Source organism: Pseudomonas sp. zbq_18 (assembly GCF_043102245.1).
GTDB lineage: Bacteria > Pseudomonadota > Gammaproteobacteria > Pseudomonadales > Pseudomonadaceae > Aquipseudomonas.
In genome coordinates this window covers 113,703-337,045 of record NZ_JBICIT010000008.1, presented here as the reverse complement: position 1 = coordinate 337,045, position 223,343 = coordinate 113,703, and the positions used below count along the sequence as shown (strand labels likewise).

The window sequence follows — 223,343 nt, the reverse complement described above, 5'->3', positions numbered from 1 at the left end:
GCTGTTGGAGTTGTTGGCCACGTAGGCCACGGAAAAGTCATCCACCATGAAGGCCCAGGTCAGGCAGGCGAAGGAGAACGCCAGCATGGCGAACTGGCCCCAGGCCGCCGGCTGGGCCAAGCCCATCCACTGGCGATCGCCGAGCCAGGCGCCGATCAAGGGCACGGTCGCCAGGACGATGGCCAGGCACAGGGCCAGGATCAGGGCCACATGCCCCAGCTCCGGAATCATCAGCGCGGCATTCATTGTTTAGCCTCGTCTGCGGCCGGCAGCTTGCCGCTCTCTTTAAGCGCCTTGGTTACTTCCGGCGGCATGTAGTTCTCGTCGTGCTTGGCCAGTACCTCATCGGCGATCAACACGCCCTCGGCATTCAGCTTGCCCAGGGCGACGATGCCCTGCTCCTCGCGGAACAGGTCTGGCAGGATGCCGCGGTAGCGGATGGTCACGTTCTTGGCGAAATCGGTGACCACGAATTCGACGTCCAGCGAATCGGCAGAGCGTTTCACCGAGCCTTTGGCGACCATGCCACCAGCACGGATGCGGGTATCTTGCGGCGCCTCGCCATTGGCGATCTGGGTCGGCGTGTAAAACAGATTGATGTTTTCCTGCAGCGCCGACAGGGCCAGGCCTACGGCCGCGGAGACACCCACCAGAATGGCCAGGACGATATACAAACGTTTCTTGCGGACCGCGTTCACTGTTGTTTCTCCCGGCGCAAACGGCGCGCCTCGTCTTGCAGATAACGCCGGCGCGCCAGGATCGGCAGCGCGACATTCAGGGCCAGAACAGCCAGGCTAATGCCGTAGGCCGACCACACATAGGGGCCGTGGTGCCCCATGGCCAGGAACTCGCCGAAGGTTTCGAAACTCATGCTCTACCCTCCACCAGGCGTGCCACTTCAGCGCGTACCCAGCTGCTGCGGGCCTCGCGCTTGAGCACTTCGGTACGCATGCGATAGAGCAGCACGGCGCCCAGGAAGCAGTAGAAGCCGAGCACACAGATCAGCAGTGGCAGCCACATCTCCATGCTCATGGTGGCCTTGCCGGTGACCTTGAAGGTGGCTGGCTGGTGCAGGGTGTTCCACCACTCCACGGACTTCTGAATGATCGGGATGTTCACCGCACCGACCAACGCCAGCACCGCGCAAGCCTTGGCCGCGCTGTCACGGTTACTGATGGCGTTACCCAGGGCGATGATGCCGAAATAGAGGAACAGCAAGATCAGCATCGAGGTCAGCCGCGCGTCCCATACCCAGTAAGTGCCCCAGGTCGGTTTGCCCCAGATCGCGCCGGTGACAAGGGCGATAAAGCACAGCCAGGCGCCGATGGGGGCGGCCTGCTGCAATGCAACGTCAGCCAGCTTCATCTTCCAGACCAGGCCAACCAGACCAGCCACCGCCATCAGCAGGTAGCAGGCCTGGGCGAGGAAGGCTGCCGGCACGTGGATATAGATGATCCGGTAGCTGTTGCCCTGGTACTTTTCCGGTGGCGCGAAGGCCAGGCCCCAGACGATACCGACAGCCAGCAACACAACAGCCGCCGCGGCCAGCCAGGGCAGCCAGCGACCACTGCGCTCGTAGAACCACTTGGGCGAACCCCATTGGTGAAACCAGGTCCATCTCATCACGGTGACTCTTTAGTTATTCGCCGACGCTGATTTTCAGGCCGGCGCCGATGGCAAAGGGTGTCAGGGTGACCGCCAGGGCGGTCAGGCTGGCCAGCCACAACAGGTGACCGGCCGCCGGCAATCCTTGCAGAGCCGCCTGCAGCGCCCCGGTGCCGAGAATCAGCACCGGGATGTACAGCGGCAAAATCAGCAGCGCCAGTAGCAAGCCACCGCGCTTGAGACCGACCGTCAGCGCCGCACCGACCGCGCCGAGCAGGCTGAGGATCGGCGTGCCCAGCAGCAGCGAGAGCAGCAGCACCGGCAGGCAACGCCCCGGCAGACCGAGCATCAGCGCCAGCAGTGGCGACAGCAGCACCAGTGCCAGACCGGAGAAAAGCCAGTGTGCCAGCACCTTGGCCAGCACCAGAAGAGGCAAAGGGTGCGACGAAAGGACCCACTGCTCCAGCGAGCCATCCTCGAAATCACTGCGAAAAAGCCCGTCCAGCGAGAGCAGCACGGCCAATAGCGCCGCCACCCAGATCAGGCCGGGGGACAAGGTCTGTAACAGATTGGTCTCCGGCCCGACCGCCAGTGGAAACAGGGCGATGACGATGGCAAAGAACACCAGCGGGTTGGCCAGCTCCGCCGGACGACGGCACAGCAGGCGGGACTCGCGGGCCAGGAGGAGAAGGAAAACGCTGTTCATGCTGCGCGTTGCCCCAGGTCCAGCACACGGTAGCCCGAGGGGGTCTGCTGCAGCGTGTGGTGAGTGGTCAGCACGACCAGGCCGCCCTGCTCGCAATGTGCCGCCAGTTGTGCTTCCAGCTGCGCGACACCCTGCTTGTCCAGGGCGGTGAAGGGTTCATCGAGAATCCATAGCGGCGGTGCGTCCAGATACAGCCGAGCCAGGGCCACGCGGCGCTGCTGCCCGGCAGACAGGGTGTGACAGGGCACATCCTCGAAACCACGCAATCCGACGGCGGCCAACGCTTGCCAGATCGCCTCGCGATGCGCCGGCTGGTGCAATGCGCAGAGCCAGGCCAGGTTCTCCTCGGCAGTCAGCAGGCCCTTGATGCCCGCTGCGTGACCGATCCACAGCAGGCTACGGCCCAATTCGCCCTGTTGCTTTGCCAGCGGCTTGCCGTTGAGCAGCACCTCGCCAGTGGTCGGCTGCATGAGCCCGGCCAGCAGGCGCAGCAAACTGGTCTTGCCGCTGCCATTGGGGCCGGCCACCTGCAACAAAGTGCCGCCGGCAAGGTCCAGATCCAGGCCTTCGAACAACAGGCGCCAATCCCGCTCACAGGCGAGGGCTACGGCTTGGAGGCGTGGATTGATCACGGCATGGTGTCCCGGAGGGGTTCAAGTCGGCAGGTGGGTGGCCGCTATACTGAAAACCTGCCTACGATGAGGCAAGTTGACCGCTTAGCCAGCCCGAACGGGGCGGCATTATACATGGCAGCCTTGCCCCTCCGAAGCCGGCTTTTCAACAGGGTGTAACCCGCACATGGCAGAAATCAGCAGCTCTCGTCCGCTCCCTGCGGCCACGCCAGCCACGCGGCCGGCTCAGGCCAATGCGGCTGATCTGGCGGTCAAGCTGCTGCAACCGCTCGAGGGCCTGCTCAGCGCCGGGCAGAGCGCCCAGGCCGAAGTGCTGGAAGCCAAGGCCGTGGCACAGAGCTTTCAGCTGCTGCTCAAGCTCACTCTGGAAAGCGGTAAGCAGGCCACACTGGAAGCCAGCAGCCCTCGCCCGCTGGCACAAGGCAGTACCCTGGCCGTGACCGCGCTGTCGGAAACCCGCCTGGCCCTTGCCCTGCAGGGCGGCGACAATCGCCTGCTCAGTAGCCTGGATCTGAAGCAGCTGCCCGTTGGCACGCTGATCCAAGGCAAGGTCGAAGCCCGCGAGCAGCTAGCCCAATTGCGTGGACAGCAGGCGCTCTATCGCGCAGTGGTCAATCTGCTCAACACGCCCCTGGCCGGCAGCAAACTCAACATCGAAACAACTCTGCCCTTGCCCGTTGGCAGCCTGCTTACGGCTCAGGTACAGGGCAATCAGGCCCTCAACTTCCTGCCCCTGAGCGGGCGCCTCGATCAACTGGTACTCGGCCAGCAGCTGGCTGCCCAGCAGAGCCGGCAGGCCTCCCTCGAAGGCCTGTTCAAGGGTTTGCAGGGCATGGCAGGCCAGGCGAGCCTGCCCGATGAGCTACGCACCAGCATCGACAAGCTGCTCGGCCTGCTGCCCGATGGCAAGCAGCTGAGCACAGCTGACGGGTTGACCAAGGCACTGCAGCAGAGCGGCGCATTTCTCGAAGCCAAGCTGCTGGGCGGGCAGACCCAGCAGTTGCCACAGGACCTCAAGGCCAACCTGCTGCGCCTGATCAATCAACTGCTTCCCCATCTGCCGGGCTTAACCCCGCAGAGCGCCGCCGGCGCTGGCGGCGCTCTGGCCCAGGCCTTGCCCACCTTCGTGCGCACAGCGCTCGGCGCGCTCGGTCAGCCCAGCCAACGCCAGCAGGCCATGAGCTTTCCCCTGCCCTCGCGCCTGCTGCAGGCCATGGATCAGGAGGCAGACCTGGAAACGCTACTCAAGCTCGCCGCCGCGGCCGTCTCGCGTCTGCAGACCCATCAGCTGGCAAGCCTGGCGCAGACCCAGGTAACCCCCGAAGGCAACCTGCTAACCACCTGGCAGCTGGAAGTGCCGATGCGCAACCAGCAGGACGTGGTGCCGCTGCAGATCAAGCTACAGCGCGAAGAATCCGAGACTCAAAGCCGCAAGGAGCAGAAGGAAACCCTGTGGCGCATCGAACTGGCATTCGACCTCGACCCACTGGGCCCGCTGCAGGTGCAGGCGCAACTGCTGCGCGGCAGCCTGTCCAGCCAGTTGTGGGCAGAACGCGCGGAAACCGCGCGCCTGGTCGACGCTGAACTGGACAACCTGCGCCAACGGCTGCTGGCCGCAGGCCTGGAGGTGGGCGAACTGAGCTGTAGCCAGGGCATGCCGCCACAAGGACCGAAAACCCACCTGGAACAACGCTGGGTGGATGAAACCGCATGAAAAAGCCACCCCGCCAGGCCATTGCGCTGTCCTACGACGGTAGCAACGCGCCCAATCTGACCGCCAAAGGGGACGACGAGCTGGCCGAAGCCATCCTCGCCATCGCTCGCGAATATGAAGTGCCGATCTACGAAAATGCCGAACTGGTGCGCCTGCTGGCTCGCCTGGAGCTGGGTGACGCCATCCCCGAGCCGCTGTATCGCACCATCGCCGAGATCATCGCCTTCGCCTGGTATCTCAAGGGCAAGCGCCCCGCAGGTGGCGACGAGGAGCGCGACATCACTCCAGGCCGGGGCTCGTCAGGCCCGCAGCTGTTGGCTGCGCCCCCAGAATAAAGGCGTACATCTCGCCCTCTTGCCCTTTGCCCTGCGGGAAATCCAGCAGCTGCCAGGCAAAGTAGCCGGTGCGGAAGTAATACACCTGCTGGTAGCCCCAGCTCACTGCGCGCCGTGCGGCCTCTGCGCTGTCCGGGCAGACCTCGCTGTCGCAGTACAACACCATGGGCATGCTGCGCGGCCAACTGGCTTCGGCCAGGTCGGAGAAACGTCCATCCAGCGCCATGTGCAAGGCGCCATGCACATGCCCCCAACCCCACTCGCGCGGTGCCCGCACATCGATGAACAGTACGCCATGCTCATACAGCTGGCGCGCCTGCAGTGCATTCACCGTCACCGCACCGTCCACCTGCAAAGGCGCCTCGCGCGCCTCGGCAACGGGTAACAGGACACACAACAGCAGCAAGAGTCCGACTCGCATGGCGAACCTCCCAGGGGACACGCTCCGTGCTCATGCTTTGAGCATAGGCAGCCCATCCACCTGGGTTAGGAACCAATAGGGCCTGATTGGGACCAGTTAATAACCGCAGCGATTAAGGCGCGTGGCCAGTCAGCGCGCAAAGACTTCGTCGAACAGGTCATTCATGGCCTTGAACGCCCGCGCAGCGACGACCGGATGGTACTCATTGCGCCCCGGCACGTTGGCCAGCGGGTTGGTGAAGGAGTGCACTGCCCCGCCATAGCTGACCAGTTGCCAGTCAACCTTGGCTGCCTTCATCTCGGCAATGAAACCATCGACCTGCTCCTGCGGCACGGCTGGGTCATCCGCGCCGTGCAACACCAGCACCGGCGCCTTGATCTGCCTGGCGTCGCCCGGATTGGGGGTATCCAGGTTGCCATGGAAGGAGACGAAGCCCTTGAGAGGTGCGCCGTCACGGGCCAGTTCGAGAATCGCACCGCCACCGAAGCAGAAGCCGATCGCCCCCAACTGCGCCACATCCACGCCGGGCTGGCGTCTGAGCACGTCCAGCGCGGCCTGGGTGCGTTTGCGCATCAGCGGCCGGTCGCTGCGCAGCGCGGTGGCGGCAGCCTTCGCCTCATCCGGGTTGCTCGGGCGGATGGCCTTGCCATACAGGTCCGCCATGAACACTACGTACTTGTCGCTGGCCGCTCGCGCCGCCTTTTTGGCCGAAGGCTCATTCACCCCCATCCAGTTCGGCACCATCAGCAGTCCGGGGCGAGGTTCGCTGACCGCATCGTCATAGATCAACACGCCCTCATAAGGCTCGCCATCGATCTCATAAGGTACCGCCTTGGTGACGATCGCCGCCTGAGCGAGACCGCTCAGGCTGGCGAGAGCTAAGACCAGGATTGTTTTGCTCATGCTCGGGCTCCGTTGGTATGGCTGGAGCCGACAAGACTAGTCGCAGAACAAAAGCGATGCGCAGTCACGCAGGCCATAACTGGCCTGACCGGCTTCTCAGGCAAAAACCTCATCGAGTAGGTCATACATCGCCGCGAAGGCACGACGCGACACCTTGGCGTCGTACTGCATCTTGCCCGGGACATTGGCCTGCGGATCGGTGAAGGAGTGCGCCGCACCGCCATAGCTGGTCAGTTGCCAGTCAACGCCAGCGGCACTCATTTCCGCAACGAAACCTGCCAGTTGCTCGCGCGGCACCAGCGGGTCTTCGGCGCCATCCAGTACCAGCACCGCGCCCTGGATGTTCTGTGCATCCGCCGGGTTGGCCGTATCCAGCGTGCCGTGAAAAGAAATCGCCGCCTTCAGCGGCGCACCGTCGCGCGCCAGCTCCAGGGCGCAGTGGCCACCGAAGCAGAAGCCGAAGATCGCCAGACGATTGGGATCCAGCGGCACACCGGGCTGGGCCTTGAGTGTCGCCAGCGAGGCCTGCAGGCGCTGGCGCAGGGCCGGCTTACCCTTCACCGACATCATCGCCGCGCCCGCCTCGTCATGATTCTGCGGGCGTACGCTCGCCCCATAAAGATCGACAACGAACACCACATAGCCACGCTGAGCCACCCGCTGCGCAATCTCGATCGCCCCGGCCGACACGCCCATCCAGTTCGGCGCCAGCAGCAAACCAGGGCGCGGATGCGCATGGGCGTCGTCGTACAGCAGCTGCCCCTCGAATGGCTCGCCGCCGACCTCATAACGCACGGCACGATTGATGATCTGGCTCATATATACCCCCTGTTTTCAGCTAAGGCGGGCATTGCCCGCAGTGAACGGACAAGACTAGTCAGTCTTGAGAATGCTTCGCCTCTTCGTCGGCCAAGCCCTGGATATAGGCGGCAAAGCCCGGGTCCTCGCCGCGCAACAACAGTGGCAAACGCTCGCGAAAGTCCTCGCGGCGGCTCCAGTCGCGCATGTAGTCCTCCCAGGAGTGCCAGCGGCGGCGCTGTTTGTCGCTCATATCTTCTGCATAGGCCAGCAGGTAGGCGCGCTCGAACAGCGAGATGAGCATGTCGAAGATGACCCACATGCGCTCGCGCTGCTCGTCGCTCAGGTCAGGCGTGGCATTGTGGCTGCGCAGGCGCAGATCGGGGTTGGCCAGCACCACTTCGAGAAAGTCGATATAGGCATCGGAAATCTGCTGCCAGATCGCCTCTTCCTCATTCTCGCGCTCCTTGCGCTGCTCGAAGAGGAACACGCCGATAGCAAACGGCAGTGCCACGACGGTGACGATATAGGACAGCAGCTCCCAGGTTTCGTGATTCATACGGGCTCCACAATGCAGGCCCGCATTGTGCCCTACTCCGTCTCTGCCCAGCGCTCCTTGATTTGGAGAATGGCCGGCATCTGGCCGAGAAACAGCTCTACCAGCTCCGGATCAAAGTGCCGGCCGCTCTCGCGGCGCAACAAGGCCACCGCCTCCTCCACCGGCCAGGCCGGTTTGTAGGGGCGCACGCTGGTGAGCGCGTCGAACACATCGGCGATGGCCACGATACGCCCGGCCAAGGGTATCTCCTCACCCTTGAGACCATTGGGGTAGCCGCTGCCGTCCCACTTCTCGTGATGGGTCAGCGCAATACTGCGGGCCATCTGCAGCAGGCCGGAGTCATGTTCACCGATGATCTCGGCACCGATCTGGGCGTGCTGACGCATCACCGCCCACTCCTGGTCATCCAGTTTGCCGTTCTTCTGCAGGATGGCATCGGGGATACCAATCTTGCCCACGTCGTGCATCGGTGCAGCGTTGAGCAGATCATCCGCTTCGTGCTCGCTGTAGCCCGCTGCCAGAGCCAGGACATGGGTGTAATGGCTCATGCGGATCACGTGCAGACCGGTCTCGTTGTCCTTGTATTCCGAGGCCAGGCCCAGGCGCTGGACGATCTGCAGGCGGGTCTCGCGCAACTCATCAGCACGCACCAGCGACAGATGGGTACGTACCCGGGCACGGACGATGGGCGGGCTGACCGGCTTGGCGATGTAGTCCACGGCCCCGAGGGCAAAGCCCTGGGCTTCGTCCTCCACATCCGCCAGGGCGGTGACGAAAATCACCGGAATACCCTTGGTGGCCGGCAGAGCCTTAAGCCGGGAGCACACCTCATGACCGGTCATGCCTGGCATCATCACATCCAGCAGGATCAGCGCCGGACGCTCCTGGGCCGCCAGCTCCAGCGCCTTCTCACCGTCCTTGGCGAACAACAGACGGTAATCATCCTGCAGGATCTGCCGCAGCACCTGCAGATTGGTCGGTTCATCGTCGACCAACAACAGTTTTGGGCGGGCATCAGCGGGTTTGATCATGGACTGTTCTCTCCAGAGTCGAGCAGTTGGGCCAGCAGAGCATCCGCTCGTTCGAAATCGAAGTCATTGAGAGCGCCTTCCAGACGCTCGGCCTGCTGCGCCGGCAGTGCAGCCAGCAGACGCTGCAGGGCTTGCTCGGCCAATTCGCCATGCTGCAGCGCCGCCCGGCTCAACCCAATCAGTTCGACCCGCTCGGCCTTGGTCAACGCAGCAGCAGGCGGCTCCGCTGCAGACGTTGCCTCCGGCAGTTCACCGGGCAGCGCCGCAAGCTGGGTAGCAAAGGCACGCAGCAACTCATCCACCGAGGCGGGAATGGCGCCCTTGAGCGCATGCTCCAGCTGTCCGGCCAAACGGCTGGCCCGCAACAGCGCCAGGTTGCCGGCAGCCCCGCGCATACGGTGCACCAACTCGATGGCCTCAGCGCGCTGGTTATTGCGCAGCAGGCGCTCGACCTCCGCACAGCTGTCGGCATGCTCAGCCAGGAAACGCCGAATGGCGGCGGCCATGACCTGTTCGCTGCCCCACAGCTGAATGCCGCGCGGCCAGTCGATCACCTGGTCTTCGGCCAATTCGTCGGCAGCAGCAGGCGGTGTGGCAGCCTCCGGGGCCAGGCCGATCAGTCGTGCCATTTCGGCCAGCAGCTTGTCCATCTCCAGCGGTTTGGACGCGAAACCATCCATGCCAGCCTCGCGAGCGGCGCGGCGATCCTGCTCCAGCACACTGGCGGTCAGGGCGATGATCGGTGTCGGCTGCAGACCATGGGCCTGCTCATGACGACGAATGCGCCGGGTCGCTTCGAGACCGTCCATGCGCGGCATCTGCACATCCATCAGCAACACATCGAAACGCCCGCCGACAAACGCAGCCAGCGCCTGCTCGCCATCGCTCGCCGTGGTCACCCGATGCCCCATGGCGCCCAGCGTAAGACTGAGCAGTTCGATGTTCTGCGCCACATCGTCGGCGGCCAGGATATTCAGCGCCGGCAGTTGCCGCGCCATCGCTCGGCGTTCGCCATGCGCCACAACGCCAGCCGGCAACGGCAGCTGGACGAGGAACAGGCTGCCCGCCCCCAGGCGACTTTCGACCTGGATGCTGCCGCCCATCAGCTCGGTCAGCTGGCGTGCGATGGTGGTCCCCAGGCCGGTGCCGCCAAAGCGCCGACTCATCGAGGCGTCGGCCTGGGCGAAGGGATCGAAGATATGCTGCAGGCGATCTTGGGCGATACCGATACCGCTGTCGCGCACGGCCAACTGCACCTTGCCCGGCTCGCCACTGACCTCCAGACGCACCCAACCGCTTTCGGTGAACTTCACCGCGTTGCCGACCAGGTTGGTCAGCACCTGCTGGATACGCAGCGGGTCGCCCTTGAAGAAGTCGCCCAGGCCCTCCTGATAGTCCAGGCTCAGGCTCAAGCCCTTGCCTTCGGCGCTCAGGCGCAGCGCATCACAGACCTGCCCGCACAGCTCGCGCAGGGAGAAGTCCATCTGTTCCAGCTCCACCGCACCGCGCTCCAGCTTGGCGGTGTCGAGAATGTCGTTGAGCAGGCCGAGCAGCGAGCGTGCCGCCTGGCGCACAGTGCCGAGGTGGCGACGCTGCTGCTCGTTGAGCGCGCTGTCGAGCAACAGCTCGGTAAAGCCGATGATGGCGTTCATCGGCGTGCGGATTTCATGGCTCATGTTGGCCAGGAAGGTGGTTTTCGCGGCCGCCGCCAGCTCCGCACGCTCCTTGGCGATACGCAACGCCTCCTCCATCTCACGCCGCTGGCTGAGGTCGGTGGCGAACTTGATCACCTTGAACGGCTTGCCATCGGCATCGAAAATCGGGTTGTAGCTGGCCTGAATCCAGACTTCGCGGCCGCCTTTGGCGATGCGCAGGTATTCACCGCTGTCCAGCTCACCGCGAGCCAGGCGCGCCCAGAACTCTTCATAGGCGCCGCTTTCGACCCAGCTCTGCTCGCAGAAGATGCGGTGATGCTGACCCAGGATCTCTTCTTCCTCGTAGCCCATCAGTTCAAGGAAGTTGTAGTTGGCACTGAGCACCCGTCCCTGCAGATCGAACTCGATCACCGACAGCGCGCGGCTGATAGCCTTGGCCGTCCCCTCGAATTCGGCATTGCGCAGCTTGCTTTCAGTGATGTCCAGCAACACGCCGTCGATCCATTTGGGCTCACCATCATCGCCCAGCACCGCGCTGCCGCTCTCCCAGACCCAATGCTCCTCGCCCTGGCGATCGTAGATACGGTACTCGACCGTGTAATGGCGACCACGGGAAATATCTTCCAGCACCTCCTCGGCCACGCGCTGGTAGTCCTCGGGGTGATAAAGCTCGCTGATCGACTTGCGCCGGCTAACAAAGTCATCCGCGCTCCAGCCGGTCAGTTTCTCCACCGCATCGCTAATGAACAGCATGCTCCAGTTGTCATCCAGCAGGCAGCGGAAGGCCACGCCGGGAATGTTGCCGATCAGCGAACGGTACTGCTGCTCGCTCTCGCGCAGCGCCTTCTCCATGGCCTTGCGCTCGCTGATGTCGCTGATGAAGCCGACAAACAGGGTGCGATCCGGCAATTTGGCGCGGCCGATGGCCAAGCGGATCGGCAACTCGCTCCCGTCCTTGCGCAACAGCTCGACTTCGCGACTGCCGCCGATGATTTCCGACTTACCGGCATTGAGCAGCTGCGGCAGGTAGTTGGCGTTACCCTGACGGTAACTCTCGGGAATCACGGTATCGATGTGCCGGCCGATCAACTCATCCTTGCTCCAGCCATAGAGCTTGGCTGCCGCGGCATTCATGCCTTCGATAACGCCCACGTCGTCGATGGTCACCACGCCATCGACGGCGGTTTCCAGAATGGCGCGCAAGCGTGCCTCGTTGGCCTGCACCTGGCGCAGCAGATGGCGATAACGCAGCAGACCATTGATACCCGCCACAAAAATGGTCAGCGAGACCGTGATGAGCGCCACGGCCAGCGCCAGAAACAGGCTGGAATCGTCCTGCGCGGCACTCAGATCAGGCGTACCGACAAAGCGTGCGGCGGCCATTCCGGTGTAATGCATGCCACTGATGGCCAGGCCCATGACCACACCGCTGGCGATGATCGCCTTGCCTGAGGACAGCCGCCCACGCAGACCGAAGCGCACCCACAGCGCCAGAATCGCCAGGCCCACCGCCACCAGGATCGACAGGGCAAAAATCCAGGGGTCGTAACGCAACAGCGGTTCCATGCGCATGGCCGCCATGCCGCTGTAGTGCATGGCCCCGATCCCCGCCCCCACCAGCACACCACTGCCGATCAGCTGCCATGCCGTGATCTGGTGGCGCGACAGCAAGTGAAGCGCGACCCAGGAAGCTCCCAGACTCGGCAGCAGCGATAGCAGGGTCAGCCCAGGCGCGTAATGCACCGGCGCGCACAGTTCGAAGGCCAGCATGCCGATGAAGTGCATGGCCCACACCCCGCCGCCCAGGGCCAGAGAGCCTGTCAGCAATGCCGTATGACGGTGCAGTGGGTTGCGACTGAGTCGCGCCATACCTGCCACTTGCAGCGCCATGCCCGAAGTGAACATGGCAATCGCCAGCGACAGGATCACCAACCACGGATCATAGGTGCCGAACAACAGCAAACTGGGATCGGCATCGAGAAGAAACAGGCTGAACAGATAGGACATGCGACGGCGACTACTGGACGACGACTGATGGTTGAGCAGGCAGAAGGGTATCGGCACCGCAGTGCCGGCGCTTGAGCTGCCATTAAATAGCCATCAGGCAACCAGCGCCAGCACCAATACCCCTAACGGTCGCAATCAAACAGGTACAGGTTAGCTCTGTCGTAGAGCCACAGCATTCGTGCAGTTTTGGTTACTTGCCGCCCATGTAGTCCATCTTGCCGATGGCCAAGCCGTTGTGACGCAGAATGGCGTAGGCGGTGGTGACATGGAAATAGAAGTTGGGCAGCACGAAATGCACGACATAGTCCGGCGCCGTGAAGTTGAATTCGGCATTGGGAAATTTCAGCGAGATCTCGCGCCCCTCACCCCCCTCAATCTGCTCCGCGGTCACGCTCCTGACGAAGTCCAGGGTTTTGCCGATACGGGCCTGAAGCTCGGCGAAGCTGCTCTCGCTATCAGCGAAGCTGGGGGGCTCAATACCCGCAAGGCGGGCGACACACCCCTTGGCCAGGTCACTGGCAATCTGCACCTGGCGGGTCAGCGGATGCATGTCCGGCGCCAGCCGCGCATTGAGCAGCACACTGGGATCAATCTTGCGCTCCACGCAGTAGGCCTCGGCCTTGGCAAGGATGGCCGAGAGGTTGCCGAACATGCGCACGAATGACGGCACACAGGCCTGATACAGGGAAAGCGACATGGCAAAAGCTCCTTGCAGGGAGGTGACGGGACTCTGCTAGGTTAGCCGCATTACCGACAAAGGAAGGGAGACCAGATGACCGAAGAGCAGATCGCCGCCTTCTGCCTGCAACTGCCAGGCGCACGCGAAGACTACAAATGGGGCGGAGTCCGGGTGTTCTCGGTCGCCGGCAACAAGATGTTCGCCCTGCTCAACGCGGGCGTGTCGTTCAAAGTCGGACCGGAGCTATTTCTCGGCATGGTCGACCGCCCCGGCATTCGCCCTGCCCCTTACCTGGCACGTGCCTACTGGGTCAGCATGGCCGTGCCCTGCCCCATGGGCGACGATGAACTGCGCACGCTGCTACGCCAGGCTCACCAACTGGTGGTCGGCAAGCTGCCGAAAATTCGCCAGGTCGGCCTACGCCTGGACAGTGAAATCTAGAAGCAGGCCCCTTACAGCGGTAGCCACTGCCCGAGATAGCGCCCACCGAGCAACAGATGGTCAATCCAGAAGGCCTGGTGCAACGCCACGATGGCCCAGAACACCAGCTGAAAGGAAACCTTGCGCGTCTTGTGGCGAAACACCTGCTGCGCAATCAGCGCACCGGGCCAGCCGCCAATCAGCTCGGCGACATGCAGACTGTTCTCCGGCGTACGCCAGCGCCCCTTCTGCGCGGACTGCTTGTCCAGCCAGTACTGGCAGAAACTGAACAGACTGACCAGCGGATAGACCAGCACCATCCAGAGCACGCCCTGGCTGAACAGACTCAGGCTGCCCCATAGCGGCAGCACGCACAACCCAGCCAGGATCAACAGCTTCAATGGCAGATCGCGAATACCCGGCGTATCGGCGCGCCTGGGCTGGCGCGTCGGCTGCGCTACTTTCGGCTGGTCAGTTTTGGACGCTTTAGCCGCGGGACGCGGTTTACGCCGGATTGCCGGTCGATCCAGGCTGAGTCCGGCATGACGCATATGCTGCGCGCGCGGCCGGCCCTGAGCATCACTGCCGGCAATGTAGAGCACTTCTTCGCCGGCCTGCGGACGCTTGTCGCCACGTACCGCGGAAATATGCACGAACAGCTGCTCACCACCACCCTCGGGTTGGATGAAGCCGAAACCCTTGTCGTCGTTCCAGCTCTTGAGAATGCCACGCTTTTCCATATCAGCCCTGGGCGCTGCTCCAGTCGATCCAGTGGAACTGCCAGGTGGCCAGAATCAGCAGGCCGAATACGATGCGGTACCAGGCGAATACCGCGTAGCTGTGGTTGGCGATGAACTTGAGCAGGCCGCGCACGGCAATCATGGCGAAGATGAAGGAGACCACGAAGCCCAGAGCGAAGATCGGCAGGTCGCCGGGCTGGAACAGCTCACGGTACTTGTAGCCGGAGTACACCGCCGCGCCGACCATGGTCGGCATGGCCAGGAAGAAGGAAAACTCGGTGGCGGCGCGGCGCGAGAGGCCGAACAACAGGCCGCCGATGATGGTCGAGGCCGAGCGCGAGGTGCCGGGAATCATCGCCAGGCACTGGGCGAAGCCAATCTTCAGCGCCTCCTTCCAGCTCATGTCGTCCACTTCCTCGACATGAATTTCGTGCTGGCGCCGCTCGGCCCAGAGCATTACCACTCCGCCGATGACCAGAGCTGCAGCCACGGTAATGGGGTTGAACAGGTACTCATGGATCAGGTCGGCAAAAGCGACCCCGATCACCACGGCCGGCAGGAAGGCAATCAGCAGGTTGACGGTAAAGCGCTGTGCCTGGGGCTGATGCGGCACGTTGAAGACCGTTTCGAGAATTTTGCGCCGATACTCCCACATCACCGCCAGGATGGCCCCCAGCTGGATGATGATGTTGAAGGCCATGGCCCGTTCGCCGCCAAAATAGATCAGGTCGGCTACCACAATCTGGTGGCCGGTACTGGAAATGGGAAGAAACTCCGTCAACCCTTCAACAATGCCGAGGATTATGGCCTTCAAAGCAATCATTACATCCATGCGCTACCTCGGACTGAGCTTTTCGTGAGAACTGCCGATAAGGATTCTTAAGGCCTGCAGCAGCAGGCAACAAATACTCGAAATGCTACCAGAAAGCCCGGCCTAGGCGCTCTGCGCCCAAAGCTTGATTGAACTGATACTAAACTGCCACTTAACTGTACCGACCGCTCTCAGATAACAAGAAGTTGGAGTCGCCATGAACAGCCTGCGCAACCTGCCGATCAGCCGTCGGCTCTGGATCATCCTGCTCTCTGCAATTGTCATGCTATTGGCGTTGACCGGGTTGATGCTGAAGCAGAGCCTCGACGAGCTATACCAAGCCAAAGCGCTCAAAACCCGCCATGTGGTGGAGAGTGCCATGGGCGTACTGAGGTACTTCCATGCCCAGGAAAGTTCCGGCCTGAGTCGTGAAGATGCACAAAAACAGGCCATGGAAGTCATCCGCGGCCTGCGCTATGAGCAAAACGACTACTACTGGATCAACGACATGACCCCGGCCATGGTCATGCACCCGACCAACCCCAAACTGGAAGGCCAGAACCTCTCCAGCCTAAAGGATCCGGATGGCAAGTTTCTGTTCAACGAGATGGTGGAAGTCGCCAAGAAACAGGGCTCCGGGCAGGTCGACTACCGCTGGCCCAAGCCAGGCTCCGAGGAGCCTGTGCCGAAAATCTCCTACGTCGAGCTGTTCCAACCCTGGGGCTGGATTCTCGGATCAGGCATCTATGTCGATGACGTACAGGCCGAGTTCCGTGAACAGGTACTGCGCACCCTTGGCATCGTCGTCATCGTGATCGGTCTACTGGCTGCGCTGGTTATCCTGATCACTCGCAGCATTTCCCGCCCACTCGATGAAGCCGTCAGCGCCATGGCCAATATCGCCAGCGGCGAAGCCGATCTGACCCGCAGTCTGGATCACAGTGGCCGCGACGAACTCACCGCCCTGGGCGGCCACTTCAACGCCTTTACCAACAAGCTGCGCGGCGTGATCGGCCAGTCGCTGGAGGCCGCCGGCTCGCTCGACCAGGCCTCGCAATCGCTGGGCGTAATCGCCAGCAATGCGCAACAGCACAGCCAGCAGCAATCCCAACAAATGGAACTGGTAGCCACCGCCATCAACGAAGTCTCCTACGCCGTGCAGGATGTGGCGAAGAATGCCGAGCACGCCGCCAGCGAGGTGCGCGAGGCCGAGCAACGCGCGCTGCAAGGCCAGGAAAGCATCGACAGCAGCCTGCGCCAGATCGACCAGCTTTCCGACACCATCGGCCAGGCCGTCGAGGTCATCCAGAGCCTGGCTCAGGAAAGCACCCAGATCGGCAGTGTGCTGGAGGTTATCCGCTCGATTGCCGAGCAAACCAACCTTCTTGCCCTCAACGCAGCTATCGAGGCGGCTCGCGCCGGCGAACAGGGCCGCGGCTTTGCCGTGGTGGCCGACGAAGTACGCCTGCTGGCTCAGCGCACACAGCAATCGACTGCCGAAATCCAGACCATGATCGAGCGCCTGCAAGGCAACTCGGAGGCCGCGGTCAAGGTGATCAACGCCAGCAGCCATGCTACCCAGCAGACCGTCGAACAGGCACGCCAGGCCGGCGAGAACCTCAGCCAGATTGCCGCCGCCCTGCGCAATATCACCGGGCTCAATGCTTCCATCGCCAGTGCCACACTGCAACAATCGCACGTCGTTGAGGACATCAACCACAACGTGACTCAGGCCGCCTCGCTGGCCCATGAAAATGCCCTGGCAGCGGATCAATCCAGCGAGGCCAGCCACAACCTGGGCCAACTGGCCAGCCGACTGAGCGGACTGTTGAACCAGTTCCGCGTGTGAGGTGTGGATGAACGACATGCAGCACCAGGAGGTCAACCTCGGCCAGCAGCAGAACCAGGACCTGATCTGGGATCTGGACAGTATTGCCCGCCGCGAACTGGCCGAGCGCTTCATCAAGCTGTTCGAAAACCGCCTGTGCGTGTATTCCGAATCCACCCGCCAGCTCTACACCAACTACGACCTGCACTTTCCCAGTGACTACGGACGCAAGATGGTGGTGCTGCCCAACCCCTATGCCTTCCACGACACCCTGCACGGCATTGAAAGCCTGGCCGTGCGCAAGACCGGCCTCTGTGTACTGCCCGGTGTCGTGCTGGGCAAGCCAGGCCTGCTGCTGACCACTCAAATGAAGGAAGGCGGCCCCGCGCCCAAGACCATGCCGTTCAAGCAGGCCCTGGCGCAGATCATCAGCAACCAGAAAAAGATCGGCGATGTATTTCTGCCGATCCTGATGAAAGGCGATCTGCGCGAGTTCGACCAGAAAATGCCCTATATCCACCTGCATCGCCTGCAAGTGCAAAAGCTCACGCGCCTGTCGTCCTTCGAGCGCGACGACATACAGCAGACCATCACCCGCAAGCTGTTGATGCTCTACCGCCAGGCGGACAGCCTGGACTGTTAGGGCTGTTCAGCCCCGTCCTGATCGAGTGTGTAACCCTGGCTTTACAGCTCCCGCGCCATCAGGCTGAGTGGGTGTGTAGTGTTTCATCGTCTTTACACTGGGCTGCGCCTGGCAAACCTTTGCCCTAGAGGCTTGCGCCACAACGGGGGCCGCAAAAATGTTTCGTCGATGAAACACAAAGCCTCTGCCCAGCCGCCAGAAAAATCACGTAAGGCATTGATCTATAAGACAATACCTTAAATGGCACAAAGACTGCCTTGATCGATTGGCCAGAAACTCGTTCAAGGATACGGCGATGAAACCCCTGTTCTTTGTCTGCCAGGGCTTGGTCTTCTCACTGATTTTCCAGGCTATTCCGTCCTTCGCCGGTGACGGCGACGTGATCCTCACCCGCACCGTGCAGCCCCGCGTGGCAACCAGGGCACCCCTCGTCCCAGACCCGAACCCGGTCAAGGTCAATGTCTCTCCTGCCCGTCAGATAGAACGGCAGACGGGTGAGCTCAGCGATGCCGATTTCGCCAACGTCAGCGGTAGTCTCGGCGCTCAGAATCGCATGCTCAACCTCGACAACTCCGGGGTCCTGAGCAACAGCCAACTGCGGCATTCCGGCACATCGGCCGGGCATGGCTCCGGCACCTCCAGCAGCGGTCTGGGCGGACAAATCAACCGCACCGTACAACAAGGGCTAAGCCCACTGCAGAACCTGGGAGGCCGCTGAAATGCGCCCTTTCATCGCGCTCGTGCTAGGCCTGAGCGGGGTCATAGGCACTTCTACCAGCCTTGCGGAAAACACTGCGCATATCGGCAGCAGCGGGCAGGATTATCGGGGCAACCTGATGGTCAATCAGGCCGCGGGAAACTGGCAGCAGCAGGCCAATAGCCGGGCAATCGCCATAGGTCATGGCAGCCAGACCAGCCTCGCCATCCAGCAGGATATCGAAGCCCTTCCGGCCAGCGCCGCTGGCAATGTCAAAGCCGAGATAAAAGGTGCCGCCTTCAGCAGGGGCAGCGGCATCCTTGGCATCAACCAGGGTGCCGGTATCGGCAACCAGCAAATCAATGCGTTGCGCCTGCAGCAGGGCGTAGCAGCACACAGCCTCGACGATGACGAGCTGGCTCAAAGCGCGTCCTTGTCCCCCCTCTCCGGCGCAGCCGAATCACTGGCAGGGTCACGCCTGGTCGTTACTGACGACCAGGCGTTCTCCGGTAGTCGTGGTGTGGTCCAGCTGAACCAGAGCGCCGGCGTTGGCAATCAATCGGCCAACAGCTTCGGCATCAGGGTAGTGGAAGCACCCTGAATCAACTGACCATGTACAGCAGGAGACATCATGAAAACGCCCAAGATTCTCAGCCCACTCGCAGTGGTGATTGCAGCAGCGCTGGCCAGCAGTGGCGCCTATGCCTTCAACTTCGGTTCTGACGCCGACGCTTCGATCACCGACAGCCAAGACGTCAACTACAACACCGTCAACAACCAGATGACGGTCAACAATGCCAAGGTGAAGGACGGCTCGATCACCGACGTTAGTGGTAATGCCGGTGTCAACGTGGTGGCCGGCGACAACAACCAGCAGGCCAACGCAGCAGCACTGGCCAGCGCCGACGCCTCGTTCGTATTCGGCTCGAATGCCAATGCGACCATCGATGTCAACCAGAACGGTAACAACAACCTTCTCAACAATGTCAGCGTGCCGAACACCGCCAGTCTGAACGGCTCGCTCTACAACACCTCAGGCAATATCGGGGTCAACATCGCGGCGGGCAATTACAACCAGCAGAAAAACGACATGGCAGCAGCCGTGGCCGGTGGTAGCGCCAGCGCCAGCGCCGGCGTCAGCCAGACCCTGAGCGGTAATACCACCAACAACGCAGCGCAGATTGCGCTGGGTGAGGTCGCGAAGAAGGTCAATGTCGAACTGAGCGGGACCTATGAGGGCAACTCGGCTCAGAGCAATGATGTTTATCCAGAAGTCTGGAGCGGTGGTGATCATCCTGGCGGCGACCAACAAATCGGACACATCGACTTCGATAACGAAGGCTCTCAGCCCGGTCGCTTTGAGTTCGCTGAACAAGGCGACCTCACCCTGTCCGGCAGCGTGACCTCGATCAACACCGTGATTACGGAGATCGTCCCGGTCACCAACAACGCCACCTTGTCCAATGCGCTGTACTCGGTGTCCGGCAATGTCGGCGTCAACATCGCCGCCGGTGGCGGCAACCAGCAGGCCAATGCGCTGTCCATCGCGGCAGCATGCAATGTCTGCGGCAGTACGACTCCAGGCTTGGAATAAGACCTGAGCAGTGCAGAGGCGCCTCGTCAGGAGGCGCCTCCCTGCAGCAGGAAGGACCCATGCGCAGAATATTTGCCATCGCTGGCTGCTTGCTGTGCAGCACTCAACTCATGGCCGGACAACAGGGGATTCCAGCCCTGCCTGGTGGTGGGTTGGTGTTTAAGCAGGTCGAAAGCCTGCGCGAGCGGCGCTTTGCCGGACTGGTCGAGCAAAAGACCGACTTCAGTTGCGGCGCGGCTGCCATCGCCACCCTGCTCAACCAGGCCTACGGCATGAACCTCAGCGAGGCCGATGTGATAGTCGGCATGCTGGACAGCGCCGATATCGAGCAAGTGCGCACCCAGGGATTTTCCATGCTGGACATGAAGCGCTACGCCCAGGGCCTGGGACTGCGTGCTCGCGGTTATCGTATCGATGCCCAGGCGTTGGAACAGATCAAGGTGCCGGCCATCGTGCTGCTCGATATTCGCGGCTACAAACACTTCGTCGTGATGCAGCGCAGCCACAGTGGCTGGGTATACATCGGCGATCCGGTACTGGGGCACAAGCGCATGAGCCTGGACGAGTTCGCCAAGGGCTGGAACGGCATCGTATTTGCGCTTATCGGCCCCGGTTACAACCGCAACAACGCATTGCTATCCCCACCTGAGCCCTTGACCGCCAGGCAGCGCCTGGATCGCTTCAAGCCGGTGCAGGATGCCGAGCTCATGGAATTCGGCTTTATCCAGAGCGACTTTTTCTGATGCGGGCCCCACCCACATCGAGGACGTCACCATGAAAGCTATTCACTGGCTTGTTACTCCCCTGCTGGCCCTCAGCTTGCAGGTACATGCCACTCCCGTGTTGCAGCCCGTAGAACTGAGTGACAAGGAACTGGCGCAGCTACGTGGGCGTTATGTGCTACCCGACCGCATCATCAACTTCGGCGTGACCATGAATACCCTCTGGCAGAACGCTGCCGGCCAGGCCATTGGCGCCCAGGTCAGCCTGCAGGTGCAAGCCAACCTGCAACCACAGCTGAGCGTTTCCTTCACTGACAAGACCGGCAATGCTGCAGCCCTGCCGACAGCTAGCGGACAGATTATCGGTGGCGCGGGCCTGTCCCAAGTCGATGGTGTAGTACAGAGCGTGCGCAGCGCCGGCAACTTCAATCGCGGCAATAACCAGATAGAGCTGGAGATTCACAAGAACCAGGCCGCCCCCGTCAGTTCCGGCGCAATCGTCATTGCCAATGGCGCGCAAAGCTTCAGCAACGCCGCTGGCCAGGTCAATGTGCTGACCAACGTCCAGGGCCTGCAGGTACAGCTCAGTGCAGCAGGGCAAGGCACCGCCAGCCAGCAACTCGGGCAAGGCGGCATTCGTCAGCAGACCGAAATACTCGGCAGCCTGAACAGCGTGCAAAACCTGACGACTTTAAGTGTTGGGCTGCGCGAGCGGCTGGAGGGGGCTGGACTCGCCTCGCCAGACTGCTTCACGCCTCACTCGTTAAGCCGCCCGATCGGATACTGACTGCCAAGGAGTTTTGATGAAACGGCCCAATCCCGCGCCCGCCCTATTGACGCTGGCCATCGCCTGCTCGGCCCAGGCCGCCAGCGATGCCGATGTGGCCGCGCTACGCGCCGAGTTGCAGGCCCTGCAGCAGCGCTACCAGGCACAGCAGAATGCACTGATGGTGCTCGAACAGCGCCTGCGTGATGTCGAAGGACAACGGCAACCAGCCCCCGCTCAAACCGCACACGCCTCGCCACCTCCAGCCACTCAGTCGGCAGCACAGAACGTCGCCAGCAACAGCGGCTCGTCCTATGGCTCTCGCCTGCAGGAAGACAGTGAGCCAGCGCCAAGCGTGGAAAACATCTACCAGGAAGCCAGCGGCTTCTTCGGCGGTGGCAGCTGGAGCTTCGAACCAGGCTTCACCTATACCCACTACGATGCCCGCCAGCTGTTTCTCAACGGCTTCCTCGCCCTGGACGCGATCTTCCTGGGCAACCTCGGCATCGATCAGATCAATTCCGACAGCCTGACAGTCGATCTGACCACCCGTTACAACTGGCAACAGCGCTGGCAGTTCGACCTCAACGTGCCTGTCGTCTATCGCGAAGCGACCTATGAGTCTGCCGGGGCCGGTGGCGCCAGCACCCAGGTCAGCGATGAGACCGTTACCGGTGACCCTCGTCTGGGTGATGTCAGCTTCGGTGTCTCCTATAAATTCATGGACGAAACCGCCGACCTGCCAGATGCCGTGTTCAGCCTGCGCCTCAAAGCCCCCACTGGCGACGAACCCTACGGCATCAAGCTGCGCGAGGTGCCAGGCAACAACAACCTGAATGTGCCGGAGGACTTGCCAACCGGTAATGGCGTCTGGTCGCTGACGCCCGGCATCAGCCTGGTCAAGACGATCGACCCCGCCGTGCTGTTCGGCAGCCTGTCTTACACCTTCAACTTTGAAGAGAGCTTCGACGACATCAGTGCGCAGCAAGGCGTGAAAGTACCCGGCAAGGTCGATCTGGGTAATTGGATACAGCTGGGCGTAGGCACGGCATTCGCTCTCAACGAACGCATGAGCCTGTCCATGTCCTTCTCCGAGTTGATTGCCCAAAAAAGCCGTATCAAGCAGGACGGCGGTACCTGGCAGAGCATCAGCAGCAGCGATGCCAACGCGGCTTATTTCAACATCGGTATGACGCTGGCCGGCGAAGATGGCCTCAGCATCGTGCCCAACCTGGCGATCGGCTTGACCCCAGATGCACCGGACTTCAGCTTCAGCGTGAAATTTCCCTACTACTTCTGAAGCACTAACGCATCTGGTGCTTGTGCAGAAGGCGATAGAGGGTCGGCCGAGAAACCCCCAATGCCAGAGCGGCACGGCTCATGTTGTCGGCATGGCGAAGCAGTGCATCACTGAGCGCTTGCTGCTCAGCACGATTGATATAGTCCTCAAGGGTATTGAGCGCAGGATGTCGCGAGAACCCATCGGTGAGCCCCAGATCAACCGCCTCAATCTGCTTGCCCTCTGCCAGCACCATGCCTCGGCGCACACGGTTGGCCAACTCCCGCACATTGCCAGGCCAGGTATGTTCGAGCATGGCACTGCGCGCCTGGCGGCTGAAGTTACGCGGGCGGCGGCCAATCTCCAGCGCATAGCGCTGAGCAAAAAAGTCAGCCAGGCAAGGAATATCCTCGAGCCGCTCGCGCAATGGAGTGGTCTGCACCTGCAGCACATTGAGCCGGTAGTAGAGATCCTCGCGAAAACGGCCCCTGTGCACCGCCTCCTCCAGGTCGACATGGGTCGCCGCCAGCACCCGTACGTTGACCGAAATAGGGCGATGGTTGCCGACCCGCTCTATCTGCATCTCCTGCAGAAAACGCAACAGGTTGGCCTGCAACTCCAACGGCAGGTCACCGATCTCGTCGAGGAACAAGGTGCCTCTATCAGCCAACTCGATGCGGCCCAGTTTGCGCTGATGCGCGCCGGTAAAGGAGCCCTTTTCATGGCCAAACAGCTCGGACTGGATCAGGTGTTCGGGAATCGCGCCGCAATTGACCACGACAAAGGCCTCATGAGCCCTGCGCGAAAGCCGGTGCAGAGTATGTGCCACCAATTCCTTGCCGGTACCGCTCTCACCCCGAATCAACACCGGAGCATCCGTGGGCGCCAGTTTGGCCAGCAGCCGGCGCAGATCGCAGATCTTTCGACTCGCCCCTAGCAGATCGTGATTATCCGGCTCGCGACTCCCGGAGCCCACCTTGCCCCGCAACCTGGCCATACCCAGGGCGCGCCCTAGAGCGATATCGAGCCGACCGAAGTCAAACGGCAAGGTGTGATAGTCGAAGAACCACTCGCCAATGAAGTTGCCGGTCTCTGAATCCTGCAGAGCATCGGCACTGAGAACGGCGATCCACTCGGTGCCACTCTGGCTGATCAATTCCTTGAGCGCTTCAGGCCTGGCCAGATGGGTGGAGCGCAGACGTATCAGCCCCACATCGAAAAGTGCATTACCTGCCTCTGCCAAGCCGCAACTGTGCACCGACCAGGCGCTTGCCTGAAGATGGGGCAGCAACAACTCGCACTCTTGACAGGGATCTACCACCAGCAACCGCCGTGGCGCCTCAGTCAATACTTGCGACATAACCATTCCTTGGCGCCATTTTTTTGAAAACTTATTAAAAACAATAATTTGGCGCAGCAGAAAGATCCTAGCAAAGACAAACGGCGACCAAAGAACGATTACCTATAAGGTATGAGTCCAACAGCCGATACCACTCTTAAAAATCCACCCGGTTATGACTTCTTGCCATCGACCCGGTGTATTGGCATAAACGTACCCCATAACAAAATTGCCACACGGATGTTGATGTCATGCGAATGCTGCGCCGCGCGCTAGCGCTGATTCTCCTACTTGTCCTCGCTGCGATCGCCGTAGTGCTTTATTACATCGCACGGCCAAACCTGCCGCTTTTCGACAAACCGCAGCAGGTGCACTACCTCGATCAATGGAATGAGCAGCAACGCCAGACCTACTACTACACCCCTCAGGGCACCACGGTGAAAGGCCTGCGCTACGACTGGTTTACCGCCCTGGAACTGCCCTTCTCGCAGGACAAATTCGCCAGCCCCGACTACCTCGCCCGATTCGGTTTTTTGACCGACCCCCGGCAACAGCCCAGCGCACTCAACCCCGGTAACCTGCCTGTAGGCTTCGCCCGCCATCAGGACGATGAGAGCGGCGCGTACTACCTGGACATCACCTGCTCGGCCTGCCACAGCGGCGAACTGCGCTACCAGGGCCAGGCCGTGCGCATTGACGGTGGCGCCGCCCTGCACTCGCTGGCCTCCACCGTGCCCACGCTCAAAGGCGGCAGCTTCGGCCAGGCGCTCGGCATGAGCATGGCCTTCACCTACTACAACCCGATCAAATTCCACCGCTTCGCCAAGACCGTGCTGGGCGAGAACTACAACCAGGACAAAGATCAGCTGCGCGAAGACTTCAAGGTGGTGCTCGACCGCCTGCTCGGCACCGCCTACAACGACTGGCATCGCGGGCTCTATCCGACGGAGGAAGGCTTTGGGCGCACCGACGCCTTCGGCCGTATCGCCAACAGCGTATTCGGCGATGCCATCGATGCCAGCAACTACCGGGTCGCCAATGCCCCGGTCAGCTATCCACAGGTGTGGGACATCTGGAAATTCGACTGGGTCCAGTGGAACGGCTCGGCCATGCAGCCGATGGCACGCAATATCGGTGAAGCCCTGGGTGTCGGCGCCACCCTGCATCTATTCGGCGAAGACGGGCAGCCGCTGACGCACGAGCAGCGCTACCCCTCCAGTGTGCGCCTGCGCGACCTCTTCACACTCGAAGAAACCCTCAAGCAACTCAAGCCGCCGACATGGCCCGAGGAGGTGCTGGGCAAGGTAGACATTGAACTGGCCAGCCAGGGGCGGGCCTTGTTTGCCGAGAACTGCGCCTACTGCCACGCCCCCGACCCGGTACCACGTGACCAGCGCCTGGCCCCTGCCCGCGACCCGGAATGGCACATGCGCATCGTGCCGACCCGCATCATCGGCACCGACCCGACCACTGCCAACAACATCGCCGACCATCGTTTCGATATTCGCAAGCTGGGCTGGCAGAAAAGCGAACTGGCCAACCTGGACGTCAAGCTGTTTGGCAGCGACCTGAGCGAAGTGGACTTCGCCAGCATCTCCAGCGCCAAGGGCCTGGCCTATGTCACCGCCTATGTAGAGGACCGCGCCTACCGCGACGCCGGTATCCAGCCACGCGAGCGCTGGCGCATGGACGGCTACGGCCTGGCCATCGGCGTACAGGAAAAGCGTGGCTACAAGGCGCGCCCGCTTGACGGCATCTGGGCAACTCCGCCCTTCCTGCACAACGGTTCGGTACCCAACCTGTTTCAGTTGCTCTCGCCAGTGGTCGAGCGCGACCGCAGTTTCTGGGTCGGCAACTTCGAGTACGACCCCAAACGCGCGGGCTACGTCACCACTGAATTCCAGGGCGGCTTCCTGTTCGATACCCGCGTTACCGGCAACGGCAACCGTGGCCACGAGTTCCGCGACGGCTGTCGTAACGAGGGCGTTATTGGCCGCTACCTGGAGCCGGAAGAGCGTTATGCGCTGATCGAGTACCTCAAGGTCATGGGCAACGAGTCTATGGAAAGCCAACTGCAGCCCGCCGAAAGTCGTCCCTGGACACCCGGCCCCAGCTGCCAGAACAACCATTAAGGAAAAACGCCATGCTCATGCGTGTCTGGCTTCGACTCTGCCGCCTGCTAGGCAAATTGCTGTTGACCCTGGTGATAGTGGGTTTGCTTGGCTGGGGGGCTGGCGAAGCCTATTACGCCTGGAAGTTCTCCGGCCCGGTCTCGGCCGAGGAACAAATCCCGCCGGAAGAAGCCGCCCTGACCCAGACCATCATCGAAGATGCCATCCGCGTGGTCGAACAGCATCGTGACAACACCCGCGTGCTGCGCGATGCCCATGCCAAGGCCCACGGCTGCGTGAAGGCCGAGGTCAGCGTGCTGGCAGACCTCGAGCCTGCCCTGCGCCAGGGTGTTTTCAGTGAACCCGGCAAAACCTGGCAAGCCTGGATGCGCCTGTCCAACGGTAATGCCTATCCGCAGTTCGACCGCGCCCGCGACGCCCGTGGCATGGCCATCAAACTGCTCGACGTACCGGGCGACAAACTGCTCAGCAGCAAAGCCACCGCCGGCAACCAGGACTTCGTGATGTTCAACCACCCGGCGTTCTTCATTCGCGACGTCGCCGAGTACAAGCAGAACTTCGCCGCCCAGGCCGATGGCAAGAAGGCCATGGCGTTCTTCCCCAGCTGGGACCCACGCACCTGGGAAATCCGCCACCTGGTCATTGCCCTGAAGACCCTGGCGCCCGCCCCGGAAACCCCGGTGGCGACCACCTACAACTCGATTGCGCCCTTCAAGTACGGCCCGCACAACATCAAGTACCGGGTCATCCCCGACCCGGCCAGTTGCCCGCCCTATGAACTGCCAGAGCAGAATCGCGACCTGCCCAACTTTTTGCGCAACGCCCTGTACCAGCAATTGTCGCTGGACCGGGTCCCAGCCTGCTTCGCCCTGCAGGTGCAATTGCAGAACCCGAACTACTACATGCCCCTCGAAGACCCAAGCGTGGAGTGGAGCGAAAAGATTTCACCCTTCCAGACGGTCGCGACCATCAAGGTGCCGGCCCAGGACTTCGATAGCCGCGAACAAAACCTGTTCTGTGACAACCTCTCATTCAACCCCTGGCATGCCCTGCCCGAACATCGCCCCATCGGCGGCATCAACCGCCTGCGCAAGTCGGTGTACGAAGCCGTCAGCGTCTACCGCCACCAGCGCAACGGCGAGCCTCAGGCGCATTAACGAAAAGGCCGCCTAGCAGGCGGCCTTTTACATTCAGAGCTTCAGGCTTCGAGACGGGGGAATGCACTGGCAATGGGGTCACCCGTACAGGATGCAGCCGGGCCTGTGCGCATCTCCAACACAATCACATGGGGAAACGCTCCCTGGTCGAACCAGTAGCGGGTAGCGGACGGAAGCGACAGCAGAACGTCTTTCTCGCACAGCACAGCAAACACATGCTCACCAATATGCAGGTTGAACAGTCCACGCCCTGCTGCCAGCAGATGCCCCTGCGCCTCGGCTGTACACAACTCCTCCAGCATCTCGACCTGCGGCTCGTCCTGGTAGGCGCGCGAGCAGCTCTGGCTGAGCACTTCCACACCGGCATAGCCGCGCTCAACCATCAGCTCATCGAGCGACGGGCGCAAGGCGCCAAGTACCTCATCCTGACTCTGGCCTGGTTTGAGGGACACCTCAACCGGCCAACGCTCGAAGCCCACACCGACCTCGGCTAGCGTCGCGGCGATATCTTCGTCATGGGTCAGCAGTTTGCTCGGCACATCCGGGCTGGACTGGTGGTAGACGGTCAGGCTGCTCATGCACATGTCCTTAATGGGTTCGGTTCACCGGTGCATCGCGCAGCCGGCTGGCAATGATAAAGGCCGCCATCACTGCGGCCAAACTGGCGATGGCAAAGGTCCAGCCTGGGCCCAGGCTGTTCCAGCTGTAGCCAGAGTAGAGGGCGCCCAGTGCACCGCCGACACCCGCCAGGGATGCGTATAAGGCCTGCCCCTGGCCTTGCTGACCGGCCCCAAAGCTGCGCTGGATAAAATGAATGGCCGCCGCATGGAAGCTGCCAAAGGTGGCAGCATGCAGCAGTTGGGCAAACAACAATACGCTCAGGTACTCGGCCAGATTACCCAGCAACAGCCAGCGCAAGGCCGCCAGCAGGAAGCTGGCCAGCAGCACCTGGCGCAACGAAAAACGCGCCAGCACGCGGGCCATGAACAGGAACAGAACGATCTCCGCCAATACCCCCAGAGCCCACAGCAGCCCGATCACCAGCCGGCTGTAGTCCAGCGACTCCAGGTGAATGCTAAGAAAGGTGTAGTACGGCCCATGGGACACCTGCATCAATCCGACGCACAGGTAGAAAGCCAGCACACCAGGCCGCCGCAGCTGGCGTAGAAAACCACCCTCGCCCGCCGTCACGCTGTGTACGCCTGGGGAGGCATTGGGCACCCAGAAGCTGCTCAGGGCGATGCCGCCAATGATGACCAGCAGCACCCAGGGATACAGCCCCAGGCTGAGGTACTGAAACAGCCAGCCAAGCCCAACCACCGCCAGCACAAAACCGATTGAGCCCCACAGACGAATTTCGCTATAGCGCGCACTCTGCTCGCGCAGATGGGCCAGGGTGATAACCTCGAACTGCGGCAACACCGCGTGCCAGAAGAACGCGTGCAGCGCCATCACCAGCGCCAGCCAGGCGTAGCTCTGGTCGACGAAAATCAGGCTCAGGCTGAGAAAGGTACACACCGCGCCGAAACGCACGATGCGCAGGCGCTGCCCGCTGCGGTCGCCCAGCCAGCCCCATAGGTTGGGCGCCACGCAGCGCATCAGCATGGGGATGGCGACCAGTTCACCGATACGCGCGGGGGTGAAGCCCAGGTGATCAAAGTACAGCGCGAGAAAGGGGGCCGTGGCCCCCAGCAAAGCGAAATAGAACAGGTAGAAGCCGGAGAGGCGCCAGTAAGGCAGGGCGTCGCTCATAGGACTATCCGCTGCCGGCAAGGCTGGGGTTCGCTGTGCTCTACCCAACCCACCGCGTGGATCACAGCTGCGGCAGCACCGGGGTGTTGACCTGCACATCGGCGTTCTGCCCGCGATGGCGCAGCAGATGATCGAGCAGCACGATGGCCATCATCGCCTCGGCAATCGGCGTGGCACGGATGCCGACGCAGGGATCGTGACGGCCCTTGGTGATCAGCTCCACCGGGTTGCCGTCGACGTCGATGGAACGCCCCGGCGTGGTGATGCTGGAAGTCGGCTTGAGCGCCAGGTGGGCGATAATCGGCTGGCCGCTGGAAATGCCGCCCAGGATGCCGCCGGCGTTGTTGCTGAGGAAACCTTCGGGTGTCAGCTCGTCGCGGTGCTCGGTGCCGCGCTGGGCCACGCTGGCGAAGCCGGCGCCGATTTCCACGCCCTTGACCGCATTGATGCTCATCAGTGCATGGGCCAGGTCGGCGTCCAAACGGTCGAAGATCGGCTCGCCCAGGCCCGGCATCACGCCCTCGGCAACCACGGTGATCTTGGCGCCGACCGAGTCCTGGTCACGGCGCAACTGGTCCATGTAGGCCTCCAGCTCCGCCACTTTGTCCGGGTCGGGGCTGAAGAAGGCGTTCTGCTCGACGCTGTCCCAGGTCTTGAACGGGATCTCGATCGGGCCGAGCTGGCTCATGTAGCCGCGTACCTGGATGCCCAGACCGGCCAATACCTTCTTGGCGATGGCCCCCGCAGCCACGCGCATGGCGGTTTCGCGCGCCGAGCTACGGCCGCCGCCGCGATAGTCGCGGATGCCGTACTTGTGGTGGTAGGTGTAGTCGGCGTGGGCCGGACGGAACAGGTCCTTGATCGCCGAGTAGTCCTTGGACTTCTGGTCGGTGTTGCGGATCAGCAGGCCAATCGGGCAGCCGGTGGTCTTGCCCTCGAACACGCCGGAGAGAATCTCGACTTCGTCGTCCTCCTGGCGCTGGGTGGTATGACGGCTGGTGCCCGGCTTGCGCCGGTCGAGATCGCGTTGCAGGTCCAGCAGGGACAGCTCGATGCCCGGCGGGCAACCATCGACGATGGCCACCAGGGCCGGGCCATGGCTTTCGCCAGCGGTGGTGACGGTGAACAGCTTGCCGTAGGTATTGCCGGACATGCAGGGCGCTCCGCGAAATCTGCCTCGAACAAAGGTCGGCGAGTATACCCCCGGCGCCCGACCAGTTCACCTGCATTGGGCAAATGGCAGATGGCCAGCCTGAAGCCAGCACAGAACCGGCCGATAATGCTTGCACGAACGTTCAAGGATGCCGCAATGACGGAAATCGACCCTCAACCCTCGGCCCATGAGGCTGAACAGCCCCCGCAGCCGCACCCTTGGGAGAACCTGGCCGCCGAGCAGTTCCATTTGTTGCGCCTGGCGCCTTTGCCCGCCGATCGCAGCAGCGGTTTGCGCCCGCTGCGCTTTGTTCGGCTGGGTCGTATTGAGCGCCATAGTGACGAGCAAAGCCTGCTGCGCCTTTCCGTCGAGGTGCCGGGCCAGCGCCTGCGCCGCGAACAGAACCTGCTGGAGGTCTGGGCCGACCATCGCAACCGGGAAGTGCGCTTTGGGGCCGACAAAGGGCTGCAGGTCGAGCCGATCAATCGTGGCCTGGGCCGCTTCCTGATGGCTCAGGGCATCGCCTGGGCGCGCCAGCGCTGGGGTAGCTACAGCGTGGAAGGTGGCGCCTTGGCAGTGAAGGATGTGCTCAGCGAGGAAGCTCGCCAGCGCCGCGACCACTTTCTGCGCATCCAGGGCTTCGAGGTGGAGTACCAGGACCTGGCGCAGGTCAAGGCCAGCTACAGTGCATCGCGCGTCAGCGCCCTGAACCCGGAATGGAATCACGACAAGATCCAGCAGCTTGAGCTGCTGGAATGCGCCGCCATGCTGCAGCAGGCCGACCAGAACCTGCACGAGCAGCAGGTGAAGCTCACCAAGCTGGAACAGCGCATCGGCGTGCTCAAGCGTGAGGACAGCGGCCTGCGCTTTACCATTGCCTGCCTGGTGGCACTGGCGCTGTTTCAGGCCGGCCTACTGATCTGGATCGCCACCCGCTAGCCCGCCCGCACCTGCATAACCCCGTAGCCCGGATGCAATGCGGCAACGGAGTGGCCTGTGCCCCCCCGGACTGCACTCGGGCTAAGGTTTCAACCCTTCAGGCGCGAACGAAACAGCTTCTGGTACTCACGGCACTGCGCCGCGGCCAGCAGGAACACGCCATGGCCGCCCTGTTCGAACTCCAGCCAGGTGAAGTCCACCTCCGGATACAGTGCCTCGACATGCACCTGGCTATTGCCCACCTCGACGATCAGCAGGCCCTTCTCGCTCAGATGATCGGCAGCTTCGGCCAGCATGCGCCGCACCAGATCCAGACCATCGTCACCACAAGCCAGGCCCAGCGCCGGTTCATGCTGGTACTCGGCCGGCATGTCGGCGAAATCCTCGGCGTCCACATAGGGCGGGTTGGAAACAATCAGGTCGAAACGCTGCCCCGGCAGGCCGGCAAAACCATCGCCCTGCACTGTGTAGACCCGCTCTTCCAGCTCATGCCGCTCGATATTGTGGTTGGCCACTTCCAAGGCATCGAAGGACAGATCGCCCAGCACCACCTCGGCTTCAGGGAAGGCATAGGCACAGGCGATACCGATGCACCCTGAACCGGTGCACAGGTCGAGAATGCGTGCCGGCTCGGCGGGCAACCAGGGCGTGAAACGCTGGGAAATCAGCTCGGCAATGGGCGAACGCGGCACCAGCACCCGCTCATCGACCACAAACGGCAAACCGCAAAACCAGGCCTCGCCGATCAGGTAGGCGGTCGGCACACGCTCCTCGATACGCCGGCGGATCAACTCCAGCAAATGCTCCTGCTCATCCTCTTCCAGACGGCAATCGAGGTAGCTGTCGGCAATCTCAAACGGCAGGTGCAAGGCGCCCAGCACCAGCTGGCGGGCATCGTCCCAGGCGTTGTCGGTGCCATGACCGAAGAACAGACCGGCCTCGTGAAAGCGGCTGACGGCCCAGCGAATATGGTCGCGCACGCTGCGCAGGCGGGATGGGGACACAGAGGTTACCTCGAGAAAAACAGATCGGGATTCTAGCCGGAACCACGCAAAAGGTTCACAGATCGCCTTGGCAAGCAGAGAATAACCCCATCACAGCTACAGGAGCCCAACCATGTCCGCACCGAAAACCCTGTTCCAATTGCTCGGACGCGGTTATGCCCCTGCCACCCTGAGCAAGGCGACCTTGCTGGTCATTGATGCACAAGAGGAATATCGCAGCGGCACCCTGCAGCTACCTGACATCGAGCCCGCCATCGCTGAAATCACCACGCTGCTACGCGCAGCACGCGACTGTGGCGCACCCGTGGCGCATGTGCGCCACCTGGGTATTCCGGGCGGCCTGCTCGATCCCCAGGGGCCGCGCGGCAATTTCATCAGCGGACTGGAGCCGCTGCCGGGCGAGCCGCTGGTAGAAAAACGTCTACCCAACGCTTTTGCCGGTACCGACCTGCATGAACGCCTGCAGCAGCTAGGCCATCTGGACCTGATCATCTGCGGTTTCATGACCCATTCCAGCGTCAGCACCACGGTGCGTGCCGCCAAGGACTATGGCTACCGCTGCACCCTGGTGGATGCCGCCTGCGCCACCCGCGACCTGCCCTATGACGGCGACATGATCCCAGCCCGTGACCTGCATCGCATGACCCTGGCGGCGCTGTCCGACAACTACGCCATGGTGGTGCCCCAGGCGCGCGCACTGCTGTAGCGCACAGCCAACAGGTCACCGCAGGGACCGGGCTCCGGAACCCTGAGGACGGGTTCGGGTCACAGCGCCGATACGCCAAGAGGAAATCGGTATGAAGTTGTCCGACGATGGTTTCAACGCTCGCCACTTGCGCCCCCGTGGTTCATCCGCCTGGCGCTGGCGCCTACTGGCCGGGCTGGCAGCCCTGTTTGCCGCCTTCGGTGTGCTACTGAGCATGGCCGGTGCGGCCACCTTGCTCGGCCGCCCACCGGCCCTCGGCCCGCTGAACGACAGCATCGGCGCAGCCATCACGCTGCTGCTGTTCGGCCTGTTCCTGCTCTGGGGCGGCATCAATGTCTGGCGCCGCTGCCGACGGCGCATGCGGCGCAACCGCGGTGCCGACCTGAGCCTGTCGCCCGGCCTGCTGAAAAAACGCCACTGAAGCCGGTAAACTCGCCGCTTCCGTGGAGGCCTTCATGCAAGACGACGATTTCTCTCTGTTCCAGTCCGCCGTGCGCGGGGTCAAGCCTATTCGCCATGACCGCGCCGACACCGGCAAGCCGAAAACCGATCGCAAACAGCTCAATACCCTGCGCCAGGCTGCAACGGTGAAAACCGATGAAGTTCGGGTCGATGGCCTGTCCGACCAGTTCGTTATCGACGTCGGCGCCGAAGACGAACTCTACTGGGCCCGCGACGGCGTACAGGACGGCCAGATGCGTAAGCTCAAGGTCGGACAGGTGCCCTTTGAAGGCAGCCTGGACCTGCATGGCATGAGCGTCGAGAAGGCTCGCGAAATTCTCTGGGACTTCTTCGCCGAAGCCGCCCGCATGGAAGTACGCTGCGCCCGCGTCACCCACGGCAAAGCCGTACGCATGGACGGTAAGCGCCCGATGATCAAAAGCCACGTCAACACCTGGCTGCGCCAGCACCCACAGGTACTCGGTTTCACCTCCTGCCTGCCCAAGCATGGCGGCACCGGTGCCGTTTATGTATTGCTCAAACGCACCATGCTCGACGGACGCGACGAGTAAACGGCTGGCAAGCGAGCCCCGAACGTCACTGCAACCACCTAGCAGCAGGCTGTACTGGCGCATTCGGCGCTTGCAAGCGGTGCGCCCGCGCCCTACCCTGCGCCCCTGTGCCTCTTCACCCCCACAGGAAGACCCATGTCCCTGGAACAGCAATACACCGCGATTCTCGGCCAGATCGGCGAGGATGTGAGCCGCGAAGGCCTGGTCGACACCCCCAAGCGTGCAGCCAAAGCCATGCAGTATCTCTGTCGTGGCTACCAGCAGACGCTTGAGGAAGTCACCAACGGAGCCCTGTTCAGCTCCGACAGCAGCGAAATGGTGCTGGTAAAGAACATCGAGCTGTACTCGCTGTGCGAACATCACATGCTGCCATTCATCGGCAAGGCCCATGTCGCCTATATCCCAAATGGCAAGGTGCTGGGCCTGTCCAAGGTAGCGCGCATCGTCGACATGTATGCCCGTCGCCTGCAGATCCAGGAAAGCCTCAGCCGTCAGATCGCCGAAGCGGTTCAGCAGGTTACCGGCGCGCTCGGCGTGGCCGTGGTGATCGAAGCCCAGCACATGTGCATGATGATGCGCGGTGTGGAGAAGCAGAACTCCTCCATGGTCACTTCCGTGATGCTCGGTCAGTTCCGCGAAAACGCCGCCACCCGCAGCGAGTTCCTCAGCCTAACCCGCTGACTGACACGCTGCCGAAGAACCGGCCTGTCGGCCGGTTTTTTTGTGCCCGGTTAACGGCTAACGACATGTGGTTGTACCCACGCCCCGGAACTCGGGTACCCTGCCGCCCTTTTCACCTCATCAGGATCTTACGATGCTTCTCAAGGCACTGCGGATCGGCCTCGGCCAGATCATCATCTTTCTCGACTTCATCACCCGTCCGCGCAAGCTCAAACGCAGCCCGCAAAGCCAGGCACAAGTCGAACGAGAAGCCGCTGGGATGGCCCTGTATCAGTTCCACGCCTGCCCGTTCTGCGTGAAGACCCGCCGCCACCTGCATCGTCTGAACGTGCCGGTGGCGCTGCGCGATGCCAAGAACGATGCAACGCACCGCCAGGCGCTGCTGGAGCACGGCGGCAAGATCCAGGTGCCCTGCCTGCGCATCGAGGATCAGGGGGAAGTACGCTGGCTGTATGAATCCAAGGCCATCGCTGCCTATCTGGACCAGCGTTTCGCGGCGCAGTAAGCGCCTGGGACGGGCCGCTCAACAGCCCCTCCCCGGCACGATTCAGCCGAACATGCTCACATAGCGCGGATGGCTGGCGACACGCGCCAGCCAGGCATTGATTGCCGGATAGGCGGCCAGGTCGAAGCCGCCCTCATGGGCAACGTGGGTGTAGGCATACAGCGCAATATCGGCCAGGGTGAACTGCTCGCCCACCAGATAAGGCGTGCGCTGCAGCTGCTGCTCCATCACCTTGAAGGCCTTGTAACCACCCTTGTGACAATTCTCGTACTCGGCGCGGCGCGCTTCCGGCAGCCCCTGATACAGCTGGATGAAACGCGCCACCGCCACATAGGGCTCGTGGCTGTATTGCTCGAAGAACTGCCACTGCAGCATCTGCGTGCGCAGGCGCGGCTCGGCCGGAATGAACTCGCTGCCATCGGCGAGGAAATTGAGGATGGCATTGGACTCCCAGAGGAACGTGCCGTCCTCCAGTTCCAGTAGCGGAATCTTGCCGTTGGGATTCTTGGCCAGAAATTCGGCGGTCTGGGTTTCACCTTTGAGGATGTCGATCGGCAGCCACTGATACTCGCGCCCGAGCAGGTGCAGCATCAGCTTGACCTTGTAGCAGTTGCCGGAACGATAGTCGCCGTAAACCTTGAGCATGGCTATTGACCTCCTTGTGCGTGCAGAGCGCCCTGCGCTTCGCGGATGACCGCCGCCAGGCGGCGCAGGCCCTCGCCGAGCTTTTCCGGCGGAACATGGCTGAAGTTCAGGCGCAGATGACCGGAGTTGGCATCCGGGTCGACGAAGAACGGCTCGCCCGGCATGAACGCGACGTTCTGTGCCATGGCCGGCTGCAGCAGCGTGCGAGTGTCCAGCTTGTTGTTCAACGTCAGCCAGAAGAACAAGCCGCCCTGCGGCACCTGCCAGCTGGCCAGGTCGCCGAAGTGCTCCTCCAACGCCACCTGCATGGCATCACGGCGCACCCGATAGAAGTCGCGCAACTCGGCCAGGTGGGCAGCGTACTTCTCGGTGCCGAACCACTGCAGCGCCTGCCATTGACCAATGCGGTTGGTGTGCAGGTCGGCAGCCTGCTTGAGGCGCAGCAGGTGCGGGAACAAGTCTGGCGTGGCGATCAGGAAGCCGACGCGCAGGCCCGGCAGCAGGGTCTTCGACACGGTACCGGTGTAGATCCAGCTGGCACGCTGCATACGGCTGACGATAGGCGTGGCGCTGCCGGCATCGAACACCAGCTCGCGGTACGGCTCGTCCTCGATCAGGGTGACGTTGAACTCGTCGAGCAGCGCCGCCACGGCATCACGCTTGGCCTCGCTGTAGCGCACGGCAGACGGGTTCTGGAAGGTCGGGATCAGGTAGGCGAAAGCGGGCTTGTGGCTCTGCAGGCGCTCGCGCAGGGCCTCCAGCTCGGGACCGTCAGCCTCTTGCGGCACGGTGATGCAGTCTGCACCGAACAACTGGAAGGACTGCAGCGCGGCCAGGTAGGTCGGCGCCTCGACTAGGATCTCGGTGCCCGGATCGATAAACAGCTTGCTGGCCAGATCCAGCGTCTGCTGCGAGCCGCAGGTGATCAGCACCTGACTGGCATCGCATTTCACGCCGAGTTTGTTGGCCTCGGCGGCAATCGCCTCGCGCAGTGCAGGCTCGCCCTCGCTCATGCCGTACTGGCCAAGCGAGGCCGGCATTTCGCTCCAGTCCACCTTGGGCAGCATCGGCTCGGCGGGCAGGCCACCGGCGAAGGACATCACCTCCGGGCGCTGCGCCGCAGCGAGGATTTCGCGAATCAGGGAGCTTTTCAGGCGGGCAACGCGTTCGGAGAAGGCCATGGAATCACCGGGTAGCACAGGCAGGGAAAATTGGGTCAAACTGGTTGACCGAAACTACGCCGGCCGCGATGGATACGTCAATATGCTTGACCTGAAAAACACAACCATGCAGCAGAGTGCCATGGCGGCCTTCTTCTTCGGCTACCAGGCCTTCACCGCCAAGCCCGACGAGATGCTGGCCAAACGCGGCCTGTCGCGGGTTCACCACCGCATCCTGTTCTTCATCGCCCGCCATCCGGGGCTGAGCGTCAGCCAGCTGCTCGGCTATCTGGGGGTCAGCAAGCAGGCGCTGAACACGCCACTGCGCCAGCTGCAGGAAATGCACATGGTGGAAAGCGTGGCGGCCACGGATGACAAGCGCAAACGCCAGCTGGCGCTCACCAACGAGGGCAGCAAGCTGGAAAAAGCCTTGCGCCGGGAACAGAGCAAACTGCTGGAGCGCGTACTGCAGGAAGCAGGCGAACCGGCCATGCAGGCCTGGCTGGCGGTCAACCAGGCCCTGGCCAACACCCAAAAAAGCTGAGCGATCAGGCGGCCTGGTTGCCCTTCAGCTCGCGGGCGCCGCGGAAGAACACCAGCGCCATGGCCAGCGTGCCACCCAGTAGCGGGATAATGGCAACGACCACCAGCACCACCGACGCGAACATTCCGCCACCGACGATCTCCATCCACGCCATCACCCGTAGTGCTGGATAAGGGTTGGCGATACGCAGCAAGACAATTCCCAGCCACAGCGTCATCACGCCCATCAGCATGATCGTGGCGAAGAAACCCAGGGTCTTCCAGCCCAGCTCCGTGAAGATCGCATCCCCCCAGAGCCAGTCCAGTCCCTCGGCCAGCAGGCTAAACACAATGATCAGGGCGATAGGGATCAAGAGCCCCTTGGCGGCGAATCGCTGCTCCAGAAACGCCCTCAGGCGCAGCAGCAGATAACAACCCAACACCGTCGACAACAGACTCAGCCAGTCGCCGACGCGCTCGCTGAGCGAGCCCGGCTGCTCAGCTGCAAACATGACCGCCAGCAGCGACACCAGAATCATGGCGATCGAGGCCAAGCTCAGCCAGGCCAGCAGTTGCAGCTGCCCGACGCTCCAGCCTGCCAGTGAGCGGGGAGCCTGTTCATCAATCAGCGCGACTTGCGGTGCGGCATAGGGATTGTTCGGATCCATGGCATTTCCTTATGAGAGGAGAACAGTACTTCCAGCCAGGCGCAGTGATAAAAACTGTACCGCCGATTGACGGTATCGCTGTATCGGGACGACCGCCTGCACTGCGCATAGGCTGCCAGCAACCTCGGAGAATCACCATCATGACCTCGGAACTGCTGCTCGCCTTTGTGCTTTTCGCTTTCGTCACCTCCATCACGCCCGGCCCGAACAACACCATGTTGCTGGCTTCCGGGGTGAACTTCGGCGTGCGTCGCAGCCTGCCGCATCTGCTCGGCATCAGCCTGGGCTTCATGGTGCTGGTGGCCTGCGTCGGCCTGGGCCTGGGCCAACTGTTCGAACAGTTTCCAGCGCTGTACACGGCACTGCGCTATGGCGGCGCGGTCTACCTGCTGTACCTGGCCTGGAAGATTGCCGGGGCTGGCGCACCGGATGCAAACGGTAAAAGTACGGGCAAGCCCTTTACTTTCCTCCAGGCAGCCGCATTCCAGTGGGTCAACCCCAAGGCCTGGATCATGGCCATCGGCGCCATCACCACCTACACGCCGCAGGAAGGCTTTCTGACCAATGTGCTGCTGATCGCCGCCCTGTTTGCACTGGTCAACTGCCCGACCTGCAGCCTGTGGGCCGTGGCCGGCAGTCTGCTGCGTCGCTGGCTGAATCGTCCGGCGATATTGCGCGCCTTCAACATCGCCATGGCCCTGCTGCTGGTGGCCTCGCTCTACCCTATCCTCAAGGACAGTTTCTGATGACCGACAGCACCATGGACAGCGTCAAGCGCCTGCGCCCTTTCGCCGATTCCTCGCCCTCCGCCGTGGTCGCCGGCTTCGTCGCCGCCCTGACCGGTTACACCAGCACCCTGGTGCTGATGTTCCAGGCCGGCCAGGCAGCCGGCTTGAGTACCGCACAGATTTCTTCCTGGCTGTGGGCGCTGTCGATCGGCATGGCCATCTGCACCATCGGCCTGTCACTGCGCTATCGCGCCCCGGTCGTGGTGGCCTGGTCGACGCCCGGCGCGGTGCTGCTGATCACCAGCATGCCCGGCGTAAGTTATCCGGAAGCGATTGGCGCCTTCGTGGTCTGTGCTGTGCTGCTTGCCGTGCTGGGGCTGTCCGGTGCCTTCGAGCGGGTCATGCGCCACCTGCCGGCCTCGCTCGCCGCGGCGCTGCTGGCCGGCATTCTGTTCCGTATCGGCAGCGAGATCTTCATCGCCGCACAGACCAGTACCTTGCTGGTGCTGGCGATGTTCTTCAGCTTTCTGCTGTGTAAACGCCTGTTGCCACGCTATGCGGTGATGGTGGCGCTGCTGGTTGGCTGTGGGGTAGCCGGCGCCCAGGGCATGCTCGACTTCAGCCACTTCAGGCTGGAAGTGGCGGTACCCGTGTGGACCACGCCGAGCTTCTCCTGGAGTGCGGCGGTCAGCATTGGTATTCCGCTGTTCGTGGTGGCCATGGCCTCGCAGAACATTCCCGGCATCGCCGTGCTGCGTACCGACGGCTACGACGTGCCCCCCTCACCGCTGATCGCTACGACAGGCATCGCCTCACTGCTGCTGGCGCCTTTCGGCTCCCACGGCATCAACCTGGCCGCCATCAGTGCCGCGATCTGCACCGGCCCGGAGGCCCATGAAGACAAGCACAAGCGCTACACCGCAGCGCTGTGGAACGGCGTGTTCTGTGGCCTAGCCGGGATCTTCGCCGCGACCCTGGCTGCGCTGTTCGCCGCGTTCCCTAGCGCCCTCGTGCTATCCATTGCCGCCCTGGCTCTGCTCGGCTCGATTGGCAACGGTCTGGCCCAGGCGATGAACGTCCCGGCGGAGCGGGATGCGGCGCTGATCACCTTCATGATCACCGCATCAGGGATGACCCTGCTCGGCATCGGCTCGGCCTTCTGGGGCCTGGTCGGTGGGGCCGTGACCCTGTTGATGCTCAACTGGCGCAAAAGCTGAGTGAGACAACCACAAAAAAGCCCGGGAAGTACCCGGGCTTTTTATTGCATGTGATTTACGCCGCTTCGGCTTCCTCCGCCGCCAGCTCCTTGCCGTGGGCGAAGTTGACCCACCAGCCGAACGCCGCCGCGGTGAAGAACATGATGAAGCTGTAGATCGCCGCGGGGATGCCCATGGTGGCGTTGTTCAGCAACATCGGGCTGAGCGCCAGGGCGATGGCCAGGGTGCCGTTGTGAATACCGATCTCCATGCCAATGGCCACGGCCTGACGGCGAGGCAACTTCATCAGGCGCGGCACGCCATACCCCACGGCAAGGCTGATCAGGTTGAACAGCAGCGCCGCCATACCCACCACCGGGGCGTACTCGACCACGGTCTGCCAGTCCTTGACGAAGGCCAATATCACCACCAGCAGCAGGAACAGCGCGGAGATGATCTTCACCGGCTTCTCCATGGCCTGAGCGAAGCCCGGCGCCAACCGGCGGATGACCATGCCGATGGCCACCGGCCCGAGCACAATGGCGAACACCTGCACTACTTTGGCGAACTGCAGCGGAATGGCCTGATCGCCTTCCATGAAGTAAGCCAGCGACAGGTTGACGATCAGCGGCATGGTGAGGATCGCCACCACCGAGTTGACTGCCGTCAATGTGATGTTCAGGGCGACGTCACCATGAGCCAGATGGCTGTAGAGGTTGGCGCTGGTGCCGCCAGGCGAAGCTGCCAGCAGCATCAGGCCCACGGCCAGCGCCGGTGCCAGGCCAAAGCCCTTGACGATGAAAAAGCACACCAGCGGCAGCAACAGCAGCTGACAGCCCAGACCGATCATTACAGGCTTCGGGTATTTGACCACCCGCATGAAGTCGGCCACGGTCAGTGACAGGCCCAGGCCAAGCATGATGATGCCCAGTGCGATAGGAAGGAACGCGGTCAGCAAGGGTGAAGCAGTCATTATTGTTGTTCTCCGGAACGAAGGGCTGCGGCGATTCTTGTCGAGCCAGACAAACCTTGTAACTGGCTTTGCGTGCCAAAGAGCTGGGTACTCGTAACAGAATGCAAAAAGGGCGCCCTAGGGCGCCCTTTTCGTCAGATTGCGGTGGCCCCGCCATCGACCGCCAAGGCATGGCCGGTGGTAAAACCGGCTGCATCACTGCACAGATACAGCACCGCAGCGGCGATCTCCTCGACCTTGCCAATGCGCCCGACAGGGTGCATGCCTGCCACGAACTCGGCCTTCTTCGGGTCGGCTTCGTAAGCACGGCGGAACATGTCGGTATCGATCACCGCCGGACACACGGCATTGACGCGGATCTTCTTCTTGCCGTACTCGACGGCGGCCGACTTGGTCAGGCCGATGACTGCATGCTTGGAGGCGGCGTAAATGCTCATCTTGGGCGCGGCCCCCAACCCGGCAATCGAGGCGGTGTTGACGATGGCGCCACCGCCCTGGGCCAGCATGATCGGCAACTGGTGCTTCATGCACAGCCATACGCCTTTGACGTTGACGCCCATGATGGCGTCGAACTCATCCTCGCTGCCGTCGGCCAGCTTGCCCTTCTCGATCTCGATGCCGGCGTTGTTGAAGGCGTAGTCCAGGCGACCGTAGCTGGCCACCACCTGGGCCATCAGCGCCTGTACCTCGGCGTCGCGGCTGACATCGCAGCGCACGAAGATCGCTTCGCCACCCGCATCACGAATCAGCTGTACGGTGCCTTCGCCGCCTGCCACATCGACATCGGACACCACCACCTGCAGCCCTTCGGCGGCAAAGGCCAGCGCAGTCGCGCGACCAATGCCTGCAGCACCGCCAGTAACCAGGGCAACCTTGCCGGAGAAACTCATGCTCATCTATGCATCCTCGAAGGGCTGAAATCTGTAGCCGAGTCTAGCCAGCCCCGGCCTTGCTGCGTCAGCACTATCAGGTCGGCATAGAAAGGCGCATCCAAACGAGTGATAAAGAGCGACAAGGGTAATCAACCAAATTCATACCAAAGCATTCTGTTAAGTAACGAACCTTGCCGCCTAGCCTGCGGCGGTCTATCACCACCACTTCACTTCTTGGAGTTCCTGCCATGTCCCAGACCAACCGCCAGTTCCTGCTTGCCAAACGCCCGGTCGGCGCGGCCACTCGCGACACCTTCACCTATGTGGAAACCCCGGTAGGCGAGCCCGGCCCTAACCAGATCCTGGTGGAAAACCTCTACCTGTCGCTGGACCCGGCCATGCGTGGCTGGATGAACGATGCCAAGTCCTACATTCCGCCGGTGGGCATCGGCGAAGTCATGCGCGCCCTCGGCGTGGGCAAGGTGATCGCCTCCAACCACCCGGACTTCACCGTCGGCGACCATGTCAACGGCGCCCTCGGCGTGCAGGACTACTTCTGCGGTGAGCCGCGCGGCTTCTACAAGGTCGACCCCAGCCGTGCGCCACTGCCACTGTACCTCTCGGCCCTGGGCATGACCGGCATGACCGCCTACTTCGCCTTCCTCGACGTCGGCCAGCCGAAAGAAGGCGACACCGTAGTGATTTCCGGCGCGGCCGGTGCAGTGGGCAGCGTTGTCGGACAGATTGCCAAGATCAAGGGTTGCCACGTGGTCGGCATCGCTGGTGGCGCCGAGAAATGCAAGCTATTGAAGGATGAACTCGGCTTCGACGGCGTGATCGACTACAAGAGCGAAGACCTGCATGCGGCCCTCAAGCGTGAGTGCCCGAAAGGCGTGGACGTGTACTTCGACAACGTCGGCGGCGAGATCCTCGACGCCGTGCTGACCCGCATCGCGCCCAAGGCCCGCATCGTCATCTGCGGCGCCATCAGCCAGTACAACAACAAGGAAAACGTCAAAGGCCCGGCCAACTACCTGTCGCTGCTGGTCAATCGCGCGCGCATGGAAGGCTTCGTGGTAATGGATTACGCCGCGCAGTTCGCCGATGCCGCCAAGGAAATGGGCGGCTGGATGGCCGAAGGCAAGCTGAAGAGCAAGGAAGACATCGTTGAAGGCCTGGAAACCTTCCCGGAAACCCTGAGCAAACTGTTTACCGGCGAGAATTTCGGCAAGCTGGTGCTCAAGGTTCGCTAAGCCAGACCGCGACAAAAGCAACGAGCAACACCTGGCAGAACGAAAGGGGCGGCCTGTAGGTCGCCCCTTTTGTCTTTCAGCTTACCCGTGCCGGTTTGGCTGACGCACGAGCATCAACGACGCTCAATGTCGATCACGTCCAGCGGGCGTTGGCCGAAGTTCACCGATGCGATGGTGCTATCCGTGAGCAATCACACCTCTTGGCCACAGGTCATTTCGACCGTGCCGGGCACCACTATCGAGCACACGCCAAAACCAACCCTACAGATACAGATCCGACACTGGCGCAGTTTTATCTGCCGCCCCGCCGCGCAGTCGTTAAACTTATTCCTGAAACGGCCGATGCGCCGGCATACATCATCTATTGCCAAAAGCGATACCCATGCGAAACAACCAGCCGATCACTCAGCGCGAACGAACCTTCCCTGCTCAGCAACGCCTGATCTCCACCACGGACCTGAAAGGCCAAATCACCTATTGCAACCAGGCCTTCATCGAGATCAGCGGTTTCGAGCGCGAAGAACTGATCCGTGCGCCACACAATATCGTGCGCCACCCGGATGTGCCGCCTGCGGTGTTCGAGCACATGTGGCAGACGCTGAAAAAGGGCCGCCCCTGGATGGGGATCGTGAAGAACCGCTGCAAAAACGGCGACCATTACTGGGTCAATGCCTATGTCACGCCCATGCTGGATAAAGGCCAGGTTGTTGGCTATGAATCGGTACGCTCCAAGCCCAGCACTGAGCAAATACGACGGGCAGAAGCGCTCTATGCACGCCTCAATGCAAGCAAGCCGGCCATCCCCAGCACTGATCGCTGGCTTCCCGTTCTACAGGCCTGGCTGCCATTCATCCTGGTTAGCCAGGTCGGTTTTTTGATCGGCCACTGGGTCGGCTCGACCTGGGGCTTTCTCCTTGCCGCGCTGCTCTCCATCCCTCTGGGCCTGGCAGGCATCACCTGGCAGACCCGCGGAACCAAGCGCCTGCTGCGCCTGGCCGAGCAGACCACTTCAGACCCGCTGATCGCCCAGATGTATACCGACAGCCGCGGGGCCGAGGCGCGACTCGAGATGGCCATGCTCAGCCAGGAAGCACGCCTGAAGACCTGCCTGACTCGCCTGCAGGACAGCGCCGAGCGTCTGACCAGCCAGGCCCGCGAGGCCGACAAGCTGTCGCACAACAGCTCCGCCGGCCTGGAGCGCCAGCGTGTGGAAACCGAGCAGGTGGCGACCGCAATCAACGAAATGGCCGCCACCACGCTTGAGGTAGCAAGCAATGTGGCGCGCACTGCCATCGCCACCCAGGAAGCCAATCGCCTGACCGGCGAAGGCCGCCAGGTCGCCGCGCAAACCCGCGAGGCCATCCAGCGCCTGTCCGCCTCGGTTGGCGACACCGGCGAGACCGTTTCGCGCCTGGCCCAGGACAGCAACGAGATCGGCGGTGTGGTCGATGTCATCAAAGGCATTGCCGACCAGACCAACCTGCTGGCCCTCAACGCCGCCATCGAAGCAGCACGCGCCGGCGAAATGGGCCGCGGCTTCGCCGTGGTGGCTGACGAGGTTCGCTCGCTGGCACAGCGCACTGCGGAGTCCACCGAACAGATCCACGGCCTGATCGCCAAGCTGCAGCGCACGGCCGAAGAGGCCGTGATGACCATGGAGGTTGGCCGCCAACAAGCCGATGAGGGTGTGGCACGCGTGCAGCGCGCCGACGAGGCGCTTGCCGGCATCAGCGATGCAGTGGCCAATATCGCCGACATGGCCAATCAGATTGCCGCGGCGGCCGAAGAGCAGAGCGCAGTAGCCGACGAAATCAACCAGAACATCACCACCATCGCCCAACTGGCCGACCAGACAGCCTCCGAAGCGCACGACACCGCCCAGCTCAGCGAAGAGCTGACCGCCACCGCCCAGGATCAGTATGCCCTGGTGGAGCGCTTCAACCGCTGATGTCCCGCAGCATGAAAGAGGCCGGCAAATGCCGGCCTTCTTCTTTACTGCCTCATGCGAGCGCTAGCCCCCCTCTTTGCAAGCACGTTGTAGCCCGGATGCAATCCGGGATCGGAGCTGCCAATTTCCCGGATGCAATCCGGGCTACTTTCGCGAGCCCTGGACCAGAAATCCCGCCACCGCATCCGCCGTACGCTGCAGATGCTGCTCATGGGTGAGACCTGAAGCCTTCAGCGGTTTCAGATCATGGTCCGCCGCTGCCAGCCACTCAAGGCTCACACACGGCGCCAAGCTGTAACCCGCCACTGTTTCACGATTGCCCAGGGCATCGCGCTCACCCTGAGCGATCAAGGTGCGCGTGCGCAGTTCGGCCAAATGTGCGACCCGCGGCTTCTCCGGTTTGCCGGCGGCATAGAAGGGATAGCCCAGGCAGACCAGGGCATCGGCGCCCAGCTCGTCTGCAAGCAGGCTGGCCATGCGTCCGCCCATGGACTTGCCGCCAATGGCCAGCGGCCCATCCACTGCGGCGCGCACCTCACACCAGACTTCACGCCAGCACTCCAGCAACTGCCCCTGCGGATTGGGCGGGCGCTTGCCGCCACCCGCGCGCCTTGCCGCCATGTAGGGAAACTCGAAGCGCAATACGTTCACCCCGCGCGCCGCCAGCAGCTTGGCCATGCGCTGCATGAAGTCGCTGTCCATTGGCGCACCTGCGCCGTGGGCAAGAATCAGGGTGGCCTGCGACATTCCGTCCGCCCCATTCCACAGCCATCCCCGCGCGCGGCATTGATCCTCGTCAATAACTGTCACCTTGCCATTACCCATGCTTGCTCTGCTTTTAAAAACCGTGGATGGAAGCCCAACACATGAATACAACCAGCACTGCGGCCTACAACTATAAGGTTGTCCGCCAGTTCGCCATTATGACGGTGGTTTGGGGCATAGTCGGGATGGGGCTCGGCGTGTTCATCGCCGCTCAACTGGCCTGGCCCGAACTCAACTTCAACCTGCCGTGGACCAGCTTCGGCCGTCTACGACCGCTGCACACCAATGCGGTGATCTTCGCCTTCGGCGGCTGCGCGCTGTTCGCCACCAGTTACTACTCGCTGCAGCGCACCTGCCAGACCCGGCTGATCTCCGACAGCCTGGCCGCGTTCACCTTCTGGGGCTGGCAGCTGGTCATCGTACTGGCGGCGATCAGCTTGCCGATGGGCTGGACCAGCTCCAAGGAATACGCCGAGCTGGAATGGCCGATCGACATCCTGATCACCATCGTCTGGGTCGCCTATGCGCTGGTGTTCTTCGGCACGCTGATGCAGCGCAAGACCAAGCATATCTATGTCGGCAACTGGTTCTTCGGCGGCTTCATTCTCACCGTGGCGATCCTGCATATCGTCAACAACCTGGAACTGCCGGTCAGCCTGACCAAGTCGTACTCGATCTACGCCGGCGCCACCGACGCCATGATCCAGTGGTGGTACGGGCACAACGCCGTGGGCTTCTTCCTCACTGCCGGCTTCCTGGGGATGATGTACTACTTCGTGCCCAAGCAGGCCGAGCGCCCGGTGTACTCCTATCGCCTGTCCATCGTGCACTTCTGGGCGCTGATCACCCTATACATCTGGGCCGGCCCGCACCATCTGCACTACACCGCCCTGCCGGACTGGGCGCAGTCGCTCGGCATGGTCATGTCCCTGGTGCTGCTGGCACCCAGCTGGGGCGGCATGATCAACGGCATGATGACCCTCTCCGGCGCCTGGCATAAGTTGCGCACCGACCCGATCCTGCGCTTTTTGGTGGTGTCCCTGGCCTTCTACGGCATGTCCACCTTCGAAGGCCCGATGATGGCCATCAAGACCGTCAACGCCCTGTCCCACTACACCGACTGGACCATCGGCCACGTCCACGCCGGCGCTCTCGGCTGGGTGGCGATGATCTCTATCGGCTCGCTGTATCACCTGATCCCGAAGGTGTTCGGTCGCGAGCAGATGCACAGCATCGGCCTGATCAACTCGCACTTCTGGCTGGCCACCATCGGCACTGTGCTGTACATCGCCTCGATGTGGGTCAACGGCATCACCCAGGGCCTGATGTGGCGGGCGATCAACGACGACGGCACTCTCACCTACTCCTTCGTCGAAGCCCTGGAAGCCAGCCACCTCGGCTTCGTGGTGCGCGTCGCCGGTGGCGCCATCTTCCTCCTCGGCATGTTCCTGATGGCCTGGAACACCTGGCTGACCGTACGCGCCGCCAAACCGGCCGAGTATGACGCCGAGGCCCTGATTCCTGCAGAGGTCGCCCACTGATGAGCAGCAAGCACGAAATACTCGAAAAGAATGTCGGCCTGCTGGCCCTGCTGATGGTCTTTGCGGTCAGCATCGGCGGTCTGACCCAGATCGTCCCGTTGTTCTTCCAGGACGTGGTCAATGAGCCGGTCAAGGGCATGAAGCCCTACACCGCGCTGCAACTGGAAGGCCGCGACATCTACATCAAGGAAGGCTGCGTCGGCTGCCACTCGCAGATGATCCGTCCGTTCCGCGCCGAAACCGAGCGCTACGGCCACTACTCCGTCGCCGGCGAAAGCGTTTGGGATCACCCCTTCCTGTGGGGTTCCAAGCGTACCGGACCGGACCTGGCCCGCGTCGGCGGGCGCTACTCGGACGACTGGCATCGCGCCCACCTGTACAACCCGCGCAACGTGGTGCCTGAGTCGAAGATGCCGGCCTACCCCTGGCTGGTGGAGCGCACCCTCGACGGCAAGGACACCGCCGCCAAGATGGGCGCCCTGCGCACCCTCGGCGTGCCCTACAGCGATGAAGACCTCGCGGGCGCCCGCGAGGCCGTCAAGGGCAAGAGCGAAATGGACGCCCTGGTCGCCTATCTGCAAGTGCTCGGCACCAGCCTGAAGAACAAGAGGTAATCGCACATGAGCACTTTCTGGAGCTGGTACATCAGCATTCTCACCATCGGTAGCCTGATCGCTCTGCTGTGGCTACTGTTCGCCACCCGTAAGGGCCAGCAGCCCGGCCAGACCGACCAGACGCTCGGCCACGCCTTCGACGGCATCGAGGAATTCGACAATCCGCTGCCCAGGTGGTGGTTCATGTTGTTCCTCGGCACCCTGATTTTCGCCGCCGGCTACTTGCTGCTGTACCCCGGCCTGGGCAACTTCGCCGGCACCCTGCCGGGCTACGAAGGCGGCTGGACCCAGGTCAAGCAGTGGCAGCGCGAAATGGACAAGGCGGACCAGGAGTTCGGCCCGATCTATGCCAGCTACGCCGCCCTGCCCGTCGAGGAAGTCGCCAAGGACGAACGCGCCCTGAAGATGGGCGGCCGCCTGTTCGCCTCCAACTGCTCGGTGTGCCATGGCTCCGACGCCAAGGGCGCCTATGGTTTTCCCAACCTGACCGACAGCGAATGGCGCTGGGGCGGCGACGCGGCCTCGATCAAGCAGACCATCAGCGCGGGCCGTACCGGCATGATGCCGCCGCAGGCCGCGATGATTGGTGAAGATGGTGTGCACAACGTCGCCGCCTACGTGCTGACCGAACTGGCCGGGCGCAAACTGCCGGAAGGCGAAACCGCCGACATCGCCGCGGGCCAGAAGATCTTCGCCAGCACCTGCTTCGCCTGCCACGGCGCGGACGGCAAGGGCACCCCGAGCATGGGTGCACCGAACCTGACCAAGCCGAGCGCCTTCATCTACGGCAGCAGTTTCGCCCAGCTGCAGCAGACCATTCGCTATGGCCGCAGCGGCCACATGCCGGCGCAGCTGCAATATGTCGGTAGCGAGGACAAAGTTCACCTGCTGACCGCCTACGTCTACAGCCTGTCGCAGAAGCAGCCGGCCGAGGCGGAAAAACTGGCCCGCGAGTGACCCATCCCGCCGCGGGTGCCGCCCTGGCACCCGCCCCCTGCGCTCTGCGACCCGATGTCGCACCACGCTATCCCCTTACACGCCACAGCAGTAGACATGGTCTAAGCTGGTCAACGGTCGCACTTGGTAACAACCCCTAGGTGTTCCCTCCCTTGGAGCAGGTTTACCCGAAGTGCAAGAGAGCCAGAAAAGGGCAAGGTCAGGGCGCTGCCAAAGCCGCTAAAACCTTGATCGTACAGGCATCCGGCGTTGCAATGGGTACCTCATTTCTCCATACTTGCCGCCGATTTTTACCCCTAAAAAACTCCATTAACCGTGGTACCCCTAGCATGAGCACAGCAATCAGTCAGACTGCTTATAACTATAAGGTGGTCCGCCAGTTCGCCGTTATGACGGTAATCTGGGGGGTCATAGGGATGGGTCTCGGTGTGTTCATCGCCGCACAGCTCGTGTGGCCAGAACTCAACCTGAACCTGCCGTGGACCAGCTTCGGCCGTCTGCGTCCCCTGCACACCAACGCGGTGATCTTCGCCTTCGGCGGTTGCGCCCTGTTCGCCACGTCCTACTACGTGGTCCAGCGCACCTGTCAGGCCCGCCTGATCTCCGACAGTCTGGCCGCCTTCACCTTCTGGGGTTGGCAAGCCGTGATCGTGCTGGCTGTCATCACGCTGCCGCTGGGCTACACCTCCTCCAAGGAGTACGCCGAGCTGGAGTGGCCGATCGACATCCTGCTGGGCCTGGTGTGGATCACCTACCTGGCGGTGTTCTTCGGCACCATCATGAAGCGCAAGACCAAGCACATCTATGTGGGCAACTGGTTCTTCGGCGCCTTCATCGTAGTGACCGCCATGCTGCACATCGTCAACAGCATGGAAATGCCGGTCACCCTGTTCAAGTCCTACTCGGTGTACGCCGGCGCTACTGACGCGATGATCCAGTGGTGGTACGGCCACAACGCCGTGGGCTTCTTCCTGACCACCGGCTTCCTGGGCATGATGTACTACTTCGTACCCAAGCAGGCCGAGCGTCCGATCTACTCCTATCGCCTGTCCATCGTGCACTTCTGGGCGCTGATCACCCTCTACATCTGGGCCGGCCCGCACCACCTGCACTACACCGCCCTGCCGGACTGGACCCAGTCCCTCGGCATGGCCATGTCGGTCATCCTGCTGGCTCCGAGCTGGGGCGGCATGATCAACGGCATGATGAGCCTGTCCGGCGCCTGGCATAAGCTGCGCACCGACCCGATCCTGCGTTTCCTGGTGGTATCCCTGGCCTTCTATGGCATGTCCACCTTCGAAGGCCCGATGATGGCCATCAAGACCGTCAACGCCCTGTCCCACTACACCGACTGGACCATCGGCCACGTCCATGCCGGTGCTCTCGGCTGGGTGGCGATGATCTCCATCGGCTCGCTGTATCACCTGATCCCGAAGGTGTTCGGTCGCGAGCAGATGCACAGCATCGGCCTGATCAACGCCCACTTCTGGCTGGCGACCATCGGCACCGTGCTGTACATCGCCTCGATGTGGGTCAACGGCATCACCCAGGGTCTGATGTGGCGTGCAGTCAACGAAGACGGCACCCTCACCTACTCCTTCGTCGAAGCCCTGGAGGCCAGCCACCTGGGTTACCTGGTGCGCATGATCGGCGGTGCCTTCTTCGTCACCGGCATGCTGCTGATGGCTTACAACACCTGGCGTACCGTGCGTGCCGCAGACAAGAGCAAGTACGACGCCGCTGCCCTGATTCCTGCTGAGGTGGCTCACTGATGGCCGGTAGCAAACACGAAATTTTCGAAAAGAACATCGGCCTGCTGGCCCTGTTCATGGTGATCGCCGTGAGCATCGGCGGTCTGACCCAGATCGTTCCGCTGTTCTTCCAGGACGTCACCAATACCCCGGTGGAAGGCATGAAGCCGCGCACCGCGCTGGAGCTGGAAGGGCGTGACATCTACATCCGCGAAGGCTGTGTTGGCTGTCACTCGCAGATGATCCGTCCGTTCCGTGCCGAAACCGAGCGCTACGGTCACTACTCCGTCGCCGGCGAAAGCGTCTGGGATCACCCCTTCCTGTGGGGTTCCAAGCGTACCGGCCCCGATCTGGCCCGCGTCGGTGGCCGCTACTCGGACGACTGGCACCGCGCCCACCTGTACAACCCGCGCAACGTAGTTCCGGAATCGAAGATGCCGGCCTACCCGTGGCTCGTAGAAAACAAGCTCGACGGCAAGCACACCGCTGCCAAGATGGAAGCCCTGCGTAGCCTTGGCGTTCCCTATACCGACGAAGACATCGCCGGTGCTCGCGAAGCCGTCAAGGGCAAGACCGAGATGGACGCCATGGTCGCCTACCTGCAAGGCCTGGGCACCGCTATCAAGAACAAACGGTAACGCATGATGGATATTGGGACGATTCGCGGCATCGGTACGGTCATAGTCTTCGTCGCCTTCATCGGCGTGGTGCTCTGGGCCTACAACAGCAAGCGCAAGAGCAGCTTCGACGAGGCAGCCAACCTGCCCTTCGCCGACGACGTCCCGGCCAGCAAGCGTGACGAGCAAGATTCTGGGAGCAATAAAGAATGACTCTGTTCTGGAGTATCTACATCAGCGTACTGAGCCTCGGCACCATCGTGGCTCTTACCGCGCTGCTCTTCGGCATTCGCAAGGGCCAGCGCTCTGATACCACCGAAGACACCGTCGGCCACTCCTTCGATGGCATCGAGGAGTTCGACAATCCACTGCCAAAGTGGTGGTTCATGCTGTTCGTGGCCACCATCGTCTTCGCCCTCGGCTACCTGGTCCTTTACCCGGGCCTGGGCAACTGGAAAGGTCTGCTGCCGGGCTACAACGAAGCCGGTGACGGCAAGCCTTTCGCCAGCGGCGAGCGTGGCTGGACCGGCGTGCACCAGTGGGAAAAGGAAATGGTTCGCGCCGACAAACAGTACGCGCCTATCTATGCCAAATACGCCCAACTGCCGATCGAGGAAGTGGCCAAAGACGAGCAAGCTCTGAAAATGGGTGGCCGTCTGTTCGCCTCCAACTGCTCGGTATGCCACGGCTCCGACGCCAAGGGCGCCTACGGCTTCCCCAACCTGACCGATAACGAGTGGCGCTGGGGCGGCTCGCCGGCCGACATCAAGCAGACCATCATCAATGGTCGCCACGGCATGATGCCGCCGCAAGGTCCAGCCATCGGCGAAGACGGCGTGCGCAATGTTGCCGCCTACGTGCTCACCGAACTGGGTGGCCGTAAGCTGCCGGAAGGCGTGACTGCCGATATCGAAGCCGGCAAGCAGGTCTTCTCCACCACCTGCTTCGCCTGCCACGGTGCGGACGGCAAGGGCACCCCGAGCATGGGCGCACCAAACCTGACCAACCCGAGCGCCTTCATTTACGGCAGCAGCTACGCTCAGCTGCAGCAGAGCATCCGTTACGGCCGCAGCGGCAACATGCCGGCACAGCTGCCGTACGTAGGTAGCGAAGACAAGGTTCACCTGCTCACCGCCTACGTGTACAGCCTGTCGCATGGCAACACCGTCGAGGCCAGCGCCGAGTAAATGCTGCATCCGCCCGGACGCGACCGCCGGTCGCACCCGGGCGACGCTCGATCAGGCGTACCATAGTGCCGTGAAATTCTGACTCCTTCGGCAAGTATCGAGGGAGCACTCACCCAAGCCGTGGTACGACCCTGATGAGCGAACAGATCCCCGTCCGAAACGTCACCCCGCCTCCGGCCAAAGGCAGCGAAAGCTTCGACCTTTACGCCAGCCGCGAAAAAATCTACACCCGCGCCTTCACCGGCCTGTTTCGCAATCTGCGCCTCGGTGGCGGTGCCCTGCTGTTCCTCCTCTACTTCGGTACCGTCTGGCTCAACTGGAACGACCGCCAGGCCGTCTGGTGGAACCTGCCGGAACGCAAATTCTTTATCTTCGGCGCCACCTTCTGGCCGCAGGATTTCATCCTGCTCTCGGCGCTGCTGATCATCGCCGCCTTCGGCCTGTTCTTCATCACCGTGTTCGCCGGCCGCGTCTGGTGCGGCTATACCTGCCCGCAGAGCGTGTGGACCTGGATCTTCATGTGGTGTGAAAAGGTCACCGAGGGTGATCGCAACCAGCGCATGAAGCTGGACAAGGCCCCGATGAGCGCAAACAAGTTCGCCCGCAAGGCCGCCAAGCACAGCCTGTGGATTCTCATTGGCCTGGTTACCGGTCTGACTTTCGTCGGCTATTTCTCGCCGATCCGCGAGCTGATTCCCAACCTGTTGACCGGCGATGCCGATGGCTGGGCCTATTTCTGGGTCGGTTTCTTCACCCTCGCTACCTACGGCAACGCCGGCTGGCTACGCGAACAGGTGTGCATCTACATGTGCCCCTACGCACGCTTCCAAAGCGTGATGTTCGACCGCGACACGCTGATCGTCTCCTACGACCCACGGCGTGGCGAAAACCGTGGCCCGCGCAAGAAGACCGTCGACTACAAGGCCCAGGGCCTCGGCGACTGCATCGACTGCACCATGTGCGTCCAAGTCTGCCCTACCGGCATCGACATCCGTGATGGCCTGCAGATCGAATGTATCGGTTGCGCAGCCTGCATCGACGCCTGCGACAGCATCATGGACAAGATGGGCTATCCCAAGGGCCTGATCAGCTACACAACCGAACACAATCTTTCCGGGCAGAAGACCCACCTGTTGCGCCCACGCCTGATAGGCTACGCCGTCGCCCTGGTGGCGATGATCTCGCTCTTCATCTGGGCCATCGCCAGCCGCTCGCTGGTGGAGGTCGACGTGCTCAAGGACCGCGTGCTCTACCGTGAAAACGAGCTGGGCCACGTCGAGAACGTCTACACCGTGAAGCTGATGAACAAGGCCCAGCGCGACCTGACCTACGTGATCTCCGTCGAAGGCATCGACGGCCTCGAGTACGAAGGCAAGCGCGAGATCAAGGCAATGGCCGGCGAAGTGCTGTCGATCCCGGTGGAACTGTCCATCGAGCCGGAGAAACTGCCTTCCAGCGCCAACGAAATCATGTTCCGGGTCAAGGCCCTGGAAGATCCATCCATCGAGAGCGACGCCGACAGCCGATTCATCGGCCCGAGCGTGCGCTGAACAAGGTTATCCCATGTCGTCGCAACAGCCTCCGGCCAACCCCTGGTACAAAGAAGTCTGGCCCTGGTTCATTCTTGGCATCCTCGGTCTTTCCGTGGTGCTTGGCACCAGCATGCTGGTGATTGCCACCAAGAACCCGCCGGGGTTGCTGTCAGACAACTATTACGATGTCGGCAAAGGCATCAATACCTCGCTTGAGCGTGAAGAGCTGGCCGAGCGACTCAAGCTCATGGCCGACTTCACGCTGGACAACGAGCGAGGCACCGTCGCCCTGCAACTGCAGGGCTACAGCAATCCGCCGCAACTGGTACTCAACTTCATATCGCCGACCCAGCCCGAACGCGACCGCCGTGTGGTGCTGCAAGCCCAGGCAGACGGCAGCTACACCGGCAATCTGCTGGACGCCGTCGAGGGCCGCCGATTTGTCGAGCTGATCGGCCAGGAAGGTGGCAAGGACTGGCGCCTGTTTGAGGAGAAGCAACTGGCTAGCGGCCAGCGCTTCCATCTCGGCGAGTAAGCATCTGCACGCATGAGCAGCCCCCTTCCCTGCTACCACTGCGGTTTGCCGGTACCTGCCGACAGCCGCTTCGAAGCCCAGGTACTCGGTGCGCCTCGGGCCTTCTGCTGCCCAGGCTGCCAGGCGGTGGCGGAAGCCATCGTCGCCGGTGGCCTGGACGCTTACTACCGCCAGCGCAGTGATAACGCGATCAATCCCCAGGCGCTGCCCAAGGCGCTGCCGGACGAACTGGCACTGTATGACCGCGACGAGGTGCAGCAGGATTTCGTCCAGCATCAAGGAGAGCTGAGTGAAACCCGCCTGCTGATCGAAGGCATCAGCTGTGCCGCCTGCGGCTGGCTGATCGAGAAACACCTGCGCGCGTTGCCGGGCGTGGCGGAAGCCAATCTCAATCTGTCCAACCAGCGCCTGCAGGTGCGCTGGGCCGACAGCCAGCTCCCGCTCAGTCAGCTGCTTGCCGAATTGCGTCGCATCGGTTACGCCGGCCACCCCTGGCAGGAAGACGAGGCCAGCGCACGTCTGACCGAGGAGAACCGCCGGTCGATGCGTCAGATCGGCGTCGCCGGTCTGCTGTGGCTGCAGGTGATGATGGCGACCATGGCCACCTGGCCGGAGGTCAACGTCGACCTCTCGCCCGAGCTGGACATGATCCTGCGCTGGACCAGCCTGTTCCTCACCACGCCAATCGTTTTCTACTGCTGCGGCCAGTTCTTCCGCGGCGCCCTGCGCGATCTGCGCACCCGCCACCTGACCATGGACGTGTCGGTGTCGCTGGCCATTGGCGGGGCCTACGTGGCCGGCATCTGGTCCACCGTCACCGGCGATGGCGAGTTGTATTTCGATGCGGTCGGCATGTTTGCCCTGTTCCTGCTCGCCGGCCGCTATCTGGAGCGCCGCGCCCGCGAACGTACCGCTGCGGCCACCGCGCAGCTGGTCAGCCTGCTGCCACCCTCCTGCCTGCGCCTGGACACCAGCGGCCAGAGCCAGCGTGTGCTGCTGCGCGAGCTGGCGGTCGGTGACCGAGTGCTGGTACCGCCGGGCGCGCAGCTGCCGGCAGACGGCCGCATCGTTGCAGGCCAGTCCAGCGTCGACGAATCGCTGCTGACCGGCGAATACCTGCCACTGCCCCGTGGCGAGGGCGACACCGTGACAGCCGGCACCCTCAACGTAGAAGGCCCGCTGACCATCGAGATCCAGGCCCTGGGCAACGACACCCGCCTTTCCGCCATCGTCCGCCTGCTGGAGCGCGCCCAGGCCGACAAACCGCGAATGGCCGAGCTGGCGGATCGCGTGGCGCAGTGGTTCCTGCTGATCGTCCTGGCTTTCGCCGCGGTAATCGGCCTGGTCTGGTGGCAGATCGACCACGAGCGAGCGTTCTGGATCGTTCTCGCCCTTCTGGTCGCCACCTGCCCCTGCGCCCTGTCGTTGGCGACACCGACGGCGCTGACCACCGCTACCGGCAGCCTGCACAAGCTCGGCCTGCTGCTGACGCGCGGCCACGTACTGGAGGGGCTGAAGCAGATCGATACGGTGATCTTCGACAAGACCGGCACCCTGAGCGAAGGCCGCCTGACCCTGGAACGCATCGAGCCCCTGCGCGAGCTGGACGCCGATAGCTGCCTGGCCCTGGCCGCTGCGCTGGAGCACGGCTCCGAGCACCCCATTGCCCGCGCCTTCGGCCACAGCAACCGCGGTGCCGAACAGCTGGCCAGCGAACCGGGCCAAGGGTTGGAAGGTGTGGTGGAAGGTCGACGTCTGCGTATCGGCCAACCGGGCTACGTGGCAGGGCTGGCTGGCCGTGCGGCGCCGACAATTCCCGGTGAGCGCGGCCAGTGGTTGCTGCTGGGCGATGAGCGCGGCCCACTGGCCTGGTTCGTCCTCAACGACCGACTGCGTGACGATGCACCGGAGCTGATCGCAGCCTGTCGCGCGCAGGGCTGGGACATCATCCTGCTCTCCGGGGACAGCTCGCCAATGGTGGGCGAAGTCGCCCGCCAGCTCGGCATCGCCGATGCCCGCGGCGGACTGACTCCGGACGCCAAGCTGGCCGTGCTCAAGGACCTGCACGAACGTGGCCATCGAGTGCTGATGCTGGGTGACGGGGTCAACGATGTGCCGGTGCTGGCCGGGGCCGATATCAGCGTGGCCATGGGCAGTGCCACCGACCTGGCCAAGACCAGCGCCGATGCGGTATTGCTGTCGAATCGCCTGAGCAGCCTGGTACAGGCCTTCACTTTGGCCCGACGCACACGGCGCATCATCGTCGAGAACCTGAGCTGGGCGACTCTGTACAATGGCCTGGTGCTGCCGTTCGCCGCCATCGGCTGGATAACCCCGCTGTGGGCGGCGGTCGGCATGTCGGTCAGTTCGCTGCTGGTGGTGCTGAACGCCCTGCGCCTGGCCCGCGTACCAGCCTGATGTCGGCGATGCGCGCCCTCGTCTTGTAGAACGGAGCTGCCATGTCCGCCATTTACATCCTCATCCCCATCGCCGTAGCCCTGGTCGGCGTCGCCATCTGGGTATTCTTCTGGGCGGTGGACAGCGGCCAGTACGACGATCTGGACGGTCCGGCTCACAGCATCCTGTTTGACGATGAAGACCCGCAGCACAAGGCCGGCATCGTCGAAGCCGACCAGCAGGACGAGTCGAAGGACGAGCCACGTGCCTGAACTGCTGCCACAGCTACTGTCCGCGCTGATCCTCGGCCTGCTGGGTGGCGGCCATTGCCTGGGCATGTGCGGTGGTCTGATGGGCGCTTTGACCCTGGCCATTCCAGCCGAGCAGCGTGCACGGCGTTTTCGCCTGCTGCTGGCCTACAACCTCGGTCGCATTCTCAGCTATGCAACCGCCGGGCTCGTGATTGGCATCGCTGGCTGGGCAGTGGCCAGCAGCCCGGCAGCCATGATCTTGCGGGTGGTCGCCGGCCTGCTGCTGATCGCCATGGGCCTGTACCTGGCCGGCTGGTGGAGCGGCCTGACCCGCATCGAGGCCCTCGGTCGCCATCTGTGGCGCCATCTGCAACCCGTCGCCAGTCGCCTGATGCCAGTCAGCAGCCTGCCGCGTGCACTGCTGCTCGGCGCCATCTGGGGCTGGCTGCCCTGTGGCCTGGTCTACAGCACCTTGCTATGGGCTTCCAGCCAGGGCTCGCCGGCCGACAGTGCGGCGCTGATGCTGGCCTTCGGCTTCGGCACCTGGCCGGTCCTGCTGGCGACCGGCATGGCCGCCGAACGCATAACCGCCCTGTTGCGTCAACGCGGCGTGCGTATCGCAGGCGGCCTTCTGGTGATTCTTTTCGGCCTTTGGACGCTACCAGGGCCCCATCAACATTGGCTGATGGGCCACTGATCCAGCAGCCTCAGCCGCTGTACTCAGCCCCACCCGACGCCCCTTACCGGCAAAGCCACGACAGCCTGACGCAGATCAAAAGCCGCCCGCGGCCCATTCCCTAGACTGGCCACACTGACACTCTAGGGGTTTTCCGATGCTCGATGCCATTCACTGGGACGCCGACCTGATCCGCCGTCACGACCGGCCGGGCCCGCGCTACACCTCCTACCCCACCGCCGTACAATTTCACGAGCAAATTGGCTCCTTCGACCTGCTGCACGCCCTGCGCGACAGCCGCAAGGCGCTGCGGCCGCTGTCGCTCTACGTGCACGTGCCCTTCTGCGCCAACATCTGCTACTACTGCGCCTGCAACAAGGTCATCACCAAGGACCGCGGCCGTGCCCAGCCCTATCTGGAGCGACTGATGCAGGAAATCACCCTGATCTCCCGCCACCTGGACCAGCGCCAGGTGGTCGAGCAGCTGCATTTCGGTGGCGGCACACCAACCTTTCTCAGTCACGATGAACTGCGCAAGCTGATGGAGCACCTGCGCCTGAGCTTCAACCTGCTGGATGACGACAGCGGCGACTACGGCATCGAGATCGACCCGCGCGAAGCCGACTGGTCGACCATGGGCCTGCTCCGCGAGCTGGGCTTCAACCGCGTCAGCCTCGGCGTGCAGGACCTCGATCCGCACGTGCAGCGCGCCATCAACCGCCTGCAATCGCTGGAGCAGACCCGCGCCATCGTTGAAGCAGCGCATACCCTGCAGTTCCGCTCGGTGAACATCGACCTGATCTACGGCCTACCGCTGCAGACCCCGGAGCGCTTTGCGCGCACGGTGGATGAAGTGATCGCCCTGCAGCCGGATCGCCTGTCGGTATTCAACTACGCCCATCTGCCCGAACGCTTCATGCCCCAGCGCAGGATCAACGAAAACGACTTGCCCAGCCCTGCGCAGAAACTGGAGATGTTGCACCACAGCATCGAGCAGCTAACCGCCGCCGGCTATCGCTACATCGGCATGGATCACTTCGCCCTGCCCGACGACGAGCTGGCCATGGCCCAGGAAGACGGCACCCTGCAGCGCAACTTCCAGGGCTACACCACCCACGGCCACTGCGACCTGATCGGCCTCGGTGTGTCCGCCATCAGCCAGGTTGGCGACCTCTACTGCCAGAACAGCAGTGATTTAAGCGACTACCAGCAAAGTCTGGCCCATGGCCAGCTGGCCACGCGCCGTGGCCTGCACTGCAACGATGACGACCGCATTCGACGAGCCGTGATTCAGGCGCTGATCTGCGAATTCGAACTGGATTTCGGCGAAATAGAGCAGCGTTTTACCATCGATTTTCGCGCCTATTTCGCGGGTATCTGGCCGCAACTGCAACAGCTGGCCTACGATGGGCTGATCGATCTTGGCGAACGGGGCATCGACGTCCGTCCTGGCGGACGCCTGCTGGTGCGCTCGCTATGCATGCTGTTCGATCATTACCTGGAGCAGCAGAATCTGCAGCGCTTCTCTCGGGTGATATGACCGCAGGGCCGCCGGTCCGAGCACCCGCCAGTTCGCCTGCTGAGTTGCGCCCCTGTGTCGGTATCGGCGGCGAGCACCTGCAACCCAGCTGCCCTCTCGGCAGTCTCTGGCGAAGTGCGCGAACCCTCTTAACAATTTCCTGGGTATCGTCCGGCAGTGGGCGCCCTAACCAACTCGAGTGGCCTCGCTGGCCGAGGAAAAAACTGAGCGAATAGTCAGCGCCTTTCCACCATGGTCGCTCTGGCTTGAGCGTGAGCCCTGGGTTAACCTTCAATTTTGTGCGTGATTGTCACTCAGGGATCTCCAATGTCAGAAATCATCAAGCTGCACAGCTCGCACCAGGCCCACTGCAAAGACTGCAGTCTGGCCGCACTCTGCCTGCCGCTGTCGCTAAACCTGGAAGACATGGATGCCCTGGACAGCATCGTCAAGCGCGGTCGCCCACTGAAAAAGGGCGAATACCTGTTCCGCCAGGGCGATCCCTTCGACTCGGTATTCGCCGTGCGGGCAGGCGCCCTGAAGACCTTCACCCTGAGCGACAGTGGCGAAGAGCAGATCACCGGCTTCCACCTGCCCAGCGAGTTGGTCGGCCTGTCCGGCGTCGATACCGAACTCTACCCGGTATCCGCCCAAGCCTTGGAAACCACTTCGATCTGTGAGATTCCCTTCGAACGCCTGGATGATCTGTCCGTTCAGCTGCCACAACTGCGCCGCCAGCTGATGCGCGTGATGAGCCGTGAAATTCGCGACGACCAGCAGATGATGCTGCTGCTCTCCAAGAAGACCGCCGACGAGCGCATCGCCACCTTCCTGGTCAACCTGTCCGCCCGCTTCCGCGCCCGCGGCTTCTCGGCCCACCAGTTCCGCCTGGCCATGTCGCGCAATGAGGTGGGTAATTACCTGGGCCTGGCGGTGGAAACCGTGTCACGGGTGTTCACCCGTTTTCAGCAGAACGGCCTGATCGAAGCCGAAGGCAAGGAAGTGCACATTCTCGACCCCATCGAGCTATGCGCCCTGGCCGGCGGTAGCATGCCAGAGTAGCCTGACGACACACATTCACCTCAGCCAGGAGCCGTCGATGATCTTCGATGAATTCACTATCAAATCGTTGATCCGTCCTGTTCCGGATTTCCCCAAGCCCGGCGTGGTGTTCCGCGATATCACCCCGCTGTTCCAGTCTCCCCGGGCTCAGCGCATGGTGGCGGACAGCTTTATCCAGCGCTATGTGGAGGCAGACTTCAGCCATATTGCCGCCATGGACGCACGCGGCTTCCTGATCGGCTCGGTGATCGCCTACGAGCTGAACAAGCCACTGATCCTGTTCCGCAAGCAAGGCAAACTGCCAGCCGAAGTGATTGCCGAGAGCTACCAGACCGAGTACGGCGAAGCCCTGCTGGAAGTGCACACCGACAGCCTGTGCGAAGGCGACCGCGTGCTGATCTTCGATGACCTGATCGCCACCGGCGGCACCCTGCTGGCCGCCGCCCGCCTGATCAAGCGCCTCGGCGCCCAGGTGCACGAGGCTGCCGCCATCATCGACCTGCCCGAACTGGGCGGCTCACGAAAACTGCAGGACATGGGCATTCCCACGTTCAGCCTGACAGCATTCGCGCTCGACGAGCGTTGAGCGCTCACAACATCAGGGCCCGCTAGTCAGATCCCTGGCCGACCAGGATCTTCCGGCGGGGCGTCCTCCTCGATGTCCTCCAGTTTCAACTCCATCGCCCAGTTCGCGGGTGAGGCTGCAGGCGCTGCCTGCGGTGCGGCAACCGCAGCCGGAGCGGCCTGAGCAGGCGGATTGTCCTTGTACAGTTTGAGCTTGAGACGCACGTTGTTGGCCGAGTCAGCGTTCTTCACGGCCTCTTCTTCATCGATAGCTCCTTCGTGCACCAGATCGATCAGCGCCTGGTCAAAGGTCTGCATACCGAGGTTCTTCGATTTCTCCATGATTTCTTTCAGCTCGGAGAACTCGTTGCGCTTGATCAGATCACGCACCGTTGGAGTACCCAGCATCACCTCCACGGCGGCGCGGCGCTTGCCGTCGAGGGTTTTGACCAGACGCTGGGAAACGAAGGCGCGCAGGTTGTTGCCCAGATCGTTGAGCAGCTGCGGGCGGCGCTCCTCGGGAAAGAAGTTGATGATGCGGTCCAGCGCCTGGTTGGCGTTGTTGGCATGCAGCGTGGAAATGGCCAGGTGGCCGGTATCGGCGAAGGCCAGAGCGTGCTCCATGGTCTCGCGGTCGCGGATCTCGCCGATCAGGATTACGTCCGGCGCCTGGCGCAGGGTGTTCTTCAGCGCGGCATGGAAGCTACGGGTGTCCACCCCTACTTCGCGCTGGTTGATGATCGACTTCTTGTGCCGGTGCACGTATTCCACCGGGTCTTCGATGGTGATGATATGCCCGCCGCTGTTGCGGTTGCGGTAGTCGATCAACGCCGCCAGGGAGGTCGACTTGCCCGAGCCGGTGCCGCCGACGAACAACACCAGGCCACGCTTCTCCATCACCGTTTTGAGCAGCACTTCAGGCAGCTTGAGATCCTCGAACTTGGGGATCTCCATCTTGATGTTGCGCGCAACGATGGAGACCTCGTTGCGCTGCTTGAAAATGTTGATACGGAAACGACCGACGTTGGGCACCGAGATGGCCAGGTTCATCTCCAGCTCTTTCTCGAACTCGACGCGCTGCTCGGCATCCATCACCCCGGCCGCAATGGCGGCCACGTCACCCGGCTTGAGCGGCTCCTGGCTGAGCGGCTTGAGCACGCCATTGAACTTGGCGCAGGGCGGAGCCCCGGTCGACAGATAGAGGTCGGAACCATCCTGGCTGGCCAGGATTTTCAGCATATGAGTGAGGTCCATCGGCGCGCTTCCATCGAGGTGGAGTTAACAAGGTAGGCCAGCTTTACCGAGCTTATAAGCCTGAAAAATGACGCCATTCTGATGGCGCATGGAATGCTGGCACAATAGCGCCCTCGCAAAATGAGGAATCCATCATGCCCAAGGCCATGGCACGCCACATTCTGGTCAAGACCGAAGCAGAAGCAGTCGCCCTGAAGAAGCGCATCGCCGCCGGCGAAGCCTTCGATGTGCTGGCAAGGAAGTACTCCACCTGCCCCTCTGGCAAGAAAGGTGGCGACCTCGGTGAAGTTCGTCCCGGGCAGATGGTCCGCGCAGTCGATCAAGTGATCTTCAAGAAAGCCCTGCGCGAGGTTCACGGGCCGGTAAAGACCCAGTTCGGCTATCACCTGATCCAGGTGTTCTATCGAGACTGAAGCCGTCAGAACCAAGCCAGGGTAAGCGCCGCCAGAACCAGATAACGCGCGGACTTGGCCAGTGTCACCAGCAGCAGGAAGCTCCACCAGGGCTCACGCATCACGCCTGCCACCAGGGTCAGCGGGTCGCCGATGACTGGCATCCAGCTCAACAGCAGCGTCCAGCGCCCGTAACGACGATACCGGGTCTTGGCCCATGCCAGCCGCTGATCGCTCACGGGAAACCAGCGCCGGCCATGAAAGCGTTCGATACCTCGCCCCAGCGCCGCGTTCAGCACGGAGCCGAGCACATTGCCAACGCTGGCAACCAGTAGCAGGCTGGCCACCGGCTGATCGCCCTGGAGCAGCAGCCCCACCAGCACCGCCTCTGATTGCAATGGCAATAGGCTCGCAGCACCGAATGCCGACAGGAACAGGCCGAGATAGAGGGATAGTTCGAACAAGACCGCCTCGCGCAGGCAAAACCGGAGAGCCTTATAGCCGAGCCACGAACAGAAGCGAAGTATTTACGACGACTGCACACAGGCTGCGGGCAGTCACAGAGACCTTCACTACGCCTCCATGCCCTCTGGCCAGCTGCACACCAGCCATTCCCGCACCAGAACAATCAGTTCTCCGGCGCAACCAAGCCGCTTCTTCCCCGGGATCACTCGCTCATCCCAGCCGCGCTGCTCTCTGGAAGCTGCTGGCCAATCTGCCGAAACAGACACAGCCTCAGGCCTGGCGATCCAGAAGCAAAGCCCCGGTGTCAAGCAATACAGGCTGAGCGCGCTGTACCGGCACAACCTGTTCTGCATGCCCCGCGAATGACAGGGTTGAGAAATAAGTGCTCAAGGCAGCGGTGTAGAAAATGGCAAAGGCGATGGCTTTCATGATTCGGGCTCCTGAAGCTGCGTGACTGAATCCACGCCTTCACTATCGCCACCCGCCTTCTGATTAAAAAATCATCGCCATCGATAGTGTTCATCACCATTAAATTATTATCGTAATTTTAAAGAAGATAATCCCTCTCACCGCCCCATCTCGCCGCCAGAGCACGCCGCAGTACAGGCAAACCGTCCGCCAGCCCTGTCGAATCCATGCCAATCCCTCTACAATGCGCCCCCTTTCGGGTGCCCTCCGCCCTCACCCTCTCTACTTGCAGGACCGTGCCGTGATCTCCACCGCCAACATCACCATGCAGTTCGGCGCCAAGCCGCTGTTCGAGAACGTCTCCGTCAAATTCAACAACGGCAATCGCTACGGTCTGATCGGCGCCAACGGCTGCGGCAAGTCGACGTTCATGAAGATCCTCGGTGGCGATCTGGAACCCTCCGCCGGCCAGGTAATGCTTGAGCCCAACGTGCGCCTGGGCAAGCTGCGCCAGGATCAGTTCGCCTACGAAGAGTTCAGCGTGATCGACACCGTGATCATGGGCCACGAGGAACTGTGGAAGGTCAAGGCCGAACGCGACCGCATCTATTCGCTGCCGGAGATGAGCGAAGAGGACGGCATGAAGGTCGGTGAACTGGAGGGCGAGTTCGCCGAAATGGACGGCTACACCGCCGAATCCCGTGCCGGCGAGCTGCTGCTCGGCTTAGGCATTCCGCTGGAACAGCACTTCGGCCCGATGAGCGAAGTGGCGCCTGGCTGGAAGCTGCGCGTCCTACTGGCCCAAGCGCTGTTCTCCGACCCAGAAGTGCTGCTGCTGGACGAACCGACCAACCACCTGGATATCAACACCATCCGCTGGCTGGAAAACATCCTGGTGCAGCGCAACAGCACCATGATCATCATTTCCCACGACCGTCACTTCCTCAACTCGGTCTGCACACACATGGCCGACCTGGACTACGGCGAGCTGCGCCTGTTCCCAGGCAACTACGACGAATACATGACCGCCTCGACTCAGGCCCGCGAGCGCCTGCTGGCCGATAACGCCAAGAAGAAGGCGCAGATCGCCGAACTGCAGACCTTCGTCAGCCGCTTCTCGGCCAACGCCTCGAAGGCCAAGCAGGCCACCAGCCGCGCCAAGCAGATCGACAAGATCCAGCTGGAAGAGGTCAAGCCGTCCAGCCGCGTCAGCCCGTTCATCCGCTTCGACCAGAACAAGAAGCTGCACCGCCAGGCGGTAACCCTGGAGAAAATCTCCAAGGCCTTCGACGACAAGGTGCTGTTCAAGAACTTCAGCGTGCAGATCGAGGCCGGCGAGCGTGTGGCCATCATCGGCCCCAACGGCATCGGCAAGACCACCCTGCTGCGCACCCTGGTCGGCGAAATGACGCCAGACAGCGGCGCCGTTAAATGGACCGACAGCGCCGAGGTGGGCTACTACGCCCAGGATCACGCCCACGACTTCGAGGCCGATGACACCCTGTTCGAGTGGATGGGCCAGTGGACCACCGGTGAGCAGAACATCCGTGCCGCCCTGGGCCGCATGCTGTTCTCTTCCGATGAGATCCAGAAGTCGGTCAAGGTACTTTCCGGTGGAGAACAAGGCCGCATGCTGTTCGGCAAGCTGGCCTGTCAGAAGCCCAATGTGCTGGTGATGGACGAGCCGACCAACCACTTGGACATGGAGTCCATCGAAGCGCTCAACCTGGCACTGGAAAACTACCCGGGCACGTTGATCTTCGTCAGCCACGACCGCGAGTTCGTCTCCTCGCTGGCCACCCGCATCATCGAGCTGAGCGAAAACGGCGTGACCGACTTCAGCGGCAGCTATGACGACTACCTGCGCAGCCAGGGCGTCATCGTCTAAAGCCGCGCAGTACGGAAAAGGGCGTCCCAAGGGACGCCCTTTTTATTGCTACACACATGAAAAAGCCCGCCGAAGCGGGCTTCTTGCACAACACTACAGATCAGGCAGACAGCTCGACCAGCAGCTTGTTCAGGCGCTGCACGTAGGCAGCCGGATCCTTCAGGCTGTCGCCGGCCGCCAGGGCCGCCTGATCGAAGAGGATGTGCGACAGATCGGCGAAGCGATCCTCGTCCGGCTCGCCATCCAGCTTCTCGATCAACGGGTGCTGCGGGTTGATCTCGAAAATCGGCTTGGACTCCGGCACCTTCTGCCCACTGGCTTCGAGGATCTGGCGCATCTGCAGGCCCAGGTCCTGCTCGCCGATGGCGAGGATCGCCGGCGAATCGGTCAGACGATGCGACACGCGCACCTCGGCCACCTGCTCGCCCAGCGCGCCCTTGAGGCGCTCGACCAGCCCTTCCTTGGCCTTGGCCACTTCCTCCTGGGCCTTCTTGTCCTCTTCCGAATCCAGCTTGCCCAGGTCCAGATCGCCACGGGCCACATCGACAAACTGCTTGCCGTCGAACTCGGTCAGGTAGCTCATCAGCCACTCGTCGATGCGATCGGTCAGTAGCAGCACCTCGATACCCTTCTTGCGGAACACTTCCAGGTGCGGGCTGTTCTTGATCTGCGCGTAAGTTTCGCCGGTGAGGAAGTAGATCTTGTCCTGACCTTCCTTGACGCGGCCGAGGTAGTCGGCCAAGGCAACGCTCTGCTCGCCGGACTCGTCATGGGTAGAGGCGAAGCGCAGCAGGCTGGCGATCTTCTCCTTGTTGGCGAAGTCTTCCGCCGGGCCTTCCTTGAGCACCTGACCGAACGCCTTCCAGAAGGTCTTGTAGTCGTCCGGCTTGTCTTTGGCCAGCTTCTCCAGCATGTCCAGCACACGCTTGGTCAGCGCCGACTTCATCGAGTCGATCACCGGGCCGGACTGCAGGATTTCGCGCGAGACGTTCAGCGACAGGTCGTTGGAGTCGACCACGCCCTTGATAAAGCGCAGGTACAGCGGCAGGAACTGGTCTGCCTGATCCATGATGAACACGCGCTGCACGTAGAGCTTGAGGCCCTTGGGCGCTTCGCGGTGGTACAGGTCGAACGGCGCGCGGCCCGGTACGTAGAGCAGCGAGGTGTACTCCAGCTTGCCCTCGACCTTGTTGTGGCTCCAGCTCAGCGGGTTCTCGAAGTCATGGCCGACGTGCTTGTAGAACTCCTGGTATTCCTCGTCCTTCACCTCGGTGCGCGGGCGAGTCCACAGCGCGCTGGCGCGGTTGACGGTTTCCCACTCGACCTCAGCCGGCTTGTCTTTCTCCTCGCCATAGTGCTCTTTCGGCAGTTCGATCGGCAGGGCGATGTGGTCCGAGTACTTCTTGACGATGTTGCGCAGGCGCCAACCGTCGGCGAACTCGTCTTCGCCGCTCTTCAGGTGCAGAACGATGCGGGTGCCGCGCTCGGCTTTCTCAATGGTGGCAACCTCGAAGTCGCCCTCGCCTTTACTCGACCAATGCACGCCTTCACTGGCCGCTGCACCGGCGCGGCGGGTGAACACGTCGACCTGGTCAGCCACGATAAAAGCCGAGTAGAAGCCCACGCCGAACTGGCCGATCAGGTGCGAGTCTTTCTTCTGGTCGCCGGAAAGGTTCTTAAGGAAGTCGGCGGTGCCAGACTTGGCGATGGTCCCCAGATGGGCGATGACTTCCTCACGGCTCATACCGATGCCGTTGTCTTCGAGGGTGACGGTCTTGGCGTCTTTGTCGAAGGAAAGGCGGATCTTCAGCTCGGCGCCACCTTCGAGCAACTCCGGCTTGGCCAGCGCCTCGAAACGCAGCTTATCGGCGGCATCCGAAGCGTTGGAAATCAGCTCACGCAGGAAGATTTCCTTGTTCGAATACAGCGAATGAATCATGAGGTGAAGCAGTTGCTTCACTTCGGTCTGGAAGCCCAGGGTCTCTTTTTGAGTTTCCACACTCATGGTCATCAAACTCCACATGCAGGACAGGCCGCATCAGCGGCGGATGTTCTGCATGTGGGGACTTCCAGAAATATTTCAAGAGCTTGGGCGATCAGCCCGATCACTTCCGCCCCAGGAAAGTTGCTGGATCAGGGCTCCAACAGCTCGATACGAGCGATTTCTTCAGGCTTGAAGCTGAAACTCGCCTGACCATCGCCAGCGCCCATCTGTTGCGCCAGGCGGATGCTGTCATCGTTGTCGATACCCACGAACCGCCCCTCGACAGAACTGCCGCTGCTACGCGTTACGCGCATCAGCAGGTTGCGATACTGGCCAGGATTGCGCTGCAGGCGTGGCAAGGAGAAACGCACTCGCCGATCAAGGCTAGGGCGAGCAACTTCCACCGCCGCCGGCACCACGTCCCTAGGCTGAGCGGTCGCAAGGGGCGTGGCATTCTGCGCAGCCGGCGACAGCGCCGGGTAACGATCACCGCTCACGCGCCAGCCGAGCTCTTCCTTCTCCAGCACCAGCGAGAGCTGCTGCGGCTCGCCATTGATCCGCGCCTCGACCTCGAGCGGAACGCGCTTGGCTGGAAAGGCTATTTCCGGCAACTCAGTCAACTGCACCAGGCGCGTGGAGAAGCGCCGCTGCAGGTAGTCGTCGACAACATGTGCAAGCGTTTCGCGTGAGTCGAAGCGCGTATCCACCCGTCCATCACGATAGCGCAGGCGGTCAGAGAACAGCTCCAGGCTGCCGCTCAGGCTGGTTTTGAACGAGGGAGGCAGCACCAGGTGGAAGTCCCCCTGCAGCTTGTTAGGCAGCAGAGGCTGCAGGGACAGATGCAGGGTATAGCCTTTGTCCAACCGCCGCGCCTCGGGCAAATCCTGCTCAGGCAGCAGCCAGTTGATCTCCACCTCCGGCAACGTCCCACTATCAGCCGGCAGCACATCCAGTTGCACCGCACCGCTGCTGCCTTGCGGCAGACGAATCTTCACCTCGCGACGAGCAAAGAAGTCTTCCCCTTCACGCAGGATCAGCACGTTATCGATCAATTCGGCGTACTGCGGCGAAAACGGCTGACCATTCAACTCACCATGAAGGCGAATATTCAGCTCGGCAGGCGGCTTAGGTGCCTCTTTAAGCCAGCGCAGGCTGAGAATGGCCTCCAGACGTGCCGCATCCTGGCTGGCCAGCATCACCAGCCCCACAACCAGAGGAATACACCCCAGAGCCGACACCACCAGAGCCTTGCGCGCCGTACGCCAGTGGCGCAGCACATAAACCAGGGTAATGGGAGGAATCAGACTACCCCAGCCCCACAGCAGACTGGTGGAAAAGGCCAGCATCACCAACCAGACCAGCCCGGCCAAAATCAACAACAGACCGCCGAGGATCAACAACGCATCCATTCAAGTTTCCTTGATTATTATTCGAGTCGCCTGCGCTCAGGGTTCGTCGACCTTGAAATGGGCGCGCGCAGTGGCAATGGGTTCGGTCTGGTTGGTTTGCCAGGCCGTAATGGCGACATTGGCCACGCGCCGCCCCTGACGCCAAACCTGGCACTGGGCATAGGTGTCACGATAATGACCGGCACGCAGGTAATCTATCGAGAAGTCGATGATTTTCGGCAAATGTGGAATACCCATGAACATCAACAGATGCAGCATGGCTGCATGCTCCATGAAGCCGGCAATCACCCCGCCATGCAGTGCCGGCAGAATCGGGTTGCCGATGTTCTCCTGGCTAGCCGGCAGACGGAACACCATGTCGTCCCCCAGACGCAGACACTCGATACCAATCAGCTTGGCATAGGGAATCAGGCTGATCAGCGCGTCGTAATCGTCCTTCTCATGAGCTTCCCGCACCAGGGCGTTCAGATTGAGCGCTGTCATCACACACCTCCCTGGATATTGCTTTTCAGCTCACTGCCACCCTGAGCCCCCTTGCCCATCCGCATGAAAGCGCCCACCACGTGGGCAATAGGCTCTGCGGGGTCATCCTGATAGGCGTAACCACGGGTGAAGATCACGTTTTCGGTCACCCGGAAGCACTCGGCAAAGCCATATACATCCCTGTGCGGCTCGGCGGGGCGCATGTAGTCAATACGCAAATCCAAGGTCGGACAGATCTCGAACTCCGGCAGCACACAAACCGTGGAAATACCGCAAGTCGTGTCCATCAGCGTGGTAATGGCACCGCCGTGAATCACTCCAGTCTCCGGGTTACCGATAATCTGCGCGCTGTAGGGCAGGCGTAGAGTCAGGCCCCGCGGCGTCGCCTCATGCACGCCAAGCCCCAGCACTTGGCAATGACGCAGCGCTGCCAGAAAGCGCTGCGCACGCTCTAGAACAGGGTTATCACTCATAGATGCCATCCCCAAAACGATCGGACAAAAGGCGCGCATCATAACCGCCCACAAGACCTGCCAGACAGGGCTGGTTGCAGCACACCAACATCACGACCAAAATCAACGGAACTTTGACCGGAACAGCACCCTCTCATCTTCTGTTTGAGGATAGCCCTCGAAAGCCACCGAAAGGAGATTCGACTATGCGCAAGCCCATTACCTATGCCGCGTTGCTAGCTGCCATGCTGACACTGGCCGCGTGCGAGGAAACCCCGGAAGACAAGATGGAGTCCGCCAAGGAAAGCGCTGCCGAGGCAGTAGAGTCGATGGGTGATGCCGCCCGAGACACCGGTGAAGCACTCAAACAGAAAACCGATGAAGTCCTGGGTCGTGAGCCGACCACCGGTGAGAAAATCGAAGACGCCGCAGAAGACGCCGCCAATGCCATGGAAGAAGCTGGCGACGAAGCCAAAGACGCCATCGACGGTCAGTAACCACGAAGAAGGCCCGCAAATGCGGGCCTTCTTCGTTCAGCCCAGCGCAGGGCTGAGCAGCAGTAACAGACTACACGCCAACCCAATCACCCAGACGACACTGCGCTGCCAGGCCATGTCCGCCCAATACAACAGCAAGTAGAGCACGCGCGACACCACGAACAGCACAGCCAAGGTATCGATCAAACTGCCCTGAGTCTGTGTCACATGCCCCACCAATACTCCGGCCGCGAATAGTGGAAACGCCTCGAAACTGTTCTGGTGCGCTGCTAAGGCACGCGCCCCGAATCCCGTCAGCCGCGCCTGCTGAGCACGCGGATGGTGATTGTCGTAACGCCCACCGCCCTCCTCGGCCATTGCCTTGGCCACCGGCGCCTTGGCTAGAAAAATCAGCACCGCACTGAAAAACAAGCACCACAGCGGCAAAGTCATTCGCTTTTCTCCTTAGCCGGCTCCGCGGCAGTTTGTGAATACACCATCACCTTGAGCACATCGGAATGGAACTCGCGGTGATACAACACAAGCACCACTCCCGTCGTCAGCAACATGAAAAACCAGGGATTGATGAACCAGCCCAGAGTCGCCAGCCCAAAGTAATAGGCTCGCAGTCCCAAGTTGAATTGATTGGCCGCCATCGACACCACACGCGCCGCACGAGTAGCGAAGGCTTTACGCTCCAACTCGGACACATCACGCTCACCAATCAATGGCGCAGACCCCACCAGCACCGCAGCAAAGTTGTATTGCCGCATGCACCAGCTGAACGTGAAGAAGGCGTAAACGAACACCATCGCCAGACAAATCAGTTTCAGCTCGGACAGCTCACGACTGGCCACCTGCACCAGTGGCAAATCCTGCAGTAGAGAAACGGCACGATCCGATGAGCCCAGCACGGTCAACACACCGGCGAGGATAATCAGGGTACTGGAAGCAAAAAACGAAGCGTTACGCTCGAGATTGCCGATCACACTCGCATCGGCGATACGGTTATCGCGCAGCAGCAAACGACGCATCCAGTCTTCACGGTAAAGATGCATCACACTGGCCAGGCACGCCGTATCACGAGCCTTCCAGGTGGCATAGCGGGTATATCCCAGCCAACAGATAACGAACCACGCCACCGCAGCCATATGCGACAGATAAGCCTTGTCGATGGGCATACACACTCCTTGTCACGGAGGGCCGATTATAGCCAGAGGAAAATCCGCCCGAGAGGAGGCACCAACCCCAAACCATCACCTCCCCCAAAAACCCATAAAAAAACCGGCACAAAGGCCGGTTAGATTTGGGTTTCATGGCACGCGCCGTCGTTGCGGGGCCTGCGAGATAGAGTAGATGGTGCCCGAACCCGGACTTGAACCGGGACGACCTTTCGGTCGAGAGATTTTAAGTCTCCTGCGTCTACCGATTTCGCCATTCGGGCGGTAGCGCTGTGCTAAGGGGCTGGACTATATACGCCGCTCTAAGCCCCGGCAAGTCATTGGCGCTTTTTATGCAGCAATAAAAAAGCCCTGTAAATCATTAATTTACAGGGCTTTTTATTGGAGGCTGAGGTCGGAATCGAACCGGCGTTCACGGATTTGCAATCCGGTGCATAACCACTCTGCAACTCAGCCTTAAATCAAACGAGCCGCCTTGGCGACTCGCGTAAAACTGGAGCGGGAAACGAGACTCGAACTCGCGACCCCGACCTTGGCAAGGTCGTGCTCTACCAACTGAGCTATTCCCGCGTTGTCTTAGTGACGGGCGCCATTCTATAGATTGAAAACGCCGCGTCAACCCCTTGATTCGAAAATACTTTATTTCTTTTGGGCATCGATGCTGAGGTGCGGCCAGGCAGCCAGAAGGTACTGCACCATCGACCACAGGGTGAGTGCGGCCGACACCAGAAGCAGGGCATAACCGATGCCGACCCACAGCGTCAGTTGAGATGGGTTGGCCAACAGGATGATCAGCGCCAGCATTTGCGCAGCGGTTTTCCATTTGCCCAGGTTCGAAACCGCCACCTGCGCTCGAGCCCCCAGCTCCGCCATCCACTCCCGCAACGCCGAAACCACGATTTCACGACCAATAATGATCACCGCAGGCAAGGTCAGCCAGAGATTGGCGTGCTCCTCCACTAGCAGCACAAGGGCCACGGCGACCATCAGTTTATCCGCGACCGGGTCCAGGAAAGCGCCAAATGGGGTGCTCTGTTCCCAGCGGCGGGCCAGATAGCCATCGAACCAGTCCGTCACCGCAGCCAGAGCAAACACACCGCTGGCCGCCCAATAACTCCAGGAAAGCGGCAGATAGAAGAAGAGGATAAAAACAGGTATCAGAGCGACGCGCAGAACGGTGAGCAGGTTTGGGATGTTCATCGGAACCACTGACCAGCGAGATAAGCGCGCATTCTACTCGCTGTGCAGTACTGCATAAATCGACTCCGCGAGCTTTTTACTGATGCCCGGTGCTTTGGCAATTTCATCGACGCTGGCGCGATTGAGCTCCTGAAGCCCGCCGAAGTGCTTGAGCAAATCGCGTCGGCGTTTCGGCCCCACACCTGCCACCTCCTCCAGGCTGGAGGTGCGCCGAGCCTTACCGCGGCGCGCGCGGTGTCCGGTGATGGCAAAGCGGTGGGCTTCATCACGAATCTGCTGGATTAAGTGTAGGGCTGGCGAGTCAGCCGGCAGCGTGAACTCGTGCTCGGCGTCGTTCAGGTAGAGCGTTTCCAGGCCCGGCTTACGCGTGACGCCCTTGGCCACTCCCAGAAGGATCAGATCAGGCACCGCCAGCTCCTGCAGAACATCACGAGCCATAGCCATCTGCCCCTTGCCACCATCTACCAAGAGAATGTCGGGTAATTTGCCCTCGCCCTCCTTGATCCGACCGAAACGTCGTAGCAAGGCCTGATGCATGGCCGCGTAATCATCACCCGCCGTGACGCCTTCGATATTGAAGCGGCGGTAGTCGCTCTTCAGCGGCCCCTCCGGACCGAATACCACACAAGAGGCCACAGTAGCCTCACCACTGGAATGACTGATGTCATAGCACTCCAGGCGCTGAGGCACTTCAGCCAGATCCAGTGCTTCGGCCAGCGCGTCGAAGCGCGCCGCCACGTGCTGTCTATTGGCTAATCGTGCGCCAAGCGCCTGCTCGGCATTGGTGACAGCCAGCTGCTGCCAGCGCGCCCGTGTACCCCGCACCCGGTGGGTAATGGTCACATCGCAACCACGCAGCTCGGCTATGGCTGCCGCGACCGTCGAGAGATCTTCATGGGCGTGATTGACAATCAGCTCGCCCGGCAGCTCGCGCTCCTGATTGGCCAGGTAGTACTGCGCCAGGAAGGCTGCCAGAACACTCCCGCCATCCTCCTCGATACCGACTTGCGGAAAGAAGTTCTTGCTGCCCAGCACACGTCCTCCGCGCACGCTGATCAGATGCACACAGGCCCCACCCGGGTTGACCATAGATGCCACAACATCGACGTTGCCATTGCCGCCCTCCATGCTCTGCTGATCCTGCACACGCCGCAGCAACGCAACCTGGTCGCGCAGCTCGGCGGCACGCTCGAACTCCAAGGCCATGGAGGCCTTCTCCATTGCCGCAGAGAGCTCATCGGCAAGAGCATTACTGCGCCCCTCGAGGAACATCACTGAGTGACGCACATCCTCGGCATACTCGGCAGGCTCGACCAGACCGACGCAGGGCGCCTTGCAGCGTTTGATCTGATACTGCAGGCAAGGCCGCGTACGGTTCTTGAAATAGCTGTCCTCACACTGGCGCACCAGAAAGGTCTTCTGCAGCAACGCCAAGCTCTCACGAATGGCACCAGCACTGGGGTAAGGCCCGAAATAGCGGCCCTTCTCCTTCTTCGCGCCACGATGAATGCCTAACCGTGGATATTCGCCACTGGACAGCAGCACATAGGGATAGGACTTATCGTCGCGCAGCAGGATGTTGTAAGGCGGTCGCCATTCCTTGATAAGGGTCTGCTCAAGCAGCAAAGCCTCAGTCTCGTTGGCAACGATGGTGGTCTCGACCTGGGCAATCCGCGCTACCAAAGCCGCCGTCTTCGGCGCCAGGCCGGTCTTACGGAAATAACTGGCCAGGCGCTTTTTCAGATTGGACGCCTTGCCCACATACAGCAGCTTGCCGGCCTCGTCGAACATCCGATACACACCCGGCCTACCACTACAGGTGGCCAGGAAGGCGCTGGAATCGAATAAAGGAGACTCTTCGCTGAAACTCATCAGAAACGCATCGTTACGAGGTAGGGCTACAGTCTACTGCCAAGACAGCGTTTAGCCTGCAGCGTCGACCATGCCATGACGCACAGCCAGCAGAGCCAACTCCACATCACTGGTGATCGCGAGTTTCTCGTAGATGCGATAACGGTAGGTGTTCACCGTTTTAGGAGACAAGCACAGCTTGTCGGAGATGACCTGTACCTTCTGGCAGTTGGCAATCATCAAAGCGATCTGAATTTCCCGCTCGGAGAGCTGATCGAATGGTGAGCCACCACCGTTTGGCTGGAAGGACTTGAGCGCCAATTGCTGGGCAATCTGCGGGCTGAGATAGCGCTGACCGGCAAAGGCCATGCGTACAGCCTGCACCATTTCCTCCAGCGCAGCGCCTTTGGTCAGATAGCCCGCAGCACCCGCCTGTAACAATCGCGTGGGGAAAAGGTCGTCATCACAGGCGGTGACCGCGACGACTTTAAGATCCGGGTGGCTACGCAGCAGCTTGCGAGTCGCTTCAAGGCCGCCGATGCCAGGCATTTTGACGTCCATCAGCACGACATCAGGCTTGAGCTCGCGAACTTTCAGCAGGGCTTCCTCGCCGGAGTCAGCCTGCCCGATCACCTGCAGACCGTCGATATCGGCCAGCATGCGGGTAATGCCTGTACGAACCAGATCGTGGTCGTCGACCACCAGCACCTTAATCAAGCGACACCTCGCTGAACCAAACTGCCGCAACTTGCTTCAACGAACCAAGCTTGGCGCATATTCGTCAGAAAGCAAACGCCAGAAAACCGTACTTGGCGGCGACCCTCAGGCGCAGAATATGGCGGAGGCGGTGAGATTCGAACTCACGGATAGTTTCCCATCGACGGTTTTCAAGACCGTTGCCTTAAACCACTCGGCCACACCTCCGCATTCGCGGGTCGCCATACTACCGGAACGCAACACACTGTCAAACTCTCGGCGTTGGCAGGTGAAAAGGCTCTGTTATGATCCGGGCAACGCATTACGGATTCCATCTCGTCAATCAGGAGCGCCACCATGCACGAGCAAGACTACGCCCTCGCCCACGCGCAAGCGGATCAGCTGGAAATCAGCAAGGTGCTGCGCAACACCTACAGCCTGCTGGCAATGACCCTGGTATTCAGTGCCATCTGCGCCTTTTTCAGCGCCCAACTGAATCTGCCGCACCCAGGCCTCATCATCACCCTGGTTGGTTTCTACGGCCTGTTCTTCGCCACCATGAAACTACGTAACTCCGGTTGGGGCCTGCTGACCACGTTCGCCCTGACGGGCTTCATGGGCTACACCCTTGGCCCGATTCTAAATAGCTACCTGGGTATGGCCAACGGCGGCGACATCATCAGTTCCGCGTTCGCCATGACCGCCCTCGTATTCTTCGGCCTGTCCGCTTACGTACTGACCACCCGCAAGGACATGAGCTTCCTCGCAGGCTTCATTACCGCAGGCTTCTTCGTACTGTTGGGGGCCATGATCGCGGGCCTGTTCTTCGAAATCAGCGGCCTGCAACTGGCTATCAGCGCTGGTTTCGTACTGTTCTCCTCAGCCTGCATCCTGTTCCAGACCAGCGCCATCATCCATGGCGGCGAGCGTAACTACGTGATGGCCACCATCAGCCTGTATGTGTCGATCTACAACCTGTTCATCAGCCTGCTGCAAATCTTCGGCATCATGGGCAGCGACGACTAATTGCCAACCGCTACGTTAGAGCCCGCTTCGGCGGGCTTTTTCGTGTTTACACAACTGTCAGCGTTTATCATGGCGTGAGTATCGACACCCGGAAGATCCATGAGATTCGCCATCGCTCTGTTCGCCCCAGGCCACGCACCATCCTCACGCCGAGCCCTGCGCTTTGCACAAGCCGCGCTGGCGGGAGGACATCAGATCACGCGGTTGTTTTTCTATCAGGACGGCGTGCATAGCGCGGCCAGCAACCCGGTCAGTCCCCAGGACGAAGTCGATCTACCACGCGAATGGCGGGAGTTTGTGCAAACCCATCAACTCGACGCCGTAGTGTGCATCGCTGCCGCCCTGCGCCGCGGGGTGCTCAGCCGCGACGAGGCACAACGCCATCGCAAGCCGGCAGCCAATCTGGAAGCCCCGTGGGAGCTCTCCGGTTTAGGACAGCTACATGAAGCCGCACAAATGGCCGACCGTCTGATCAGCTTCGGAGGCCAGTGATGAGCAAGTCGATGCTGATCATCACCCGCCAGGCCCCCTGGTCGGGACCGGCGGCACGCGAGGCCCTGGATATCGCGTTGGCAGGCGGGGCCTACGACCTGCCCATCGGCCTGCTGTTTCTCGACGATGGCGTATTCCAACTGGCGCCCAATCAGCAGCCTCTGACTCTGGAACAGAAGGATCTGAGCGCCAACCTGCAGGCACTACCCCTGTTTGGCGTCGACTCGCTCTACGCCGCAGAACGCAGCCTGAATGAGCGCGGTCTTGGCGATGCACAGCTCACACTGCCGGTGGAGCGCCTGGACGACGCCGCGCTGAACCTGCTACTCGACCGTTACGACATGCTGGTAACCATCTGATGGCCACTCTGCACCTGCTTTCCCATTCCCCGTTCAGCGATAGCCGCCTGAGCAGCTGCCTACGCCTGCTAGGTCCGGAAGACGGCGTGCTGCTGTGCGGCGACGCGGTATATGCCCTGCAGCCCGGCACTGCACAACTGCAGGCTCTTGAGTTGATGCCCGCCTCTATCGCTATATACGCATTGGCGGAGGATCTTGCGGCACGCGCCCTCCTCCTGCCCGAGCGTGCACAGGCTATCGACTACCCCACTTTCGTCGAACTCTGCGGCCAATACGCCAAGGTCAACAGCTGGCTATGAACACGCTTCAAGTCGAAGGAAAAGACATTGCCCTGGACAAGGACGGCTATCTGGTCGAGCTGAAAGACTGGTCGCCCAGCGTGGCTTATGCCTTGGCTGCTCGCGAGGAGCTTGTGCTGACCCCTGAGCACTGGGCCATCATCGAGTTGCTGCGCGAGTTCTATGCCGAATTCCAGCTATCGCCCGCCACCAGGCCGCTGATCAAGTACGCAACCTTGAAGCTTGGCCCTGAGACAGGTAATAGCCTGCACCTGAATCGCCTCTTCAACGGCACGCCCGCCAAGCTCGCCGCCAAGCTCGCCGGTCTACCCAAACCCACGAATTGCCTCTGAGCACGCCATGAACCTTGTCGCCCCACCGGAACACCCCTTCGCCCAGTTCGTGCGCATTCTCGGCAAAGGCAAGCGCGGCGCCCGCAACATGACCCGAGAGGAAGCTCGCGAGGCCATGGGCATGCTGCTGGACGGCAAGGTCGAAGACACCCAACTAGGCGCTTTCCTGATGCTGCTGCGACACAAGGAAGAAAGTGCCGAAGAGCTCGCCGGCTTCACCGAAGCCATTCGTGCGCGCCTGCAGGCCCCAGCCATCGCCGTGGACATCGATTGGCCGACCTACGCCGGTAAGAAGCGACATCTACCCTGGTTCCTGCTGGCCATCAAGGCACTGGCACGCAGCGGCCTGCGCATCCTGATTCACGGCGGTGGAGCCCATACCGCTGGCCGCCTGTATAGCGAACAGCTGCTCGATGGCCTGGAAATTCCGCTCTGCCATAACTGGCCGGCAGTGGCCAAGGCGCTCGACACCCACAACCTGGCTTTTACTCCGCTGGGCGCCTGGGCGCCTCAGCTGCAGCGCATGATTGACCTGCGCAATACCCTCGGTTTGCGCTCGCCCATCCACTCGCTGGCACGCATTCTCAACCCACTGGGCGCGACTGTCGGCCTGCAGAGCATCTTCCACCCTGGCTACCAGGCAGTGCACCGCGAGGCCAGCCAGCTGCTGGGTGACCGCGTCGTGGTCATCAAAGGGGAAGGCGGAGAGATCGAAGTAAACCCTGACGGCGCCTGCCATCTCTTTGGCAGCGAGAACGGCAGCAACTGGGATGAGGAATGGCCGGCACTCTCCGGACAGCGCCACATCAAGCCGGAAAGCCTGGAGCCAGCATTCTTGCTGGCCTTCTGGAATGGAGAGGTGGAAGACAGCTACGGCCGCCTGGCCGTACTCAGCACCCTGGCCTTGGCCTTTCGCGCACTGGGCGAGCCCCGTGAAAATGCCTTCAGCCGTGCGCAAGAAGCCTGGAGCCAGCGGCTTGGCTAATTCAGGAGCGCTGCTTCTGCGCCTTGTGCAGGCGGCTGACCAACTCCGCTTCGGCCTGACTGAGGCCGCACGACTGGGTTAAATCGTCGGCACTGGCGCCCATTCCGACCAGCCGCGCTGCCTGCGTGAAGGACAGACTGGTAGGGTCGCGCTGCTCGATCTGGGTCAGCTTGTCCGGTAGCGGAGCTACTACCCTACGCAACTCATGCAGCTCCTCACCCATGCGAATGCTACCGGTCAGGTAGGCATCCAGGCGCTTGCTTAGCTCCTTCAGCCGCTGATCGCGCATGGCATCGCGCTCCTTCTGCATATCAGCCTGCTGTCGTAGCTTCAGTGACAACTGATAACAGGCGACTGCGAGCAGCACGCAGAACAGCGTCAGCACGGCCAGCGCGATCTCCAGCATGAGTCAGATACTCTCCAGCTCGGACCACTCTTCCTCGGTCATCATCTTGTCCAGCTCGACCAGAATCAGCAGCTCGCCATTCTTGTTGCACACGCCTTGAATGAACTTGGCAGACTCGTCATTACCAACGTTCGGCGCGGTTTCCACTTCGGACTGGCGCAGATAAACCACTTCGGCAACGCTGTCGACCAGGATGCCGACTACCTGCTTGTCCGCCTCGATGATGACGATGCGGGTATTGTCTGTCACCGGTGCCGGCGACAAACCGAAACGTTGGCGAGTGTCGATGACCGTCACCACATTGCCACGCAGGTTGATGATGCCGAGCACATAGGCTGGCGCACCGGGAACCGGCGCGATCTCGGTGTAACGCAGGACTTCCTGCACCTGCATCACGTTGATGCCATAGGTTTCGTTATCCAGGCGGAAGGTCACCCACTGCAGAATTGGATCTTCGGAACCTTGCGCTGACGATTTCTTCATGTCCCTAGCCTCGGTCTGATGGCCGCTCTGGCGGCGTTTGCGGGTTGGCCCGCTTGTCGTTAACTATAGAGCCCTTGCCAGCAATCAGTGCGGGCCAGCGCTCCCGTTGCGCGTGGCGCCACTGGCGATCATCCCGGCCAAGGCCGAAACATCCAGCAACGCGCACATGTGTTCGATTACCGTACCTGCAAGCCAAGGGCGCTGCGAGCGCTGGCTGCGCCACTTGATTTCGCTGGGATCCAGTCGGATGGAGCGGCTTACCTGATGCACGGCCAGGCCCCACTCGAACCCCTCAACCGAGATCACGTACTGCAGCCCTTCGCGGAAATCGTCGCGGTAGCGCTCAGGCATGACCCAGCGCGCCGTGTCGAGCACCTTGAGGTTGCCTGCCTGGCACGGCAGGATGCCCAGAAACCAATCGGGCTGGCCAAACAGAGGCGTTAATTCGGCGCCATCCAGCGGATAGATCGAACCCAGGCAAACCAGCGGCACTGCCAGGGTCAACCCCGCCACATCGAACAACAAGCACTCGAATGGCTCATCGGCCCAACTTGGTCGACCGTCCAGATCCGCAACCGCAGGCTGGATAGCTTCCTGTAGAGCGACTTCCTGAACCGGCTCGACAATAGGCTCAACCGGCACTTCCGGCATACGCAACTCAGCCAGCTTGAGCCCGATGGTCGGCAGTATCTGCGGCGGCGGCTCAGCCACAGCAAACGGCTTGGCCAGCACGGACACAGGCTCCTCGCGGCGAGCATCGCGGATCTGTTCCTCCAGCACCGCTGCCTCGAAATCGTCGAGGCCTTCGCTCTGCTCCAGCTCGACAGCCGCCTCCTGCAACAGGGCATCCAGATAGGACTGCAGGGCCTGTTGTGAGCGGTTTGAGGGAGTAGCTATGCGACTCATAGAGTGATCCAGAATAAAGGCATGTACAGACTATCGGCAGCTAGGCGCGCGGACTTGAACTCACCTTGTTCAGCATAGTCGCCACGTCAGGCTACCTGAGAGGCAGGCTGTGCTGCCAGCAGGTGTTTGAGCAACGCGCGGTAAGCAATCACACCGCGACTGTTGGCATCGAACTGGGATGGCGTCAAACCGGCACGACTGGCATCACGCAGGCGCGTGTCCACCGGCACATAGGCCTGCCAGAGGTGATCCGGATAGCTGTTACGCAACACCCGCAGCGTACTCAGAGAAGCCTGGGTACGCCGGTCGAACAGCGTGGGTACTATCACATAGGGCAAGGCCTGCTTGCGCGAGCGGTTAATCATAGCCAGGGTACTGACCATGCGCTCCAAGCCTTTGACCGCCAGAAACTCGGTCTGCACAGGGATAACCAGCTGCTGGCTGGCAGCCAGCGCATTGACCATCAGCACGCCAAGTAGCGGGGGGCTGTCGATGATGGCGTGGTCAAACTTATCCCACAGCTGCGCCAAGGTCTTGGCGATCACCAAACCCAGGCCGCTTTGCCCCGGCGATTGGCGCTCCAGCGTAGCCAAAGCGGTGCTGGACGGCAGCAAGGAAATATTTTCATGGCTAGTGGAACGCAGCAGGGTGGCCGGCAACCCGCTCGGCACACCTCCCTGATGCAGGAACAGGTCGAAGGTGCTGTGCTCCAGCGTATCCGGATCGTGCCCGAAATAGCTGGTCATCGAGCCATGGGGGTCCAGATCGACCACTACGACTCGCTTGCCGGCATCCGCCAGCAGGCCCGCCAGAGCAATGGATGTGGTGGTCTTGCCGACCCCGCCTTTCTGATTGGCTACTGCCCAGACTTTCATCGTTCTCGTCCTCCCGGCATGGCCGTCGCCCAACCGAGAATGGGATGGTGCCTCATGGTGAAGGCGTCGAATTATTGGCACCACCAGTCGGAGGTGTCACTACAGAGGAGGTCGGTGCAGATTGCGTGCCAGCGCGCTGCAGCGCGGCATCCGGCCGGGCATTGCCCGCCCCCACACCACTGATGCTACGTCGCACATCCAGGTTGCGCGAGATCACCAGTACGACCCGTCGATTGCGCGCCCTGCCCTCGGCAGTCGCATTGTCCGCCACCGGCTGAAATTCGCCATACCCGACAGCCGCCAGACGTCCTTCTCTGACGCCATCCATTGCCAACATGCGTACGATGCTCGCGGCCCGCGCCGCCGACAGTTCCCAGTTGCTAGGAAACTGCGTCGTATTGATCGGCAGATTGTCGGTAAAACCCTCTACATGCACAGGGTTTTCATAAGGCGCAAGGATCTTGGCTACCTTCTCGATCAGGATAAAGGCCATCTCGTTGGGGATAGCGTCGCCGCTGGGGAACAGCAGGCTCGAATTCAGCTCGATCTCCACCCACAACTCATTGCCGCGCACGGTCAGCTGCTCGGCGGCTATGAGATCGCCAAAGGCATCGCGCATGCTCGCGGCAATCTCTTGCAACGGGTCGCTCGGCTCCGCACTGCTACTGCTATTGGGGGTGTCCTCGATCATCGAGCGGTCCGGCTCGGTGGTACGCGGCCGCTCATCGCCAATAGGTATGGGTTTTATCGCTCGCTCAGGTTCACTGAACACGCCTACCAGGCTTTCCGAGAGCACTTTGTACTTGCCCTCGTTAATTGAGGAGATCGAATACATCACCACGAAGAAAGCGAAAAGCAGGGTGATGAAGTCCGCGTAGGAAACCAACCAACGCTCGTGATTCTCATGCTCTTCGTGATGACGGCGCCGAGGCATGAGGTCAATCCATGAAGCCTTGCAGCTTCAGCTCGATGGAGCGCGGGTTCTCACCCTCGGCGATGGAAAGAATGCCCTCCAGCAGCATTTCTCGGTAACGCGACTGACGCATGGCGATAGCCTTGAGCTTGTTGCCCACCGGTAGCAAGAGGAGGTTGGCAAAAGCCACGCCGTAAATGGTCGCGACGAAGGCCACAGCAATACCGCTGCCCAACTTGCTAGGGTCAGCCAGGTTACCCATTACGTGAATCAGCCCCATCACCGCGCCGATGATACCGATGGTCGGCGCATAACCGCCCATGCTCTCGTAGACCTTGGCCGCCTGGATATCCCGCGCCTCCTGGGTGTAAAGATCGACCTCGAGGATGCTGCGAATAGCCTCCGGCTCGGTGCCGTCAACCAGCAGCTGCAGGCCTTTGCGCGCATAGGGGTCGGGCTCTGCATCGGCCACGGGCTCCAGCCCGAGCAGCCCCTCCTTGCGCGCACTCATGCTCCAGCCGACCACGCGGTTGATACCGCCGGCCAGATCGATATGTGGAGGGAAAAGGATCCAGCGCAGAATCGCCAGCGAGCGCTTGAACACATTCATGGGCGCCTGGAGAAAAGCAGCCCCCAGGGTGCCGCCAATGACAATCAGCGCCGCCGGCCCATTGAGCAAGGCGCCCGCGTGGCCGCCCTCCAGGTAGTTGCCACCAATGATGGCGACAAATGCCAGGATCACGCCAATGAGGCTGAGTACATCCATCAGACGCAGACCTCGGCCAGATGCCGGCCAATATCGTCCAGGCTATACACCGCATCGGCCAGGTTGGCCTTCACCACCGCCATCGGCATGCCATAGATCACACAACTGGCCTCATCCTGCGCCCAGACCTGAGCCCCACCCTGCTTGAGCAGGCGCGCGCCCTCGCGACCATCGGCACCCATGCCGGTCAGCACGACCGCCAATACCTTGTCGCCGAACGACTTGGCAGCCGAGCCGAAGGTGATATCGACACAGGGTTTGTAATTCAGGCGCTCATCTCCCGGCAGAATGCGCACCGCACCGCGGGGGTCGACCATCATCTGTTTGCCTCCCGGCGCCAGCAAAGCCAAGCCGGGACGCAGCACATCACCGTCTTCAGCTTCCTTGACGGAAATGCGGCACAGCTTATCCAGGCGCTCGGCGAAGGCCTTGGTAAAGGCAGCTGGCATGTGCTGGATCAGCAGGATGGGCGCTGGAAAATTGGCCGGCAGCTGAGTCAGCACCCGCTGCAGCGCTACCGGTCCACCGGTAGAGGTACCGATAGCGACCAGCCGGTAGGCTTTACGTTTTGGGGCCGCACTACTGCCAGTCGGAACGGCAGGGGCAGTGCCGGTACGGGTAGTGGGCACCGGCGACGCAGGGCTTGCCGGGCGCGCTGCTGCCGAGGCTGGCGCGGCCGCAGGCGACGGACTGAAGGTGCTGAAGCGGCGATTGCTGCGTGCGATGGTATGCACCTTCTCGCACAGCATGGCTTTGACCTTCTCCGGATTGCGCGAGATGTCCTCGAAATTCTTCGGCAGGTAGTCCACCGCGCCGGCATCCAGCGCATCGAGGGTGACGCGAGCACCCTCGTGGGTCAGCGAGGAGAACATCAGTACCGGCGTCGGACAACGCTGCATGATGTTTCGCACCGCAGTGATGCCGTCCATCATCGGCATCTCGTAATCCATGGTGATCACGTCAGGCTTGAGCGCCAGCGCCTGATCGATGGCTTCGCGGCCGTTGGTGGCGGTACCGACCACCTTGATTTCAGGGTCGGCGGAAAGAATTTCCGAGACCCGGCGGCGGAAGAAGCCGGAGTCATCCACCACCAGGACTTTGACTGCCATAAACACTCCAGAGCGACCGGCCCAGCCGGTCGGAATTCGGTCAGAGGCGACGCGCGTAGCGCTTGAGCATACTGGGCACGTCGAGGATGAGGGCGATGCGACCGTCACCGGTGATGGTCGCGCCGGACATTCCGGGCGTACCCTGCAGCATCTTGCCGAGCGGCTTAATTACCACCTCTTCCTGCCCTACCAGTTGATCGACGACAAAACCGATGCGCTGGCTACCAACCGTGAGGATCACCACATGCCCCTCACGCTGCTCCTCATTGGAAGCACCACTGACCAGCCAACGCTTGAGGTAGAACAGCGGCAGCGCCTTGTCGCGCACGATGACCACTTCCTGGCCATCGACCACATTGGTGCGCGACAGATCCAAATGGAAGATCTCGTTGACGTTGACCAGCGGGAAGGCGAAGGCCTGAGTACCCAGCATCACCATCAGCGTCGGCATGATCGCCAAGGTCAGCGGCACCTTGATGATGATCTTCGAGCCCTGGCCCTTAACCGAATGCACGTTGATGATGCCGTTGAGCTGGGAGATCTTGGTTTTCACCACATCCATGCCGACGCCACGGCCGGACACATCGGAAATTTCGGTCTTGGTCGAGAAGCCGGGAGCGAAGATCAGGTTGTAGCACTCGCTCTCGCTCAGGCGATCCGCGGCGTCCTTGTCCAGCAGCCCCTTCTCCACCGCTTTGGCACGGAGGATTTCCGGGTCCATACCCTTACCGTCATCGGAAATCGACAGCAGGATGTGGTCGCCCTCCTGCTCAGCGGATAGAACCACCTTACCACCACGGGCCTTGCCTGCCGCTTCGCGCTCGTCCGGCCCTTCAATACCGTGATCGACGGCGTTACGCACCAAGTGCACCAGCGGATCGGCCAGGGCCTCGACCAGGTTTTTGTCGAGGTCGGTCTCTTCGCCGATCAGTTCCAGGTTGATCTCTTTCTTCAGATTGCGTGCCAGGTCGCGAACCAGGCGCGGGAAGCGACCGAATACCTTCTTGATTGGCTGCATGCGGGTCTTCATCACTGAAGTCTGCAAATCCGCAGTAACCACATCGAGATTGGACACGGCCTTGGCCATGGCCTCGTCACCACTGTTCAGGCCAAGGCGCACCAGGCGGTTACGCACCAGCACCAGTTCGCCGACCATATTCATGATCTCGTCCAGGCGCGCGGTGTCGACCCGCACTGTGGTTTCCGCTTCGCTGGCTGCAGGCGCGGCAGCAGCAGGAGCCGGTGCAGTCGACTTGGCAGGCTCCGCCTTGGCAACAGGCTTGGCTGTCGCGGCAGGCTTGGCTGGCTCGACCTTCTTGGCCGGAACGGCTGCCGAAGGTTTGGCCGCAGGCGCAGGAGCAGCTACTGGAGCCTGGGCAGGCTCTGGCGCGGAGAACTTGCCCTTGCCGTGCAACTCGTCGAGCAGGGATTCGAATTCATCATCGGTGATGTTGTCGCCAGCACCAGAGGCCGGCGCAACGGGCGCGCTGACAGCAGGCGCAGCAGCAGCCGGCTCGGAAAACTTGCCTTTGCCATGCAGCTGATCGAGTAGCGCCTCAAACTCATCATCAGTGATCTCGTCACCACCTGCAGCGGCAGGGGCTGTCGCTACAGGAGTTTCCGCGACAGGCTCAGCAAACTTGCCTTTGCCATGCAGCTGGTCGAGTAATGCCTCGAACTCGTCGTCAGTGATTTCATCGCTCGCAGCAGCGGTCGGGGTGCTCTCGGCGGCAGGCTGTTCACCAATGGCATCGAGCAGTTGCTCGAATTCACTGTCAGTAATGTCGCTGCCCTCTGCCTCAGCCTCCACCTCAGGCTCCGCTTCGGGCTCGACACTCTGCTCCTCAGCGCTCTCAGGCTCAGCCAGCCGCGACAGGGCCGCCAGCAGTTCTGGAGATGCAGGCGTTGGCTCAGTACGCTCACGCACCTGACTGAACATCTCGTTTACCGCATCCAGCGCCTGCAGCACCACATCCATCAGCTCCGCATTTACGCGGCGCTCGCCCTTGCGCAGGATGTCGAAGACGTTCTCCGCGATATGGCAGCACTCGACCAGCTCGTTGAGCTGGAGAAATCCGGCGCCACCTTTGACGGTGTGAAAGCCGCGGAAGATCGCATTGAGCAGATCCATGTCATCCGGGCGGCTCTCCAGCTCGACCAGCTGTTCGGACAGTTGCTCAAGAATTTCGCCGGCCTCTACCAGGAAGTCCTGGAGGATTTCTTCATCGGCGTCGAAGCTCATCGGTGCGCTCCAAAGGCTCTGTTAGAGCCCTAAAAACCAAGGCTGGATAGCAGATCGTCAACATCGTCCTGACTGGAGGCGACGTCTTCACGCTTATCGGCATGAATCTGCGGACCTTCACCCTTGGAAGGCTCTTTTTGTTGTTCTTGCTCGGCACGCAGCTGCTGATGGTCATGCTGGATGCCGGCGAAACGATCAACGTGGCTGGCCATCAGAACCAGTTTGAGCAGGTTGCTCTCGACCTCGGTCACCAGCTGCGTCACGCGCTTGATCACCTGCCCGGTCAGATCCTGATAGTCCTGCGCCAACAGAATATCGTTGAGCTGGCCCGACAGCTTCTGGCTGTCGCGCTCGCTACGGGCGAGGAACAGCTCGATGCGCTTGGCTAGATCACGGAAGGCATCGGCGCCCATTTCCCGGCGCATGAACTTGCCCCAGTCGGCGGACAGATCTCTGGCCTCGTCGCCGAGATCGTTGACCAGCGGTGCACTCTGTTCGACCAGATCCATCGTGCGATTGGCCGCCTTCTCCGTCATCTGCACGACATAGGACAACCGTTCAGTGGCATCGGTGATCTGCGAGATCTCCTTGGCCTCCGGCATGCGTGGGTCGATCTGGAAGTTGACTATTGCGTTGTGCAACTCGCGGGTGAGCTTGCCGACCTCTTGGTACAGACCATGATCGCGCGCTTTGTTGAGCTCATGGATCAGCTGCACCGCCTCGCCGAACCGGCCCTTTTCCAGGCTTTCGACGAGCTGAGTGGCATGGACTTTCAGGGTCGACTCGAGTTCGCCCAGAGAGGAATCATCGTTTGCCATAGCGCCCTCGCGGCGAACATCAGCCGTTAACTCGTTCGAAGATCTTCTCGATCTTCTCCTTCAGTACCTGGGCCGTGAACGGCTTGACCACATAGCCGTTTACACCGGCCTGGGCCGCTTCGATGATCTGGTCGCGCTTGGCTTCGGCGGTCACCATCAGCACCGGCAGGGTTTTCAGGCGTTCATCCGCACGCACAGCGCGCAGCAGATCGATCCCAGTCATACCGGGCATGTTCCAGTCGGTCACCAGGAAGTCGAAACTGCCACTTTGCAGCATCGGCAGAGCCGTTACGCCATCGTCAGCTTCGGCGGTGTTGGTGAACCCCAGATCGCGCAGGAGGTTCTTGATGATCCGTCGCATCGTCGAAAAATCATCAACGATGAGGATTTTCATGTTCTTGTCCAAGTCAGACCTCCGTACAGTCCTAAACGCCTGCGTATCCGCAGGCGCGGCAAATCATGGAATCGGTGGATTCAGTTGGCACGCCACTCGCCAAGCCGAGCCCGCAGACGTGCGGCGCACTGGCTATGCAACTGGCTGACCCGGGATTCGCTGACCCCCAGTACCTCACCGATTTCCTTCAAGTTCAGTTCTTCATCGTAATAAAGCGCCAGGACCAGACGCTCTCGCTCCGGCAGGTTGGCAATGGCATCGGCCAAGGCCGCCTGAAAGCGTTCGTCTTCCAGACCGTGCAGAGGCCCACCGTGGCTGCTGGCATCTTCGTGCAGACCACCGTGCTCGCCGTCCTGAACAAGGTCGTCGAAGCTGAACAGGCGGCTGCCCAAAGTGTCGCCAAGAATGCCGTAGTAATCCTCGAGACTCAATTGGAGTTCGGCCGCAACTTCTTGATCTTTAGCGTCTCTTCCCGTTCGAGCCTCAATTACCCGGATGGCGTCGCTGACCATACGGGTATTGCGGTGTACGGAACGAGGTGCCCAGTCGCCCTTGCGCACCTCGTCAAGCATGGCGCCGCGGATGCGAATGCCGGCATAGGTTTCGAAGCTGGCACCTTTGCCGCCATCGTATTTTTTCGACGCTTCCAGCAGACCGATCATGCCGGCCTGGATCAGGTCATCCACCTGCACACTGGCTGGCAAGCGTGCCAAGAGGTGGTATGCGATTCGCTTGACCAGAGGCGCATAGCGCTCGATCAGCTGATGTTGAGAGTCCTGGGCCTGCGCCTTGTTGTACATGCGAAGTCCACTGGCTGCTGTCATACAGTCGTCCCCGCGATCGGCTGCTGCACCAGACGCTCGACGAAAAACTCCAGATGGCCGCGCGGATTGGCCGGTAGTGGCCAGGTGTCGACTTTCTGGGCGATCGCTTTGAACGCCAGTGCGCATTTCGAGCGCGGGAAGGCTTCATATACCGCGCGCTGTTTCTGCACGGCTTTGCGGACGGACTCGTCGTAGGGAACGGCGCCTACGTACTGCAAAGCCACATCGAGGAAACGGTCGGTTACTTTGGTCAGCTTAGCAAAGAGATTGCGACCTTCCTGCGGGCTGTGAGCCATATTGGCCAGCACGCGGAAACGGTTCATGCCGAAGTCGCGGTTGAGCAGCTTGATCAGGGCATAGGCGTCGGTAATCGACGTCGGTTCGTCGCACACCACCACCAACACTTCCTGAGCGGCGCGCACGAAACTGACCACACCATCGCCAATACCGGCCGCGGTATCAATCACCAGCACATCGAGGTTGTCGCTGATATCGCTGAAGGCCTGAATCAAACCGGCGTGCTGCACAGGCGACAACTGCACCATGCTCTGGGTGCCGGAAGCGGCGGGCACGATACGGATGCCACCGGGCCCCTGGAGCAGCACGTCCTTGAGATCGCACTCACCGTTGATGACGTCGGCCAGGGTGCGCTTCGGGGTCAGGCCGAGCAGCACATCGACGTTGGCCAGGCCCAGGTCGGCGTCCATCAGCATGACCCGGCGCCCGAGGTCAGCCAGGGCCAGCGACAGATTCACCGACACGTTGGTCTTGCCGACGCCGCCCTTGCCGCCAGTTACCGCGATCACCTGTACGGGATGCATACTACCCATGTTCTTCTCTTACCTTGTCTTGCCGGTCTGGGCTGGTCGGGCAACTACACCGACCCTTTCCTACACACTAGAACGCCTTGAGCGCTATCGCCTGCCCTATCCCACGCGCCGCTCTGGGTGGTGGTAAAGGCCGGCGAACATATCCGCCATGACTTCCTCGCTCGGATCTTCCGCAGTTTGCAGGCTAACGGCACGACTCACCAGCTGGTGACTACGCGGCACCTGCAGATCATCCGGAATTTTCGGCCCATCAGCCAGATAGGCTACCGGTAGATGCTGGCTGATAGCCAGCCCCAATACTTCGCCGAGGCTGGCCGCCTCGTCTACCTTGCTCAGGATGCAGCCGGCCAGGCCACAGCGCTTGTAGCTGTGGTAAGCCGCCTTGAGCACCTGTGCCTGGCTGGTCGCAGCCAGCACCAAATAGCTCTTCGCCTGCACGCCACGGGCCGCCAGGCTTTCCAGCTGCAGGCGCAGGGCCGGATCATTGCCGGGCAGGCCTGCGGTATCAACCAGCACCACACGCTTGCGGGACAGGGGAGCCAGGGCCTGAGACAGCGACTGGCCAGGCTCGACCTGAGTCACCGGCACATTGAGGATGCGGCCAAGAGTCTTGATCTGCTCCTGGGCGCCAATGCGGAAGCTGTCCATGCTGACCAGGGCAATGCTCTGCGGGCCGTATTTCAACACATAACGTGCAGCCAGCTTGGCCAGGGTCGTGGTCTTGCCCATGCCGGCTGGGCCGACAAGCGCAATCACCCCGCCCTCTTCCAGCGGCTCCACTTTCGGGGTTTTGACCGCATGGGCCAGGTGTGCCAGCAGCATGCGCCAGGCCTGGCGCGGTTCGGCAACATTGGCCACCCGCTCCAGCAGGCTCTTCGACAGATCCGCCGGCAGCCCCATACGCTGCAGGCGACGCCACAGGTTGGCCTGCTGCGGCTTGCGATTCTGCATCTGCCCCCAGGCGATGGAGCCCAACTGCACTTCGATCAGTTCACGCAAGCCATGTAGCTCGAAGCGCATTGCATCCAACGCGCGCTGGTCGACTGCGGCGCTGCTCGGCGCGGCCGGCGACTGCGCCGTTGCCGGACGTTGCGCCTTGACTGCAGTGGCCGGCAGCTCGGGAGCAATCAACGATTCGTTGGCGAACAGCTGGCGATCCTTTCGCTCATCAGCAACCGCACGGGTGGCCAGTTCGGCCTGGGCATGGGCGATCTTCGCCTGAGTCTTGCGCAGCTCGGCTTCCAGCTCCGGGTTGGGCTGGCGGGCAGGTACCACCGGCTGGTAGTCCAGTGCAGCGGTCAGCTCCACACCACCGGCCACACGGCGGTTGCCGATGATCGAGGCATCGGCGCCCAGTTCATCGCGCACCAGTTTCATGGCGGTACGCATATCGGCTGCGAAGAAGCGTTTGACTTGCATGGCTTAGCGCCCTCAGTTCTGGCCGACCGTCGCGACGATCGTGACCTGCTTGTTGTCCGGTATTTCCTGGTAAGCCAGTACATGCATGCTCGGCACCGCGAGGCGCGCAAAACGCGACATCATCGCTCGGACCGGGCCGGCCACCAGCAGAATCACCGGTTTGCCGAGCATTTCCTGACGCTGCGCCGCTTCCACCAGGGAACGCTGCAGCTTCTCGGCCATGCCGGGTTCGAGGAGGATGCCGTCCTCGGAGCCCTGACCGGCCTTCTGCAAGCTATTGAGCAATAACTGTTCCAACCTGGGTTCCAAGGTGATCACAGGCAGCTCCGCCTCTAGTCCCACAATGCTTTGCACGATGGCGCGCGACAGTGCGACGCGCACCGCGGCCACCATGGCGGCGGGATCTTGACTCTTTCCGGCCACGTTGGAGATGGCCTCGGCGATGCTGCGGATATCGCGCACCGGCACCTGTTCCTGCAGCAGGGTCTGCAACACCTTGAGCAGCGTGGACAGCGAGATCATGCCCGGCACCAGCTCCTCGGCCAGCTTGGGTGAACTCTTGGCCAGCAATTGCAGCAGCTGCTGGACTTCCTCGTGACCGAGCAGCTCATGCGCGTGCTTGTGCAAGACCTGGTTGAGGTGCGTAGCCACCACGGTACTGGCGTCCACCACGGTATAACCCAGGGACTGAGCCTGATCACGCTGGCTAGGATCGATCCAGACCGCCTCCAGGCCGAACGCCGGATCCTTGGCGGCAATGCCGTTGAGCGTGCCGAATACCTGGCCAGGATTGATCGCCAGTTCACGCTCCGGATACACCTCGGCCTCGGCTACGCTGACGCCCATCAGAGTCAGGCGATAGGCATTGGGCAGCAGATCCAGGTTGTCGCGGATATGCACCGAGGGCATCAGGAAGCCCATCTCTTGGGACAGCTTCTTGCGCACACCCTTGATCCGCGCCAGCAACTGGCCACCCTGATTGCGGTCGACCAACGGGATCAGCCGATAGCCTACCTCCAGACCGACCATGTCCACGGGCGGCACGTCATCCCAACCCAGCTCCTTGACCTCCTGCGCCTTCTGCGCCGGCAGCAGTTCCTGCTGGCGCTGTACTTCACGCACCTCGGCTTCCTTGGTCTTGCGCTGCTTGTGCGCAATCCAGTAGGCCGCGCCGGCAGCCGCCAGGCCCAGGCTGATGAAGGAGAAATGCGGCATGCCCGGCACCAGCCCCATGGCGATCATGATGGCGGCAGCCACGGCCAAGGCCCGCGGCGAGGCAAACATCTGCCGCCCCACCTGCTGGCCCATGTCCTCGGAGGTTGAGACACGAGTCACCATGATGGCGGCAGCAGTCGACAGCAGCAACGAGGGAATTTGCGCCACCAGGCCGTCACCGATGGTCAGCAGGGTGTAAATTCGCCCGGCCTCGGAAAACGCCAGATCGTGCTGTGCCACGCCGATGGCGATACCGCCGATCAGGTTGATGAACAGAATCAGCAGGCCGGCGATTGCATCGCCGCGAACGAACTTTGAAGCACCGTCCATGGAGCCGTAGAAATCGGCCTCCTGTGCCACTTCGCTACGCCGCTTCTTGGCCTCTGCCTGATCGATCAGGCCGGCGTTTAGATCAGCGTCGATGGCCATCTGCTTGCCCGGCATGGCATCCAGGGTGAAGCGTGCGCTCACCTCGGAAATCCGCCCCGCGCCCTTGGTGACCACCACGAAGTTGATGATCATCAGGATGGCGAACACCACGATACCGACCACGTAGTTGCCGCCGATCACCACCTCGCCGAACGCCTGGATCACCTTGCCCGCGGCATCGTGGCCATCCTGACCATTGAGCAGTACCACGCGCGTGGAGGCGACGTTAAGCGCCAGACGCAGCAAGGTGGCGGCCAGCAGAACCGTGGGGAACACGGCGAAGTCCAGCGGGCGCAGGGCGTAGATCGCCACCAGCAGAACGACGATGGACAAGGCAATGCTGAAGGTGAACAGCACGTCGAGCAGGAACGGCGGGATCGGCAGCATGACCATGGCCAGCATGACCAGCAGCAGCAACGGAATACCCAGATTGCCCTGGCGCAGGCCCGCCAGATTGCTGCGTACATCTCCGATGATTTGCGCCCGATCTACTGCCACGTCCCTACCCCAGCCGATTCAATCTTTTGACGCGAAGCTGCGCCCTAACGGGGTAATGGCAAGAAGCGTTCCAGAACGCCCAGAACAGACTGACAACCTCCAGATCGGGGTGCGCTACGACGATGCCCAGCGCTTCATGCGAGTCAAATTTGCTGCAATACGGAGTCCGCTATGCGGTTGTAGCCGCGCTATTCGTCACGGCGCAGATCTGCGGGAATCGGCAGGTCCGGCAGTGGCCCCGGACGCTTGCCCTTGCCGGCACGGAACTGCTTGAGCTGATAGACGTAGGCCAGCACCTGAGCCACGGCCAGGTAGAGGCCGGCAGGAATCTCCTGATCCACCTCGGTGGAGTAGTACACCGCCCGCGCCAGCCCCGGCGACTCCAGCAGTGTCACTTGATGCTCCTGGGCGATTTCGCGAATTTTCAGTGCCAGGAAGTCGCCACCCTTGGCTAGCAGCACAGGCGCATTGCCCTTGGCCGGGTCGTACTTGAGCGCCACTGCGAAGTGCGTCGGGTTGGTGATCACCACGTCGGCTTCAGGCACCTGCTGCATCATTCGCCGCTCGGCCATCTGCCGCTGCAACTGGCGAATCTTCGACTTAACCTCGGGCTTGCCCTCACTGTCCTTGTACTCGTCGCGCACTTCCTGCTTGGTCATCATCAGCTTCTGCTTGGTATCCCAGAGCTGAAACGGCACATCCACCGCGGCGATCAGGATCAAGCCGCACGCCAGCCACAACAGACTCCAACCCGTCACCCACATGGCGTGCAGAATGGCCGATTCGACCGGCTCGTTGGCGATAGCCATCAGGTCGTCCTGATCGGACTTGAGCACCAGCAGCGCCACCATGAGGATGATCACAAACTTGGCCAGCGCCTTGAGCAACTCCACCAGAGCATGGGCTGAAAACATGCGCTTGAGCCCCTGCAGCGGGTTCATGCGACTGAACTTGGGCAGCAATGCCTCACCCGAGAACAGCCAGCCGCCCAGGGCAATCGGGCCGATGATGGAAGCAATCAGCAACACGATGAGGAAGGGCTGCAGCGCCAGCAATGCATGCATGCCACTGCCCAACAATTGCCGGGCCATGGCGCCCTCGTCCTGCAGCACCTCGCGCGGTAGAGAGAAATTGCCGCGCATCAAGCCCAGCATGGCGTCGCCCATGTACGCCCCGAAGATCAGCAGCGCAGCGGCCCCGGCGAAGGTCACCGCCAGGGTGTTGAGCTCCTTGGAACGGGCGATCTGCCCTTTCTTACGCGCCTCTTCCAGGCGCTTACTAGTGGGTTCCTCACTCTTGTCGGCGCCGCTTTCGCTCTCAGCCATCGTTCGGCCTCCTCAGCGAACGCGCGCGAGTTCGCGCAGTTGTTGCAAGGCCTCGCTGGTGAACACCTGAAAGTGCGCGAGGAAGTCGGAAAGGCCCAGCCAGAAGATCACCAGCCCCAATACCAGCGTCAGCGGAAAACCAATGGAGAAGATGTTCAGCTGCGGCGCCGCACGGGTCATCACGCCGAAGGCCAGGTTGATGATCAGCAGCGCCGTGATCACCGGTAATGCCAGCAGCAGACCCGCAGCAATCACCCAAGCCAGCTTACCGGCCAACTCCCAATAGTGCTCCACCAGCAGCCCGCCTCCGACCGGCAGAGTCACAAAGCTTTCAGCCAGCACCTCGAACACCACCAGATGACCGTTCATGGCCAGAAACAGCAAGGTCACCAGCATCAGCAGGAACTGCCCGAGCACCGGCACGGACACGCCGTTGCTAGGGTCGACCATGGACGCAAAACCCAGCCCCATCTGCATGGCGATGATTTGCCCCGCCACTGCGAACAGATGAAAGTAGAGCTGCAGTAGAAAGCCGAACATCACTCCGATCAGCACCTGTTCGGCGATCAGCAGCATGGACGGCAGGCTGACCGAGTCCAGCTGCGGCATGGGCGGCAGCGTGGGCACCAGCACCACACAAATGGCCAGCGCCAGATACAGTCGCACCCGCGCAGGTACCAACTGGGTGCCAATCACCGGCATGACCATGAGCATGGCGGCGATACGGAACAGCGGCAGGAGGAACTGGCCTACCCAGCCGCCGATCTGTGCATTGGTCAGCTCCAGCATCAGCCGATCAACAACGGAATGTTCTGCACAAGCGTTTGGGTGTACTCCATCAGCTCGCGCACCAGCCATGGGCCGGCCCAGATCAGGGTGAGCAGCATGACCAACAGGCGCGGAATAAAACTCAGCGTCTGTTCGTTGATCTGCGTGGCGGCCTGAAACATGGCGACCAACAGGCCAACCAGAAGGCTCGGCAACACCGTGAGGCCAACGATCAGTGCCGTCAGCCAGAGCGCTTCGCGAAACAGGTCAACAGCAACTTCCGGAGTCATCTTGGCGGCTCCTATATCGTCCCGAAACTGCCGGCCAGCGTGCCCATGATCAGGGCCCAGCCATCGACCAGAACGAACAGCATGATCTTGAACGGCAGGGAAATGATCAGCGGCGACAGCATCATCATACCCATGGCCATAAGGATGCTGGCCACCACCATGTCGATGATCAGGAACGGGATGAAGATCATGAAGCCTATCTGGAACGCGGTCTTCAGCTCGGAAGTGACGAACGCCGGAATCAGGATGGTCAGCGGCGCCGCCTCAGGACTCTGGATGTCGGTACGCTTGGACAGGCGCACGAACAGCTCCAGATCGGAGGCGCGGGTCTGCGCCAGCATGAACGTCTTGATCGGCCCCTCGGCGCGGCTGATAGCTTCCTGCGCCGGTAGCTGCTCGTTCAGATAAGGCTGCAGGGCATCCTGGTTAATCTTGTCGAACACCGGCGCCATGATGAATAGCGTCAAAAACAAGGCAAGGCCGATCAGGATCTGGTTCGACGGTGTCTGCTGCAGCCCCAGGGCCTGACGCAGAATGGAGAACACGATGATGATCCGGGTGAAGCTGGTCATCAGCATGACGAACGCCGGGATGAAGCTCAGCGCCGTCATGATCAGCAGAATCTGCAGGCTGACCGAGTACTCCTGCTGCCCTTCCGCGTTGGTGCTCAGGGTGATGGCAGGAATCGACAGAGGATTGCTGCCCTGCTGAATCAGAGCATTGCCCGTCGGCGGGTCAGCCGCAAAAGCCAGCGAGGCACCCAGACCAAGAACCAGCACCAACAACACACGCAGCATCAGGATTTATCCTTCTGGTCCTTGCCGAGCAACTCCATCAGGCGCTGGGCGAATTCAGGCGTGGCCGGCTCAGCATCCGCCAGGCTCACAGGCTCCCTGAGCACATGCAGCGGCGTGATGCGCCCAGCGCTGATACCCAGCAGAATCTGTTCGCCGCCAACCTGTACCAGCAACAGACGGTCACGCGGCCCCAGTGCCTGGCTGGCCACCAGCTTGATCGCCTGATTGCCACGCGGGCCGATCTGCTGAACCCGGCGCAGTAACCAAGCCAACGCAAAAATCAGCGCCACCACCACCAGCAGGCCGAGCATCAACTGCACCAGCTGACTGCCGACATCCGTGCTCGCCAAGGGCGTGGTCGCCTGTGGCACCGACGGCTCTGCGGCCAGCAGGCTCAAAGGCGCCAGAAACAGCACCGGCAACAATCGCTTCATGGTTTCAGCGCAGCTTCTTGATACGTTCGCTGGGACTGATCACGTCGGTCAGGCGGATGCCGAACTTCTCGTTGACCACCACTACCTCGCCATGGGCAATCAACGTGCCGTTGACCAGCACGTCGAGCGGCTCACCCGCCAGACGATCAAGCTCCACGACCGAGCCCTGGTTGAGCTGCAACAGGTTGCGAATGCTGATCTCGGTACTGCCCACTTCCATGGAGATGGATACCGGAATGTCGAGGATCACATCCAGGTTCGGGCCGTCCAGGCTCACCGGGCCATTACCGGGCTTGGGTGCGGCACCAAACTCTTCCATTTCCATGCGCGGCGCGGCCGGGGCAGCCGGTGCCCCCTGATTCATCAACGCATCGATATCATCCTGCCCGGCGGCATCGTCACCAGCTTCGGCCAGGGCAGCCGCCCACTCGTCTGCCAGGGCCTGTTCTTCTGGGCTGGTGCCTTCGTTTTCGTCTGCCATCACTCTACCTCGGCTGGCTGTCAGCATGCAGATCAGACAGTCTGGCCCGCCTGATCGTATGTATTCCCACGGTTAGCGCATGCGCTCCACGGGTTCGAGAATCTGCAGGGCCAGGTTGCCCTTGTGCGCCCCCAGTTTGACCTTGAAGGCCGGCACGCCATTGGCACGCATGATCATCTGTTCAGGTAATTCGACGGGAATCACATCGCCGGGCTGCATGTGCAGGATGTCGCGCAACTTGAGCTCACGGCGTGCCAGCGTGGCGCCGAGCGGCACATTGACGTCAAGGATGTCTTCGCGCAGGGCCTTGATCCAGCGCTCATCCTGATCGTCCACATCGGACTGGAAGCCGGCATCGAGCATTTCGCGGATCGGCTCGATCATCGAATAGGGCATGGTCACGTGCAGGTCGCCGCCGCCACCATCCAGCTCGATATGGAAGGTGGACACCACCACCACCTCGCTGGGGCTGACGATATTGGCCAGGGCCGGGTTCACTTCCGAGTTGATGTACTCGAAGTTGACGTCCATCACCGCGTGCCAGGCCTCCTTGAGGTCAACGAAAGCCTGGTCGATGACCATGCGCACTACGCGTAGCTCGGTCGGGGTGAACTCGCGCCCTTCGATCTTGGCGTGACGACCATCGCCACCGAAGAAGTTGTCGACCAGCTTGAACACCAGCTTGGCATCGAGAATGAACAGCGCCGTGCCGCGCAACGGCTTCATCTTTACCAGATTGAGACTGGTCGGTACGTACAGCGAGTGCACGTACTCACCGAACTTCATCACCTGCACGCCACCGACCGCCACATCAGCCGAGCGGCGCAGCAGGTTGAACATGCTGATGCGGGTGTAGCGGGCGAAGCGCTCGTTGATCATCTCCAGGGTCGGCATGCGCCCACGGACGATGCGGTCCTGGCTGGTCAGGTCATAGCTTTTGACACTACCGGGATCGGCGTCGTCGTCGGTTTCGACCAGACCATCGTCGACGCCATGCAGCAGCGCATCGATCTCATCCTGTGACAGCAGGTCTTGTACGGCCATGGTGTCTCCTGCCTACTGCAGCACGATATTGGTGAACAGCACCTGTTCGACCACGGTTTTACCAGTTTCCTTCTGCGCCAGTTCTTGCACGGCCGTAGTGGCCTGCTGGCGCAGCAGTTCCTTGCCAACCGGCGTCATCAAGGCCTCGAAGTCCTGACCGGAAAACAGCATGACCAGGCGGTTGCGCAGCAGCGGCATATGCACTTTTAGCGCCTCGAGATCGGCCTCGCTACGCGCCATCAGGGCGACGCTGACCTGCATGTAGCGCTGACGCCCCTGCTGCTTGAAGTTGACGACGAACGCCGGAGCAATGCTCTCGTAGATGGCTGGCTGCTTGACCGGCGCAGCCTCCTCGGCGTGCTCCTCAGCCTCAGGCTTTTCTTCGGAACCCTTGTCCTTGCCCAGAAAGAACAGCGTCGCGCCGATCGAAATACCGACCGCCAGCAACAAGCCCACCACAATCAGGATGATGAGTTTGAGCTTGCCCTTGCCAGGCTTATCGCCGGCCCCGTCCGCAGCAGCAGGGTTGGGAGCTTGTTTCTTTGCCATGCCAAAAATCCGTCACCAAACAGTATTTTTTCTTCCGTCAAGGGCTTAGGAGCAAGTGTTATGCCACCTTGTAAACAAGGTAGTCGCTTCCGAGGCACCCGACACAGGCAGCCCATATACCAAGGCAATGACCGCCTGTCACCCGAAAACGACAACGCCCGGTGATTGGCGCCACCGGGCGTTGTGCAGTTTGAGCGAAGAAAATCAGGCGTAGTAGTCAACCAGCCCTCGCGGAGCCGTGGCCGAGGGGCTGCGTATCTCGCTTGCGCCCACACTCACCTCGTCACTGCCAGCCTCCGCCAATCCACGTCCGCCGGACTGTCGCCGCCCCTCCTCCGCTTCTCCGCGGGAATTGTGCGCCATGGATTGGTCGGACACATTGACGTCGACCTGATTCATGCCCTGCTGGGCGAGCATCTCACGCAAACGGTGAGCCTGCCCTTCCAGCTGATCACGCACATGGGCGTTAGGGCTGACAAAGGTGACCTGCGCGGCCTGGTCCTTGTTCAGCTCAATACGCACCTCCAGACGCCCCAGCTCGGCCGGATCGAGCTGGATCTCGGCCGATTTGAGGTTCTGACTGGAAAGCCACATCACCCGGTCGACCACGCCCTCACTCATGCCGGCATGGGCTACCTGCAGCGGCTGACCCGGCACCAGAGGCAGGCGCTGGGCTGCCAAATTCTGCTGGCCGATGGCCTGACTGAGCGCGTTCAGCTTGCTGGCAAACACTTCCGCCCGCGCCTCGGACTTGCTCTCACGCACTTCCGGCAGGCTTTCCAGACCTTCGCCCAGCAGCTCAACCTCTAGCCCCTCGGTCTGCGGCTCATCACTGGGCTTGGCCTCACCACTGAGCGCTGCCAAGGCATTGGCAAAACCCGGCGTATTCGAACGCTCCGCTGCCACAGCGCCGGGGCTCAGTTTCTCTGCCGCCCTCTGCGCCTGCTCACCTACCTCCAGCGCCAGCTTGACCCCCGCCAGGCTGTTGAGCAGATCCAGCTCGGGGTCATGACTGGCTTCGGTCAGGATCGCAGGGGCAGCACTCGCCGCCGGGGCCGTCGCCAAAGACTCGGCCAGGGCGTCTGACGCAACGGCCGGCTCAGCCTCTAGCGGCGACGAACTATCGTCTGCAACCTGCTGGCCGCCCAACCCCATCAGCAGCAGTGGATCAATCGCCTCATCCGGCCCACCTGACTCATCGTCCGGCAAAGAATTGCCGCTATCGGCAACAGCCGGCTCCTCGGCTGCAGTGTCGGCAACCGCAGCGTCGCCCGGGCGAGCGTCTTCGGTCTTCTCCTGGCTGGCCTTGGCACTGGCCTCCCTGCGCTCGGCAGCCTTGACCTGGCGCTCCTTGGCATAGACCTCGGCAAAGCTGGAATCCCTGCTCTTACTGGGCTCCGGCTCATTGGCGGCGGGCTTAACGGGGGCTGCCTTGGGCCGCACTTCGGGTGCGGACTGAAGCAGGAAATCGGGTGCAACGGACATGGGTACTCTCCGTCAGGGGGGATCGTACCGAAGCTAGAGCAAGGGCCGGGCCAACTTGGCTGGAATCCATGAAAGGAGTGAAGACAGCCCCTAGCGATAACGCTGGCGCTCGGACTTGAGGAGGATGCGCACGATGGCAAACTCACGCTCGATCTGCTCGACCAGTTCAGGCGCCACCTCCAGACGCTCGCGACGGGCCTCATCCTCCAACTCCTTGCACAAGCCGGCCAGCAGGGGCGCCCCCATATTGCTGCTACTGCCCTTGAAACTATGGGCCGCCAGGCGCAAAGCCTGGGCATCTGCGGCGACCAGGGCCTCGTTGATGTTGCGCAGGCGCTCGTCGGAATCGAGCATAAAGGTATCCAGCAGTACGGGGTATTCCTCACCCATGACATCCTGCAGGGAGGCTAATACATGCTGATCGAGATGGGATTCAGACACCGGCTCACTCCGTGATCGGGGAGCGGCGATTATGCCTGAGCCGTCCAGCGAAACTCCACGCTGACGCCACGACCATCCGACGCCCAGCGGCACTCGTGGGCCAGCCGGTGGATCAGGCGCAGGCCTCGACCACTCAGGCAACCTGCCGTCGGCTGCAACGCCAGCATGCCCCCCACATCAAAGCCCGTGCCGCTGTCCTGGACATCGATACGCAGGCTGCCTCCCTCGACCGTCGGCAACAGTTCCAGCTCGAAGCGCACAAAACCGTCCCGCAACGCCTGCAGACGCTGGCTTCGCTCCTGGTAATAGCGCGCGAACCCCTCGGCATCAGCCTTTAGCCGCGAATCCAGCCCCAACACGCCATGCTCCAGGGCATTGGAAAAGAGCTCGGTCAACACGGTATAGAGCGCGCCAGCCTGGGGCCGCAGGCCCTGCACTTCCATCAGCAGCTGCAGCAGAAACGGCAGCGGGTTGAAGCGTTTGAGCGTTTCGGCACGGAACTCGAAGCTGGCCGACCAGTCCAGCGGACTGCTCTGCCCGCTGTCGGTGAAGATCAGCGGCGGACGCTGCAGGGCACCATCCTCCACCAGACTCAGTTCGATCATGCTGACATCGTCCTGGGCCTCACCGCGAAACGTTGCCAGAGAGCGTTTGACTTCATCGAACAGCATCTCGGCTGGCGCACCGCCATCCAGCACCTGCAGCAGACGATCCTCGCCAAACAACTGGCCGGCCGCATCACGGGTTTCCAACACGCCATCGGAGAGCAGGAAGATACGATCCCCTGGCTCCAGAGCATGCACTTCATATGACTCGTTGAAACTCCCTGCATCCAGCACACCCAGCGGTAAATGACGCGACACCAGAGGCACGCGCTCACCGCTGGCTATCCTCAACAAGTGGCCATCCGGCAGGCCACCATTCCACACCTCCACAATCCGTCGCTGGAAGCTCAGGTTGAGCATGGTCGCGCAGCAGAACACCCCTACCGGCAGAATACGTTTGAGCTTGGCATTCATCTCGCGCAGGATCTCTGGCAGCGAGAAACCTTTTGCGCTCATGCCATAGAACACCTCGGCCAGTGGCATCGCACCTATCGCCGCAGGCAGGCCATGACCGGTGAAATCCCCGAGCAGCACATGCATATCGCCGTTTGGCTTGAACGCGGCCAGCAATAAATCACCGTTGAACAGGGCAAAGGGCGACTGCAGGTAGCGAATGTTGGCCGCGCTCAGGCAGCCCGAGTGAGCCACCTTGTCGAACACCGCCTTGGCTACGCGTTGCTCGTTGACCAGATGCTCGTTGTGCTTGGCAATCAGATCGCGCTGGCGGCGCACCGTATCCTGCAGACGCCGCAGCCGATCCATGGCGCGGATCTTGGCGTCGAGGATGACCTGGTTGTAAGGCTTGGCCAGAAAGTCATCGCCCACTTCCAGGCAGCGTACCAACGCTTCACTCTCGGTCAGGGAGGTGAGGAAGATGATCGGCACCAGCGTTTCGCCAGCCGCCGCCTTGATCCGACGGGCCGCCTCGAAGCCGTCCATCACCGGCATCATGGCATCCATCAGCACCAGCTGCGGGCGCTCCCGCTCGAACTGCTGCAGGGCCTCCAGGCCATTCTCTGCCGTGAGCACGCGATGCCCCTGACGCGTGACGATGGTGGATAACAGCAGGCGGTCTGCCGCGCTGTCCTCAGCGATCAGGATGGACAGGCGGCCCGGCATGGTCGTCAGCCGATCTGGAACAGTTGTTCGAAGTTGGAAATGGCGAGGATCTTGCGCACATCCGGGTTGCAGTTGATCAGGCTGATGCGCGCATGATCGCCACCGGCATGGTCACGCAACAGCAGGAGCATGCCCAGTGCAGAGCTGTCCAGATAAGTAGCGCCCTTGAGGTCTACTACATAGCGCTTGGGTGTGGCAGTCACCCGTTCGTAGGCATCGCGAAATTCCTGATGCACCGAAAAATCGAAGCGTCCCTGAATATGGATGGTCAGCTCCTGCCCGTCGCTCGATGGCAGCGCGGTGATAGCCATGTGGCACTCCTTGTATTTTTGTGCAGGGAAAGATGTAGCACCGACGGGTGGTAGCAGCAACCATCGCCTGCGGATGCAGTGCCGATGCGCGCGCAAAATGCCCACACAAGCTAGTACGGGTCACGCATGCCGGGGCGCTGTGCCAGTTCGTCCAGCAACTTCTGCTCACGCCTGTCCTCTGCGGCACGGGCCTCGTCGCGGTAGCGCTGCACCAGCTTGCGCAACCCCTCGACACGGGCATAGCGCTGCTGCCAGGTGGCCTTGGACTTTTCCAGATTCTGTCGATGCCAGGTGACAGTCTGCAGCTGCTGGCCGATGGCGGTTTCCAATTGACTGAGGAAGCGCTGGTAGTTCATCAGCCACTGACCGGAAACCCCCTTGCTACCCTCGGTGATCCACTGCTGCTGGTAGTCGCCGCGATAGCGCTCCAAGTCCCCCAGCTGAGCCTCGGCCTTGGCCAGCAGCCCTTGCATATGAGCCATTTGGCGTGCGGCCTCACGCTCGGCACGCTCGGCCATCTCGATGACGGGTGCCAGGCGCTGTGCACGGCTATCGGCCATCTATCAGGCCTGCGTCTGCGGGTTGAACACTTGCGCCAGCAGGTTGACGCTATCGGCCAGACGCTCACTATCGCTCAGTCCCTGACGCAGATAGCGCATCATGTTCGGCTGCCGGGCGATGGCCAGGTCGGTATCGGCATCGCCACCCGGCACATAGGCGCCGACGCTGATCAGGTCGCGGCTTTGCTGGTAACGCGACCACAGCTGCTTGAAGCGCTGCGCCTGCTTGAGATGCTCGGGGCTGACCACTTGCGGCATGACCCGGCTGATCGAAGCCTCGATATCGATGGCCGGATAATGCCCTTCCTCGGCCAGCCGACGCGACAGCACGAAGTGGCCGTCCAGCACACCCCGGGCGGCATCGGCAATGGGGTCTTGCTGGTCGTCACCCTCGGAGAGCACGGTATAGAAGGCGGTGATCGAGCCGCCGCCTGCCTCCGCGTTGCCGGCGCGCTCCACCAGGCGCGGCAGCTTGGCGAAGACCGAAGGCGGATAGCCCTTGGTCGCAGGCGGCTCACCGATTGCCAAGGCAATTTCACGCTGCGCCTGAGCGAATCGGGTCAGCGAGTCCATCAGCAGCAGGACGTTCTTGCCCTTGTCGCGGAAATATTCGGCGATACGCGTGCAGTATTGAGCGGCACGCAAACGCATCAGCGGCGCATCATCCGCAGGCGAGGCGACGACTACCGAGCGCTTGATGCCTTCCTCACCGAGGATCTCGTCGATGAACTCCTTCACCTCGCGGCCCCGCTCGCCGATCAGCCCGACCACGATAATGTCGGCCTCGGTGAATCGCGTCATCATGCCCAGCAGTACCGACTTGCCCACCCCAGTACCCGCAAACAGGCCCAGGCGCTGGCCGCGGCCAACGGTGAGCAGGCCGTTGATGGAGCGGATGCCTACATCCAAGGGGACGCTGATCGGGTCACGGTTGAGCGGGTTGATGGTCGGGCCATCCATGGGCACCCAGTCCTCGGCCTTCATCCCGCCCTTGCCATCCAGCGCGCGGCCGGCACCATCCAGCACGCGGCCGAGCATGGACATGCCCATGGGTAGACGCCCGGTATCCGGTAACGGTACCACTCGGGCACCCGGCGCAATGCCGGCCAGGCTGCCGGCCGGCATCAGATAGATCTTGCCAGCCGAGAACCCCATTACCTCGGCCTCTACCTGCACCGGGTGGTAACTGTCGTCATTGATGACCAGGCAGCGACTACCCAATGCGGCGCGCAGTCCTTCAGCCTCAAGCGTCAGGCCCACCATGCGCAACAAACGCCCTTCCACTATCGGCTGGGCAGGCAGTTTGACCGCCTCGGCATAACCGCTCAGGCGCTTGGCGAAACTGGTGCGTTCAAGGCGCATCGGCGTCCCCCAGGTCGACCTGTATATCAGCCTCTGGAGGAGTCGTGGCTTGTGCCCGCTGCTGTTCGAAGAGCTGCTTGAGCGCCTGCGCCATGCGCGTTTCGATGCTGGCATCAATGCGACTGCTCTCACTTTCCACCCGACAACCACCAGGCAGCAACGAGTCATCTTCAAGAATGCGCCAGCTCTCCTCATGCCGCTCACGCAGCGCCTTGATGACCTCGAAGTCTTGCGGATTGACGTGTATACGCACGTTGCTGGCGCCCATCGGCAGGAGCTTGAGCGCCTCACGCAGCACATGGCGGATTTGCGTGGAATCGCTGGTCAGTTCGCGCTGGATGACCTGCCGCGCCACCTGGCTGACCAGTTGGACCATACCCTGCTCCAGCGCTTGATCCTGCTCTGCAATGGGGTCCAGCAGATGCCCCATCAGCTGCTCCAGCGCGGCGAGCTTGTCCGCCAGAGCAGCGTCGGCCTCTTGCTTGGCCTTGAGTTGGCCGGCGCGAAAACCATCCTTTTCGCCGGTGGCGAAACCTTCGTTGTAGGCGTCCTGACGAATCGCTTCGAGCTCGTCCAGCGTCAGCGGCTTGACGTCTTCAGCTGCCACTTCCTCAACCTGGGTCGACGCCTCCTCAGGGGCGGCCTCAGGTTCAGGCTCCGGCTCTACCGGAGGTTCCACCTGGGGATCGAAGCTGGGCAACGCCCAACGATCGAAGCCGCTGACGTCCTTGGCGCGAATCAGCTCGCTGGAAGCCTCCTTGGGAACCATGCCTTCGCGCCTCTTAGATCATTGCCTCGCCACCGGCTCCGCCGAGGACGATTTCGCCCGACTCGGCCATGCGCCGGGCGATGGTGAGGATTTCCTTCTGCGCCGTCTCCACTTCGCTGACGCGCACCGGGCCCTTGGCCTCCAGATCGTCGCGCAGCAACTCGGCGGCACGCTTGGACATGTTCTTGAAGACCTTTTCCTTGATGCCGTCGTCGGCGCCCTTCAGCGCCAGCACCAGCACATCGGAGGATACCTCGCGCATCAGCGCCTGGATGCCGCGATCGTCGACATCGGCCAGGTTGTCGAAGACGAACATCAGGTCTTCGATCTGGCTGGACAGGTCTTCATCCACCTCGCGGATGGAATCCATCAACTGGCCCTCTACCGAACTGTCGAGGAAGTTCATGATGTCGGCCGCACGCTTGACCCCACCGAGGTTGGCGCGAGTGGTGTTGGAGCTGCCTGAGAACTGTTTCTCGAGAATCTGGTTGAGTTCCTTCAGCGCGGCCGGTTGCACAGTGTTGAGCGAAGACACGCGCAGGATGATGTCCAGCCGTACCTTGTGATCGAAGTGGCTGAGCACTTCACCGGCCTGGTCCGGATCCAGATAGGCCACCACGATGGCCTGAATCTGCGGGTGCTCGTAGCGGATCACGTCAGCCACGGCGCGCGGCTCCATCCACTTCAGGCTGTCCAGGCCACTGGTGCTGCCGCCCAGCAGGATGCGGTCGATCAGGTTGCCGGCCTTATCCTCACCCAGCGCGGCGGTGAGCATCTTGCGGATATAGGCATCGGAGCCCACTCCCAGGCTGGTCTGGTCCCCGACAATGTCGACGAACTCGCCCATCACCTGTTCGACCTGCTCGCGCTGCACATTGCGCATGCTGGCCATGGCTACGCCCACCCGCTGCACTTCCTTTGGCCCGAGGTGGCGTAACACCTGGGCGGCGTCGGTCTCGCCGAGGGACAGCAGGAGAATGGCGGCCTTCTCGACCTTGCTCATTTTGGCAACGGGGCGATTGTCACTCATCGGCGTTGATCCACTCTTTGACTACCTGGGCCACACGGCCCGGATCTTCCGCCACCAGACTCTTGATGGCATTCAGTTGTGCATCATACCCCTCGGAAGGACTCGGCAGCAGGATGCTCTGCGGGCCACCGAGGCTGACACGATCGGCGGAAAGTTCACCGTCCAGGCCTCCCATGTCGCCCAACTCGACATCACCATCAGCGCCAGCACCTCCTGCAGCACGCGCCGGGTTGGTGATGTTGTTGAGCACCGGACGCAGCACGCCGAACACCAGCACGAGGATGAACAGCACACCCAGTACCTGTTTGACGATGTCCCAGAACCAGGGTTGCGTGTAGAACGGCGTTTCAATGACCTCGTCACCCAACTCCGTGGAGAACGGTGCGTTGATCACGCTGACGCTGTCGCCGCGGCTGGCGTCGAAGCCCACCGAGTCCTGCACCAGGCGGGTGAAGCGAGCCAGGTCCTCGGCGCCCCAGGGGCTACGGGTGACCTCGCCGGTTTCGGCGTTGATGTTGACCTTGTCGTCCAGCACCACAGCCACCGAAAGGCGCTTGAGACGGCCCTGCTGCTGCTTGGTGTAGCTGATCGAACGGTCCAGCTCGAAGTTGCGGGTCGACTGCTCACGCTTGTCCGCCGGATATGGCGCCAGCATCGGCTGACCGGTGGCAGGGTCCGTGATCTGTGCGCCATTGGCATCCAGCAGCGGCTGGCCAGGCTGTACCGGGCCAGGTGGCGCGGCTTGCGCATTGGCCTGCTCGGGCGCGGCGGCCGCTCCCGGCGGCTGATTGCTCAGTGCGCCCGGCACGCCTTGCGGCGGCAGACTGCTGGAGCGCTGTTCATTGACCTGCTGTTCGCTGCGCAGGGCCGGCTGATCCGGGTTGAACATCTCGGAAGTGGACTCGACTGCGCTGAAGTCAACGTCGGCAGACACTTCGGCCTTGTAGCGACCATTGCCCAGCACCGGCTGCAGGATGTTGTGCACGCGCTGGGTGAACAGGCTTTCCATGCGCCGGGTGTAGTCGAACTGTTTACCGGCCATGGTCAGTTCGGACAGTTCCTGCTGATCGGAGAGCAGATTGCCTTTCTGATCAACCACGGTGACCTGCGACTTGGTCAGTTCCGGCACCGAAGTCGCCACCAGATTGACAATGGCCATCACCTGGCTCGGCTCCAGGGCACGCCCTGGATACAGCTCTACCAGCACCGAAGCCGTCGGCTTACGCTCATCACGCACGAACACCGAACTCTTCGGAATGGCCAGATGCACACGCGCGGCCTTGACGTTGTTCAGGCTGGATACGGTACGCGCCAGCTCTCCCTCCAGCCCGCGACGATAACGGGTAGCCTCCATGAACTGGCTGGTGCCCAGGCTCTGCTCCTGGTCGAGAATCTCGAAACCAACATTGCCGTCGCTCGGCGCTACCCCTGCAGCGGCCAGCTTCATACGGGCGCGACCAAGCTCGTCGGACTTGACCAGCAGTGCGCCGGAATTCGGTTCCACGGTATAGGTGATGTCGGCGGCATTGAGCACCTCCATCACCTGATTGCTGTCCATGCCGGCCAGGTTACCCAGCAATGGCTTGTAGTCCGGCTGCTGCGACCACAGCACCACGGCAAAACCAATGGCCACACTGGCAGCCAGGCCGACCAGCAGGCCGATCTGGCGCAGCATGGACATGTCGGATAGGTTTTCCAGAAAGGACAGCCCGAACAGCGGCTTCTTGTCCTCCTGAGCACCCGTGGTGGCGGGTACGTTTGCTGCGACTGCTTCAGCCATGTCTCAAATCCGCCCTGTTAAACCGGCATCTGCATGATGTCTTGGTAGGCCTGAACCAGCTTGTTGCGCACCTGAGTCATGGCTTGGAAGGAAACACTGGCCTTTTGCGAAGCGATCATTACATCCGTAATGTCGACGCCCTTCTGCCCCATCTCGAAGGCAGTGGCCAGCTGGGTGGCGGCTTGCTGGGTCTCGCTCACCTTGTTCACCGCCTGACCGAGCATATCGGAAAAGCTCGGTGCACCCGGCTGCGGCGCCTCGACCACAGGCTTGTGCTTGGCCATGGCCTCCATCTGCATGGAGCGCATTTCCAACATCAGGCGATTGAATTCGACACCCTGGCTCATATTCTTTCCTCCAGCTGCCGCAGTTTTTTGACGCTACGCGGCTTTTCCTGGGTATCTGCAAGCACAGTGCCAAAAAAGAAGGCCCGCACAAGGCGGGCCAAGAGAGGGTTAGGGCTGACGCTCAGCTGGCGTACAAATAGGCTTCGACATCCATGCCGGCATCGCGCATCTGGGCCAGCTTGTAGCGCAGGGTACGCGGACTGATGCCGAGACGCTCGGCGGCCTCCTTGCGGCGACCACGCTCGGCACGCAGGGTATCGATGATCATCTGGAACTCATGCCGGCGCATGTCCTCACCGAGCACGCCACTGGCTTCACTCGAGCCACCGGACTCTTCGCGCGACACAGGCACACTCGGCACCAGACTTACCGGCGCCATTGCAGGAGGGGGCGCCATCCCGATCGGCGCCGTCAGACACAGGTCATGCGGCTGGATCAGCCCGCCCTGTTGCAGGATCAGGGCCCGCTGGATGGCGTTATCCAGCTCCCGCACATTCCCTGGCCAGGCGTGCGCCACCAGGGCAGCGCGCGCCTGCGCAGATAGCTGCACAGGGCTGTGGTTCATTTTTTTGACGTGCTTGCTCAGCAGGCGCTCGGCCAGCGGCAGGATGTCGGCAGGTCGCTCGCGCAGCGCGCGCCAGGCCAGCGGGAAAACCGACAGCCGATAGTAGAGGTCCTCGCGGAAACGCCCCGCCGCGACTTCCCCCGCCAGGTCGCGGTTGGTGGTGGCCAGCACGCGAATATCCAGGTTGATCGGCTTGCGCGCGCCCACACGCTCCACCTCGCGCTCCTGCAAGACCCGCAGCAGCTTGGCCTGCAAGCCCAGAGGCATCTCGGAAATCTCGTCGAGCAGAATGGTGCCGCCATCGGCCAGCTCGAACTTGCCAGGCTGAGCAGCGATGGCGCCGGTAAAGGCACCCTTTTCATGGCCGAACAGGGTCGCTTCCAGCATGTTGTCCGGAATCGCCGCGCAGTTGATGGCAATAAACGGGCCTTCGGCACGATTCGACTGCTCGTGGATGTAGCGCGCCAGCACCTCCTTACCCGTGCCGGATTCGCCGGAAATCAACACAGTGGAGTCGCTACGCGCAACGCGTGCGGCCAGTTCCAGCAGCTGCTGACTGGCCGGCTCACAGGCCACAGGCCCCTCACCCGCGCCTGCGGACACACGCCCGAGGGCATGCCGCCCTACCAACTCCAGCAAGGTGCGCGGCTCGAAGGGCTTGACCAGATAATCCGCCGCACCCTGCCGCATGGCCTCCACCGCACGTTCAACGGCGCCATAGGCCGTCATCAGCAACACCGGCAACTGCGGATAGCGGGAGCGAATCAGCGCGAGCAACTGATGACCATCCATGCCCGGCATGTTGACATCGCTGATCACCAGACCGAAAACCTCCTCGCCCAGGGCCGCCACAGCATCCTCGGCACAAGCCACTGCTCGGAACTCATGGCCACCGAGCTGTAGCGTGTCGGACAAGGCCTCGCGCAAGGCGCGGTCATCTTCGACCAGCAGAACTTTGGCTGTCATGGGTGTACTCCTGAAACAAGTGCCTGCCGCGCCTGAGTCAACGGCAACACGAGAATGGCGCAGGTACCACGCCCCGGTCGCGAGCGCAGACGCAACTCGCCCTGGTGCGCCCGAACCACAGCCTGAACCACAGCCAGACCGAGGCCGGTACCCGTTGTTTTGGTGGTAAAGAATGGCTCGCCAAGGCGCGCCAACGTGACCTTGTCGATTCCCGGTCCGTTGTCGCTGACGCAGAGGAACAGGTTGTGATCACGGGTATACAGATGGATTTTCAGACCCGCTTCGCGACCGCCGGCCTGGATGGCATTCTCAATCAGATTGAGCACGGTGCCGACCAGCGTGTCACGGTTGCACAGCAGCTCACCCACGCGCGCGTCGCACTGCCAGCGCACACTCATGCCCTGCACATGCGGCTCGGCGGCACTGCGCAACGCACTGAACAGTGCAGCGGGAGTGATGTGATCGGGCAACGGCAACTCGCCGCGGGCAAAAATCAGCATGTCGCGCACCTGATGCTCCAACTCGTGCAAACGCTCCTTGATTCGCCCGGCAAAGCGCTGCTGCTGCTCGAACGGCAACTCCTGCTCGCTCAAGTGACTGGCATAGAGCAATGCGGCAGACAGTGGCGTGCGTACCTGATGAGCCAGCGAAGCGACCATGCGCCCCAGCGCAGACAAGCGCTCGTGACGAGCAAGCTGGTCTTGCAAGCGGCGGGTTTCCGTCAGGTCGGTCAATAGCACCAGTTGCCCAGGCTCGCCCTGCAGCGAACGGGTGGCAATGGACAGGCGACGCCCGTCCTTGAGGGAAATCTCATGACCATCGTCTTCACGGGGGGCAAAATTGCGTGCAATCACCTCGCGCCAGAGCATGCCCACCAGAGGCCTGGCCAGCAGGCTACGGGCTACCGGGTTGGCCTCGCGCACCACGCCCTGGCCGTCGATGACGATCACCCCCCCTGGCAGCAGATCGAGCAGACTCTGCAGACGATTGGCCAGACGCTCCTTCTCTGCCAGCTCCTGCATGCGCTGGGCACTGACCAGGGCCAGCTGCCCCTTGAGCTCGCTCACACGAGCCTCAAGCATGCTGTAGGAACTGCTCAGCTGGCTGGACATCTGGTTGAACAGGGCGAATGCCTGCTCCAGGCTAGCGCGGCTGGCCTGCTCTACCGGTGCGGTAGTACTGGCGTCAGGAATGTCGTGCCGCTGGGGGGCTATTGGATTCATGCTCTTCTCTCGCCTGTCGAACCGTCAGCAAACGGTCGGTTGGAAGAGACATAGCAATAGCCGTGCCTAAAAAATAATTCTTTAAATTCAAATACTTAAAAAATAAAGCCGGAGCTTGCGTCAAAGCTCCGGCTGTATTTGTAAGGCGCCAAGTAGGATCAGTCCTCGTCGGCAGCCTCGTCATCACGACGACTCATACCGTACTTACGCATCTTCTCCACCAGCGTCGTGCGGCGAATTCGCAAACGCTCGGCGGCACGCGCCACCACGCCATTGGCATCGTCCAGCGCCTGCTGGATAAGCCCCTGCTCGAGATTGCCCAGGTAGTCCTTCAGGTCCAGACCTTCCGGCGGCAGCATCGCGGTGTTGGAAATGCCCGGCAGACTCGCGCCAATCGCCGCGCGCTCGTCCAACTCCTCACGCAGGCTGATCGCCAACTGCTCGTCTTCGTCATCGACATGGCGGAACTTCTTCGGCAGCTCGCCCACGCCGATCACTCCGTAGGGGTGCATGATCGCCATGCGCTCTACCAGGTTGGCCAGCTCGCGCACGTTGCCCGGCCAGTCATGGCGACACAGCGACATGATGGCCGCCGAGTTGAAACGAATGGAGCCACGCTTCTCGAACTCCATACGCGAGATCAACTCATTCATCAGCAGCGGGATGTCCTCCACGCGTTCACGCAGCGGAGCCATCTCGATCGGGAAGACATTCAGACGATAGTAGAGATCCTCGCGGAAGCTTCCCTCCTCGATCATCTTCTCCAGGTTCTTGTGCGTGGCAGCGATGATGCGTACATCCACGCTCTGGGTCTTGTTACTGCCGACCCGTTCGAACGTGCGCTCCTGCAGCACGCGCAGCAGTTTGACCTGCATCGGCAGTGGCATGTCACCAATTTCGTCGAGGAACAGGGTGCCACCGTTGGCCAACTCGAAGCGCCCTGCCCGGCTGGTGATGGCCCCAGTAAAAGCGCCCTTCTCGTGGCCGAACAGCTCGCTTTCCAGCAGCTCGGCCGGAATCGCCCCGCAGTTGACCGGCACGAAAGGCGCCTCGCGACGCTTGGAGTGGTAGTGCAGGTTGCGCGCCACCACCTCCTTACCGGTGCCGGACTCACCGAGGATCAACACGCTGGCCTCGGTATCGGCCACCTGCTGCATCATCTGGCGCACTTGATGAATGGCACGACTGGTACCAACCAGACTGCGAAACAAGTTGGGCTCACGCTGACGCCCGCGCTCGCGGGCCTGGTCATACATCTCGCGGTAGACCTGGGCGCGATGCAGGGAGTCGAGCAGCTTGTTGTAACTGGGCGGCATCTCCAGGCTGGCAAGCACGCGACGACGCAGGTCGTCAGTCCAGTCCTGCGGAATCGGCTCGCCAATCAGCAACAGCGGAAGATTCTCGTCCCAGGTGCCTATGTGCTTGATCAGCTCCAAAGCGCCGCCTTTGGCTATGACATCCCCCAGCAGAACATTGAGCACTTCGCGGCTGGACTCAAGCGCATCAACAGCCTCACGCCAATCACTACTGCCACAGGAAAGGTGATCTTCGCCGAGGAAATTGAGAATCACCGACAGATCGCGGCGGCGCTCAGCATTATCGTCAATCAGCAGAATCTTGGTTTCGCGCCACATCTTGTTCTGGTCTGGCTCGCAGGCTGGGAAGAGAGGTCGCCAAGCGGCAACGGCAATTGGCCACTAGTAAAGTCAAAAAACAGACTAGAGTCAATTTTATGGCGTAACTTTTCTACGGTTACTAAGGAAGCTGATCTGACTGATGAGGCCAGCAAGGCACCACCAGACAGTCAGGTGAACAGCTGGTAGACCTTGGCACCCTGCTGGGACTGATTGAGCTGAACCAGCTCGCCCGCCAGACGGCGCTGCTCGGCCTGACAGGTAACGACCAGCTCGCGATACAGATCGAGTAACTCCTGCATCCGCTGGCGCAACTGACCTTCATCGTGAACGGCTTCGACCATTGCCTCATCGACAGCCTGCCGGCACTGCATATCCAGCTCACCAATCGCCGCCCAATCGCGACGAGCCAGAGCATCACGCAAGGCAAAACCAGTGGTTTCGAGAAGCTGAACAGATGAACTCATGGAGATTTCCTCAGGGCCACAGCGACCATCAGTGGCTGATGGCGTCCCAGCCGGATTTCACATTACGCAGCAGCTCTGCGACTTCATCAAGCATATCCGCATCGTTGGCGATATTCGCCTCAACCAGACGTGACACCATGTATTCGTAGAGACGATCAAGGTTGGCGGCAATTTCACCACCCTGATTCAGATCTAGCCCCTCGCGCAGGCCGCCGATAATTCCAATGGCTTTGCTGATCAGTTCACCCTTCTGGGCACTCTGGCCATGCAGCATTGCGCCCTTGGCCTGGGCAAGCCGGGAGAGACCGCCTTCCATCAGCATCTGGATCAACCGATGCGGACTGGCATCGGCCACCTGTGCCTGGGTGTTGACGGTTTGATACTGCCTGAGGGCCGCCATTGCGTTCATGATCGCTCCGCTGAAGATTGCCTGAATACACTTCCTGTATCGGCAAACAGCGGCTCGGCTTTAGCGAAGATTCACTCCGAAACGGCGGCCGGTTCGACTTCCGGGCCTATGCCGTCCCAGGCTTCCTTGATCTGGGCGAGCAACTGCTGCACCTCGTCCAGGCTGCGCGGCGTATCGTCCAGAGCGACGCCGGCGAGGCGCCGGGTCATGTAGTCGTAGAGAGCATCGAGGTTCTCGGCGATCTCGCCGCCCAGCTGCTTGTCCAGGCTGGACTGCAGCACACCAAGAATAGTGATGGTACTACCCACGGCAAGACCACGAATCTCGACATCCCCTTCCAGCTGCGCCTGACGCGCCAGCATGACACGCTCCAGAGCCCCATCCAGCAGCATCTGCACGACACGGTACGGGCTGACCTCTTGGGCCGTCTTAACCTGCTTGTAGGTGTCGATGGGTTTCTTACTCATCGCTTACTTATCCTTCTTCACGAAACCAGGCAGACTCGCCAACTGATTGCTGAGCGCCTCACTGGTGCGCGTAAGGTTGGCGACCAGCTGATCCATGGCAGAGTACTGGGCGACCAGCCGCTCCTGCACCTTCTCGATCCTCAGATCCAACGCTTCGCGCTGATCGTCGATATTGGACAGTGTGCTCTGCAGAGACTTGGTGCGCTGGTCGAAGACGCCATTGCTCTTGAGGTACCCTTCGACCATTTTGTCGAGCCGCCCCATCAGACCCTTGTCGCCGGTGAAATAGTCGGCGACCCCCTCGAGGTTGCTGCCCAGGGCCGAGGTGAGTGCCGCATCGTCAATCTTCAGGGTACCGTCCTTCTGCGTGGTGATCCCAAGCTCGGCCAGCGCGCGGGTACCCTCTTCGCCTGTCATCTTCACCAATTCGCTACGCAGGCCAGAGAGCAAGCCGCGCACGGTCGCATCCCCCACCAGCGCACCGGTGACCGGATTTTCTCCCTCACCCACCTGCACCACCGCGGTCAGCTGCCTGGCTGTGTTGATCAACCCGTTGTAAGCATCCACGAAAGCCTGGATTCCGCTCTTGATCGCCGTCTTGTCGGAACCGATGGTGATATTGACCGTCTTACCGGCCGCCAAGTCCGAACTGCTCTGAGCGCTGGCCAGGTTGAGAGTGACCCCCTCGATCGCCGAGGTGACGGAATTGCTGTCACTGACGACCTTGAGTCCGTCGACGTACAGCACCGCCGATTGAGCCTTGTTGATGACGCCCGCGGCGCCCGTGGTGGAATTCGGGCCGCTGGAGATGGCCGTGACCCCGTCTTCCGGATTGAGCGTCGTCAGGGCATTGCTACCAATCGCTCCGCCGGAAGCGGTGGCGCTGGCGGTCAGTGCCGTGCCATTGGTGGAGTTGAGCACAAGGCGTGCGCCCGAGGCATCGGTCTCGATGCTGGCGGAAACCCCCTGCCCTGCACCGGCGGTATTGATCGCATCGCGGATGTCTTCCAGTGAGTCGCCATCGTTCACAGCGATGTCGAGTTCGACACCGGCGGCGGAGATAGCCAGGTTGCCCGCCTGGAAGGTCGAACCCGAACCGGCCGCAAAAGTCGGCAAGGTCAGACTGGCCGAGGGCTGGAAAGCCTGGGTAGTGAGCGCCACAGTGCCGGTGGTAACGCCATCCTCACTGACCGCAACCTTGATGTCGTTGCCCTCACCGGACTTGCTGGAGTTCAGCACCAGACGCGAACCGGAGGAGTCCGTGACTATGGTGGCACTGACACCCACTCCCTTTCCTGCCGTATTGATGGCATCACGAACGCCGGCGAGGCTGTTGTTGTTAGCGGTGACATTCACATCGAAGCTGGATGAGCCGGTCAATATAGTCAGCGTGCCGCTATTGAAGGTAGTGGACGCGCTGCTGGAAACCGACTGCAGACCCACCTTGCTGCTGGAGGCCAGCTGCTGAACCTGAACGCTGTAACTGCCGGCAACCGCACTGGCGTTCGCCTTGGCCGCCAGCACACTGCTGGCACTCGACGAAGCGGTACGACCGGTGAAGAGCGACTCCTTGTTCAAGTTCTGAATGGCCGCCTGCAGACCGCTGAGCGAGCCTTTCAGGGTGCCGAGGGCAGAGAAGCGCGAGGTTGTGGCCTTCTCCAGACGATCCAGCTGCAGGGTCTTGGGCGCCTTCTCGGCATTGACCAGCGCAGTCACGATGCTGTCGATATCGATACCCGATCCGACACCTAGAATCCCAGCCATGGTTCACCTCGCCAAAAATATGACTATCAACGCCTCGTGAGCACTTGACAGTCAAAAGCCGTGCCAACGCCTAGCGTCAGGCCTCGGCCTTGAACAGCAGACTGCGCACCTCTTCCAGACTCTCTGCCAACTGCAGAGCTTCCTCCGAAGGAATCTGCCGAATGATGTCTCCGGAAGTGGAGTCGGTGACTTTCACAACCACCCTGCCGGATGCGTCTTCCACGGAAAAGTTGATGTTGCGGCGAACCGACTGGACGAACTCCTGGATGGTCGAAACGGCAGATTCGACCTGCTCGCGGGGAACTTCCGCCTTTTCAGTTGCCGCAACCCCAGCAGCCTGCTCTTCGCCGCCCGTTTCAGCGGCGCCGACAACCTGCTTGCGCGCTACTTCCGCAGAGGCCTTGTTGCCACTGGCAAGCACCGGATTGAGCGAATTCTTGATTGAGCCGACGTCCATAAATTTCTCCTCACAATGAGGTAGCGGGGAGAAGAGCCAAGCCCTTCTCCCCGCAGTCTAGCGCTTCCGACCTTAGCCGAGCAGACTGAGCACAGCCTGCGGCAGCTGGTTTGCCTGGGCCAGGATCGCGGTACCGGCCTGCTGCAGGATCTGATTCTTGGTCAGCTCCGACGTTTCAGCAGCGAAGTCGGTGTCGCGAATCCGGCTACGGGCAGCGGAGGCGTTCTCGGAGATGTTCTGCAGGTTCGAGATGGTGTTCTCGAAGCGGTTCTGCACGGCACCGAGCTGAGCACGCTGGCTGTCGATGTTGGAGATAGCCGAGCTGATAATGCCGAGAGCGTTCTGGGCACCAACCGCCGTGCTGATGTCGACGGTATTGACCGCCTCCAGGGTGCTGTAAACGCTGGCATCCTGCAGACCACCGTCGATGGTTTCGAAGTTCTCCACCTCGAAGGCATCGGGCGACTCGAAGCGCACCTGGCCTACGGCCACGGCACCACCGGCGCCATCACCGGCTAGAGCTGCCACGCCATCGATGGTATCGCTGGCATCCTGATCGTCGGCGATACCGTTATCGCCGCTGAAGGACAGGGTCTGCAACTCGGCCGCCACATCGTTGTCCTCGGCATCGACGGCACGGTAGTCCTTGATGATGATGTTGTCACCACGCTCACTGACCATCTCCAGGGCGCCGTTATTGAGCACTCGGGCACTGATGCCGGTACGGCCGGTTTCCTTGTTAATTTCGTCGGCGAGGCCAGACAGATCACCCCAGTCGGTGATGTTGGTGGAGATGGATACGCCATCGGTTTCCTTGGCATTGTTGGCGCCGTACAGAGTGAAGCTGATGGTGCCACCGGTGGAGGTGTTGGTGAAGCCGCCATCGGAGTCCTGCTGCAGACGGGCGGCGGTACGCGCTGTTGCAGTGACGCCGGTGGAGTCGGAAGCCTTGTTCACGGCCTCGGCCAACTTACGGGCAGAGGAGCCGTCGCCCAGGGCGATGGAAGCGGTGCCCAGCTTGCCCTTGATGGTCAGACCGTCGGTGTTGGCCGGCGAAGAGGCATAGCCGATGTCGGTGGTGGTGTAGGCCGAGAAATCGGTGGAAGCGACTGCGGTAGCAGCCACACCGGTCTGTGCGTCGGTGGCGCTATCGCCCAGGCCGACTACGGCGCTGTTGAAACGGCTGGCACCGATGCGGGCTGCCGATGCGGCACCGACCGAGACGCTGATGGTTTCGAAGGCGTTGGCGCCGACCTGGAAGCTCTGGGAGCCGAAGGTGCCATCGAGGATCTTGCGGCCACCGAAGCTGGTGGTTTCGGCGATACGGTTCAGCTCCTGCTGCAGCTGCGACACTTCGGCCTGCAGAGCGGCACGTTCACTGGCGCCGTTGGAGCCGTTGGCCGACTGCAGGGCCAGGTCGCGCATACGCTGGAGGATGCCGGTGGACTGCTGCAGGGCACCTTCAGCGGTCTGCGCCAGGGAGATACCGTCGTTAGCGTTGCGAGTGGCCACATTCAGGCCGTTGATCTGACTGGTCAGACGGTTGGAGATCTGCAGACCAGCGGCGTCGTCTTTGGCGCTATTGATGCGGAAACCGGTGGACAGGCGCTGGAGGGAAGTATCCAGACCCTTGGACGAGGTGTTGAGGTTACGCTGAGTGTTCAGCGAAGCGACGTTTGTGTTGACTGTCAGGGCCATGGTGTTTGCCTCCAAAGGACCGTGCTGCTGAGTTTGTCTGAGCCTGCGAGCTTCGGGCCTGCTAGCTCAGACGCCCCATAAAGTTCGCATTCGGTCTTTTTATCGGCGCTTCCGGACGCAACTTTAGGCAGCTTTAGCAAGGAAAAACGATTTTTTTTATTCCTTTGCAAACAAAAACTTAGAGTCTTTAAACAGCCCTGAAAGGGCGATTTGTCGCGAGATTGACGCGCCGACTCGTGACAGGAGGCGGCGCATCGACTACCTCAAGCCCTTAAACACGCTTCAGCCAGGCATCCGGCCAATGGGTAATGTTCTTACTGAGGGTGCTTTCATTGAACGTCCAGGCCGGCTGTTCAATGACGAACTCGGGGTTGGATCGGGCAAAATCAATAGCCGCATTGGACGGATTGTCGGTCCCCCAATCCTTGCCTGCGCGCGGCACGTCCTTGACCTCCTTCATCACGCCATCCGTGGAGACTATATAAGAGCCCTTGGTGACCAGCGGCGAATAAAGGCGCAGCTCCTCAGAAACGTGGGCGTAGCTGTGGTTGGAATCAAGGATAACCAGCACGGTCTCGCCCGGTTTGATCAGCGACTTGACCTGGGCCACCACCTCCTCAGCCACCGAACTGCCCTCGATTAGGGTCAAGTAGCTGAACAGTTCGTGCTCCTCGATGGCCTTGCGGTTGTGCGGGCGAATCTCGATGTCCACTCCAATTACCCGGCCCTTGCCCATGGCCTTGAACAGGCTGGCGTAATAGATGAGGGAGCCGCCATGGGCGATGCCGGTCTCGATGATCACGTCCGGCTTGACGCTGTAGATCACCTCCTGAATGCGGATCATGTCTTCCGGCAGCTGAATCACCGGGCGACCCATCCAGGAGAAGGTGTAGGGGTACTTCTGGTTCCAACCGAGGTTGACCCACTGCTGGGACAGAATCTCGAAAGACTCGTCGGTGTACAGATCCAGCTCGCGGACGGCACCGCCCTCTTCCAGGATCAGCTTCTTGTTATCGGTATCGACTGTCAGTTTCACGTCCTGCTCCTTTCCGAGTATCAAATTCGCCCACGCCACCAGGCCAGGGCATCATCCAAACCACTGTGTAGATCGAACCGCGGCTGCCAGCCGGTGGCCAGCAGGCGCTGGTTGTCGGCAATCAGCAACGGAGGGTCGTCGGCAGCAACCGGAATGGCCCCGAATTGCAGCAGGTGTTCAGCATTCAGTTGCCTGGCCAGATACTCAATGACCTCGCGCAGGCGTATCGGCCGGCCGCCGCCAATATTGAATGTGCCTTCGGCCCTTACATTCATCAGTTGCACCAGGGCCGCGGCAACATCCGCCACATGCAACAGATCGCGCAGCTGCTCGCCGTGGGAACAACGCGCCGGTTCGCCCCGGAACAAGGCGCCTAGCACGGCAGGCACCAGACGGCCTTCCGCCTCATATGGACCATAAGCGTGGAATATCCGTGCCCATGCCACCGGCATGCCGTGCAACTGGCCGAACAGCTCGGCCAGCTCACGGGAAGCATTCTTGCAGCGTCCATAGGGCGTGGCCGGGCGCAGGGGAGTCTCGTACTCCCGACAGATGCCCTCGCCGCTCCAGTCGTACTCGGCACAGCTGCCGACCAGCACGGCCTGTTCGCCATCATGAAGCTGAAAAGCCTCCAGCAACTCAAGAGTCGCACGTACCCAGGCGATGTTCTCCGGGGAAGTCCAGTAGGTGCCGGGTTTAGCGCACCAGGCCAGATGCAACAGGCGCTGGGGACGAATCTGCCCGATCAGTGCAGCCGCCGCACCGGGCACGAGCAGGTCGACTCGATACTGGTTGGCCACACCTTCCAACGTCTGGAGGCCGCAGGCAGCATGCACCTCGTGCCCCGCCGCCAGCAGCTGCTGGATAACCTGGCGGCCGACGAAGCCACTGGCGCCGGTAACCAGTATTCGCGTCATCAGAGACTCCGCAGCTCGGGCACCGCAACCACGAACCGACCGCCCCAGGACCTGACCACGGCCTGCTGCTCCATCACCTCGCTGAGCAGGTTCCACGGCAGTACCAGCACATAGTCGGGCTTCTCTTCGGCGATGCGCGCCGGCTCGACGATGGGAATGCGGCTACCCGGCAGAAACTTGCCCTGCTTGTGCGGATTGGCGTCGGCCACCCAGGCCAGCAGATCGCCACGTACCCCGGCGTAATTGAGCAGGGTGTTGCCCTTGGCCGCCGCACCATAACCCACCACCTTCTTGCCTTCGGCCTTGGCCTGGAGCAGGAAACGCAGCAGCTCGTGCTTGATACGCTCGGCCGCCGGCGCCAGGCTGGCGTAGTAGCTGGCGGTCCTGACTCCACTCGCCTCCTCACGCGCCTGCAACTCGCCGACGGCAGCGGTAACCTGGCGCGCGGCGCCATCGGCGCGCTGCACGAAGACCCGCAGCGAACCGCCGTGAGTCGGCAGCTCTTCGACATCGAAGACAGCCAGACCATTGCGCGCGCAGAGCGTCTGCACCGCGGTCAGCGACAGATAGGAGTAATGTTCGTGGTAGAGGGTGTCGAACTGGTGTTCGGCCATCAGCCGCAGCAGATGGGGGAACTCGAAGGTGACCACGCCGGTCGGCTTGAGCAGTGTGGCGAAGCCCTTGAGGAAGTCGTTGATGTCCGGCACATGAGCCAGCACGTTGTTGGCCGCCATCAGGTCGGCGCTCCAGCCCTCTTCAGCCAGTTGGCGCCCGACGGCCTCGCCGAAGAACAGCTCGCGAATATCCAGCCCCTTGTCCCGCGCCGCCCGCGCCGTGCTGGCGGTCGGCTCGATGCCCAGGCAGGGGATGCCACGCCGGGCCACATACTGCAGCAGGTAACCGTCGTTAGCCGCGATCTCAACCACCCGGCTCTGCGCGTTCAGGCCGAAGCGCTCGGTCATGCTGACGACGTAGCGCTCGGCATGGGCCAGCCAGCTGCTGGAGAAGGAGCTGAAGTAGGCGTAGTCGGCATCGAACAGGCTGTCGGCGGTGCGGTAGTCCTCGGTCTGTACCAGCCAGCAGGCATCGCACACCAGGACTCGCAGCGGTACCCACTGCTCGGACTGGTTCAGGCGTTCGGCACTGAGGTAGGCGTTGGATGGCGGAGCAGTACCCAGGTCGATCAACGGCAGGTGCAGGTGCGCACCACAACCACGGCAGTTCATAGAGGGACTCCTTGAAAACGCTCATCCAGCAGCGGATGGCCGGCATCGCGGGCCGACAGGTTCTTGAGCGGCAGCGGCCAGTCGATGGCCAGGCGCGGATCACTGACCGATAAGCCCCCCTCATGCCCCGGCATGTAGTCGGCGCTATGCAGGTAGAGCAGCTCGGCGTCGTCGCTGAGGGCCTGAAAGCCATGGGCAAAGCCCGGCGGCAGCAGCAGGCTGCGGCCGTCACCGGCCTCCAGGCGCTCGGCATGCCAGCGCAGGAAGGTCGGCGAGCCCTGGCGCACATCGACCGCCACATCCCAAACCACACCGTGCAGGCAGCTGATCAGTTTGCTCTCGGCATGCGGCGGATACTGGAAATGCAGGCCGCGCACGGTGCCTCGCTCGCGGGTCAGCGACTGATTGATCTGGCGTACGTGAAAGGCTTGGCCGAACAACTCCAGGCTGCCTTCGCAATACAGACGAGCAAAGCGCCCGCGCTCGTCCTGATGCACCCGATGCTGCAGGACGAACAGCCCAGGCAGCGGCAGCTCGGTCAGCTGCAACTCGCTCATGCCTGCCCCCAGTATGCGGCCAGCTGCGCCAGGGTCACGGCGCGCATGTCTTCGCCGCGCTGCCAGGCCAGGTGCCAATCAATGGTCTGTTGCAGGCACTCGTCCAGCCCCCAGCGCGGTTGCCAGCCGAGCAGCTGGCGCGCGCGACTGCTATCCAGGCGCAACAGGCCGGCCTCGTGCAACTCGCTCGGTTCGACCTTGAGGCCTGCGGCCTGTGGCCAGCGTGAGGCCAATCGGGCGACCACTTCGCCAACATTGCAGGTGTCGCTGTCGGCCGGGCCGAAGTTCCAGGCGCCGGCCACTGCCGTGCCCTGCTCGTACAGGCCCTGGGCCAGCTGCAGGTAGCCGGCCAGCGGCTCCAGGGCGTGCTGCCAGGGACGCACGGCTTGCGGGTAGCGCAAGGTCACCGGCTCGCCAAGGGTCCAGGCCGCCAGTACGTCCGGCACCAGGCGATCAGCTGAGAAGTCGCCACCGCCGAGCACATTGCCAGCACGCGCCGTGGCCAGGGCCAGGCCGTGTTCGGCATGGCGGGAAGCAGGAAAATAGGAGGAAGCGAAGGACTGCGCCAAAAGCTCGCAGCAGGCCTTGCTGCTGCTATAGGGGTCGTGGCCGCCGAGCGGCTCGTTCTCCCGGTAGGGCCAGGCCCATTCGTTGTTGGCATAGACCTTGTCGGTGGTCACCACCACGCATGCCTTCACACCGCCGACCTGGCGTAGCGCTTCGAGCAGATGCAACGTGCCCATCACGTTGCTGGCATAGGTGCCCAGCGGGTCACGATAACCCTCGCGCACCAGCGGCTGCGCCGCCAGGTGCAGGACGATCTCCGGCTTGACCTCAGCCACCAGGGCCTGCAGGGTCGGCAGGTCGCGCAGATCGCCGATGCAGCTGTCGATGCCCTCGCCCACCCGCGCCAGCTCGAACAGGCTAGGGTCAGTGGAGGGATCGAGGGCGAAGCCGGTGACCTGCGCGCCCCAGCTTTGCAGCCAGAGCGCCAGCCAACCGCCCTTGAAGCCGGTATGGCCGGTCAGCAGGACGCGCTTGCCGCGCCAGAACTCGCGGTTCAGCTCCACTGTTTCCAAGGCGCCTCTCCACTCTGCCACAGCTGCTCCAGGTAGTTCTTGTCGCGCAGGGTATCCATCGGGTGCCAGAAACCTTCGTGCTGGAAGGCCATCAGCTGTCCTTCGCCAGCCAGCTGGCTCAGAGGCTCAGCCTCCCAGGTGGTGTTGTCATTGCCGATATAGGGCAACACCTTAGGCGACAGCACGAAGAAGCCGCCGTTGATCCAGCCGCCATCGCCACGCGGCTTCTCGACGAAGCCGGTGACCCGATCCCCTTCGCGGGCCAGGGCGCCGTAGCGCCCTGGCGGTTGCACCGCGGTGACGGTAGCGTGCTTGCCGTGTTGCTTGTGGAAGGCCACCAGGGCACCGATATCGAGATCCGACACGCCGTCGCCGTAGGTAAAGCAGAACGCTTCGTCCTCTTCGACGAAGCGCCCCACCCTACGCAGGCGGCCACCGGTCATGGTGTCCTCGCCAGTATCGACCAGAGTCACGCGCCAGGGCTCACTGTAGTTCTGGTGGACTTCCATCTGGTTGTTGCGCATGTCGAAGGTGACATCCGAAGTGTGCAGGAAGTAGTTGGCGAAGAAGTCCTTGATCGCATAGCCCTTGTAGCCCAGGCAAATGACGAAGTCCTGAATGCCATGGGCCGAGTACTGCTTCATGATGTGCCAGAGAATCGGCTTACCGCCGATCTCGATCATCGGCTTGGGCTTGAGATGCGACTCCTCGCTGATCCGGGTACCCAGACCACCAGCCAGGATCACTGCTTTCATCGTTGCTCTCCTTGTTCGCAGTAGCGCTGCCACATCTCTTTGTAGGTCTGCTCCATGCGCCGGGTAAAGTCGGCAGCATCACAGAGCTTCGAGTCCAGCATGCGCTGGCGCAATCCGGCACGAGTCAGCGCCAACGCAGGAACATCGCTGGCCAGGGCCACCAACTTGTCGAGGTACTCCTGCTCGGTGTCGGCGATCCACTCGTCAAAACCGGCACCATGGAGAATCAGCGCCCCTACTCGGCCCATCGAAGGACGATCACGCAGGGTCACCACCGGTAGCCCCATGTAGAGGCTTTCATACAACGTGGTGCCGGAGTTGTGTGGAAAACAGTCCAGCGCGATATCCATCCGCGCCAGAGCATCGGTCGGCGATGGGGTATAGCCAAACTGCAAGCGCTCGGGGCCAATGCCGTGTTTCGCAAACTCGCCATGAAAATGCGTGCACAGACTCTCGTCGCTGAAAAAGCTGCTGTCGAGCATGAGGCGGGAGCCGGGCACCCGCTGCAGTAGCTCGGACCAAACCCGAATCACCTTGTGGTTCAGGCGTATCGGGCGCGTCAGGCTACCGAAGGTGATGTAGCCATTGCCCAGGGCCGGCAGCTCACCGACCGCTACCTGCATCCGCTCCGGCGGAACATAGGCAACCGCTGGAGCCGGCATGCGCCAGAGCTGCTCGGCAAAGGAGGATTCGCTGCCAGGCGGGAGCATCTGCTCGTCGGCCAGGAAGTAGTCGACCTGTTTCAAACCCGTGCCGAATGCGAAGCCCATCCACCAACTGGCCTGCACGGGGGCCGGCTTGAGCGCGAAAACCTGCAACCGGCTATTGGCGGTGTGACCGGCCAGATCGACGAGGATATCGATACCATCCGCTCGAATCTGCTCGGCGATCAGCTCATCGCTAAGCCCGACACAATGCCGCCAGTGATCGCAATAGCCCATGAGCCGCTCGGTAACGGCGTCTTCTCGCTTGGCCAGCGAATAGGCAAATACCTCCACCTGGCTCTTGTCGTGATGGCTCAGCAGAGGCTCGATGAACATGGCGCAGACATGGGCCCGGAAGTCCGGCGACACATAGCCGATACGCAAACGGCGCTGCACGACGCGCGAGTTGGGATAATCGTGGTAACGCCTGGCGGGGTAGTTGCTGGTCGCTTCCCGATAGAGTTCGTACACCTGCTCGCCAGTCCAGTCGGGGTGATAGTTAGCAATGAACAGCAGATTGGTGCTGGCGCCCGGCAGCTCTAACACCTCACGCAGCAACTCGATGGCGCGATCCAGGTTTCCGAAATGCGACTCGACGCCAGCCAGGTTGATCCGTACCGGCAGATAGCTGTGCTGTACTTCCTGGGACTTCCGGTAAGCGTCCAGGGCCTCGCGCAAGCGCTTGCCACCACTGAGGATATTACCCAGGTTGCACCACAGGCTGGGGTCTTCCGGGTTCAACTCCAGCGCCACCTGCATGACCTTCTCCGCCTCCCCGAGCACATGTCCGTCCAGGTAGGTGTTGGCAAGATTGTTCCAGGCCAGGGGCTGGGTTGGAGAGATCGCCAAGGCGCGCATGAAGCATCCCTCGGACTCATGCTGCCGCCCGACGGAACGGTACACCTCGCCGAGCATGTTCCAGCCGGGCTGGTAGTCGGACTTGAGCTGCAAGCCCCGCACCAGATACTCGAGTGCCTTATGGGGATCCTGCTCGCCCTTGTATGACTGACCGATCCAGCACAGGGCCTCGTGACTGTTGGGGTTCAGCTCCAGGGCCCTGTTGAGGTACTCACGCCCCTCTTGAGGGTGTTCGTTCATGATGGCCGACATGCCCCGGTAGCACCAGGCATCCGCATGCTGAGGGCAACGCTCGGTCCACTCGCGCATGGCGTCCAGGTCGTCTTCCAGACGGTTCGAGCTGCGCAAGAAGTAACTGAGTCTCTGCCAGCCCATGTCGCAACCCGGATTGTGCTGCAGCAGCGTGCGCAGCGTATTCTCAGCCAGCTCCGGCTGCTTCATCCGCGAATATGCGGCGGCCAGCACGAGGCTCGCCCGCCACTGTCCCGGTTCTTCGACCAGCACCGCCTCGGCCAGTTGCCTGGCGCGCGCCACGTCATGATCCAGCTCCAGATCGGCCAGGGCCGCCCGCAGCTCCAGATCACGGGGCCACTCGACATAGGCAGCGGACACTAGGGGATAAGCGATTTCTCGTTGGCTGAGCTGATAACGCGCCAGCGCAAGAGCCCGGCGATGCTCCTTGGAGAGCACCTTGAGCTCGCCGGCCAAGTCTATAACCTGCGTCCAAGACTCCTGGGCAAAGGCCTCGACAAAGCGCTGCTGAATGACAGTCTGGGAGCTTTTCTCCAGGCAGCATTTCTTGTACTTCAGTCCACTGCCGCATGGACAGGGATCGTTGCGACTCGGCTGCCGATCAGGCGATTGGCCCAGCACGCTCAACCTCAGTTGCAACTGTTCGATCAGACCGAGCGTTTGCAATGCGCCGGCGTGCCCCGGCTGGACTTCCAGTACCTGATTGAAGGCTGCCAGAGCGGCAGGCCAGTCCTGCGCCTGGATGCAGGCCTGACCGAGCTTCATGGCGTATTCGGAATTGCCGGGCTCCAGCTCCAGCAACTGGTCGAAGGCCCGCAAGGCAACCACGCTGTCATGGCTGGCCAGCGCGGCCTCCCCGAGCAGTGACCAGGCCTCGACGTCCTCCGGCTGATACTGAAGCAGTTCGCGACTGCTATTGCGCGTGCGAGTGTAATCCCCCTCTTCGAACGCCAGCCGCGCCTGCCGACGGAAGAAATCCACAATCCACTCGGTATCAATTGCCATGCTTGGAATCCGTCATTTTTCCGATATGCCATGGCAGGTTAGCAATTAACACGCCAGCACACGGAAAAAGAACGACACAGCTACAGGCGCAAAGCCTCAGCGCAGCTGATTGAACAGATTCAGCCCCGAGATCTTCACATAGCTCTGCTGCGCCGCCTCAAGAATGATGGTCTGGAACGACAGCCGCGACAGGGCCTCGGCGTAGTCCAGTTCACTCAGCTCGGCCTGCACGGCTTTGTTCACCAGGGTGACGTCCTCGTTATCGATTTCAGTGGTTTCGATCAAGTTGAGGCGTGCGCCGATCTCGGTCTGAACCTCTAGTACCTGGCCTATACCGTTATCGAGGTTCTTCAGGGCAATGGCTACCTCGTCACGAATCGCCAGATTTCCGACGGGGGACGTTGGCGAAGACTCCAGCGCCTGCCGTAGCTGGGAAATGGTGTTAAGGATGCTGCGCTGTTCCTGGAACTGCGGTTTGACGCCAAACTCGTCGCCGGCAGCTGCAGCGGCGCTAAGGCTGAAGTCCACGCCGAACACGGTGAAGTTAGAGGGGTAAGGGCCCGCCGCCGTGCCGGTGGCGATCGGTGTGCTGCTTGGGCTGACTGGTTGAGCGTAAACGTCATAGTCGGTGGCGTTGGTAAAGCGCAGCACCACGCCCGAGGTAGGAAATTGCGAATTGAAGGTAGCCTGGTTGCTGATTGTGCCGCCGCTGACCACCGCCGTGGAGGCGTTGGTCGAAGAGCGGGTCACCGCAAACTCGGTTGGCGAGGCCTGCAACGTGAAACTGTGAGTACCGGCGCCCGGGGTGCCGGGGGTCGCGGTATTGGCCAGTAGGCTGTCCAGATCCTGCTCGTTATCGCCCTCTTGCAATACCACATCCAGCTGAAAGCGCATGCCGCGGAAGTTGATGGTGTTGCCGCCGTTGGCCAGCGGATTGATCTGGCCGCCACCGGGGATTTCCGACGTTACATCAGCACCTGCGCCGTCGTAGATGCGAAATTCGTTGCCACTGACGAACACCAGTGAATAGGGCTCGCCCGCGCGGAAGTTGCTGTTGAAGGCGTCCTGATCCTCGACCAGGCCCTGGGACATGAAGACTCGCTGATCAGCCGGCGCTACCGGCGCAATGGTGGTAGCCGGTAGCGGCGGCACCTGCCCTGCAAGCGCCGGGTTGTCGACGCCGGCAGTCTCCAGTACCCGGTCGGCGTTGGTCACATCCTCGAACAGGCGCTTGCCGTTGTCGTTGATCGGCACGGTGGTCGAGCCCGCCACCTGCAGGCTGCGCTGACCTTCGTCGCCGAAATAGGAATAGGTGCCGTCGGGGTTACGAGTGAAAGGTTCGGTCTTGCCGAGGAAACCGGCAAACAGGTACTCACCCCGCGCATTGCGGCTATTCATGAGGTTCAGCAGCTCACCTTCGCGCTCACCCAACTCCTTGGCGATGGACTTGCGATCCTCTGCCGACAGAGCGCCGCCACCGGCCTGCACAGCCAGCTCACGAATGCGCTGCAGCACGGTGTTGACCGAGTTAAGCGTGGTCTCTTCCTGGGTCAGGCTGTTCTTCGCCGCGGTCAGGTTGTCCTTGTATTGCCCCAGCAAAGCTTCCTGCTGGGACAACTGCAGCAGTCGCACAGAGGCCACCGGGTCATCGGCCGGGGTGAGGATGCGCTTGCCGCTGCTGATCTGCTCCTGGGTGCGGATCACGTTGGAGTAGTTGCGGCCAATGCCGTTTACGCCGTTGTTGAACGCCTGGATGGAAGAGATACGCATGACCATGTTGGCTGTCCGGCTTAGAAGGTGTTGATAAGGGTATCGAACAACGAACGGGCGACTTGAATGATCTGCGCCGACGCCTGGTAGTACTGTTCGAACTGGATGAGCTTGGCCGCCTCTTCGTCGAGGTTGACCGCCGAGATCGAATCACGATTGTCGGTAGCCTGCTTGAGGATGGCCCCCGTCGCCTCACCATCCACGCGCGCCTGGCTGGTCAGCGTGCCGACCCGCTCCACGAGGTCGCCATAGGAATCGGTGAAGCTCGCGCCAGTGGTGTTCGGGAAGTTCGGGTCGATGCCGATAGTCGCCTTGCTCTGCAATTCGGTCAGTTTCAAGGCATTACGGTTGTCCGACACGCCGTTGGTATTGAAAGCGATAGTGAAATTGTCGCCGGTGGTCGGTCGGCCACTGATGGTGAACTCGAAAGTAAAGTCGTCCGGCGGCGTACCGGCCGTGATCTGCTGGGTGTTGTTCTGCCCCGGCACTATGACATTGCTGCTCAGCACCGCCCCGCTGATGTCCACCACGTCGTAATCGGTGGCCGAGGTGAACACGACACGCAGCGGTGGCGTGGTGCGCAGGCTGTTCTCCAGACCGGCCTGGGCCACCGGATCATAGATGTCGATCCGGGTGATCAGGCTGGGCTGAGTGATTACTCCGGTGCCGATGTTGCCAGGGCTGGTTTCAGCTTTGAGCGGCGCAGCGAACGCCAGCTCTTCGGCGTTCTTCAGGTCAGCGCGGATATCGCTACCGGCGGTACGGGTCGGCATGACCCGGAAACGATCGCCAGCGGCGAAGGTGCCAGAGGCGATGCTCAGGGAGAAGCCATCTGCTTCCGGACCGGCAGTCGCCCCAATAGTGAATGTCGTGGAGTCGGGAGTCAGCGGATCGTTATCGTTATCCCACCCCAGTAGCTGGCCGTCGGAAACACGCCGCACTTGATAGTCTGTGGCATTGATGAACTCCACCTCGTAGTCGCTGGTGGTCAGCGCCGTAGTGTCCTCGATAAACACGTTGAGGTTGGCCGACGGGTCGCTGTTGCCGACCCGAGCCAGGCTGCGCTGGCCGATCAGCAGTGGATCGTTGATCTCGCGAAACAGCGGCTCGCCGAAGTTGCCCTTGAGATCCAGGCCCTGCCCCAGCTGGGAATTGATCTGGTCGGAGATGGACAATGCCAGACGGCCGACGGCGTTGAGAGACTCGTCCAACACGTCCTCGCGGTAACGTATCAGCCCACCCATCTCGCCGCCGGTAATCAGCGACGTGATGCCCTGACGCGAATTACCACTGACGAACTGCACTTCGGCGCGCAGCGGATCGGCGGTACCGGGCACCACCTCCAGGCGCGAGGCGGTGGCACCCACCACCAGTGGCTGGCCGGAACCGATAAACAGGTTGTAGCTGTTGTCATCCTGGGGGACCACGGTTACGCCGATGAACTCGGACAGCTGACGCACCGCTTCATCCCGGGCATCCAGCAGATCATTGGGCTGCGCACCGTTAGCTGCTGCCACTGCGATCGCGTTGTTATAGCCCGCAATGGACGCGGCCAGTTGGTTGACCTGATCCTTAACCGCCGAGAGCTGTTTGTTGATAAAGGCATTCTGCTCGTAGAGGCGGTCATAAATGGTGTTGAAACGCTTGGCCAGCCCCTCTGCCTCGGACAGCACCAATTGCCGTGCCGGAATGTTGGCGGGGTCTTCAGCTGCGGTCTGCAAGGCTGCGAATACCTTTTGCAGACCGGGAGTCACTCCCGTGGTATTACCGGCCAGCAACGAGTCGAGCTGACTGATCTGGCTGAGATACGCCGAGACGTCGCTGTTCAACGCAGTGCTGCTGCGCACCTGGGTCGTGAGGAATTCATTGTAGATGCGCCGCACGTCGACCAGGGTGGTGCCCGAGCCGATGTAACCTGCCCCACTGAACTGCGGAATACGCGTGGCCTGCACCGAATCCTGCCGGGTGTAGCCCGGCGTGTTGACGTTGGTAATGTTGTGGCCGGTAACCGCCAGCGAGGTCTTGTTCGCCGACAGGCCCGACAGGCCAATGCTCAGTAGGTCAGCCATGATTCAGCTCTCAGGTCCTTGTGGTCGGGCTATCGACGGCAGCGATGGCCTGATAGGTCTGCATCTTGCGGGCGATCTGTCCGATCTTGCGGGCATAGTTGGGATCAGTGGCATAGCCGGCCGCCTGCAGCTCACGAACAAAACGTTCGGGATTATCGGTAGCGGCCAACGCTTCCTGATAGCGACCATTGCCCTGCAGGAAGCTCACGTAATCGTTGAAGCTCTGTTGATAGGAGTCGTAAATGCGAAATGCCGCCGCTTCCTTGACGGCCTTGCCGCCCTTGTACTCGGTGGTCATCACTCTTGCAGCCTCGCCATCCCAGCCACGATGGGCCTTGATACCGAACAGGTTATGGCTGCTGGATCCATCGGAGTGACGAATGATTGATTTGCCCCAGCCTGTTTCCAGCGCTGCCTGAGCCACCAGATAGCGTGCATCAACGCCGATTTTCTTCGCCGCCTCTTCCGCCATCGGCAGCATGGTTTCGATAAAGTCAGCAGCTGAAGCGAATGCCGATTTGCCCTTGCCGCGAGACGGGGAAGCAGCCTGCGCCTCAGCGACTTCAGGCCTCAAGCCGCCGGCCGTTTTGCTGGTGTCAGTCACAGCAGCCTGGGTTGCGGCCTTGGGCGGGGCCGGCACCCAATCGACAGCCGCCAGCGCCTGGCCCTCACCTGTAGCGGGCGGCGTAATGCCAGCGAGCATGCGATCGTTTAGCTTGCTGGGCAGAGCCAGACGGCGCTGATTGAGAAGCGCCGAGTCGTCACGTACCGCACTGCCCTCGCCTGCTGGCTTGAATGCTCCAGCGCGGGCACTGCTGGCCGGCATCTCGACCTGAGCAAAGGGGCTGACCCGCTTGGGCCCGCTTTTCATCTGGCTCAGTTGGCGCTCCAGAACGGTGGCCAAGCCAATCCCCCCGTTATTCTTGGAGAGAGTCACGGCCAACTGTTGATCGTGCATGTCCTGGTAGGTCTTGCTCTCGTTGCTGTTCATGAAGTTGCCTTCGCCGAACACTTCGTTCGCCTTGCGCATGGCCTTCATCATTTCGTTGAGGAACAGCGACTCGAACTCTTGGGCCACCTTCTTGATGTTGCCTTCACTGTCGCCGCCAACCTTGAACTGGTTGAGACGGTTCAGGTCGGTGTAGGCGCCGCTGTCGAGGCCGGCTGCGAGTCTGGATTCCATGGTCGCTTCCTTCAGATCACGATCAGATCGGCTTGCAGGGCTCCCGCCTGCTTGAGCGCTTCGAGAATGGCCATCAGATCCGAGGGCGCCGCCCCCACCTGGTTAACCGCACGCACGATTTCGTCCAGGGTGGTGCCCGGGCCGAACTTGAACATCGGCTTGGCTTCCTGCTCGGCATCTACCCGCGAGCGCGGCACCACTGCTGTCTCACCACCGGAGAAGGCTTCCGGCTGACTGACGATGGGATCTTCGGTGATGGTCACGGTGAGGCTGCCGTGGGTCACGGCGGCCGGCTGCACCCGCACGTTCTGGCCAATCACAATGGTGCCGGTACGTGAGTTGATGATGACCTTGGCCGCCGCCTGACCGGCCTCGATCTCGATATTTTCCAGTACCGCCAGGTAATCGACACGCTGATTGGGATCCAGCGGAGCGCTGACACGGATCGAACCACCGTCGATGGCCTGCGCCACGCCAGGGCCGAGCAGGCCGTTGATCTGGTCAACGATATTCTTCGCCGTGGTGAAATCCGGACGATTGAGGTTAAGCGTCAAGCTGTTGCCCTGGTCGAAACCACTCGGCACCGGGCGCTCGACGGTAGCGCCTGCGGGAATGCGGCCGGCCGAAGGCACGTTGACGGTAATGCGCGAACCGTCGCTACCGCTGGCGTCGAAACCGCCCACCACCAGGTTGCCCTGGGCGATGGCGTAAACATTGCCGTCGATACCTTTGAGCGGGGTCATCAACAGGCTGCCGCCACGCAGGCTCTTGGCGTTGCCGATGGATGAGATCGTCACGTCGAGTACCTGCCCCGGTTTGGCGAAGGGCGGTAGTTCGGCATGAATCGACACCGCCGCAACGTTCTTCAGCTGCACGTTGCCGGAGTTGGCAGGCACCTTGATGCCGAACTGCGCCAGCATGTTGTTGAAGGTCTGCAGGGTGAAAGGCGTCTGCGTGGTCTGGTCGCCGGTCCCATTCAGGCCCACCACCAGGCCGTAGCCGATCAATTGGTTGGCGCGTACGCCCTGGATGCTGGCCAGGTCCTTGATGCGCTCGGCTTGCGCGGCGCCAGCGGCAAACAGCAGGCAGAGTATGGAAATCAGTCGTTTCATCATCGGCTACCTACTCAGAACGGGAACAGCGGGCTGAGGAAGAAGCGATCGAGCCAACCCGGCTGACTGGCATCGGCAAAGGCGCCGGTACCCGAATAGGTGATGCGGGCATTGGCGATACGGGTCGAAGACACGGTGTTGTCGGTGGCGATGTCATCGGCCCGCACCAGGCCGGCAATACGCACCAACTCGTCACCGGTGTTCAGGGTCATCCACTTCTCGCCGCGCACGGCAAGAATCCCATTGGGCAGCACCTCGGCAACGGTCACGGTCACCGAGCCGGTCAGGCTATTGCTCTGGCTCGCATCGGACTCGCCATCGGTATCGCGGCTACCGCTGTAGCCCACATCCAGACTCAGGTCATCGGTCTGCAGCGGATTGAGACTGCCATTCGGGTTGTTGAGAGATACCGCGCCGCCGAACAGTGACGTCAGACCGATATTGGCCGAGCTGTCCTTGGACATGCTCGAGCCGGCTTTCTTGCTGGCCTGGGTGCGCTCGCTGAGGGTGATAGTGATGATATCCCCCACCCGGTAAGCCTTGCGGTCGTCGTACAGATTGGTCTCGAAGCCGGCCTGGTAGATCGCGCCGTTATTCTGCGCAGCCGGCAGCGGGGTGCGCGGTAGAACGGGGGCGTAATAGGGATCGTCCGGCTTCGGCGGGGGCGTCACGCAGCCGCTCAGGACCACGCTCCCCAACAGGGGAAGAAGAATCATCAGCCGGTTCATAACCACTACCTCACGGCGTTCTTGTTGCTATTGGCCGGCGCCTGGGCGCCCGCGACATTAAAGATTCTGCGTGATGAACGAGAGCATCTGGTCCGAAGTGGAGATCACCTTGGAATTCATCTCGTAGGCACGCTGGGTGGTGATCATGTTGACCAGCTCTTCCACCACGCTGACGTTGGAGTTTTCCAGGGTGTTCTGCAGTACGGTGCCAAGTCCGGTCAGGCCGGGCGTGCCAACCTGCGGCGCGCCGCTGGAAGCGGTCTCGAGGAACAGGTTGTTGCCGATGGCCTGCAGGCCGGCCGGATTGACGAAGTCGGCCGTCTGGATGTTGCCGATCACCTGCGAGGCCGGGTTGCCGGCGGTGGTTACCGAAACGGTACCGTCCTCACCCACGGTGAAGGTCTGCACCTCCGCCGGCAGGACAATGGCGGGCTCCAGGGCAAAGCCCTGGGAAGTGACGATCTGGCCATCGGAGTCCAGATGGAAACTGCCATCACGGCTGTAGCCGACGGTTCCGTCCGGCAGCAGCACCTGAAAGAAACCACGACCGTTGATGGCCATGTCCAGCGGCTGCTCGGTGGTCTGCAGGCTACCGGCAGTAAAGATTTTCTGGGTGCCGGTGATACGCACACCAGTACCCAGCTGCAAGCCCGTTGGCAGCTCGCTGTCCTGAGTCGACTGGCCGCCCGGCTGACGGCGGATTTGATACAGCAAGTCCTCGAACTCGGCACGATCACGCTTGAAGCCCGTGGTCGAAACGTTGGCCAGGTTGTTGGAAATCGTGGTCAGGTTCATGTCCTGAGCGGACAGGCCAGTCTTGGCGACCCACAGAGCCGGAAGCATATTCTTTCTCCTCGAGCGCCAGTTTCATGGCGCTTCGCGTTGCTGGTTAGCTGATCTGCATGACCCGTGCCATGGCTGTCGCACCCTCTTCTGCAGTGCGCATCATCTTCACGTGCAGTTCGAACTGGCGAGACAGGGAGAGGATCGCGGTCATCTCCTCGACGGCGTTGACGTTGCTTGATTCGAGGAAGCCCGAGGTCAGGCGCACATTGGCATCCACCAACGCCGGCGCTTCGCCAGCCTTCACACGGATCAGGCCATCAGTGCCCTTCTCCATCGTTGTCAGATCCGGATTGACCAGCTTGATGCGATCCACCTCGGCCATCACGCTCGGCGCCTCGCCAAGCGCGCGGATGCTGATGGTGCCGTCCTGACCGATCTCGACCTTCTGCTCTGGCGGAATGGCAATCGGCCCGCCGTTACCCAGCACCGGCAAACCATTGCCGGTACGCAGCTGCCCCAGGGCATCAATCTGCAGGCTGGCGGTACGCACATAGGCTTCGCTGCCATCGGCGGCCTGCACGGCAATCCAGCCTTGCCCCTCGATGGCCACATCCAGCTCGCGTCCGGTTTCCTGCAGCGAACCTGGCGTGAAGTCGGTGGCCGGGCGCTCGGTCATGGCATACACACGCGCCGGGTAACTGTCGCCGAATACCGGCATGGAACGCGCCTGTTCGTAATCCCGATGGAAACCGGTAGTCGAGATGTTCGCCAGGTTGTTGGCGTGGGCACGCTGAGCCAGGGTGTTCTGGCTGGCTCCGGTCATGGAGATGTACAGCATCTTGTCCATGGTCTGCTCCGCGGGGTCGGCAATCTGCCGCTCTAGCTTCTGTTGCCAGTTATTCAGCAAGCCCCATGCCAGAACCAATAAATCAGCCTAAGTATTTGTTTTATAAAGACTTTATAAACAAAAAAAGCCCCGCAAGGAGCTTTTTCAGGTAATGAACGGCGAGGCCTTGCCGCCGGTGGCAAGGCCCCTCCTCCGCAATTACCGCAGATTGATGATGGTCTGCGTGATGGCGCTTTCGGTCTCGATGGTCTTGGCGTTGGCCTGGTAGTTGCGCTGGGCAACGATCAGGTTCACCAGCTGATCCGAAAGCTCCACGTTGGAGTCCTCCAGAGCCCCCGCCTGCAGAGCGCCGAGCGTGCCAGAGCGCGGCGTCCCCACTACCGGCTCGCCAGACTGGAAGGACTGTACCCAGGCGGTTTTGCCAATGGGCGTCAAACCCTGCACGTTGGCGAAACTGGCGAGCACCACCTGGCCCTGCACCAATGATTGGCCATTGGTATAGCGGGCGAAGATGACGCCGGTATCGTCGATTTCCAGGCCGGATAGCTCGCCAGTGGTGTAGCCATCCTGGCTAACCGCAGTTACAGCAAATGAACTGGCAAACTGAGTGGCGTCACGCAGATCAAGGGTTATTCCGGCGGCAGCGGCATTAGCACCGTTTGCACTCCACACTGGCGGCACCGAGCCGTCCGGAGCGGCAGGCACCCAGTTGGTCAAACTCAAGGTGCCATCCGCATTGACGGTGAAGTCAGTAGAAGCCAAGGCCGCAGTATCCAGCTGCCCCGCCGCGGTAAAACTCACATCCACGGCATAGGGGGTGGTCAACGTAGGGTCATTGGGGTTTCGACCGTCGATCAACACATTCATGGTCCAGGTATTCGCCGCAGTCTTGACGAAGTACTGAGTCAAAACATGAGCATTGCCCTGTGTGTCATAGATGTTTGTCGAGGTCGACGAGTTGTAGGTGGTCGGGTCAGATGGATCGAACGGCGTGGTCGTCGGCACCGTGTTGTTCGAATTCAGGTTGAACGTCTGCGTCAGGTTCTCCGTGGCGCGCGGCGACTGGGCTGCCGTACGAATCTGAATATCATCGACGATACCGTTCTGCAGGTTGCCTGCATTGTCTACCGCATAACCCTGCAGGCGATAACCAAAGTTGTTGACCATGTAGCCGTCACGATCAGTGCCAAAATAACCAGCACGGGTATAACTGATTTCTCCGTTGTTGCTGGTCACGAAGAAACCATTGCCATTAATGGCCAGATCCAGAGCATTCTGGGTGTAATTGATGTTGCCCTGATTGAACAGCTGAGACACATCCGCCAGCAAAACACCGCTGCCCTGCGCATTAGCGCCAGTTCCCAGCACCGAGGCAGCGTAGACATCGGCAAACTCCGCACGCGACTGTTTGAAGCCCGCAGTGCCGGCGTTGGCAATATTGTTGCCGGTGACGTTGAGGTCGTTAGTGGCTGCCCGCAGACCGCTGAGACCGATATTGAAAGCCATGGAATACTCCTTTGCCGTTACTGCCGGCGCTGCAGTCTGGGGATTACTGACCGATGATCTGGACTTGGGATAGCGCAACGCCACCCAACCCCGCGAGATTGAGCATCATCTCGCCACCGTTCTGGCCGAGCGTGACACTGTCGACGTTAGCCGGCAGCAAGGTGTAGAGCCCCTTGCTGCCATCGGGATAGGCTGCCTGCGCTTCGAACTTGTAGGTACCGGGCGGCAACAGATTGCCGCTGGAGTCCTTGCCATCCCACATGAAGCTGACATTGCCAGCAGCCTGCTGGCCGAGATTGACGCGGTTCACTACCGAGCCGGTGTTGTCGTAGATGTTGACGTAGACGTTGCTACTGGTGACCGGCAATACCAGGCTGCCTTTGAAGGTTTCGCTGGTATCCACTACCGCCTTCTCGGTTGGCACTATCACCTTGCGCCCGACCAGGGAGGAGGCTTGCAGCGCCTGAGATGACTGGTAACCAGAGAGCAGCGACTCCATGCTGGAGTTGAGCTTCTCGATACCCTCAACCTGACTGAACTGAGCCAGCTGAGCGATGAACTCGCCGTTCTCCTGAGGCTCCAGCGGGTTCTGGTTATTCAACTGGGCCACCAGCAATTCAAGGAACTCGTTCTTGCCGAGATCCTTGTTCTGGGTGGTGTCCTGCTGGATCTGGTACTGGTCCAGTACGGAACTGACGCCACTGACACTCATTGTCTCGCTCCTCGTTCGCCGCTTACTGGCCCAGGGTCAGCACACGCTGCATCATCTGCTTGGCGGTATTCATCATTTCGACATTGGTCTGGAACGCGCGACTGGCGGAGATCATGTCCGCCATCTCCTCGACCACGTTGACGTTCGGGTAGTACACATAGCCCTGCTCGTCGGCCGCCGGGTGATTCGGCTCATAGCGCGGCATCAGGCTGCTCTGATCCTCGACCACACCCAGAACCTGTACGCCACGACCAGCCTGATCCTGGTCAGCAAACAGCGAGCCACGATCACCGTTCATGCTCGACTCGAACACGGTGGCAAATACCGGGTGGCGGGCACGATAGGTTTGATCGATGCTCGAAGAAACGGTCTCGGCATTGGCAATGTTGCTGGAGATGGTGTTCAGACGAGTGCTCTGGGCGCTCATGCCGGTACCGGCGATATTGAAGACACTGGCGAGTGACATGACTTGATCTCCCTTAATCGCCGCGCAGGGCGTTGACCAGCCCTTTGAACTTGCTGTTAAGCAGGGTGAAGCTGGCCTGGAACTGCACCGCGTTCTCGGCGTAGTTGGCCTGCTCCTGCTGCATGTCGACACTGTTCTGATCGATGGACGGATGGAACGGTGTACGGAAACGCAGTGCCGGATCGGCCAACTGGATGCCGTCGGCGGCAATGTGCTGGCTATCGGTACGGCTCATGGCGAATTGCTTGCCGCTTTGCTTCTCGTTCTGTTCGGCGAGTACGGCAGAGAAGTCCAGGTCACGAGCCTTGTAGTGCGGGGTATCGGCGTTGGCGATGTTGTTGGCCAGCACCTCGGCGCGCTGGGCGCGAAATGCCAGCGCCTCTTCGTGGATGCCGAGTGCTCTGTCGAAACTGATGCTCATGGTCTGGAACCTTTGCCGCCGTTGCGTCGTGCAAGACATACAGCAAAGGCTGTGCCACTTTTATTTATCCATATAAATCAAATACTTGCCTTCTATTCCGCATAGTGAAGCGCGGCAAGCGGCAAAGCTTTTCCGCTCTAGAGCATCGCAAGCGGCAAGGCTGGCAAAGGGTTTGCCGCCCTAAATGAAAACGGGAGGCACATTGGCCTCCCGTGACTGAACCTCGATAAGGATCACTTAACCTTGTAAATGATCCCTGGGCTGCATTGAACCATCTGATAAAGATCCGGCAATGCGTTTAGGGCCTCAGACGCCCCCAGGAACAGATATCCGCCCGGCTTCAACGTGGCGTGGATACGGGTGAGGATGTCTTTCTTCACTTCTGCCGAGAAGTAGATCAGCACGTTGCGGCAGAACACCACGTCGAACTTGCCAAGCGCTGCATAGCTTTCCAGCAGGTTCAACGGACGGAACTCGACGCGACTCTTGATAGGCGCCTTGACCACCCAGCGCCCCGGCCCCTTGGGATCGAAGTAGCGCTGCAGGCGCTCCTGCGACAGGCCACGCCCCATGGCCAGACTGTCATACTCACCGGATTTGCAGTTGATCAGCATCGAAGGTGACAGGTCAGTTGCAACGATCTGCACACCTGCCTTGAGCTGCCCCAGGTTGCTTTTCTCGAACTCGTCGATAGTCATCGACAGTGAGTAAGGTTCCTGCCCCGACGAGCAGGCCGCTGACCAGATACGCAAGCGCTGGTTAGGGTTGGCCTTGATCAGCTCAGGCAACACCCGACTTTTCATCACTTCGAAGGGGTAGGTATCGCGAAACCACAGGGTTTCGTTGGTGGTCATGGCATCCACCACCTGCTCGCGCAAACCACCTCGCGGCTGCGCCTGCATCTTCTGCACCAGTTCGCCAAGCGACTTGATGCCCTGCTGCTCCATCAACTTATTGAGGCGGCTAGACACCAGGTACTGCTTGTTGCTCCCCAGCAGAATGCCGCATGCCTTCTCCAGAAAGACCCGGAACTGCTCGAAATCCAAATTACCTGAAGACACTAATGCCGCCTCACCATACATAGTCCTTACTAAAGGCTAAGGCCTTTAGCCCCCATCAGCCACACGGATACGCTCAACAACACGCGAGGCAAGCTCATCGGGACGGAACTTCGCCAGGAAGTCATCCGCACCCACTTTCTTGACCATCGCCTGGTTAAACACACCGGACAGCGAAGTATGCAGAATCACATGGAGATTCTGCATCCTCGGATCGGAGCGAATCTCGGCAGTAAGGGTATAGCCGTCCATCTCCGGCATTTCGATATCGGAGATCAACATTAGAAACTCTTCAGCCGGGCTCTTACCCTCCTCGACCAGCTTATGCAGATACTCATAAGCCTCACGACCATCGTTCAGCGCGACGACCTCGACACCAACGCTCTCCAGGCAACGCGACACCTGCTTGCGTGCCACCGAGGAGTCATCACAGATCAAAACACGCTTGGAAACGGCCTTGGCCTTGGTCTCGACATCCACCACGCCTTCCGAGATGGCCTCGGACATGGGAGCCACCTCGGCGAGTATTTTCTCGACATCGATGACTTCAACCAAACGGTTATCAACGCGCGTGACAGCGGTCAGATAGTGGTCGCGGCCGGTGCCCTTGGGTGGCGGATGAATTTCACCCCAGTTCATATTGACGATGCGCTCCACCGAGCGCACCAGAAAACCCTGCACCTTGGTGTTGTACTCGGTGATGATCACAAAGCTGTTGCTGATGTCATCCAGCGCCGATCGGCCAGTCGCCAGCGCCAGATCGAGAATCGGGATGGTGCCCCCACGGATGTTCGCCACGCCACGCACAACCTGGCTGGACTTGGGCATGATGGTGAGCTTGGGGCACTGCAGCACCTCCTTCACCTTGAACACGTTGATGCCGTATAGCTGCGGCCCATCCAGCCTGAACAGCAATAGTTCCAGACGGTTCTGACCCACCAGTTGGGTACGCTGGTTAACCGAGTCCAATACTCCGGCCATGCCCAGACTCCTTATTCGTTCTGTTCGCCGCGCGTTCTGCTAAGCCTAGCAGGCGGCACGGGCCTTGCTTCGTCGAGTACATGAACGCACTTTCGACATTTTCCCGACGCATGATGGCAAAACGCTTCATCACTACAGCTGTTTTACCTGCTTTGGGGCTACTCGGCTACCACTCGCCATATGCGGCCACACAGACTCCGCCCGAGGAGCTTATCGGCGCCACAGAGGGCTTTCTTGAGTTTATGGTCGAAGACTATTTAGAGCGTAGCGAAATCCAGGCGCGCCATGAGATTCATGTCAAACCTATCGACCCACGGTTACGCCTGGCGGACTGCGACAGTGATCTGACACAGCGACTGGAAAGCCCGGAGCAGCCTGTAGGGCGCGTAACCGTCAAGGTCAGTTGCGAGGGCAGTTCGCCATGGAGCGTATACATCCCTGCCCAGGTACGTGTTTTTCGCCCTGTAGCGGTACTGAAGAACCCGCTCAAGCGCAACAGCATCATTGGTCCAGACGATGTGGCCATGATCGAGCAGGATGTCGGATTGCTCAATCGTGGCTACATCGTCGATCCAGCCCAAGCCATCGGCAAAAAACTGACGCGCCCAGTCCAGGCCGATCAGGTGCTGACGCCGTCGCAACTGCAACTGGCAGAAAGTGTTCGCCGCGGTGACCAAGTTGTTATCCTGGCCAGCAGCGCCGGCATCAGCGTGCGCATGCAGGGCGAAGCCCTGTCGGACGGGGCCCTGGGGCAACAGATCAGCGTGCGCAACCTGAGCTCTCAGCGCGTGGTCAGAGCTCGCGTAACAGGGCCAGGCCAAGTAGAGGTAAGACTGTAGGCATGATTCTTGTAGTGCAATCTGGCGACGATTCCCTACACTGTGAAACAACACACACAATAACGCCCTAAAGTTTCGACGGAACTGGCCGAAAACCCGGTCAAGCGTCCAGATACCGTCCGAGGTTTTCAACATGGTTATCGACTTCAACCGGCTGAACAATGCCAACAACGCCGCTAATAGCGGGCGTACCGGCAATGCCCAGGCCAGCAGCCAGAATGAAGCCGTCAGCAATGCCCAGCCCAATGCGGCCAAGGTTGCCGGCGAGCAAGCCGCAACCGGAAAGAGCGGAGAGTCCGTGCAGCTCAGCCGTGAGGCCCAGCAATTGCAGAAAGCCAGCGACAAGCTGCGCGACCTGCCAACCGTTGACAAAGAGCGCGTCGCCAAGCTGAAGCAAGCCATCGCCGATGGTAGCTATCAGGTCGACAGCCAGCGTGTAGCCAGCAAGCTGCTCGACTTCGAATCCCAGCGCTAGTTTCCGGGCTGCGCTGGGGGTGTTGGACGCCCAATCCCCAGAGCCCAAAGATGCAAGACAACGATCTGCTACAGCTTTTCAACGACGATATCGGCACCGCCAAGCAACTGCTTGAACTGATCAATGCCGAGTTCCAGGCGCTCGAAGCGCGCGACCTGCCCAACCTGGAAAAGATTCTCGGCGAGAAACTCCCCCTCCTGAGCCTGCTGGATCAGCACGGCACCGCCCGCAGCACTCTGTTACGCCAGCAAGAACTCAGCGCTGACAAGGCTGGTCTGGAAACATTTGCCAGCCGTCGCAGTGATGGCGACGAGATTCTGACACGTAGCAATGAGCTGAGTCTTTTGCTTGAACAGTGCCGTGAAGCCAACCAGCGCAACGGTCGCCTGATTCGTGCCAACCAGGCCTCGTTACAAAGCGTGCTCGGTATTCTTCGTGGCGGGGAAACACCTGGGCTCTATGACAGCCGGGGCGGCACCGCTAGAATCGGTCAGCAACGCCCACTCAGCCAAGCCTGAGATATAACAAGCACAGGGACATACGGGCATTCTGCCAGTATGCTAGTGCCGCAGTATTTTGTGCCCTGGAGACTTCCGGACCGTGTCCAACCCATTTCAAGAGGAAGATGGCCCACAGCCGCCCAAGGTTCTAACCGCACCCTTGGAAATCTTCGCCAACCTGCGCCTGTTGCAACAGAGCAGAGACCCGCTGCTGATTACATTCAAGGATCGTAATCAACGCTTTCAAACCTATCTGGTAGAGGTCAATCGCGAACGCGGCCTGATCGCTCTGGACGAAATGATGCCCAGCGATGGCGAGCGCTACCTGCAAAATGACGAGCCCTTCCGCGTCGAGGGTTTCCATGATGGCGTGCGCATCGCCTGGGATTGCGAAGACCCGGTGAGCATCGGTGAGCTTGGTGGTGCACGCTGCTACTGGGGGCACATGCCCGAGCGGGTTATCTACCACCAGCGTCGCAACGCTTTCCGCGCCACGCTAGGCGCAGGCCAGCCGGTGACAGTCGAGCTATCGGGGAACCGCCTTACGCCAGCACTCAGCGGCCACCTGTTGGACATTTCTGCCACGGGCTGCCGCCTGCGTTTTGCTGGCAATGTCAGCGGCCGCCTGCAGGCTGGTCAGGTCTATGAGCGCTTTAGCGCCCAGTTGCCTATCGGGCCATTGACCACCGCCGTGGAAATGCGCCACGCCCACTACGATGAGAAGGTCGACGTGACCTTCGTAGGCCTGCGCTTCCACCGCATGAACGGCCTGGAGCAACGTCACGTCGAACGCTACGTGTACCAGCTACAACGTGAAGCCAGACGCGACGATCCGTTATGACCAAGAAGCCACCGCAAGGTGGCTTCTTCATCTCAGGCCTGACTACCCAGAACCCGCCGCTCCCAGGGCGTGATTTCGTCCAGATAGCTCATCAACTCCATTTCCTTGACCGCGCAGTAGCCCTGGATGAACTCCTCGCCAAACCACTGGCGAGCCAGCGTACTACTGCGCAAACGCTGCAATGCCGCGTGCAAGGTACAGGGCAGGCTGAGTTCATCTGGTACGGCAAAATCCCCCTGAATGGCGGCAGAGGGCGGCAGCTCGTTCAACAGGCCATGCAGACCTGCGGCCAGGCTGGCCGCAATGGCCAGGTAGGGGTTTGCATCGGCACCCGGCAGGCGATTTTCAACCCGCCTGGCCGCAGGCCCGCTGGCCGGAATACGTAGACCTGCAGCACGGTTGTCATGCGACCAGCAGGCATTGTTCGGCGAAGCATAGGGATGGCAAAGACGCTGGTAGGAATTCACATGCGGGGCGAATAGCAACGTGAAGTCGGCGAGAGCCGCTTGCTGACCGCCCAGGAAGTGGAAGAACGCTGGCGAAGCCTCACCATCGGCGGCCGTAAAGATATTGCGCCCACTGCCCTGCTCTACCACGCTCTGGTGGATATGCATGGAGCTACCTGCCGTATGCGGCAGCGGCTTGGCCATGCAAACCACGGCCAGACCATGCTTGAGACCAATTTCCTTGAGCATGTGTTTGAACAGGAAGGTCTGATCGGCGACCAGCAGTGGATCAGCATGCAGCAGATTGATTTCGAACTGGCTGACGCCCATTTCGTGCATGAAGGTATCGCGCGGCAAACCCAGCGCCTCCATGCACTTGTAGACTTCGCTGAAGAACGGTCGCAGACCATTACCCGAAGAGACGCTGAACGCCGAGCAGCCACTTTCGCGGCTGCCATCCAACCCCAACGGTGGGCGAAATGGCTGTTGCGGATCCTGCGGACGTTCGAAGACGAAAAACTCCAGTTCGGTCGCCACAACGGGCTGCCAGCCTCGCTCGGCATAAGCACTCACCACACGCTTGAGCAGCCCTCGAGTCGACAGCCCGGAGCTGCGGCCATCGAGCTCATCGGCATCGCAGATCGCCAAGGCCCGGCGCGGCTCGCTCCAGGGCAAAATGAAGACGCGTTCATCCGTCGTGGTCAGCGCCAGGTCACCATCGTCGCTGCCGTAGAACCGTGACTCGGGATAGCCCCCCATGATGCACTGCAACAATACGCCACGCGCCAGTTGCAGGCGCCGCCCTTCGAGAAAGCCCGCGGCAGTCATCACCTTGCCCCGCGGCACGCCATTGAGGTCGGCGGTGACACATTCGACTTCATCTATTCCGATCAGGCGCTCGGCTAGCGTACTGCGGCCGTCATTGCTCATTGAATTTTTATCCTTGTTAGCGCGTATGCCGCAGCGCGGCGATCCGTACAAAATACGCATCGGCCGTTCGAAATATCAAGCAGGCAGAGAAGGCTATTGAAAAGACAGAAGAAAACCGCAGGCTCAGCGCAGGAAAGCCACTACTTGATCGGCGTCAAAGGGCCAACCGAGCTCGGCTCCAGTGTCGCAACGACGCAGCACGGGAATACGCAAACCGTACTGCTCGACCCAATCCTCACGCTCGGCAATATCCACCAACTCGACCAGCAGGCCGTGCTCGACGAAGGGCATAAGCAGCGACTCCGCCACCTCGCAGAGGTGGCAGCCCAGGGTTCCATAGAGTTGGCATTCCGGCAGCATCACAAGGGTCTCAGGCTAAACGTAGAGACGCAGTCTAACACCGGCCTTATTCAACAGCCGGCAGCAACCCCTGCAGGCCGTCGAGCAGACGCTGGTTAAGCTTCTGGGCCTTGTCCAGCATGTCTTCGCTAAAGCGCTCGTCCAGAGCAAAACCACTCTCCAACAGTTGCTCCAGCATGCCTTTGCCATCTTCGGCCACGGCGTCTGCGCTGCGCAGGGCAGCCAGCAGGCCACGGGCATAGTCCACCAGGCTTTCGTTGACTGCACTGGCGGCCTGACCGCCCTGCTGGGCGACAGTACTGTATGCATCGGTAGCCTGGCGCACCGTGGTCTGGGTCAGGCGCAGGGACATCGAGGCCAACTGAGAAGCATCCATGTCCAGTTGCAGGGCACGATCGAAAGCGCCCGCCAGATCACCGGCATAGAACTGATCGGACAGCTCGCGCACCTGGCCGAACAGATCTTCCAACGCCGCACGCTCTTCTGCGTCCAGCTCACCTTCGACCTGGACCTGGAAACCACCGATCTGCAGGCTGCCGGAGGAACGGGAGGAAGCCGCCAGCGTGGTGCTGCCGTCACTGGCAACGACAGCACTGCTCTGCGACCAACTGGCCGAAGCGGCAGCCACCGAAATACGCAGGCGATCACCGTCGCGTGTCGTTACCTGCAAATCGAAGGTTTCCGCGCGTGCGGCAACACGCTCGCTATAAGCTGCCGCAGAAAGGAGACCGGACTCAGCAGCCTGAGGCTGACCACCGTAGCTACGCTCCAGCCCCTGAAGACCTTTCTGGATCTTGTCATAGGTGGTGTTGATATCATCCGCCACCTTGCCCTTGAGCACGCCCATGCCGTCGAGGATCTTGCGTGCCTCGGCAAAACCCTTTTCCACCCCCTGATGAGCCTGCACCAGCAGGCTTTCCAGCCTGGCCGAGTCCGCACCGGAGGCAGCCTCACTCTGCAGGCGCTGCTCGATAAAACCCAGAACCCGGTCCGCAACCTTGTCAGGAGTGAAGTCCTCGCCCTTGCCATTCAGTGTGCCCGGCTCCATGCCAAGCCGCTCCGTCAGGCGGTTGGCCAACGTATTCTGCGCGTCCGCCAGGGTACGAGCGACGGGCGAATTCGTCGGCAACGCGGAGCGAGAGAGTGATGGGGTTAGAGAGGCCAGTGGGTTCATAGCGGCATACCTGAGCAGGACATCAACCCGATTGACGGCCTTCGGCCGAAAAACTTGAGCCTGGCCTGACCAACGGCCATCTTTGCCAATAGCAATTGCCCAGGATCATGGACGATCACCCTCAGGTTAGGCATGCTCGCCCTGGCCTCAGGAGAAAGCCCTTGTTCACCGACCTGCTGATCATCCTCGCCTGTTCCCTGCTGATCATTGCCCTGTTCCGGCGCCTAAGCCTGCCCGCCGTCCTGGGTTATCTGTGTGTCGGTCTGCTGGTCGGGCCCGCAGCGTTGGACTGGATCAGCTCCAGCAAAGACCTGCCCCACCTCGCCGAGCTGGGCGTAGTGTTCCTGTTGTTCACCCTGGGCCTGGAATTTTCCCTGCCGCGTATGCTTGCCCTGCGTAACACGGTATTCGGCCTGGGCAGCGCGCAAGTCGCACTGTGTGGCGCGGCGCTGGGCGGTGCCCTGTGGTTGAGCGGCATCGCGCCAACAACCGCAGCTCTGCTGGGCCTGGGGTTGGCCTTGTCATCCACCGCCATCGTCGGCAAGGAACTGGTCAGCCTCGGCGAGGTGTTCAGCGACCATGGGCAGAACGCCATGGGCGTATTGCTGCTGCAGGACCTGGTCGCCGTCATGCTGCTGACGCTGGTACCCACGCTGGCCGGCGGCAACGAAGCCCCTTGGTACTGGAGCATTCCATGGACACTGGGCAAAGCCCTGCTGCTGTTTTTCGGTTTGTTGCTCGCCAGTCGCTGGCTGCTGCCCAAGCTCTTCCATGAGGTGGCTCAGGCCCACTCGGCAGAGCTGTTCGTCATGCTCGCCCTGGTCATTGTCCTGCTCACCGCCTGGTTGACGCACCTGCTCGGTCTGTCCATGGCCCTCGGCGCCTTTCTCGCCGGCATGCTGCTGGGGGAAAGCCACTATCGCCACCAGATCGAAGCGGACATCCGCCCCTTTCGCGACATCCTGCTCGGCCTGTTCTTCGTCAGCGTCGGCATGCTGATCGACCTACGCCTGTTTGCCGAACAAGGCCTGAACATTGCCCTGATCACTCTGCTGCTGTTGAGCATCAAGGGTGGTCTGGTCGCCTTGATCGTACGCCTGCGCGGCGACTCGGGTGAAACCGCCTGGCGCACGGGCCTGGCACTCGCGCAGGCTGGCGAATTCTTCTTCGCCCTGGTCGCCCTGATGCGTCAGCACGCGCTGCTGGACCCACAGGTTGCCGGCCTGTTACTGGCCGCGGCCTTCTGCTCCATGGCCCTGACACCACTGCTGCTGCGCGCTGCCCCACGGCTGGCGGCACACCTGCGACGCGCGCCGAGCGCCGAAAGCCAACTGGAAGAAATCAGTAGCCGCAGCGCCGAGTTGCATGACCATACGGTGATCTGTGGCTACGGCCGCGTCGGCCAGTCCATAGGCCGTTTCCTGCAACGTGAAGGGCAAGCATTTATCGCCCTGGATGACGACCCCGTTCGTGTCGAAGAGGCCAGTGCCGGTGAGAACAACGTGCATTTCGGCGACTCGCGTCGTCGCGATCTGCTGATTGCCGTCGGTATCGCCCGTGCTCGCCTGCTGGTGATAGCCGTGGACAAGACCGATATCGCCCTGGCGATCATCACCGAAGCACGCCAGCAATGTCCGCAGCTGCAGATCCTGGTGCGCACCCGCGATGACAGCCGCCTGGCTGAACTGCAGGCCGCCGGCGCCAACGAGGTGGTACCGGAGTTACTGGAGTCCAGCCTGATGCTGGCCTCCCATGCACTGGTCATGCTCGGCATCCCGCAGAGCCAGGTGCAGGCTCATCTGGATGAAGTGCGCAGCAACCGCTATCGCCTGCTGCATGGTTTCTATCATGGCGCCCAGGCCAACCTGCTCAGCGCCCAGGGCCAGGAGCGGCGCCTGCTGCATGCGGTCAATCTGCCGGATGAGGCACATGCCTGCGGCCACTGTGCCAACGAGCTGGGCCTGGAAGAGCTGGGTCTGGAAATCCAGGCAGTACGCCGCGACGGTATCGATCTACCGCTGGAAGGCCGGCCAGCCCTGCATCCCGGCGATACGGTGCTGCTCTCCGGGCCGCTACAGGCCATCGAAGCCGGTGAAGCTCGCCTGCTGAGTGGAGACTGATCAGGCGCCCGCGGCCTCCAGCAGCACATTGGCCGCCGCCCTGGCTTGCAGGGCCTGATCACCAGGCCCCTGAATGTGGGCCATGCTCAGCGCTCCTTCGAGCAGAAACTGCAACTGCGCCGCCAGTGCCTGCGCCTGGGCAACGCCCAGCGCCTGCAACAACTCGCGAAAGTGTTCGGCAAATGCGGCCTTGAAGGCAGCCGTCTGGCGATGGATCGGGTGATCGTGCTCATGAAACTCGGCGGCGGCATTGATGAAACTGCAGCCGCAGAAGTCGTCCTGATGAATCCATTCATGCAGGCCATCGAAACTCTTCAGTAAGGCCTCTCGCGGCGGCAAGGCAGCACGGAGCTGGCGCAGGCCCTCCAGCGTCGCCTGACCGCGCTGCTCCAGCACCGCCAGGATCAGTTCGTCCTTGGAGCGGAAGTGCTTGTATAGCGTCATCTTGGCAACCCCGGATTCCGCCAGGATCCGGTCGATGCCCGTGGCGTGGTAGCCCTCACGGGCAAACAGGCCCTGGGCCGTACTGATCAGTTGTTCGCGCTTGCTCGATGCCATCTAGCCCTCCCTCTGCGGCGCATTATGCGTGGGCCGGCAGCCGACACTCCAGTTTGAATGTCGCGCTTGAAATATACAGACCTGTCTGTCTAGTATCCATTCACCTACTCCAGCGAGGCATGCGCCATGCAACTTCATGACTTCACCCTCTCCGGCAACTGCTACAAGATCCGCCTGTTCCTCTCCCTGCTGCGACTCGAAGCGCAGCTGTTGCCGGTCGATCTGCAAGGCGGCGCACAAAAGAGCGCCGCGTTTCTCGCCCTCAATCCGCGCGGCCAGGTTCCGGTGCTGGTGGATCAAGGCCAGGTGCTGTTCGACTCCCAGGCGATCCTGGTCTACCTGGCCTGCCGCTATGCCGACGCCAGCTGGTATCCGCGCGACGCTCTGAGCCAGGCACGCATCAGTAGCTGGTTGAGCTTCGCCGCCAATGAAGCCGCCAAGGGCCCTGGGCAGGCACGCCTGCACGTACTGTTCCGCTTCCCCGGTGATCTCCAGCGAGCCCAGGAAACTGCCAGACAGGTGTTGGCGCTGCTCGACGACCATCTGGCACAACACGACTGGCTGGCCGAAGGTGCTACACCAACCATCGCCGATCTGGCGGTCTACCCCTATGTCGCCCTGGCCGGCGATGGCGGCGTCGACCTGGCGCCCTATGCCAACCTCGCCGCCTGGTTCGCCCGCATCCGCGCCCTACCCGGCTATACCGGCATGCCCGGTCTCTGAGGCAAACACCGTGACCAGCCCCTTTCATCCCGGCGAACAGCAGATCCAGCAGCGCCTGGGCGTACGCGACAAACTGGAAGCGATAGGCCAGCGGGTGATCCGTGACCACATGCCAGAGCAGCACCGCGAGTTCTTCGCCACCCTGCCCTGGCTGCTGGTCGGCAGCCTCGATGCTGAGGGTCAGCCACACGCCTCCGTGGTATGGGGCGAGGCCGGCTTCCTGCATTCCCCACACCCTCAACGTCTGGACATCAATGTCCAGCCCGAGGCAGACGACCCGCTCGCGGCCAATTGGCGGGAAGGTGCCAGCCTCGGCCTGCTCGGTATCGAACTGCCGACCAGGCGCCGCAACCGCCTGAATGGCCACATCACAGCCCTGCACAAGGACAGTTCTGCCATCGCGGTGCGCGAATCGTTCGGCAACTGCCCCAAGTACATCCAGCGGCGCCATTGGCAGCATCTGCATCGCCAGCCCGGGCCGCTGTACCAGGGCGAAGGACTGGACACACGCTGGCTGCCACTGGCGCTGGCCAGCGACACCCTGTTTATCGCCAGCCGCCATGCGCAAGACGTGGATATCTCCCACCGAGGCGGTCCTCCAGGCTTCGTTCACCTCGGCCCGGACGGACGCCTCTGGCTCCCGGACTACAGCGGCAACCTGATGTTCAACACGCTGGGCAATCTGCTGCTGGAACCACGCTGCGCGTTGCTGTGGATCGACTTCACCAACGGCGACCTGCTGCATCTGGAGGCCAAGGCCGAACTGGTCTGGCCCGAGCATTACCCGCAACCCGCCGCGCCGGGCGCCGAACGCCAGCTCGCACTGACGCCAGGGCGCTGGCGTTTGCGCAAAAATCGTCTGCCCCTGACCTTTGGCCCGGCTGAGCCTTCCCCCTACCTGCCCGTGCAAGGAAGCTGAATATGCGCGTACTTCTCTTCATCCTGTTGGTCCTGAGCACCAGCATTCAGGCCGCCGGCCTGCGCTTCGCCCTGGTCAAGACCGCAGAAACCGAAACCCTCGATGCCTTTACCGTGCAAGGCGGCTCGTGGACGGACAAGGCGATCGCCAACCATATCGCCATACTGATCGAGCATCACGCCGCCACCCTGCTGCTGGACACTTCCCTGGGGCGCCAGGTCGATAGGCAGTTCGAGTCCGAGATGCCCTGGTACGACAAGCCGCTGCTGCGCTACGGCAAGGTCACCCCGGTACGCGACCAGCTCGACCGTGACGGCATCCGCGTCGACCGCATACTGCTGAGTCACAGCCACTGGGATCATGCCTCCGGCTTGGCTGACTTTGCCGAAGTGCCGGTCTGGGCCCCCTACGAGGAAATCGAGTTCAGCCGCATCGCCACTCCACCGGCCGTGCTGCCCAGCCAGTTCAAACATGCCATCCGCTGGGTACCCTTCACCTTCGACGCCGGGCCCTTCATGGGCTTCGAGCGCAGCCTCGACCTGTTCGGTGACGCCAGCCTGGTGCTGGTACCGCTGCACGGCCATACCCCGGGCTCGCTGGGCCTGTTCCTGACGCTGGACGATGGGCGGCGCTTCTTCTTTACCGGTGATGCGAGCTGGCGCCTGGAAGGTTTCAGCGGGCCGAAGGAAAAGTTCTGGATCAGCCGCAACATGGTCGACAACGACCGCGGTGCGACACGTCAGCAACTGGAAAACGTTCATGCATTGATGCAACAGGAACCCGAACTGCGTGTAATACCGGCACACGACGAAGCGGTACAACGTGCAATCGGCTACTACCCTCACTGGGTGCAATGAGCCAAGGTCTAGACCAAAGTCTAGAAGCGCCAGGCCTTGAGCCATGTTTTAGTCACAAAGCTGCAACCAGACCGCCCACCGGTCTGCCACTAACAGCCGAGGAAACTATAACAATGAGCAAGTCCCCTATCGCCCGGGGCGTGGCACTCGCCGCGCTGGGCACCAGCCTCACCCTGCCCACCCTCAGCCAGGCCGCCTTCATCGAAGACAGCAAAGCCAGCGTGGAACTGCGCAACTTCTACATGAACCGTGACTTCCGCCAGGAAACCGCGACCAAGAGCAAGGCAGAGGAATGGGCTCAAGGCTTCCTGCTGCGTTTCGAGTCCGGCTACACCGAAGGCACTGTCGGCTTCGGCGTGGATGCTATCGGCACCCTGGGCCTGAAACTGGACTCCAGCCCCGACCGCACCGGCACCGGCCTGCTGCCCACCGGCGACAGCGGCAAGGCTGCGGATGACTACAGCGAGTTTGGCGCCACCGCCAAGGCCAAGATCTCCAACAGCACGCTGAAGATCGGCACCCTGATGCCGAAGCTGCCGGCCATCGCCGCCAACGACTCGCGCCTGCTGCCGCAAACCTTCCAGGGTGGCTGGCTGAATTCCCAGGAAATCTCCGGCCTGACCTTCGATGCCGGCCAGATCAATCGGGTCAATAACCGCGACTCCTCCAACAACCAGACCATGGTGCTCAATGGCGGCACCGCGGCCCCAGGCTCGCGCGGCTTTGCCCTGGCCAATGGCGACAGCGACGAATTCAATTTCGCCGGCCTGAGCTACAAGTGGAACGACCAGCTCACCACCGGTTACAACTACGGTGGCCTGGAAGACCTGTACAAGCAGCACATCGTCAGCCTGGTACATGTGCTGCCGATTGCCGACAAGCAGAGCTTCAAGACCGATCTGCGCTTCGCCCGCTCCACCGACGATGGCGACACCAACGTCGACAACAAGGCCTACGGCGCCATGTTCACCTACGCCCTGAGCGGCCACTCCTTCGGCCTCGGCTACCAGCAGATGGATGGCGACACCGGCTACGCCTACATCGGCGGGACCGACCCCTTCCTGGTCAACTACGTACAAATCGGCGACTTCGCCAACAAGGATGAGAAGTCCTGGCAAGCCCGCTACGACTTCAACTTCGCTTCCGTCGGTATCCCCGGCCTGACCTTCATGACCCGCTACATCTCCGGCGACAACATCGACCTTGGTGTTGGAGCCTCCGAAGGCAAGGAATGGGAACGCAACACCGACATCGCCTACGTCTTCCAGGAAGGTCCGCTGAAGAACCTGGGCGTACGGTGGCGCAACGCCACGACCCGCACCAACTTCACCAACGACCTGGACGAGAACCGCCTGATCGTCAGCTACACCCTGTCGCTCTGGTAACCTCAGGCGCGTGAAACAAAGAACCCGCCACGTGGCGGGTTCTTTTTTGCTCGTTTCTCGATCAGTCCTGACTGTTGGCGCCGATCTTGTGAATCGACAGGTCGGCACCGTAGTACTCCTGCTCCTGGCTCAAACGGATACCCGTTCCCACCTTCAGCAAGCCATACACCAGGAAGCCACCCGCCAGCGCCACCAGCACACCCAGGGCCGTACCGATCAACTGGCTGACCAGGCTGACCCCGCCCAGGCCACCCAGAGCCTCCAGACCAAAAATTCCGCAGGCTATACCGCCCCATACCCCACACAGACCGTGCAACGGCCAAACGCCGAGCACATCGTCGATCTTCCATTTCACCTGGGTGGCAGTGAATGCCCAGACGAACAGGGCACCGGCGATAGCGCCGGTCGCCAGAGCGCCGAGCGGGTGCATCAGGTCGGAGCCCGCGCACACTGCCACCAGGCCGGCCAACGGGCCATTGTGCAGGAAGCCCGGGTCGTTACGGCCGACCAGCAGCGCGGCGACAGTGCCGCCGACCATGGCCATCAGCGAGTTGACCGCCACCAGGCCACTGATACTGCCCAACGTCTGCGCGCTCATCACGTTGAAGCCGAACCAGCCAATGATCAGGATCCACGAGCCCAGGGCCAGGAACGGAATGTTGGAAGGCGCGAACGCCACCAGACGACCATCGCGGTAACGGCCATCACGGCGCCCCAGCAACACCACCGCCCCGAAGGCCAGCCAGCCGCCCACCGCATGCACGACCACCGAGCCGGCAAAGTCATGGAAGGCCGCACCGAACTGCTCGGTCAGCCAGGCCTGCAGACCGAAGTTGCCATTCCAGATCAGGCCTTCGAAGAAGGGGTAAACAAAAGCCACGATCAGCAGCGTGGCGCACAGCTGCGGGCCAAACTTGGCGCGCTCGGCGATCCCGCCGGAAATGATCGCCGGAATGGCTGCAGCGAAGGTCAGCAGGAAGAAGAACTTGACCAGGGCATAGCCATTACCCTCGGTCAGTACCGCCGCCGGCTCGAAAAAGGTCACGCCATAAGCTACCCAGTAGCCGACGAAGAAGTAGGCCAACGCCGAAACGGCAAAGTCCGAGAGAATCTTCGACAGGGCATTGACCTGGTTCTTGTGCCGTACCGTGCCCACTTCAAGAAAGGCAAAGCCGGCATGCATGGCCAGCACCATGATGGCGCCCATCAGAATGAACAGAGTGTTTGAGCCGTGAATCAAGGTCTCCACGGCACTATTGATATTTTCCATCGAGTCATTCCCCCAACAGGACGAGCACCATAAATGCCCACAACCACCCCGCCACGCACCAAACAGGAACAATCAAGGCCAGCTCAACACTGCCAACATGTCCCAATAAAGAGCGCATAAGAGATCGAAAAAGCATCAAGGTATTTTTTAGTCTTTATTTTCAGTGAGATATGAGGGATCGAAGTAGACCGCCACGAGATCGAAAGCCCCAATATCGACCACCCAAAACACAACGCGCACCATCAAATAGCAAAAGGCGTACCACTGCGGGGCATGAAAAAATCTGAACCTTGCACCCGAGGCCGGCATCGAACCTGATGAATCCACTGCCACGCAGGAGAGCACCATGACCACCTCTGCCAAGAGCAAGAGCAACAGTGCACAGGACAAGGACGCACAGCGCCGCCAGCTACGCGAGGCCCAGAACGCCCTCTCCGCAGAATTCCAGAGCCTGATCGGCGATACGGAAAGCCTGCTGAAACAGACCTCCGAAGTGGCCGGCATCCAGGTTCAGGAACTGCGCGCACGCATCAGTGACAACCTCGACCGCGCCAAGGACATGCTCAAGAACACCGAGCAGAGCCTTGAAGCCCAGGGTCGAATTGCCGTCGAGAAAACCGAGGAATACGTCCAGCAACACCCCTGGCAGACCATAGGTATCGCAGCCGGCGTGGGCTTTCTGCTCGGCCTGCTGGCTAGCCGTCGATAGGCACAAGCGCATGGATGAACAGCACGCTCAAGCCACCACCGAGCCGGGCAAGCCCTCGCTGAAAAAGCTCGGTGGCACCTTGTTCGGTCTTGCTCAGGGCCATCTGGAACTGATCGCCATCGAACTGCAGGAAGAGAAGTCTCGTTCTTTTCGCTTGCTGCTCTTTTCCGGCCTCAGCCTGATTTTCGGATTACTGGTGCTGCTTGGCCTTTCCGCCGTGGTCTTGATTGCCTTCTGGGAAGACTACCGCCTGCACGCCGCCATGGGGCTGAGCCTGTTGTTCCTGGTGGCTCTGGCGTTGTGCGTTGGCAAGGCCAAGAGTCTGGCCCGTGCTGGTCAATCGCCCTTCCAGGCAACGCTCGAAGAGCTTGCCCGCGACAAGGAGCGCTTACTACCATGACGCCCCCGACACAGCGCGACCTGCGCAAGGAACTGGTGCGTTTGCGCCTTGAGATGCATCGCCAGCACCTGCGCCACCATGCCCAACCGTTGACGCACCCGCTGCAGCACCTGCGCCAGCTAAGGATTGGCAACCCAGCCGCATTGGAGAAACCGATACTGCTGACGGCCGGCGTGTTTCTGAGCCTGTTTGCCAGTCGCCTGGGCACCTTTGGCAAACTGGCACGCGGAGCGATCGTGCTCTACCCGCTACTACGTGCCAGGAGCAAAGCACTGAGCCGCGAGGAACAGCAAAAGCGCTGAGAAAAATGGCCGCATTCTTGCAGACGTGATGGCTCCGCGGCCGCTACCCCAGCGGTCAAGTTTTCCATCAGCTCAAGGAACCGGTTCGTGATCGACGGGCAGCCGCTAGCAGTCTTCCAGCCCTTTATCGACACCGCCACAGGCCGTATCGCCGGCATCGAAGCTCTGGGTCGTCTGCGTCAGGCCGATGGCTCGCTGCGTTCGGTCGGCCCGCTGTTCTGCGACCCCAAGGTCTCGCCGGCCAGCCTGCGCAGGCTGGACCGGCAGATCCGTGAAGATGCCCTGGCACGATTGCACGGCGCACCGCAGGACTGGTTTCTCAGCCTCAACATCTCGCCCCGCTGGATCAGTCGCCTGCGTCCCAACCAGCCACTGCCCAGTCTCAAGCAACTGGAAAAGCATCGGATAGACCCGCGGCGGATCGTGTTCGAAATCACCGAACTGGGCGGCGGCAATCAGAAGCTCAGTGAAGTGGTCAGCCGCTACCGCGAAGCCGGTGCACGCATCGCCATTGATGACTTTGGCGCCGGCTACTCACAACTGGACCGCGTGCTGGCCTTGCAGCCGGACATTCTCAAGCTGGACATGCGCCTGTTCCAGGAAGCCGCCCGCGGCGGCCCCAGTGGCGAAGTGGTCAAGGCCCTGGCCCTGATGGCCGAGAAGACCGGCTGCTGGATCATCGCCGAAGGGGTCGAAACCGAAGCCGAACTGCATTTCGCCCTGGAGTGCGGCGCCCGCTATGTGCAGGGCTATCTCTTCGCCCAGGCCGAACAGGCGTTTTTCACCAGTGACACCTTTGTTTCCCGCTTCGCTCACCTGCGCGACCAATACGTAAAGAGCAAACTGGCAGAACGGGCACACCTGATGACCCTGCGCCAGCAACTGACGGAACTGATGGGGCTGGTGCGCCACTGGGTAGAGCGTGGCGACAAGCTGGATTCGCTGCTCAACCCTGCCGCCTACCCTTGGCTCCTGCGCATTTATCAGTGCGACCGCCACGGCACCCAACTCAGTCCAAACCTGCAGTGGGATGGCAAGCGCTGGTACGCGGACTCTCGCTACCTGGGCCACAACTGGTCTTGGCGCCCTTACTTCTATCAGCTATTGGCGGAGGGCTGGGAAGAACGCCGGCTAACCCTGTCGAGCACCTACCGCGACGCCACCAGCAACCAGTATTGCCTGACCGCCGGCCAGTTCATCGACAACGGCCGCAGGCTGCTGCTGCTCGATATCGACGCAAGCGCCTTCTAGGTCAGGATGATCGGCTGATGGAGAGGCTCCACCTCCATGCGGTTGCGTCCGTTCTGCTTGGCGCGATAGAGCGCCTTGTCAGCGCGCTTGATCAAGGCCGCAACGCTTTCCTGTAGGCAATACTGCGCCACCCCAATGGACGCGGTCACCCGCAGCCCCTCGGGTAAGCCGGGATAACTCGCCTGCGCCAGCGCCTCCTGAATGCGCACGATGCAGTGCTGGGCCATGTCCAGCGAGGTCTGGGGCAGAAACAGAAGAAACTCCTCGCCACCGTAGCGGGCGAAGAAGTCGGTACTGCGCAGCAAGGGCTGCACCACCTCGGCAAAGGTCTTCAGCACCTCATCCCCCGCCGGGTGGCCATAGTTGTCGTTGATGCGCTTGAAGTGGTCCAGATCAAGGATGCACACGCAAAAGCCGACCCCGCCACGATCGGTTCGGTTCTTCTCGTGACCGAGCATCTCCAACAGGTAGCGCCGGTTGTAAGCTCCGGTCAGCTCATCGTGGGTAGCCAGTTCGGTGACCTGGTTCAATACCACCTGCAACTGGGCGTTACTCGCCACCAACCGCTTGCGCAGAGCACTGATGCTACCGCCGAGAATGGAAATGAACGGCAGGAACACCGAGAAACTGCACCACAACACCATCTCCACCGCCAGGTTGAAACGCTCGCCTTCGACACGCTGGATCAGCGGCAGAGTCAGGGCGTAAGCGACTATGGTGCCCAGACTCAACAGCAGCAACTCACGGGTATTGAGCTTGAAGCAACCGAACATACTGATGATCAACAACACCACCAGATAGGCTCCGCGTGCCTCGCCAGCATAGATCTGAGTCCCTATCACCATCACGATGGCGGCGACCATCTGCGCCATGGTCATGCTCGGATCGCGCAAGCGCAGGTTGAGGTCGTAACGCAGCAACAGGTAGAACAGCAGATTGGTGAGCACGGCCACCAGCACCCAAACCTGCGTCACCCAGGCTGGGGAAATGCCGTTGTAGACAGAGACGAGCTGGGGAACACTGGCCAGAAAGTACATCGCCACACTCATCATGAAGCGGCGAATGCGCAATTGCTGCTGCGAGTCCCTGGATGAGGCAGCTTCAGAAATCACGTGCTTACTACTCTTGTTGTTATGGCTATAGATCAAGACGCGATGGGGCGACGATAGCACCGTGCCCACGGGCACCAGTAACCGCTCGTCGCCGCAGCAGAGCCGATGCACCGATACTTGCAGGCATCCGCGCAAACACCGAAGCTAAGTACACATCGCCCGGCGGAGCCGGGCACACCCACCGGCGAGGACAGCCCTTGGATTGGCAAACCCTGCTCACCCGCGAACGCCTCGGCAAACCCGTGCATAGCTCCGACGAGCTGGGCCGCAGTCCGTTCCACAAAGACCACGACCGCATCATCTTCTCCGGCGCCTTCCGCCGCCTGGGTCGCAAAACCCAGGTGCACCCGGTGTCCAGCAACGACCACATTCACACCCGTCTGACCCATTCTCTCGAAGTCGGCTGCGTCGGCCGCTCCCTGGGCATGCGCGTCGGCGAGATGCTGCGTGACGAACTGCCGGACTGGTGTACACCGAGCGACCTGGGTGTAATCGTGCAATCCGCTTGTCTGGCTCACGACATCGGCAACCCACCGTTCGGCCACTCCGGCGAAGACGCCATCCGCCACTGGTTCCGCCAGGCCGCCGGGCGCGGCTGGCTGGACGGCATGAGCGATGCCGAACGTGCCGATTTCCTCAGTTTCGAGGGTAACGCCCAGGGCTTTCGCGTACTTACCCAGCTGGAATACCACCAGTTCGACGGCGGCATGCGCCTGACCTACGCCACGCTCGGTACCTACCTGAAGTACCCCTGGACAGCCCGCCACGCCGAGGCGCTGGGCTACAAGAAACACAAGTTCGGCTGCTACCAGAACGAACTACCGCGCCTGGAGCAGATCGCCACCAAACTGGGCCTGCCACGACTCGACGAACAGCGCTGGGCACGCCATCCGCTGGTCTTCCTGATGGAGGCAGCCGACGACATCTGCTACGCCCTGATCGACCTGGAAGACGGGGTGGAAATGGAGTTGCTCGACTATGCCGAGGTTGAAGCCTTGCTGTTCGACCTGGTCGGTGACGACCTGCCGGAAACCTACCGCCAGCTTGGCCCGAATGATTCGCGCCGGCGCAAGCTGGCAATCCTGCGTGGCAAGGCGATCGAACACCTGACCAACGCCGCTGCCCGTGCCTTCGTCGAGCAACAGCCAGCGCTGCTGCTCGGCACCCTCGAAGGTGACCTGGTCGAGCATATGCATGGCCCTGCCAAGCGTTGCGTGCTGCGGGCCAAGGCCGTGGCACGCGAACGCATCTTTCAGGACAAGCGCAAGACCCTGCATGAAATCGGCGCCTACACCACTCTGGAGATCCTGCTCAATGCCTTCTGCGGCGCGGCCCTGGAGCAACACTCCGGGCGCGAGCTGTCGTTCAAGAACCGGCGCATCCTTGACCTGCTTGCGCATTACGCTCCGGCACCGGACTGGTCGCTGTATATGTCGTTTCTGCGCATGATCGACTTCATCGCCGGGATGACGGACAGCTATGCGACCGAAATGGCCCGGGAGATGACCGGGCGCTCCAGCCCGGTGTAGGCCCATGACTCGCAGACGCAGATGGATCGGCTGGCACGCCGGCCCCCCCGAACTGGGCGTGGCCGTGATTGCCGGCCTGGGGTGTGCCCTGCCCCTGCTGCTGGGTCTGCTCAGCGGTCATCCGGGTTTTCTCTGGGCCTCGGCAGGTGCCTTTCAAGCTTCCCAGGTCAGTCCGCTGCATCGCTATGGCATGCTGCGGCTGCTGATGCTCACCCTGCTCGGCGCCTGCAGCGCCGGCCTGGGCTTCTGGGCGACGGGACACGCCTGGGCCAGCGTGCTGCTGTTCGGCGCCTTCGGTCTACTGCTCGCCTGGTTGCAGCGCTTCGGCAAAGAGGCCGGCAAGCTGGGGATGAACCTGGCGATCTGCCTGTGCCTGGGGCAAGGTCATACCGAGGTCGGCGGGTTGCACAATGCCGACGCGGTCGCAGCACTGTTCATTCTCGGCGGTCTGTGGGTTGCCCTCCTCGCTTTCGGCCTGCGCGGCCTGCATGGTTTGCGCACCTGGCCGCACATGCCCCGCCTGATGGCCGTATTGCGCGTGCTGCGCCGCCAGGCCAAGCGCCTGCCCGAGCGCCGCTGGCGTCTGCACGCACTGGGCTGCGCCCTCGCCCTGGGCAGTGCCGGGCTGATAGTCGAGCTAGCCGACCTGCCACGAGGCCACTGGCTCACCCTGGCCCTGCTCGGCACCCTGCAGCTGAGAGCCCGCAGCAATCTGGCCAGAGCCCTGCAACTGTGCATGGTGAGCCTGGCCAGCGCCGTACTGCTGCTGGGGCTCGGCTACAGTTTGCAAAGCCCTGCCGCCATGGTGGCCATTACCTTGCCCGTGATTGTGCTGGGCCGAGCACTGCAGGCCCACCGCTATGGCCTGTACGTCTTGCAGGTGATCGTCAGTTTCATGCTGCTGAGCGAATGCCTGGCGCAGGACTGGCAGGATCCCCAGCAGCGCCTGCTCAACAGCCTGGTCGGCGTGGTGCTGGCGATGTTGGTGGCCATGCTGATACATGCTCTGGCACGGCGATTTGGCCAGGCAAAACAGGAAAAATAGTCCCGCCGACAGGCGGCGATGTTGTCAGCGCTTCACTATGCTTTGGCTCTATCCCATTACGCCTGTCAACGGAGCGAGCTCATGCAGGGTAAAGCGCTAGGCAAGGAACGTCGCTTTCCGCTCCACGTCCACATCAGCGTACTGTTCACCCTGCTTCTGCTTGGCAGTGGCGCACTGCTCGGCCTGTTCAACTATCACCAGACCACCCAGGTCATCCTGTCCAGCAGCAAACAGCTGTTTACGCAAATACGCGAGGAAGTGGACGCCGACCTGCGCCACACCTACCAACCCATTCGCCATCTGCTCAGCCTGCTCACCCTGCAGGAAAAGAATCAGGCCGCCGATCGCTATCAGCGCATGGACCTCCTGCCATCACTGGCCCAGGCCCTGCGCGACAATCCCAAGCTCGCCTCGCTGTATCTCGGTTATGGCGATGGCGATTTCTTCATGGTGCGACCGCTGCGTAACGAAGCACTCAAGGAGCGATTCAATGCTCCCGCCAACGCCGCCTTCCAGGTCTGGACCATCGACCGCACCGGCAGTGCCCGGCCCGTTTCCGAATCACAGTTTTTCGATGCCGAACTGAACCTGATCAGCCGCCGGCAGAACCTCAAGGAAACCTACGACCCCCGCAGCCGCCCCTGGTACAAGAGCGCCCTCGAAAACGGCGAGCAGATCACCACCGAACCCTACGTGTTCTTTTCCACTGGCGATGTCGGCACGACGCTGGCCCGTATCAGCCATGACCAGACCGTGCTCGCCGCCGACCTGACCCTTGCCGACCTCTCTGCCACGCTGGCACGTCACCGGGTCACGCCATCCACCGAGGTGGTGCTGTACCGGCCCGATGGCTCAGCCGTCGCCTACCCCGATGTGGCCCGCTTGCTGATACGCAGTGGCGAAACTCAACTGGCCCAGGTGGCCCAACTCAGCCCTGCGCTGGGTGAGCTATTCCAGCGCGGCCTGGACAAGGATCGCCAGGGCGCCATGGAGCTGGCAGGCAAGCGCTGGCAGGTGTCCTACAGCCAACTCGAGGAAGGCGGCCCCAACGGCTTGCGCCTGGCCCTGCTGGCACCAGAAGAAGAGTTGCTCGCCGACGCCTACCGGATCCGCTGGCAGGGCGCCGTACTCACCATCGCGATCCTGCTGCTGTGCGTCCCGCTCGGCTGGCTGATGTCTCGTGTACTGGTCAAGCCACTGCGCGCTCTGGTGGATGAGGCCGAAGCCATCCGCAGCTTCAACTTCAACCACCCGGCCAGTGGCCGTTCCCCGGTATTGGAAGTCGATCAGCTGGCGGTGGCCATGGCCAAGATGAAGGACACCCTGTCCGGATTCCTCGACATCACCGCCAGCCTGTCAGCCGAAACCCGCTTCGATGCCCTGCTGCGCCGGGTACTGCGGGAAACCGTTGAACTCAGCGAGGCCAGCTGCGGCCTGCTCTACCTGCGTGACCCCGACAACGGGAGCCTGGAGCCCCACGGTCTGTTCATCAACGACCAGCAGCACAGCCTGGAAGAACACCGTATCCCCACCTACATCCCCGGTGAGTCCGAGATACCCGAGTGGATACGCCAGCCGGCAGAAGGCGGCAGCAGCGTTGTGACCGCCATCGGCTTTGATCAGGCCGAAGGGCTGCAAAGCCTGCTGCATACCCTCGACAGCCCGCGTGCGCACCTGCTGAGCACTGGCCTGCACAATCGTCAGGGTGAAACGCTGGGCGTGCTGCTCCTGCTGCACCGAGACAACGGCGAGGAAGCCGACCTGGCCATGATCGGCCCGCAGCGTATCGCCTATGTCGAGGCCGTGTCCGGGGTCGCCGCCCTGTGCATCGAGAGCCAGCGACTGCTGGAGCAACAAAAGAAGCTGCTGGACGCCTTTATTCAGCTAATCGCTGGCGCCATCGACGCCAAAAGCCCCTACACCGGAGGCCATTGTCAGCGGGTACCGGAGCTGACAGTGATGCTGGCCAAAGCCGCAGCCGGCAGCCACGAGGAGCCTTTCCGCAACTACCAGCCCGGTGAAGAAGACTGGGAAGCCCTGCATATCGCCGCCTGGCTGCACGATTGCGGCAAAGTCACCACGCCAGAATATGTGGTGGACAAGGCGACCAAGCTGGAAACCCTCTACGACCGTATCCACGAAGTGCGCATGCGTTTCGAGGTGCTCAAGCGCGACGCCTGGGTCGCCTACTGGCAGGCATTGGCCAGCGGCGGCGACGAAGCCGCACTGAGCCAGCTGCGTGACGAGACGCTGAGCACCCTGGACGAAGAGTTCGCCTTTGTCGCCCGTTGCAACCTCGGTGGCGAGGCCATGGCCGATGCTGACCAGGAGCGCCTGAAAACCATCGCCGAGCGCCGCTGGACGCGCACACTGGACGACAGACTGGGCGTTTCCTGGGAGGAAAACCAGCGCCAGGCGCGTAGCCCGGCCACCGAACTTCCGGTGCAGGAACCCCTGCTGGCCGACAAGCCCGAGCATCTGATCGAGCGCCCGAGCAGCGAGCTCATCGCCGCGGACAATCCCTGGGGCTTCCGCCTCGACGTACCGCATTACAAACATAATCGTGGCGAGCTATACAACCTGGGGATAGTCCGCGGCACCCTGACCGCCGAAGAACGCTACATCATCAACAACCACATCGTGCAGACCATTCTCATGCTCGAGCACCTGCCCTTTCCCAAGCACCTGGCCAATGTGGCCGAGATCGCCGGTGGGCACCACGAGAAGATGGATGGCAGCGGCTACCCGAAACGCCTCAAGCGCGATGAAATGAGCCTGCCGGCCCGCATGATGGCGATCGCAGATATTTTCGAGGCCCTGACTGCTGTGGATCGCCCCTACAAGAAGGGCAAGACGCTTACCGAGTCGCTCAACATCATGGCCGGCATGTGCCGGGGCGCCCATGTCGACCCTGATCTGTTTGGTCTGTTTGTGCGCAGCGGCATCCCTCAGGCCTATGCCGAACGTTACCTGCGCCCCGACCAGAATGATGCAGTAGACACCGATGCCATCCTGAATAAAGCAGGCCTGGCCTGATGGCGGACACAAAAAAGCCCGGCAACAAGCCGGGCTCTTCTATCGCAACGCAGCGGTTAGGCCTTGTTGACCGGGTTCTCCGGATACCACACGTCGAGCAGCGGGCTCAGCGTGAAGTCGACCAGCTCGTTGCGCCCCTTGAGCCAGGCTTCCAGCTGGCTGCGCTGCTCTTCGGTGACCGAGCCGCGCTTGGACAGGCAAACGAAACCATAGTCCTCGCCGCCGACATAGCCCAGGCCGTTGCCGTCGATGGCCTCGACCAGAAACTGGTCGACGAACTGATCCGCCTCAGCCTCGGTCAGGCTCTCGCGGAAGTTCATGGTCAGTTCGCAGCCCAGCTCCTGGAATTCATCGACGCAAAGTTTCTTGCGCAGACGACGGGAACGGTTAGTGGCCATAGATGCTCCTAGATACTCAATGATTTGCACGGACGGCACTCTAGCAAATTGCCGCCCCACTTGCCCGTCCGTTCAGAAAAAATGCTCGTGCAGCCCAGGCGCCAGCCATAAACGCCTCGGGCATAATGCGCGGCAGTTTTTGCCCCCTCTCCAACCTGGGCCCTGCCAATGATCCATTCGCTACGAAATTTACTGCTCGCCTCTCTTCTTCTGCCTTTGTCGCTGCCCATCCAGGCTGCTCAAACCAGCAGCGTGCTGCCGAACAAGGTTGCGCAAGCCCTAAAGGCCAACAAGATCTCGCCCAATAGCCTGTCACTTGTCGCCCTGCCATTGGATAGCAGCAGTACCGGCATCATCTACAACGCCGATGTCTCGATGAACCCGGCCTCGACCATGAAGCTGGTCAATACCTATGCCGCGCTGGAATTGCTCGGCCCAACCCATCAGTGGCAAACCGAGTTCTACGGTGATGGTCCACTGCAGGATGGCGTACTTAACGGCAACCTCTACCTCAAGGGCGGCGGTGACCCCAAGCTGAACATGGAGAGGCTCTGGCTGATGATGCGCGATCTGCGCACCAATGGCGTACAGCGCATCACCGGCGATCTGGTGCTGGATCGCAGCCACTTCAATCTGCCGCAGCTGCCCGTCTTCAACGATGACGGTGGTGACCCCAACAAACCCTTCCTGGTCGGCCCCGATTCACTGCTGGTCAACCTCAAATCAGTTCGCATGATCAGTCGCACCGCCGGCGGCAAGGTAAGTGTGATCATGGAGCCGCCACTGACCAACGTCCGCATCGACAATCAGGTCAAGGCACTTCCCGCCGCCAAATGCCCGGCTTGGCCGGATGTACGCTACAACCCGGTGACCCAGTTCGATGGCACCACCCTGGTGGTCACCGGCAAGCTGGCCGAAGGCTGCAGCGCGCAGAGCTACCTGGCCCTGCTGGACCACCCGGGCTACGCCGCCGGTGCCGTACGCGCCATCTGGCAGGAGCTGGGCGGCAGCATCCTCGGCAAGGATCGCCTCGGCGATGTGCCGAAGAATGCCAAGCTGCTGGCGCGTACCTTCTCGCCGGACCTCACCGAGGTCATCCGCGACATCAACAAGTACAGCAACAACACCATGGCCAGACAGCTGTTCCTCAGCCTGGGGCAACGCTTCCGTACCAGTGCCGATGGCGACGATGCCAAGGCCGCGCAACGCGTCATCCGCGGCTGGCTGGCGAAAAAAGGCATCACCGCACCACGCCTGGTGATCGAGAACGGCTCGGGGCTCTCCCGCGCGGAGCGCATCAGCGCCCGTGAAATGGCCGGCATGCTGCAAGCCGCCTGGCATAGCCCCTATGCCGCCGAGTTCATCGCCTCGATGCCGCTGGTGGGCATGGACGGCACCATGCGCAAGCGCCTGAAGAACACCGGCATGCAGGGACAAGGTCACATCAAGACCGGCACCTTGAACAATGTACGCGCCATCGCGGGCTTTACCCGCACAGCCAAAGGCAAGAACTGGGTGGTAGTGGCCATCCTCAACGACCAGCGGCCTTGGGGCGCCTCGGCAATCCTCGACCAGGTACTGCTGGACATCTACCGCCGATAAGTCCGTAACAACAGAAAAGCCCGCCATTCGGCGGGGCTTTTTCATATGCCGACCTCAGATCTTGGCCGTCAAACGCCAGGCACGGTGGATCTTGCTGTTGCGAGCAAAGTCCTGATCGACGGTCTGCGCGCTGATCTCCTCCAACGCGTAACGCTCGGCCAGGCCCTCGTCGAGCTGGAACTTGCGGAAGTTGTTGGAGAAGTACAGCACGCCGCCCTTGCCCAGACGGGCCATGGCCAGATCGAGCAGGCGCACGTGGTCCCGCTGCACGTCGAACACGCCCTCCATGCGCTTGGAGTTGGAGAAGGTCGGCGGGTCGATGAAGATCAGGTCGTATTCGCCACGATCTGCCTCGAGCCAGGCCATCACGTCGCCCTGCTCCAGGCGCTGCTTGTCGGAGAAGCCGTTGAGCGCCAGGTTGCGCCGCGCCCAGTCCAGGTAGGTTTTCGACAGATCGACGCTGGTGGTGCTGCGCGCACCGCCCTTGGCTGCGTGCACGGTGGCCGTGGCGGTGTAGCAGAACAGGTTGAGGAAGCGCTTGCCGGCCGCCTCTTTCTGGATGCGCAGGCGCAGCGGACGGTGGTCGAGGAACAGGCCGGTGTCCAGGTAGTCGGTCAGGTTGACCAGCAGGCGCACACCGCCTTCGCTCACTTCCATGAACTGGCCCTGGCTGGCCTGGCGCTCGTACTGCTTGGTGCCGCTCTGCCGCTCGCGGCGCTTGATCACCACTTTGTCCGGCGAGATCCCCAGTGCCACCGGAATGGCAGCCAGGGCGTCGAGCAGGCGCGCCTGAGCCTTGTCCGGGTCAATGGAACGAGGCGGCGCGTATTCCTGCACGTGCACCCAGTCGCGGTACAGGTCGATGGCCAGGGCGTACTCGGGCATGTCGGCGTCGTACAGGCGGTAGCACTCGATACCGGCCTTCTTCGCCCACTTGCCCAGGCTCTTGAGGTTCTTTTGCAGACGATTAGCGAACATCTGCCCGCCCTCGGACAAACGCGCAGGCTCACTGGCCACTGGAGCCGCCGCGCCTTCCTCACTGGCCTGACGCCGCTCGCTGCGCTCACCGGTGACAAACTGCTCGGGCAGCACCTTGAACAGCAGCAGCTTGCACGGCAGCGCGCCGTTCCAGAACGAATACTGCTTGTGGCTGCGCAGGCCCATGCGCTTGCCCAGTTCCGGAGCGCCGGTGAACACCGCCGCCTCCCAGTTCAGGCAGCTCTGGCGCAGGCGCTCGCCGAGGTTCTGGTAAAGATAGAGCAGGCTCGCCTCGTCGCCCAGGCGCTCGCCATAAGGCGGGTTGCTGACGATCAGCCCGGTCTGGTTCTTGTCCGGGCGCGGCTCGAAGGTGGCCAGTTCGCCCTGGTACAGCTTGACCCATTCACCCAGCCCGGCACGCTCGATGTTGTTGCGCGCAGGCTGGATCAGCCGTGGGTCGGCCTCGTAACCGCGAATCCACAGCGGCGGCCTGGCCAGGCCCGCCGCGGCGCGTTCTTCCGCCTCGGCGTGCAGCTTCTTCCAGATCGCCGGGACATGGCCCAGCCAGTTGGAGAAGCCCCAGCGTTCACGCTTGAGGTTCGGCGCCATGTCGGTGGCGATCATTGCCGCCTCGACCAGGAAGGTACCGACACCGCACATGGGGTCGGCCAACGCGCCACCCTCGGCGGCAATGCGCGGCCAGCCGGCGCGGATCAGGATGGCTGCAGCCAGGTTTTCCTTGAGCGGCGCAGCGCCCTGCTGCAGGCGATAGCCACGCTGGTGCAGGCTGTGCCCGGATAGATCGAGCGAGAGCACCGCCTCGCCCTTATCCAGGCGCAGGTGCACGCGCAGGTGCGGATCGACCTTGTCGATCGACGGACGCGTACCGGCCGGGGTACGCAGCTTGTCGACGATAGCGTCCTTGACCTTCAAGGCGCCGAAGTGCGTGTTGTCGATGCCGGCGCCATGGCCACTGAACTCCACGGCCAGAGTCCCGGCTGGATCAAGATGCTCGGCCCAATCAACAGCCAACACGCCCTGATAGAGATCCTCGGCGTTGCTCACCGGGAAACGGCGCAGCACCAGCAGCACGCGGTTGGCCAGGCGCGACCACAGGCACAGACGGTAGCCCACCTCAATGGCGGCGAAACCCCGCACGGCAGCCGTCTGCTCGCGGGCCTCTTCCAGGCCCAGACCAGTGGCTTCTTCAAGCAGCAGGCCTTCCAGACTCTTGGGGCAGGTCAGGATCAGTTCGTAACGGTCAGACATGGGCATTCCATCTGTAAGGGTGGCAAATCAGCCACCTGATATGACAGAGGGTCGCCAGATGACCCTTCGTCGGAATAAACAAAACTCGCAGCTGCGAGACATTCGCAATGACATCCAGGCGAAGCCATGCGCCAATGCTGGATCACAGCCGATTAAGGCCTACTCATCCACATTAGCTTATGGCTCCTGCCCTATTTGCGTTACGCCCTTATGACAAAACGATCATTCACAGGGGGTAAGGCATTGGTTAGAAATCATCTCAGGCCGACACCGCAATGGTGCTGGCAGGTGGCCCGCCACGCCGGCAGCGGGCCCCAGTGGCAGAAGCTTTTCTGCCTGGTCCCGGCAAGGGACCAACGGGACATAACAGTCAACAGTGAGGGCAACACCCGATGAGAAGACTTAAGCGTGATCCGTTGGAACGAGCTTTTCTACGCGGTTATCAGCACGGCATTCATGGTAAATCCCGCGATCTGTGTCCTTTCACCCACCCGTCCGTTCGGCAAGCCTGGATCAATGGCTGGCGCGAAGGGCGCGGCGACAACTGGGACGGACTGACCGGCACTGCCGGTATCCATAGACTCAACGAACTTCACGCTGTCGGCTGAGCCCGACCTACAGACTTCACCAGACCGTCCTATCCGGACGGTGGGCGAGAGCCCAGGGCCCCTCAGGGGCCCTTTTTATTGCCTACTTGCCGCTATTCAGTGCTTCGGCAGTGCCGCGATGGCGTCCACCGCCTCGCGAATCAGCGCCGGTCCCTTGTAGATAAAGCCCGAATAGAACTGCACCAGACTGGCACCTGCCGCGATCTTTTCGGCTGCATGCGCCCCTTCGGTAATACCTCCAACGGCAATGATCGGTAGGCGGCCCTTGAGCTCGCCAGCCAGTACCCGCACGGTATGAGTGCTCTTGTCACGCACCGGCGCACCGGAAAGGCCGCCGGCCTCGTTGCCGAACGGCAGGTTCTCCACACCTTCGCGACCCAGCGTGGTGTTGGTAGCGATGACCGCATCCATGCCGGTTTCGACCAGCGCCTGAGCGACCTGCACGGTTTCCTCGTCGCTCATGTCCGGGGCGATCTTGATGGCCAGCGGTACACGCTTGCCGTGCTCGGCAGCCAGGTCTTCCTGGCGCTGCCGCAGCGCTTCCAGCAACTGCTTGAGTTGATCACCGAACTGCAGGCTGCGCAGGCCAGGGGTGTTCGGCGAGCTGACGTTGACGGTCACGTAACTGGCGTGGGCGTAGACCTTGTCCAGGCCGATCAGGTAATCATCCACGGCCCGCTCGACCGGGGTATCGAAGTTCTTGCCGATATTAATGCCCAGCACGCCCCTGTACTTGGCCGCGGCAACGCGTGCCAGCAGGTGATCGACGCCGTGATTGTTGAAGCCCATGCGGTTGATCACTGCGCTCGCTTCCGGCAGGCGGAACAGGCGCGGCTTGGGATTGCCCGGCTGCGGGCGCGGGGTCACGGTGCCGATCTCGACGAAGCCGAAACCCAGTTGGGCGAAACCGTCGATGGCGTCACCGTTCTTGTCCAGGCCGGCAGCCAGGCCCACCGGATTGGGAAATTCCAGCCCCATCACCTGGACCGGCAGCTTGGTCGGCGCCTTGCACAGCAAACCGTTGAGGCCCAGGCGGCCACCTGCGCCGATCAGGTCGATGGACAGTTCGTGAGAAGTTTCGGGTTCAAGACGGAACAGCAGCGCGCGGGCCAGGTCGTACATGGGCTAGTCGGCTCGAATGAGTGGCAGTGGCAAATAGGCCGCGATTATAGCCGCCAGCACTAGCCGGCGGCGAGGCAAGGGAGTAATAAGGGAGCCGTTCGCGCACTCATTGCAGCTGGCGCAGGCCAAGCAGCTCTCCGGCCGTGCTGAATTCCAGCTCGAACACGCCATATATGCCGTCGTGGCGCAAGAAAGGACGCAGATGATGGGCCGGCAAGCTAACCTTGCGGCCGTCACGGCTATACAACAGAACCCGGTTGGCGCGCCCCTGGTAAACCGCCAGGAAACGCTCCGCAGGCAGCGCAATATCCAGCACCAGGCTGGGCATGGAGGCACCCTCGACAATGAATGGCAGCATTTTGCCACAGACCACGGCGCAGCCGGCCAGGCTCACACCGACAACCTGCCCCCATTCGCATGCGAGGTGGCTACAGCTCTGCCACACTGACGCGGTAGTGCCGGGAGTGTCCTGCAGGTCATGAGTCTTTCCGAATCTCCTTCCAGTCTGGCGTCACGCCTCTCTGCCCTCGCTCAGCGCCTGGGCCTGAGCGGCCGCGTGGCCAAACTGGTGTTCGAGCGGGCGCGCCACCTGCGCCTGCCGTTTAGGGTGCTGCCTGAACCCGCGACCACTGTCTGGTGGCAGGCCGGACCGCCACTACACCGCCTGGTGGATCTGCCGCGCGACGCGCTGTCAGGCCCGGTACAGGAAGACAAGGCCGCTGCCCGCGCCATCCTGATGGGCATAGTAGAACGCGAAACCCTGCACCTCGATGACTTCGACCTGCGCCGAATCGACGGCCTGTGCAGCCCTCCCCCCAGCCTCGACAGTACCCTGGCAACGTTCGAGGAAGTGGCTGCCTGCCCACTGGGGCGCAGCGTGCGCATCATCAGCTACAAGGATTTTCTCAAGACCATCAGCCAGGCCATGCCGCGCTTTCTCGCCGCCGAGGCAGTGGAGTTGCGCCAGGCCAGCTGGTACGGCGAGCGGTTTTTCTGGGCCGGCGAGCAGCATGGCGAAGCGTTCGCCTGCGCCATCGCCTATGCCCGCCTGCGTGGCCTGGAAGTCACCCTGCCCGCGGAGTTGACGCGCTACCGCCTGAGCGCCAGCGGTCTGGCCGAACTGCGTCAGCGCTACCACATGCTGGCCATGCCCGTGCAAGCCTGGAGCGAACCGGCGTTCATGAGCCTGTTGCTGGATCACGGCCTGCCTTATGCCCGGCTGTCGCTGCTGCGCTATCCGGATGCCCCGGAGTTTCTCCTGCTGCCCAAGGATTCTCCCGCGGCCAATGCCCTGGGCGAAGGCCTACGCCTGGCCGGCGCGCCGGACATGATCAGCTACCTCGAAGCGCTGCAACAGCGCACCGACTCCTGATTCGAAGGGATGGGTGCCGACCAATCCCAAATGCACGGATTGGTCGGCGTCTACCGACAAGGCTTCAGCTTGCCACGGCCTGCTGCGCCCCGAGTCGCACTTCCTGGGTCACCCCCCAGCCGTCCAGCACTCCGCCGAGCGGCCCGACCAGGGCCTCCAGATCCTGCTCGAAACTGCCGATACCCGCATAAGTGGCATACATCACCTTGCTCACCTGCAGGTGCCAGGCACCATCATCACGCACACTTACCTGAGCATTCAGCGATTCACCGCGAAACTTCGCGGCTGCCACTCTGGCCCGGGCCTCATCCGGGAAAATGGCGTAGAACTCGATGGGGTGCACACGGGCGAAATCGAATCCGCCCTCTTTCATGCGGCGCAGAACAGTACTGCTGACATCATCTTGGAAGGCTGTGCTCATGTTGCGACCTCCTCTCAGGCGATGGATCAACCGCGACCGCCAACGATAGCGGCCTCGCGGCACCCTGCGGTGCCGCCCGAGAACCAGACAGGAAGCTGCCTGGTTTGTCATCAACGGGCCAGGCCCGTGGGCAGCCATACCGACGAGTGCCGGGTCAGGCGACCGTCTCTTCAGGTTAGCGGCTGATGCACGAGCTTGCTGGCACTCTGACCACCGGCGTTGTCGGCGGCGACAGGCGGCCGCTCAGTCATGCCAGCTTGCTAGTCGCGACTCAGCCACCCCATCAGCATCCGGCTCACGGCCGGCGGCGAGACCTGCCCGGCCCAGTACATCAGGGTAAACAGCCACTGAATCGGCCTGTGCACCTTGGCGTGCCGCGCCTGCAACCACGCGGCCGCAGCGATGTCCTCGGCCGCCAGCTTGACGCCCATCCGGCGCAGTGCCGGAGGTTCGAAACTCTGCTGCGCGACCATGGGCGTGCGCACGAAAGGCGGCATCAGGTCGCCCACGTGTATGCCGTGGCGCCGCCACTCCAGCTCCAGGGCCTCGGTCAGGCCGCGCACGGCGAACTTGGAAGCCGAGTAGCTGACCATGTGCGGTGTGCCGTACAGCCCGGAAGCCGAGCCCATATTGATCACCTGGGCACCCGGCGTGCCCTTGAGGTAGGGAAAGGCCGCATGGGTGACCTGCAGCAGGCCCAGCACGTTGATCTGCAGAATGCGCGCGTGCTCCTCCAGGGCGATGTCCTCGAAATGACCGAAGCGCAAAATCCCGGCGCAGTTGAACAGCAGGCGCAGGCGCCCGCCGTGCAGGCTGCAGAAGTCCTGCAACGCCTCGCGCACCGCGCTGGCATCGCCCACATCCAGCTCCGCGTGCCAGACCCCGCCCAGTTCGGCAGCCAGCTCGGCCAGGGCCCTGTGGTTGATATCCAGCAAGCCGACTTGCCAGCCGCGCGCATGGAACAGCCGCGCCGTAGCTGCACCGATGCCGGAAGCCGCACCCGTAATCAGAATGGTGTTCATGGACAACCTCGTTGGCGAAGGAACTCGACGACCCGCTGCAACGCCAGATCGGCGCTGGCCAGCAGGCCGCAATTGATCTGGAACACATGCCACTGCCGGCGATACAGCTCCAGGCGGCAATCCACGCCCGCAGCCCGCGCCCGTTCGGCCAGCAACTGGCTCTGGCGCAGCAGCACCTCGTCCTCGCCGACCTGCACCAGCAAGGGCGGCAAGCCGTGCAGCTCGGCATACTGCGGCGACAGCTCGGGAGCACGACAATCCCTGCCTGGCGGGCAATACGCCTGCGCGCCCTGGCGCAGCCACGCGGGTTGAATCAGCGGGTCGCCGCCGAGGGGCTGATGCAGGTGGTCACCACTGAGGTCGGTGAGCGGCGAGAAGCACACCAACGCAGCCGGCAGCGGCAGCCCCAGTTCGCGCAAGCGCAGTGCGCAGGTCAGGGCCAGGTTGCCACCGGCCGAATCGCCGGCGATGACGATGCGCTCAGCCGCCAGGCCCTGCGCCAGCAAGGCGCGATAGGCCGCCAGCGCATCGTCGCGGGCGGCCGGGAATGGCTGTTCCGGGGCCAGGCGGTAATCCAGCGCGCACAGGCTCAGCCCCGCCGCGCGAGCCAGGTGACTGGTCAGGCTGCGGTGGGTTTGTGGCGAGCCGGCGATGAACGCCCCACCGTGCAGGTAGAGCAGCACCCAGCCGTTGTCCGTGGCCGGCCGCAGCCATTCGCACGGCACGCCCCCCAGCACGCCGGGCTCGACCCGCACCCCGGCGGCCACTTTGCCCAGCCGCGTACCCAGCCAGAGCAGGCGGCGCTGGGCCCTGACGCTGACACCGGGGCGCAGCCCGGCCCGCGCCAGCAGCCAGACCGCCCCGCGCAGCACACTGCTGAGCAGGCGCTGCCCAGCCCCGGAGGGAGCAGAGAGCTCAACGGACCAGGTCATAGGCGCTCCAGTCCGGTTGCCGGGTATGCCGACGGTAGCTGAAGGTGAAGCCGGACCAGTTGTTGGTGTGCTTGCCGGCGGCATTCTTGTACCAGCTGCTACAGCCCTGCTCCCACACCGAATGCTCGATGGCGTGCTGCACCCGCTGGTTCCAGGCGTCCTGCACCGGCTTGCGCACATTCAGGTAGCGCACGCCCTGCTCCAGTTTGTCCAGACAGGCCAGCACGTAGGGGAACTGGCTTTCCAGCATGTAGATGATCGAGTTGTGCCCCAGGTTGGTGTTCGGCCCGTAGAGGATGAACAGATTGGGGAAGCCGTTGACGCTGATGCCCTTGTAGGCCTCGGCGCCGTCCTTCCAGGCCTGGTTCAGCTCCAGCCCGCCGAGCCCGCGAATCTGCATCGGCGCCAGGAAGTCGCTGGCGGTGAAGCCGGTGCCATAGATCAGCACGTCGGCGGCATGCTCGCGGCCGTCGGCGGTGATTACCCCGTGCTCGCTGACTTCGCGAATGGCCTCGTTGACCACCGCCACCTGAGGCTGCACCAGCGCCGGGTAGTAGTCATTGCTGATCAGGATGCGCTTGCAGCCCATCGGGTAATCCGGGGTCAGCTTGGCGCGCAAGCCGGCATCGCTGACCTGGCGTGCGAGATAGCGCAGAAAGCTTGCGCGCATCAGCTTCATCAGCCCCGGCAACACGAAGAAGGCCACGCCACGGGCCTCGTGATAGAGGTATTGCAGGCCACGGTCGAGCTTCTGCATCCACGGCCAGCGCTGCATCAACGTCAGTTCCAAACGGCTGTAGGCGCGATCCGGCTTGGCCAGCACATAGGCCGGTGTGCGCTGGAACAGGGTCAGTTGCTTGACCTTCGGCACTATGGCCGGCACGAACTGGATGGCGCTGGCGCCAGTGCCGATCACCGCCACGCGCTTGCCGCTCAGGTCGAGGTCATGGCGCCAGCGCGCCGAGTGGAAGCTTTCCCCGGCGAAGCGCTCCACGCCGGGAATCTGCGGATACAGCGGCCGGTTGAGCTGGCCGCAGGCACTGACCAGGGCCCGCGCGCTGAAGCTGGCGCCATCGGTGGTGGTCACCCGCCACAGCGCGGCCTCCTCGTCGAACCACGCCTCAGCAACCTCGCTGTTGCAGCGGATTTTCGGCTGCAGCCCATGGTTGTCGATGCACTGGCGCACGTAGGCGAAGATCTCCGGCTGCGGCGCGTAACGCCGGCTCCAGTCGGTCTTGGGCTCAAAAGAAAAGGAATACAGGTGCGAAGGCACGTCACAGGCCGCCCCCGGGTAGCTGTTATCGCGCCAGGTGCCGCCGGGCTCGCCGGCTTTTTCGAGAATCAGGAAGTGCTCCTGGCCCTGCTGCCGCAGACGCATGGCCAGGCCCAGCCCGGCGAACCCGGCGCCAATGATCAACACCTGCAGAGGCGGTTGTTGTGGAGTCTTGTTATGCATTGTGCTCTCCGTCTCCCACGAGTATCGCGGATGAACGAATGCTAGGTGCTCTCGCGGCGCAGGTTTATGGCATAGTCGGCCAATAAATTGTGACTTTCGGACATGTTCGCATGCCTGTAAAAACCATCGCCCCCGTACGCCGCAGCGCCATCAGCGTGCAACTGCTCACCCAGTTCGGCCTCGATCACGGCCTGTCGCTGGATCTCTGCCTGCACGCCACCGACCTTAACTGGCAGATACTCGGCGAACCCGGCGCCGAGGTGGACGCCGAGCAGGAGCTGCAGCTGGTGCGCAATCTGGTACGGCACCTGGGGCATCGCCCGGGCATTGGTCTGCTGGCGGGTCGTCGCTACCCACTCAATGTCTATGGCATCTGGAGCTTTGCCCTGCTCAGCTGCCGCACGGGGCGCGAAGCAGCGCATCTCGGCCTGCGCTACCTGGACCTGACCTATGCCTTCCACGGCATGCGCCTGGAGGAGTACGCCGAGGAAACCCATCTGCTGTTCGACGACAGCGCCGTGCCTGAAGACTTACGCAGCTTCCTGCTCGAACGCGACCTGGCCGGCATGCTCTGTGTGCAGCGCGTGCTGACCGAACAGCCCCACGTCCTCAAACGCATCGATTTGCGCCTGGCAGAACCTGCAGACACCCGCCTGTATGAGCAGGAACTGGGCTTTCTGCCGCGCTTTGCGCAGGCCGATAATCGACTGGTGATCGACAACCACTGGCTCGACCGGCCCTTGCCCGGTGCCAATCCACAGATGGTGGCGCTGTGTGAAGCGCAGTGTCAGGAGCTGCTGGATAAACGCCGGCACCGCGGCGGGCTGGCCGGGCAGATTCGCACACTGCTGCTCAGCCGTCCTGGTCAGCTACCCACCATGGAGCAGATCGCAGCCAACCTGCACATGAGCTCGCGTACCCTGCGCCGCCGCCTCGACAGTGAAGGCAGCAGCTTTCGTCAGCTGCTCGAAGAAGTGCGCCAGGCCCTGGCCGAGGAACTCCTGGCCACCGGCGGGCTGACATTGGAAGAGATCGCCGAACGCCTGAGCTATGGCGAAGTATCCAACTTCATCCACGCCTTCAAACGCTGGAAAGGCGTGGCGCCGCGCCAGTTCCAGCGCGGCGCCCTGAACTAACGCCCTACTCGCCGACCGGCTCCTTGCGCGCCACCGCACCCGGGGCATCGCGCACACCGGCGGTGTTGCGCAGCAGACTCTGGGTAGCCACCTGCAGGAAGGCCTCCAGGCGCTTCTGCAACTCCGGCTGCTGCGCATCGCCCTGCAGCACCTCGACCTTGCGCTCAGCGAGCTGGTAGCGATAGAGCTTGGCCGGCATGTCCTTGGGCTGCACCAGGACCTTGTCACCGCTGATGATCGCCACGGTCTGATCGCTGCCCGAAGGCTTGATCACGCCGATGCCCGCATCGCCTTGCGGCAGGCTCAGCAGGTCGCGCCCCCAGCACTGGTTGCGGGTTTCGCCGCCGAGGCGGCCCATGATGGTCGGCACCACATCAATCTGCGTACCGACGGTGTCGCGACGCTCACCGAAAGTCTCGCGCACGCCCGGGCCGAGCAGCAGCAGCGGCACGTTATGGCGGTACAGATCCATCTCGGTGAGCTGCTCCGGGCTACCGAAGCCGTGGTCGCCGACGATCACGAACAGGGTGTCCTTGTAGTACGGCGACTGCTTGGCCTTCTCGAAGAACTGCCCCAGGGCCCAGTCCGAATAGCGCATGGCGGTGAGATGCTCGTTGTTCGACCCACGGTCGGTGACCGGCGCCACCGGCAACTGTTTCGGCAGCGCATACGGGGTGTGGTTGGACAGGGTTTGCAGCAAGGCATAGAAGGGCTTGTTCGGGTCCAGCTTGTTCAGCTCGACGGCGGCGCGGTCAAACATGTCCTGGTCGGACACGCCCCAGGTCGGGTCGAGGAACACCGGGTCGACGAAGTCCTCACGGCCGATGAAGTTGCGCATGCCCTGGTTGCTGAAGAAGCCGGACTGGTTGTCCCACTGAAAATTGCCGTTGTAGACGTACAAGTCGTCGTAACCACGGGCACTGAGCTGTTGCGGCAGACCGGAGAACTGGTGGCTGCCCTCGGGCATGCGCATCAGGTACTCGAAGCTCGGCAGGTTGGGGAAGCAGGCCATGGTGGCAAACATGCCCTGGTGAGTGTGCGTGCCGTTGGAGAAGAAACGGGTGAACAGCAGGCCCTCCCGGCTCAGGCGGTCGAAGTTCGGCGTGATGTCGGCATCGCTGCCCAGCGCGCCGACCCAGCGCCCGGCGAAGCTCTCCATCAGGATCACCACCACATGCTTGATCGGCAGCACGCCTTCGGCTGGCGGGGTGAAGTCGCGGCGCACCGCCGCACTCTCGGCATCCACCAACACGTCGTGCTCGCCGAGCAGCATCTGGCGCACCACCGGAAGCGCCTCGGCGTCCGTCATGGTCGATTTCCAGGCATTGTCACGGTGGTCGGAGAAGCTGTTCTCGGCGGCATCGACCAGGGTCAGGATGCCATTCAGGCCCAGGTGGTTGGCGAAGATCGAATCGGTTGTATAGGCATCGCCCCAACGCAGCGGCGGGCCCTGCTTGAGCGTGCCACGGGCCGCCAGCACCGCCAGCAGCAGGCAGGCGAAGAACACCGCGAAACGCTTGTACCAGGCCATGGCTGGTCGCACCTGACGCGGCCGGGTGAGGTGTTCGAGCCAGTTGAACAACATGGCCATGGCCAGTGTGCCCAAGGCCCAGGCCAGCAGATAGCGGGCCACCGGGAAGCCATTCCACAGCATGCTGGAGACGGTGCCCAGATCCTCTTCCATGTACTGGAACACCAGGCTGTTCAGGCGCTGATGAAACTCGCGGTAGAAGTCCATCTCGGTGATACCGAGCAGCAGCGCAATGCTGGCGGCCACGCTCAGCCACGCCACATGCGCGCGGCGCGCGGCCATGGCGCGCAGGCTGAGCAGCGACAGCAGCAGCGGCGCGACGATGTAGACCACCACGCGCAGGTCGAAACGCGCGCCGTTGAAGAAGGCTTCCAGCAGATCGCCGGCGGAGGTTTCACCGATCAACTCGGCGTTGTGGTTAAGCAAGGCCAGGCGCAAAGCGGCGAACATCAGCATCAGCAACACGGCGCAAGCCAGGGTGAACAGCAGATGGCTGGAGAGTGAGGGTTGCTGACGGGAAGAAGATAACTCTGCGGGTTGTCGGAGAACCGAGGAAGGCATATCGATTAAGGTCCGAATAGCTACAAGGCAAGCGGGAATTGTTTCTTCTGGCAGGTGAAAAATTTGTCGAACCGGGCAACGAGGAATGGCTCATGCACCAGCACCACGGCATCAACTACCTGGAAACTCCCTGCAGCCAACTCGAGGCGAACGAGGCATTTTTCGCCACGTGTTCGGCTGGAGCTTCAACGACCACGGTCGCGGTTACAGCTGCTTCCTTGGCACCGAGCTTCTTTCGCGCAGCACACGCCTTCGATTGTCAGCGAGGCTGCCCGCTGATCGTGCTGTACTGACCTCAATGCCAGCCAGAACGCCCCCCGTCAGGCGCTACTGAAGGCCAGCAAGACGCAACAAGGCCGGCAAATGCCGGCCTTGTTGTTTGCAGCTCAGGCATGCCTGCCTGGATTCAGATCCGCACGTTGCCACGCGGCCCCATCAGGGCCCAGATGATCAGGCCGATCAACGGCAGCAGAACGATCAGCAGCACCCAGAGGATCTTCATCCCCGTTTCCGCATTGCTTTTGATCACATTGATGATGGCCCAGATATCCAGGGCAAGGATGACCAGGCCGACAAGGCCGCTGAGGGTGGAACCCATGGCTGACACTCCTGTGTGATAGGGCTTCCTCTATAGGATAGGAATGGCGGCCATTCGTTCAAACGCGGAAATAACCCCTGAAATAACGCTGACATGCGACATATTCCTACGTTTTTACGACAGCCTGTGACTCTAAGGTCAGGTTTTGACATCCATTGTTCACAGGCCACGGCAATAGGTGCTTTCGCTGGCCAACGCACATTGGGCACTCTTGGAGAAACAGACCCATGAACACCTCGCTCCGCGTCAACGAAGCTCTGCTTATCGCCGGTCGCGCTTTTCAACCTTTCCAGTGCGTGGCCTGGCAACCCCAGGACGGCACCGGCTCGCTCACCCTGACCGTGATCGACCGCACCAACAAGCGTCTGAGCCAGGCCAACCTGGACCTGCGTACCTATGCCGACCCGGCTCAGCTGGCCGATGCGCTGGCCCAGTCACGCGAGCAGATCAGCCGCCAGGGCTACGCCCTGGAGCCGTGGAGCATGCCCTGATTCGCCAGCCCCGGCCTGCCGCCAACCCAAGCCCCCTCTGCCGCAAGGCGAGGGGGCTTTTGTTTAGACCCGACGACAGCGATGTCCATATCTGTGGGTTTATTGTCATTGTTGCCAAGCTGAGCTGAGCGCAGACTGTCTCCACGCCCTGGAGAATGTTTATGCGCACCATCGCCTGCCTGATCTATCCCGACGTCATGAGCCTGGACGTCACCGGCCCCCTGCAGGTATTTGCCTCGGCCAATGTCGAATGCCAGCGCCAGGGGTTGCCCAGCGCTTATCAGTTGCGCGTGCTGGCCGAACAAGCCGGCCCCGTGGCGACCTCCGCCGGTTTTCAACTGGTCGCCGAACAGGCCTGGGCTGAGTGTGCCCCTGCCGAGCTGGATACCCTGCTGATTCCGGGCGGCCTCGGCGAGGCCGCGCAGTGCACCAACCAACAGCTGCTGGCCTGGCTGCGCAGCGCCGAACCCCAGGTGCGTCGCCTCGGCTCGGTGTGCTCCGGCGCCCTGATCCTGGCCGCCGCCGGGCTGCTCGATGGCCGCCGCGCCACGACCCACTGGGCCGATGTCGCGGCTTTGCGCGCGCACCAGTGCATCGAGGTCGACGGCGATCGCTTGCACACCTACGACCCCGAAGGTCGCGACGGTGACGCCCATGTCTTCACTTCGGCGGGAGTCACCGCCGGCATCGACCTGGCCCTGGCACTGGTGGAAGCCGATCTCGGCCGCCCGCTGGCGCTGGCCGTGGCCCGGCGCCTGGTGATGTTCCTGCGCCGCCCAGGCGGACAGGCCCAGTTCAGCGCCCTGCTCGCTCCGGACGCCAACTGCACGCCGCGCCTGCTGGGGCTGCTGGAGTGGATCGCACAGAACCTCGCCGCCGACCTCTCGCTGGAGGCCCTGGCCCAGCGCGCCAATCTTTCCAGCCGCAGCTTGTCGCGCCTGTTCGTTCAGGAGCTGGGCACAGGCCCGGGCCGCTATGTCGAGCAGCTGCGCCTGGAGGCCGCGCGCAACCTGTTGCAGGGCAGTGGCGCCTCGATCGGCACGGTGGCGCGCCTGACCGGCTTTCGCCACCCGGAAAACCTGCGCCGCACCTTTCACAAGCACCTTTCGGTCAGCCCGCAGGACTACGCCGAACGCTTCGCCTGATTCATCCGCCAAGGAGAACCACCATGCTGCAACTGCGCCCCGGCTGCGAATGCTGCGACCGCGACCTGCCCGCCGATTCGCCGGACGCCATGATCTGCTCCTTCGAGTGCACCTTCTGCCGGGACTGCGCCGAGCACAAGCTGCACGGCCGTTGCCCGAACTGCGCGGGCGAGCTGGTACGCCGCCCCATCCGCCCGGTTGCGACACTGGCTCGCCACCCGGCTTCACATGCACGCATCCATAAGCCGGCCGGCTGCGCCTGAGGACATCATCATGCTGTTGCTGAACAACCCGACGCTGCTACGCCTGTTCCTGGCCCAGGCCCTGTACTGGAGCTGCACCCTGATCGGCGTGACGCTGACCGCTCTGGTCGGCCTGCAGATAGCGCCTATCAATGCCCTGGCCACCCTGCCACTGGCGTTACTGGTGCTGGGCTATCTGCTGTCCACCCAGCCGCTATCGACCTTCATGCAGCGCCGTGGGCGTCGCGCCGGCTTGCTACTGGGGGCTACTGCCGGCATCGGCGGCGGGCTGCTTAGCGCACTGGGCGTGTGGCTGGCGGACTTCTGGCTGTTCTGCCTGGGCGCCCTGCCCCTCGGCGTTTATCAGGCCTCGGCCATGTATTACCGCTTCGCCGCCCTGGAAGCCGTGGACGAAGCACACAAGGGCCGCGCCACCGCCTGGGTGATCGGCGGCGGGCTGCTGGCCGCCCTGCTGGCTCCCGAGCTGACCCTGTGGGCACGCAATGCGCTGGCGACGCCCTTTGTCGGCGCCTACCTGGCACTCGCCGCCCTCGCCGCACTGGCGCTGCCTCTGCTGGCCGGCCTACGCCAGGGCGCCCTGCCGCCCGCCAGCCGGAGCGGCCTGGCGAACATGCGCCACCTGCTGAGCCGTCCGGTGGTACGCGCCGCCATCGCCACCACCGCCATCGGCCACGGCCTGATGATCCTGGTGATGAATGCCACACCGCTGGCCATGAGCTTCTGCGGACTGCCGCTGGAGGCCGGCGCGGAAGTGATCCGCTGGCACATGGTCGGCATGTTCCTGCCGGCCTTCGTCGCCGGACCGTTGGTCGATCGCCTGGGCGCGCGCCGCGTCGCCTTGCTCGGCATCGGGCTGCTGGTTGCCAGCGCCATCATTGCCCTGAGCGGCCAGCTGCAGATGCATTTCCTGGTCTCGTCCCTGCTGCTGGGCATGGGCTGGAACCTGATGCTGGTCGCCGGCACCACCCTGCTCGGTGAAGGCCACGCACCCGAGGAGCGCGGCCAGGCCCAGGGCCTGATGGAGCTGGGCAACGGCGCGGTGGCCACCTGCGCGTCCTTCGCCTCCGGCGCGTTAATCAGTGGCCTGGGCTGGAACCCGCTGAACCTGGCCATGTTGCCCTTGCTGGCTGTCGCCCTGCTCGCCTTGAGCCAGAGCCGGCGCCAGTTGCAGCCAGCCTGAAAGGCCCAGCAAGCCAGGCAGTTCTTGCAGACAACAAAAAAAGGCGCCCAAAGGCGCCTTTTTCATCAATCGCAGGGAACTCAGTAGTAGGCGTTCTCGCGGTTGCTGTGGTCGGTCACGTCGCGCACGCCCTTGAGTTCGGGAATACGCTCCAGCAGGGTTTTCTCGATGCCTTCCTTGAGGGTGTAGTCGGCCTGGCCGCAGCCCTGGCAACCACCCCCGAAACGCAGCACGGCAATGCCTTCCTCGACCACATCGACCAGGCTCACCTGGCCGCCATGGCTGGCCAGACCCGGATTGATTTCGGTCTGCAGGTAATAGTTGATGCGCTCGTTGAGCGGGCTGTCCTCGTTGACCATCGGCACCTTGGCATTCGGCGCCTTGATGGTCAGCTGCCCGCCCATGCGGTCGGTGGCGTAGTCGACGACGGCGTCTTCCAGGAAAGGCTCGCTGACAGCATCGATCCAGGCAGTGAACTTGGCCAGACCCAGGGCGGTGTCTTCCGGCTTCTGCTCACCCGGCTTGCAGTATGCAATGCAGGTTTCCGCGTAGGGCGTACCCGGCTGGGTGATAAAGACGCGAATGCCGATACCGGGCGTGCTCTGCTTGCTCAGCAGATCAGCCAGGTAATCGTGGGCGGCGTCGGTAATGGTGATGGCGCTCATGGCAACTCCTCGCAAACGTGCCGCCAGTGTACGCCAATCGGCAGGGCGGGATAAAGTCCTAGTATTTTAGTAGGAATACTTCCCGCCTTCGCCCGCCTCATAGATTGCGATAACGGTTCATGTCCAGCACACCCGCCTCCACCGGCTCGGTTTCGCGGATATAGGCCGACAGATCGTGGAAGTAGCGCCAGAACTCCGGATGACTGCGGCGAATGCCCCAGCGCTCCACAACCCTGTCGAAGGCAGCCTGGTCACGCACCCGTTCCATCGCGGCGACGAATGCCGGCACCTCGTCAGCCCTGAGGCTGAACACGAAGTTCGGGTAGCTGGTGAGCACACCCGGATAGACCGTGAGGGTGTCCAGGCCAGGCTGGTAGCGCAGCGACTCGCCCGTCATGAAGGCCACGTTGCTGTGCGCACGGTTGCGCAGCAGGCTGTAGACCTCGCGCCGGCCATCGGCGCGCTCCACGCGCAGCAGGGTAGCTTCAGGCAGCTGCTCGACCACCTTGAAGCCGCTGGCCGGGCGACTGCTCAGCCGGCTCAGCGCCTGCTCGGCATCCGCCAGGTCGCTCGGCAGACCCGCCCGATGGCACTCGGCATCCTTGCAGCGATTGATCGGATCGGGCCGTGCATTGAGGCTGGCATAGCGCGCCAGCAGCCTCTGGGCGAAGGCACCCTTGGCGCCCGGCTCCGGCAGGACGATGCCGCTCGGCGTGTCGAAGTCGGCCTCGGTGTAGTCCAGCCACATCTTCAGCTTGCCGCTGTTCTGATACCAGTCGTCCAGGTAGGCCTTACGCGAGTCCGCCGGCAACAGGCGGAGGAAGTTCAGTTCGGCGCCGTTGCGGATCAGGTCGAAATACAAACGCGTCTGCGCCTGATGCGAGACGTTGCCGTAGACATCGAAATTGACCACCAACTGATAGTAGGTGCGCTCCAGTAGCGGGTAGTCCATCAACCACAGGGTCTGCGGCACCTCGCCGATCAGGCCTTTGCGCACCATGGCGCTGTCATGGTGGCGGAAAATCGACAGTAGTGCGTTGTCGTTGCCGGCCCAGAGGGTCGACCAGCCCGGCAGCGGCGCCTGCGCATAGGTCTCGCGGCGCAGATCCTCGTACTCGTTGCGCTTGTCGCGGTAGGAGGTCCACAGGCCCAGCAGATCGCCAATGTCGTCGAACTGCCCGGGCATGGCCAGCAGCGGCGTGGCCTGAGCGCGGTACTCGGCATCGGTGATGTAGAGGTCGTGCTGCGGGTCCTGGAACAGCGCCCAGAAATTGTCGCGGATCACGTCGGTGGCGATTTGCCCACGGCACACCGGGCCTCGGATGAAGGTACGCACGAAGTATTCGGCGTTATCCAGCATGAACTGGTAGCGCGCCTGCGCCGGAATCGCCTGGAAGGTCTCGAAGGGGTTGGCGCGGCGATGGGCGCCGTAGCCCGGCACGGCATCCACCGTCCAGTCGCTGGCATAGAACAGCTCACGGGTGCGCTTGAGCTTCTGCGCGCTGAGCGGATAGGTGATGTGCGTCTTGTGTACGATCACGCCCTGGATCGGCCGCAGGCGGTAATAGAAGTCGCTGCCCGGATCGTCGTTGGGCCGGCGCGTGGCAATCGGGTCGACCGGCTGGCCGCTGGGCGTGCGCGAGCGCACCAGCTGGAAGAAGTGCCCAGCCTCGCCACCCTCGAAGTACAGATGAGCAAGGAACAGATGCTCATACAGCCAGCGGTTGACCAGGCTTTCCCGCGCGCCCGGCGCATTGAGAAAGGTCTCCCAGTCAGCCACTTGCCTCTGCTCGGCGGGCGACGGCTGCAGTGCCTGCTCGTCCACCGCAGCGCCCTGTTGCAGCCAGCGCTGCAGGGTGGCGTACTCGGCGTCGCTGAGGCCGGCGACGGCAAAGGGCATGCCGGCGTGGGCGAACTTCCTGGCGTAGGCGTCGAACTCACCGGGCAACGGGCACTGGTTCTCGCGAGCGATATCGATGTCCAGCTCATCCGGCAACTTGGCGTTGGCGGCCGGTGGATTGCTGCGCCCCAGCTCAAGCATGCGCGCCAGCAGGGCAGCCTGCCCGGCCTGCGGCTGCAGCACGGAGAAAAAGCCCTTGTTGCGCCAGGCCGTTTCGCCATGGGCATCCATGAACAACTGCGTGGTCGGCTGCGCCTGGGTACGCGTACCGTCATATACCGGCGCCTTGCTGGCGCCGCGCAGCACACCTTCACCACTGCCCAGGTTGAGCTGACAAGGCGAGTCGTAGCAGGCATGGCAGGCCACGCACTTGTCGGTCAGGATCGGCTGAATGTCACGGCTGTAGGAGACCGGCTCGGCAGCAAACAGTGGCGCACTCAGCAGCGCCAGCGGGGCAAGGAAACGACGGGGCATGGCAAAGTCCTTATGCAACGACGGGGCATTGTACGGCTATGACAGCGAAAGGGCCCAATATGAGCCATTTTCATGCACAGACCGCAAACGTCTGAAAGGCTTGCAGCTTTGCTATTATTCGCGCCCTTTCTACATGCTCAACCCAGGTAGTCCCCATGTCCGACCGCAGCGCCCGCCTCCAGGCCCTTCAGCAAGCCCTGAAAGAACGCATCCTGATCCTCGACGGCGGCATGGGCACCATGATCCAGAGCTACAAGCTGGAGGAAGAGCACTACCGCGGCGAGCGCTTCGCCGACTGGCCGAGCGACGTGAAAGGCAACAACGACCTGCTGCTGCTGACCCAGCCGCAGATCATCGCCGAGATCGAGAAGGCCTACCTGGATGCCGGCGCCGACATCCTGGAAACCAACACTTTCAACGCTACCCGCGTGTCCCAGGCCGACTACGGCATGGAAGAACTGACCTACGAGCTGAACGTGGCCGGCGCCCGCGTCGCCCGCCAGGTGGCCGATGCCAAGAGCCTGGAAACCCCGGATCGCCCGCGCTTCGTCGCCGGCGTGCTCGGCCCGACCAGCCGTACCTGCTCGATCTCCCCGGACGTCAACGACCCCGGTTTCCGCAACGTCACCTTCGACGAGCTGGTAGAGAACTACACCGAGGCCACCCGCGGCCTGATCGAGGGCGGCGCCGACCTGATCCTGATCGAGACCATCTTCGACACCCTCAACGCCAAGGCGGCGATCTTCGCTGTGCAGCAGGTGTTCGACGAGGACGGCGTCGAGCTGCCGATCATGATCTCCGGCACCATCACCGACGCCTCCGGCCGTACCCTGTCCGGCCAGACCACCGAAGCCTTCTGGAACTCGGTGGCGCATGCCAAGCCGATCTCCGTGGGCCTGAACTGCGCCCTCGGTGCCAAGGAGCTGCGCCCGTACCTGGCCGAACTCGCGGCCAAGGCCGGCACCCATGTGTCCGCCCACCCCAACGCCGGCCTGCCCAACGCCTTCGGCGAGTACGACGAGACCCCGGCGCAGATGGCCGAGGTGGTCGAAGAGTTCGCCGCCAGCGGCCTGCTCAACATCATCGGTGGCTGCTGCGGCACCACCCCGCCGCACATCCAGGCGATCGCCGAAGCCGTGGCCAAGTACCCGCCGCGGGTGATTCCGGACATCCCCAAGGCCTGCCGCCTGTCGGGCCTGGAGCCGTTCACCATCGACCGCAACTCGCTGTTCGTGAACGTCGGCGAGCGCACCAACATCACCGGTTCGGCCAAGTTCGCCCGGCTGATCCGCGAGGAGAACTACACCGAGGCCCTGGAGGTCGCCCTGCAGCAGGTCGAGGCCGGCGCCCAGGTAATCGACATCAACATGGACGAAGGGATGCTCGACTCCCAGGCGGCCATGGTGAAGTTCCTCAACCTGATTGCCTCCGAGCCGGACATCTCGCGCGTGCCGATCATGATCGACTCCTCCAAGTGGGAGGTGATCGAGGCCGGCCTCAAGTGCATCCAGGGCAAGGGCATCGTCAACTCGATCTCGATGAAGGAAGGCGTCGAGCAGTTCAAACACCACGCCAAGCTGTGCAAGCGCTACGGCGCCGCCGTGGTGGTAATGGCCTTCGACGAGGTCGGCCAGGCCGACACCGCCGCGCGCAAGAAGGAAATCTGTAAGCGCAGCTACGACATCCTGGTCAACGAAGTGGGCTTCCCGCCGGAAGACATCATCTTCGACCCGAACATCTTCGCCGTCGCCACCGGCATCGAAGAGCACAACAACTACGCGGTGGACTTTATCGAGGCCTGCGCCTACATCCGTGACGAGCTGCCCTACGCCCTGAGCTCCGGTGGCGTGTCCAACGTGTCCTTCTCGTTCCGTGGCAACAACCCGGTGCGCGAAGCGATCCACTCGGTGTTCCTCTACTACGCGATCAAGAACGGCCTGACCATGGGCATCGTCAACGCCGGCCAGCTGGAGATCTACGACGAGATCCCCAAGGAGCTGCGCGACAAGGTCGAGGACGTGGTGCTCAACCGCACCCCCGGCGGCACCGACGCCCTGCTGGCCATCGCCGACAACTACCGGGGCGGCGGCGCGGTGAAGGAAGCCGAGGACGAGGAATGGCGTAGCTACCCGGTGGCCAAGCGCCTGGAACACGCGCTGGTCAAGGGCATCACCGCCTTCATCGTCGAAGACACCGAGGAGTGCCGCCAGCAATGCGCGCGCCCCATCGAGGTGATCGAAGGCCCGCTGATGAGCGGCATGAACGTGGTCGGCGACCTGTTTGGCTCGGGCAAGATGTTCCTGCCGCAGGTGGTGAAATCCGCCCGCGTGATGAAGCAGGCCGTGGCCCACCTGATCCCTTTCATCGAAGCGGAAAAAGGCGACAAGCCGGAAGCCAAGGGCAAGATCCTGATGGCCACGGTGAAGGGCGACGTGCACGACATCGGCAAGAACATCGTCGGCGTAGTACTGGGCTGTAACGGCTACGACATCGTCGACCTCGGCGTGATGGTGCCGGCGGAGAAGATCCTCAAGACCGCCATCGAGGAGAAGTGCGACATCATTGGCCTGTCCGGGCTGATCACCCCGTCGCTGGACGAGATGGTCCACGTGGCCAAGGAGATGCAGCGCCAGGGCTTCACCCTGCCGCTGATGATCGGTGGCGCCACCACCTCCAAGGCGCACACCGCGGTGAAGATCGAGCCGCAGTACAGCAACGACGCGGTGATCTACGTTACCGACGCCTCGCGCGCCGTGGGCGTGGCCACCCAGCTGCTGTCGAAAGAACTTAAAGCCGACTTCGTGCAGAAGACCCGCGACGAATACGTGGTGGTCCGCGAGCGCACCGCCGCCCGCGCCTCGCGTACCGAGCGCCTGAGCTACGCCGAGGCCATCGCCAACAAGCCAGATTTCGACTGGGCCGGCTACCGCGCGCCGAAGCCGAGTTTTACCGGCGTGCGCGTACTGGACGATATCGACCTGCGCGAACTGGCCGAGTACATCGACTGGACCCCGTTCTTCATCTCCTGGGACCTGGCCGGCAAGTACCCGCGCATCCTCACTGACGAGATCGTCGGCGAGGCGGCCACCAGCCTGTTCAACGATGCTCAGGTCATGCTGAACAAACTGATCGACGAGAAGCTGATCAAGGCCCGCGCCGTCTTCGGCTTCTGGCCGGCCAACCAGGTGCACCACGACGACATCGAAGTCTACGGCGACGACGGCAAGCCACTGGCCACCCTGCACCACCTGCGCCAGCAGGGCATCAAGGCGGACAGCAAGCCGAATCTGTCGCTGGCCGACTTCGTCGCGCCCAAGGAAAGCGGCAAGACCGACTACGTCGGCGGCTTTATCACCACCGCCGGCATCGGCGCCGAGGAAGTGGCCAAGGCCTACGAGGCCAAGGGCGACGACTACAGCTCAATCATGGTCAAGGCCCTCGCCGACCGCCTGGCCGAGGCCTGCGCCGAATGGCTGCACGAGCGCGTGCGCAAGGACTACTGGGGCTACGCCAAGGACGAGACCCTGGACAACGAGGCGCTGATCCGCGAGCAGTACGTCGGCATCCGCCCGGCCCCGGGCTACCCGGCCTGCCCGGACCACACCGAGAAGGCCACCCTGTTCAAGCTGCTCGACCCCGAGGCGGACTACAACAAAGCCGGCCAGAGCGGTGTGTTCCTCACCGAGCACTACGCCATGTTCCCGGCGGCGGCAGTCTCCGGCTGGTACTTCGCCCACCCCGAGGCGCAATACTTCGCCGTCGGCAAGGTCGATCAGGATCAGGTCGAGCAGTACAGCAAGCGCAAGGGCCAGGAGCTGGCCGTGACCGAACGCTGGCTGGCGCCGAACCTGGGCTACGACGACTGACGGATCAGGGGCGCTGCGGCGCCCCTGTTACTTCACCTTATGACACCACTCGAAATCATCGCCTCCGCCCTCGGCATCACTTCCGTCTGGCTCACCGTGCAGCAAAACAAGCTGTGCTGGCCCATCGGCCTGGTCATGGTGTTGCTTTATGCCTGGTTCTTCTTCGACGCCAAGCTCTACTCGCTGGTGCTGCTGCACGGCGTATTCGCCGCCATGCAGCTGTATGGCTGGTGGCAGTGGAACCAGGGCGTGGACGACAGCGGCCAACGCCCGGTCAGCTCGGCCACGCGCCTGGAAGTCAGCGTCGGCCTGAGTGCTGCGGCATGCGTTGGCCTGGCCCTGGGGCTGACCATGTCCAGCCTGACCGAGGCCGCCTATCCCTGGATGGATGCCCAGCTCACCGCCTTCAGCCTGCTCGCCCAACTGTGGATGGCGCTCAAGCGCTGGCAGTGCTGGCTGCTGTGGGTCGTGGTCGACGTCCTCTATGTCGGCTTCTTCGCCTTCCAGAGCTACTGGCTGACCGCCGGCCTGTACGGCGTATTCATCGCCCTGGCCCTGCTCGGCCTGCGCGAATGGCGGGCCTCGCGGGTGCAGGCGGCATGAAGGTCGTTGTGCTGACCGGCCCCGAATCAAGCGGCAAGACCTTCCTCGCCGAGCGCCTGCAGCGGCGCTTCGGCGGCCTGGTGGTCGGCGAATATGTGCGCCACTTTATCGACCGCGAGCAGCGTGACACCTGCCTGGCTGACATCCCCGCCATCGCCCGTGGCCAGCTCGAATGGGAGGACGCCGCCCGCGCCCAGGCGCCCGAACTGCTGATCCTCGATACCCACCTGCTCAGCAATATCCTCTGGAGCCGCACCCTGTTCGGTACCTGCCCTGACTGGCTGGAGCCGGCACTGCAACAGCGCCATTACGACCTGCACCTGCTACTGTCGCCGGAAGGCGTAGCGTGGGATGACGATGGCCAACGCTGCCAGCCGGATCTGGCCGAGCGCCTGCGCTTTCACCGCAGTTGCCAGGCTTGGTTACAGCTGCACAGCCGGCATTGGCTGGAGATCGGCGGGGATTGGCGCGAGCGCGAAGCCGCTGCTCTGGCTGCGGTAGGCCGTCTGCTCGACTAAAAACATCGAACTCCTGCATCTGCGCCGTGCTCGAAGGCTTACGGAGCCGATACGGCTCATGCCACGGAGCTACGACATGTATACGCACAGACTCGCAGTACTGGCGCTGATGAGCACCCTCGCCGCCTGCTCGACCATGGAAAACCCCGTTGACTACGTGATCTACAGCGAAGAGCCGCTGGTTCAGGACGTACGCGATGGCATGACCAAGGACGATGTCCTCACCATTGCTGGCCCGCCCTCCTCGCAAGTGCAGAACACTGCCGAACCGGGCACCTGCAACAACTACATCCTGACCGAGGAAGGCAAACAGCAGCCTTACTACGTCAACTTCGGCAGCGATGGCCTGGTCAAAGGCAAGGGCTTCATGACCTGCGAGGATCACCAGAACAACAAGCGTCGGCTCTGATCAAGTGCTTTGAGCTTGCCCAAACAAAAAGGCCATCCCTCAGCGAAGGGATGGCCTTTTTATTGCACGACAAGCGGCTGGTGCGGCAATCAGGCCTTGGGCAAGGTGACGCCGGTCTGCCCCTGGTACTTGCCACCACGATCACGGTACGACACCTCGCAGGCCTCGTCGGACTGCAGGAACAGCATCTGCGCCACGCCCTCGTGGGCGTAGATCTTCGCCGGCAGATTGGTGGTGTTGGAGAATTCCAGGGTCACGTGACCTTCCCACTCCGGCTCCAGCGGGGTGACGTTGACGATGATGCCGCAGCGCGCGTAGGTGCTCTTGCCCAGGCAGATGGTCAGTACGTCGCGCGGAATGCGGAAGTACTCGACGGTACGGGCCAGGGCGAAGGAGTTCGGCGGGATGATGCAGACGTCGCTGTTGATGTCGACGAAGCTCTTCTCGTCGAAGTTTTTCGGGTCGACCACCGCCGAGTGGATGTTGGTGAACACCTTGAATTCGGCGGCGCAACGCACGTCGTAGCCGTAGCTGGAAACGCCGTAGGAGATCACCCGGCTGTCGTCAGCACCGCGAATCTGGCGCTCGACGAAGGGCTCGATCATCCCGTGTTCCTGGGCCATGCGGCGAATCCACTTGTCCGATTTGATGCTCATGGCAGGCGTCCTGAAGCTGGTGGCTGAAAATTGATCGCGCATCTTACCGGGAGGAGCAGCGCGGTTCAAAGGCCCCTGTCGGAACCCTTGTAGGAGCGAGCTCTGCTCGCGAACCTGCCTATGCAAGAGCTTCGCGAGCAGAGCTCGCTCCTACGACGAATCTCAGTCGTCGCTGATCTCGATGCTCGGCATCGCCTGCGCACCGAGCCCGGCCTGGGAAATACGCGCGCCCACGCAGCGGGCCATTTCCTGATAGATCATCGCCAGCTGGCTTTCGGTATCGGCCACCACGGTCGGTTTGCCGCCATCGGCCTGCATGCGGATGGCCATGGACAGCGGCAACGAGGCCAGCAGGTCGACGCCGTACTGGGCCGCCAGCTTCTCGCCACCGCCCTCGCCGAACAGGTGCTCACTGTGGCCGCAGTTGGAGCAGATGTGCACGGCCATGTTCTCGACCACGCCGAGCACCGGAATATTGACCTTGCGGAACATCTCCACGCCCTTCTTGGCGTCAAGCAGAGCCAGGTCCTGCGGGGTGGTGACTATCACGCTGCCGGCCACCGGCACCTTCTGCGCCAGGGTCAGCTGGATGTCACCGGTGCCCGGCGGCATGTCGATGACCAGGTAATCCAGGTCATCCCAGGCGGTCTGGGTCACCAGCTGCAGCAGCGCGCCGGAAACCATCGGCCCGCGCCATACCACCGGGGTGTTGTCGTCGGTCAGGAAGGCCATGGACATCACCTGCACGCCGTGCGCCTCGATGGGCACGAAGTACTTCTGGTCGCGCACCTTGGGCCGCGTACCTTCGGCGATACCGAACATGATGCCCTGGCTGGGGCCATAGATATCGGCATCGAGGATGCCGACACGGGCGCCTTCGCGGGCCAGGGCCAGGGCCAGGTTGGCGGCGGTGGTGGACTTGCCCACGCCGCCCTTGCCGGAGGCCACGGCGATGATGTTCTTCACCCCAGCCAGCGCCGGCACCTGCTCCTGGGCCTTATGCGGAGCGATCTGCACATCGACCTGTACCTTGGCCGACGTCACGCCATCGAGGTTTTCCAGGGCCATCTGCAGCATCTGCGCCCAGCCGCTCTTGAACAGATCGGCCGCGTAGCCCAGTTCCAGGCGCACGGTAACCTTGTCGCCCTGGATATCGACTTCACGCAGGCAACCGGCGCTGACCGGGTCCTGGTTCAGATGCGGGTCGGTGAACTGACGCAGGCTGGCTTCGACCGCTTCGCGGGTCACAAGGCTCATGGAACAACTCCGAAGTCTGGGTAAAACAGGCCGGCATCTTACCCCGCTGCGCGGCCGGCGCGGATGAAAAAAAACCGCCGCGCCTATATAGTGGCCGACTTCCTTCGAAACACCCGATGGCCCGATTCCCATGTCCGAAGCCCGCAAGATTCTCGTTACCAGCGCCCTGCCCTACGCCAATGGATCCATTCATTTGGGCCATATGCTCGAATACATCCAGACCGACATGTGGGTGCGCTTCCAGAAACTGCGCGGCCACCAGGCCATCTACGTCTGCGCCGACGACGCTCATGGCTCGGCGATCATGCTGCGCGCCGAGAAAGAGGGCATCACCGCCGAACAGCTGATCGACGGCGTGCGTGCCGAGCACATGGCCGACTTCGCCGACTTCGGCGTCGACTTCGACAACTACCACTCGACCCACTCGGAAGAGAACCGCGAGCTGTCCGCCGCCATCTACCTCAAGCTGCGCGACGCCGGGCATATCGCCACCCGCTCGGTGACCCAGTACTTCGACCCCGAGAAGGGCATGTTCCTCGCCGACCGCTTCATCAAGGGCACCTGCCCGAAATGCGCGGCCGAGGATCAGTACGGCGACAACTGCGAAAAATGCGGCGCCACCTACGCCCCGACCGAGCTGAAGAACCCGCGCTCGGCCATCTCCGGTGCTGTGCCGGTGCTCAAGGACTCCAAGCACTTCTTCTTCAAGCTGCCCGACTTCGAGGCCATGCTGAAAGAATGGACACGCAGCGGCACCCTGCAAGACGCCGTGGCCAACAAGATCGCCGAATGGCTCGATGGCGGCCTGCAGGAATGGGACATCTCCCGCGACGCGCCCTACTTCGGCTTCGAGATTCCCGACGAGCCGGGCAAATACTTCTACGTCTGGCTGGACGCGCCGATCGGCTATATGGCCAGCTTCAAGAACCTGTGCAGCAAGCGCCCGGAGCTGGATTTCGATGCGTTCTGGAACAAGGACTCGACGGCCGAGCTGTACCACTTCATCGGCAAGGACATCGTCAACTTCCACGCCCTGTTCTGGCCGGCCATGCTCGAAGGCGCCGGCTACCGCAAGCCGACCGCGGTCAATGTGCACGGCTACCTGACGGTGAACGGCCAGAAGATGTCCAAGTCGCGCGGCACCTTTATCAAGGCCAGAACTTATCTCGACCACCTGAACCCGGAATACCTGCGCTACTACTACGCCAGCAAGCTGGGCCGTGGCGTAGACGACCTCGACCTGAACCTCGAAGACTTCGTGCAGAAGGTCAACTCCGACCTGGTCGGCAAGGTGGTCAACATCGCCAGCCGCTGCGCCGGTTTTATCCACAAAGGCAACTCCGGCGTGCTGGTCGACGCCAACCCCGAGCCGGAGCTGTGGGCCGCCTTCCAGGCCGCCGCGCCGAGCATCGCCGACGCTTATGAAGCCCGCGATTTCTCCCGCGCCATGCGCGAAATCATGGCCCTGGCCGACCGCGCCAACGCCTGGATCGCCGACAAGGCACCGTGGGCGCTGAACAAGGTCGAGGGCAAGCAGGCCGAGGTGCAGGAAATCTGCGCCCTGGGCGTCAACCTGTTCCGCCAGCTGGTGATCATGCTCAAGCCGGTGCTGCCGAAGCTGGCCGCCGACGCCGAGGCCTTCCTCAACGTCGCCCCGCTGACCTGGAATGATCTGGCCACGCCGCTGGCCAACCACCAGCTCAACCCGTTCAACCCGCTGCTCACCCGAATCGAACCCGCGAAGATCGAAGCCATGACCGAAGCCTCCAAGGAAGACCTCGCCGCTGAAGCCGCCAAGCCTGCAGGCAACGGCGAACTGACCAAGGACCCGCTGGCCGCCGAGATCAACTTCGACGCCTTTTCGGCGGTCGACCTGCGCATCGCCCTGATCGAGAAGTGCGAGTTCGTCGAAGGTGCCGACAAGCTGCTGCGCCTGTCCCTGGATATCGGCGACGAGAAGCGCAACGTGTTCTCCGGCATCAAGTCCGCCTACCCGGACCCGAGCAAGCTGGAAGGCCGCCTGACCCTGTACGTGGCCAACCTGGCGCCGCGCAAGATGAAGTTTGGCGTCAGCGAAGGCATGGTCCTGGCTGCCGGTCCGGGCGGCGAGGAAATCTACCTGCTCAGCCCGGACAGCGGCGCCAAGCCGGGCCAGCGGGTCAAATAAGCCGTCTAGGCTTATCGATGGACAACAAGCCGGCTTATGCCGGCTTGTTTGCAATGGCGCGCTTTCCGATAATAGCCGCCCTTTTTCTACGGCCTTTGCCCCAAGACGGACGTTTCGATGACCGAACTCGCCTTGATCATGGTCAGCGCCATCCTGGTCAACAATTTCGTGCTGGTGCAGTTCCTCGGCCTGTGCCCGTTCATGGGCGTGTCGAAGAAGATCGAGACGGCCATCGGCCTGTCCCTGGCCACCACCTTCGTCCTCACCCTGGCCGCCATGTGCAGCTACCTGGTGCAGGAATACGTGCTGGAACCCTTGGGCCTGGAGTTCCTGCGCACCATCAGTTTCATTCTGGTGATCGCCGTCACCGTGCAGTTCACCGAGATGGTGGTGAACAAGACCAGCCCCCTGCTCTACCGCGTGCTGGGTATCTTCCTGCCGCTGATCACCACCAACTGCATCGTCCTCGGCGTGGCCCTGCTCAACGCCAACAAGGCCGAATTCACTTTCATCACCGCCACCGCCAACGGTTTCGCCGCCGGTCTGGGCTTCTCCCTGGTGCTGGTGCTGTTCGCCGCCATGCGTGAGCGCATTGCCATCGCCGATGTACCCAAGCCGTTTCAGGGCGCCTCCATCGGCATGATCACCGCCGGACTGATGTCCCTGGCGTTCATGGGCTTCGCCGGGTTGATCAAGCTATGAGCCTGGTGCTGATCGCCGTTCTCGCCATCCTCGGCCTGTGCCTGCTCGGCGGCGCCATCCTCGGTTTCGCCGCGGTGCGCTTCAAGGTCGAAGGCGACCCCATCGCCGAGCAGATCAACGCCCTGCTGCCGCAGACCCAGTGCGGCCAGTGCGGCTACCCGGGCTGCAAGCCCTACGCCGAGGCCATCGCCGGCGGCGACAAGATCAACAAGTGCCCACCCGGTGGCGAAGCCACCATCCAGGCCCTGGCCGACCTGCTCGATGTGGAGCCGGAGCCGCTAGACGCCGTCGAGGGCGAGAAGCCGCAGATGGTCGCGGTGATCCGCGAGGCCGAGTGCATCGGCTGCACCAAGTGCATCCAGGCCTGCCCGGTGGACGCCATCGTCGGCGCGGCCAAGCAGATGCACACAGTGATCGCCAGCGAATGCACCGGCTGCGACCTGTGCGTCGAGCCCTGCCCGGTGGACTGCATCGACATGGTGGAAGTCGGCAGCAACGTACAGAGCTGGAAGTGGCAGCTGCCGCTGGCCCCCGGCCAACTGATCGCCAGTGACCGGGAGCAGGCCGCATGACAGCCCACGAACGCATCTGGGATATCCCTGGCGGCATCCACCCGGCCGAACGCAAGGAACTGTCCAACCGCACGCCGATCCAGCCCGCGCCGCTGCCCAAGCGCCTGATCCTGCCGCTGGGCCAACATATCGGCGCCGCCGCCGAGCCCTGCGTGGCGGTCGGCGAGCGCGTGCTCAAGGGCCAGAAAATCGCCGAGGCCAACGGCTTCGTCAGCGCGCCGCTGCATGCGCCGACCTCCGGCACGGTCAGCTTCATCGGCCCGCAGCCCTACCCGCATGTGTCCGGCATGCTCGCGCCGGCCATCGTCATCGACAGCGACGGCCTGGAGCAGTGGATCGAGCTGGCACCGCAGCCCGACTACCGGCACATGGAGTCCAGCGCGCTGCTGGAGCTGATCCGTGAGGCCGGCATCAACGGCCTCGGCGGCGCCGGCTTCCCCACCGCGGTCAAGCTCACCGCCAGGCCGACGCAGAAGATCCACACCCTGATCATCAATGGCACCGAGTGCGAGCCCTATATCACCGCCGATGACGTGCTGATGCGCGAACGCGCCGCCGAACTGGTGTTCGGCATCGACATCCTGGTGCAGCTGATCCAGCCGGATGAGGTGCTGATCGGCATCGAGGACAACAAGCCCGAAGCCATCGCTGCGGTGCGCGCCGCTCTGAGCGAGCGCAGCTACACCCTCAAGGTGTTCCCCACCAAGTACCCGTCCGGTGGCGAAAAGCAGCTGATCCAGATTCTCACCGGCGTGGAAGTGCCATCCGGCGGCCTGCCGGCGGATATCGGCATGCTCTGCCAGAACGTCGGCACCTGCGTGGCGATCCATGACGCCGTGCTGCTGGGCAAGCCGCTGATCTCGCGCATCACCACCCTGACCGGCGAAGCCCTGGCTCGGCCGGGCAATGTCGAGGCCCTGCTCGGCACTCCGGTCGGCGAGTTGCTGGAATTCGCCGGCCTGGACCAGGCCAAGCTCAATCGCCTGGTGATGGGCGGTCCGATGATGGGCTTCACCCTGCCCTCGCTCGAGGTACCGCTGGTCAAGACCGCCAACTGCCTGCTGGCCAGCACGGCCAGCGAACTGCCCGCGCCGCCACCGGCCATGCCCTGCATCCGCTGCGGCGAGTGTGCCGAGGCCTGCCCGGCCAGCCTGCTGCCGCAGCAGCTGCACTTCTTCGCACTCGGCCAGCAGCACGAGCAGCTCAAGGCCCACAACCTGTTCGACTGCATCGAGTGCGGCGCCTGCGCCTATGTCTGCCCCTCCAGCATCCCGTTGGTGCAGTATTACCGCGCCGCCAAGGGCGAAATCCGCGAGCTGGAGCAGAAGCAGCAGAAGGCCGAACACTCCAAGCAGCGCTTCGAGCTGCGCCAGGAACGCCTGCGCCGCGAGGAAGAACGCAAGGAAGCCGAGCGCGTGGCCCGCGCCGAGCGCGCCGCCAAGGCCAAGGCGGCGCAAGCCGAGGCAGCGGCAGCAGCGCCTGCCAGTGCAGCGCCAAGCACAGCCGACGAGCAGCTCAAGCGCCTGAAGATCGAAGCCAGCATGGCCCAGGTCGCGCTGAAGAAAGCTGAGAAGCAACTGGCCCAGCACGACACCGACGAACTCAAGGCCCAGGTCGCCGAACTGCGCAGCGCCGCCGAAGCCGCGCAGAAGGCCCTGGAAGCCGCCCAGGCCAACGCGCCGGCCCCGGCTGCAGCAGCACCCGCCAGCGACGACGCACTGAAGAAAGCCAAGATCGAAGCCGCCATGCTCAAGGCCCAGCAACGTAAGCTGGAAAAACTCGAAGCGCCCAGCGCCGAGCAACAGGCCGAACTGGAGCAGACCCGCGCCAAGCTGGCCGAGGCCGAAAAGGTGCTGGAGCAGCTTCAAGCAGCGGCACCTGCACCCTCCGCCGCCGCGCCGGCCAACGACGACGCGCTGAAAAAGGCCAAGATCGAAGCTGCCATGCTCAAGGCCCAGCAGCGTAAGCTGGAAAAACTCGAAGCGCCCAGCGCCGAGCAACAGGCCGAACTGGAGCAGACCCGCGCCAAGCTGGCCGAGGCCGAGAAGGCGCTGGAACAGCTGCAATCCGCCGCGCCAGCGCCTGCCGCAAAGACCGTCGACGACAGTGAGCTGAAAAAGGCCAAGGTCGAGCTGGCGATGAAACGCGCCGAACTGAAGAAAGCCGAGAAAGCCGAGGCCGATGAGAGCGAGCTGGAGCGCCTGCGCCAGGCCCTGTCCGCCGCCGAACAGGCTCTGCATACCGCCGAAGACGGTTCCGGCAAGCCGGCGCCTGACTTGGTACGCACCGAGAAGCCCGGCATCGACGCCGCGCTCAAGGCGCTGAAGACCGAAGTCGCCTTCGCTCGCGCCGACCTGCGCAAGCTGGAGCGTGATGAGAACGCATCTGCGGAGGCACTCGACGCCGCACGGACACGCCTCAGCGCAGCCGAACAGAAACTCGCGGAACACCAAAACGCGTAGCCCGGATGCAATCCGGGGCGAGCAGCACAGCGATAAAAATCCCCTCTCCCACTTGTGGGAGAGGGGCTGGGGGAGAGGGCCGGAACACAGCCACCCTCTCCCCGGCCCTCTCCTGTAAACGGGAGAGGGGGCGGCAACGCCGGCACGCCGGTACACCGTCCCCGGATTGGGCTACAGGACACAGCACCGCGCCTGGCACGCCCATGCAAGGTGCGACAACACAATCGACCGGAGTGCCAATGGCCCTGCCCCGCATCACCTCGCCCCACGCCAGGGGCGCCAACAAGACCCAGCGTGTCATGCTGCTGGTCGCTGCCGCCTGCGCCCCCGGCGCCCTGGCGCTGACCTGGCTGTTCGGTGTCGGCACCCTGGTCAATCTGCTCTGGGCCAGCCTGGTGGCCATCGCCTGCGAGGCCGCCATCCTCGCCGTGCGCAAGCGCCCGCTGGCGTTTTTCCTCAAGGACGGTAGCGCCCTGGTCACCGCCGTACTGCTGGCCCTGGCCCTGCCGCCCTATGCGCCCTGGTGGCTGACCGCGGTGGCGGTGGGCTTCGCCATCGTCTTCGGCAAGCAGCTCTACGGCGGCCTCGGGCAGAACCCGTTCAACCCGGCCATGCTCGGCTATGTGGTGGTGCTGATCTCCTTCCCCATCCCCATGACCAGCTGGCCGGCGCCGCACAGCGTCGGTATCGGCGAGGGCATCCAACAGATTCTCGGCCTGGCCGCCCTGCCGGATGGCTGGAGCCAGGCCACGGCCCTGGATGCGCTGAAGGTCAACAAGAGCCTGACCATCGACGAGCTGTGGTCGCAGAACCCGGCCTTCGGCCAGTTCGGCGGCAACGCGGTGGAGTGGGTCAACCTGGCCTTCCTGCTCGGCGGGCTGTTCCTGCTGCACAAGAAGCTCATCGCCTGGCACGCCCCGGCCGGCATGCTGGGTGCGCTGTTCGTCATGAGCCTGCTGTTCTGGAACGGCTCGGGCTCGGACTCCAACGGCTCGCCGCTGTTCCACCTGCTGACCGGCGCCACCATGCTCGGCGCTTTCTTCATCGTCACCGACCCGGTCAGCGGCGCCACCAGCAACCTGGGGCGGATCATCTTCGGTGCCGGCGTCGGCATCCTGGTCTATGTCATCCGCACCTGGGGTGGTTATCCGGACGGCGTGGCCTTCGCCGTGCTGCTGATGAACCTGGCCGCGCCGACCATCGACTACTACACCCGTCCGCGCACTTACGGCCATCGCAAGGCCGAGCGCGGCTTCAAGCTGGGAGAATGAGCGTGCTGCCGGAAATCTCCCGCTCCATGCTGAAGAACGCCGCCGTGCTGGGCCTGTTCGCCATCGCTACGGTCGGCGTGGTCGCCGCCATCCAGCAAGGCACCGCCCCGCGCATCGCCGCTGCCGAGCGCGAAGCCCAGGTGCAGGCACTGGCGCAAATCCTGCCGTCCGGCAGCTACGACAACTACCTGCTCGACAACAGCCGCCTGGTGCAGGACGAGCTGCTCGGCAACAAGAATCCGGCCCCTGCCTATCTGGCCACCCTCGGCGGCCAGCCCAGCGCGGTGATCCTGCAGGTCACCGCGCCGGACGGCTACAGCGGCTCGATTCGCCTGCTGGTGGGCATCCTCGCCGACGGCCGCCTGGCCGGCGTGCGCGCCCTGCACCACCGTGAAACCCCCGGCCTGGGTGACAAGATCGAGCTGGCCAAGAGCCGCTGGATTCTCGGCTTCGAGGGCAAGTCGCTGACGCAACCCGACGAAGCCGGCTGGGCAGTGAAGAAAGACGGCGGCCAGTTCGACCAGTTCGCCGGCGCCACCATCACCCCGCGCGCCGTGGTCAAGGCCGTGCACAAGGCGCTGCAGTACTTCGACCAGCACAAGGCCGAGTTGCTGACCCCGGAGGCTTCTCATGGCTAATTATCGCGAAATCGCCGTAAGCGGCCTGTGGAAGAACAACCCAGCCCTGGTCCAGCTACTCGGTCTGTGTCCGCTGCTGGGGGTGAGCAACTCGGTGGTCAACGCCCTGGGCATGGCCATCGCCACCGCCGTGGTACTGACCTGCTCCAACGCCGCCGTGGCGCTGATCCGCCGCCAGGTCACCGACGCCGTGCGCCTGCCAGCCTTCGTCATGATCATCGCTGCGCTGACCACCTGCATCGAGCTGCTGATGCAGGCGTTCACCTACGAGCTGTACCAGATCCTCGGCATCTTCATTCCGCTGATCACCACCAACTGCGTGATCCTCGGCCGCGCCGAAGCCTTCGCGGCAAAGAACAGCGTGGCCCACGCCAGCTTCGATGGCCTGATGATGGGCCTTGGCTTCGGCGGAGTGCTGCTGGCCATCGGCGCGGTGCGCGAACTGCTCGGCACCGGCATGCTGTTCGCCAACATGCAGCTACTGTTCGGCTCGATCGCCGCCAACTGGCAGCTGACCCTGTTCCCCGACTACCAAGGCTTCCTGCTGGCCATCCTGCCGCCCGGCGCTTTCCTCGTCCTCGGCCTGCTGATCGCCGTGAAGAACCGCATCGACGAGTACCTGGCTGAGCGCGCCAAGGCCGAGGAGCCGGCAGCACCCGCTACCAGCCGTCGCGTGCGGGTCACCGGGGTGATCGAATGAACGCCGCCAAACGCCTGGAAATCTTCCGCCGCCTGCACGAAGACAACCCCGAGCCGAAGACCGAGCTGGCCTACAGCACGCCCTTCGAGCTGCTGGTGGCGGTGACCCTATCGGCCCAAGCCACCGACGTCAGCGTCAACAAGGCCACGGCCAAGCTGTTCCCGGTGGCCAACACGCCGGAAGCGATCTACGCCCTCGGCGTCGAGGGCCTGTCCGAGTACATCAAAACCATCGGCCTGTACAACAGCAAGGCGAAGAACGTCATCGAGGCCTGCCGCATCCTCATCGAGAAGCATGGCAGCCAGGTGCCGGACAACCGCGAGGATTTGGAAGCCCTACCCGGCGTCGGCCGCAAGACCGCCAACGTGGTGCTCAACACCGCCTTCCGCCAGCTGGCCATGGCGGTGGACACACACATCTTCCGCGTCAGCAACCGCACCGGCATCGCCCCCGGCAAGAATGTGGTGGAAGTCGAAAAAAAGCTGCTCAAGTTCGTGCCCAAGGACTATCTGCTGGACGCCCACCACTGGCTGATCCTGCATGGCCGCTACGTCTGCACCGCGCGCAAGCCGCGCTGCGGCGCCTGTCGCATCGAAGACCTGTGCGAATACAAGGCCAAGGCCTCGGACGATTGAGCAGTCATTAATTCGCTCACGCTTTCGATTGAGAAAATCTTTTTTACCGCCTCAAGCTTTGTCGCTATAAGGAGCGCCATCGGCACCCCGAAAGCTGGAGTGAAGCCATGAGCACTGACAAAGAAGATCTCGAACTCGAAGACGATCTGGTCGATGACGACAACGACGACAGCGCTGAACGCAGCGTCGATGTGGCCAAGACCAACCTGACCAAGCGCCGCATCATCGACAACCTGCTCGACGAGCGCCGCCTGCAGAAACAGTTGAACGACTACGACTACGACTTCTGAAACAGGTGAAGCCCCGCAAATGCGGGGCTTTGTCATTGTGGCGGACGTCAATCCGCCCGCTGGGGCGACAGCAGTTCGATCTTGTAGCCGTCAGGATCGGCCACGAACGCCAGTATGCTGTTGCCGTGCTTCATTGGCCCCGGCTCACGAGTGATCTGCCCGCCACGCGAACGGATGTCTTCGCAGGCCCTATAGACATCCTCGACCTCCAGAGCAATGTGGCCGTAGCCCGTGCCCAGTTCATACTGATCCACGCCCCAGTTGCAGGTCAGCTCGATCACGCTGTTCTCCGCCTCGTTGCCGTAGCCGACAAAAGCCAATGTGAACTGGCCATCCGGATAGTCTTTGCGGCGCAGCAGGGTCATGCCCAGCACTTCGGTATAGAACGCAATGGATCTGTCCATATCACCGACGCGCAGCATGGTGTGTAACAAGCGCATATTGCCTCCTCACTCCAAAACAAAAGGGCCTGACAGGCCCTTAGGAATCCACGTTTAGAGTGACTTTCAAGCACTCAATTGGTGACCGCCTTCTTGATCGCCTTGCGTTCGAGGTGATCGGAAGCGCCATCGACTTTATCCCCGACCTTGTCCTTGGCGTCGGAAACCGAGTCCTTCTTGTCATCGACATCCAGGCTGTCGCCCACCGCCTCCTTAGCCGTACAGCGGCCACCAACTCCTACCGTGGCCTTCATCGCCGCGCTCTTGGCGGCCTTTTCTGCCGTACAGTCCGGATCCAGCACGCCCGCCTGGACATTCAGGCCAAACAACCCCAATAACAGAACCACTGAAAAATTGCGCATCTCAGTCCTCCAACAAGCATTGCTTCGAGAGGATCAGTGTGGCCCGACATTGGGCCTGCGGCCAGAATGAAAAAGCCCGCGCAGATGCACGGGCTTTTTGGGGCGCGGCAAGGCGCTTAGAACAGTTTGCGGCCCTTGCCGGCGGCGATGCGCATGCGCAGCGCGTTGAGCTTGATGAAGCCCGCGGCATCAGCCTGGTTGTAGGCGCCGCCATCTTCCTCGAAGGTGGCGATATTGGCGTCGAACAGCGAGTCGTCGGACTTGCGGCCGACCACGATGACGTTGCCCTTGTACAACTTCAGGCGCACCACACCGTTCACGTTGGTCTGCGAGGCATCGATCATCTGCTGCAGCATCAGACGCTCCGGGCTCCACCAGTAGCCGGTGTAGATCAGGCTGGCGTACTTGGGCATCAGCTCATCTTTGAGGTGAGCCACTTCGCGGTCCAGGGTGATCGACTCGATGGCGCGGTGACCTTTGAGCATGATGGTGCCGCCGGGGGTCTCGTAGCAGCCACGGGACTTCATGCCGACATAGCGGTTCTCGACGATGTCGAGGCGGCCGATGCCATTGGCGCCGCCGATGCGGTTCAGTTCGGTGAGCACCTGGGCCGGGGTCATTTCCTTGCCGTCGATGGCGACGATGTCGCCCTTGCGGTAGGTCAGCTCGATATAGGTCGGGGTGTCCGGAGCCGCTTCCGGGGAAACGCTCCACTTCCACATGTCTTCTTCGTGCTCGGTCCAGGTGTCTTCCAGCACGCCACCCTCATAGGAGATGTGCAGCAGGTTGGCGTCCATGGAGTACGGCGACTTCTTCTTGCCGTGACGCTCGATCGGAATGCCGTGCTTCTCGGCATAGTCCATCAGCTTCTCGCGCGACAGCAGATCCCACTCGCGCCACGGAGCGATCACTTTCACGCCCGGCTTCAGCGCGTAGGCACCCAGCTCGAAGCGCACCTGATCGTTACCCTTGCCGGTAGCACCATGGGAGATGGCATCGGCGCCAGTCTCGTTGGCAATTTCGATCAGGCGCTTGGCGATCAGCGGACGAGCGATGGAAGTACCCAGCAGGTACTCGCCTTCGTAGATGGTGTTGGCGCGGAACATCGGGAAGACGAAGTCGCGAACGAACTCTTCGCGCAGGTCGTCGATGTAGATTTCCTTGACGCCCATGGCCTGGGCCTTGGCACGGGCCGGCTCGACCTCCTCGCCCTGACCGAGGTCGGCGGTGAAGGTCACCACTTCGCAGTTATAGGTGTCTTGCAGCCACTTGAGGATCACCGAGGTATCCAGGCCACCGGAATAGGCCAGAACTACCTTCTTAACGTCCGCCATGCCAATCAACTCCACGGGTTGTACGGAAAACCGGGGATTCTACCGAGCGAGACGCTCGATTTACAGGGGCGCGACAGTCACGGGCGACAAAGCGACAGAAATAATGGGAAAGCAGGTCAGCTTTTGGCAGCCGGCGCGGCCTCGGAAGCCGCAGGCTCGGCAGGCGTATCGGGGGCTGCAGGCTCGGCTTCAAGCACCGGCTCGCGCGACAGCGTCAGCGTCACACGGCGGTTCTTCGCCCGACTGGCTTCATTCGTGTTCCTCACCAGCGGATAACGCTCGCCGTGGAAGCGCACGACGATCTGCTCGGCGGGTACTCCCTGCGCCTTGAGGTACTCTTCGACCGCCACCGCCCGACGCCGGGACAGATCCCGATTGGTCAGGCGATTGCCACTGTTGTCGGAGTGGCCGTCGAGCTGGATGCGATTGACGCTGGGGTCTTCCTTGAGGAAATCGAGAATGATGTCCAGCCTGGCCTGCGCCATGGGATCCAGCGCATAGCCACCACCGGGAAAACCGATCTGCACCTGGCGGATCTGCTCGAAATTGACTGGCAAGAGCCCCGCCGTGCACTTCAGGTACTCGTTGTAGGCCTGGTTGAAACGAATCGGCAGCAGACGTACTTCCAGCAGCTCGCCGCCTTGCAGGGTGCGATGACGCACCACAGGGCTGCGCCCCTCCATAAGGCCCGTCAACAATCGCCCGCCCTGCTCAGCATTGCTGTTGAACGGCACCTCGCCACTGCTGACTTTAAGCGCACCCAGGTTGATATCGCCTCGTCCCGGCTGCCAAGGCGCAGCGGCAGCGAGCAAGGTCGCAGAGCCCGACCCCATCCAGCGTTCGCGCACCTTGAGGCGGAACGTGGCCTGTTCGCCAGCACGACGGACAAACTCACCACTGCCGAAATCGGCAATGGGTTGGATCAACCGACACTCGAACTTATCGCCCTCGACCTTCCACTCCACTTTTTCCATGCGGGTCTGGAACGTGATTGCCGCGGCCGGCATGCACCAAGGCAGGCAGGCGAGCAGACTGAGCAGGAAAAAACGGCGCTGAAACAAGATCGGCCCCTCTCGGGAGATACGGCTTACATGCCCTTATCGGCCCTCACCAAGGAAACTTGATAGGCCGCACTGAGGATAAGCTGGTAGCATTTCTCCACGTTTTACCTGCTGGGAATCCCCATGTCTGACCGCATTACCTTGCTGCGCCCCGACGACTGGCACATCCATCTGCGCGATGGTGCTGTCCTGCAGCACACCGTCCGCGACGTCGCGCGAACCTTCGCCCGCGCCATCATCATGCCCAATCTGGTGCCGCCGGTTCGCAACAGCACCGAGGCCGACGCCTACCGCCAGCGCATCCTGGCCGCTCGCCCGACCGGGAGCCGCTTCGAGCCGCTGATGGTGCTCTATCTCACCGACAAGACCACTGCCGAGGACGTACGCACCGCCAAGGCCAGTGGTTTCGTGCACGCCGCCAAACTGTATCCGGCCGGCGCCACCACCAACTCCGACTCCGGTGTGACCAGCATCGACAACATCTTCCCTGTGCTGGAAACCATGGCCGAAGTCGGCCTGCCGCTACTGGTACACGGTGAAGTAACCCACGCTGATGTCGACGTGTTCGACCGCGAGAAACGCTTCATCGATGAGCACCTGGTACGCGTGGTCGAGCGCTTCCCCAGCCTTAAAGTGGTGTTCGAGCACATCACTACCGGCGACGCGGCGCAGTTCGTACGCGAGGCTCCAGCCAACGTTGGCGCCACCATCACCGCCCACCACCTGCTGTACAACCGCAACCACATGCTGGTCGGTGGTATTCGCCCGCACTTCTATTGCCTGCCGATCCTCAAGCGCAATACTCACCAAGATGCCCTGCTGGATGCCGCCACCAGCGGCAGTGTGAAGTTCTTCCTCGGCACCGACTCGGCACCGCACGCCAAACACGCCAAGGAAGCGGCCTGCGGCTGCGCCGGCTGCTACACCGCGCATGCCGCCATCGAACTGTACGCCGAGGCCTTCGAGCAGCGTAACGCGCTGGACAAGCTGGAAGGCTTCGCCAGCCTGCACGGTCCTGACTTCTATGGGCTGCCGCGCAATACCGACCACATCACCCTGGTACGCGAAGACTGGGTCGGCCCAAGCGAACTGCCGCTGGGCGATAGCCTGGTGATCCCGCTGCGCGCTGGCGAGAAGCTACGCTGGCGCCTGCTGGAGGAACACGCGTGAGCGAAGAGCATTTCGACGATGAACTCGACGGCAGCCTGCCCTCCGGCCCTCGTCACCCGATGGCCGCGCGCTTTCGCGGCTATCTGCCGGTAGTCGTGGATGTGGAGACCGGCGGCTTCAACGCCGCCACAGACGCTCTGCTGGAGATCGCGGCCACCACCATTGCCATGGACGAAGGTGGTTTCCTTTACCCGGACCACACGCACTTCTTCCGCATCGAGCCTTTCGAAGGCGCCAACATCGAACAGGCGGCATTGGAGTTCACCGGCATCAAGCTGGATCACCCACTGCGCATGGCCGTGAGCGAAGAGCACGCGCTGACCGAGATTTTCCGCGGCCTGCGCAAGTCGATCAAAAGCAATGGCTGCAAACGCGCCATTCTGGTCGGCCACAACAGCAGCTTCGACCTCGGCTTTCTCAATGCCGCCGTCGCCCGCTGTGATATCAAGCGCAATCCGTTCCACCCCTTCTCCAGCTTCGATACCGCCACACTGGCCGGCCTGGCCTATGGCCAGACCGTGCTGGCCAAGGCCTGCCAGGCCGCCGGCATCGACTTCGACGGCAAGGAAGCGCACTCCGCGCGCTACGACACCGAGAAAACCGCTGAACTGTTCTGCGGCATCGTCAACCGCTGGAAGGAAATGGGCGGTTGGGACGAGTTCGATCAGTAACCGCAACATCCCCGTAAAACCGGCCTCGGCCGGTTTTTTTATGCTCGTTATTTAGCGGCCAAACTGACGCCACCACCGAGGGCGCCGTCTATCCGGCCAATAGGAAGAATGCATATCAAGTTTTGACAAGCATTCTCATTAACATTAGTATCCTTCCGCAACAGCAACTCACTCTCATTCGAGATCGCCACATGTACGTCTGCCTCTGCCAGGGTGTTACCGACGGTCAAATTCGCGAAGCCATCTTCGAAGGCTGCTGCAGCTACCGTGACGTGCGCGAAAGCCTCGGCGTAGGCACCCAATGCGGCAAATGTGCCTGCCTGGCCAAGCAAGTGGTGCGCGACACCCTCGGCGAAGTACAAAGCAGCCAGGCCGCCCTCGCCTGCAGCGCCAGTTTCGTCGCTGCCTGATCCAACCCGAATACGAAAAAGCCGGACTTCAGTCCGGCTTTTTTATGCCCGCATCAAAAGCTCAGCTCTGCGGCACGCCACTGTGGAAACGAAACTCCTGGTCAGGAGACTCGATCAGCTCGCGCTCGGCTTCACGAACCCGCCCCACAGTTCGCTCAACATCAGTTGCCTCGCCGTACTGATAAGCCAGCTTCAGATAACCCTGAAAATGCCGGGACTCCGACTTGAGCAGGCCACCGTAGAATTTGCCTAGTTCTTCATCCAGATGCGGCACCAAGGCTTCAAAACGCTCACAGCTGCGCGCTTCGATAAAAGCCCCCACCACCAGAGTATCCACCAGCTTCTGCGGCTCATGGTTACGCACCTGCTTGCGCAAGCCGGAAGCGTAACGGGACGCCGAAATCGGGCGCGCTTCGATACGACGCTTCTTCATGATGCGCAGCACCTGTTCATGGTGCACCAGCTCCTCACGAGCCAGGCGCGACATGAAATTGACCAGATCCAGAGCCTGGTTGTACTTGGCAATCAGCGCCATAGCCGTTGAGGCCGCTTTGAACTCGTTGTTCTTGTGGTCGATCAGCAAGGTTTCCTGATCAGCCAGGGCGGCTTCAACCCAGGCTGTTGGGGTTGGACAGGCCAGAAAATCATGGATATCGAGGGAGGTATTCACGGGGCGAATGCTGGCAGGCAGGGATGAGGCGAGCCATTATACGGATGAGGGCGCACAGGGCCAGCGATGCCGTGATGCAGGTCAATAGCGCCGCCCGCGGCCACCTCTATAGTGGGCTGCATCCAAGCACTTCAAAGGGAGAGGCACATGCAAGCCATACGCAGCATTCTGGTGGTGATGGATCCGCAGCAGCCCGAAGGGCTCGCGCTCAAACGCGCCAAATTGATCGCTGGCGTGACCCAGTCGCACCTGCATCTACTGGTCTGCGACAAGAAAGCCAATCACAGCGCCTACCTCGATGAACAACAAACCCATCTGCAGGAAGAAGGCTTCAGCGTCAGCATTCAACAGACCTGGAACGATGGCCTCTACCAGACCATCGTTGCCGCCCAGCAATCGTCAGGCTGCGGCCTAGTGATCAAGCAGCATGTGCCGGACAACCCGCTGAAAAAGGCCCTACTCACACCTGAGGACTGGAAACTGCTGCGCTATTGCCCAAGTCCGGTACTGATGGTGAAAACCTCAGCCCCCTGGAGCGGTGGCATCATCCTCGCTGCAGTAGATGTGGGTAACAGTGACGCCGAACACCGTACACTGCATTCGGGCATCGTCAGCCATGGCTACGACATCGCCCGCCTGGCCAATGGCACGCTGCACGTGATCAGCGCCCACCCCTCCCCCATGCTTTCGGCCGCCGACCCGACCTTCCAACTCAAGGAAACCATCGAAGCGCGCTACCGCGAACAGTGCAAATCGTTCCAGGCCGAGTACGACGTCAGTGATGATCGCCTGCATGTGGCAGAAGGTCCGGCCGATGTGCTGATTCCCTACACCGCTCAGAAACTCAGCGCAGCCGTAACCGTGATTGGCACTGTCGCCCGAACCGGCTTGTCCGGCGCCCTGATCGGCAATACCGCGGAAGTGGTACTGGATGCCCTGGAAAGCGATGTATTGGTTCTCAAGCCAGACGACGTCATCGCGCACCTGGAAGAGCTGGTAGCCCAGCGCTAGCAGCACCCACAGACCAAAAGCCGCCTACGGGCGGCTTTTTCATTCTTGACCTGGATTAGACGCGGCTTTCAACGCCTTCGCGCAGAAAGCGTGGCGCGATGTAACGCTCATAGTGCGCCTCTGACAGCAGGAAAAATTCACGATCAATTGCCTCACGCAGCTCTGGCAGAGGCCAGTCACGAAACTCCGGCAGCAGTGCCATCCCGTAGGCATCGAGACGATTGATCAGGCGCGAGGCACGGGCTATCAACTGGTAGGCCCAGCAGTATTCCGACTGTTCAGGCACGAAGCGCACCTGACGCTGCTCCAGTTGAGCCCTCAGAAGTGCGGCATCGAAGACCTCGACCTTCCCCTGCATCACCTGCACCAGCAGCAACTCAAGACGCCGCCATACGGCACGCTTTTCCTCGTCACTGTAGGCGTTCCAGTTAACCACTTCGTGATGAAAGCGCTTGCAGCCGCGGCATACCAGATCGCCATAAACGGTGGAGCAGAGGCCGACACAGGGCGTCTTGATACGGTGACTGGACATATGTGCAAAGAATGAAAGCCATGAAACGGGCCACCCATGATAGCCGTTCAGCCAGGCAGGGTCATTATGACCAGACAGACCTTTGTCGACTTGCCAGGCAAATGACGAGCAGTAGCCTATAGGCCGATTGGAACGGGGTTTGCGCTTAACTTTGGCGTACCGATCCAGTAGAATCGGACCGCCTTTTTAGGCACCGATGTCCGTCAGAAGCTGTTTTCAAAGCGTCACGAGCACAGTTGATCCGCCAGGAACGTCGTTGGCGCAGCAGCCCTGCGCCAGCCCTCATCCACCCGCTTCCTGCGGCGTAAAACTTTGAAAGCAGCTTCTAGTATGAGGCTTTCGACACACCGGCCAGTACGCCCACAAAGCGTAGCGGCGCGATGTGCGATGGTTTTGTGGATAAGCGTTGCGGGCCACCGCGACCACTGATGAGGGTATAACTGTGCTTGAAGCCTATCGCAAACACGTAGAAGAGCGCGCCGCGCTGGGTATCGTTCCCCAGCCGCTGAACGCCGAGCAAACCGCAGGCCTGGTCGAGCTGCTGAAAAATCCTCCCGCCGGCGAAGAAGCCTTCCTGGTTGACCTGCTGACCAACCGTGTACCGCCGGGCGTTGACGAGGCTGCCTACGTCAAAGCCGGTTTCCTCTCCGCTGTCGCCAAAGGCGAAGCTACCTCCCCGCTGGTCGACAAGAAGCACGCCGTAGAGCTGCTGGGCACCATGCAGGGCGGCTACAACATCGCCACCCTGGTTGAGCTGCTGGACAGCGCCGAACTGGCCGAAGTCGCCGCCGCGCAACTCAAGCACACCCTGCTGATGTTCGACGCCTTCCACGACGTTGCCGAGAAAGCCAAGGCGGGCAATGCCCACGCCAAGGCCGTCATGCAGTCCTGGGCCGATGGCGAGTGGTTCGTCAACCGCCCGGCCGTTCCGGAAAAAGTCACCCTGACCGTGTTCAAGGTCACCGGCGAAACCAACACCGACGACCTGTCGCCGGCTCCGGACGCCTGGTCCCGCCCGGACATCCCGCTGCACGCCCTGGCCATGCTGAAAATGGCTCGCGACGGCATCAACCCGGATCAGCCGGGTTCGGTTGGACCCATCAAGCAGATGGAAGCGCTGAAAGCCAAAGGCTTCCCGGTTGCCTATGTCGGTGACGTAGTCGGTACCGGTTCCTCGCGCAAGTCCGCCACCAACTCGGTGCTGTGGTTCTTCGGCGACGACATCCCCAACGTGCCGAACAAACGCGCCGGTGGCTTCTGCTTCGGCACCAAGATCGCCCCGATCTTCTACAACACCATGGAAGACGCCGGCGCTCTGCCGATCGAATTCGACTGCACCGACCTGGCCATGGGTGACGTCATCGACGTGTACCCGTACAAGGGTGAAGTACGCCGCAACGGCAGCGACGAGCTGGTCACCAGCTTCGAACTGAAGACCGACGTTCTGCTCGACGAAGTCCGCGCTGGCGGCCGTATTCCGCTGATCGTTGGCCGTGGCCTGACCGAGAAAGCCCGCGCTGAGCTGGGCCTGGCGCCGTCCACCCTGTTCAAGAAGCCGGTTGCTCCGGCCGACAGCGGCAAGGGCTTCACCCTGGCGCAGAAAATGGTCGGTCGCGCCTGCGGCCTGCAGGAAGGTCAAGGCGTACGCCCGGGCACCTACTGCGAGCCGAAGATGACCACCGTTGGTTCGCAGGACACCACCGGCCCGATGACCCGCGACGAGCTGAAGGACCTGGCGTGCCTGGGCTTCTCCGCCGACCTGGTGATGCAGTCCTTCTGCCACACCGCGGCCTATCCGAAGCCGATCGACGTCAACACCCACCACACCCTGCCGGACTTCATCATGACCCGCGGCGGCGTGTCCCTGCGTCCGGGCGACGGCATCATCCACAGCTGGCTGAACCGCATGCTGCTGCCGGACACCGTGGGTACCGGTGGTGACTCGCACACCCGCTTCCCGATGGGCATCTCCTTCCCGGCCGGTTCCGGCCTGGTGGCCTTCGCTGCCGCCACCGGCGTGATGCCGCTGGACATGCCGGAATCCGTTCTGGTGCGCTTCAAGGGCAAGCTGCAGCCGGGCATCACCCTGCGCGACCTGGTCCATGCCATCCCCTACTACGCGATCCAGGCTGGCCTGCTGACCGTCGAGAAGAAAGGCAAGAAGAACATCTTCTCCGGCCGCATCCTCGAAATCGAAGGTCTGGACGAGCTGACCGTTGAGCAAGCCTTCGAGCTGTCCGACGCCTCCGCCGAGCGCTCCGCGGCTGGTTGCACCATCAAGCTGCCGGAAAGCGCCATCGCCGAGTACCTGAAGTCCAACATCACCATGCTGCGCTGGATGATCGGCGAAGGCTACGGCGATGCCCGTACCCTGGAGCGTCGCGCCCAGGCCATGGAAGCCTGGCTGGCCAACCCGCAACTGCTGGAAGCCGACAAGGACGCCGAGTACGCCGCCGTGATCGAAATCGATCTGGCCGACGTCAAGGAGCCGGTTCTGTGCGCCCCGAACGACCCGGACGACGCTCGCCTGCTGTCCACCGTACAGGGCGAGAAGATCGACGAAGTGTTCATCGGTTCGTGCATGACCAACATCGGTCACTTCCGCGCCGCCGGCAAGCTGCTGGAGAAGGTCAAGGGCGGCATTCCGACCACCCTGTGGCTGGCTCCGCCGACCAAAATGGACCAGCACCAGCTGGTTGAGGAAGGCTACTACGGCATCTACGGCAAGGCCGGTGCACGCATGGAAATGCCGGGCTGCTCGCTGTGCATGGGTAACCAGGCACGCGTGAAGACTGGTGCGACCGTGGTATCCACCTCCACCCGTAACTTCCCGAACCGCCTGGGCGACGCGACCAACGTGTACCTGGCCTCTGCCGAACTGGCAGCCGTCGCTTCGATCATCGGCAAGCTGCCGACCGTCGAGGAGTACATGGAGTACGCGAAGAACATCGACAGCATGGCTGCCGACGTTTACCGCTACCTGAGCTTCGACCAGATCGCCGAGTACCGCGAAGCCGCCGCCAACGCCAAGATCCCTGCTGTTCAGGTCTAAGCGTTAGCTGCAATGAAAAGCCCCGCCTGGTGCGGGGCTTTTTCATGCCCGGAATATCCGGCGGGAACAGCTTTAGATGAGCGTATCGCGGCTAAAGCCGCTGCCACTGAAACAGAGCAGCTCAGAGAACGTTCGGCTCAATTTCCAGCTCTATTCCAAAGCGCGCCAGGATATCCACCTGGATACGCCGCGCCAGCGCCAGCAACTGAGCGCCGCTGGCCGACCCATAGTTGACCAGCACCAGCGCCTGCAGGCGGTGCACGCCAGCGTCACCCTCGCGAAAGCCTTTCCAGCCGGCGCGCTCGATCAGCCAGCCAGCAGCGAGCTTCACCTGTCCCTGCCCTGCCGGATAGCTGATCAGATCGGCGTGCTCGGCACGAATGCGTTCGGCCAGCTCGACTGGCACCAGCGGATTCTTGAAGAAGCTTCCGGCATTGCCCAGCACGGCCGGGTCTGGCAGCTTCTCGCTGCGGATGGCGCAGATGGCGCGACTGACATCTGCCGCACTAGGCGCCTCGACACCTTCGGCCTGCAGATGCTGGCGCACCGGGCCGTAGTCCAGATGCAGTGCACCCTGACGGCTGAGGGCGAAGCGCACCCGCAGGATCAGCCAGCGGCCCGGCTGCTGCTTGAACAGGCTGTCGCGATAGGCGAAGGCGCACTCCTCCAGCCCGAACTCGCGCAACTCACCGCTGTGTCGATCCAGAGCGGTCAGGCCGGCGAACACGTCCTTGATCTCGACGCCGTAGGCACCGATGTTCTGCATCGGCGCGGCACCGACAGTACCGGGAATCAGGCTAAGGTTCTCTAGCCCACAAAGCCCCTGAGCCAGACTCCACTGCACGAAGGGATGCCAGGGCTCGCCCGCCTCCGCCTCCACCACAACGCGCTCGCCGTCATCTTCGAGTATGCGCAGGCCGCGACTGGCCATGCGCAGCACCAGGGCATCGACATCAGCTGTCAGCAGCAGATTGCTGCCCCCGCCGACCGGCAGCAACGGCATGCCGCGCCGCTCAGCCTCCGCCAACGCGGTACGCACCTCATCATCGGTGCGCGCCTCGGCAAACAATCGCGCCTGCACCTCGACGCCAAAGGTGTTGAATGGCTTGAGGGAAACCGCTTCCTGCAGCGTCAGGCTCACAAGCGCCCCCGTATTTCGGCCAGCAAACCATCACTGGCTTGCTCGATCAGATCCAGCACCTGCTCGAAACCATCGGCACCGCCGTAGTAAGGGTCAGGCACCTCATCCAGCGCCACGTCGTAACGACGCAAGAACAGATCCAGCTCCGCCCCTCGCCCTCGTGGGCGCAGGGCCTGCAGACGGGCCAGGTTGTCCTGATCCATGGCCAGGATCAGATCAAATCGATCGAAATCCGCGGCCGTCACTTGTCGCGCCCGCAGACTGGACAGGTCATATCCACGACGTAACGCGGCCTGGCTGGAGCGACTGTCAGGGGCCTTACCCACATGCCAGTCGCCGGTACCGGCGGAGTCCACCGTCACCTGCTCCAGCAGACCGGCCTGTTGCAGGCGCTGGCGAAAGACACCCTCGGCGGTAGGCGAGCGGCAGATATTGCCCATGCAGACGAACAGAACGCGCATCAGGCCCCCAGCAGGCGGCGCACCCGCTCCAGGTCTTCCGGGGTGTCGACGCCAGCAGCCGGCGCCTCCAGCGCATCGGCGACGTGGATGCGGACGCCATGCCACAAGGCACGCAGCTGCTCCAGGCACTCGGTGTCTTCCAGCCAGCACGGCCCCCAGGCCACGAAGTCATGCAGGAAGCCAGCGCGGTACGCGTAGATGCCGATGTGGCGACGGTAAGGCACACCTTGCGGCAGTACATCACGAGTCTTGGCAAACGCATCGCGGGCCCAGGCCAGCGGCGCACGACTGAAGGTCAAGGCGAGGCCATTCTTGTCGGCCACGACCTTGACCACATTGGGGTTGAACAGCGCCTGCACATCCTCGATCGGCTCGGCCAGGGTAGCGATGCCGGCCTGCGGATTGGCGGCGAGATTGGCGGCCACCTGATCGATGATGCTCGGAGGAATCAGCGGCTCATCGCCCTGCACATTGACCACGATGGAGTTGTTCTCCAGACCCAACTGGGTGGCCACTTCGGCCAGGCGGTCGGTGCCGGAGTTATGGTCGACACGGGTCATCAGCACTTCCGCGCCGAAGCCCTGACAGGCTTCGAGGATGCGTGCATCGTCGGTGGCGATCACCACGCGGCTCGCACTGCTCTTCTTCGCCTGCTCCCACACATGCTGGACCATGGGTTTGCCGGCGATATCCTGCAGCGGCTTGCCGGGCAGGCGGCTGGAGGCGAAACGGGCCGGGATGACTACGGTAAAAGCAGTGATCATTTACTTGTCCAGGCGCTCGTCGACGGTCAGGGTTCGGGCTTCGCTCTCCAGCATCACCGGGATACCGTCGCGGATCGGATAGGCCAGGCCAGCGCCCTTGCTGATCAGCTCGGTCTTGTCTTCGGAAAGCTGCAGCGGGCCCTTGCAGACCGGGCAGGCCAGGATATCGAGCAGTTTGGTGTCCATCGGAATGTCCTTGCTGGCATTGAAGATGCCGGCGGGACTCAGGCCTGTGCCGGCAGTAGACGGGTCAGTTCGCGGTCGAGCCAGGCAACGAAGGCCGGCGAAGGCGCCGCATCCACGGCCAAATACCACCAGCTGTCGGCGGCAAAAGCCCGGCATTTCACTGCATCCTTCTCGGTCATCACCAGCGGCAGCTCGGGGCTGAACTGCAAGGCTTCCGGGCTGTAACTGGCGTGGTCGGCGAAGGGATGCGCGACTGGCCGCCAGTTTAGCGCTTCGAGGGTACGGAAGAAACGCTGCGGGTTACCGATGCCGGCGACGGCATGCAGTTGCTGGCCGGCGGCAAAGTGATCGAGCCCGACTCGCTCGCCGCTGCGCAGGTTGATTAGAGCAGAAGGCTGCAGCTGGAAAGCGAAGCCCCGGTCATCATCGCTGTCGGCGCCGTTGCGCAGCACGGCATCCACCTCGGCAAGACGCTCGGCCGGCTCACGCAATGGGCCGGCGGGCAGACAGCGCCGATTACCCAGGCCACGTGCCGCATCGATCAATACCAGCTCCAGATCACGCGCGAGACGATAATGCTGCAGTCCGTCATCACAGAGAATCAGATCCAGCGTTTCCTCCTGCAGCAACGCCTGCACGGCACGCGCGCGCTGCGGATCAATCACCAGCGGTACGCCGCTGCGCTGCACGATCAACAGCGGCTCGTCCCCCGCCTCGGCAGCCGACTGCCCGGCGCGCACGCGCCAAGGTAACTGCGGCGGGTTCGCGCCATAGCCGCGACTGACCACGCCGACACGCAGACCGCGAGCCCGGCAGTGCTCAATCAACCAGAGGATCATCGGCGTTTTGCCGGTACCGCCAACGGTGACATTACCAACCACCAGCACCGGCACTGGCGCCCGGTAGATCTCGCCCTCGCCAGCCACAAAAGCGCGGCGTTTGCGCCGCACCACACTGCGGTAGAGCCACTCCAGCGGACGCAACAGCATCAGCGCCGGATGGCCGGTATACCAGGCCTCGACCAGGCGGTCGGCGAGACTCAAGGCTGCGCCTCGGCCTCGACCGTGGTGATGCGCAGGTGAGCGAAGCCCAGCTTGCCGGCAGCATCCATCGCGGTAATCACGGCCTGGTGCGGCGTCTTGGCATCGGCACTGATCACCAGCGGCAGGCTGTTGTCGCCTCCGGACTCCTTGCCCAGCGCCGCCATCAGGCCCGCGAGATCATTGTTCATCAGCGCCTGGCCATTGAGCGAGTAGCTGCCGTCCGCGCCGATTAGTACTTCCAGCTGCTTCAGCTGGGTTTCCTCGGGAGGCGAACCACTGGCTGCCTCCGGCAGGTCGACCTTGAGCTGGGTTTCGCGGGTAAATGTAGTGGTGACCACGAAAAACAACAGCAGGATAAACACCACATCGATTAGCGATGCCAGGTTGATCTCGACGTTTTCCCGAGGTTTGCGCCGAAATTTCACGCCTTCTTACCCTCTTTGCGGGCTTCCTTGACGGGGGCCGCAGGAACGCTGCCCAGGTCGACGTCACGGTCGCCCTGCACCACTTCCACCAGCTTGATCGCCTCCTGCTCCATACCCACGACCAGCTCGTCGACACGACGCTGCAGGAAACGGTGGAAGAACAGTGCCGGAATCGCCACCATCAAGCCGGCCGCAGTGGTGATCAGCGCCTTGGAGATGCCCCCGGCGAGCACCGCGGCGTTGGCCATGTTGGCGCCCATGAAGGCACTGAATATGTCGATCATGCCCAGTACGGTACCGAGCAAACCGAGCAGCGGCGCGATGCCGGCAATGGTGCCAAGGGCATTGAGGTAGCGTTCCAGCTCGTGGATGACGCGAGCAGCGGCCTCCTCGATGCACTCCTTCATGATCTCGCGGCCATGCTTGGAGTTGGCCAGGCCAGCGGCGAGGATCTGCCCGAGGGGAGAGTTGGCACGCAGCTCCTTGAGCTTTTCGTTATTGAGCTTCTTCTCCTTGATCCACTTCCACACCTGCCCCAGCAGATGAGACGGCGTGACGCGGCTCGGCCGCAGGGTCCAGAGACGCTCGGCGATGATGCCGGCAGCAGCGATGGAACACAGAATGATCGGCAGCATCATCCAGCCGCCCGCTTTGACCAGTTCCCACACGGTTGTACATCCCCCTCGGAAAAGTGGCGCCACTCTAGCATAGGGTCGCGCCGGCGCAGACCACTCGGGTTCTCATTTTTCCCGCCAGAAACGCGCACGCTGGCGCCAGCTATCGGCATCCACACCCGCCCCCAATAACAGCCGTACCGCGCCCCGTTCAGCACTGTCATAAAGACTGATATTGCGCACTTGGTAACGTGCCAGCACCTGCTGAGCGGGATGCCCGAAGGGGTTGTGCCAACCACGCGACAGCAACGCCGAGTGCGCACCCACTGCATCCAGAAAGGCCCCGGAGGACGAGCTGCGACTGCCGTGATGCGGCACCTGCAGCCAATCGGCTCTCACGTCCCGCCCCGCCTGCAGCAACGCCCTTTCGGTCGAACTGTCGATATCCCCCGTCAGCAGCAGGGACTCGCCCTCGGCCTCAACCTTGAGCAGGCAGGAGGCCGCATTGCCCTCCTGGGCCGCCGCCCAGCGCCAGGTGGTAAAGCGCACACCATCCCAGCTCCAACTGGCACCATCGCTGCACGGCTGCGCATTGAGTTCGGCGGGCAGATCCCGCGCCTCACCACTAAACACAGTAGCGACTGGCAAGCCATGAGCAATGGCCAGAGACCCACCTGCATGATCGCTGTCGGCATGGCTCAGCAACATCTGATCAAGCCGGGTCACACCCAGCTGCCGCAATGACGGCAGCACTACCCGCTCGCCCAGGTCGAAATCAGCGAAACGCGGCCCGGCGTCATAAAGCAACGCGTGTTCCCGCGTGCGCACCAGCACCGCCAGCCCCTGGCCGACATCGAACTGCCAGACTTCAGCTTGCCCGTGAGCCACCTGAGTCTGAGGCGCAAGAAAAAAAGCAGACAGCAGCAACAGCCCCGGCAAGCGCACCGCCAACCCGGCAGGCAGCAGGCATAGCACAGCACCCAGCGTACCTAGCAGCCAGGCCCACAGTGGCACAGCTGTGGGCAGCCAAGCCGGCATCCACGCAGCCAGCCAGGCGAGCAAATGGAACAACAAGGCCAACAGACCGCCAGCAACAGCCAGCAGCGCCTCGCCGACAACAGGGATAGGTAAGAGCAGAGTGCCAAGCAATGCCAACGGCACCACCAGCAGGCTCACCCAGGGCACCGCCAGCAAGTTGCACAACGGCGCACTGACGCTTATCGGTAGTGCCAGAGCAAAGAACAGCGGCATCAGCCCCAGCGCCATCACCCACTGCGCCCGCCACCAGGCCTGCCACCATGACCAGGCACCGAGCCGGCCGGCGAATGCCAGGATCAGCAGTGCAACCGCCCCGAAAGACAGCCAGAAACCGGGCTGCAAAGTCGCCAGCGGCTCCACCAGCAGCACCAGAACCCAGGCCATGAGCAACGGCAGCCAGACGCCGAGATGGCGAAAGCGCAGACGCCACAGCAGCACCAACGCCACCATCACACAAGCACGCCGTACCGGCACCTCGAAACCGGCCAGCAGGCCATACAGTAAAGCGCCAGCGAATGCCAGACCACAGGCCCAAGGCAGCCAGGGCAGGCGCTGCGGCCACCAGCCGAGACGCGCCATCCCGGCAACCAGGCCATAAAGCAAAGCCGCCAGCAACGCCACATGCTGCCCGGAGATCACCAGCAGATGCACCGTGCCGGTGTCCTGCAGCACCCGCCAGTCCTCGCGCGACAACCCCGAATCATCGCCCAGCACCAGCGCCGTGAGCGCGCCTTCGCGACCATGAGCATCCACCTGCAACAAGCGCAAGCGTAAAGCGTCGCGCCAGGCAGCAAAGCCATCCGCCGCCCGCAAGCGCTCGCCTTGCTTGACCGTTCCCGTGGCGCCAATGCGTTGCGCCAGTAGCCAGGCCTCATAATCGAAGCCCTGCGGGTTGACCAAACCTCGCGGGCGCTTGAGCTTGACCGCCAGCCGCCAATGCTCGCCAGCCTGCAAATCGGGACCTCGATACCAGGACAGGCGCAGACGTTGCGGCAGATCATGGCGACGGGCACGGACCTGCTCTAGTTGAAAACGCACCACGCCATCACCCTTCTCCGGCAATCCGACGATGCGCCCTTCCAGCCACAACGTGCGGCCATCCAGCTCGGCGACAAGCCGATCATCCAGCGCACGTTGCGCGGAGAAACAGGCCCAAGCCAGGCCAAACAGGAACAACGCCAGAGGGTAGGTGCGCCAGGGCAGCAACATCAGACCAACGGGCAGTAACGCAGCGAGCAGCCAGCCAGGCGGCAAGGCCGGAAGAAACGGCAGACAGGCCAGACCTGCCGCCATCGCGAGCATCCCTGTACGCATCAATGTCCCATCCTGGGTCAATCGGTGTCACAAAAGCGGGCGAGCCGAGGCGCCAGCATACGTGCATAATAGCGCCGCCTCAGCTTCCCGAGAGCCTCAATGCCGCGTCGTCTATTCAAGCGCTACATGCCCGATCCGCAGTTTGTCCGGGAGCACAAATCCCTGCGCTTTCTCGGCAAATTGTTGCACGATCCCAACCTCTGGCACCTGAACCGTCACTCGGTGGCCCGAGCCATGGCCGTGGGCCTGTTCGCTGCCTTCGTGCCGATTCCGATGCAGATGCTGCTCGCCGCTGCTATTGCCATAGTGGTCCGCGCCAACATGCCAATCTCGGTGGGACTGGTCTGGCTGACCAACCCCATCACCATGCCGCCGATCTTCTACTGCACCTACAAGCTAGGCGCGATGCTGATGGGCATTCCACCGGTCGCGCTACCCGATGAGCTGACCTGGGACTGGATTACCGGCGAACTCGCCACCTTATGGAAGCCCTTTCTGTTTGGCTCCCTGCTCACCGGTAGCGTGCTCTCCATCAGCGCCTACGGGCTGACCATGGCTTACTGGCGCTGGTGGGTAGCCCACAATTGGCGCAAACGTGTGGAAAGCCGGGCGCTGAATGAAAAACGCCGCTGAATAGCGGCGTTTTTTTACTCGTAGCGCAGCGCCTCGGCTGGCTGGGTCTGTGCTGCCCGCCAGGCCGGGTAGAGCGTCGCGAGAAAGCTCATCAGCAAAGCCGCCACGCAGATCAGCACCACATCCGTCACCTGCAGGTCCGACGGCAGACTGCTGATGAAATACACGTCGGAACTGAAGATGTGCATGCCGCTGATGCGCTCCAACCAGGCCATCCAGGCGCTGACATTGAGCGCGACCAGCACACCCAGCACGCCACCAATCAGCGTGCCGATGCAACCGATCACCGTCCCCTGCACCATGAACACCGTCATGATCTGCCCCGGCGTGGCACCGAGGGTACGCAGGATGGCGATATCGGCGCGCTTGTCGGCCACCACCATGATCAGCGTGGCGATGATGTTGAAAGCCGCCACGGCAATGATCAGCAGCAGCAGCAGACCGATCATGGTCTTCTCCATCTTCATGGCACTGAACAGACTGCCCTGGGTGCGCGTCCAGTCGTTGGCACGGTAGCCGACACCCAACTCCTGAACGATAGTCGCCGCCACCTGGGGCGCCTGGTACAGATCTTTCAGGGCAATGCGCACACTCTGAACCTGCCCCGGCTCGGCGCGCAGCATGCTGCTGGCATCCGCGACGTTGATCAGCGCGAGGCTGCCGTCCAGCTCAGCGCCAACCTTGAATACACCGGCCACGGTCAGACGCAACATACGCGGCGTGATGCCCGAAGCGCTGTTGCTCGGTTCCGGCACGATCAACGTCAGCTTATCGCCAACATTCAGGCGAAAACGCCGCGCCGTGATCTCGCCAATCACCACGCCGAACTCGCCCGCACGCAGATCATCCAGACTGCCCTGGGTAATGTGCTTGGCGATATTGGAGACTTTCTGCTCCTGCTGCGGGTCAATGCCGTTGATCTGCACCGGCTGCATCGAGCCTTTGTAGGAGAACATGCCCTCCAACTCGGCAAAGGGCGCTGCGCCGGTTACCTGCTTGTTGCGCATGGCAACAGCCGCTACGGCCTGCCAGTCATCCAGCGGCTTGTCCGCCGCCAGGGTGGCATGGGGCACCAGGCCGAGGATGCGTGAACTCATCTCCTTCTGAAAACCGTTCATGACCGACAGCACCACGATCATCGCCAGCACGCCGAGGGCCAGACCGATCATCGAGGTCAGCGAGATGAAGGAGATGTAATGATTGCGCCGCTTGGCCCGGGTGTAGCGGGTGCCGACGAAGAGCGAGAGGGGTCTGAACATGTCAGGCCGCCACCAGCTTGCCATCTTCCAGGCGCAGCACGCGATCCATCTGCCCGGCCAGCTGCGGATCGTGGGTCACTACCAGAAAGGCCGTGCGCGAATCACGGCTCAGCTCGCGCATCAATTCCTGAATGCCCTGGGCGGTATGCTGGTCGAGGTTACCGGTGGGCTCATCGAGCAGTACCAGGGCTGGCTGATTGACCAGGGCACGAGCGATGGCCACGCGCTGGCGTTCGCCGCCAGACAGTTCGGCCGGCTTGTGCGACAGGCGATGGCCGAGCCCCACTCGTTCCAGCAAGGCCGTGGCGCGCTGACGCGCCTCAGGGATCGGTGTCTTGCCGATCAACAATGGCATGCACACGTTTTCCAGCGCAGTGAACTCGGGCAGCAGATGATGGAACTGATAAACAAAGCCCAGCGCCCGGTTGCGCAGCAGGCCACGGGCCTTCTCGTTCAACGCCGAGAGCTCCTCGCCGGCCAACCAGACACTGCCCTGGCTCGGTGTATCCAGCCCGCCCAGCATATTCAGCAGAGTACTCTTGCCCGAGCCGGAGGAACCGACGATAGCCACGCGCTCGCCAGGCAGCAACTCCAGCTCCACGCCGGCCAACACCTCGACCGTCTGCGGGCCTTCCTCGTAGCTTTTGCCTAGGTTGCGGCAACTCAGGACGGACTTGTCACTCATAACGCAAAGCCTCCGCTGGCTGGGTGCGCGCAGCACGCCAGGCCGGGTAAAGGGTGGCGAGGAAACTCAGAATTAGCGCAGCGGCGCAGACCAGCACCACATCGCTCATCACCACCTGCGACGGCAGATAGTCGATGAAATACACCTCGGCATTGAGGAAGTGGATACCCAGCGCCCCCTCCAGCCACGTGATCGCAGCGCTGACGTTGAGCGCGGCCAGCACACCGAGCACACCGCCGATGAGCGTGCCGAACACGCCGATCACGGTGCCCTGCACCATAAAGGTCAGCATGATCTGGCGTGGCGTGGCGCCCAGGGTGCGCAGGATGGCAATGTCGGCCTTCTTGTCGGTCACCACCATCACCAGAGTGGAAATGATGTTGAAGGCGGCCACAGCGACGATCAGCAACAGCAACAGGCCGATGATCGCCTTCTCCATGCGGATGGCCTGGTACAGGCCACCATGGGTGCGGGTCCAGTCGCGGGCGTAGAAATCCTGGTCGCGCAGCAGCGTGGCCAGCTCCCAGGCTACCTGCGGCGCCTGGAACAGGTCGTGCAACTTGAGGCGAATGCCCTGCACCTGACCGGGTTTAAGGCGCAACAGACGTCCGGCGTCCTGCAGATGAGCCATCGCCACATGACCATCGACCTCGCCGGCTCCGACATGGAAGATGCCGACCACGGTGAAGCGCTTCATGCGCGGGAACATGCCAGCCGGCGTGACCGTCACCTCCGGCGCCACGAAGGTAACCTTGTCGCCCATCGACAGCCCCAGCTTCTTCGCCGCCAGATCACCGATGAGAATGCCGAATTCACCGGCCTTGAGTGACGCCAGCGAACCCTGATCCTTGAGGAAGTAATCGCCAATGATCGACACCTTGCCCTCTTCGGCGGGGTCGATGGCATTGACCAGCACCTTTTGCACCTGACCGTTATGGGTCAACAAACCCTGCATCTGGGTGAAGGGCGCCAGCGCCGCCACCTGCGGGTGACGCGCCAAACCTTCGCCGATGGTGCGCCAGTCGTCGATGGGCGTGGCGCTATCGAGCGTGGCATGCGGCACCATGCCGAGCACGCGATTGCGCATTTCGCGATCGAAGCCGTTCATCACCGACAGCACCACAATCATCACCAGCACGCCCAGAGCCAGGCCAATGATCGACGTGAGAGAGATGAAGGAGACGAAGTGACTGCGGCGTTTGGCGCGCGTGTAGCGCAGGCCGAGGAACAGAGACAGGGGTCTGAGCATCAGTACGGGGTTCGCTGGCGAATGGGAAAACGTCCTTGTGGCAGGGCTCGGCGTGCAGCTTTACACTCAGACCACCACTGCAGCCATGGGTTCGCCATGTCGAATCAAGACGTCGATGACCGCCGCGAATACTACCGGATCGAGGATACGATCGCACTGGATTTCAGCCTGATTTCCATTGCCGAAGCGCATGCCAGCGAGCCGCTTCACGACAATTCGCCGCTGTTCAACCTGCTCAGCGAATTGCACCTGATGGATTTCGAATCACAGCACCTGCTGCGCCATATCAGTGAGCGCGACCGCACCCTGGCCAATTACCTCAAGGTCATGAACAAACGCATCGACCTGCTCGGCCAGGCCGTGGCCCAAAGTCTGTTGCGTGACATCGGCGCACCACGCAGGGTTTCCATTTCCGAGGGTGGTATCAGCTTCAACCACCACAAGGCTGTGCCGGCGGGCAGCCACTTGGCGCTCAAGATGGTGCTCATGCCCCAGGCGCTCGGACTGCTGTTGCGCGCCCAGGTGGTGCACTGTCAGCGCCGCGAAGATGGCCAGTTCGAAATCGGCACCGAATTCGAAGCGCTGACCGATACCCAGCGTCAGCTGGTAGCTCGCCACATCCTGCAGAAACAGGCGCTGGAACGCCGCCAGGCCAGGGAACAGCAGTCATGAAATGGCCCCTTCTGCTAGTCGCAGCGCTTCTGCCGCTGTCCGCACAAGCCCAAACCATCGAGATTCCCGTTGGCCAGCAGGGCGCAGCTGTTGCCGGGCTACCGCACAAAGGCGAGTCCAGGCACTCGGTGCTCGAACGTTTCGGCCTGGCCGACCAGGAGCATCCTGCCGTTGGCCAGCCACCCATCACCCGCTGGGACTACCGCACCTTCAGCGTCTATTTCGAATACGACCATGTCATCAACAGCGTGCTGCACCATCAGCCTCGCCACCCAGTCGCCAAGGAGCAACAGTGACCCTCATCTACGGACACCGCGGCGCCAAGGGCGAAGCACCGGAAAACACCCTCGCCAGCTTCCAGCGCTGCCTGGACAACGGCGTCAACCGCTGTGAACTGGATCTGCACCTGTCGCGTGACGGCGAGCTGATGGTCATCCACGACCCGACCCTCAAACGCACCACCGGCCGCCGCGGCAAAGTCGTGCAGCACGACGCAGAGGAACTGATAACGCTGGATGCCCGCCAGGGCGGGCCGGGTTGGAAGACCCCCTGCCCGATCCCCAAACTGGAAACCCTGTTCGAACACTGTCCGTTCGAGCACTGGCAACTGGAAGTGAAGATCGCCTCGCGGGTGCGCGCCGCGCGGACGGTGCTGGCCATCCAGGCGCTGACCAAGCGCTTTGGCATTCAGGACAAGGTAAC

The 223,343-nt window shown here is 62.1% G+C and carries 231 protein-coding genes and 4 tRNA genes (2 of these 235 cut by a window edge); 95 read left to right on the top strand and 140 right to left on the bottom strand.

The features are described 5' to 3' along the window. The 6 genes in view from ACF8C6_RS07095 to ccmA are tightly spaced (at most 13 nt apart) and all read right to left on the bottom strand, a layout consistent with a single transcriptional unit that may run on beyond the window. Positions 1–231, bottom strand: partial view of a heme lyase CcmF/NrfE family subunit gene (locus tag ACF8C6_RS07095; RefSeq protein WP_392498695.1) — the 5' end (the start) only. Its footprint begins 1,743 nt before the window's first position; the window shows 231 of its 1,974 coding nt (coding positions 1–231); it begins with the start codon at positions 229–231; its stop codon lies off the left edge, out of view. Positions 232–242: 11 nt separating this feature from the next. Further along, positions 243–698, bottom strand: coding sequence for a cytochrome c maturation protein CcmE (gene ccmE, locus ACF8C6_RS07090; RefSeq protein WP_392498620.1), 456 nt, complete (start codon positions 696–698; stop codon positions 243–245). Then, positions 695–871, bottom strand: coding sequence for a heme exporter protein CcmD (ccmD, locus tag ACF8C6_RS07085; RefSeq protein ID WP_277690919.1), 177 nt, complete (start codon positions 869–871; stop codon positions 695–697). The genes ccmE and ccmD overlap by 4 nt, the downstream gene beginning before the upstream one ends. Then, positions 868–1,626, bottom strand: a complete 759-nt coding sequence (locus ACF8C6_RS07080) for a heme ABC transporter permease (protein ID WP_277690920.1) — start codon at positions 1,624–1,626, stop codon at positions 868–870. The genes ccmD and ACF8C6_RS07080 overlap by 4 nt, the downstream gene beginning before the upstream one ends. Before the next feature lie 13 nt (positions 1,627–1,639). After that, positions 1,640–2,311 carry a heme exporter protein CcmB gene (ccmB, locus tag ACF8C6_RS07075; RefSeq protein ID WP_277690922.1) on the bottom strand — a complete coding sequence of 224 codons (672 nt, stop codon included), beginning with the start codon at positions 2,309–2,311 and terminating at the stop codon, positions 1,640–1,642. Beyond that, entirely contained in the window at positions 2,308–2,943 is a 636-nt protein-coding gene (gene ccmA / locus ACF8C6_RS07070; RefSeq protein ID WP_392498619.1) for a cytochrome c biogenesis heme-transporting ATPase CcmA, read from the bottom strand. The genes ccmB and ccmA overlap by 4 nt, the downstream gene beginning before the upstream one ends. A gap of 166 nt (positions 2,944–3,109) precedes the next feature. Between ccmA and ACF8C6_RS07065 the strand changes: the two genes are divergently transcribed. After that, complete coding sequence (locus ACF8C6_RS07065; RefSeq protein WP_392498618.1) at positions 3,110–4,657, top strand: flagellar hook-length control protein FliK; 1,548 nt, start codon at positions 3,110–3,112, stop codon at positions 4,655–4,657. Then, positions 4,654–4,992: an EscU/YscU/HrcU family type III secretion system export apparatus switch protein gene (locus tag ACF8C6_RS07060; protein ID WP_392498617.1), complete on the top strand. Its 339-nt coding sequence runs from the start codon at positions 4,654–4,656 to the stop codon at positions 4,990–4,992. Before ACF8C6_RS07065 ends, ACF8C6_RS07060 begins: the two co-directional genes overlap by 4 nt. On the opposite strand, the gene ACF8C6_RS07055 is transcribed toward ACF8C6_RS07060, so the two are convergent. From ACF8C6_RS07055 to ACF8C6_RS07025, 7 genes are all read right to left on the bottom strand, one after another. Further along, entirely contained in the window at positions 4,937–5,413 is a 477-nt protein-coding gene (locus ACF8C6_RS07055; protein ID WP_277690926.1) for a rhodanese-like domain-containing protein, read from the bottom strand. The genes ACF8C6_RS07060 and ACF8C6_RS07055 overlap by 56 nt on opposite strands. 129 nt (positions 5,414–5,542) lie before the next feature. Then, positions 5,543–6,316, bottom strand: coding sequence for a dienelactone hydrolase family protein (locus tag ACF8C6_RS07050; RefSeq protein ID WP_392498616.1), 774 nt, complete (start codon positions 6,314–6,316; stop codon positions 5,543–5,545). A 96-nt stretch (positions 6,317–6,412) separates the two neighbouring features. Continuing rightward, entirely contained in the window at positions 6,413–7,135 is a 723-nt protein-coding gene (locus ACF8C6_RS07045; protein WP_392498615.1) for a dienelactone hydrolase family protein, read from the bottom strand. A 58-nt stretch (positions 7,136–7,193) separates the two neighbouring features. Continuing rightward, positions 7,194–7,673, bottom strand: a complete 480-nt coding sequence (locus ACF8C6_RS07040; RefSeq protein ID WP_392498614.1) for a hypothetical protein — start codon at positions 7,671–7,673, stop codon at positions 7,194–7,196. Positions 7,674–7,705: 32 nt separating this feature from the next. Continuing rightward, positions 7,706–8,704, bottom strand: a complete 999-nt coding sequence (locus ACF8C6_RS07035) for a two-component system response regulator (RefSeq protein WP_392498613.1) — start codon at positions 8,702–8,704, stop codon at positions 7,706–7,708. After that, positions 8,701–12,366, bottom strand: coding sequence for a PAS domain S-box protein (locus ACF8C6_RS07030; RefSeq protein WP_392498612.1), 3,666 nt, complete (start codon positions 12,364–12,366; stop codon positions 8,701–8,703). Before ACF8C6_RS07030 ends, ACF8C6_RS07035 begins: the two co-directional genes overlap by 4 nt. 190 nt (positions 12,367–12,556) lie before the next feature. Next, positions 12,557–13,063 (bottom strand): DUF1993 family protein, encoded by a 507-nt coding sequence (locus tag ACF8C6_RS07025; RefSeq protein ID WP_392498611.1) that lies wholly within the window; start codon positions 13,061–13,063, stop codon positions 12,557–12,559. Between the two features lie 75 nt (positions 13,064–13,138). Between ACF8C6_RS07025 and ACF8C6_RS07020 the strand changes: the two genes are divergently transcribed. Continuing rightward, complete coding sequence (locus ACF8C6_RS07020) at positions 13,139–13,486, top strand: MmcQ/YjbR family DNA-binding protein (protein ID WP_392498610.1); 348 nt, start codon at positions 13,139–13,141, stop codon at positions 13,484–13,486. Positions 13,487–13,497: 11 nt separating this feature from the next. Here the strand turns inward: ACF8C6_RS07020 and ACF8C6_RS07015 are convergent, their stop codons facing one another. Continuing rightward, positions 13,498–14,205 (bottom strand): DUF1294 domain-containing protein, encoded by a 708-nt coding sequence (locus ACF8C6_RS07015; protein ID WP_392498609.1) that lies wholly within the window; start codon positions 14,203–14,205, stop codon positions 13,498–13,500. A 1-nt stretch (position 14,206) separates the two neighbouring features. Further along, positions 14,207–15,037 carry an undecaprenyl-diphosphate phosphatase gene (locus ACF8C6_RS07010; protein ID WP_392498608.1) on the bottom strand — a complete coding sequence of 277 codons (831 nt, stop codon included), beginning with the start codon at positions 15,035–15,037 and terminating at the stop codon, positions 14,207–14,209. Between the two features lie 196 nt (positions 15,038–15,233). On the opposite strand from ACF8C6_RS07010, the gene ACF8C6_RS07005 reads away from it, so the two are divergent. The 8 genes from ACF8C6_RS07005 (at position 15,234) to ACF8C6_RS06970 (ending at position 22,566) form a co-directional block, all read left to right on the top strand. Then, complete coding sequence (locus ACF8C6_RS07005) at positions 15,234–16,865, top strand: methyl-accepting chemotaxis protein (protein WP_392498607.1); 1,632 nt, start codon at positions 15,234–15,236, stop codon at positions 16,863–16,865. 7 nt (positions 16,866–16,872) lie between these two features. Next, entirely contained in the window at positions 16,873–17,487 is a 615-nt protein-coding gene (locus tag ACF8C6_RS07000) for a hypothetical protein (protein WP_392498606.1), read from the top strand. 295 nt (positions 17,488–17,782) lie between these two features. Next, complete coding sequence (locus tag ACF8C6_RS06995; RefSeq protein WP_392498605.1) at positions 17,783–18,205, top strand: hypothetical protein; 423 nt, start codon at positions 17,783–17,785, stop codon at positions 18,203–18,205. 1 nt (position 18,206) lies between these two features. Further along, positions 18,207–18,785 (top strand): adhesin, encoded by a 579-nt coding sequence (locus ACF8C6_RS06990; RefSeq protein WP_392498604.1) that lies wholly within the window; start codon positions 18,207–18,209, stop codon positions 18,783–18,785. A 30-nt stretch (positions 18,786–18,815) separates the two neighbouring features. Then, entirely contained in the window at positions 18,816–19,778 is a 963-nt protein-coding gene (locus ACF8C6_RS06985; protein ID WP_392498603.1) for a hypothetical protein, read from the top strand. A 110-nt stretch (positions 19,779–19,888) separates the two neighbouring features. After that, the gene (locus ACF8C6_RS06980) at positions 19,889–20,521 is read left to right on the top strand and encodes a C39 family peptidase (RefSeq protein WP_277690981.1); all 633 of its coding nucleotides are present in this window, start codon (positions 19,889–19,891) and stop codon (positions 20,519–20,521) included. 31 nt (positions 20,522–20,552) lie between these two features. Continuing rightward, the gene (locus ACF8C6_RS06975; RefSeq protein WP_392498602.1) at positions 20,553–21,287 is read left to right on the top strand and encodes a hypothetical protein; all 735 of its coding nucleotides are present in this window, start codon (positions 20,553–20,555) and stop codon (positions 21,285–21,287) included. Positions 21,288–21,303: 16 nt separating this feature from the next. Next, positions 21,304–22,566 (top strand): hypothetical protein, encoded by a 1,263-nt coding sequence (locus ACF8C6_RS06970; protein WP_392498601.1) that lies wholly within the window; start codon positions 21,304–21,306, stop codon positions 22,564–22,566. Positions 22,567–22,570: 4 nt separating this feature from the next. On the opposite strand, the gene ACF8C6_RS06965 is transcribed toward ACF8C6_RS06970, so the two are convergent. Continuing rightward, positions 22,571–23,905, bottom strand: a complete 1,335-nt coding sequence (locus tag ACF8C6_RS06965; RefSeq protein ID WP_392498600.1) for a sigma 54-interacting transcriptional regulator — start codon at positions 23,903–23,905, stop codon at positions 22,571–22,573. Positions 23,906–24,135: 230 nt separating this feature from the next. Here ACF8C6_RS06965 and ACF8C6_RS06960 point away from each other — a divergent pair, with 230 nt between their 5' ends. Both ACF8C6_RS06960 and ACF8C6_RS06955 read left to right on the top strand, forming a co-directional pair. Next, positions 24,136–26,016: a di-heme-cytochrome C peroxidase gene (locus ACF8C6_RS06960; RefSeq protein ID WP_392498599.1), complete on the top strand. Its 1,881-nt coding sequence runs from the start codon at positions 24,136–24,138 to the stop codon at positions 26,014–26,016. Positions 26,017–26,027: 11 nt separating this feature from the next. Then, on the top strand, positions 26,028–27,173 hold the full coding sequence (locus ACF8C6_RS06955; RefSeq protein WP_392498598.1) for a catalase family protein: 1,146 nt from the start codon (positions 26,028–26,030) through the stop codon (positions 27,171–27,173). Between the two features lie 41 nt (positions 27,174–27,214). Here the strand turns inward: ACF8C6_RS06955 and ACF8C6_RS06950 are convergent, their stop codons facing one another. From ACF8C6_RS06950 to aroC, 3 genes are all read right to left on the bottom strand, one after another. Continuing rightward, complete coding sequence (locus ACF8C6_RS06950; RefSeq protein WP_392498597.1) at positions 27,215–27,751, bottom strand: acireductone dioxygenase; 537 nt, start codon at positions 27,749–27,751, stop codon at positions 27,215–27,217. A gap of 10 nt (positions 27,752–27,761) precedes the next feature. Further along, positions 27,762–28,925: an MFS transporter gene (locus ACF8C6_RS06945; RefSeq protein ID WP_392498596.1), complete on the bottom strand. Its 1,164-nt coding sequence runs from the start codon at positions 28,923–28,925 to the stop codon at positions 27,762–27,764. Positions 28,926–28,986: 61 nt separating this feature from the next. Further along, positions 28,987–30,078: a chorismate synthase gene (gene aroC, locus ACF8C6_RS06940; RefSeq protein WP_392498595.1), complete on the bottom strand. Its 1,092-nt coding sequence runs from the start codon at positions 30,076–30,078 to the stop codon at positions 28,987–28,989. 156 nt (positions 30,079–30,234) lie between these two features. Between aroC and ACF8C6_RS06935 the strand changes: the two genes are divergently transcribed. Further along, complete coding sequence (locus tag ACF8C6_RS06935) at positions 30,235–31,017, top strand: hypothetical protein (RefSeq protein ID WP_392498593.1); 783 nt, start codon at positions 30,235–30,237, stop codon at positions 31,015–31,017. Positions 31,018–31,106: 89 nt separating this feature from the next. Here ACF8C6_RS06935 and prmB read toward each other — a convergent pair whose 3' ends face one another. Then, positions 31,107–32,021: a 50S ribosomal protein L3 N(5)-glutamine methyltransferase gene (prmB, locus tag ACF8C6_RS06930; protein WP_392498592.1), complete on the bottom strand. Its 915-nt coding sequence runs from the start codon at positions 32,019–32,021 to the stop codon at positions 31,107–31,109. A gap of 112 nt (positions 32,022–32,133) precedes the next feature. Here prmB and ACF8C6_RS06925 point away from each other — a divergent pair, with 112 nt between their 5' ends. From ACF8C6_RS06925 to ACF8C6_RS06905, 5 genes are all read left to right on the top strand, one after another. Next, positions 32,134–32,727: a cysteine hydrolase family protein gene (locus tag ACF8C6_RS06925; RefSeq protein WP_277690957.1), complete on the top strand. Its 594-nt coding sequence runs from the start codon at positions 32,134–32,136 to the stop codon at positions 32,725–32,727. 91 nt (positions 32,728–32,818) lie between these two features. Continuing rightward, positions 32,819–33,148 carry a hypothetical protein gene (locus ACF8C6_RS06920; RefSeq protein ID WP_392498591.1) on the top strand — a complete coding sequence of 110 codons (330 nt, stop codon included), beginning with the start codon at positions 32,819–32,821 and terminating at the stop codon, positions 33,146–33,148. 34 nt (positions 33,149–33,182) lie between these two features. Beyond that, the gene (locus tag ACF8C6_RS06915) at positions 33,183–33,740 is read left to right on the top strand and encodes a Smr/MutS family protein (protein ID WP_392498590.1); all 558 of its coding nucleotides are present in this window, start codon (positions 33,183–33,185) and stop codon (positions 33,738–33,740) included. 135 nt (positions 33,741–33,875) lie between these two features. Then, positions 33,876–34,421, top strand: a complete 546-nt coding sequence (gene folE / locus ACF8C6_RS06910; RefSeq protein WP_277690960.1) for a GTP cyclohydrolase I FolE — start codon at positions 33,876–33,878, stop codon at positions 34,419–34,421. A 133-nt stretch (positions 34,422–34,554) separates the two neighbouring features. Continuing rightward, positions 34,555–34,926, top strand: coding sequence for a glutaredoxin family protein (locus tag ACF8C6_RS06905; protein ID WP_392498589.1), 372 nt, complete (start codon positions 34,555–34,557; stop codon positions 34,924–34,926). 42 nt (positions 34,927–34,968) lie between these two features. On the opposite strand, the gene ACF8C6_RS06900 is transcribed toward ACF8C6_RS06905, so the two are convergent. Further along, positions 34,969–35,571, bottom strand: coding sequence for a glutathione S-transferase family protein (locus tag ACF8C6_RS06900; RefSeq protein ID WP_392498588.1), 603 nt, complete (start codon positions 35,569–35,571; stop codon positions 34,969–34,971). Between the two features lie 2 nt (positions 35,572–35,573). Further along, positions 35,574–36,752 carry a PLP-dependent aminotransferase family protein gene (locus tag ACF8C6_RS06895; RefSeq protein WP_392498587.1) on the bottom strand — a complete coding sequence of 393 codons (1,179 nt, stop codon included), beginning with the start codon at positions 36,750–36,752 and terminating at the stop codon, positions 35,574–35,576. A gap of 82 nt (positions 36,753–36,834) precedes the next feature. Here ACF8C6_RS06895 and ACF8C6_RS06890 point away from each other — a divergent pair, with 82 nt between their 5' ends. Continuing rightward, on the top strand, positions 36,835–37,275 hold the full coding sequence (locus ACF8C6_RS06890; RefSeq protein WP_392498586.1) for a MarR family winged helix-turn-helix transcriptional regulator: 441 nt from the start codon (positions 36,835–36,837) through the stop codon (positions 37,273–37,275). 4 nt (positions 37,276–37,279) lie between these two features. Here the strand turns inward: ACF8C6_RS06890 and ACF8C6_RS06885 are convergent, their stop codons facing one another. Beyond that, positions 37,280–37,921: a hypothetical protein gene (locus ACF8C6_RS06885; RefSeq protein ID WP_392498585.1), complete on the bottom strand. Its 642-nt coding sequence runs from the start codon at positions 37,919–37,921 to the stop codon at positions 37,280–37,282. Positions 37,922–38,061: 140 nt separating this feature from the next. Between ACF8C6_RS06885 and ACF8C6_RS06880 the strand changes: the two genes are divergently transcribed. Further along, positions 38,062–38,667, top strand: coding sequence for a LysE family translocator (locus ACF8C6_RS06880; protein ID WP_392498584.1), 606 nt, complete (start codon positions 38,062–38,064; stop codon positions 38,665–38,667). 14 nt (positions 38,668–38,681) lie between these two features. Beyond that, the gene (locus ACF8C6_RS06875; protein ID WP_392498694.1) at positions 38,682–39,866 is read left to right on the top strand and encodes a benzoate/H(+) symporter BenE family transporter; all 1,185 of its coding nucleotides are present in this window, start codon (positions 38,682–38,684) and stop codon (positions 39,864–39,866) included. 55 nt (positions 39,867–39,921) lie between these two features. Here the strand turns inward: ACF8C6_RS06875 and ACF8C6_RS06870 are convergent, their stop codons facing one another. Continuing rightward, complete coding sequence (locus ACF8C6_RS06870) at positions 39,922–40,818, bottom strand: bile acid:sodium symporter family protein (RefSeq protein WP_277690969.1); 897 nt, start codon at positions 40,816–40,818, stop codon at positions 39,922–39,924. 134 nt (positions 40,819–40,952) lie between these two features. Further along, a complete protein-coding gene (locus ACF8C6_RS06865; protein ID WP_392498583.1) occupies positions 40,953–41,714 on the bottom strand; it encodes an SDR family oxidoreductase in 762 nt (253 codons plus the stop codon). 224 nt (positions 41,715–41,938) lie between these two features. On the opposite strand from ACF8C6_RS06865, the gene ACF8C6_RS06860 reads away from it, so the two are divergent. Further along, the gene (locus ACF8C6_RS06860; protein ID WP_392498582.1) at positions 41,939–42,943 is read left to right on the top strand and encodes an NADP-dependent oxidoreductase; all 1,005 of its coding nucleotides are present in this window, start codon (positions 41,939–41,941) and stop codon (positions 42,941–42,943) included. A 382-nt stretch (positions 42,944–43,325) separates the two neighbouring features. After that, the gene (locus tag ACF8C6_RS06855) at positions 43,326–44,891 is read left to right on the top strand and encodes a methyl-accepting chemotaxis protein (RefSeq protein ID WP_392498581.1); all 1,566 of its coding nucleotides are present in this window, start codon (positions 43,326–43,328) and stop codon (positions 44,889–44,891) included. A 144-nt stretch (positions 44,892–45,035) separates the two neighbouring features. Here ACF8C6_RS06855 and ACF8C6_RS06850 read toward each other — a convergent pair whose 3' ends face one another. Next, positions 45,036–45,716 carry an alpha/beta family hydrolase gene (locus ACF8C6_RS06850; RefSeq protein ID WP_392498580.1) on the bottom strand — a complete coding sequence of 227 codons (681 nt, stop codon included), beginning with the start codon at positions 45,714–45,716 and terminating at the stop codon, positions 45,036–45,038. 41 nt (positions 45,717–45,757) lie between these two features. Between ACF8C6_RS06850 and ccoN (ACF8C6_RS06845) the strand changes: the two genes are divergently transcribed. The 15 genes from ccoN (ACF8C6_RS06845) (at position 45,758) to ACF8C6_RS06775 (ending at position 60,881) form a co-directional block, all read left to right on the top strand. Further along, positions 45,758–47,197, top strand: coding sequence for a cytochrome-c oxidase, cbb3-type subunit I (gene ccoN / locus ACF8C6_RS06845; RefSeq protein ID WP_392498579.1), 1,440 nt, complete (start codon positions 45,758–45,760; stop codon positions 47,195–47,197). After that, positions 47,197–47,811: a cytochrome-c oxidase, cbb3-type subunit II gene (gene ccoO / locus ACF8C6_RS06840; RefSeq protein ID WP_392498578.1), complete on the top strand. Its 615-nt coding sequence runs from the start codon at positions 47,197–47,199 to the stop codon at positions 47,809–47,811. The genes ccoN (ACF8C6_RS06845) and ccoO (ACF8C6_RS06840) overlap by 1 nt, the downstream gene beginning before the upstream one ends. 6 nt (positions 47,812–47,817) lie before the next feature. Further along, positions 47,818–48,768 (top strand): cytochrome-c oxidase, cbb3-type subunit III, encoded by a 951-nt coding sequence (gene ccoP / locus ACF8C6_RS06835; RefSeq protein WP_392498577.1) that lies wholly within the window; start codon positions 47,818–47,820, stop codon positions 48,766–48,768. Between the two features lie 329 nt (positions 48,769–49,097). Next, entirely contained in the window at positions 49,098–50,540 is a 1,443-nt protein-coding gene (gene ccoN / locus ACF8C6_RS06830; protein WP_392498576.1) for a cytochrome-c oxidase, cbb3-type subunit I, read from the top strand. Next, the gene (gene ccoO / locus ACF8C6_RS06825; protein ID WP_277688762.1) at positions 50,540–51,157 is read left to right on the top strand and encodes a cytochrome-c oxidase, cbb3-type subunit II; all 618 of its coding nucleotides are present in this window, start codon (positions 50,540–50,542) and stop codon (positions 51,155–51,157) included. Before ccoN (ACF8C6_RS06830) ends, ccoO (ACF8C6_RS06825) begins: the two co-directional genes overlap by 1 nt. A 6-nt stretch (positions 51,158–51,163) precedes the next feature. Continuing rightward, positions 51,164–51,349, top strand: coding sequence for a cbb3-type cytochrome c oxidase subunit 3 (locus ACF8C6_RS06820; protein WP_277688763.1), 186 nt, complete (start codon positions 51,164–51,166; stop codon positions 51,347–51,349). Further along, positions 51,346–52,323 carry a cytochrome-c oxidase, cbb3-type subunit III gene (ccoP, locus tag ACF8C6_RS06815; RefSeq protein ID WP_392498575.1) on the top strand — a complete coding sequence of 326 codons (978 nt, stop codon included), beginning with the start codon at positions 51,346–51,348 and terminating at the stop codon, positions 52,321–52,323. The genes ACF8C6_RS06820 and ccoP (ACF8C6_RS06815) overlap by 4 nt, the downstream gene beginning before the upstream one ends. Before the next feature lie 134 nt (positions 52,324–52,457). After that, positions 52,458–53,873, top strand: coding sequence for a cytochrome c oxidase accessory protein CcoG (gene ccoG, locus ACF8C6_RS06810; protein ID WP_392498574.1), 1,416 nt, complete (start codon positions 52,458–52,460; stop codon positions 53,871–53,873). Between the two features lie 13 nt (positions 53,874–53,886). Beyond that, complete coding sequence (locus tag ACF8C6_RS06805; RefSeq protein ID WP_392498573.1) at positions 53,887–54,390, top strand: FixH family protein; 504 nt, start codon at positions 53,887–53,889, stop codon at positions 54,388–54,390. A gap of 12 nt (positions 54,391–54,402) precedes the next feature. Beyond that, positions 54,403–56,808: a heavy metal translocating P-type ATPase gene (locus ACF8C6_RS06800; RefSeq protein WP_392498572.1), complete on the top strand. Its 2,406-nt coding sequence runs from the start codon at positions 54,403–54,405 to the stop codon at positions 56,806–56,808. 41 nt (positions 56,809–56,849) lie between these two features. Continuing rightward, a complete protein-coding gene (ccoS, locus tag ACF8C6_RS06795; protein WP_392498571.1) occupies positions 56,850–57,059 on the top strand; it encodes a cbb3-type cytochrome oxidase assembly protein CcoS in 210 nt (69 codons plus the stop codon). Then, positions 57,052–57,735: a sulfite exporter TauE/SafE family protein gene (locus ACF8C6_RS06790; protein ID WP_392498570.1), complete on the top strand. Its 684-nt coding sequence runs from the start codon at positions 57,052–57,054 to the stop codon at positions 57,733–57,735. Before ccoS ends, ACF8C6_RS06790 begins: the two co-directional genes overlap by 8 nt. Positions 57,736–57,871: 136 nt before the next feature. Then, positions 57,872–59,254, top strand: coding sequence for an oxygen-independent coproporphyrinogen III oxidase (hemN, locus tag ACF8C6_RS06785; RefSeq protein ID WP_392498569.1), 1,383 nt, complete (start codon positions 57,872–57,874; stop codon positions 59,252–59,254). 306 nt (positions 59,255–59,560) lie between these two features. Beyond that, on the top strand, positions 59,561–60,295 hold the full coding sequence (fnr, locus tag ACF8C6_RS06780) for a fumarate/nitrate reduction transcriptional regulator Fnr (RefSeq protein WP_392498568.1): 735 nt from the start codon (positions 59,561–59,563) through the stop codon (positions 60,293–60,295). A 37-nt stretch (positions 60,296–60,332) separates the two neighbouring features. Continuing rightward, positions 60,333–60,881 carry an adenine phosphoribosyltransferase gene (locus tag ACF8C6_RS06775; protein WP_277688772.1) on the top strand — a complete coding sequence of 183 codons (549 nt, stop codon included), beginning with the start codon at positions 60,333–60,335 and terminating at the stop codon, positions 60,879–60,881. Positions 60,882–60,907: 26 nt separating this feature from the next. Here the strand turns inward: ACF8C6_RS06775 and ACF8C6_RS06770 are convergent, their stop codons facing one another. Then, positions 60,908–62,113 (bottom strand): PilT/PilU family type 4a pilus ATPase, encoded by a 1,206-nt coding sequence (locus tag ACF8C6_RS06770; protein WP_392498567.1) that lies wholly within the window; start codon positions 62,111–62,113, stop codon positions 60,908–60,910. Positions 62,114–62,247: 134 nt separating this feature from the next. Here ACF8C6_RS06770 and ACF8C6_RS06765 point away from each other — a divergent pair, with 134 nt between their 5' ends. Further along, positions 62,248–62,526, top strand: coding sequence for a peptidylprolyl isomerase (locus tag ACF8C6_RS06765; protein WP_392498566.1), 279 nt, complete (start codon positions 62,248–62,250; stop codon positions 62,524–62,526). Positions 62,527–62,531: 5 nt separating this feature from the next. On the opposite strand, the gene ACF8C6_RS06760 is transcribed toward ACF8C6_RS06765, so the two are convergent. Together ACF8C6_RS06760 and ACF8C6_RS06755 are read right to left on the bottom strand one after the other, a co-directional pair. Continuing rightward, positions 62,532–62,969, bottom strand: coding sequence for a YqaA family protein (locus ACF8C6_RS06760; RefSeq protein ID WP_392498565.1), 438 nt, complete (start codon positions 62,967–62,969; stop codon positions 62,532–62,534). Positions 62,970–63,240: 271 nt separating this feature from the next. Further along, complete coding sequence (locus ACF8C6_RS06755; protein WP_392498564.1) at positions 63,241–63,399, bottom strand: hypothetical protein; 159 nt, start codon at positions 63,397–63,399, stop codon at positions 63,241–63,243. Between the two features lie 280 nt (positions 63,400–63,679). Here ACF8C6_RS06755 and ACF8C6_RS06750 point away from each other — a divergent pair, with 280 nt between their 5' ends. Beyond that, a complete protein-coding gene (locus tag ACF8C6_RS06750) occupies positions 63,680–65,266 on the top strand; it encodes an ABC-F family ATPase (RefSeq protein WP_392498563.1) in 1,587 nt (528 codons plus the stop codon). 100 nt (positions 65,267–65,366) lie between these two features. On the opposite strand, the gene htpG is transcribed toward ACF8C6_RS06750, so the two are convergent. The 4 genes from htpG to ACF8C6_RS06730 all read right to left on the bottom strand — a co-directional run bounded on the left by htpG (position 65,367) and on the right by ACF8C6_RS06730 (position 69,615). Continuing rightward, complete coding sequence (gene htpG, locus ACF8C6_RS06745; protein WP_392498562.1) at positions 65,367–67,271, bottom strand: molecular chaperone HtpG; 1,905 nt, start codon at positions 67,269–67,271, stop codon at positions 65,367–65,369. A 128-nt stretch (positions 67,272–67,399) separates the two neighbouring features. Further along, the gene (locus tag ACF8C6_RS06740; protein ID WP_392498561.1) at positions 67,400–68,659 is read right to left on the bottom strand and encodes an MFS transporter; all 1,260 of its coding nucleotides are present in this window, start codon (positions 68,657–68,659) and stop codon (positions 67,400–67,402) included. A gap of 36 nt (positions 68,660–68,695) precedes the next feature. Beyond that, complete coding sequence (locus ACF8C6_RS06735; RefSeq protein ID WP_392498560.1) at positions 68,696–69,142, bottom strand: PaaI family thioesterase; 447 nt, start codon at positions 69,140–69,142, stop codon at positions 68,696–68,698. Continuing rightward, positions 69,142–69,615 (bottom strand): PaaI family thioesterase, encoded by a 474-nt coding sequence (locus tag ACF8C6_RS06730; protein ID WP_277688781.1) that lies wholly within the window; start codon positions 69,613–69,615, stop codon positions 69,142–69,144. The genes ACF8C6_RS06735 and ACF8C6_RS06730 overlap by 1 nt, the downstream gene beginning before the upstream one ends. A gap of 185 nt (positions 69,616–69,800) precedes the next feature. Here ACF8C6_RS06730 and ACF8C6_RS06725 point away from each other — a divergent pair, with 185 nt between their 5' ends. After that, positions 69,801–70,091 (top strand): hypothetical protein, encoded by a 291-nt coding sequence (locus tag ACF8C6_RS06725; protein WP_277688782.1) that lies wholly within the window; start codon positions 69,801–69,803, stop codon positions 70,089–70,091. A gap of 36 nt (positions 70,092–70,127) precedes the next feature. Here ACF8C6_RS06725 and ACF8C6_RS06720 read toward each other — a convergent pair whose 3' ends face one another. The 9 genes from ACF8C6_RS06720 to ACF8C6_RS06680 form a co-directional block, all read right to left on the bottom strand. After that, positions 70,128–70,523: an MAPEG family protein gene (locus ACF8C6_RS06720; RefSeq protein WP_392498559.1), complete on the bottom strand. Its 396-nt coding sequence runs from the start codon at positions 70,521–70,523 to the stop codon at positions 70,128–70,130. After that, complete coding sequence (locus ACF8C6_RS06715) at positions 70,520–71,251, bottom strand: DUF599 domain-containing protein (protein WP_392498558.1); 732 nt, start codon at positions 71,249–71,251, stop codon at positions 70,520–70,522. Before ACF8C6_RS06715 ends, ACF8C6_RS06720 begins: the two co-directional genes overlap by 4 nt. 176 nt (positions 71,252–71,427) lie before the next feature. Continuing rightward, positions 71,428–71,514: transfer RNA gene (locus tag ACF8C6_RS06710), tRNA-Leu, on the bottom strand. A 119-nt stretch (positions 71,515–71,633) separates the two neighbouring features. Then, positions 71,634–71,707, bottom strand: a tRNA-Cys gene (locus ACF8C6_RS06705). 38 nt (positions 71,708–71,745) lie between these two features. Then, a tRNA-Gly gene (locus tag ACF8C6_RS06700) sits at positions 71,746–71,821 on the bottom strand. A 69-nt stretch (positions 71,822–71,890) separates the two neighbouring features. Continuing rightward, a complete protein-coding gene (gene pgsA / locus ACF8C6_RS06695; RefSeq protein ID WP_392498557.1) occupies positions 71,891–72,451 on the bottom strand; it encodes a CDP-diacylglycerol--glycerol-3-phosphate 3-phosphatidyltransferase in 561 nt (186 codons plus the stop codon). Between the two features lie 33 nt (positions 72,452–72,484). Then, on the bottom strand, positions 72,485–74,323 hold the full coding sequence (gene uvrC / locus ACF8C6_RS06690) for an excinuclease ABC subunit UvrC (protein ID WP_392498556.1): 1,839 nt from the start codon (positions 74,321–74,323) through the stop codon (positions 72,485–72,487). A 51-nt stretch (positions 74,324–74,374) separates the two neighbouring features. Beyond that, a complete protein-coding gene (gene uvrY / locus ACF8C6_RS06685; RefSeq protein WP_277688787.1) occupies positions 74,375–75,019 on the bottom strand; it encodes a UvrY/SirA/GacA family response regulator transcription factor in 645 nt (214 codons plus the stop codon). Positions 75,020–75,138: 119 nt separating this feature from the next. Continuing rightward, positions 75,139–75,226: transfer RNA gene (locus ACF8C6_RS06680), tRNA-Ser, on the bottom strand. Positions 75,227–75,355: 129 nt separating this feature from the next. Here ACF8C6_RS06680 and ACF8C6_RS06675 point away from each other — a divergent pair. The 6 genes from ACF8C6_RS06675 to ACF8C6_RS06650 all read left to right on the top strand — a co-directional run bounded on the left by ACF8C6_RS06675 (position 75,356) and on the right by ACF8C6_RS06650 (position 78,491). Further along, complete coding sequence (locus ACF8C6_RS06675; protein ID WP_392498555.1) at positions 75,356–76,024, top strand: Bax inhibitor-1/YccA family protein; 669 nt, start codon at positions 75,356–75,358, stop codon at positions 76,022–76,024. Between the two features lie 99 nt (positions 76,025–76,123). Beyond that, positions 76,124–76,516, top strand: a complete 393-nt coding sequence (gene tusD, locus ACF8C6_RS06670; protein WP_392498554.1) for a sulfurtransferase complex subunit TusD — start codon at positions 76,124–76,126, stop codon at positions 76,514–76,516. Then, positions 76,516–76,875 carry a sulfurtransferase complex subunit TusC gene (gene tusC, locus ACF8C6_RS06665; protein WP_392498553.1) on the top strand — a complete coding sequence of 120 codons (360 nt, stop codon included), beginning with the start codon at positions 76,516–76,518 and terminating at the stop codon, positions 76,873–76,875. Before tusD ends, tusC begins: the two co-directional genes overlap by 1 nt. Continuing rightward, positions 76,875–77,174, top strand: a complete 300-nt coding sequence (gene tusB, locus ACF8C6_RS06660) for a sulfurtransferase complex subunit TusB (RefSeq protein WP_392498552.1) — start codon at positions 76,875–76,877, stop codon at positions 77,172–77,174. Before tusC ends, tusB begins: the two co-directional genes overlap by 1 nt. Then, positions 77,171–77,506 (top strand): TusE/DsrC/DsvC family sulfur relay protein, encoded by a 336-nt coding sequence (locus ACF8C6_RS06655; protein ID WP_392498551.1) that lies wholly within the window; start codon positions 77,171–77,173, stop codon positions 77,504–77,506. The genes tusB and ACF8C6_RS06655 overlap by 4 nt, the downstream gene beginning before the upstream one ends. A 7-nt stretch (positions 77,507–77,513) precedes the next feature. Beyond that, positions 77,514–78,491, top strand: coding sequence for a glycosyl transferase family protein (locus ACF8C6_RS06650; protein WP_392498550.1), 978 nt, complete (start codon positions 77,514–77,516; stop codon positions 78,489–78,491). 1 nt (position 78,492) lies between these two features. Here ACF8C6_RS06650 and ACF8C6_RS06645 read toward each other — a convergent pair whose 3' ends face one another. From ACF8C6_RS06645 to ACF8C6_RS06345, 61 genes are all read right to left on the bottom strand, one after another. Beyond that, positions 78,493–78,897, bottom strand: a complete 405-nt coding sequence (locus ACF8C6_RS06645) for a DUF2802 domain-containing protein (protein ID WP_392498549.1) — start codon at positions 78,895–78,897, stop codon at positions 78,493–78,495. Between the two features lie 3 nt (positions 78,898–78,900). Next, a complete protein-coding gene (locus ACF8C6_RS06640; protein WP_068830747.1) occupies positions 78,901–79,380 on the bottom strand; it encodes a chemotaxis protein CheW in 480 nt (159 codons plus the stop codon). A gap of 84 nt (positions 79,381–79,464) precedes the next feature. After that, entirely contained in the window at positions 79,465–80,286 is an 822-nt protein-coding gene (locus ACF8C6_RS06635; protein ID WP_392498548.1) for a CheW domain-containing protein, read from the bottom strand. Positions 80,287–80,372: 86 nt separating this feature from the next. Next, entirely contained in the window at positions 80,373–81,161 is a 789-nt protein-coding gene (locus ACF8C6_RS06630; RefSeq protein ID WP_392498547.1) for a ParA family protein, read from the bottom strand. 52 nt (positions 81,162–81,213) lie between these two features. Continuing rightward, positions 81,214–82,095, bottom strand: a complete 882-nt coding sequence (gene motD / locus ACF8C6_RS06625; RefSeq protein ID WP_392498546.1) for a flagellar motor protein MotD — start codon at positions 82,093–82,095, stop codon at positions 81,214–81,216. 4 nt (positions 82,096–82,099) lie between these two features. Continuing rightward, positions 82,100–82,840, bottom strand: a complete 741-nt coding sequence (locus ACF8C6_RS06620; RefSeq protein ID WP_277688798.1) for a flagellar motor protein — start codon at positions 82,838–82,840, stop codon at positions 82,100–82,102. Beyond that, positions 82,840–83,949: a chemotaxis response regulator protein-glutamate methylesterase gene (locus ACF8C6_RS06615; RefSeq protein ID WP_392498545.1), complete on the bottom strand. Its 1,110-nt coding sequence runs from the start codon at positions 83,947–83,949 to the stop codon at positions 82,840–82,842. Before ACF8C6_RS06615 ends, ACF8C6_RS06620 begins: the two co-directional genes overlap by 1 nt. 40 nt (positions 83,950–83,989) lie before the next feature. After that, entirely contained in the window at positions 83,990–86,191 is a 2,202-nt protein-coding gene (locus ACF8C6_RS06610) for a chemotaxis protein CheA (RefSeq protein ID WP_392498544.1), read from the bottom strand. 29 nt (positions 86,192–86,220) lie between these two features. After that, positions 86,221–87,009, bottom strand: a complete 789-nt coding sequence (locus tag ACF8C6_RS06605; protein ID WP_392498543.1) for a protein phosphatase CheZ — start codon at positions 87,007–87,009, stop codon at positions 86,221–86,223. A gap of 19 nt (positions 87,010–87,028) precedes the next feature. Then, a complete protein-coding gene (locus ACF8C6_RS06600) occupies positions 87,029–87,403 on the bottom strand; it encodes a chemotaxis response regulator CheY (protein WP_178091816.1) in 375 nt (124 codons plus the stop codon). Between the two features lie 80 nt (positions 87,404–87,483). Further along, a complete protein-coding gene (fliA, locus tag ACF8C6_RS06595) occupies positions 87,484–88,227 on the bottom strand; it encodes an RNA polymerase sigma factor FliA (RefSeq protein ID WP_277688802.1) in 744 nt (247 codons plus the stop codon). Further along, complete coding sequence (gene fleN / locus ACF8C6_RS06590) at positions 88,224–89,057, bottom strand: flagellar synthesis regulator FleN (RefSeq protein WP_277688803.1); 834 nt, start codon at positions 89,055–89,057, stop codon at positions 88,224–88,226. The genes fliA and fleN overlap by 4 nt, the downstream gene beginning before the upstream one ends. A 96-nt stretch (positions 89,058–89,153) precedes the next feature. After that, positions 89,154–90,476 (bottom strand): flagellar biosynthesis protein FlhF, encoded by a 1,323-nt coding sequence (gene flhF / locus ACF8C6_RS06585; RefSeq protein WP_392498542.1) that lies wholly within the window; start codon positions 90,474–90,476, stop codon positions 89,154–89,156. A 12-nt stretch (positions 90,477–90,488) separates the two neighbouring features. Beyond that, positions 90,489–92,618: a flagellar biosynthesis protein FlhA gene (gene flhA / locus ACF8C6_RS06580; RefSeq protein WP_392498541.1), complete on the bottom strand. Its 2,130-nt coding sequence runs from the start codon at positions 92,616–92,618 to the stop codon at positions 90,489–90,491. A 188-nt stretch (positions 92,619–92,806) separates the two neighbouring features. Then, a complete protein-coding gene (flhB, locus tag ACF8C6_RS06575; protein ID WP_277688806.1) occupies positions 92,807–93,943 on the bottom strand; it encodes a flagellar biosynthesis protein FlhB in 1,137 nt (378 codons plus the stop codon). A gap of 12 nt (positions 93,944–93,955) precedes the next feature. Beyond that, positions 93,956–94,732 carry a flagellar biosynthetic protein FliR gene (gene fliR / locus ACF8C6_RS06570; RefSeq protein ID WP_392498540.1) on the bottom strand — a complete coding sequence of 259 codons (777 nt, stop codon included), beginning with the start codon at positions 94,730–94,732 and terminating at the stop codon, positions 93,956–93,958. Beyond that, on the bottom strand, positions 94,732–95,001 hold the full coding sequence (fliQ, locus tag ACF8C6_RS06565; protein ID WP_277688808.1) for a flagellar biosynthesis protein FliQ: 270 nt from the start codon (positions 94,999–95,001) through the stop codon (positions 94,732–94,734). The genes fliR and fliQ overlap by 1 nt, the downstream gene beginning before the upstream one ends. Before the next feature lie 11 nt (positions 95,002–95,012). Next, complete coding sequence (gene fliP, locus ACF8C6_RS06560) at positions 95,013–95,798, bottom strand: flagellar type III secretion system pore protein FliP (RefSeq protein WP_392498539.1); 786 nt, start codon at positions 95,796–95,798, stop codon at positions 95,013–95,015. Then, positions 95,798–96,232 carry a flagellar biosynthetic protein FliO gene (fliO, locus tag ACF8C6_RS06555; RefSeq protein WP_392498538.1) on the bottom strand — a complete coding sequence of 145 codons (435 nt, stop codon included), beginning with the start codon at positions 96,230–96,232 and terminating at the stop codon, positions 95,798–95,800. The genes fliP and fliO overlap by 1 nt, the downstream gene beginning before the upstream one ends. A gap of 4 nt (positions 96,233–96,236) precedes the next feature. Continuing rightward, positions 96,237–96,713 carry a flagellar motor switch protein FliN gene (gene fliN / locus ACF8C6_RS06550; protein ID WP_277688811.1) on the bottom strand — a complete coding sequence of 159 codons (477 nt, stop codon included), beginning with the start codon at positions 96,711–96,713 and terminating at the stop codon, positions 96,237–96,239. A gap of 72 nt (positions 96,714–96,785) precedes the next feature. Next, positions 96,786–97,757, bottom strand: coding sequence for a flagellar motor switch protein FliM (gene fliM / locus ACF8C6_RS06545; protein ID WP_277688812.1), 972 nt, complete (start codon positions 97,755–97,757; stop codon positions 96,786–96,788). Positions 97,758–97,769: 12 nt separating this feature from the next. Further along, on the bottom strand, positions 97,770–98,306 hold the full coding sequence (gene fliL / locus ACF8C6_RS06540) for a flagellar basal body-associated protein FliL (RefSeq protein WP_277688813.1): 537 nt from the start codon (positions 98,304–98,306) through the stop codon (positions 97,770–97,772). A 204-nt stretch (positions 98,307–98,510) separates the two neighbouring features. Next, positions 98,511–99,791: a flagellar hook-length control protein FliK gene (locus ACF8C6_RS06535; RefSeq protein WP_392498537.1), complete on the bottom strand. Its 1,281-nt coding sequence runs from the start codon at positions 99,789–99,791 to the stop codon at positions 98,511–98,513. Positions 99,792–99,881: 90 nt separating this feature from the next. Continuing rightward, on the bottom strand, positions 99,882–100,232 hold the full coding sequence (locus ACF8C6_RS06530) for an Hpt domain-containing protein (protein ID WP_277688815.1): 351 nt from the start codon (positions 100,230–100,232) through the stop codon (positions 99,882–99,884). 29 nt (positions 100,233–100,261) lie between these two features. After that, complete coding sequence (locus ACF8C6_RS06525) at positions 100,262–101,956, bottom strand: SpoIIE family protein phosphatase (protein WP_392498536.1); 1,695 nt, start codon at positions 101,954–101,956, stop codon at positions 100,262–100,264. A 5-nt stretch (positions 101,957–101,961) separates the two neighbouring features. Next, on the bottom strand, positions 101,962–102,267 hold the full coding sequence (locus tag ACF8C6_RS06520; RefSeq protein WP_277688817.1) for an STAS domain-containing protein: 306 nt from the start codon (positions 102,265–102,267) through the stop codon (positions 101,962–101,964). A gap of 110 nt (positions 102,268–102,377) precedes the next feature. After that, complete coding sequence (fliJ, locus tag ACF8C6_RS06515; RefSeq protein ID WP_392498535.1) at positions 102,378–102,827, bottom strand: flagellar export protein FliJ; 450 nt, start codon at positions 102,825–102,827, stop codon at positions 102,378–102,380. Positions 102,828–102,830: 3 nt separating this feature from the next. Beyond that, a complete protein-coding gene (gene fliI / locus ACF8C6_RS06510) occupies positions 102,831–104,189 on the bottom strand; it encodes a flagellar protein export ATPase FliI (RefSeq protein WP_392498534.1) in 1,359 nt (452 codons plus the stop codon). Further along, positions 104,179–104,958 (bottom strand): flagellar assembly protein FliH, encoded by a 780-nt coding sequence (fliH, locus tag ACF8C6_RS06505; RefSeq protein WP_392498533.1) that lies wholly within the window; start codon positions 104,956–104,958, stop codon positions 104,179–104,181. Before fliH ends, fliI begins: the two co-directional genes overlap by 11 nt. 13 nt (positions 104,959–104,971) lie before the next feature. Then, complete coding sequence (fliG, locus tag ACF8C6_RS06500; protein ID WP_277688821.1) at positions 104,972–105,988, bottom strand: flagellar motor switch protein FliG; 1,017 nt, start codon at positions 105,986–105,988, stop codon at positions 104,972–104,974. Then, the gene (fliF, locus tag ACF8C6_RS06495) at positions 105,981–107,768 is read right to left on the bottom strand and encodes a flagellar basal-body MS-ring/collar protein FliF (protein ID WP_392498531.1); all 1,788 of its coding nucleotides are present in this window, start codon (positions 107,766–107,768) and stop codon (positions 105,981–105,983) included. The genes fliG and fliF overlap by 8 nt, the downstream gene beginning before the upstream one ends. Positions 107,769–107,785: 17 nt before the next feature. Beyond that, entirely contained in the window at positions 107,786–108,115 is a 330-nt protein-coding gene (fliE, locus tag ACF8C6_RS06490; protein WP_392498530.1) for a flagellar hook-basal body complex protein FliE, read from the bottom strand. Between the two features lie 121 nt (positions 108,116–108,236). Beyond that, complete coding sequence (fleR, locus tag ACF8C6_RS06485) at positions 108,237–109,646, bottom strand: sigma-54-dependent response regulator transcription factor FleR (RefSeq protein ID WP_392498529.1); 1,410 nt, start codon at positions 109,644–109,646, stop codon at positions 108,237–108,239. Next, positions 109,643–110,869 (bottom strand): sensor histidine kinase, encoded by a 1,227-nt coding sequence (locus tag ACF8C6_RS06480; RefSeq protein WP_392498528.1) that lies wholly within the window; start codon positions 110,867–110,869, stop codon positions 109,643–109,645. Before ACF8C6_RS06480 ends, fleR begins: the two co-directional genes overlap by 4 nt. 158 nt (positions 110,870–111,027) lie before the next feature. After that, a complete protein-coding gene (locus ACF8C6_RS06475) occupies positions 111,028–112,503 on the bottom strand; it encodes a sigma-54 dependent transcriptional regulator (protein ID WP_392498527.1) in 1,476 nt (491 codons plus the stop codon). Between the two features lie 170 nt (positions 112,504–112,673). Continuing rightward, a complete protein-coding gene (gene fliT, locus ACF8C6_RS06470; RefSeq protein ID WP_392498526.1) occupies positions 112,674–112,970 on the bottom strand; it encodes a flagellar protein FliT in 297 nt (98 codons plus the stop codon). 28 nt (positions 112,971–112,998) lie between these two features. Beyond that, positions 112,999–113,379, bottom strand: a complete 381-nt coding sequence (fliS, locus tag ACF8C6_RS06465) for a flagellar export chaperone FliS (RefSeq protein WP_392498525.1) — start codon at positions 113,377–113,379, stop codon at positions 112,999–113,001. Between the two features lie 71 nt (positions 113,380–113,450). Beyond that, a complete protein-coding gene (gene fliS / locus ACF8C6_RS06460) occupies positions 113,451–113,846 on the bottom strand; it encodes a flagellar export chaperone FliS (RefSeq protein ID WP_392498524.1) in 396 nt (131 codons plus the stop codon). Positions 113,847–113,849: 3 nt separating this feature from the next. Next, positions 113,850–115,610: a flagellar filament capping protein FliD gene (gene fliD / locus ACF8C6_RS06455; RefSeq protein WP_392498522.1), complete on the bottom strand. Its 1,761-nt coding sequence runs from the start codon at positions 115,608–115,610 to the stop codon at positions 113,850–113,852. Between the two features lie 76 nt (positions 115,611–115,686). Continuing rightward, on the bottom strand, positions 115,687–116,067 hold the full coding sequence (locus ACF8C6_RS06450) for a flagellar protein FlaG (RefSeq protein ID WP_392498521.1): 381 nt from the start codon (positions 116,065–116,067) through the stop codon (positions 115,687–115,689). Between the two features lie 72 nt (positions 116,068–116,139). Further along, complete coding sequence (locus ACF8C6_RS06445) at positions 116,140–117,765, bottom strand: flagellin (RefSeq protein WP_392498520.1); 1,626 nt, start codon at positions 117,763–117,765, stop codon at positions 116,140–116,142. A gap of 271 nt (positions 117,766–118,036) precedes the next feature. After that, entirely contained in the window at positions 118,037–118,801 is a 765-nt protein-coding gene (locus tag ACF8C6_RS06440; RefSeq protein ID WP_392498518.1) for a cephalosporin hydroxylase family protein, read from the bottom strand. Positions 118,802–118,821: 20 nt separating this feature from the next. Further along, positions 118,822–119,718: an NAD-dependent epimerase/dehydratase family protein gene (locus ACF8C6_RS06435; protein ID WP_392498517.1), complete on the bottom strand. Its 897-nt coding sequence runs from the start codon at positions 119,716–119,718 to the stop codon at positions 118,822–118,824. Beyond that, positions 119,718–120,944 (bottom strand): methyltransferase domain-containing protein, encoded by a 1,227-nt coding sequence (locus ACF8C6_RS06430; protein ID WP_392498516.1) that lies wholly within the window; start codon positions 120,942–120,944, stop codon positions 119,718–119,720. Before ACF8C6_RS06430 ends, ACF8C6_RS06435 begins: the two co-directional genes overlap by 1 nt. After that, complete coding sequence (locus ACF8C6_RS06425; protein WP_392498515.1) at positions 120,941–121,501, bottom strand: dTDP-4-dehydrorhamnose 3,5-epimerase family protein; 561 nt, start codon at positions 121,499–121,501, stop codon at positions 120,941–120,943. Before ACF8C6_RS06425 ends, ACF8C6_RS06430 begins: the two co-directional genes overlap by 4 nt. Further along, positions 121,498–122,571: a CDP-glucose 4,6-dehydratase gene (rfbG, locus tag ACF8C6_RS06420; RefSeq protein ID WP_392498693.1), complete on the bottom strand. Its 1,074-nt coding sequence runs from the start codon at positions 122,569–122,571 to the stop codon at positions 121,498–121,500. The genes ACF8C6_RS06425 and rfbG overlap by 4 nt, the downstream gene beginning before the upstream one ends. Next, positions 122,562–123,335 carry a glucose-1-phosphate cytidylyltransferase gene (gene rfbF, locus ACF8C6_RS06415; RefSeq protein WP_392498514.1) on the bottom strand — a complete coding sequence of 258 codons (774 nt, stop codon included), beginning with the start codon at positions 123,333–123,335 and terminating at the stop codon, positions 122,562–122,564. The genes rfbG and rfbF overlap by 10 nt, the downstream gene beginning before the upstream one ends. After that, the gene (locus ACF8C6_RS06410) at positions 123,332–126,154 is read right to left on the bottom strand and encodes a tetratricopeptide repeat protein (RefSeq protein WP_392498513.1); all 2,823 of its coding nucleotides are present in this window, start codon (positions 126,152–126,154) and stop codon (positions 123,332–123,334) included. Before ACF8C6_RS06410 ends, rfbF begins: the two co-directional genes overlap by 4 nt. Before the next feature lie 96 nt (positions 126,155–126,250). Next, positions 126,251–127,930, bottom strand: coding sequence for a flagellar hook-associated protein 3 (locus ACF8C6_RS06405; RefSeq protein ID WP_392498511.1), 1,680 nt, complete (start codon positions 127,928–127,930; stop codon positions 126,251–126,253). 14 nt (positions 127,931–127,944) lie between these two features. Further along, the gene (gene flgK, locus ACF8C6_RS06400; RefSeq protein ID WP_392498510.1) at positions 127,945–129,993 is read right to left on the bottom strand and encodes a flagellar hook-associated protein FlgK; all 2,049 of its coding nucleotides are present in this window, start codon (positions 129,991–129,993) and stop codon (positions 127,945–127,947) included. 10 nt (positions 129,994–130,003) lie between these two features. Further along, the gene (gene flgJ, locus ACF8C6_RS06395) at positions 130,004–131,176 is read right to left on the bottom strand and encodes a flagellar assembly peptidoglycan hydrolase FlgJ (protein ID WP_392498509.1); all 1,173 of its coding nucleotides are present in this window, start codon (positions 131,174–131,176) and stop codon (positions 130,004–130,006) included. A gap of 11 nt (positions 131,177–131,187) precedes the next feature. Continuing rightward, positions 131,188–132,288: a flagellar basal body P-ring protein FlgI gene (locus tag ACF8C6_RS06390; RefSeq protein WP_392498508.1), complete on the bottom strand. Its 1,101-nt coding sequence runs from the start codon at positions 132,286–132,288 to the stop codon at positions 131,188–131,190. Positions 132,289–132,302: 14 nt separating this feature from the next. Next, positions 132,303–133,016 carry a flagellar basal body L-ring protein FlgH gene (gene flgH / locus ACF8C6_RS06385; RefSeq protein ID WP_392498507.1) on the bottom strand — a complete coding sequence of 238 codons (714 nt, stop codon included), beginning with the start codon at positions 133,014–133,016 and terminating at the stop codon, positions 132,303–132,305. 57 nt (positions 133,017–133,073) lie between these two features. Next, complete coding sequence (flgG, locus tag ACF8C6_RS06380) at positions 133,074–133,859, bottom strand: flagellar basal-body rod protein FlgG (RefSeq protein ID WP_277688838.1); 786 nt, start codon at positions 133,857–133,859, stop codon at positions 133,074–133,076. A gap of 46 nt (positions 133,860–133,905) precedes the next feature. Further along, complete coding sequence (locus ACF8C6_RS06375) at positions 133,906–134,649, bottom strand: flagellar basal body rod protein FlgF (RefSeq protein ID WP_392498505.1); 744 nt, start codon at positions 134,647–134,649, stop codon at positions 133,906–133,908. 198 nt (positions 134,650–134,847) lie between these two features. Next, positions 134,848–136,155, bottom strand: coding sequence for a flagellar hook protein FlgE (flgE, locus tag ACF8C6_RS06370; protein WP_392498504.1), 1,308 nt, complete (start codon positions 136,153–136,155; stop codon positions 134,848–134,850). A 43-nt stretch (positions 136,156–136,198) separates the two neighbouring features. Continuing rightward, positions 136,199–136,867, bottom strand: a complete 669-nt coding sequence (gene flgD, locus ACF8C6_RS06365) for a flagellar hook assembly protein FlgD (protein ID WP_392498503.1) — start codon at positions 136,865–136,867, stop codon at positions 136,199–136,201. A 22-nt stretch (positions 136,868–136,889) separates the two neighbouring features. Beyond that, positions 136,890–137,333, bottom strand: a complete 444-nt coding sequence (flgC, locus tag ACF8C6_RS06360; protein ID WP_277688842.1) for a flagellar basal body rod protein FlgC — start codon at positions 137,331–137,333, stop codon at positions 136,890–136,892. Between the two features lie 13 nt (positions 137,334–137,346). Then, on the bottom strand, positions 137,347–137,754 hold the full coding sequence (flgB, locus tag ACF8C6_RS06355; protein ID WP_392498502.1) for a flagellar basal body rod protein FlgB: 408 nt from the start codon (positions 137,752–137,754) through the stop codon (positions 137,347–137,349). A gap of 233 nt (positions 137,755–137,987) precedes the next feature. Further along, on the bottom strand, positions 137,988–138,815 hold the full coding sequence (cheR, locus tag ACF8C6_RS06350; RefSeq protein WP_277688844.1) for a protein-glutamate O-methyltransferase CheR: 828 nt from the start codon (positions 138,813–138,815) through the stop codon (positions 137,988–137,990). Between the two features lie 45 nt (positions 138,816–138,860). Then, a complete protein-coding gene (locus ACF8C6_RS06345) occupies positions 138,861–139,793 on the bottom strand; it encodes a chemotaxis protein CheV (RefSeq protein WP_277688845.1) in 933 nt (310 codons plus the stop codon). Positions 139,794–139,873: 80 nt separating this feature from the next. On the opposite strand from ACF8C6_RS06345, the gene flgA reads away from it, so the two are divergent. From flgA to ACF8C6_RS06325, 4 genes are all read left to right on the top strand, one after another. Continuing rightward, positions 139,874–140,632: a flagellar basal body P-ring formation chaperone FlgA gene (gene flgA, locus ACF8C6_RS06340; protein WP_392498501.1), complete on the top strand. Its 759-nt coding sequence runs from the start codon at positions 139,874–139,876 to the stop codon at positions 140,630–140,632. Between the two features lie 133 nt (positions 140,633–140,765). Further along, positions 140,766–141,107 carry a flagellar biosynthesis anti-sigma factor FlgM gene (gene flgM / locus ACF8C6_RS06335; RefSeq protein ID WP_392498500.1) on the top strand — a complete coding sequence of 114 codons (342 nt, stop codon included), beginning with the start codon at positions 140,766–140,768 and terminating at the stop codon, positions 141,105–141,107. A 50-nt stretch (positions 141,108–141,157) separates the two neighbouring features. Next, a complete protein-coding gene (locus ACF8C6_RS06330; protein WP_392498499.1) occupies positions 141,158–141,625 on the top strand; it encodes a flagella synthesis protein FlgN in 468 nt (155 codons plus the stop codon). Positions 141,626–141,707: 82 nt separating this feature from the next. Beyond that, the gene (locus tag ACF8C6_RS06325) at positions 141,708–142,448 is read left to right on the top strand and encodes a flagellar brake protein (protein WP_277688849.1); all 741 of its coding nucleotides are present in this window, start codon (positions 141,708–141,710) and stop codon (positions 142,446–142,448) included. 32 nt (positions 142,449–142,480) lie between these two features. Here the strand turns inward: ACF8C6_RS06325 and ACF8C6_RS06320 are convergent, their stop codons facing one another. The 3 genes from ACF8C6_RS06320 to ACF8C6_RS06310 all read right to left on the bottom strand — a co-directional run bounded on the left by ACF8C6_RS06320 (position 142,481) and on the right by ACF8C6_RS06310 (position 145,232). Then, positions 142,481–143,722 carry a glutamine synthetase family protein gene (locus ACF8C6_RS06320; protein ID WP_392498692.1) on the bottom strand — a complete coding sequence of 414 codons (1,242 nt, stop codon included), beginning with the start codon at positions 143,720–143,722 and terminating at the stop codon, positions 142,481–142,483. Positions 143,723–143,947: 225 nt separating this feature from the next. Then, positions 143,948–144,184: a glutaredoxin family protein gene (locus ACF8C6_RS06315; protein WP_277688850.1), complete on the bottom strand. Its 237-nt coding sequence runs from the start codon at positions 144,182–144,184 to the stop codon at positions 143,948–143,950. A gap of 46 nt (positions 144,185–144,230) precedes the next feature. Then, complete coding sequence (locus tag ACF8C6_RS06310) at positions 144,231–145,232, bottom strand: DUF5610 domain-containing protein (RefSeq protein ID WP_392498498.1); 1,002 nt, start codon at positions 145,230–145,232, stop codon at positions 144,231–144,233. Positions 145,233–145,519: 287 nt separating this feature from the next. Between ACF8C6_RS06310 and ACF8C6_RS06305 the strand changes: the two genes are divergently transcribed. Further along, a complete protein-coding gene (locus tag ACF8C6_RS06305; protein WP_392498497.1) occupies positions 145,520–147,478 on the top strand; it encodes a cation:proton antiporter in 1,959 nt (652 codons plus the stop codon). Here the strand turns inward: ACF8C6_RS06305 and ACF8C6_RS06300 are convergent, their stop codons facing one another. After that, complete coding sequence (locus ACF8C6_RS06300; RefSeq protein ID WP_392498496.1) at positions 147,479–148,036, bottom strand: TetR/AcrR family transcriptional regulator; 558 nt, start codon at positions 148,034–148,036, stop codon at positions 147,479–147,481. Positions 148,037–148,162: 126 nt separating this feature from the next. On the opposite strand from ACF8C6_RS06300, the gene ACF8C6_RS06295 reads away from it, so the two are divergent. The 4 genes from ACF8C6_RS06295 (at position 148,163) to ACF8C6_RS06280 (ending at position 151,920) form a co-directional block, all read left to right on the top strand. After that, a complete protein-coding gene (locus ACF8C6_RS06295) occupies positions 148,163–148,759 on the top strand; it encodes a glutathione S-transferase family protein (protein ID WP_392498495.1) in 597 nt (198 codons plus the stop codon). A gap of 10 nt (positions 148,760–148,769) precedes the next feature. Beyond that, positions 148,770–149,678: a pyridoxamine 5'-phosphate oxidase family protein gene (locus ACF8C6_RS06290; RefSeq protein ID WP_392498494.1), complete on the top strand. Its 909-nt coding sequence runs from the start codon at positions 148,770–148,772 to the stop codon at positions 149,676–149,678. Positions 149,679–149,680: 2 nt separating this feature from the next. After that, complete coding sequence (locus ACF8C6_RS06285; protein ID WP_392498493.1) at positions 149,681–150,535, top strand: MBL fold metallo-hydrolase; 855 nt, start codon at positions 149,681–149,683, stop codon at positions 150,533–150,535. Positions 150,536–150,648: 113 nt separating this feature from the next. Next, on the top strand, positions 150,649–151,920 hold the full coding sequence (locus tag ACF8C6_RS06280; protein WP_392498492.1) for an OprD family porin: 1,272 nt from the start codon (positions 150,649–150,651) through the stop codon (positions 151,918–151,920). Positions 151,921–151,981: 61 nt separating this feature from the next. Here ACF8C6_RS06280 and ACF8C6_RS06275 read toward each other — a convergent pair whose 3' ends face one another. Beyond that, positions 151,982–153,190, bottom strand: a complete 1,209-nt coding sequence (locus tag ACF8C6_RS06275) for an ammonium transporter (protein WP_392498491.1) — start codon at positions 153,188–153,190, stop codon at positions 151,982–151,984. Positions 153,191–153,536: 346 nt separating this feature from the next. Here ACF8C6_RS06275 and ACF8C6_RS06270 point away from each other — a divergent pair, with 346 nt between their 5' ends. The 4 genes from ACF8C6_RS06270 to ACF8C6_RS06255 all read left to right on the top strand — a co-directional run bounded on the left by ACF8C6_RS06270 (position 153,537) and on the right by ACF8C6_RS06255 (position 155,852). Beyond that, positions 153,537–153,899 carry a YqjD family protein gene (locus ACF8C6_RS06270; RefSeq protein ID WP_392498490.1) on the top strand — a complete coding sequence of 121 codons (363 nt, stop codon included), beginning with the start codon at positions 153,537–153,539 and terminating at the stop codon, positions 153,897–153,899. A gap of 10 nt (positions 153,900–153,909) precedes the next feature. Then, entirely contained in the window at positions 153,910–154,299 is a 390-nt protein-coding gene (locus tag ACF8C6_RS06265; RefSeq protein WP_392498488.1) for a phage holin family protein, read from the top strand. Beyond that, a complete protein-coding gene (locus tag ACF8C6_RS06260) occupies positions 154,296–154,601 on the top strand; it encodes a hypothetical protein (RefSeq protein ID WP_392498487.1) in 306 nt (101 codons plus the stop codon). Before ACF8C6_RS06265 ends, ACF8C6_RS06260 begins: the two co-directional genes overlap by 4 nt. A gap of 87 nt (positions 154,602–154,688) precedes the next feature. Further along, positions 154,689–155,852: an EAL domain-containing protein gene (locus ACF8C6_RS06255; RefSeq protein ID WP_392498486.1), complete on the top strand. Its 1,164-nt coding sequence runs from the start codon at positions 154,689–154,691 to the stop codon at positions 155,850–155,852. Here ACF8C6_RS06255 and ACF8C6_RS06250 read toward each other — a convergent pair. Next, entirely contained in the window at positions 155,849–156,964 is a 1,116-nt protein-coding gene (locus ACF8C6_RS06250) for a GGDEF domain-containing protein (RefSeq protein ID WP_392498485.1), read from the bottom strand. The genes ACF8C6_RS06255 and ACF8C6_RS06250 overlap by 4 nt on opposite strands. Before the next feature lie 197 nt (positions 156,965–157,161). Here ACF8C6_RS06250 and ACF8C6_RS06245 point away from each other — a divergent pair, with 197 nt between their 5' ends. The 3 genes from ACF8C6_RS06245 (at position 157,162) to ACF8C6_RS06235 (ending at position 162,574) form a co-directional block, all read left to right on the top strand. Next, on the top strand, positions 157,162–158,493 hold the full coding sequence (locus ACF8C6_RS06245; RefSeq protein ID WP_392498484.1) for a deoxyguanosinetriphosphate triphosphohydrolase: 1,332 nt from the start codon (positions 157,162–157,164) through the stop codon (positions 158,491–158,493). Between the two features lie 4 nt (positions 158,494–158,497). Beyond that, the gene (locus ACF8C6_RS06240; RefSeq protein ID WP_392498483.1) at positions 158,498–159,538 is read left to right on the top strand and encodes an FUSC family protein; all 1,041 of its coding nucleotides are present in this window, start codon (positions 158,498–158,500) and stop codon (positions 159,536–159,538) included. Positions 159,539–159,619: 81 nt separating this feature from the next. Next, complete coding sequence (locus ACF8C6_RS06235; RefSeq protein ID WP_392498482.1) at positions 159,620–162,574, top strand: HD domain-containing phosphohydrolase; 2,955 nt, start codon at positions 159,620–159,622, stop codon at positions 162,572–162,574. A gap of 56 nt (positions 162,575–162,630) precedes the next feature. On the opposite strand, the gene ACF8C6_RS06230 is transcribed toward ACF8C6_RS06235, so the two are convergent. Next, a complete protein-coding gene (locus ACF8C6_RS06230; RefSeq protein WP_277688866.1) occupies positions 162,631–162,972 on the bottom strand; it encodes a 50S ribosome-binding protein YggL in 342 nt (113 codons plus the stop codon). Between the two features lie 168 nt (positions 162,973–163,140). On the opposite strand from ACF8C6_RS06230, the gene dacB reads away from it, so the two are divergent. Then, positions 163,141–164,574 carry a D-alanyl-D-alanine carboxypeptidase/D-alanyl-D-alanine-endopeptidase gene (gene dacB / locus ACF8C6_RS06225; protein ID WP_392498481.1) on the top strand — a complete coding sequence of 478 codons (1,434 nt, stop codon included), beginning with the start codon at positions 163,141–163,143 and terminating at the stop codon, positions 164,572–164,574. Between the two features lie 54 nt (positions 164,575–164,628). On the opposite strand, the gene rlmKL is transcribed toward dacB, so the two are convergent. Beyond that, positions 164,629–166,821: a bifunctional 23S rRNA (guanine(2069)-N(7))-methyltransferase RlmK/23S rRNA (guanine(2445)-N(2))-methyltransferase RlmL gene (gene rlmKL, locus ACF8C6_RS06220; protein ID WP_392498480.1), complete on the bottom strand. Its 2,193-nt coding sequence runs from the start codon at positions 166,819–166,821 to the stop codon at positions 164,629–164,631. Positions 166,822–167,213: 392 nt separating this feature from the next. Here rlmKL and rmf point away from each other — a divergent pair, with 392 nt between their 5' ends. Next, positions 167,214–167,429: a ribosome modulation factor gene (gene rmf, locus ACF8C6_RS06215; protein WP_277688869.1), complete on the top strand. Its 216-nt coding sequence runs from the start codon at positions 167,214–167,216 to the stop codon at positions 167,427–167,429. A gap of 96 nt (positions 167,430–167,525) precedes the next feature. On the opposite strand, the gene ACF8C6_RS06210 is transcribed toward rmf, so the two are convergent. Together ACF8C6_RS06210 and ACF8C6_RS06205 are read right to left on the bottom strand one after the other, a co-directional pair. Further along, positions 167,526–168,551: a quinone-dependent dihydroorotate dehydrogenase gene (locus tag ACF8C6_RS06210; protein WP_392498479.1), complete on the bottom strand. Its 1,026-nt coding sequence runs from the start codon at positions 168,549–168,551 to the stop codon at positions 167,526–167,528. A 106-nt stretch (positions 168,552–168,657) separates the two neighbouring features. Beyond that, on the bottom strand, positions 168,658–168,879 hold the full coding sequence (locus ACF8C6_RS06205) for a DUF2835 domain-containing protein (RefSeq protein ID WP_277689013.1): 222 nt from the start codon (positions 168,877–168,879) through the stop codon (positions 168,658–168,660). Between the two features lie 150 nt (positions 168,880–169,029). Here ACF8C6_RS06205 and ACF8C6_RS06200 point away from each other — a divergent pair, with 150 nt between their 5' ends. After that, the gene (locus ACF8C6_RS06200; RefSeq protein ID WP_392498478.1) at positions 169,030–169,923 is read left to right on the top strand and encodes a DUF6685 family protein; all 894 of its coding nucleotides are present in this window, start codon (positions 169,030–169,032) and stop codon (positions 169,921–169,923) included. Between the two features lie 64 nt (positions 169,924–169,987). Here ACF8C6_RS06200 and ACF8C6_RS06195 read toward each other — a convergent pair whose 3' ends face one another. The 4 genes from ACF8C6_RS06195 to ACF8C6_RS06180 all read right to left on the bottom strand — a co-directional run bounded on the left by ACF8C6_RS06195 (position 169,988) and on the right by ACF8C6_RS06180 (position 173,754). Beyond that, entirely contained in the window at positions 169,988–170,344 is a 357-nt protein-coding gene (locus ACF8C6_RS06195; protein WP_277688872.1) for a ribonuclease E inhibitor RraB, read from the bottom strand. Between the two features lie 260 nt (positions 170,345–170,604). After that, positions 170,605–171,366: an SDR family oxidoreductase gene (locus ACF8C6_RS06190; protein WP_392498477.1), complete on the bottom strand. Its 762-nt coding sequence runs from the start codon at positions 171,364–171,366 to the stop codon at positions 170,605–170,607. Beyond that, on the bottom strand, positions 171,363–172,298 hold the full coding sequence (locus ACF8C6_RS06185) for an alpha/beta hydrolase (protein ID WP_392498475.1): 936 nt from the start codon (positions 172,296–172,298) through the stop codon (positions 171,363–171,365). Before ACF8C6_RS06185 ends, ACF8C6_RS06190 begins: the two co-directional genes overlap by 4 nt. Next, complete coding sequence (locus tag ACF8C6_RS06180; RefSeq protein WP_392498474.1) at positions 172,282–173,754, bottom strand: flavin-containing monooxygenase; 1,473 nt, start codon at positions 173,752–173,754, stop codon at positions 172,282–172,284. Before ACF8C6_RS06180 ends, ACF8C6_RS06185 begins: the two co-directional genes overlap by 17 nt. Positions 173,755–173,864: 110 nt before the next feature. On the opposite strand from ACF8C6_RS06180, the gene ACF8C6_RS06175 reads away from it, so the two are divergent. After that, positions 173,865–174,890, top strand: coding sequence for an AraC family transcriptional regulator (locus tag ACF8C6_RS06175; RefSeq protein ID WP_392498473.1), 1,026 nt, complete (start codon positions 173,865–173,867; stop codon positions 174,888–174,890). A gap of 4 nt (positions 174,891–174,894) precedes the next feature. On the opposite strand, the gene ACF8C6_RS06170 is transcribed toward ACF8C6_RS06175, so the two are convergent. Then, positions 174,895–176,982 (bottom strand): LTA synthase family protein, encoded by a 2,088-nt coding sequence (locus tag ACF8C6_RS06170; protein ID WP_392498472.1) that lies wholly within the window; start codon positions 176,980–176,982, stop codon positions 174,895–174,897. Positions 176,983–177,074: 92 nt separating this feature from the next. Between ACF8C6_RS06170 and ACF8C6_RS06165 the strand changes: the two genes are divergently transcribed. Continuing rightward, positions 177,075–177,275, top strand: coding sequence for a hypothetical protein (locus tag ACF8C6_RS06165; protein ID WP_392498471.1), 201 nt, complete (start codon positions 177,075–177,077; stop codon positions 177,273–177,275). Between the two features lie 113 nt (positions 177,276–177,388). Here ACF8C6_RS06165 and ACF8C6_RS06160 read toward each other — a convergent pair whose 3' ends face one another. Then, positions 177,389–177,580, bottom strand: coding sequence for a PLDc N-terminal domain-containing protein (locus ACF8C6_RS06160; RefSeq protein WP_277688898.1), 192 nt, complete (start codon positions 177,578–177,580; stop codon positions 177,389–177,391). Positions 177,581–177,807: 227 nt separating this feature from the next. Between ACF8C6_RS06160 and ACF8C6_RS06155 the strand changes: the two genes are divergently transcribed. The 4 genes from ACF8C6_RS06155 to ACF8C6_RS06140 all read left to right on the top strand — a co-directional run bounded on the left by ACF8C6_RS06155 (position 177,808) and on the right by ACF8C6_RS06140 (position 180,659). Then, on the top strand, positions 177,808–178,071 hold the full coding sequence (locus ACF8C6_RS06155) for a hypothetical protein (protein ID WP_392498470.1): 264 nt from the start codon (positions 177,808–177,810) through the stop codon (positions 178,069–178,071). 161 nt (positions 178,072–178,232) lie between these two features. Next, positions 178,233–179,216: a GlxA family transcriptional regulator gene (locus tag ACF8C6_RS06150; protein ID WP_392498468.1), complete on the top strand. Its 984-nt coding sequence runs from the start codon at positions 178,233–178,235 to the stop codon at positions 179,214–179,216. A 23-nt stretch (positions 179,217–179,239) separates the two neighbouring features. Next, positions 179,240–179,479, top strand: a complete 240-nt coding sequence (locus ACF8C6_RS06145) for a DUF1272 domain-containing protein (RefSeq protein WP_392498467.1) — start codon at positions 179,240–179,242, stop codon at positions 179,477–179,479. A gap of 13 nt (positions 179,480–179,492) precedes the next feature. Continuing rightward, complete coding sequence (locus ACF8C6_RS06140; protein ID WP_392498691.1) at positions 179,493–180,659, top strand: MFS transporter; 1,167 nt, start codon at positions 179,493–179,495, stop codon at positions 180,657–180,659. Positions 180,660–180,739: 80 nt separating this feature from the next. Here the strand turns inward: ACF8C6_RS06140 and nfuA are convergent, their stop codons facing one another. Then, positions 180,740–181,324: a Fe-S biogenesis protein NfuA gene (nfuA, locus tag ACF8C6_RS06135; RefSeq protein WP_392498466.1), complete on the bottom strand. Its 585-nt coding sequence runs from the start codon at positions 181,322–181,324 to the stop codon at positions 180,740–180,742. 97 nt (positions 181,325–181,421) lie between these two features. Continuing rightward, a complete protein-coding gene (locus tag ACF8C6_RS06130; RefSeq protein ID WP_392498465.1) occupies positions 181,422–183,698 on the bottom strand; it encodes a fatty acid cis/trans isomerase in 2,277 nt (758 codons plus the stop codon). 155 nt (positions 183,699–183,853) lie between these two features. Here ACF8C6_RS06130 and metH point away from each other — a divergent pair, with 155 nt between their 5' ends. The 4 genes from metH to osmE all read left to right on the top strand — a co-directional run bounded on the left by metH (position 183,854) and on the right by osmE (position 189,094). Beyond that, the gene (gene metH / locus ACF8C6_RS06125) at positions 183,854–187,564 is read left to right on the top strand and encodes a methionine synthase (protein ID WP_392498464.1); all 3,711 of its coding nucleotides are present in this window, start codon (positions 183,854–183,856) and stop codon (positions 187,562–187,564) included. Positions 187,565–187,603: 39 nt separating this feature from the next. Continuing rightward, entirely contained in the window at positions 187,604–188,167 is a 564-nt protein-coding gene (pnuC, locus tag ACF8C6_RS06120; protein ID WP_392498463.1) for a nicotinamide riboside transporter PnuC, read from the top strand. Continuing rightward, on the top strand, positions 188,164–188,685 hold the full coding sequence (locus ACF8C6_RS06115; protein ID WP_392498462.1) for an AAA family ATPase: 522 nt from the start codon (positions 188,164–188,166) through the stop codon (positions 188,683–188,685). Before pnuC ends, ACF8C6_RS06115 begins: the two co-directional genes overlap by 4 nt. A 76-nt stretch (positions 188,686–188,761) precedes the next feature. Further along, the gene (gene osmE, locus ACF8C6_RS06110) at positions 188,762–189,094 is read left to right on the top strand and encodes an osmotically-inducible lipoprotein OsmE (RefSeq protein WP_392498461.1); all 333 of its coding nucleotides are present in this window, start codon (positions 188,762–188,764) and stop codon (positions 189,092–189,094) included. A gap of 89 nt (positions 189,095–189,183) precedes the next feature. Here the strand turns inward: osmE and dcd are convergent, their stop codons facing one another. Together dcd and apbC are read right to left on the bottom strand one after the other, a co-directional pair. Further along, positions 189,184–189,750, bottom strand: coding sequence for a dCTP deaminase (gene dcd, locus ACF8C6_RS06105; RefSeq protein ID WP_017521037.1), 567 nt, complete (start codon positions 189,748–189,750; stop codon positions 189,184–189,186). A gap of 162 nt (positions 189,751–189,912) precedes the next feature. Further along, entirely contained in the window at positions 189,913–191,007 is a 1,095-nt protein-coding gene (gene apbC, locus ACF8C6_RS06100) for an iron-sulfur cluster carrier protein ApbC (protein WP_392498460.1), read from the bottom strand. A gap of 130 nt (positions 191,008–191,137) precedes the next feature. On the opposite strand from apbC, the gene metG reads away from it, so the two are divergent. The 9 genes from metG (at position 191,138) to ACF8C6_RS06055 (ending at position 200,444) form a co-directional block, all read left to right on the top strand. Further along, complete coding sequence (metG, locus tag ACF8C6_RS06095; RefSeq protein ID WP_392498459.1) at positions 191,138–193,174, top strand: methionine--tRNA ligase; 2,037 nt, start codon at positions 191,138–191,140, stop codon at positions 193,172–193,174. Between the two features lie 117 nt (positions 193,175–193,291). Next, positions 193,292–193,876 carry an electron transport complex subunit RsxA gene (gene rsxA, locus ACF8C6_RS06090; protein ID WP_068826236.1) on the top strand — a complete coding sequence of 195 codons (585 nt, stop codon included), beginning with the start codon at positions 193,292–193,294 and terminating at the stop codon, positions 193,874–193,876. After that, on the top strand, positions 193,873–194,448 hold the full coding sequence (gene rsxB, locus ACF8C6_RS06085) for an electron transport complex subunit RsxB (RefSeq protein WP_277688911.1): 576 nt from the start codon (positions 193,873–193,875) through the stop codon (positions 194,446–194,448). Before rsxA ends, rsxB begins: the two co-directional genes overlap by 4 nt. Further along, positions 194,445–196,910 carry an electron transport complex subunit RsxC gene (rsxC, locus tag ACF8C6_RS06080; protein WP_392498458.1) on the top strand — a complete coding sequence of 822 codons (2,466 nt, stop codon included), beginning with the start codon at positions 194,445–194,447 and terminating at the stop codon, positions 196,908–196,910. The genes rsxB and rsxC overlap by 4 nt, the downstream gene beginning before the upstream one ends. Positions 196,911–197,149: 239 nt before the next feature. Further along, positions 197,150–198,181 carry an RnfABCDGE type electron transport complex subunit D gene (locus ACF8C6_RS06075; RefSeq protein WP_392498457.1) on the top strand — a complete coding sequence of 344 codons (1,032 nt, stop codon included), beginning with the start codon at positions 197,150–197,152 and terminating at the stop codon, positions 198,179–198,181. Between the two features lie 2 nt (positions 198,182–198,183). Continuing rightward, entirely contained in the window at positions 198,184–198,819 is a 636-nt protein-coding gene (rsxG, locus tag ACF8C6_RS06070) for an electron transport complex subunit RsxG (protein ID WP_392498690.1), read from the top strand. Then, a complete protein-coding gene (locus tag ACF8C6_RS06065) occupies positions 198,812–199,519 on the top strand; it encodes an electron transport complex subunit E (RefSeq protein WP_392498456.1) in 708 nt (235 codons plus the stop codon). The genes rsxG and ACF8C6_RS06065 overlap by 8 nt, the downstream gene beginning before the upstream one ends. Further along, the gene (gene nth, locus ACF8C6_RS06060) at positions 199,516–200,154 is read left to right on the top strand and encodes an endonuclease III (protein WP_392498455.1); all 639 of its coding nucleotides are present in this window, start codon (positions 199,516–199,518) and stop codon (positions 200,152–200,154) included. Before ACF8C6_RS06065 ends, nth begins: the two co-directional genes overlap by 4 nt. A 107-nt stretch (positions 200,155–200,261) precedes the next feature. Beyond that, complete coding sequence (locus ACF8C6_RS06055) at positions 200,262–200,444, top strand: PA3496 family putative envelope integrity protein (protein ID WP_277688915.1); 183 nt, start codon at positions 200,262–200,264, stop codon at positions 200,442–200,444. Between the two features lie 47 nt (positions 200,445–200,491). On the opposite strand, the gene gloA is transcribed toward ACF8C6_RS06055, so the two are convergent. The 4 genes from gloA to ACF8C6_RS06035 form a co-directional block, all read right to left on the bottom strand. Next, complete coding sequence (gloA, locus tag ACF8C6_RS06050; RefSeq protein WP_392498454.1) at positions 200,492–200,884, bottom strand: lactoylglutathione lyase; 393 nt, start codon at positions 200,882–200,884, stop codon at positions 200,492–200,494. Positions 200,885–200,958: 74 nt separating this feature from the next. After that, entirely contained in the window at positions 200,959–201,246 is a 288-nt protein-coding gene (locus tag ACF8C6_RS06045; RefSeq protein WP_392498453.1) for a hypothetical protein, read from the bottom strand. Positions 201,247–201,362: 116 nt separating this feature from the next. Further along, positions 201,363–202,580 carry an argininosuccinate synthase gene (locus ACF8C6_RS06040; RefSeq protein WP_392498451.1) on the bottom strand — a complete coding sequence of 406 codons (1,218 nt, stop codon included), beginning with the start codon at positions 202,578–202,580 and terminating at the stop codon, positions 201,363–201,365. A gap of 116 nt (positions 202,581–202,696) precedes the next feature. Next, positions 202,697–203,587 (bottom strand): OmpA family protein, encoded by an 891-nt coding sequence (locus ACF8C6_RS06035; RefSeq protein ID WP_392498689.1) that lies wholly within the window; start codon positions 203,585–203,587, stop codon positions 202,697–202,699. A 177-nt stretch (positions 203,588–203,764) separates the two neighbouring features. Here ACF8C6_RS06035 and pyrC point away from each other — a divergent pair, with 177 nt between their 5' ends. The 3 genes from pyrC to ACF8C6_RS06020 all read left to right on the top strand — a co-directional run bounded on the left by pyrC (position 203,765) and on the right by ACF8C6_RS06020 (position 205,892). After that, a complete protein-coding gene (gene pyrC / locus ACF8C6_RS06030) occupies positions 203,765–204,811 on the top strand; it encodes a dihydroorotase (RefSeq protein ID WP_392498450.1) in 1,047 nt (348 codons plus the stop codon). After that, positions 204,808–205,482: a ribonuclease T gene (gene rnt, locus ACF8C6_RS06025; protein ID WP_277688920.1), complete on the top strand. Its 675-nt coding sequence runs from the start codon at positions 204,808–204,810 to the stop codon at positions 205,480–205,482. The genes pyrC and rnt overlap by 4 nt, the downstream gene beginning before the upstream one ends. 191 nt (positions 205,483–205,673) lie before the next feature. Next, positions 205,674–205,892 carry a bacterioferritin-associated ferredoxin gene (locus tag ACF8C6_RS06020; RefSeq protein ID WP_341691719.1) on the top strand — a complete coding sequence of 73 codons (219 nt, stop codon included), beginning with the start codon at positions 205,674–205,676 and terminating at the stop codon, positions 205,890–205,892. Positions 205,893–205,953: 61 nt separating this feature from the next. Here ACF8C6_RS06020 and ACF8C6_RS06015 read toward each other — a convergent pair whose 3' ends face one another. Continuing rightward, positions 205,954–206,562 carry a tRNA-(ms[2]io[6]A)-hydroxylase gene (locus ACF8C6_RS06015; RefSeq protein ID WP_392498449.1) on the bottom strand — a complete coding sequence of 203 codons (609 nt, stop codon included), beginning with the start codon at positions 206,560–206,562 and terminating at the stop codon, positions 205,954–205,956. Between the two features lie 147 nt (positions 206,563–206,709). On the opposite strand from ACF8C6_RS06015, the gene ACF8C6_RS06010 reads away from it, so the two are divergent. After that, entirely contained in the window at positions 206,710–207,573 is an 864-nt protein-coding gene (locus ACF8C6_RS06010; protein WP_392498448.1) for a universal stress protein, read from the top strand. 55 nt (positions 207,574–207,628) lie between these two features. Here ACF8C6_RS06010 and ACF8C6_RS06005 read toward each other — a convergent pair whose 3' ends face one another. Beyond that, positions 207,629–208,105, bottom strand: a complete 477-nt coding sequence (locus ACF8C6_RS06005; protein ID WP_392498447.1) for a DUF1289 domain-containing protein — start codon at positions 208,103–208,105, stop codon at positions 207,629–207,631. A gap of 442 nt (positions 208,106–208,547) precedes the next feature. On the opposite strand from ACF8C6_RS06005, the gene acnB reads away from it, so the two are divergent. Beyond that, the gene (gene acnB, locus ACF8C6_RS06000) at positions 208,548–211,157 is read left to right on the top strand and encodes a bifunctional aconitate hydratase 2/2-methylisocitrate dehydratase (RefSeq protein ID WP_392498445.1); all 2,610 of its coding nucleotides are present in this window, start codon (positions 208,548–208,550) and stop codon (positions 211,155–211,157) included. Positions 211,158–211,278: 121 nt separating this feature from the next. On the opposite strand, the gene murB is transcribed toward acnB, so the two are convergent. The 8 genes from murB to ACF8C6_RS05960 all read right to left on the bottom strand — a co-directional run bounded on the left by murB (position 211,279) and on the right by ACF8C6_RS05960 (position 218,143). Next, positions 211,279–212,298 (bottom strand): UDP-N-acetylmuramate dehydrogenase, encoded by a 1,020-nt coding sequence (gene murB, locus ACF8C6_RS05995; RefSeq protein ID WP_392498444.1) that lies wholly within the window; start codon positions 212,296–212,298, stop codon positions 211,279–211,281. After that, entirely contained in the window at positions 212,295–212,759 is a 465-nt protein-coding gene (locus ACF8C6_RS05990; protein WP_392498443.1) for a low molecular weight protein-tyrosine-phosphatase, read from the bottom strand. The genes murB and ACF8C6_RS05990 overlap by 4 nt, the downstream gene beginning before the upstream one ends. Next, complete coding sequence (kdsB, locus tag ACF8C6_RS05985; protein WP_392498442.1) at positions 212,759–213,523, bottom strand: 3-deoxy-manno-octulosonate cytidylyltransferase; 765 nt, start codon at positions 213,521–213,523, stop codon at positions 212,759–212,761. The genes ACF8C6_RS05990 and kdsB overlap by 1 nt, the downstream gene beginning before the upstream one ends. Continuing rightward, positions 213,524–213,709 carry a Trm112 family protein gene (locus ACF8C6_RS05980; protein WP_068826273.1) on the bottom strand — a complete coding sequence of 62 codons (186 nt, stop codon included), beginning with the start codon at positions 213,707–213,709 and terminating at the stop codon, positions 213,524–213,526. A gap of 38 nt (positions 213,710–213,747) precedes the next feature. Next, positions 213,748–214,752, bottom strand: a complete 1,005-nt coding sequence (lpxK, locus tag ACF8C6_RS05975) for a tetraacyldisaccharide 4'-kinase (protein WP_392498440.1) — start codon at positions 214,750–214,752, stop codon at positions 213,748–213,750. Next, positions 214,749–215,177: a biopolymer transporter ExbD gene (locus tag ACF8C6_RS05970; RefSeq protein ID WP_277688930.1), complete on the bottom strand. Its 429-nt coding sequence runs from the start codon at positions 215,175–215,177 to the stop codon at positions 214,749–214,751. The genes lpxK and ACF8C6_RS05970 overlap by 4 nt, the downstream gene beginning before the upstream one ends. After that, the gene (locus ACF8C6_RS05965; protein ID WP_392498439.1) at positions 215,174–215,845 is read right to left on the bottom strand and encodes a MotA/TolQ/ExbB proton channel family protein; all 672 of its coding nucleotides are present in this window, start codon (positions 215,843–215,845) and stop codon (positions 215,174–215,176) included. Before ACF8C6_RS05965 ends, ACF8C6_RS05970 begins: the two co-directional genes overlap by 4 nt. A 72-nt stretch (positions 215,846–215,917) precedes the next feature. Continuing rightward, positions 215,918–218,143, bottom strand: a complete 2,226-nt coding sequence (locus ACF8C6_RS05960) for a DNA internalization-related competence protein ComEC/Rec2 (protein WP_392498438.1) — start codon at positions 218,141–218,143, stop codon at positions 215,918–215,920. 99 nt (positions 218,144–218,242) lie between these two features. On the opposite strand from ACF8C6_RS05960, the gene ACF8C6_RS05955 reads away from it, so the two are divergent. Further along, a complete protein-coding gene (locus tag ACF8C6_RS05955; protein ID WP_277688933.1) occupies positions 218,243–218,776 on the top strand; it encodes a DUF2062 domain-containing protein in 534 nt (177 codons plus the stop codon). A 14-nt stretch (positions 218,777–218,790) separates the two neighbouring features. Here ACF8C6_RS05955 and ACF8C6_RS05950 read toward each other — a convergent pair whose 3' ends face one another. Genes ACF8C6_RS05950 through ACF8C6_RS05940 form a run of 3 tightly spaced genes read right to left on the bottom strand, consistent with a single transcriptional unit; the run spans position 218,791 to position 221,969 of the window. Next, the gene (locus tag ACF8C6_RS05950; RefSeq protein ID WP_392498436.1) at positions 218,791–220,035 is read right to left on the bottom strand and encodes a lipoprotein-releasing ABC transporter permease subunit; all 1,245 of its coding nucleotides are present in this window, start codon (positions 220,033–220,035) and stop codon (positions 218,791–218,793) included. A gap of 1 nt (position 220,036) precedes the next feature. Continuing rightward, the gene (gene lolD, locus ACF8C6_RS05945; protein WP_392498435.1) at positions 220,037–220,720 is read right to left on the bottom strand and encodes a lipoprotein-releasing ABC transporter ATP-binding protein LolD; all 684 of its coding nucleotides are present in this window, start codon (positions 220,718–220,720) and stop codon (positions 220,037–220,039) included. Beyond that, complete coding sequence (locus tag ACF8C6_RS05940) at positions 220,713–221,969, bottom strand: lipoprotein-releasing ABC transporter permease subunit (RefSeq protein WP_392498434.1); 1,257 nt, start codon at positions 221,967–221,969, stop codon at positions 220,713–220,715. The genes lolD and ACF8C6_RS05940 overlap by 8 nt, the downstream gene beginning before the upstream one ends. Before the next feature lie 96 nt (positions 221,970–222,065). Between ACF8C6_RS05940 and ACF8C6_RS05935 the strand changes: the two genes are divergently transcribed. The 3 genes in view from ACF8C6_RS05935 to ACF8C6_RS05925 are tightly spaced (each overlapping or abutting the next) and all read left to right on the top strand, a layout consistent with a single transcriptional unit that may run on beyond the window. Then, positions 222,066–222,641 (top strand): PilZ domain-containing protein, encoded by a 576-nt coding sequence (locus ACF8C6_RS05935; protein WP_392498433.1) that lies wholly within the window; start codon positions 222,066–222,068, stop codon positions 222,639–222,641. Further along, positions 222,638–222,937 (top strand): phosphodiesterase, encoded by a 300-nt coding sequence (locus tag ACF8C6_RS05930; RefSeq protein ID WP_392498432.1) that lies wholly within the window; start codon positions 222,638–222,640, stop codon positions 222,935–222,937. Before ACF8C6_RS05935 ends, ACF8C6_RS05930 begins: the two co-directional genes overlap by 4 nt. Beyond that, positions 222,934–223,343, top strand: the 5' portion of a protein-coding gene (locus ACF8C6_RS05925; protein ID WP_277688939.1) for a glycerophosphodiester phosphodiesterase. It continues 310 nt past the right edge of the window; the window shows 410 of its 720 coding nt (coding positions 1–410); the start codon lies at positions 222,934–222,936; its stop codon lies beyond the right edge, outside the window. The genes ACF8C6_RS05930 and ACF8C6_RS05925 overlap by 4 nt, the downstream gene beginning before the upstream one ends.

Bases quoted from the DNA above. Each gene is read 5' to 3' on its own strand.
- ccmD (WP_277690919.1), bottom strand. From the start codon at position 871: ATGAGTTTCGAAACCTTCGGCGAGTTCCTGGCCATGGGGCACCACGGC.
- ccmB (WP_277690922.1), bottom strand. From the start codon at position 2,311: ATGAACAGCGTTTTCCTTCTCCTCCTGGCCCGCGAGTCCCGCCTGCTG.
- ACF8C6_RS07065 (WP_392498618.1), top strand. From the start codon at position 3,110: ATGGCAGAAATCAGCAGCTCTCGTCCGCTCCCTGCGGCCACGCCAGCC.
- ACF8C6_RS07060 (WP_392498617.1), top strand. From the start codon at position 4,654: ATGAAAAAGCCACCCCGCCAGGCCATTGCGCTGTCCTACGACGGTAGC.
- ACF8C6_RS07055 (WP_277690926.1), bottom strand. From the start codon at position 5,413: ATGCGAGTCGGACTCTTGCTGCTGTTGTGTGTCCTGTTACCCGTTGCC.
- ACF8C6_RS07050 (WP_392498616.1), bottom strand. From the start codon at position 6,316: ATGAGCAAAACAATCCTGGTCTTAGCTCTCGCCAGCCTGAGCGGTCTC.
- ACF8C6_RS07045 (WP_392498615.1), bottom strand. From the start codon at position 7,135: ATGAGCCAGATCATCAATCGTGCCGTGCGTTATGAGGTCGGCGGCGAG.
- ACF8C6_RS07040 (WP_392498614.1), bottom strand. From the start codon at position 7,673: ATGAATCACGAAACCTGGGAGCTGCTGTCCTATATCGTCACCGTCGTG.
- ACF8C6_RS07035 (WP_392498613.1), bottom strand. From the start codon at position 8,704: ATGATCAAACCCGCTGATGCCCGCCCAAAACTGTTGTTGGTCGACGAT.
- ACF8C6_RS07030 (WP_392498612.1), bottom strand. From the start codon at position 12,366: ATGTCCTATCTGTTCAGCCTGTTTCTTCTCGATGCCGATCCCAGTTTG.
- ACF8C6_RS07025 (WP_392498611.1), bottom strand. From the start codon at position 13,063: ATGTCGCTTTCCCTGTATCAGGCCTGTGTGCCGTCATTCGTGCGCATG.
- ACF8C6_RS07020 (WP_392498610.1), top strand. From the start codon at position 13,139: ATGACCGAAGAGCAGATCGCCGCCTTCTGCCTGCAACTGCCAGGCGCA.
- ACF8C6_RS07015 (WP_392498609.1), bottom strand. From the start codon at position 14,205: ATGGAAAAGCGTGGCATTCTCAAGAGCTGGAACGACGACAAGGGTTTC.
- ACF8C6_RS07010 (WP_392498608.1), bottom strand. From the start codon at position 15,037: ATGGATGTAATGATTGCTTTGAAGGCCATAATCCTCGGCATTGTTGAA.
- ACF8C6_RS07005 (WP_392498607.1), top strand. From the start codon at position 15,234: ATGAACAGCCTGCGCAACCTGCCGATCAGCCGTCGGCTCTGGATCATC.
- ACF8C6_RS07000 (WP_392498606.1), top strand. From the start codon at position 16,873: ATGAACGACATGCAGCACCAGGAGGTCAACCTCGGCCAGCAGCAGAAC.
- ACF8C6_RS06995 (WP_392498605.1), top strand. From the start codon at position 17,783: ATGAAACCCCTGTTCTTTGTCTGCCAGGGCTTGGTCTTCTCACTGATT.
- ACF8C6_RS06990 (WP_392498604.1), top strand. From the start codon at position 18,207: ATGCGCCCTTTCATCGCGCTCGTGCTAGGCCTGAGCGGGGTCATAGGC.
- ACF8C6_RS06985 (WP_392498603.1), top strand. From the start codon at position 18,816: ATGAAAACGCCCAAGATTCTCAGCCCACTCGCAGTGGTGATTGCAGCA.
- ACF8C6_RS06980 (WP_277690981.1), top strand. From the start codon at position 19,889: ATGGCCGGACAACAGGGGATTCCAGCCCTGCCTGGTGGTGGGTTGGTG.
- ACF8C6_RS06975 (WP_392498602.1), top strand. From the start codon at position 20,553: ATGAAAGCTATTCACTGGCTTGTTACTCCCCTGCTGGCCCTCAGCTTG.
- ACF8C6_RS06970 (WP_392498601.1), top strand. From the start codon at position 21,304: ATGAAACGGCCCAATCCCGCGCCCGCCCTATTGACGCTGGCCATCGCC.
- ACF8C6_RS06965 (WP_392498600.1), bottom strand. From the start codon at position 23,905: ATGTCGCAAGTATTGACTGAGGCGCCACGGCGGTTGCTGGTGGTAGAT.
- ACF8C6_RS06960 (WP_392498599.1), top strand. From the start codon at position 24,136: ATGCGAATGCTGCGCCGCGCGCTAGCGCTGATTCTCCTACTTGTCCTC.
- ACF8C6_RS06955 (WP_392498598.1), top strand. From the start codon at position 26,028: ATGCTCATGCGTGTCTGGCTTCGACTCTGCCGCCTGCTAGGCAAATTG.
- ACF8C6_RS06950 (WP_392498597.1), bottom strand. From the start codon at position 27,751: ATGAGCAGCCTGACCGTCTACCACCAGTCCAGCCCGGATGTGCCGAGC.
- ACF8C6_RS06945 (WP_392498596.1), bottom strand. From the start codon at position 28,925: ATGAGCGACGCCCTGCCTTACTGGCGCCTCTCCGGCTTCTACCTGTTC.
- aroC (WP_392498595.1), bottom strand. From the start codon at position 30,078: ATGTCCGGCAATACCTACGGCAAGCTGTTCACCGTCACCACCGCTGGC.
- ACF8C6_RS06935 (WP_392498593.1), top strand. From the start codon at position 30,235: ATGACGGAAATCGACCCTCAACCCTCGGCCCATGAGGCTGAACAGCCC.
- ACF8C6_RS06925 (WP_277690957.1), top strand. From the start codon at position 32,134: ATGTCCGCACCGAAAACCCTGTTCCAATTGCTCGGACGCGGTTATGCC.
- ACF8C6_RS06920 (WP_392498591.1), top strand. From the start codon at position 32,819: ATGAAGTTGTCCGACGATGGTTTCAACGCTCGCCACTTGCGCCCCCGT.
- ACF8C6_RS06915 (WP_392498590.1), top strand. From the start codon at position 33,183: ATGCAAGACGACGATTTCTCTCTGTTCCAGTCCGCCGTGCGCGGGGTC.
- folE (WP_277690960.1), top strand. From the start codon at position 33,876: ATGTCCCTGGAACAGCAATACACCGCGATTCTCGGCCAGATCGGCGAG.
- ACF8C6_RS06905 (WP_392498589.1), top strand. From the start codon at position 34,555: ATGCTTCTCAAGGCACTGCGGATCGGCCTCGGCCAGATCATCATCTTT.
- ACF8C6_RS06900 (WP_392498588.1), bottom strand. From the start codon at position 35,571: ATGCTCAAGGTTTACGGCGACTATCGTTCCGGCAACTGCTACAAGGTC.
- ACF8C6_RS06895 (WP_392498587.1), bottom strand. From the start codon at position 36,752: ATGGCCTTCTCCGAACGCGTTGCCCGCCTGAAAAGCTCCCTGATTCGC.
- ACF8C6_RS06890 (WP_392498586.1), top strand. From the start codon at position 36,835: ATGCTTGACCTGAAAAACACAACCATGCAGCAGAGTGCCATGGCGGCC.
- ACF8C6_RS06885 (WP_392498585.1), bottom strand. From the start codon at position 37,921: ATGGATCCGAACAATCCCTATGCCGCACCGCAAGTCGCGCTGATTGAT.
- ACF8C6_RS06880 (WP_392498584.1), top strand. From the start codon at position 38,062: ATGACCTCGGAACTGCTGCTCGCCTTTGTGCTTTTCGCTTTCGTCACC.
- ACF8C6_RS06875 (WP_392498694.1), top strand. From the start codon at position 38,682: ATGGACAGCGTCAAGCGCCTGCGCCCTTTCGCCGATTCCTCGCCCTCC.
- ACF8C6_RS06870 (WP_277690969.1), bottom strand. From the start codon at position 40,818: ATGACTGCTTCACCCTTGCTGACCGCGTTCCTTCCTATCGCACTGGGC.
- ACF8C6_RS06865 (WP_392498583.1), bottom strand. From the start codon at position 41,714: ATGAGCATGAGTTTCTCCGGCAAGGTTGCCCTGGTTACTGGCGGTGCT.
- ACF8C6_RS06860 (WP_392498582.1), top strand. From the start codon at position 41,939: ATGTCCCAGACCAACCGCCAGTTCCTGCTTGCCAAACGCCCGGTCGGC.
- ACF8C6_RS06855 (WP_392498581.1), top strand. From the start codon at position 43,326: ATGCGAAACAACCAGCCGATCACTCAGCGCGAACGAACCTTCCCTGCT.
- ACF8C6_RS06850 (WP_392498580.1), bottom strand. From the start codon at position 45,716: ATGGGTAATGGCAAGGTGACAGTTATTGACGAGGATCAATGCCGCGCG.
- ccoN (WP_392498579.1), top strand. From the start codon at position 45,758: ATGAATACAACCAGCACTGCGGCCTACAACTATAAGGTTGTCCGCCAG.
- ccoO (WP_392498578.1), top strand. From the start codon at position 47,197: ATGAGCAGCAAGCACGAAATACTCGAAAAGAATGTCGGCCTGCTGGCC.
- ccoP (WP_392498577.1), top strand. From the start codon at position 47,818: ATGAGCACTTTCTGGAGCTGGTACATCAGCATTCTCACCATCGGTAGC.
- ccoN (WP_392498576.1), top strand. From the start codon at position 49,098: ATGAGCACAGCAATCAGTCAGACTGCTTATAACTATAAGGTGGTCCGC.
- ccoO (WP_277688762.1), top strand. From the start codon at position 50,540: ATGGCCGGTAGCAAACACGAAATTTTCGAAAAGAACATCGGCCTGCTG.
- ACF8C6_RS06820 (WP_277688763.1), top strand. From the start codon at position 51,164: ATGGATATTGGGACGATTCGCGGCATCGGTACGGTCATAGTCTTCGTC.
- ccoP (WP_392498575.1), top strand. From the start codon at position 51,346: ATGACTCTGTTCTGGAGTATCTACATCAGCGTACTGAGCCTCGGCACC.
- ccoG (WP_392498574.1), top strand. From the start codon at position 52,458: ATGAGCGAACAGATCCCCGTCCGAAACGTCACCCCGCCTCCGGCCAAA.
- ACF8C6_RS06805 (WP_392498573.1), top strand. From the start codon at position 53,887: ATGTCGTCGCAACAGCCTCCGGCCAACCCCTGGTACAAAGAAGTCTGG.
- ACF8C6_RS06800 (WP_392498572.1), top strand. From the start codon at position 54,403: ATGAGCAGCCCCCTTCCCTGCTACCACTGCGGTTTGCCGGTACCTGCC.
- ccoS (WP_392498571.1), top strand. From the start codon at position 56,850: ATGTCCGCCATTTACATCCTCATCCCCATCGCCGTAGCCCTGGTCGGC.
- hemN (WP_392498569.1), top strand. From the start codon at position 57,872: ATGCTCGATGCCATTCACTGGGACGCCGACCTGATCCGCCGTCACGAC.
- fnr (WP_392498568.1), top strand. From the start codon at position 59,561: ATGTCAGAAATCATCAAGCTGCACAGCTCGCACCAGGCCCACTGCAAA.
- ACF8C6_RS06775 (WP_277688772.1), top strand. From the start codon at position 60,333: ATGATCTTCGATGAATTCACTATCAAATCGTTGATCCGTCCTGTTCCG.
- ACF8C6_RS06770 (WP_392498567.1), bottom strand. From the start codon at position 62,113: ATGGACCTCACTCATATGCTGAAAATCCTGGCCAGCCAGGATGGTTCC.
- ACF8C6_RS06765 (WP_392498566.1), top strand. From the start codon at position 62,248: ATGCCCAAGGCCATGGCACGCCACATTCTGGTCAAGACCGAAGCAGAA.
- ACF8C6_RS06755 (WP_392498564.1), bottom strand. From the start codon at position 63,399: ATGAAAGCCATCGCCTTTGCCATTTTCTACACCGCTGCCTTGAGCACT.
- htpG (WP_392498562.1), bottom strand. From the start codon at position 67,271: ATGAGTGTGGAAACTCAAAAAGAGACCCTGGGCTTCCAGACCGAAGTG.
- ACF8C6_RS06740 (WP_392498561.1), bottom strand. From the start codon at position 68,659: ATGGATGCGTTGTTGATCCTCGGCGGTCTGTTGTTGATTTTGGCCGGG.
- ACF8C6_RS06735 (WP_392498560.1), bottom strand. From the start codon at position 69,142: ATGACAGCGCTCAATCTGAACGCCCTGGTGCGGGAAGCTCATGAGAAG.
- ACF8C6_RS06730 (WP_277688781.1), bottom strand. From the start codon at position 69,615: ATGAGTGATAACCCTGTTCTAGAGCGTGCGCAGCGCTTTCTGGCAGCG.
- ACF8C6_RS06725 (WP_277688782.1), top strand. From the start codon at position 69,801: ATGCGCAAGCCCATTACCTATGCCGCGTTGCTAGCTGCCATGCTGACA.
- ACF8C6_RS06720 (WP_392498559.1), bottom strand. From the start codon at position 70,523: ATGACTTTGCCGCTGTGGTGCTTGTTTTTCAGTGCGGTGCTGATTTTT.
- ACF8C6_RS06715 (WP_392498558.1), bottom strand. From the start codon at position 71,251: ATGCCCATCGACAAGGCTTATCTGTCGCATATGGCTGCGGTGGCGTGG.
- pgsA (WP_392498557.1), bottom strand. From the start codon at position 72,451: ATGAACATCCCAAACCTGCTCACCGTTCTGCGCGTCGCTCTGATACCT.
- uvrC (WP_392498556.1), bottom strand. From the start codon at position 74,323: ATGAGTTTCAGCGAAGAGTCTCCTTTATTCGATTCCAGCGCCTTCCTG.
- ACF8C6_RS06675 (WP_392498555.1), top strand. From the start codon at position 75,356: ATGCACGAGCAAGACTACGCCCTCGCCCACGCGCAAGCGGATCAGCTG.
- tusD (WP_392498554.1), top strand. From the start codon at position 76,124: ATGAGATTCGCCATCGCTCTGTTCGCCCCAGGCCACGCACCATCCTCA.
- tusC (WP_392498553.1), top strand. From the start codon at position 76,516: ATGAGCAAGTCGATGCTGATCATCACCCGCCAGGCCCCCTGGTCGGGA.
- tusB (WP_392498552.1), top strand. From the start codon at position 76,875: ATGGCCACTCTGCACCTGCTTTCCCATTCCCCGTTCAGCGATAGCCGC.
- ACF8C6_RS06655 (WP_392498551.1), top strand. From the start codon at position 77,171: ATGAACACGCTTCAAGTCGAAGGAAAAGACATTGCCCTGGACAAGGAC.
- ACF8C6_RS06650 (WP_392498550.1), top strand. From the start codon at position 77,514: ATGAACCTTGTCGCCCCACCGGAACACCCCTTCGCCCAGTTCGTGCGC.
- ACF8C6_RS06645 (WP_392498549.1), bottom strand. From the start codon at position 78,897: ATGCTGGAGATCGCGCTGGCCGTGCTGACGCTGTTCTGCGTGCTGCTC.
- ACF8C6_RS06640 (WP_068830747.1), bottom strand. From the start codon at position 79,380: ATGAAGAAATCGTCAGCGCAAGGTTCCGAAGATCCAATTCTGCAGTGG.
- ACF8C6_RS06635 (WP_392498548.1), bottom strand. From the start codon at position 80,286: ATGAGTCGCATAGCTACTCCCTCAAACCGCTCACAACAGGCCCTGCAG.
- ACF8C6_RS06630 (WP_392498547.1), bottom strand. From the start codon at position 81,161: ATGAAAGTCTGGGCAGTAGCCAATCAGAAAGGCGGGGTCGGCAAGACC.
- motD (WP_392498546.1), bottom strand. From the start codon at position 82,095: ATGCCTCGGCGCCGTCATCACGAAGAGCATGAGAATCACGAGCGTTGG.
- ACF8C6_RS06620 (WP_277688798.1), bottom strand. From the start codon at position 82,840: ATGGATGTACTCAGCCTCATTGGCGTGATCCTGGCATTTGTCGCCATC.
- ACF8C6_RS06615 (WP_392498545.1), bottom strand. From the start codon at position 83,949: ATGGCAGTCAAAGTCCTGGTGGTGGATGACTCCGGCTTCTTCCGCCGC.
- ACF8C6_RS06610 (WP_392498544.1), bottom strand. From the start codon at position 86,191: ATGAGCTTCGACGCCGATGAAGAAATCCTCCAGGACTTCCTGGTAGAG.
- ACF8C6_RS06605 (WP_392498543.1), bottom strand. From the start codon at position 87,009: ATGGCAAACGATGATTCCTCTCTGGGCGAACTCGAGTCGACCCTGAAA.
- ACF8C6_RS06600 (WP_178091816.1), bottom strand. From the start codon at position 87,403: ATGAAAATCCTCATCGTTGATGATTTTTCGACGATGCGACGGATCATC.
- fliA (WP_277688802.1), bottom strand. From the start codon at position 88,227: ATGACAGCAGCCAGTGGACTTCGCATGTACAACAAGGCGCAGGCCCAG.
- fleN (WP_277688803.1), bottom strand. From the start codon at position 89,057: ATGGGTAGTATGCATCCCGTACAGGTGATCGCGGTAACTGGCGGCAAG.
- flhF (WP_392498542.1), bottom strand. From the start codon at position 90,476: ATGCAAGTCAAACGCTTCTTCGCAGCCGATATGCGTACCGCCATGAAA.
- flhB (WP_277688806.1), bottom strand. From the start codon at position 93,943: ATGGCTGAGAGCGAAAGCGGCGCCGACAAGAGTGAGGAACCCACTAGT.
- fliR (WP_392498540.1), bottom strand. From the start codon at position 94,732: ATGCTGGAGCTGACCAATGCACAGATCGGCGGCTGGGTAGGCCAGTTC.
- fliQ (WP_277688808.1), bottom strand. From the start codon at position 95,001: ATGACTCCGGAAGTTGCTGTTGACCTGTTTCGCGAAGCGCTCTGGCTG.
- fliP (WP_392498539.1), bottom strand. From the start codon at position 95,798: ATGCTGCGTGTGTTGTTGGTGCTGGTTCTTGGTCTGGGTGCCTCGCTG.
- fliO (WP_392498538.1), bottom strand. From the start codon at position 96,232: ATGAAGCGATTGTTGCCGGTGCTGTTTCTGGCGCCTTTGAGCCTGCTG.
- fliN (WP_277688811.1), bottom strand. From the start codon at position 96,713: ATGGCAGACGAAAACGAAGGCACCAGCCCAGAAGAACAGGCCCTGGCA.
- fliM (WP_277688812.1), bottom strand. From the start codon at position 97,757: ATGGCCGTACAAGACCTGCTGTCACAGGATGAGATCGATGCGCTGCTG.
- fliL (WP_277688813.1), bottom strand. From the start codon at position 98,306: ATGGCAAAGAAACAAGCTCCCAACCCTGCTGCTGCGGACGGGGCCGGC.
- ACF8C6_RS06535 (WP_392498537.1), bottom strand. From the start codon at position 99,791: ATGTCCGTTGCACCCGATTTCCTGCTTCAGTCCGCACCCGAAGTGCGG.
- ACF8C6_RS06525 (WP_392498536.1), bottom strand. From the start codon at position 101,956: ATGCCGGGCCGCCTGTCCATCCTGATCGCTGAGGACAGCGCGGCAGAC.
- ACF8C6_RS06520 (WP_277688817.1), bottom strand. From the start codon at position 102,267: ATGGCTATCACCGCGCTGCCATCGAGCGACGGGCAGGAGCTGACCATC.
- fliJ (WP_392498535.1), bottom strand. From the start codon at position 102,827: ATGGCCGATAGCCGTGCACAGCGCCTGGCACCCGTCATCGAGATGGCC.
- fliI (WP_392498534.1), bottom strand. From the start codon at position 104,189: ATGCGCCTTGAACGCACCAGTTTCGCCAAGCGCCTGAGCGGTTATGCC.
- fliH (WP_392498533.1), bottom strand. From the start codon at position 104,958: ATGGTTCCCAAGGAGGCTTCCAGCGAGCTGATTCGCGCCAAGGACGTC.
- fliG (WP_277688821.1), bottom strand. From the start codon at position 105,988: ATGAGTGACAATCGCCCCGTTGCCAAAATGAGCAAGGTCGAGAAGGCC.
- fliF (WP_392498531.1), bottom strand. From the start codon at position 107,768: ATGGCTGAAGCAGTCGCAGCAAACGTACCCGCCACCACGGGTGCTCAG.
- fliE (WP_392498530.1), bottom strand. From the start codon at position 108,115: ATGAGCCAGGGTGTCGAATTCAATCGCCTGATGTTGGAAATGCGCTCC.
- fleR (WP_392498529.1), bottom strand. From the start codon at position 109,646: ATGACAGCCAAAGTTCTGCTGGTCGAAGATGACCGCGCCTTGCGCGAG.
- ACF8C6_RS06480 (WP_392498528.1), bottom strand. From the start codon at position 110,869: ATGAATCCAATAGCCCCCCAGCGGCACGACATTCCTGACGCCAGTACT.
- ACF8C6_RS06475 (WP_392498527.1), bottom strand. From the start codon at position 112,503: ATGTGGCGCGAAACCAAGATTCTGCTGATTGACGATAATGCTGAGCGC.
- fliT (WP_392498526.1), bottom strand. From the start codon at position 112,970: ATGAGTTCATCTGTTCAGCTTCTCGAAACCACTGGTTTTGCCTTGCGT.
- fliS (WP_392498525.1), bottom strand. From the start codon at position 113,379: ATGAACGCAATGGCGGCCCTCAGGCAGTATCAAACCGTCAACACCCAG.
- fliS (WP_392498524.1), bottom strand. From the start codon at position 113,846: ATGAGTAAGAAACCCATCGACACCTACAAGCAGGTTAAGACGGCCCAA.
- fliD (WP_392498522.1), bottom strand. From the start codon at position 115,610: ATGGCTGGGATTCTAGGTGTCGGATCGGGTATCGATATCGACAGCATC.
- ACF8C6_RS06450 (WP_392498521.1), bottom strand. From the start codon at position 116,067: ATGGACGTCGGCTCAATCAAGAATTCGCTCAATCCGGTGCTTGCCAGT.
- ACF8C6_RS06445 (WP_392498520.1), bottom strand. From the start codon at position 117,765: ATGGCCCTGACAGTCAACACAAACGTCGCTTCGCTGAACACTCAGCGT.
- ACF8C6_RS06435 (WP_392498517.1), bottom strand. From the start codon at position 119,718: ATGACGCGAATACTGGTTACCGGCGCCAGTGGCTTCGTCGGCCGCCAG.
- ACF8C6_RS06430 (WP_392498516.1), bottom strand. From the start codon at position 120,944: ATGAACTGCCGTGGTTGTGGTGCGCACCTGCACCTGCCGTTGATCGAC.
- ACF8C6_RS06425 (WP_392498515.1), bottom strand. From the start codon at position 121,501: ATGAGCGAGTTGCAGCTGACCGAGCTGCCGCTGCCTGGGCTGTTCGTC.
- rfbF (WP_392498514.1), bottom strand. From the start codon at position 123,335: ATGAAAGCAGTGATCCTGGCTGGTGGTCTGGGTACCCGGATCAGCGAG.
- ACF8C6_RS06410 (WP_392498513.1), bottom strand. From the start codon at position 126,154: ATGGCAATTGATACCGAGTGGATTGTGGATTTCTTCCGTCGGCAGGCG.
- ACF8C6_RS06405 (WP_392498511.1), bottom strand. From the start codon at position 127,930: ATGGTCATGCGTATCTCTTCCATCCAGGCGTTCAACAACGGCGTAAAC.
- flgK (WP_392498510.1), bottom strand. From the start codon at position 129,993: ATGGCTGACCTACTGAGCATTGGCCTGTCGGGCCTGTCGGCGAACAAG.
- flgJ (WP_392498509.1), bottom strand. From the start codon at position 131,176: ATGGAATCCAGACTCGCAGCCGGCCTCGACAGCGGCGCCTACACCGAC.
- ACF8C6_RS06390 (WP_392498508.1), bottom strand. From the start codon at position 132,288: ATGAAACGACTGATTTCCATACTCTGCCTGCTGTTTGCCGCTGGCGCC.
- flgH (WP_392498507.1), bottom strand. From the start codon at position 133,016: ATGAACCGGCTGATGATTCTTCTTCCCCTGTTGGGGAGCGTGGTCCTG.
- flgG (WP_277688838.1), bottom strand. From the start codon at position 133,859: ATGCTTCCGGCTCTGTGGGTCGCCAAGACTGGCCTGTCCGCTCAGGAC.
- ACF8C6_RS06375 (WP_392498505.1), bottom strand. From the start codon at position 134,649: ATGGACAAGATGCTGTACATCTCCATGACCGGAGCCAGCCAGAACACC.
- flgE (WP_392498504.1), bottom strand. From the start codon at position 136,155: ATGGCTTTCAATATCGGTCTCAGCGGTCTGCGGGCAGCCACTAACGAC.
- flgD (WP_392498503.1), bottom strand. From the start codon at position 136,867: ATGAGTGTCAGTGGCGTCAGTTCCGTACTGGACCAGTACCAGATCCAG.
- flgC (WP_277688842.1), bottom strand. From the start codon at position 137,333: ATGTCACTCGCCAGTGTCTTCAATATCGCCGGTACCGGCATGAGCGCC.
- flgB (WP_392498502.1), bottom strand. From the start codon at position 137,754: ATGAGCATCAGTTTCGACAGAGCACTCGGCATCCACGAAGAGGCGCTG.
- ACF8C6_RS06345 (WP_277688845.1), bottom strand. From the start codon at position 139,793: ATGGCCGGAGTATTGGACTCGGTTAACCAGCGTACCCAACTGGTGGGT.
- flgA (WP_392498501.1), top strand. From the start codon at position 139,874: ATGAACGCACTTTCGACATTTTCCCGACGCATGATGGCAAAACGCTTC.
- flgM (WP_392498500.1), top strand. From the start codon at position 140,766: ATGGTTATCGACTTCAACCGGCTGAACAATGCCAACAACGCCGCTAAT.
- ACF8C6_RS06330 (WP_392498499.1), top strand. From the start codon at position 141,158: ATGCAAGACAACGATCTGCTACAGCTTTTCAACGACGATATCGGCACC.
- ACF8C6_RS06320 (WP_392498692.1), bottom strand. From the start codon at position 143,722: ATGACTGCCGCGGGCTTTCTCGAAGGGCGGCGCCTGCAACTGGCGCGT.
- ACF8C6_RS06315 (WP_277688850.1), bottom strand. From the start codon at position 144,184: ATGCTGCCGGAATGCCAACTCTATGGAACCCTGGGCTGCCACCTCTGC.
- ACF8C6_RS06310 (WP_392498498.1), bottom strand. From the start codon at position 145,232: ATGGAGCCGGGCACACTGAATGGCAAGGGCGAGGACTTCACTCCTGAC.
- ACF8C6_RS06300 (WP_392498496.1), bottom strand. From the start codon at position 148,036: ATGGCATCGAGCAAGCGCGAACAACTGATCAGTACGGCCCAGGGCCTG.
- ACF8C6_RS06295 (WP_392498495.1), top strand. From the start codon at position 148,163: ATGCAACTTCATGACTTCACCCTCTCCGGCAACTGCTACAAGATCCGC.
- ACF8C6_RS06285 (WP_392498493.1), top strand. From the start codon at position 149,681: ATGCGCGTACTTCTCTTCATCCTGTTGGTCCTGAGCACCAGCATTCAG.
- ACF8C6_RS06280 (WP_392498492.1), top strand. From the start codon at position 150,649: ATGAGCAAGTCCCCTATCGCCCGGGGCGTGGCACTCGCCGCGCTGGGC.
- ACF8C6_RS06275 (WP_392498491.1), bottom strand. From the start codon at position 153,190: ATGGAAAATATCAATAGTGCCGTGGAGACCTTGATTCACGGCTCAAAC.
- ACF8C6_RS06270 (WP_392498490.1), top strand. From the start codon at position 153,537: ATGACCACCTCTGCCAAGAGCAAGAGCAACAGTGCACAGGACAAGGAC.
- ACF8C6_RS06265 (WP_392498488.1), top strand. From the start codon at position 153,910: ATGGATGAACAGCACGCTCAAGCCACCACCGAGCCGGGCAAGCCCTCG.
- ACF8C6_RS06260 (WP_392498487.1), top strand. From the start codon at position 154,296: ATGACGCCCCCGACACAGCGCGACCTGCGCAAGGAACTGGTGCGTTTG.
- ACF8C6_RS06240 (WP_392498483.1), top strand. From the start codon at position 158,498: ATGACTCGCAGACGCAGATGGATCGGCTGGCACGCCGGCCCCCCCGAA.
- ACF8C6_RS06235 (WP_392498482.1), top strand. From the start codon at position 159,620: ATGCAGGGTAAAGCGCTAGGCAAGGAACGTCGCTTTCCGCTCCACGTC.
- ACF8C6_RS06230 (WP_277688866.1), bottom strand. From the start codon at position 162,972: ATGGCCACTAACCGTTCCCGTCGTCTGCGCAAGAAACTTTGCGTCGAT.
- dacB (WP_392498481.1), top strand. From the start codon at position 163,141: ATGATCCATTCGCTACGAAATTTACTGCTCGCCTCTCTTCTTCTGCCT.
- rlmKL (WP_392498480.1), bottom strand. From the start codon at position 166,821: ATGTCTGACCGTTACGAACTGATCCTGACCTGCCCCAAGAGTCTGGAA.
- rmf (WP_277688869.1), top strand. From the start codon at position 167,214: ATGAGAAGACTTAAGCGTGATCCGTTGGAACGAGCTTTTCTACGCGGT.
- ACF8C6_RS06210 (WP_392498479.1), bottom strand. From the start codon at position 168,551: ATGTACGACCTGGCCCGCGCGCTGCTGTTCCGTCTTGAACCCGAAACT.
- ACF8C6_RS06205 (WP_277689013.1), bottom strand. From the start codon at position 168,879: ATGCCCAGCCTGGTGCTGGATATTGCGCTGCCTGCGGAGCGTTTCCTG.
- ACF8C6_RS06200 (WP_392498478.1), top strand. From the start codon at position 169,030: ATGAGTCTTTCCGAATCTCCTTCCAGTCTGGCGTCACGCCTCTCTGCC.
- ACF8C6_RS06195 (WP_277688872.1), bottom strand. From the start codon at position 170,344: ATGAGCACAGCCTTCCAAGATGATGTCAGCAGTACTGTTCTGCGCCGC.
- ACF8C6_RS06190 (WP_392498477.1), bottom strand. From the start codon at position 171,366: ATGAACACCATTCTGATTACGGGTGCGGCTTCCGGCATCGGTGCAGCT.
- ACF8C6_RS06185 (WP_392498475.1), bottom strand. From the start codon at position 172,298: ATGACCTGGTCCGTTGAGCTCTCTGCTCCCTCCGGGGCTGGGCAGCGC.
- ACF8C6_RS06180 (WP_392498474.1), bottom strand. From the start codon at position 173,754: ATGCATAACAAGACTCCACAACAACCGCCTCTGCAGGTGTTGATCATT.
- ACF8C6_RS06175 (WP_392498473.1), top strand. From the start codon at position 173,865: ATGCCTGTAAAAACCATCGCCCCCGTACGCCGCAGCGCCATCAGCGTG.
- ACF8C6_RS06170 (WP_392498472.1), bottom strand. From the start codon at position 176,982: ATGCCTTCCTCGGTTCTCCGACAACCCGCAGAGTTATCTTCTTCCCGT.
- ACF8C6_RS06165 (WP_392498471.1), top strand. From the start codon at position 177,075: ATGCACCAGCACCACGGCATCAACTACCTGGAAACTCCCTGCAGCCAA.
- ACF8C6_RS06160 (WP_277688898.1), bottom strand. From the start codon at position 177,580: ATGGGTTCCACCCTCAGCGGCCTTGTCGGCCTGGTCATCCTTGCCCTG.
- ACF8C6_RS06155 (WP_392498470.1), top strand. From the start codon at position 177,808: ATGAACACCTCGCTCCGCGTCAACGAAGCTCTGCTTATCGCCGGTCGC.
- ACF8C6_RS06150 (WP_392498468.1), top strand. From the start codon at position 178,233: ATGCGCACCATCGCCTGCCTGATCTATCCCGACGTCATGAGCCTGGAC.
- ACF8C6_RS06145 (WP_392498467.1), top strand. From the start codon at position 179,240: ATGCTGCAACTGCGCCCCGGCTGCGAATGCTGCGACCGCGACCTGCCC.
- nfuA (WP_392498466.1), bottom strand. From the start codon at position 181,324: ATGAGCGCCATCACCATTACCGACGCCGCCCACGATTACCTGGCTGAT.
- ACF8C6_RS06130 (WP_392498465.1), bottom strand. From the start codon at position 183,698: ATGCCCCGTCGTTTCCTTGCCCCGCTGGCGCTGCTGAGTGCGCCACTG.
- metH (WP_392498464.1), top strand. From the start codon at position 183,854: ATGTCCGACCGCAGCGCCCGCCTCCAGGCCCTTCAGCAAGCCCTGAAA.
- pnuC (WP_392498463.1), top strand. From the start codon at position 187,604: ATGACACCACTCGAAATCATCGCCTCCGCCCTCGGCATCACTTCCGTC.
- ACF8C6_RS06115 (WP_392498462.1), top strand. From the start codon at position 188,164: ATGAAGGTCGTTGTGCTGACCGGCCCCGAATCAAGCGGCAAGACCTTC.
- osmE (WP_392498461.1), top strand. From the start codon at position 188,762: ATGTATACGCACAGACTCGCAGTACTGGCGCTGATGAGCACCCTCGCC.
- dcd (WP_017521037.1), bottom strand. From the start codon at position 189,750: ATGAGCATCAAATCGGACAAGTGGATTCGCCGCATGGCCCAGGAACAC.
- apbC (WP_392498460.1), bottom strand. From the start codon at position 191,007: ATGAGCCTTGTGACCCGCGAAGCGGTCGAAGCCAGCCTGCGTCAGTTC.
- metG (WP_392498459.1), top strand. From the start codon at position 191,138: ATGTCCGAAGCCCGCAAGATTCTCGTTACCAGCGCCCTGCCCTACGCC.
- rsxA (WP_068826236.1), top strand. From the start codon at position 193,292: ATGACCGAACTCGCCTTGATCATGGTCAGCGCCATCCTGGTCAACAAT.
- rsxB (WP_277688911.1), top strand. From the start codon at position 193,873: ATGAGCCTGGTGCTGATCGCCGTTCTCGCCATCCTCGGCCTGTGCCTG.
- rsxC (WP_392498458.1), top strand. From the start codon at position 194,445: ATGACAGCCCACGAACGCATCTGGGATATCCCTGGCGGCATCCACCCG.
- ACF8C6_RS06075 (WP_392498457.1), top strand. From the start codon at position 197,150: ATGGCCCTGCCCCGCATCACCTCGCCCCACGCCAGGGGCGCCAACAAG.
- ACF8C6_RS06065 (WP_392498456.1), top strand. From the start codon at position 198,812: ATGGCTAATTATCGCGAAATCGCCGTAAGCGGCCTGTGGAAGAACAAC.
- nth (WP_392498455.1), top strand. From the start codon at position 199,516: ATGAACGCCGCCAAACGCCTGGAAATCTTCCGCCGCCTGCACGAAGAC.
- ACF8C6_RS06055 (WP_277688915.1), top strand. From the start codon at position 200,262: ATGAGCACTGACAAAGAAGATCTCGAACTCGAAGACGATCTGGTCGAT.
- gloA (WP_392498454.1), bottom strand. From the start codon at position 200,884: ATGCGCTTGTTACACACCATGCTGCGCGTCGGTGATATGGACAGATCC.
- ACF8C6_RS06045 (WP_392498453.1), bottom strand. From the start codon at position 201,246: ATGCGCAATTTTTCAGTGGTTCTGTTATTGGGGTTGTTTGGCCTGAAT.
- ACF8C6_RS06040 (WP_392498451.1), bottom strand. From the start codon at position 202,580: ATGGCGGACGTTAAGAAGGTAGTTCTGGCCTATTCCGGTGGCCTGGAT.
- ACF8C6_RS06035 (WP_392498689.1), bottom strand. From the start codon at position 203,587: ATGCCGGCCGCGGCAATCACGTTCCAGACCCGCATGGAAAAAGTGGAG.
- pyrC (WP_392498450.1), top strand. From the start codon at position 203,765: ATGTCTGACCGCATTACCTTGCTGCGCCCCGACGACTGGCACATCCAT.
- ACF8C6_RS06020 (WP_341691719.1), top strand. From the start codon at position 205,674: ATGTACGTCTGCCTCTGCCAGGGTGTTACCGACGGTCAAATTCGCGAA.
- ACF8C6_RS06010 (WP_392498448.1), top strand. From the start codon at position 206,710: ATGCAAGCCATACGCAGCATTCTGGTGGTGATGGATCCGCAGCAGCCC.
- ACF8C6_RS06005 (WP_392498447.1), bottom strand. From the start codon at position 208,105: ATGTCCAGTCACCGTATCAAGACGCCCTGTGTCGGCCTCTGCTCCACC.
- ACF8C6_RS05990 (WP_392498443.1), bottom strand. From the start codon at position 212,759: ATGCGCGTTCTGTTCGTCTGCATGGGCAATATCTGCCGCTCGCCTACC.
- kdsB (WP_392498442.1), bottom strand. From the start codon at position 213,523: ATGATCACTGCTTTTACCGTAGTCATCCCGGCCCGTTTCGCCTCCAGC.
- ACF8C6_RS05980 (WP_068826273.1), bottom strand. From the start codon at position 213,709: ATGGACACCAAACTGCTCGATATCCTGGCCTGCCCGGTCTGCAAGGGC.
- ACF8C6_RS05960 (WP_392498438.1), bottom strand. From the start codon at position 218,143: ATGCGTACAGGGATGCTCGCGATGGCGGCAGGTCTGGCCTGTCTGCCG.
- ACF8C6_RS05955 (WP_277688933.1), top strand. From the start codon at position 218,243: ATGCCGCGTCGTCTATTCAAGCGCTACATGCCCGATCCGCAGTTTGTC.
- ACF8C6_RS05950 (WP_392498436.1), bottom strand. From the start codon at position 220,035: ATGTTCAGACCCCTCTCGCTCTTCGTCGGCACCCGCTACACCCGGGCC.
- lolD (WP_392498435.1), bottom strand. From the start codon at position 220,720: ATGAGTGACAAGTCCGTCCTGAGTTGCCGCAACCTAGGCAAAAGCTAC.
- ACF8C6_RS05940 (WP_392498434.1), bottom strand. From the start codon at position 221,969: ATGCTCAGACCCCTGTCTCTGTTCCTCGGCCTGCGCTACACGCGCGCC.
- ACF8C6_RS05935 (WP_392498433.1), top strand. From the start codon at position 222,066: ATGTCGAATCAAGACGTCGATGACCGCCGCGAATACTACCGGATCGAG.
- ACF8C6_RS05930 (WP_392498432.1), top strand. From the start codon at position 222,638: ATGAAATGGCCCCTTCTGCTAGTCGCAGCGCTTCTGCCGCTGTCCGCA.